Raw genomic sequence first — 230,686 nt, forward strand, 5'->3', positions numbered from 1 at the left:
GCGCTGCGGCGCGTTGTCACTTTCAGGCGCTTGCGATGCCAACGCGGCGCGGCTATGACCTTCAACACTACGCCGGAATTGTGACGTGTAGGCGACAGCGGCTGGTTCATTGCGCGCTGCGGCGCGTTGTATTCCGCGGCACTTGCCTTGCCAGCGCGGCGCGAATAGGCAGGCGTACGCGTTCACCTGCGCGCACGCGCCGCTGCGCTAGCCTGCGCGCATGGGCGACTCCCCGAAGCGCTGGCGCCTGATCCTCAACGGCAAGTCGGCAGGCGACGAGCCACTGCGCGCCGCGGTGGCCGCGATGCGTGCACGCGCCATCGCGCTGAGCGTGCGGGTGACCTGGGAAGCCGGCGACGCCGAACGCTACGTGGCCGAAGCGATCGCTGACGGCATCGACACCGTTATCGCAGCCGGAGGCGACGGGACGCTCAGCGCAGTGGCCACTGCGCTCGCGCACCGCGACGAGGGCGCCGATGCGCTGCCCACGCTCGGCCTGGTGCCGATGGGCACGGCCAACGACTTCGCCGATGCCGCGCAGATCCCCGAACCCGTCGCCGATGCGTTCGATCTGATCCAATCCCAACCTGCGCGACCGATCGACCTGCTCAAGCTGGTGGCCAATGGTTCCGTGCACTGGGCCGCCAACCTGGCCAGCGGAGGCTTCGGAACCCAGGTCACGGTGGACACGCCCGATGGCATGAAGAAGCTGCTTGGCGGCCTGGCCTACCTGGTGACCGGCATGTCGAAGCTCGGGCGGATCGAGCCGCTGCGGGCGCGGATCCATGGGCCCGGGTTCGAATGGGAAGGCGGGTTCATCGCGCTGGGCGTGGGCAACGGCCGGCAGGCGGGCGGCGGGCAGGCGCTGTGCCCGGATGCGCGGATCGACGACGGGCTGCTGGACGTGACGATCGTGCCCGAGCTCGAAGGCGAGGTGGCGGCGACGCTCGCCACCATGTTGACCGACGGCAGGCACGCCGCTTTGGATCGCATCGCCACCCGTCGTCAGCTGTCGTGGCTGGAAATCGACGCGGTGGAACCGATCGTGCTCAACCTGGATGGCGAACCGGTGGAATCGGGCCATTTCCGCATCGACTGCGTGCCCGGACGCGTGCGCATGCATCTGCCGCCGGACTGCCCACTGCTTCTAAATCGATAGTCAAACCCCGGCGGATGCGGCCCACGGCGCTTCGTGGCTACAACCACAGAGGTGGATTGGGTACATTAGCTTGCATGACGCACCAGGCGACCCCGCATTCCCTCAGGGCCGGCACCGGCTGGCGATGGTGGCCGCACGCCGCTGTTGCCAAACCGAAGGCGCATTCCGCCTGCCCGTCCCCGAAGGAAAACCAGCGTCATGTCGCACGTCCCGCTCACCCAAGCGCAGTTCCAGCAGCTCGCCGCTGACGGCCACACGCTGATCCCGGTGGTGCGCGAGGTCCTGTCGGATCTCGACACGCCGCTGTCGGTCTACCTCAAGCTGGCCGACGGCCCGTATACCTACCTGTTCGAGTCGGTCGAGGGCGGCGAGCGCTTCGGCCGCTATTCGATCATCGGCCTGCCCGCGCGGCGGGTGTTTTCATTCCGAGGTCATACCCTGGAAACCAGCGAACTCGGCGAGGTGGTCGAACGCAGGGAAGTGGCCGATCCATTCGCCGAAGTCGAGCGCCTGCGCGCGGCGCATGCGGTTCCGCGGATCGAGGGCCTGCCGGGATTCACCGGGGGGCTGGTCGGCTGGTTCGGCTTCGAGTGCATCGAATACATCGAGCGGCGGCTCGCCGATGGCGGCAAACCGGACGAGCTGGGCACGCCCGACATCCTGTTGATGCTCAGCGACGAGCTGGCGGTGTTCGACAACCTCAAGGGCAGGCTGTACCTGATCGTGCACGCCGATCCGCGCGAACCGCAGGCCTACGCGCGCGCCGCGCGCCGGCTCGACGCGCTGACCCACCGCCTGCGCCATGCCGGCGCGGGCTATCCGGAAACGCTGGTGCCCGAAGCGATCGACGAGGCCGACTTCCGCTCATCCTTCACCCGCGAGCAGTACCACGAGGTGGTGCGCAAGGCCCAGGACTACATCCGCGCCGGCGACATCTTCCAGGTGGTGCCGTCGCAGCGCCTGAGCGTGCCGTTCCAGGCGCGCCCGGTGGACGTGTACCGCGCGCTGCGTGCGCTCAATCCCTCGCCCTACATGTATTTCATCGACACCGGATCGACCCAGGTGGTCGGCTCGTCGCCGGAAATCCTGGCCCGGCTGCAGTACAACGCGAACGGCGAGGGCGTCGTGACCGTGCGTCCGATCGCCGGCACGCGTCCGCGCGGCGCCACGCCCGAACTGGACAGCGCGCTGGAGGCCGAACTGCTCGCGGACCCCAAGGAGCGCGCCGAGCACCTGATGCTGATCGATCTGGGTCGCAACGACGTGGGCCGGATAGCCGAGCAGGGCAGCGTGGAGGTGGGCGAGCAGTTCGTGATCGAGCGCTACAGCCACGTCATGCACATCGTGAGCGAGGTGACGGGGCGCCTGAAAGCCGGGCTGACCTACGCCGACGTGCTGCGCGCGACATTTCCCGCCGGGACCGTCAGCGGTGCGCCGAAGATCCGCGCGCTGGAGATCATCCGCGAGCTCGAACCGGTCAAGCGCAACGTGTATTCCGGCGCCGTCGGCTACATCGGCTGGCACGGCGACGCCGACACCGCCATCGCCATCCGCACCGCGGTCATCCAGGACGGGCGCCTCTACGTCCAGGCCGGCGGCGGCGTGGTCCACGACTCCGACCCGCAGGCGGAGTGGGAAGAGACCATGAACAAGGGCCGCGCCCTGTTCCGTGCGGTGGCCGAAGCGGCGAGGGGTCTGTGATGCTGCTGATGATCGACAACTACGACAGTTTCACCTGGAACCTCGTCCAGTACCTGCAGGCGCTCGGCGCCGAGGTCAAGGTGGTGCGCAATGACGAACTGTCGCTGGAGGCGATCGACGCGCTGGCGCCGGAACGCATCGTGATCTCGCCAGGGCCCTGTACGCCCAACGAGGCGGGCGTCTCGGTGGGGGTGATCGAATCGCTCGGCGCACGGGTTCCGATCCTCGGCGTCTGCCTGGGACATCAGAGCATCGGCCAGGCCTATGGCGGCGACGTGGTGCGCGCCGGCCGGATCATGCACGGCAAGACCTCGCGTATCCACCACCAGGGCAAGGGTGTGTTTGCGGGGCTGCCCGATCGCTACGAGGCCACGCGCTACCACTCGCTGGTGGTCGACAAGGCCACGTTGCCGGCATGCCTGGAAATGACGGCATGGACCGAGAACGACGACGGATCGGTCGAGGAAATCATGGGCCTGCGCCATCGCGTGTATCCGGTCCAGGGTGTGCAGTTCCATCCCGAATCGATCCTGACCGAGCATGGACATGCGTTGCTGAAGAATTTCCTCGACGGATGACGGCCCTACGGACCCACGCCATGCCCATGACCCCGCAAGAAGCCCTGCAGCGCACCATCGAGCATCGCGAGATCTTCCACGACGAGATGGTGGACCTGATGCGCCAGGTCATGCGCGGCGAGGTCTCGCCGGTGATGACCGCGGCGATCCTGACCGGTCTGCGGGTGAAGAAGGAGACCGTGGGCGAAATCGCCGGCGCGGCCCAGGTGATGCGCGAACTGGCCCTGCCGGTTGTCGTGGCCGACCGCCGACATCTGGTCGATATCGTCGGCACCGGCGGCGACGGCGCGCACAGCTTCAATATCTCCACCGCATCGATGTTCGTGGCCGCCGCCGCGGGCGCGCGCGTGGCCAAGCACGGCAACCGCAGCGTGTCGTCCAAGTCGGGCAGCGCGGACGTGCTCGAGGCGCTCGGTGCGGACATCGAGCTCGCGCCTGCACGGGTCGCGCGGTGCATCGACGCCTGCGGCATCGGTTTCATGTTCGCGCCCCTGCATCACCCTGCGATGAAGGTGGTCGCGCCGGTCCGCCGCGAGATGGGCGTACGCACGCTGTTCAACATCCTCGGTCCGCTGACCAATCCCGCCAGCGCGCCGAGCGTGCTCATGGGCGTGTTCCATCCGGACCTGGTCGGTATCCAGGTGCGCGTGCTGCAGAGACTCGGCGTCGAACGCGCGCTAGTGGTCTGGGGCCGCGACGGCATGGACGAGATCTCGCTCGGCGCCGCTACCCTGGTCGGCGAACTGCGCGACGGCGCGGTGCGCGAGTACGAGATCCACCCCGAGGACTTCGGCATCGCCATGGCCGCCAGCCGCAACTTCCGGGTGGAAGACGCAGCGCAGTCGAAGGCGATGCTGCTCGGAGTGCTGGACAACGAGCCGGGTCTGGCGCGCGACATCGTGACCCTGAACGCAGGCGCCGCCCTGTACGTGGCCGGCGTGGCGGAGTCGATCGATACCGGCATTGGCCTTGCGCGCGATGCCATCGGCTCCGGCGCCGCGCGCGCGCGCCTGGACGCCTTCGTCGCGGCCACGCGCCGCGCCGCGGACGAGCGTGCATGAATCCGTGAGGGCACGCGGCGAGGCACGAACGCGGAGCAGGTGCCGGCACGAGCATTTGCAGGTGCGGAGCCCGAGCCGGGTGCGGCTGCGGCCGACCCCAGGAACAGCCGGAGCCCGTGCTATGTTGCCCCGCCTGTCTCATCGAAAGCGGGGTTTGCGGCTGCATGTGTCCTAGCAGGGTCGCCGAAGGCGAGGAACGGGGCTGGATCATTCCCATCGGCGGTGCGGAGGACAAGGAGAGCAGGCGCCGCATCCTGAAGCGTTTCGTGCAGCTGTGCGGGGGCCGCGATGCGCGCATCGTCGTCATTCCGACCGCCAGTCGCCTGGCCGACACCGGCACGCGTTACGAGGAACTGTTCGCGCGGCTGGAAGCCGGCAGCGCGCGTTCGATCGATTTCCAGGTGCGCGAGGACGGCGAGCGCGAGGAATATCTGCGCGCGCTCGAGGACGCCACCGGTGTGTTCTTCACCGGCGGCAACCAGCTGCGCATTTCCACGATCGTCGGCGGCACCTCGGCGGCCAAGCTGATCCGCGCGCGCAATGCCAGTGGCGTGCACGTGGCCGGCACCAGCGCCGGTGCCAGCATCCTCAGCGAGCACATGATCGCGTTCGGCAAGGAAGGCAGCTCGCCGCGGGCGGGCAGCGTGCGCCTCGCGCCGGGGCTGGGGTTGACCAACCGTTTCATCATCGACCAGCACTTCCGCCAGCGCGACCGGCTGGGCCGGCTGACCGCGGCGCTGGCGTTCAATCCGTTCGCCATCGGCATCGGCCTGGACGAGGACACCGCGGCCTTCATCGGCCCGGACAACACGATGGAAGTGGAGGGCAGCGGCGGGATCACCGTGGTGGACGCCAGCGGCCTGCAGTTTTCCTCCATGGCCGAGGTACGCCAGACCGAGGCGGTCTGCCTGCTCGGCCTGACCGTGCACATCCTCACGGCCGGCGCTACGTATAACCTGCATACCCGCCAGGCATCGCCCGGCAGGCTCCTGACCGAAAAGAGCTGAGCGAGGGCTCGATGCGCATCCTCAACCGCAACGTCTACGTCGGGCCTTCGCAGTACGCGCACTTTCCGGTGATCCGGATCGAGCTCGACCTGGGCGTGCTGGAGGACTGGCCCACCGCGAAGCTCGGCAACGATTTCATCGACGGCCTGGTGGCGGCGCTGCCGGGCCTCGCCGAGCACGGCTGCTCGTATCGCGAACCGGGCGGCTTCATCCGCCGCATGCGCGAGGGCGAAGGCACCTGGCTCGGGCATGTGATGGAACACGTGGCGCTGGAGCTGCAGAACGTCGCCGGCGAGGACGTGACCTTCGGCAAGACCCGCAGTCTCTCCGACGACCGGCCGGGCGTCTATTCGGTGGTCTACGAATATGCGCAGAAGGAGGAGGGCATCGCCGCCGGTGAGCTGGCGATCAAGCTGATCGATTCGCTGCTGCCGGCGCAGCTGCGCGATTCCGGTGCGCCGGGCGAGGACTGGAACTGGGATGCGGCGCGCGACGACTTCATCCGCTATGCGCAGCGCCGCGCGCTGGGTCCGTCGACCGCTTCGCTGGTGCGCGCCGCCGAAGAGCGCGGCATCCCGTGGCTTCGGCTGAACGAGCAGTCGCTGGTGCAGTTCGGCCACGGCAAGTACCAGCAGCGCATCCAGGCCACGGTCACCGGCAAGACCCCGCACATCGCGGTGGAACTGGCCAGCGACAAGGAGGAGACCAACAAGATCCTGGCCTCGCTGGGGCTGCCGGTGCCGCGCCAGGAGCTGGTGGCCAGCCAGAGCGATGCGCTCAAGGCCGCACGCAAGCTCGGCGGCCCGGTCGTGCTCAAGCCCTACAACGGCAACCACGGACGCGGCATCACGATCAACATCAGCGGCGACGACGAGATCCGCGACGCGTTCAACGCCGCGCGCGAGCATTCGCGTTCGGTGATCGTGGAAACCTTCCAGCCAGGCGACGACCATCGCCTGCTGGTGGTCAACGGCGAACTGATCGCGGCGACCCGGCGCACGCCCGGGCACGTCGTCGGCGACGGCAGCCACACGATCGCCGAGCTGGTCGAAGCCGTGAACCAGGATCCCCGCCGCGGCGTCGGCCACGAGAAGGTGCTCACCCGCCTGGAACTCGACGCACAGGCGAAGCTGATGATGGAGCGGGCCGGCTATAACGCCGACTCGGTCCCGGCCGATGGCGAGGTCGTCTACCTGCGCTCCACCGCCAACCTGTCCACCGGCGGCACCGCCACCGACGTCACCGACGTCATCCATCCGGACAACCGCGACATGGCGGTGCGAGCGGTACGCGCGATCGGCCTGGACGTGGGCGGCGTGGACTTCATCACGCCCAACATCGCCGAGAGCTACAAGGACATCGGCGGCGCGATCTGCGAGGTCAACGCCGCGCCCGGATTTCGCATGCACGTGGCGCCCAGCGAAGGCACGCCGCGCGACGCGGCGGGCCCGGTGATCGACATGCTGTTCCCGCCCGGCACCCCGTCGCGGGTGCCGATCGCGGCGGTGACTGGCACCAACGGCAAGACCACCACGGCGCGCATGCTCGCGCACATCGCGAAGATGGCCGGCTACGCGCCGGGGCTGACGACCACGGACGGTGTCTACATCGACGGCCAGCGCACCGTGGCGGGCGACATGACCGGGCCGGTGTCGGCGCGCATGGTGCTGCGCGATCCGCACGTCGACCTGGCGGTGCTCGAGACCGCGCGCGGCGGACTGGTGCGGGCCGGCATGGGCGTGCCCGAGGTGGACGTGGGCGCGGTGCTCAACGTGCAGTCCGACCACCTGGGCCTCAAGGGCATCGACACCCTGGAACAACTGGCCGAGATCAAGCGCATCGTGGTCGAGATCGCGCGCGAATGCGCGGTGCTCAACGCCGACGACGACAACGTGCTGAAGATGTCCGGCTACACCGATGCCAAGGTCATCTGCTACGTGACGATGAATCCGTCGCATGCGCTGGTGCGCGAGCACATCCGCGCCGGCGGCCGTGCCTGTGCGCTCGAGGCCGGGGTCAACGGGCACATGATCACCCTATACGACAAGGGCAGCCACATCCCGCTGATGTGGACCCACCTGGTCCCGGCCACGCTCGAGGGACGCGCCACCCACAACGTGCAGAACGCGATGGTCGCCGCGGCGATGGCCTTTTCGCTCGGGATCAAGCTCGATGCGATCCGCCAAGGCCTGCGCACCTTCGATTCCAGCTTCTTCCAGGCGCCGGGGAGGATGAACGTGTTCGCCGAGCACCCGTTCAAGGTGGTCATGGACTACGGCCACAACGCGCACGCGGTGGAGATGATGGCCGGGCTGGTGCAGCGGCTCGACGTCACCGGGCGCAGGATCGTGGTCCTGGCCGGGCCCGGCGACCGCCGCGACGAGGATCTGCGCGCGATCGCGGCGGCGGCCGCGGGCAAGTTCGACCATTACATCGCGCGCCGCGACGACTCGCTGCGCGGGCGCGACGGCGACGAAGTCCCGCGGATCATCGCCCAGGCCCTGCGGGACGCGGACGTGTCCGGCGAGGCGATCAGCATCATTCCCGACGAACAGCAGGCGATCGATGCGGCGCTGCGCATGGGCCTGCCGGGCGATCTGATCCTGGTGTTCGCCGATGCGCTGGCGCGGTCGTGGAAGCAGATCATCAAGTTCAAGTCCGACGGCAGCAGCCCGCGCCCATCGCCGGGCGCCGCCGGGCCCCAGCCGATGCCGCAATCCAGCGCCGACGAGGCCGTGGTCGCCGCCATGCAGGGCGTGGTCCGCGACGAGCGCGGCCTGCGCTTCGAGCGCGAAACCGACGACTAGGGCTTGTCATCCCATGCGAAGCAGATCGCGTTGCTTTTCAATGGCCGCAAGATGGTGTTGCGCGGCGCAGTGTCTAGCTGGCCGCCAGGTCAAGCAGTGCGTCGCCGCATGACGGCCATCGAAAAGCAACCCAATGAGCCGGCCCTGACGCCGCGCAATGCAGCGTCATCGCTCGGTTGCGTATCGACATACGCGCCCTCGCTCTTCCTTGCCTTGCACGGCCTCAGGACCGGCGCGACCCACTCCGCATGGGACGACTAGCCCTGATGCCCGAACCATTCGTGGATTCGCGCCGGCTGACCGGCTGCAACCTGTATTTCGACGCGACCGGTGCGGCGCTGGAGACCGCGCCCGGCCTGGCCTTCGACGATGCGACGTTGGCCCGATGGGCGGACAACATCGCCGCCGCGCGGGATACGCTCGGGTGGCCGGCAGGCGAGGTGCATGTGCGGCGTCACCGGAGCGGAGCCTCGCTGGCCTTCGCCGCGCCGTTCGACCAGCTGTACGCGGCCACCGAAGTCGCCGAATGGGCCTGGTACGACGCGCTCGGACTGCAGGCCACCGAGCCGGTCGTCGATGACGAGGGTGCCTCACGCTCGCATGCGGCGACCTTCCCCCGCGACGAGGCCCTGCGGCGGCTGCAGGGGCTCGCGGCCGGCGAAGCCAGGCCGGCGCTGGTGGCGCTGCGGGCACAGGCCACCGCGCGCGGGCTGCCGTTCCTGGCCGACGACGATGTCGTGTCCATCGGTGCGGGCACGGGCGCTCGCAGCTGGCCGATCCAGGCGTTGCCCGTGGTCGACGATGTCCCATGGTCGCAGCTGCATGCGATCCCGGCGGCGCTGGTCACCGGCTCCAACGGCAAGACCACCACCGTGCGCCTGCTCGCCGCGATCCTGCGCGCGCACGGCCTGCACACCGCGCACAGCTGCACCGAGGGCGTGTACTTCGACAACGCGCTGATCGAGGGCGGCGACTTCTCCGGACCCGGCGGCGCGCGCACCGCACTGCGCCACGCTGAAGCCCAGGCGGCGGTGCTGGAAACCGCGCGCGGCGGCATCCTGCGGCGCGGGCTGGCGCTGTGCGACGCGGACGTGGCTGTGGTCACCAATATCAGCGCCGATCATTTCGGCGAATACGGCGTGCACGATCTCGGTGACCTGGCCGCGGCCAAGCTCGTGGTCGCGCGCGCGATCGGGTCGGACGGATTGCTGGTGCTCAATGCCGATGATCCGATCCTGCTTCGCCAGTCCGCGATGCTGGCTTGCGCGATCGGATGGTTCGCTGCGGATTACGACCTTCCGCTGCTTGCGGCGCATCGCGCGCGCGGCGGCGCGACCTGCGGGGTGCGGGCAGGGGAGCTCTGGCTCTCTGGCGCCCACGATGGGGCGACGCTCGGCGCCGTCGCCGCCATGCCGCTGACGCTGGAAGGTCGCGCCGCCTACAACATCGGCAACATCGCCGCGGCAGCGCTGGCCGCGTCGGCCATGGACGTGCCTGCGCAAACCATCGTCGGGGTCCTGGCCGGGTTCGGCGCCTCGCCGGACGACAATCCGGGTCGCTTGCAGGCCTGGCGGTTCGGACAGGCCCGGGTGGTGGTCGACTACGCGCACAACCCAGACGGACTGCGCGGCCTGCTGCACGCGATCGGCGCGGATGCCCGGCAGGGACGCATGGGCGTGATGCTCGGCCATGCCGGCAACCGCGAGGACGACGATCTGCGCGCGGTGGCCACCACGGTCGCCGGCTACCGGCCCGAGCGGGTGATCCTGAAGGACATCGCCGGCTACGAGCGCGGCCGCCAGCCGGGCGAGATCGCCGCGATCATGCGCCAGGCGCTGCGCGAAGCCGGCCTCGCCGACGAGCGCATCCAGACCCATCTCGATGAAGTCGCCGCTGCGCGCCTGCTGCTGCAGGACATGCGCGATGGCGACCTGGTGGTGTTGCCGATCCACGAGACCGCGGCCCGCGACGCGGTGGTCGCGGCGCTGGATGCCATGCGTGCGCGACAATGGCGTCCGGGAGATCCGCTGCCGGAGCGGAACGGAACCAGCGCATGAGCGACATCCTGCAGCGGATCCTGCAGCGCAAACGAGAGGAAGTGGAGCAGCGGCGGGGCGAGGTCCCGCAGGCGGAATTGCAGGCGCGTGCGCGCGCCGCAGCGCCGGCGCGCGGCTTCGCCGATGCCATGCGCGCGAAGCTCGCGCGTGGTCGCCCCGCGGTCATCGCCGAGATCAAGAAGGCCAGTCCGTCGCGTGGCGTGATCCGCCCGGACTTCGACCCGGCTGCGATCGCCCGCAGCTACCAGGCCGGCGGCGCGGCCTGCCTGTCGGTGCTGACCGACGTGGACTTTTTCCAGGGCAGCGACCAGCACCTGCAGGCGGCCCGCGCCGCCTGTTCGCTGCCGGTACTGCGCAAGGATTTCGTGATCGATCCCTACCAGGTGTTCGAGGCACGCGCGCTGGGGGCCGATTGCGTCCTGCTGATCGTCGCCGCGCTGGAGGACGCCCAGATGCAGGCGCTGGCAGGCCAGGCGATGCAGCTGGGCATGGACGTACTGATCGAGGCGCACGATGCCGACGAACTGGAGCGTGCGTTGGCGGTCGACACGGAGGCCGGACGGGCGCCGTTGCTGGGCGTCAACAACCGCGACCTGCGTTCGTTCGAGGTGTCGCTGGACACCACCCTGGCGCTGCGCGCGCGCGTGCCCGGCGATCGGCTGCTGGTCACCGAAAGCGGCATCGCCACCTCCGGGGACGTCGCGCGCATGCGCGGCGCCGGCGTGGACGCGTTCCTGGTCGGCGAAACGTTCATGCGGGCGCCCGATCCGGGCGCCGCGCTGGCCGAGCTGTTCGCCACCCCATGAGCGCGCGCTTTCCTTCCGCCGAGCCTGGCGCGCCGCTGGTGGTGTTCGACTTCGACCACACACTGTACGACGGCGATTCGGGCGGGCATCTGTTCCGCTGGTTGGTCGAACGCGCCTGGTGGCGGCGCCTGCTTGCGCTGCTGGTCGCTCCAGTCGCCGGACCGATGATCGCCTGGCTGCCGACCCGGCGGGCGGGCATCTCGACCTTCGTCTGGGTCGGGACCGTCGGCCTGCACCGCCGCCGCGACCTGGACGCGCTGATCGACCGTTACGTCGCCGGGCATGTCGACGAGATCCGCTCGCGGCTGCTGCCGGTCGCGTTGGAGGTGCTGCACCGCCACCGCAGCGCGGGCGACCTGGTGGTGATCGCCACCGGCGCGCCGCCGGAGCTCGCGCGCGCGATCCTGGCCTTCGTCGCGCACGAGGATGTGCCGGTGATCGGCACGCTCGTCGGGCCGAAATTCGGTGCGGTCGGCGCCAAGCGCCATTGCCACCATCGGGAGAAGGTGCGGATGCTGTGCGAGCGGGGCTACGTGGACATCGCGATCGCCTATTCGGACAGCCGCGCGGACCTGCCGTTGTTGCAGGCGGCGCGGCGTCCGGTGGTGGTCAATCCGAAGGAGGACGCGGTTGCGGCGTTCCGGCGCGACCTGCCGCCGGGCACGCCGATCCTCAACTGGGGCTGCGAAGGGCGTGCGGGCGAGGTGGTGTCGTCGGGCGTGGGAGTCCTGTCGGAGCCCACCTAGGGCGGGTCTTGACCCGCCGTCGCGGTCTCGCGATGTCCGAACCCGCCCTACGCGTCGCCGAGCCGCTTGATGAAACGCAAGGTCCCGTCGCTGTAGCCGCAGGCCTTGTAGAACGCGTGCGCATCGGCGCGCTGCGAACCGCTGGTGAGTTCGATCCGGGCCGCGCCGCCGGCCCGTGCGCGGCGTTCGGCCTCGCGCAGCAGCTGGCGGCCCAGGCCGCGGCCCTGCGCCTCGGGCGTGACCACCAGTGCAGTGACGCGGCAGGTATAGGTGCCCAGGGGAAGGTAATACATGAAGTCGAGCGCGATCAGGCCCGAGACCACGCCGCCCAGGCGCGCAACCACCAGCACCTGGCGGTCGTTGTCGATGATCGAGGAGATGCGCTCGAGCGCCTCGCTGCGCTCGCATGGGTAGCCGAGTTCGGTCAGCAACCCGGCCACGTCGTCCGCATCCATGAGCGAGGCGCTGCGCAGATCCGCGTCCACCTCCTCATGCGCGGCGCGGCGGACGGTCATCGTGTGCCGTACAGCACGACCGTCTTGCCGCGGGCATGCAGCTTGCCGTCGACCTGGAGCTTCTTCAGCACGCGGCCGGCCATCTCGCGCGAGCAGCCGACCAGCCGCGCCAGCTCCTGCCGCGAGACCCGCAGCTGCGTGCCCTGGGGATGGCTCATCGCCTCCGGCTCGCGCGCCAGGTCGTGCAGGGTGCGCACGATGCGGTCGGTGACGTCGAGGAAGGCCAGGCGCCCGGCCTTGCGGCTGGTGTCGAGCAGGCGGCGCGAGAGCTGGGTGCCGATCGCATAGAGCAGCTTGGGCGCGTCCGCGGCCAGCGGGCCGTCGAAGAGCTGGTACACGCGCTCGTAGCTGATCTCGGCCAGCTCGCAGGGCACGCGGGTGCGCAGGATCACCTCGCGCGCCTCGGATTCGATGAACAGGCCCATCTCACCCACGAACTGGCCGCCGCCGAAATAGCCCAGGATCAGTTCGCGATCGTTGTCCTCTTCGGTGAGGATCGCGACTGAGCCGCTGATCACGTAATAGAGCGTGCCGGCCGGATCGCCCGGACGGAACACATCGGTACGGCCCGGATAGCGCCGGCGATGGCACTGTGCGAGGAAACGCTCGATCGTGGCTGCATCGGGTGCCAGCGGGCTCGTGGGGCGCCTGCTGCCGATCAGGAGGTTCAGGGGGGATGGATTCATATCGGCGCGGAACGGAGCAAGTCGCAAGAGTAGGCGGTTGCGCCGGTCACGGCAATCGATACACGCCGGTCCGGTCCTGTCTGCGCGTTCGCCCTATAATCCCGCCCCTCGCCGTACCCCGGGATTTGCCGCTGTGGTCAAACCGCTGCCGCGCCTGAAGCTGCAGGGCTTCAACAACCTCACCAAGTCGCTGTCGTTCAACATCTACGACGTGTGCTACGCGGCCTCCGAGGACGAGCGCCGGCGCTACATCGAGTACATCGACGAGGAATACAACGCCGACCGCCTGACCCAGATCCTCACCGACGTTGCGGAGATCATCGGCGCCAACATCCTCAACATCGCCCGCCAGGACTACGACCCGCAGGGCGCCTCGGTGACGATCCTGATCTCCGAACAACCGGTCATCGACAAGGCCGATGCCAAGGGGGTGATTTCCGACGCCGTGGTGGCGCACCTGGACAAGTCGCACATCACCGTGCACACCTACCCGGAAACCCATCCGGACAACGGCATCGCCACCTTCCGCGCCGATATCGACGTGTCCACCTGCGGCGTGATCTCGCCGCTGAAGGCCCTGAACTACCTGATCGAGAGCCTCGAGTCGGACATCGTGGTGATGGACTACCGCGTGCGCGGCTTCACCCGGGACATCAAGGGCCGCAAGCACTACATCGACCACAAGATCAATTCGATCCAGGACTACCTGGCCAAGAACATCAAGTCGCGCTACGAAATGCTCGACGTCAACGTCTACCAGGAAAACCTGTTCCACACCAAGATGCACCTGAAGGACTTCGACCTGGACAACTACCTGTTCGAAGAGAAGGCCAAGAACCTGTCCTTCAAGGAGCGGATGAAGATCGAGGCGCGGCTGCGGCGCGAGATCGAAGAGCTGTACCAGGGGCGCAACCTGGTCGAATAGGCCTGCTCGAATAGGCATTTCCCGGGCTCGCGCCCGGAAAACCCCAAAGTTTGCTGCGCAAACTTCGGGCCCCGCCGCGCGCTGCCACACCCCCATTCGCGCCAGCGGCGCGAATCGCCCCCTGACTCAGGGGACTGGTGTCGGGACGACGGATGGGATGCGCGGGTACCACATCAGATCCGGTACGCGACCGTCTTCATTAGCTTCGAGGCCGCCGCCATCAGCGAGGGCACCGGTTGCGGCAGGACCCGGGCGCCGGCTTGCTCGGCGTTGTCGGCGTGGCGGGCCTCGTCGGCCTTCATCTGTTGCAGGATCGCGCGGCTGCGCAGGTCGGCTTCGGGCAGGGTCTGCAGGTGCTCGGCCAGGTGTGCCTCGACCTGGCGCTCGGTCTCGACCACGAAACCCAGGTTCCAGCCGTCGCCGCGCAGGCCGGCGAGCACGCCGATGGCGTAGCTGCCTGCATACCAGACCGGATTGAGCAGGCTGGGCCGGCTGCCGAGCTCGTCCAGACGCTCTGCGCACCAGGCCAGGTGGTCGGTTTCCTCGGCGGCGGCGGCGAGCAGATCGGCCTGGGTGGCCTCGTCGCGGGCCACGGCCGCCTGGCCGCTGTACAGGGCCTGGGCGCAGATCTCGCCGACATGGTTGATGCGCATCAGGCCGGCGGCGTGGCGACGTTCGTCCGCGTCCAGGATGATCTCGGCATCGTCCCCGGCCGGGTTGGGGCGTTGGGCGGCGGGGCGTCCGAGTACGCTGTCCAGGCCCCGTTGGGCCTCGATCAGGACACGGTCGGCCAGGGTCAGGTGGCGTGCGGTCATGGCGGTCATTGTGCGGCAAGCGCCGCCCGGCGCGCCCGCGGCGCCCGCTGGCTTGCGGCGAAACGCCCATGGAGCTATGATTCCGCTTCTTTGTCGCCCGGTCCCAGGCCGGACGCCAGACAACGCGAGGCGAAGTTCCCACGGGCAATCCGGCGGAACCAACCCGACCACGTAACCCGCCATCAGAGTCCAGTGATGAAGACCTTTTCTGCAAGGAACGAGACCGTCCAGCGCGACTGGTATCTCGTCGATGCTTCCGGCAAGACCCTCGGCCGCCTCGCCGTCGAACTCGCCCGCCGCCTGCGCGGCAAGCACAAGCCCGTCTACACCCCGCACGTCGATACCGGCGACTACCTGGTGGTGGTCAATGCCGAGAAGATCGTCGTCACCGGCAACAAGCTGGCCGACAAGCAGTACCACCGCTTCACCGGCTACGTCGGCAACCTCAAGACCGAGACCCTGGCCCAGGCGCTGGAGCGCCATCCCGAGCGCGTCATCGAGATCGCGGTCAAGGGCATGCTGCCGAAGAATCCGCTCGGCCGCGCCATGTACCGCAAGCTCAAGGTCTACAAGGGTGCCGAGCACCCGCACGCCGCCCAGCAGCCGCAAATCCTGGAACTCTAAGTCATGGCAATCAACCAGAATTACGGCACCGGCCGTCGCAAGTCCTCCACCGCCCGCGTGTTCCTGCGCAAGGGCGAGGGCAAGATCACCATCAACGATCGTCCGATCGAGGAGTTCTTCGGCCGCGAGACCGCACGCATGATCGTGCGCCAGCCGCTCGAACTGACCAAGAACACCGACAAGTTCGACGTGGTCGTCACCGCATCGGGCGGCGGCACCACCGGCCAGGCCGGCGCGATCCGCCTGGGCATCGCCCGCGCGCTGGTCGAGTACGACGAAACGCTGAAGTCGGAACTGCGCAAGGCCGGCTTCATGACCCGCGACGCGCGCGAAGTGGAGCGCAAGAAGGTCGGCCTGCACAAGGCACGCCGCGCCACCCAGTTCTCGAAGCGTTAAGTGGGATCGACGCCGCCGCGCCTGCGGCGGCGTTACAATCGCCTTCATAGCCCCGTCGCCAAGCGGTAAGGCACCTGACTCTGACTCAGGCATTCGGTGGTTCGAATCCATCCGGGGCTGCCAGATTCCTCGCAAGTCCACGCACCACGAAAGCCCGCCATCGGCGGGCTTTTCGTTTTCCATTGCCGAAACGTCCGGCCGCGATGCGAAAATGCCGCATTCCCCTGCCGCCGCCGCCATGGTCGCCAGTTTCCAAGCCCCCTATACCGCGTCTGGTGCGCTCGACGCCGACCTGGAAAGCCGCGGCTATGCCGTCGTGGCGCCGGCGGACGTCATGGCCCTATCCGGCGATGCGCAGTCTGCGCTCGATGCATTGAAGCCGAGCTGGGACGATCTGCGGCCGGACACCTATCTCAAGGATGGCGGCCGCTACCGCAAGCGGCGGCATTCCTGCTTCGTCCTCCAGGACGGGGCGCTGGCCCAGGCGCCGCACCGCGCGCACTGGCAGTCGCTGGACTACAACGCGCTGCACGGTGGCATGCGTCGCTGGTTCGAGCCGGTCGACCCGGCGGTCGTCGCGCAGTCTGCATGGACGCACCTGCTGGCGTCCATCGGTACGATCTGTTCGCGCCGCATGCCGGTCGCGCGCTGGTACATCGAGGCCCACCAGTTCCGCATCGACACCAGTGATGGCATCGGCCGGCCGACGCCGGAAGGCGCGCATCGCGACGGGGTCGACTTCGTCGCGGTCGTGCTGGTGGACCGTCAGGGGATCAAGGGTGGCGAAACCCGCGTGTTCGAGGCACAGGGCCCCGCCGGCCAGCGCTTCACCCTTTTCGAACCGTGGTCGATGTTGCTGCTCGACGATGTGCGCATGATCCATGAGACCACCCCGATCCAGCCGCTGTCCGGCTATGGCCATCGCGACACGCTGGTGCTGACCTATCGCGCCGCAGGCTTCCAGGGCGACGACTGACACGCCCCTTTACCGGCGCCAGCTACAATCCGGATCCATTTTTCGCGAGTGGCCGCATGAAACTTGGCTCACTGAAGGAAGGCGGCCGCGACGGCACGCTGATCGTGGTCTCCCGCGACCTGCAGCGTGCGGTGCGGGCAACCGGCATTGCGCAGACCCTGCAGCGGGCGCTCGAGGACTGGTCGAACGCGGCGCTGCGCCTCAACGCGCTGTCCGACGCACTGAACCAGGGCAGCGCCGACGGCGTATTCGATGTCGATTTCGCCCAGCTGGCCGCGCCGCTGCCGCGTGCATACGAATTCGTCGATGGCAGCGCCTACCTGCCGCACGTCGAGCGCGTGCGCCGGGCCCGTGGCGCCGAGGTGCCGGAAAGCTTCTACACCGATCCGCTGATGTACCAGGCGACCAGCGCCGGCTTCTACGGGCCGCGCGATCCGGTCAGGGTCGTGAGCGAAGAGTACGGGATCGACCTGGAAGCCGAGCTGGTGGTGGTCACCGACGACGTGCCGATGGCGGTGACGCCGCAACAGGCGGCCGCGCACATCCAGCTCATCGGCCTGGTCAACGATGTCTCGTTGCGCAACCTGATCCCCGGCGAACTGGCGAAGGGGTTCGGCTTTCTGCAGTCCAAGCCGCGCTCGGCGCTGAGCCCGGTGTTCGTCACGCCGGACGAACTCGGCGAAGCCTGGCGCGGCAACAAGGTGCACCTGCCGCTGCTCACTCACATCAACGGCGAATGGTTCGGTGCGCCCGAGGCGGGCGAGGACATGCAGTTCGATTTCGCCCAGCTGGTCGCGCATGCGGCGAAGACGCGGCCGCTGTCGGCCGGCACCATCGTCGGGTCGGGCACGATCGCCAATCAGGACACCACCCGGGGCGCTTCCTGCTTCGCAGAGAAGCGCACGGTCGAAACCCTGGAAACCGGCAAGCCGGTGACCCCCTTCATGCGTTTCGGCGACACCGTGCGTATCGAGATGCTCGACCGGGCGGGCGCCAGCCTGTTCGGCGCGATCGAACAGCGCATCGAGCGCCAGCCTGCGCCATGACCGGCGCGCGTCGCGGTGCGACCGGCGGCGCCCACGGGCCCGGGAAGGCAGGCTAACGTGTGGGACAACTCGGAACCGCAGGGGAACGGTGCCGTGGTCGACAAGCTGGTCCTGTATTCGTACTGGCGTTCGAGCGCCGCCTACCGCGTGCGCATCGGGCTAAACCTCAAGCGCCTGCGCTACGAGACGGTGCCGGTGCACCTGCTGCGCGATGGCGGCGAGCAGCATTCAGAGGCCTACCGTGAGGCCAACCCGCAGCAGCTGGTGCCGGTGCTGCAGCACGGGCATCGCATGCTGCGGCAGTCGCTCGCGATCCTGGACTACCTGGACGAGGTTTGGCCCGAGCCGGTGTTGCTCCCCGCAACCGCACGAGGCCGCCAGCGGGTGCGGGCGCTGGCGCAACTGGTGGCCTGCGACATCCATCCGCTCAACAACCTGCGGGTGTTGCAGTACTTCGAACGCGAATGGAATGTCCCCCAGACCGAGCGCGACGCCTGGGTGCGGCATTGGATGGAGCAAGGCTTCCACGCGTTCGAGCAGCTGCTCGCCGACAACCCGGCGACCAGCGCGTTCTGCGAGGGACACGCGCCTACCGTCGCCGATTGCTGCCTGATCCCGCAGCTGTACAACGCGCGCCGCTACGGCATGGACCTGGCGGCGTTTCCGACATTGCTTCGGATCGAAGCCGCCTGTCTCGCGCTGCCCGCCTTCGACGACGCCCGGCCGGAGCGGCAGCCGGATGCCCCCGAACATCAGGGCTGAGCGGCGAAATACCGGCGTGCGGGCGGTGCACGCACCGCGGCCTCAACCCTTGGAACTGGTGTCGAACACCTCGGCGTAGGGGTCGTGTTCGCCGCTGGCGCCCTCGGAAAAGCGGAACTTCAGCGCCAGGCCGTCGCGCGAGTCGGCTGCCTGCAGGGCTTCCTCGCGCCCGATCCGGCCCTCCTTGTATAAGCGGAACAGGCACTGGTCGAAGCTCTCCATGCCTTCCTCGAGCGACTGTTCCATCGCCTGTTTCATCTCGTGCACCTGGCCGCGGCGCAGCAGGTCGCGAATCACCGGCGTGTTGATCAGCACCTCGGTCGCCGGCATGCGGCGGCCGTCGACCCCGACCACCAGGCGCTGCGAGACGACCGCCTTCAGGTTCAGCGCCAGATTCATGAGCACGTTCTTGTGCGCGCTCTCGGGGAAGAAGTTGAGGATGCGCTCGATGGTCTGGTCGGCGTTGTTGGAGTGCAGCGTCGCCAGGCAGATGTGACCGGTCTCGGCGAAGGCGATCGCCGCTTCCATGGTGGTCGCGTCCAGGATTTCGCCGATCAGGATCACATCCGGCGCTTCGCGCATCGCGTTCTTGAGTGCGTTGTGGAAGGCGTGCGTGTCCAGGCCGACTTCGCGCTGGTTCACGATCGATTTCTTGTGCTTGTGCAGGTACTCGATCGGATCCTCGATGGTGAGGATATGGCCCGACGTGAGGTTGTTGCGGAAGTCGATCATCGAGGCCAGCGTGGTGGACTTGCCCGAACCGGTCGAGCCCACGATCAGCACCAGCCCGCGCGGGGACATGATGATTTCCTTGAGCACCTGCGGCAGCTGCAGCTCCTCGATGCTCGGGATCACGCTGCGGATCGCGCGGATCACGACGCCGATTTCACCGCGCTGCTTGAACACGTTGACGCGGAAGCGGCCGGATTCCTGGGTTGAGTGGGCAAGATTCATCTCCAGGTCGCGTTCGAACTGCGCAGCCTGGGTTTCGTTCATCAGCGAATAGGCGATCTTCTTCGTCATCCCTGCCGGCAGGGGGGTCTCACCCATCGGGTAGAGCTTGCCCTCGACCTTGATGTAGACCGGCGCGCCGGTGGTCAGGAACATGTCCGACGCGTTCTTCTCGTTCATCAGCTTGAGGAAGTAGCCGATTTCCATGCATCGATTCCCGTATGTCTGCCGTTATCGTTGCGTATAACGTGCCGGCTGATGAAAATGGCCGCGTCCCCTGGATACGCCGCCGCCCCTTATGAATCGAAGCTTCGCACAAATCCGCTGGCTGCTGAGCACGGGCGTCTTGGTTCTGGGGCTGGCCGGGTGTGCCAGCCTGCCGCCGCCGACGGGTGAACTGTCGGCCGCGCAGCAGGCGCTCAACCGCGCCGAGGGGGCGGATGCGAGCCAGCACGCGCCCGATACCCTGAACCAGGCGAGCTCGGCCCTGGCCCGCGCGCAGGCCGCCATGTCGGCCGGCAACGAAGAAGACGCGCGCACGCTGGCGCTCGCCGCGGCGGCCGACGGCGACCTTGCCTATGCCGAAAGTCGCGCGCTGGCGACCGAGCAGGAATACCGCCAGCGCCGCCAGGAAGTCGCCGGGCTGCGCCAGCGGCTCCAGGTCGACGATGGGCAACTGCCACCGGCGCTGCCCGACATCGGCCCGGGTAATACCGCGGTCGGCGGCGAGGCACTGCGCCTGCAGCAACTCGACGCCGACGCCAGCCTCAATGGTTACGCCGCCTACGAGCGCCTGCAGGCGCGACAGGCGATGGCTGCGCTGCTGGAGGCGAGCCGGCGCGAGCGCCCGGACGCGCAGTACCTGGCCAGTCGCCGGGTGGCGATCGCGGAATTGGCCGCGCGCACCGAGGCGATGCGGCGTGAGCTCGACCGCCTGGAGCGCGACCGCAGCGATCTGCTGGTCGAAGCCAGTCGCCAGGAGGCCGAGCGCGCCCGCCAGGAGGCCGAGCGCCTGCGGGTGGAGGCCCAGATCCAGGCCGAGGAGGCCCAGCGCCTGCGTGCCGAGGCCGCGGCTGCCGCGCTCGCCCGCCAGGAGGCCGAGGACCTGGTCATCGACGTGGGCGGTGCGGAGGCCGAGCGGCTCAAGGCGGCGCGCGCAAGGGAAGCCGAGCTGGCTCGCCAGGAGGCCGAATTGCTGTCCGAAGGGCAGGACGACGAGGCTGCCGACGACCCTCGCCGGTAAACTGAATGCGGCTCCGGTCGCGTGACGAGTTTTCACCGCTAAATCAATAACTTGCGAAACAGTCTGCGCAGTCCGTGCGCCGCGTCGTGGCCCGAATGCGACGCAAATCATGGACTTGCACGGCGTGCCTTGCGACGTCCACGGAGCAGGAGTAGGGTCGAATACCCAAGCGGCTGCGGTTTCCATCCGCCGCTTGGCCAGCGAGCCAGGCCCCAGATGACCCGATCCCCAGATCCACAGGAACTCGCCGCCGCAAGCACGTCTTGCGGAGGCGGCCTCCGGGGTCGCATCCGCACCGCTCGCAGCATCTCCCCCGCTCCAGTGCTCACCCGCAACGCCCCGTGCCCTCGCAGGCCGGGGCGTTTGCATTTGACCTAGAAGGAGGCACCCATGTTTGAAGGGCAACCGCAGGCGGAACTCGACGAGATCATGAAGGCCAACAGCGAGTTCCGGCAGCTGTATTACCGCCACAAGGAACTGGACAAGCAGGTGCTCGACGCCGAGCTCGGAGTGCTGCCGATCGACGACAGCACCCTGTCCCAGATGAAGCGCGAGAAGCTGGCCGCCAAGGACCGCCTGACGCGAATGTACGAATCCATCCAGCACTGATCCTTCGTTCCACGGCGCGGGCGGAGGCGGCCATCCTCGTCGGCCGTCGCCGCCCGTGCGCATTGTTTGAGTGCGGGGCACGCAAGCAACCCAAGGTTTGCGGAGCAAACCTCGGGCCCCATGCCCTTGCTTCCAAACCCCGCCCCTTCGGGGCGCCCCCTTGCTAAGGGGCTTTCCTCCAGAAAGTATCTCGCGCGCGGCGCCTGGCGCCCGGTATGCGCAGGCGCCCGGCGCGGTTGCTGCCACATGGCCGATAATCTGCGGCTCCATCCGCAGCCGGGCGGCCAGCATTCCATGCCTATCCATCAGTCCGTCCTCGAACTCGTCGGCAACACGCCCATCGTGCAGGCCCAGCGTCTCGACACCGGCCCGTGCACGCTGTACCTCAAGCTGGAAAGCCAGAACCCCGGCGGTTCGATCAAGGACCGGATCGGGCTGTCGATGATCGAAGCGGCCGAGCAGCGCGGCGACATCCGGCCGGGTGACACGCTGGTCGAGGGCACCGCCGGCAACACCGGCATCGGCCTGGCCCTGGTCGCGCAGCAGAAGGGCTACAAGCTGGTGCTAGTGGTTCCCGACAAGATGAGCCGCGAGAAGATCTTCAACCTCAAGGCGATGGGCGCCCAGGTCGTGCTGACCCGGTCGGACGTGGCCAAGGGTCATCCGGACTATTACCAGGACCTGGCCGAACGGATCGCGCGCGAGACTCCGGGCGCGTACTTCATCAACCAGTTCGGCAACCCCGACAACCCGGCCGCGCACGAATTCGTGACCGGGCCGGAGATCCTGCGGCAGATGGACGGGGACCTGGACGCGATCGTCTTCGGCTGCGGCAGCTCGGGCACGATGACCGGCCTGTCGCGCTGCTTCGCGCAGCATTCGCCCGAAACCGAACTGATCCTGGCCGATCCGGTGGGCTCGATCCTGGCCGAGTACATCAACGAGGGCACGCTCAGCGAAAAATCCGCCAGCTGGATGGTCGAGGGCATCGGCGAGGATTTCCTGCCCACCATCTCCGACTTCAGCCGGGTCAAGCGGGCCTATGCCATTACCGACAAGGAGAGCTTCCTCACCGCGCGCGAGCTGCTGGAGAAGGAGGGCATCCTCGGCGGCTCGTCCACAGGTACCCTGCTGGCCGCCGCGCTGAAGTACTGCCGCGCGCAGACCGAACCCAAACGGGTGCTGGTGTTCGTCTGCGACACCGGCAACAAGTACCTGTCGAAGATGTACAACGACTACTGGATGCTGGACAACGGCTTTCTCGAGCGCGAGCCGAGCGGTGACCTGCGCGACCTCATCCTGCGTCCGTACTCGCAGCGCGACACTGTGGTGGTGGGTCCCGGCGACCTGTTGGTCACTGCCTACCAGCGGATGAAACTGTACGAGATCTCGCAGCTGCCGGTGATGGACGGCGAGCACCTGGTCGGGATCGTCGACGAATCCGACGTGCTGCTGCATGTCTACGGCGACGAGGCCAGGTTCAAGGATCCGGTCTCGACCGCCATGGTCAGCAAGATCGACTCGCTGGACGTCAAATCCCCGATCGAGTCTCTGCTGCCCCTGTTCGACCGCGGCCACGTGGCCATCGTCAAGGACGGCGAGAAGTTCCTGGGCCTGATCACCCGGATCGACCTGCTCAACTACCTGCGCAGGCGGGTGCAGTAGGGCGGGCGAGGGCGAGGCGAATGCTAGAATTCGCCGATTGTTTCAGGGCAAAAACATGAACGAAACCGACGGCGACGCAGCCCCCGGCGCGTCCCGCTGGGGCTTGGGTACCCTGGCGATCCACGGCGGCCAGGCGCCGGACCCGAGCACCGGCGCGGTGATGCCGCCGATCTACGCGACCTCCACCTACGCCCAGTCCAGCCCGGGCGTACACCAGGGGTTCGAGTACTCGCGCACTCACAACCCCACGCGCTTCGCCTACGAGCGCTGCGTGGCAGCGCTGGAAGGCGGCAGCCGCGGGTTCGCCTTTGCCTCGGGCATGGCAGCGACCTCGACCCTGCTGGAGCTGCTCGACAGCGGTAGCCATGTCGTCGCTATGGACGACCTCTACGGCGGCAGCTACCGCCTGTTCGAGCGCGTGCGCCGCCGCTCGGCCGGGCTGGACTTCAGCTTTGTCGACCTCACCGATCCGGCCGCGTTCGAAGCCGCGATCCGGGCCGACACGCGCATGGTCTGGATCGAAACCCCGACCAACCCGATGCTCAAGATCGTCGACCTGCAGGCGATCTGCGCGATCGCGCGCAAGCGCGGGCTGGTCTCGGTGGTCGACAACACGTTCGCTTCTCCGATTCTGCAGCGCCCGCTGGAACACGGCGCAGACATCGTCATGCATTCGGCCACCAAGTACCTCAACGGGCATTCGGACATGGTCGGCGGCATGGTGGTGGTCGGCGACAACGCCGAACTCGCCGAGCAGCTGGCCTTCCTGCAGAACTCGATCGGCGCAGTACAGGGGCCGTTCGACAGTTTCCTGGCATTACGCGGGTTGAAGACGCTGCACCTGCGGATGAAGGCGCATTGCGAAAGCGCGCAGCAGGTCGCGGAATGGCTGCAAGGCCATCGTGCGATCGAGCATGTGATCTACCCGGGCCTGGAGTCGCATCCGCAGCACGCACTCGCCGCCCGCCAGATGGACGGGCCCGGCGGCATCGTCTCGATCCGCCTGAAGGGCGGTTTCGAGGCGGCCAGGCGCTTCTGCGAACGAACCGAACTGTTCACCCTGGCCGAATCGCTGGGTGGCGTGGAGAGTCTGGTAAACCATCCGGCGGTGATGACGCATGCGTCGGTGCCGGTGGAAAGGCGCAAGGTGCTCGGCATTGCGGATGATTTGGTGCGGTTGAGTGTCGGTGTGGAGGCCCTTACAGACCTGCTCGCCGACCTGGATCGGGCATTGTTGTGAAGTCGGGATCGCTTTTTGGCCGAGGCGCAGCATGAGGTCGCTGAGCCACGACCTTGCGGAGAGCATGAGAGCTCCAGAGTTCTGGGCGCTTTCGAGTTGGCTCGATATCGTGGTGCGATACCGTCAATCCCGCCTCGGGATTTTCTGGCTCGTTGCTCCGGCGATCGTCTATATCTGGGGTTTGGGAGCGTTTTTTGCCGCCATGATGGGCGTCAGCGTGACCAGATTCGCGGCCCATGTGGCAATCGGTTACGTGGTCTATCGATTGGTCAGCAGCGCTATCGTCGAATCGACCACGGCTTTCTCATCCGCAGGTGCGTTCATCCAGGATGGCCACATGCGGTTGACCGACTTCGTGCTCAGGGTATTGGCCAAGGCACTGTTTTACTTCGTGATGTCGCTGCCGGTGGTCGCGGTGGCTCTGGCGATCTATCCCGACATCCACTGGAGCGGATTCGCCTATGCGCTAGCTTCATTTCCGCTGGTAATCCTCAACGCGCTGTGGGTTGGGATCTTGTTTGCCTTGGTCGGTGCCCGCTTTCCGGACCTCAGCCAGTTCATTGGCAACGTCTTCATGTTCGCGTTTCTCCTCACGCCAATTATCTGGCAGGCGGACTCGATGCCTGCCGATAGCTTGCGTGGATTGCTGATGCGTTTTAATCCCCTGTTCCATATGGTCGAAGTGGTTCGAGCGCCGATCCTTGGTGAGCAGCTGGAGGGTCTTACTTTGTATTACCTTGGCGCAATGACCTTGCTGGGTTGGGCCGCGGCGATCTTCGCCTATCGGCGTTACGCGCGCTTCGTGCCAATCTGGATCTGACGGCGATGAGCGCCTCCATCACGGTTGAACGGCTCACTCTGTCGGTGCCGATCTACTTGCAGCGCGAGCGCCGTGCCAGCGGCTGGGCGAGGATGTTCCTGGGCGCTGCGTTTGATCCGCCACGACGCGAGCTCATCCGGCTGCTCGACGACATCAGCTTCGAGGCGCACGAAGGGGATCGCATAGCCATTCTGGGCCGCAACGGCGCTGGCAAGTCGACCCTGCTACGCGTGCTGAATGGCGTGTATGCTCCTACTTCGGGTCATGTGCGAGTGGATGGCAGCTGCCAGGCGCTGCTCAATATGTCGCTGGGATTCAATGGCGAGGCGACCGTGCGCGAGAACATTTTCCTGCGCGGTACCGCGATGGGGCTGAAGGCGGCCAGCCTGCGCGAGCAAATTGAGCCGATTCTGGATTTTTCCGGACTTCACGACAAGTCGAATCACCGCTTGCGCACATTGTCGGCCGGGCAGAGGATGCGGCTGGGCTTCGCGATCTCGACCACGTTCCAGCACGATGTGATCCTGATGGACGAATGGGTTGGGGCGGGCGATTCAGAATTCATGGCCCGGGCGACCGAACGGATGAAGGGGCGCGTCGGTGGTAGCAAGGTAGTGATGTTGGCCAGTCACAGCGTCGGCTTGCTACGCGATATTTGCAACAAAGGGCTCGTACTGGAACAGGGACGGGCCGTGCACTTCGGGGACATTCTGTCGTCGCTGCGGGCCTACCACGACTTGCTTGCGTCGCTGCGCGAACAGGACGTCGTCCCCGAGTTGCAGTCGACTTCCGCCGAGGTGATCTACGGCTGCGTAGAGAACCTGATCGTGGCGCATGGCGCGATCCATCTGCAAGGCTGGTGTGTCAGCAATACCGGAAAGGTTCCGCGGACGTTGGCTTTGGCGATCGGCGGCACGCGCCATGCGGCCACTGTATTCGAGTCCTGCCCACGTCCCGATGTGATGCGTCACTTTGGGTTGAGCAACGACCAGTGTGGTTTTCGTGCGACTTTCGCGGTCCCGGGTCTCGAATCCGCGAACGATATCGACTTTGACCTCAGGGTGCTGGGCGGGCACTCGATCGAGGATGCACACGCCCCGCTGCGCATCGCGGGCGCGGTGTCGGCGATGCTTCGCCCCTCAACCCGTTCAACGACAGTCCAGTAGATCGCAACGAGAATGGCTCAGTATCAGTCCTTTCCCGACGCCACCGGCGACTCCCGTACGCTCGAGAAGCTGAAAGCGCTACGGCTGCCTCCGCTCGCGGGTAAGCGGTTCCTGGACGTGGGATGTAATGAAGGTTTTTTTTGTGGTTACGCGCTGTTCGATGGCGCGCTTCGTGCAGTCGGCATCGACAGTTCTGCACTATTCATATCGCGAGCGCGCCGCCGGTTTCCTGCCGGTGAGTTCCTGCACCAGGGATGGGAAGAGCTCCCGGACGGGCCATTTGACGTCATCCTCCTCGCCTCGGCATTGCATTATGCAGAGGATCAACCCGGGCTCATCAGGTCGCTTGTTGCTCGGTTGGCGCACGATGGTGTGCTGGTGCTTGAACTCGGCATCGCGTCGTCGCCGAAGGAGGAATGGGTCAACGTCGAGCGCGGAATCGACGAGCGTCTGTTCCCAACCATGCCGTTGCTGCGTAGATTGCTGAACGACTACGCCTGGAAGTGGATGGGACCGAGCGTCGCCCAGTCCGGCGATCCCGTTGCAAGACATGTAATCCACGTGTACCGGCGTCGTCCAATTGCGTACCTGCTGATGGAGCCGCCGGCGTACGGGAAGACGAGCATTGCAACGGGCTTGTTCGCCGAAGCCCGGATTCCCGTGGTTTCCGGGGATTCCGTGATCGCAGATCTGGCCGCAGGCAAGCGCTCGGCAAGCGATGCGCTACGGAACCTGCTCGCTGACCGGTACTCCCCATTCCGGATCGACGAACTAGTGCGGGAAGCTTTCGACCATGGCGGGGGTGGCGAGCTTGTGGACGCATGGGTTTCCGCTGCTGAAGGGGAAACCTTCGCTCTCGACGGGTACGTTCCTGCGGAATGGCAGGATTATGTGAAGCGCGCCTTGATAGAGGCGGGATATATGCCCGTAGCAATGCACTGGGAGCGGGTTGGCGCTGCTCTGCCAGCGGCCGCCGACCGGGACGCGAGTGCCGAAAACTATTTCCTCCACCTGAGCGAGGAACTGACCGAGGCGCCCTCAAGCGAGGGGCCTGATTCCCGGCTGCCTATGCAAGGCTTCATCGACGAAGTAAGCGTCGAGGAAGGCTTCCTCGTGATACGGGGTTGGGTAGTAGGGCAGGATGGCAAAATGCCCCGATGCCTCCAGATCCGGTCGGTGGCGGGCAGCCATCTGCTGGAAGAGTTTGAGCGTCAGCTTCGACCGGATGTGCAGAAGTATCTGGGCTTGCCGCATGCAGTCTGCGGTTACCGCGTCCGGGTGCCGTTGGCGGGCAAGGCGGTCAACCTCGCCAAGCTTGTTCGGACACTGGAAGTGCGCGCAGGCAACGGCGCGAACAGCCTGGGACCAGCGCTGACGCTGGCCGGTCACCTCGCACTCCGCTCTCGAGGATAGGCAGGGCTTGGCTGATGGCTTCATGGAACCCTCGGGCACAATGGCACTCGGCGGCGGGCTTCGGTTCGGCGCGCGGATACGCGGGGAAATGACGACATGCAAATGATCGTGCTTGGCATGCATCGATCGGGCACGTCCGTGCTCGCACGGGTACTGAACCTGATGGGTGGATATTTTGGCCCGGAAGGGGTCAGCACGGGCTCGAACCAGGAAAATCCAAAGGGCTTCTGGGAGCGACGCGATGTGCGCGCCCTGAACGACTGGGTCCTGCATTCCGTTGGCGCAGACTGGAATCGGCTGGCCCGATTCGACGTGGATAACCTGCCGGAATCCATCGTCAGCGAGTTCTCCCAGCGGGCGGCGCGATTGGTGCTGGAGCTCGATGCCCATCGTCCTTGGTTCCTCAAGGAGCCGCGCTTGTGCATCCTGCTTCCGCTGTGGCTGCGCGTGCTTGAAGTGCCCATAGCCATCCACATCATCCGACACCCGGTGGAGGTCGCTGCTAGCCTGCGTACGCGCAACGGTATTCCAATTGCCGCGGGACTGGCGTTGTGGGAGAAACACGTCAGATCCGCAGTTGCGATGTCAAGGCATTTGCCGGGCGTCCTTGTCACGCACAGACAGCTGGTACTGGAGCCCGCACAGGAAATTGCACGCCTTCACAAGGAGCTTGCTGACCTCGGCGTTGCCGGTTTGAGGTTGCCAGGCAAGCAAGAAATAGATGCGTTCGTAAGCACGGATCTCTATCGGGAACGCGAATCGAGCATCGACGTGAACGAAAACGACGGCGCGGAACAGGTCCGGCTCTTCGGGCGATTTAAGGACGGCCTCCCGCATTTGGAGCTCAAGCTTCCGGCGGGTAGCGTCAAGCAACTGGTGCACTACGAGTCGACGTTGCCGCCTATGGACCCCACTCCGAAGAGCCAAGCCATGCCGCAATCGGTCGACGTCGCCCTGCGAGAAAAAGTAGCGGCACGCGAACAGGAGGCGAAATCGCTGCGCGAGTCCGTTGCGAAGCTCGAGGCGAGCCTGCTACGTAAGGAGGAGCGACTCACTGCAGAGCTGATGAGCATCGGCCAGTTGCAAGCCCAGGCAATGTTCGTCGAGCAGCAGTCCGCCGCTGCCAGAATGGAGATCGGCAAGCTCCAGGCAGAGCTAGAGCGCAGCCTCGTTAAAGCAGCCGGGCAAGAGCGGGAACTCCAGTCCCTGCAGTCCAGAGTCGCGACGCTATCGGCAGCCAACGCGTCCGCGGAGTCGCGTTTAGAGCAAGCCATTGCCAAAGCAAAAGCAGAACAAGCCGATCACTCGCGCCTGTTGGAGAAAAGCGAGGCCGCCCGCTCAGAGGCGGAGCAGAACTCCGAGACGAGATTCCAAGAATTGGCCATGCTCACACAAGTGCTGCTCGAGCGTGAAACGGCACTTGAATCTGCACGGAAGGATCTAGAGGCAGCGAACGCTGATTTGTCCGAATGCAGGACGGAGCGCGATACAGCGCACGAGTCACTGGCGCGCATGCGAAACAGTCGGTCCTGGCGGATCACGGCGCCCATTCGCGCCCTTTTTGGCGGACGACCAAATCGTCCGCATGGTGCACCGGCTAAAGAAATCGACATCGTCTCCCGTTCCGGATTGTTTGACCGCCAGTGGTACCTGGAGACCTATCCCGATGTCGCAGCCAGCGGGATGGACCCCATCGAGCACTTTCTGCGGTTCGGTGCCGTTGAGCGCCGCAATCCCGCGCCGGGCTTCGATGTGGAAAGCTATCTGGCAAAGAATCCCCATGTCGCACAGTCGGGCATGAATCCATTGGTCCATTTCATCGTCAACAGGTCGTCGGAGGGGCAGAGTCGCACATGACCGTGCTTTCGGTTCCATGTACAGCGCTGCTTCGTAAGCAGATCGTCGCCTCCGGTTTTGTGGACGACAGCTGGTATAGGGCACGTTACCGCGACGTAGCGATGGTGGGAATGGATCCGGTTGAGCACTATCTGCGAATTGGAGCTCTTATCGGCCGTTCTCCAGGCCCCTTGTTTGATGGCCCCCGGTACCTTCGCGAGTATCCGGACATTGCGGCCTCAGGAAAGAATCCGCTCCTCCACTACCTCCAACATGGGATCCGCGAGGGACGGATTCGCCATCCCCTGGAGCGAGTACCGGTCGGGGATCCCGCCGAGCACCTGGAATCGCTAGCCAATGCCACGCTCGACGGCGCGCCAAAACGGATGTTCGCAGGCTTCGACTTCGATGCTCAGGAGGAATTCCTCGGATGCATCGCCAAGCTTGTCGGAGACTCCGAGGCATGTAAGGTCAGCGTGATCATGCCAACCTATAACCGGGGTGGCATGATCGGAACGGCAATCGAGTCGGTACTGGCGCAGACGCATCCGTCCTGGGAGCTGTTGATCGTCGACGACGGCAGTAGCGACAACACTTTCGATGTGGTCGGCTCATTTGCCGCAGACTCACGGATTCGTATTTTCCGCCAGCATCACAGAGGTGTCAGCGCGGCGCGCAACACTGGGCTGGCGAATGCAGAGGGTGATTGGATTTTCTATCTGGATTCCGACAATCGTTGGGCACCAGATTTCTTGCGTTCGATGGTGGTCTACCTCAAGCATGTCGGGCGCCGGTGCGGGTACAGCGCCATCGCCGTTCAAGACGACGACGGTGCCGTCGCAGGCTACCGGGGCGAGCCGTTCGACTGGAACGAATGCATCAAGGGGAACTACGTCGACCTGAATGCGTTCTGCCACGACCGGACCCTGTACCAGCTCAATGGCCCATTCGACGAAAGCCTTCGGAGGATGGTGGACTGGGACCTCATCCTTCGTTACACCAAGGCCGAATCGCCTGCTTACGCGCCCTTCGTTGGATGCTATTACCGCAACAGCAACGCCGACACCTCGCGCATCTCGGTATCGCAGCCGCTGGCATACCGCAGCGTTGTCCAAGCCAAGAACAGGCTCGAAGACCCAACGCCGGAGGCGATCGCGACCGACTTGAGGCTGCGCTTTGCCATTAAGATCCCCGCCCCGTTCGAGAAGCGCCAGGAGTGGGGCGACTTTCATTTTGCGGAGTCGCTCAAAACCAGCCTTGAACGTCTGGGCCATACGGTAGTCATCGACTTCCTCGGGAACTGGTACGACCGACCGGTTAGCCACGACCAGGTGGTACTCGTACTTCGTGGCCTCACCGCCTACGAACCCAGGCCGGGGCAAATCAACATCCTGTGGAACATCAGCCACCCCGACCAGGTTGCCTATGACGAATACGATGCGTACGACATCGCGTACGTTGCTTCCTTGTCGTACCCGAGGCTTCTCAACCAGATAGTGTCAAGTCCAGTGCGGCCGCTCCTGCAATGCACCGACACTGATCGCTTCTGTCTTACTAGCGTCGCTGCCGCGAATGAAGACGCTATATTCGTGGGAAACTCACGCAACGAATATCGGCGCATCGTTCGTTGGGCGGTAGAATCTGGTGCCAGAGTCAAGGTCTACGGCAGTCGCTGGCAGCAGTTCATCGACGAGGACCGCATTGCCGGCGAGAACATCGATAACCGTCTGCTCGGCGAGCATTATGCTTCCGCCAAGGCTGTACTCAACGACCATTGGGACTCGATGCGCGATTTCGGGTTCGTGTCCAACCGCGTGTTCGATGTTCTGGCCGCGGGCGGACGCTTGATCTCGGATCCGGTGCCTGCAATCTCGAAAATATTCACCAATGGCGTGTACGAGGTGGATTCGGCGGAGTCGCTTTCTCGCGCGCTCTTGGAAATGGACGGTACGGAAGGTCGGCCCGATCGCGGGCTTGCGGCCGATGTAGCCCGGCAGCATTCGTTCGATTCGCGGGTCATGCAGATCTGCAACGATATTCTTGTCTTTCTTGGTCTGCCAAAAGTGCATGCCGGCAACGACGGTACCGCCGAGCTCAGGTTTTCGCCCGAGCCCACTCGCGTAGGCGTACTCATGCAGAAAGGCAGGTATGGACCCACCAGTTCGGGCTACATTCGGCTGCTCGCTCCGCTGACCACGGATGAGGCGTTGGGGAAAGTCGAAATCGTGGTGCTCGACGGGGTGGACGACCCCGCCGGGGAGGAGTGCGAAGCTTGGGTCGTCCAGCGCACCGCCATCGGTGATCCGCATGCGGCCGAAGCACTCGTGGACCGACTACAGCAGCGGGGTGCGGCCCTCTTCGTTGACATTGACGATGCGCTTGCATTGCTCGATCCGTCGCACCCAGAAGCCGACGATTATCGGGTCAAGGATACGTCGCTGCGTTATCTCATGGGCGAGGCAAGGCAGGTTTGGTTTTCGACCGAGCATCTGCAAAGCGTCTACCCTGAGGTGGGCGCGCGCGGACGAGTATTCCGCAACAATCTGGACCCGCGTCTCTGGCGAAACTACCGCAAGCGGCGGCGATCCGTGGGAAGCAGCGACATGATGGAGCTGCTGTACATGGGAACGGCGACCCATGATGCTGATTTTGCGCTACTCCTTCCGGCACTCGATCGCTTGCACGAAGCGCATCCCGGCCGGTTCCGCCTGACTGTCATCGGTGCGTTGCGTCGGCCGCCGGATCGGGAATGGTTGCAGGTTACGACACCGCGCGGAAACCAGGGCAACTATGCAAGGTTTGTGCGTTGGCTGGCGCTCCAAGGTCCTTTCGATGTCGGATTGGCTCCACTGGCCGACACTCCATTCAACACTTGCAAGTCGGACATCAAGTTCCTTGACTACAGCGCGCTGGGGATAGCTACAGTACTCTCGGACAGCCCAGCTTACGGTGGCCTAGCAGGACGGGGTCTGGCGTTTGCATGCGGGAACACTGCGGACGCCTGGTTCGAGGTGCTGCAGGGGATCTTGGTTGGCGAACTGGATGTGGACGCAATTGCGAGTCATGCGTGGGACTATCTGTGGAACGAACGCACGGTTCAGGCCGAGCCCCTGATGCAGGCGATCGCGTCCGCTACATCGTGCGAGACCCGATGAAGCGAATTGCCATCCTTCAGTCCAACTACATACCTTGGAAAGGGTATTTCGACATCATCGCGGCGGTCGATGAATTCGTCGTCTATGATTGCGTTCAATACACCAAGAACGACTGGCGAAACCGCAATCAGATCAAGACGCCACGGGGCAAGGCGTGGCTCACCATCCCGGTTCGCCAGCGGAGCTTGGAACAGACCATCGAGCGGACCGAGATCGCTGACTCAGCCTGCTTCTCAAAGCATTGGTCGACGTTTCGGCAGAACTATGCGAAAGCCCCTCACATTGGCTTTTGCGCAGAGGCCCTGCAACCATTGTTTCAGGAACTCGGCGCATATCGCCTTCTATCACAAGCTAATGTCCGCATGATCAGGGCAATCTGCGAGCTGATCGGAATCAGCACCCGCATCCGGCATTCCGGTGAATTCGAGCTGTTCGGCGACCGCAACGAACGGTTGGTGAACATATGCCGCCAAGCCGGAGCTTCGTATTATCTCTCGGGTACGGCGGCGAAGACTTACTTGGACGAGAGTCGGTTCGCGGAGGCGGGCGTGGTGGTCGAATGGATGAGTTACGACGGCTATGCGGAGTACCCGCAGCTTCATCCGCCGTTCGACCATTACGTCAGTGTGCTCGACCTCATTGCTTCCGTCGGCTCGAAGGCGTCCGAGTACATGCTGCATGCCCGAAGGAAGGCGACATGAACCGTTCGATCAGCGTCGTCGTGCCGGTATTTCGCAGCGGGCCCATGTTGTCAGTTCTATATCAGCGCCTGAGCGCCGTTCTGTCTGCGTTGACCGAGCGCTGGGAGATCGTGCTTGTGGACGACGCGAGTAACGACGGTACGTTTGACCATATGCTTGAGATAAGGCGCATCGACCAACGAGTCAAGCTCATCCGTTTCGCGCGCAATATGGGCCAGCATTACGCGACCCTGCATGGATTGCGTCGCTGTTGCGGAGACTATGTCCTGACACTGGATGACGACCTGCAGAATCCGCCCGAGGAGATCCCGCGGTTCATCGCCAAATTGGACGATGGTTACGACCTGGTAATCGGCCGGATCGAAGGCGCAAAGCGGCATTCTTTTCTTCGCAACCTCGCCAGTGGCGCCGTGCAGAAGCTGATCGGCCGGATTCTCGGCAAGCCCCCTTCGTTGTCGCTGTCGAGCTACAGATGCATGAGTGCGCGCGCGGCGAGGGGGATTTCGTCCTATTCAGGAGCGCAAGCATATCTGCCAGCACTGATATTCGGCGCGGTGCCGCTGGACCGGATATGCAATCTCGATGTCGCCCACCATTCGCGCCTCGACGGACGCAGCCAGTACACCTTGCGCAAGCTGTTGAAGCTGTCCTCGTATCTGGTCGTCAACCATTCCTCCATTCCCCTGCGCTTCGTGACTGCCTGGGGTACTTTCTTGAGCATCGCCAGCCTGATCTATGCGAGCTACGTGGTGCTGGACGTACTGTTGACAGGTTCGAAAGTTACCGGTTGGCCGACGCTGGCGGTACTCGTCTCGTTCATGTCGGGCAACATCCTGATGTGTATGGGTATCCTCGGCGAGTACATCGGCCGGATCGTCAGCGAAAGAGCACGTATGGGGCAATCTCCCGTGTTCGAGGAATTCCTGTGACCGGCCAGTTGTTCGTCACGGGCATGTTGCGGTCTGGCACCACGCTACTGCAGACCTTGCTGACAAACCATCCGCAGTTGTTCGTCGCATATCAACCGTTCCATCAACTCTATGTGGACGTGAAAAGGATGTTTCTCGAGGAGCAGGGCTGGAATCGCCTGCTGCCGCTCGGCGACGGCATGGATTCGTCCAGCGACGAGCCAGACCGATTCGCGGCCTGGCTGAGGTCACGCACCTTCGATGCCGACGAACTCAGGTTGCTTATCAGCCGAGCAGCTACCGGCAAAGGTGGCGGCGCGGCCGATTTCTCGGCACCGCCTTTGCCCGCGCCTCTCGGGTTCTTCGGGCTCAGTACCCACCTGCATGCCAGCCTGGCTACCCGGTTTTCCAGGGACGACGCGGGCCAGGTTGGTTCCAAGGAGGTGCTATGCGAAGAGTACCTGCCGGCCATGACCAGTGAGGGCATCCACTGTCTGCTGATCGTTCGCGACCCGCGTGCCGTTATTGCGTCCGCCAACCACGGCCGCTATCGGGCTCAGGTTGGAGACCGTTATCCGTTGCTGATGCTGGTCCGCCTGTGGCGGAAGAGCGCACGGGCCTGGTTGGCCATGGCGGGCACTGACAACGCGACCGTGGTTCGTTATGAAGATCTGGTTGCGAGACCGGACGCCGTACTCGAAGCGGTCGCCTCTGCCTTGTCGATAGCTTCGTTCCCCGATCAGCTCCTGCATTCGCCGTTGCGGGACCATCGAGGTGCGCCGTGGAAGGGGAATTCCTCGTTCGGCGACAAGATCAACGTCGACGCCGCCAGCGACGGCGCGTGGATGACCAAGCTTTCCACTGCCGAGGCGCGCTTCATCGAGGCATGCGCGAAGACGGAAATGGAGGCGCTTGGTTACGCGCCTGAGGTGCCGCCGCGTCGCATCGCGATTTCGGAATTCACCGAAAACGTCGTTGGGGTGCGCCCCGGGTATCTTGAACACTATGCACTTGGCCCAGCGAACCGCGAGATCGAGTTGGCGCGATGGGACGCGGGAGCCGGTGATGGACCGGCGTCGCCATGACCGATGACGTGATTGGTAGCGGGAGACCGGAGCCTGGATCAGTGGCGCTACTGGTGATGCTCACGCTATTCAACGTCGGCTTGCAACTGGGAAGCGCGTTGATGCTTAAGTTGGCTCCCGACCTGGGCTCAGGCAGGTATGCTTGGATCGGCATTCTGCTGGGCGGAGTCCTTGTGCTCAATGTCGTGCGGTTCGTGATTTGGGGTGCGGTGCACCGGCGCTACCCCCTGAGTGTCGCCTATCCGGCGTCGGCCGTGTTTTTCCCGGGGATTCTGGCGATGGCATGGTGGTTCGGCGAGACGGTAGGGCCGTCCCAGGTTGCAGGCGCTGGTCTGGTTATGGTTGGGGTCGTAGTTCTGCTGTCGGAACGGAGCATGGCATCGTGACGAGCGACATGCGATGGCATGGCAAGCTGCTGGCGAATCATGCGTACCTTTATGCGCTTAACGCCTATTATCTTTTGCTTGGCTGCCTTCCCGAGCCTCTGCGGGGGCTAGGGTACCGGTTTGTGCTTGGTCGCTTGGGAAGCGGCGTATATTTCGACGCGCGGGTTTATATCAAATTTCCATGGCTGGTCGAGATCGGCAGCAAGGTGAGTATCAACCGGGGAGTGGAGATTTACCCGAGCTATAGAACTGGTAACAAGGTCGTAATCCACGACGACGTGCGAATTGGACCTCATGCAAGGTTTCATGCCGCCGGCCACGACATCGAATCGCCTGATTTCACGGAAACCGGTGCCGACATCGTCATCGGTCCACGCAGCTGGATCGGGGCGGGCGCAGTGATCCTGCCTGGTGTCCATGTGGGAGAAGGGGCGGTCGTCGCGGCCGGAAGCATCGTCACCCGCAGCGTTCCCGACTACGCCGTCGTCGCCGGCGCACCGGCGCGCGTCATCCGCGACCGTGGCGAGTCGGCGAGGCAAGTACGATGATGCTGTCGTTGTTCTCGCTGCTCGGCGCCTTGGGCGCTACCGCGGCAGCCCAGATCTCCTACAAGAAATACAGCATGGAGCATGGCCGTCGTAGCCTATGCCTCACGATCGTGTTGTTCGGCATCGCGCCTCCATTGACCTATCTTGCTGTCAAGGGGTTCGGTGTCGGTACGGTCTACATGAGTACTGCCATTACCTACGTCCTAGTCGCACTCGCAGGCTGGCGCATGTTTGGCGAAAAGCCAACCCATCGCAGGATCGTCGGGATGGGGTTCGTCCTTGTCGGAATATTGGTCTACGGGATCGGTCTCTGATGTCTATTCCATTCAACAAACCCTATATGACCGGGCGCGAGCTATGGCTTATCAGTCAGGCGCACGCCAACGGTCATCTCTCCGGAGACGGCCGATTCACAAGACAATGCCATACGTGGCTTGAGCGTGCGATCGGTTGCCGCAAGGCATTGCTCACCCACTCATGCACCGCAGCTCTGGAAATGTCGGCTCTGCTGCTCGATCTCCAGCCGGGCGACGAAGTCATCATGCCTTCATTCACGTTCGTGTCCACGGCGAACGCTTTTGTTCTAAGGGGCGCGATTCCGGTGTTTGTCGATGTTCGACCGGATACGTTGAATCTCGATGAATCGCTGGTCGAGGCGGCGATCACGTCCCGGACCAAGGCGATCTGCGTCGTGCACTACGCCGGAGTCGCTTGTGAAATGGACGCGATCACCGCCGTTGCCGAACGGCATGGGCTGAAGGTAGTGGAGGATGCCGCTCAGGGCATATTCTCTACGTACAAGGGGCGCCCGCTAGGCAGCCTGGGCGCATTCGGGGCGCTCAGCTTCCACGAGACCAAGAACGTGATCTCGGGGGAGGGCGGGGCGCTTCTGATCAACGATCAGGCATACGTTGAACGTGCGGAGATCATCCGCGAGAAGGGCACGAACCGTAGCAAGTTCTTCCGTGGTCAGGTCGATAAGTACACGTGGGTGGATGTCGGATCTTCGTATCTGCCGGGCGAGATCATTGCGGCATTCCTCGCTGCGCAGCTGGAGCAAGGTGAAGAGATCACCCGTATGCGCCTGTCGGTGTGGGATCGCTACCACGCATGGGCGCAGGCCTTCGAAGACCAAGAATTAGTGCGCCGGCCAGTGGTTCCTGAGCACTGTGGACACAATGCCCACATGTATTACCTGCTGTTGCGTGGCCTGGAGCAGCGCACAGCGTTCATCGAGGCGATGAAGGCGAAGGGAGTAGGCGCGGTATTTCACTACATTCCGCTACATTCGTCGCCGGCGGGCCAGCGATTCGGTCGTGCCGCCGGGCAGCTGCCTGTGACCGACGACGCGGCCGACCGTCTGGTGCGCTTGCCTCTGTGGACGGGGCTCGCCGAATCCCTCGACGAAGTGTTGGATGCGGCCGGCGATGTGCTCGCGACGCTGCGCTAGCCGCAAACCCTGTGCCCCCGCATTCGTGCACCAACGCCCCTGACGAGCCATGGCCTTGATCAGTACCGCGAAAACTCCCCCAGCCAGGTTTTCCGCCGCCGCGTGGGTGTTCGGCCTGCTCGCGTCCACGATCTTTGTCTGCAGCAGTGTGTTCTTTTTCAATGGAAGTAAGGTCGATGAGTCCGAGGTCGTCCTGAATGCCCTTGCGATCGCGGCTGGCGGCTGGGCCCCTGAGTGGTCGCCTGGCTACGGACACCTGGCGATGTACATACCAGGCATTGCGCTGGCTCTATCCTCCATTTTCCTGCAAGCGATGGGGGCGGCCGCGAGCCACGCGGACGCGGTGTACCTCCTCTTCGAGAGTGGGGGAGCGTACCGGATCACACGGTTCGTCTATGCGTTAGCCGACGTGGCGACTGCGTTGGTGTTCGCCCGGATCATAACGAGAGTTACCGGGATGCGGCTGGTCGCAGCGATGTCGGTCCTGTACTACCTGTTGGCGCCAGACACATGGCAATACGCCAACTATGTGCGTACCGACACATTGGTCTCTCTGTTCACGGCAATCGCCTTTTACCTGCTGGTCGCGCCGCGCACGAAGTACACTCCTTATCTGCTTGGCATTGCATTGGGCGCCGCCATCGCGTGCAAGTATTCGGCGGCGGCCTACCTCGGGCTGGTCGCACTGTTGCTGTTGCCGGAAGGAGATGGGGCGGCTAATTTTCGTCAGCGAATGGGCGCCGCGCTTGTCGCTGGCGTCACGTCGATCGTGGCGATGATTGTATTCCAGCCACATTACGACTATTCCAGCATTTTTTCGGCTGTCAACGTCCACCTTTCCGGGTCCAAGTTCACGCAAGAAGCGGTTGGGCCGGCCGAACGCCTATCTCGACTTTGGGCTATCGCCAAAACCCTTGAGCCGCTAGCGCTGGTCTTTGCGGCGACGATGTGGCTGGGCTTGTTGCGGCCGCGGCGTTTCGCGCCCCTGCTTATGGGCGTTGCGATTGGCGTCGCGCCGTTCTTTTTCTCCAACTTTCCGCGCGATTACTGGCTCATTCCGTTCGCAGACGTCCTTCGTGGCGCGGGTTGGTTTGGCCTGGCCTGCGCAATCGCGGCGCTGGGGTCCCGATCTGCAGTGGCCTCGTCCGTCCTGAAGGCGCTGGTTGCCGTGGGGCTGCTCTCAGTGGTCGTGACCCGGCTGCCGGATTTGCAAAAGAATCGGATGGCCCCCACTAGAGCGACCAATGCCGAAGATGCCAGGCGTTGGCTCTACGTAAACGTTGCGAACCGGGAACGCTTGGTCTACGCCTACGAGAAGAACTTTCTATTGCCGCGGGCGTATTCCTTTCACGACTACAAGGCCGCCGCCGATTTCTCACGGGTATTCATCTTCTATCGCGAGGGCTTCGAATCGCTTCACAAAGCATTCCGCAGGCAGTTGTACACGGTCGAGTATGCCGATTTCGCCGGCATGGGGCAGGTGCCCCCTATGTGGCTGCGGGTCGATTCCGATGGCAGCGGACCCGCCCCACGCCTGTGTGCGGGTGAACGCTGCTATCCGGCCAAGGTTGTCGCCTGCGAAGCGCTTCCCAACGACGCTCGGCCTTGCCGCAAGTACATGTGGAACATGGGCCGCCCGGAATTTCGGATTGATCTGTCACGCATGTCGCTTGAATTGCCTTCATCAGTCAAGGCTTTTGGGGTGTGTTGGTACAACTGCAGGCCAGGATCACTATCCGTGTCCGTACCCACCCGACAGAGGGGACAGGTGCCGTTCTTGGACCTGGCGGCAAGTCTTTTCGCCCCCGCGGAGGTCAAATCCCTGACCGCTATACGCGCGATGCCGGCTGACAACAGGCGTCTGTTCATCGTTACAACGCCGCAGGCCTACCAGCCCTGGTTGGGCGGCGCAGGCTTGTCACCCGCCGAGACACGCAAGCCTGGCGCATTCGAGCGCATGTTCAAGGCCAGGTTGGTACAGCGTTTCCATGAAGGCCATGGCCCTGTGATCGAGATATACGAGAAGATGCCAGAATCCTCCAAAGCTTCTAGGACTCCGTCGCACGCCCATGCAGCGAAGTGAGCCAGGATTGAAACGCGTCGCCGCGGAGTGTTGGCTGTAGAGTCAAGAGGAGGCCGTTGTGCGCACACAAGCTCAGGATGCCCACGTATGAGTGCAGCAATGGAAGTCGACAGACTCGCCTTGGTTAGGGACCAAGGTGATTCCCGCTTGTCTTGGCGCCGTCGCCAAGTGCTCACCGGCGCAAGCATCGTCAAACCCGATATCGCGCTGGAAATCGGCGCCTTTGACAATCCAACTTTGCGCGTCACCGACGGTTTTCAGGTGCGTTACGCTGATTACTTCTCTTCCGACGAACTTCGCCAAAAGTACGCCGACAATCCACGGCGCGATCTCTCCCGCATTGTAGAGGTGGATTACGTCGTCAACGGCCCGCGCTTGTCACGTTTCATTCTGGAACGCATCGGTTTGGTGGTCGCAAACCACGTAATCGAGCATGTAGGCGACCCTATCGGCTGGCTCGTCGACATGGCATCGTTCTGTTCTGACGACGCTTCGATCTTTATGGCAGTTCCAGACCAGCGCTTTACGTTTGATTACTTCAAGCAGCCTACCGATGTCGGGTGCCTCGTCAGGGCGCACGAAGAAGGTAAGGTTCAACCAGATTCTTATGACGTTGCGCGTATGCGTTATCTGCATACACGAGTTGATCCTCTAGCGCTTTGGGACGGAGCCGTCCCGGCGCGGCCAGGCGATGAGCGGCCCACTTACCGGCAAATTCTGGAAAACGCGCGTGCAGAAGTTGAATCGGGTTACACCGATGTGCACTGCACCTACTACACAGCCGACTCGTTCATGCAAATATTCGGTGAGCTCCATCGCTCGCGATACGTTCCATGGAGGGTCGAACTCCTGCAGGGGGTAGAGCGGGGCGGCAACGAGTTCTACGTATTGATGGAGCGCGATTGAAAGAGCGCCCCAAGGGAGGGCGCTCAAGGTCACTGACCCGGAGTGGTGGGTACAGTTCGAGCGCCCGAAGTCGGAAGAGCGCGCAGCGGCCATCCCATCGTTACGGATCCCTTTGCAGAGGGGTTCTGCATTTTCTCGTCACCGCCAGATCGGATTTGCGCGCGTAGCTGTCCGAACCCTGGCTTGTCCGCAACGAAATGGATGCTCCCGTCCTTCTGCACGCCCCACATGCCTTTGGAGAAGCCCACGGCGATGGCGCTTTGCGTCAAGCTGCCCGCGATCGACGCGGCGTCGCCTTCCAGAAATTCGACCGTGATCCTCTGTCGCTGCTTGCGCCCACGCACCACCTCCTTCTTGGTGTAGTGGTAGGGAAAGGCGAGCTGGAACCCCTGAGGCAACGCTTCAGGTAAAGCAGTTCCGGAAGCGGTTGCGGGGGAAGACGGAGATGCGTCGGGCGCACTCGGGTTACTCGCAGGCTGACATGCAGCCAGTGCGAGCAAAGACGACAGTGCAACGGTGGCGTATTTCTTCATGGGTCCCTTCGAGGTGAGGTTGGATCTTCTGCGGACTGCATGGATGCGTGTCAGGTGAGACGGTCGACGATGCTCTGGGCTAATTCGTCGGGTGAGCTCGTTGTTGTCGCAAGTACGAATTCGGCATGCTCGGGACGTTCGTAAGGGGAGTCGATCCCGGTGAAGTTCTTGATGTGGCCAGCGCGGGCTTTCGCATACAGGCCCTTGATGTCGCGCTGCTCGGCCACTTCCAGGGGGGTATCGACGAACACCTCGAGAAACTCACCCTCTTCGAACATTTCCCGCGCCATCCTTCGTTCTGCCCGGAATGGCGAAATGAAGCTGACCAACACAATGAGGCCGGCGTCGACCATCAGTTTCGCGACTTCGGCGACACGACGAATATTCTCCACCCTGTCCTCATTGGTGAAGCCAAGATCCTTGTTCAGTCCGTGGCGGACGTTATCACCGTCGAGGATGTAGGTATGCTGCCCCATCGCCAGCAGTCGCTTCTCGACTAGGTTGGCTATGGTCGATTTTCCGGAACCCGAAAGCCCAGTGAACCAAAGGCAACGGGGCGTCTGGTGTTTGACCCGGGCGCGAGCTGACTTGTCGACTTCGAGATGCTGCCAGTGGATGTTGCCAGCACGACGCAGCGCAAAGTCCAGGGTGCCTGCCGCGACGGTGGCGTTAGTCTGGCGATCAATCAGGACGAACGCGCCGAGTTCGTGGTTGTCGGCATACGCTTCAAACGCAATCGGCTGGTCGAGGTAGAGGTTGCAGTACGCCACCTCGTTCAGATCCAGGTGCTTGGCAGCCAGTTGATCCTGGGTATTGACGTCGATCTTGTGCTTGATCTCCGTGACTTGGGCGCCGACGGTCCGGGCGCCAAGCTTCAGCCAGTATGGGCGCCCTGGGAGCAGAGGCTGTTCGTCCAGCCATAGCAGATGTACCGCGAACTGATCGGCTACCTCCGGAGGGCTGGAGGCGAGTGCAATCACGTCGCCACGGCTGGCGTCGACTTCATCGGCCAAGGTGAGGGTGACCGCGTGGCCCGCGCCGGCGCGCTCGAGGTCGCCGCTTGAGGTGACGATCCGCGCCACGGTTGAACGCCGCCCGGAAGGCAGGACCATAATTTCCGTGCCCGGCGAAATTTCGCCGGAAACAACCTGGCCCGCAAAACCGCGGAAATTCTGATCGGGGCGGCAAACCCACTGTACCGGCATCCGGAAGCCCAAGTCATTGCCGGCAGGTTCCACCTGAACGGTCTCCAGGTACTCGAGCAGGGCGTCGCCCGTATACCAGGGCATGGCTGGCGAAGGGGCCAGCATGTTGTCGCCGTTGAGCGCCGATATGGGGATGCAGGCGACGTTCGGTATACCGAGCTGGTCGGCCAATCTCCCGTAGCCGGCGACGATCGCGTCGAATACGCCTTGGTCGTAGTCGACCAGATCCATTTTATTTACCGCCAGCAGTACATGGCGAATGCCGAACAGCGAGACGATGTAGCTGTGGCGGCGGGTCTGGGTGAGCAGCCCTTTGCGTGCATCGACCAGGACAATGGCGACGTCAGCAGTGGAAGCGCCGGTCGCCATGTTGCGCGTGTACTGCTCGTGGCCGGGACAATCAGCGACAATGAACTTTCGCCTGTCGGTACCGAAAAAACGGTAGGCGACGTCGATGGTAATCCCTTGCTCGCGTTCGGCGGCGAGGCCGTCCACCAGCAGCGCGAAGTCAATCTCGCCGTTCTGGGTACCGTGCCGGCGGCTATCGGACTCAAGCGCCGCAACCTGGTCGTCCAGAAGCAACTTCGTATCGTGCAGCAGACGTCCTATCAAGGTGCTCTTGCCGTCGTCGACGCTGCCGCAGGTAATGAAGCGCAGGAGGCTCTTGGTCTCGTGCTGCTGCAGGTAACCCGCGACCTGTGCCTGGGGGTTCTGCGGGACATCCATCAGAAGTACCCCTCCTGCTTTTTTTTCTCCATCGACGCGGAGGGATCGTGGTCGATTACGCGTCCCTGCCGTTCTGATGTAGTGGCTACCAGCATCTCAGCAATGATTTTTTCCAACGTATCGGCATCCGACTCGATCGCTCCCGTGAGCGGATAGCAACCCAGAGTGCGAAAGCGCACTTTCTTCACCGCCGGCGTCTCGCCCGGGCGGAGCGGCAGGCGTTCGTCATCGACCATGATCAGTGAGCCGTCGCGCTCCACCACCGGGCGCTCAGCGGCGAAGTAAAGCGACGGCACCGGAATCTTTTCACGGTAGATGTAAAGCCAGACATCCAGTTCGGTCCAGTTGGAAATCGGGAACACGCGTACTGACTCGCCCTTGTGGATGCGGGTGTTGTACAGGTTCCACAGCTCAGGGCGCTGGTTCTTTGGGTCCCAACGGTGCTGGGTGCTCCGGAACGAAAAAATGCGTTCCTTGGCGCGCGATTTTTCCTCGTCGCGGCGTGCACCGCCGATCGCTGCGTCGTAGGCCTGCAGTTCGAGAGCCTGCTTGAGCGCCTGGGTCTTCATGACGTCGGTGTGCACCGTTGCGCCGTGACTGATCGGGCCAATCCCCTGCGCCACACCTTCCGGATTGGTGTGGGTGCGCAGTTCGATCCCCGTTTCCACGGCGCGACGGTCGCGGAAGCTGATCATTTCCCGGAATTTCCACCCGGTGTCCACGTGCAGGAGGGGGATCGGCGGGCGGGCTGGGAAAAAGGCCTTGACCAGCAGATGCAGCAGAACCGAGCTGTCCTTGCCGATCGAATACAGCATGACCGGGTTGCGGAACTCGGCTGCGACTTCTCGCAGGATATGGATGCTTTCGGCTTCGAGGCGGTCCAGGTGGGAGAGCGGTAGCGAACCGGACATTCAGGATAGCGATCAGGTCGGGACCGCTGATTCTAGCCGGAAGTGCCGCCCAATTTGGCTTTTCCTACGAGCGCCGCCGCCGCTTCGTTCAGTGCCATCCGGTATTCTTTGCATGGCTCGGCGGCTTCATCTTTGTGCCCCCGGATCCGCATGGCGGGGCCGCGGTTCGTACCCGGTTCGTCCCGGTCCTGGTTGCCTGCCATGCCGCTGGGTTTCCATTCCCCGCGCCCCGACATTTTCAATTCGCACAGGAGGAGGCGTTGTCCGAGAAGCCAAGCACGATCGACACTGTCATGCCTGATTGGTACATAACCGGTGGCGCGGCTGGACCGCGCTGGTTACGGCCCATCCCCGATGCCAGTCTACGGCCGGCTGCGGCCGACGGTGCGCCGGGATGGCATTCCTCCGGCGAACGCCCTTGTTTCCGGCTTCCTGTCGGCAGGCTTCCGGGAGGGTGGTACTGGCTGGATGGCCGACTGCAGGTCCTCGACGGGGCCATGGCGCGACCCTGCCTGTATCCGGCTTACGAAGCGGCACCCGAGGGCGGAATCACGCTGCCTGACCCAGACGACGAAGGTCGGTTGCGTTCGCTGGTGCTGCTCAAGTACGAAACTACCAGCTTGCAGTTCGGACCTGGCCCTGGACCGGCCCGGTTCCGCATGCAGGACTTCACGCTACGCCGGGTGTCTCGGCTGCGTGCGCTGATGTCGATGCTTGCAGCGCAGCCGGGTGAGAATCTAGCCGTGGCATTGGCGCGTGGCATCCACTTTGTCCGGGACGTGATTGGCCATGGTCTGTCGCGGGCAACTGACCGCTCGTTCGGGGACTACAAGCAACGAGTGTTGCCAGGAGTCTCGAGCGAATACGAGTCGTGGGTCGCGCGCCACGACACGCTCACCACCGAACGTTTGGAACACCTGAGGGAACAGGCTGCGGAGCTGGGTGCGTCGGCACCCCTCATTTCGATCCTGTTGCCGGTCTACCAGACGCCGGAACCATGGTTGCGACGCTGTATCGAGAGCGTCCTCAGCCAAGCCTATCCGCATTGGCAGCTATGTATCGCCGACGACGCCTCTCCCGACCCTAGGGTCATGGCAGTCGCGCGCGAATACTCGGACGCGGACCCGCGTATCCAGGTCGAGCGACGGTCGGTCAACGGACATATTTCAGAAGCGTCCAACACCGCTTTGGCGATGGCGCGCGGCAGCTATGTCGCGCTACTCGACCATGACGATGAGCTCCGGCCGCACGCGTTGCTGGAAGTGGCCCAAGTGCTCACGGCCGACCCCGACGTTGCGTTGGTCTATTCGGACGAAGACAAAATTGACGCCGAAGGACGGCGCTTTGATCCTTATTTCAAGCCGGACTGGGATCCGGATCTACTCCGTAGCCAGAACTATCTGTGTCACCTCACTGTGCTGCGCACCGACCTGGTGCGCGTGGTCGGCGGGTTCCGGCGCGGATATGAGGGCAGTCAGGACCATGACCTCGTCCTACGATGCAGCGAGCGGCTGCGACCACTGCAAATCCGGCACATTCCCCGAGTTCTTTACCACTGGCGGGCTATTCCCGGTTCGACCGCGCATAGCCGGGACGCCAAGGATTATGCGGCCGAGGCTGGCCTAAGAGCGGTTGCCGCGCAACTTGATCGACTGGGCACTGGGGCCCGTGTCGAGGCGCTGTCTCACGGCCACTATCGCGTCATCTGGCCACTTCCCGATCCGATACCGAAGGTCAGTTTGATCATCCCCACCCGCAATCGCGTGGAGTTGCTGCGAAACTGCGTTGAAAGCGTATTGGAAACGACACGATATCCGAAGTTCGAACTTGTCATCGTGGACAACCAGTCCGACGACCCCGAGGCCATAGCTTACCTGCAGACATTGTCGCACCATGAAAAGGTACGAGTTCTGCGGTATGACAAACCGTTCAACTACTCGGAGATCAACAACTGGGCAGTGCGCGAATGCGACGGCGAGATAATCGGCTTGCTCAACAACGACGTCGAGGTGATCTCGCCAGGATGGCTGGAGGAGATGGTGGCCCATGCCGTGCGCGATGAGGTGGGCGCTGTCGGGGCGATGTTGTACTACCCCAACGACACCATCCAGCATGCCGGGGTGATCCTCGGCATACACGGTGTGGCCGCTCACGTGTACGCGGGTTGTCCGCGCGATTATCCCGGCCATGGAGGACGGGTTCGCGTTGCGCAACGGCTGTCCGCAGTCACCGGCGCATGCCTTGTGGTAAGGCGGGCGGTGTTTGAGCAGGTAGGTGGACTCGACGAATCTCTGGCGGTGGCGTTCAACGATATTGACTTCTGCCTAAGGATTCGGAGGCGCGGTTACGCGAACATATGGACGCCGTTTGCGGAGCTTTATCATCACGAATCTGCGTCAAGGGGGGCGGAGGATACCGATGAAAAGAAGCGCAGGTTCAGCCGTGAGATCCAAACGATGCAGCAGCGTTGGGGAGATGATCTGCTCAGGGATCCCGCTTACAACCCAAATCTCTCGCTGGAGAGCCGTTACTGCGATTTCGCTCAATCACCTCGTCACTGCTGAGAACGCATTCGGATCATCGCCCTCGCGGAATTGCCGTCAGCAGGGCAAGGATGCCTGCGGCTAGTGTGCAGACCCAGCCCAGCAGAAAGGCGCCATGGCCAACTCGAAGTGCCGATGCGGTATCGACACGTGTGAGCGAGGCGACGCTCAGCGCAAGCCCTTTGGTCTTCAATGAAGCATCAGGAAGCTGCGCAGTCCCGAGCCGCGTATCGCCAACCAGCCACACCGTTGGCGAGTTCCCCGGTTTTCCGTCTATGCCAGCAATGGAAATCACGTACGGTTCGTATATCCGAAAATCAACATTCGGGCAAAAATGCCGATAAGTGTTATCAGCAAGGTCGGAAGCTTTGATCGTCCAAGTCAGTTGATGCCCGGCTTGCGTCCATCCGACTTGCAACTTCCCGGCATTTGAGCGCGCATATGTGGCGAACTGAATGGCAAAGCAGTAAGGTGCAGGCGCCGGCGGTTGCGCGATCCTGATAGCCGCGGGTTCGACTATCTGCAGCAAATGGAACCCCGCCGCGATCTCTCCAGCAGGAACGGCGCCGTGGCGCTTGGTGCCATATACGTCCGTATACGCATCAAACGGTAACCAGATGACGCATGCCATCAGGACAAAGACCAGAATGGCGGCATGACGTGTATTCATGACAGCAGTCCGTACATCGGTATCACTTGGTGCAGGAAGAAGATGTCGGAGACAATCAGCCCGCCCATCGCTGCATAAAGAAGCGCATGACTCGCCATCCTGCCACGGAATGGGTAGGCCAGCACGAGAAGTAGAAACGGAACGACCGGGTAGAAGTAGCGACCATGAGTGGCTCTCATGCCGCCGGTGAAGGCGGTCCACAGATGCTGGTAATAGATCAGGGCGAATACCAGAACGCATAGGCCAGCCGTTGCGATAAGCCATTCGTGGCGGTCGGCGCGCACGAACCCCCGGACGTGGACCAGGAATGTGCAAATCAGCGCGATCACCAGAATCAGGCAAGTCCACACAGGCAGATTCTTGAGCGCCACAAGGCTGTAGACAAGCGCGATTACGACCATTCCAGCGGCGGTCAGGCCGCGGCGCCACTCCGCATCATGTAAGCGCAAGAGGAATGGCCTTGCGATTACGGCTAGGCTGGAGGAACCAAATAGAGCGAGAAAGTAACGCGCCATCCAGCCGTTCGCTTGGATCCAAGCCAACTTTCCACTGCCGCTGCCGTTCCAGCCAACCAAAGCGATGAAGTTGAGGATGGTGTGCTCCCAAACAGGGAAGTTGAGCATGAATGAGAGATAGCCAATGCCAACCCTAGCGTCATCGGTCAGTATCGAGGCGTCCGGAAAAGGTTGTCCAAACAGGTATAAGCTGCGCGCGATCCACAGGCAGATCGGAACGAACATGAGCAACCAGGTCAATGTTGCGCGTGAAAACCAGGCTAGAAACCCACCTTGCGGCGCGTAAAAGCGCCATAGTCGCCAGGCAATGGCGAAGAACAACGGCACCGCCATCGCGAGTGCCGTAATCTTTGTGACGGTGCAAGCTCCCACCAGAAAGCTTGCGTACAACAAGTGGCTTAAACGGCTCGACTCCAACCAGCGTACACACCAGTAGGCTGCCCAGGCCGCGGTGCAGGCTACCAACGTGTCATGGCTGACTCCGGTGCTCAGATGCGTAAACATCGGGGTCGCGGCAAGCAAGACGCCTCCAGCCAGGCCCAGCGTCGCGTGACCGGTTGCGCGTGCCAGGAAGAGAATCAGCCCTAGTATGGTCAGCGCACCGAAGAGCGCGGATGGAATGCGGGCTGCACGTACTCGCCCCTCGAAATCGACACCGGCGGCTTTTGCGGCGAGGATCGCGGGGGCATCCAATACATAGAAGAGCGGCGGATGCTGCGCAATCCAGTTGCGCCCGGGTTGGGCCCCGGGGCTGATCCAGGAGTGGGCAACCTCCTCATCAACGCGCGTCTCACCGAGGATCGGAAGCTCTCCTCTGGAAACGTCATTCGCGTAGGAATAATGGCCGGATTCGTCCGGAATATCCCACAGCGGCGTTATAAACCACGCGTATGCGGTGAACTTGGCGAAGAAAAGGAATGCCACGAGCGCGGCAACCGCCGTGAATCGGGGTGACAGCATCACTATCGCTCCGGCGGGTTGAGTTTTCTGAGGTGCACGATGATCCGTTCCAGGAGCTTCCGGTTCGTCGCGATCAGATCGCCGATGAGACCCATCATGTAGAGCAACCCGCCGATCATGATGAACAGAGAGGAGAAGACCACGGATTGCACATGCCCCCCGCCGTCGCCGTGGAGGTAGAAATAGAGAAAGCGCAAACCCAGCACTATGCCCGTGAGGGTAATTATGGTTCCGGCATAGAAAAACAGAGCCAACGGGCGATAGGTGATGAACACGCGGACAATCGTCAGCAGGGAGCGCTTGACATAGCTGGGGATGCTTTTGACAAGCCGGGAAGGACGCAGGTCAGCGTTGGTGCGGACAGGGACCGACACCACGCGCAGATTGCTCTGTCCGGCCTGGATGATGGTTTCCAAAGTGTACGTGTAAACGTTGAACACATTGATGCGCAGAGCAGCATCCCGTGAGATCGCGCGAAAACCACTGGGAGCGTCGGCGACGTCGGTCTTGCTGGCAATGCGTACAGCCCAACTGCCGAGCCGCTGCAGCTTCTTCTTCAGCCATGAGAAATGCTCGGTATCGTCGATTGGACGCGCGCCGATCACCATGTCGGCCTTGCCCTCGATGATCGGCGCCACAAGACGGGGGATATCGGCTGACTCGTACTGGTTATCTGCGTCGGTATTGACAATGACATCGGCCCCCAGGCTCAGACAGGCGTCGAGGCCGGACATGAAGGCGGTGGCCAAACCACGGTTGACGGGATGCCGGATTACGTGGTCGACACCGAGTTCCTTAGCGAGTTGTGCGGTATTGTCAGTCGAACCGTCGTCGATCACCAGCCACTCGACTGCGTTGAAACCGTCGACTTCTCGCGGAAGGGTGTCTAGCGTGATCGCCAGGGTTTCCGACTCATTGAGGCAGGGAATCTGGATGATCAACTTCATGCTGCGATGATCCATCGTTTGGCAGGCGCAGCTGGCATTAGAGCATGCGCTAAGCGAGCGAGAAAAGGAGATGCTTGTCAGGCTTCCCTTGCCTGCGGTGGAGTGGCTGCGGTGCCGCGCAGCAGCCATGTTCCCAGCACGAAATGCAGAAGATCCCCCAGTGTCGTTACCACGCGCAGCAGTGCGATCACAGTGACGCCCGCGGCGCCGGTGACGATGCCGCTCAACAGCACGACAAGAATTCCTTCGCGCACGCCGAGCCCGGCGGGCGCACCCGGAACGAGCAAGCCGACCACCCAGGCGGCGGCGAATGCGCCGCATAACGGAAGGAACGAAAAACCATTAGCCGGTGCGACAGCGTGCACCAGTAGTGTGAACGCAAGGCCGAGCGAGAGGAAGCTGGCGATAAACACGCCATACGCTAGCAGCAGCCTCCCGAGTGAAAGATTGAATTCATTGCCATCGCCTGCGTCGGGCATGCGCTTGCGCTGTAAATATTCCGCCAGACGGGGCAGCAGCAAAAAGGCCAGCACCGCAGCGGCACTGGCAGCAATCACCACCAGCGAAATCGATCTCATCGGCAGCCATCGCTCCAGACCGGACGAGGACCGCGATGCAAGAAACACCATGGTGATATGGATTGCGGCCAACAGCGCGATCACGTTCTCGTAGATCAGCGACAGCGTCAGTGTCGGTACGCCGCCGCCGAAGCTGCGCGCGACCGCGACCCGGCCGATGTGCTGTGCGACGTTGCCGGGCAGATACTTCGCGAACTGCGTGGAGGCGATCACCGCGTACGCCGACCGCGGGGACATCCGGACATCCATGTCCGCCAGGATCCAGCGCCAGATCATGGCCGTGATCGGAATCTGCGCCAGATATAGCACCAGCGCCGCAAAGGTCAGCGCGATGGATTTGGCGGAGAGCAGGACCTCCAGATCCACGCCGTTCCATGTGGTGGCGGCCTGCCGAATGTAATAATAACCGGCGGCGATGGCGACGAGCAGGCCCAATAGCCGCGCTGTCTTTTTCATACGGCTTTGGCGACCACGAGGTATCCATTGCCGATATCGGCCGACAGGAAAGGCCGCTGCGCGAACTCTGCGCCACGAATGGCCAGCTTCCCGAGGGGGCTTTTGAACAGCGGAAACCATTTCATCATATGGCGGCGATCGATGCCGCTCCGGCTCGAGTTGGCGTGCTTTCCCTCAGGGGTCTCATCGATGCCTGGATCGACCTCGGGCGCGTACTGCGCCGCGCGCACCTTCTCGGCGATGTTGGCGAGTGGAAAGCCGTAGCACTCAACGGTCAGGGTCTCGAATCCGGCGCTGCTCAGAAGTTCGATCAACGGTGCTCGCTCGTATCTACGAAAGTGTCCCGCCCACACGTCGGATGGATTCCATTTCGCCATGTGCGCAGGCACGGAAAGCAACAAGATGCCGCCGTTTGGCATCCATTTGCGCCAGGTCTGCAACGCTTCCAGGTCGTGCTCGATATGCTCCAGTACTTCAAACGCCATCAGCAGGGGAAAATGTTCGTCCCAATCGGCACTGGGCGTTTCCAGGATCTGGATGTCACGGCCTGCGCCATGTGCCAATGCGTTGGCCAGTTCGCGCGCTTCCGGAGACATTTCCAGTGCGGTGCAACGGAACCCGAGCGCATCGAGTTCATGCAGTAGCGCGCCGGCACCACAACCTATCTCCAGGGCATCCGTGGGCGGAAGGCGACGAATGTGCTTGAGCACGCGTGCGCGGCGCAACAGATAGCGCGGTGCAGGCACCCAGCCGGCGTCGGGCGCTGCGGGGCCTATGCTTCCATAGTTCTTCATGCCTGCGGGCTCCAGGATCTTGGGACGGATGCTGCGATCCGGGCTAGGTAGCGACGGAAGCAGGGTACAGAATAGCGAGCAACTGGCGGCCGATCGCAGCTTGGTCGAAACGCGGAAGCGCGTCTTTGGCCAGTCGTACTTGCGGGTGCGCGCGATGATGCCGACAAAAGTGCATCACCGCTTCGGCCAGCGCAGCTGCGTCCCCGGCCGGCACCAACTGGATGAGGTCTGAAGGTGCCGCGATCAGCTCACGGATCGCTGCAGAATCCCGCGTTACCAGCGGTTTCGACATCGCCAAGGTCTGGAAGACCTTGTTGGGGATCACGCTGGCGGCTTTGTCAGAGGTGCCGAAAATACCCAGGCACAGGTCGGCTTTGGCGATATGCCGGAGCAGTTCCGGATAGTCGGCCCATTCGATCCAGCGCAAATGCGGTAGCGGTTCACGATCGATCAGCGCGCGGACCCGGGGGGCCTCCTGACCGGTGCCAATCAAAAGCCAGTCAATCGGCTCGTCGCGCAGGAGCCGGGCGGCCTCGATGATGACGGGAATGCCATGCAGCGGGATGAACTGACCGTAGAACAGCACGATGGGCGCGGTTCCTGCGGGCTGCGCTGCGGCAAGGTCGGGATCGGTGCGGAATACGTCATCCTCGACACCAACCCACACCCAGCCGCAGGTCCCCGGCCGTAGCGAGAACAACTGTTCCATCCTCGCAGCGTTTGCCCGGGTGTCCATGAAAGCCCGGTCGGCAGTGCGCACCGCCAGCCACTCGATCGTGCGCAACGAGCGGGCCAGCAGGTGGCCAGGACCGACCATGCGCCGGTCGAGTACGACGGTATCGTAGGCGGAAAGGAACCAGTCCATGGCCACCCGCGCTCCGCGAAGCCACGCGAACATGCGGATCGCGAAGACGTCGCTTACGGCCGGATAACCCAGCAACACCCAATCATGCGCCGGGAGCAGTAGATAGCGCCACAGCAGACGCGGATAGGCGAACAGAATTCGTGCCAGCAGTCGTAGCCAAGGCCGTGCGCCCGTGATTTGGCTCTTATCGCGCACTCCGCTCCAAAGATCGACGTGGCATTCGATGAGTTCGACCCCGTTTGCGCGCAATCCGTCACACAGAATGCGCACACGCGGTTTGCTCAGGTCACATGTCCCCCACAGGACGACGCGCATTGCTGGAGCACCAGGATTGAATCCGGTCAAAGCGCCGCTTCGAGGTCGGGCAAGAGCTTGAACAGGTCACCGACAAGGCCGATGTCGGCGATCTCAAAGATCGGAGCCTCGGCGTCCTTATTGATCGCGACGATGGTGCCGGCGTCCTTGATGCCGGTCAGATGCTGGATTGCGCCGCTGATGCCGATGGCGACGTAGAGTTCCGGAGCGATGATCTTGCCGGTCTGGCCCACCTGCAATTCGTTTGGCACGTAACCGGCATCGACCGCGGCGCGCGAGGCGCCAACCGCAGCGCCAAGCTTGTCGGCGAAGTCGTAGATGATCTTGAAATTCTCCGCCGAGCCGACGCCGCGGCCGCCGGACACCACGCGTCTGGCGCTTTGCAGGTCGGGGCGGTCGGACTTGCCTGCGGCGAGACCCACGAAGCGGGTGTGAGTCGGCAAGGCAGGTTCGACCGACGCGGCTTCGACAGTGGCGTTGCCGCCCTTGGAGGCTTCCGGCCACGAAGCCGTGCGCACGGTGGCGACGACCGTGTGATCGGCGGGCGCCTCGACCGTCACGATGGCATTGCCGGCGTAGATCGGTCGTTTGAAGGCATGGCTGCCCTCCACGGTCATGACGTCCGATACCTGGGCCACGCCGAGCAAGGCGGCGACGCAAGGCATGAGGTCTTTGCCAAAGGTGGTGGACGGGCCGAAGACGTGGCTGTAGCCGTTCGCCAGTGCCGCCACCTGGGGCGCCAGCACCTGGGCGATCGGATTTGCATTGGCGGCATTGGCCACGGTCAGCACCCTGGCGACGCCACCGATCTGAGCGGCTTCGCCGGCGACCGCGTCCGGATCTGCGGCCAGCACGAGGATGTCGATCGACTCGGGCTGCAACGCCTGGGCGGCGGAGACGCACTTGGCGGTGGAAGGATTGAGCTTGCCGGCCAGGTGTTCGGCGACGATGAGAACCTTGGCCATCACAGCAACCCCTTCGACTTCAGTGCGGCGACCAGCTCGGCCGCGTCCTTGACCATGACGCCCTTGCTGCGCCTGGGCGGCGGGGCGTAATGGGTGGTCTTGAGCGTGTCGCCGGTATCGACGCCGAGATCGGCGAAGGCAAGGGTTTCGAGCGGCTTGCTCTTGGCCTTCATGATGTCCGGCAGCTTGATGAAGCGCGGCTCGTTCAGCCGCAGGTCGGTGGTGATCACCGCCGGCAGGTCGACCTCCAGCGTCTCCAGCCCGGCGTCCACCTCGCGGGTCACGGTCGCCTTGCCGTCTGCTACCTCCAGCTTGCTGGCGAACGTCGCCTGGGGGCGGCCCCACAACGTGGCCAGCATTTGCCCGGTCTGGTTGGCGTCGTCGTCGATGGCCTGTTTGCCCAGGATGACCAGGTCCGGCTGCTCCTTCTCGACCAGCTTGAGCAGGGTACGGGCCGCGGTCAGCGGCTGGATCGGCTGGTCGGACACCACGTGGATGGCGCGGTTGGCACCCATGGCCAGGCCGTTGCGCAGGTGGGCCTGGGCGTCGGCCGGGGCGATGGTGACGACCACGACCTCGGTGGCGATGCCCCTGTCACGCAGGCGCAGGGCCTCCTCGAGGGCGATTTCGTCGAAGGGGTTGGCTGACAGCTTGACGCCGTCGGTGACCACGCCGGAGCCGTCCGGCTTGACCTGGATGCGGACGTTGTAGTCCACCACGCGCTTGTAGCCGACGAGGATCTTCATCGTGCGGGAGTTCCTATGGGACTGGGCAGCAGCGGGGGAGGGCAGGCGCCGCGGAAGACCGCCGATTCTACCGGCCTGGCCTGCAGGACGCGACCGCATGCCTTGGCGCCGTGGTACCAATGGACGAGGGTCGCGCACGCATGCCGCGATAAACTGCCGCAATCCACCAGGGAGACGAATCCATGGCCGACGGTGATGGCCACAAGAGCAAACAGGTCGATAGCGCCGCACAGGCGCTGCAGGGGTTGGTGGCCGATGGACAGACGCTGGCGGTTGGGGGATTCGGCCTGTGCGGTATACCCGAAGCTCTGATTGGGGCCCTTCGCGATTCCGGGGCCAGGGAACTGACCGTGATCTCCAATAATGCCGGAGTCGACGGATTTGGCCTGGGCCAGTTACTGGAAACACGTCAGATCAGGAAGATGATTTCCTCCTACGTTGGCGAGAACAAGGAGTTCGAGCGCCAATACCTGGGTGGCGAGCTGGAATTGGAGTTCAATCCGCAAGGGACGCTGGCCGAGCGCCTGCGCGCCGGCGGCGCCGGTATCCCGGCCTTTTTCACCGCCACCGGCTATGGCACGGTGGTGGCGGAGGGCAAGGAGACCCGCGAATTCGATGGCAAGCACTATGTCCTGGAGACTGCGCTCAAAGCCGACGTGTCGTTGATCAAGGCCTGGAAGGCCGACAAGGCCGGGAACCTCGTGTTCCGCAAAACCGCACGCAACTTCAATCCGGCCTGCGCCATGGCCGGCAAGGTCTGCATCGCGGAAGTGGAACAACTGGTGGAGGTGGGCGAGCTCGATCCCGACCAGATCCACCTGCCGGGCATCTATGTGGATCGCATCGTCGTGAATCCCACCCCCGAGAAACGGATCGAGCAGCGCACCCTACGACAGGGAGACAAGTGATGGCCTGGACCCGCGACCAGATGGCCCGGCGCGCCGCGCAGGAACTGACCGACGGCGCCTACGTCAACCTCGGTATCGGCCTGCCGACCCTGGTGGCGAATTTCATCCCGGAGGGGGTGGATGTGTGGCTGCAGTCCGAGAACGGCCTGCTGGGCATCGGCCCGTTCCCGACCGAGGGCGAGGTCGACGCCGACCTGATCAACGCCGGCAAGCAGACCGTGACTGCGCGTCCAGGCGCGAGCTACTTCGGCAGCCATGACTCCTTCGCCATGATCCGCGGGGGACACATCGACCTGGCCATTCTGGGTGCCATGCAGGTCACCGACAAGGGGGATCTGGCCAACTGGATGGTCCCGGGGAAGATGGTCAAGGGCATGGGCGGGGCGATGGATCTGGTCGCCGGGGTAAAGCGCGTGGTCGTGCTGATGGAGCACGTGGCCAAGGACGGGAGCCACAAGATCCTGCGCGAATGCACGTTGCCGCTCACGGGTCTGGGGGTCGTTGACCGGATCATCACCGACCTCGCGGTGCTGGACGTCGCGGAGGACGGACTCAGGCTGGTGGAACTGGCGCCCGGAGTCGATCGCAGCGATCTGGAGGCGCAAACCGGGTGTCCCATTCAGGATGGTCCTTCGGCTGTGATCTGACTGCGTTCAACCGGGCAATTGAATTGCGCGTGCGGGCAGCGCAGGATAGCCGCGACACTGATTGGACAGCGAAGACGATGAGACATCTCCTATTTCTGGCCTTGGTGGCACTGGCTGCTTGCTCGGGAGCAAGCCCCGAGGGCCCGGCGACCAAGAACACAGCCGTGGCAGCCGCAACGGGAACTGACCTGCATGTTGCCGGGTTCGACCCTCGCGGAACACGAGCTGGCCAATACGGAGAACTAGCGCGCCTGCCGGATCGCGGGCAATTGATTTCCTACCCAGCCGGCACAATCGCGCGGCAGGATGGCGCCTATACCTGGCATCGGGCGGGGGTGAGCGAGGAACATGCCTTGCGCGCGATTTCCAGTCGCAGCTTGCGGATGGTTACACCTTCGGGTGACGTGCTGGATATCAAGTACGACCACCACGTGGAGCATTCCTCCGGCGACTGGAGTTGGGTTGGTCACCTGGCAGGCGACAAGGCCGCACAAACGATCCTCACGTTTGGTTCCAAGGCGGTATTTGGAACTATCGGTCAAGCGGGGAAGCGGTCGCTCCGCCTGACCTCGCGCGACGGTGCGGCGTGGATAGTCGAAACCGACCCTGACAAGCTGGTTGGTCTCGCCAGCGAAGGCGCCAATCCAAGCAAACCCGATCACCTGTCTATTCCTAGACAGCTGCTTTCCAGCGCACGGGTCAAAGCCGCTAGTGCACAGCTATCTGTCGCTTCGGCCGCGGCCGCGGCTGCCCCAACTACCATCGATGTGCTGGTAGGTTATACGGGTGGTATTGCATCGAGGACCGGGGGTGCGTCAGCGGCGCAGACCCTAATCAATAGCCTGGTGGCAGTCACCAATGAGGCCTACGCCAACAGCCAGGTCAATGCTCGGGTCAGGTTGGTGCATGCGATGCAGGTCAATTACACCGACTCAAGCACGAACGACAGCACGCTTGAGCAGCTGACCGGGTACGACGTCAGCAGCCAGCAATACACGGCGCCGAATGCCGCATTCAACTCCTTGCGTGCGGCGCGCGAGCAGTATGGCGCCGACCTGGTCGTCTTGCTGCGTCAGTTCCGGGACCCGGACCAGGACGGTTGCGGAATCGCATGGTTGATCGGGGGTGGAAAATCAGGCATTGCACTTGGGGAAGGACTGGACTATTTCGGCTATTCGGTCGTGAGCGATGGGCAGGATCGCAACGAGCAGGATGGACAGACTTATTACTGCCGACCGGAATCGTTCGCGCACGAGCTAGCCCACAACATGGGTTCAGCTCACGATCGAGCGTCTGCGATGGGCGACGACGGCGTCCTCGACGACCCAGACGATTACGGCGCATTCCCCTATTCGTTCGGCTACAAGTCCGGAACAGGAAACTTTTTCACCGTGATGGCGTACGGGGACGAGGGCCAACAAGATTACCGCGTGTTTTCCAACCCGCGCATCACGGTGCCGTGCGGAAATCGTGCTTGTGGGACAGCGAACGACGACAATGCGCGCAGCTTGGCCCAGACGATGCCAGTTGTGTCCGGTTTCCGCGGTGCCGTGGTTCCCATCACGATGAGCCCGTTCAACTATCTCAGCGGCGACTTCAATGGTGACGGAAGCGCCGATCTGCTCTGGCGAAACCAGGCAACAGGCGCCGACAGTATCTGGAGGTCGGCGAACAGCGCCACCCTGCAGTGGATCGCTGCCGTCACCAATCTGCAATGGCGCGTCGCCGCCGCCGCCGACTTCGATGGCAACGGACGCGACGACATCCTGTGGCGCAACACCACGACCGGCACCAACACAATATGGAAGGCCGCAAACAATACCACCCAGCAATCCGTCACCAGCGTGACGAATACCCAATGGCAGGTCGCTATGGCCGCCGATTTCAACGCCGATGGCAGGGCTGACATCCTGTGGAACAATCCGGCGACCGGAGCGAGCGTCATATGGCGGTCCGCGCAGTCAACGAGTCCGCAGTCCGTTACCACCGTCACCAATCTCAGTTGGCGAATAGTTGGCGTTGGAGATTTCAATGGTGACGGACGTGCTGACATTCTGTGGCGCAACGGCACGACCGGAGCGAATACGATCTGGAAGTCGGGGAACAGCAGCAATCTGCAGAGCGTGGCCAGTGTCACGAATCTGAGTTGGCAGGTGGCTGGAGTAGGCGATTTCAACGGTGATGGCCGTGCCGACATCCTCTGGCGCAATGAGACGACAGGGGCGAACACAATCTGGAAATCCGGTAACAACGCCACTCTCCAGTCGGTACAGAGCGTGACAGCCGCTGGCTGGCTGGTTGCGGCCGTGGGGGATTTCAACGGCGACGCGAAAGCGGACATCGTCTGGCGAAATGAGCAGTCCGGTGCGAATGCGATCTGGTATTCCGCGAGCAACCCTTCGGTCCTACCCTCGGTTCCAGATTTGAACTGGACAATCGTGCCTTGATCGTGGCACGGCAACGCGTTCTGCGTGGCCGTCCCGATGAGGGCCGGTGCGCAATGAGCGCTATGTTGAGCTGCTTGCCGATGTCTTTAAACCACAGGCGATATCGCTTTCAAGGCGGTGCGCCGATGGATTCGAATGCGGGCTCGGCCTTCAAGAGGCGCTATTTCCAACTCTTGGATTACAGGTCCGCAGCGGATGCGTATATGTACACTTCGAAGCGCTTGCCATCGGCTGAGGGCACTTCGAGCATTTGTGTGACGGGTAGAGTCTTGGCGAATTTTGTGAGCAGCGGCATTACGAATTTGTCCGATTCGGCACCGTCGGCGAGATTGAGCTGGATGCGGCATGTCTTGCTTCTGCAATCCACTCGCGCACCTTCCGGCGTAGGAGCCCCTTCGGCCGCCACCTCGACGATGGCCTCCTCCACGGTGTGAATCGTCTTGCCCGCCCAGGCTGCGTTGATGGGCTCGGAAGCGAAGCTGGTGTCCAGCGTGGTCTTCGATGTAGCGATCTCCCGCGCCCGCGCGGCGGGGCTCTCGTTTCTGCGCTCCTCGCCCGGAATGTTCGCGGAGAACGACGCTCCTGGACCAGGCGCGCGAGAGGTGGCGGGTGACGCGCCGAAGCCCGCATCTGCCCTAGAACGCATTTCGGGGCGACGGTGTTGGGTCTCGAGTTTTTCCAGCCGGGCGGAAAGCAGGTTCAAAGCCGTCTGCTGCCGGTACTGGCCGTAGACAAGCACCGCTGCGGCAACGATCAGCGCGGCCGAGCCGATCGCGATGGGCGTGGGTTTCATCGTTTCAAGCAACCTCGATGGCAATGGCGGGAATCACATACGGGAACGGCGGATGACCGCCGTTCCCACACCTGCGTCAGGCGGCGTAAGCCGACGGCATCACAGAGGCGGCGTGTAGTAGTAGTGCCCCGTCTCGCCGTATTCGTAGATCTTGTAACCGATCAGGGCGACGTTGTACGGCTGCAGACAGCTTACCTGCAGGCTGTAGTTGCTGCCGATCGACAACCCGGTCCAGGTCGCTCCCTCGAAAACCAGCGTTTGCGGGGTGGAAGTGCGTCCTGAGGAAATTGCGAGGGTCTCGGTTTTCGTTGCGCTGCCGCCGTCGAGATCCCGGCCCGCGAGCGTGCATGAGGTTTCGTAGGTCGTCCCCACGATATCGGGCACTGCGGAGTAATCCAGATACACTCGGATTTCGATTGCGCCGGCCCTGGTTGTATTGTTGAAGTCCGCCTGGTTGACCGCGTCCTCGGTGTCGAACGTGATAGCGCAGGAGGTATAGCGCGGTGCTGCGTTATCGTTGCGCAGCCGGCCCTGCACGATGGTGAAGTCCTTCGAATGAATGCCGTAGGCAGGCTGGCACTGCGCGCCGGTGTAGGTCTTCCGATCGTAGGAGGCCCAGTTGTCTCCTGCGAACGCGGTTCCGATCGCTCCCAGGCCAATTACGACCAGAGCAGTATGGAGGCAGGTTCTTGAAATCGATTTCATGGATATATTTCCTCAGCATGATGAATAGGTTGGCAGCCGCATATCGCACGCCGTCGTCCACGAGCGTGCTGCCAACACCAACAAACGCGCCCGGGGCTTTGAAACGGACAAAATGCGTCATGCTGAACGACGCACGAGATCACAGTTTGTGAGCATGCGCGTACCGTAGCGAGGACACGCTAAACCAGCGAGGCGGTTGCGTACGGGCGGATAGTAGCTGTGATCGTGGATCCCCCCACGTCCCGGCTTCACTCGTCAAAGGTCTCGCAGTGCACGCATTTGGCGGTGTTGATCTACAGGCGCCCAGCTTCACCACCGCCAGGGGCTGGTCGGTTACGATCCCGAAAACGCCCGCGGATGACAGGAGGGGTCGGATGCGTGCTCGTATGGTGGTTATCGCCTTGCTTTGCGGTCTGATGGCCGGCTGCGCGGAAGATCGGGGCCAGACATCTTCAAGTCGCTTACACGCGGCCGTGCCGGACAAGGCCCGGCAGCCCTTGCCCATGCGCCAGGTGCTGGCGCAACGCGGGCTCTCGGATGTCGCCTCGCTTCCGGACCGCGGAGAGTTCATGGTGAGCGATCTGAGTCGCGCTTCAGTGCGGCGAGGCGCGCAGACCTTCCATCCGGTGCAATTGAGTGAAGAACACGCGTTGATGGCCATCTCCAAGGGGGAGATGGTCATTCCTGCTCCCAATGGTCAGCCGATACGGCTGCGCTATGAGCGGCACGTCGAACATGCAGACGGAAACTGGACGTGGATCGGCAGGTCCGAGCGCAGCAAAGGGGCGGACGCCATCGTCACATTCGGCGAGAAAGCCGTTTTTGGCAGCATTCCCTACGGCGACGAGGCGCCCCTGCAGCTGATGGTCACCGCCGCAGGCAGCTGGCTGATCGAAACCGACCGGCGGCTGCTCGGCAAAGCGGGCGCGATCGAGCCGTCGTCGGAAGCCGACTTCCTTGCCCCCTTGATGCGGGCCGGCCTGCGGGCTTCCTCCTCACGCAAGACTGCCTTGCGCGCGACGGCGAGCAAGACCGCCACGTCGGAAGCCGCCGCACAGGCGAGCGCAGGCAACACGGTGGATCTGGTGCTGGGATACACGAGACATTTCTGGAGTCGCTACGGGGGCCGGCGGGCGGGAACAACTCGCCTGAACTATCTCGTCGATCTGACCAACCTGGCCTATGCCAACAGCCAGCTGGACGCCAGGGTACGGCTGGTGCGGACGGTCATGGTGGACTACCCGGAGAACACCTCGAATACAACCGCGTTGTTCGAGCTGACCGGCGTCGCCTGCTCGACGTCCAATGCCAGTGACCTGAGACTTCCCGATCGCGGTGTCAACTGCACGCCGGCCGCCGTGCCGGCCGCCTTGCGGCCGCTGGTGGACGCTCGCGACCATGCTGGCGCCGATCTGGTTGGACTGGTTCGAAATTTCACCGCTCCCGAGAATGGCAGTTGCGGGGTAGCCTGGCTGCTCGGGGGTGGTCAGCGGCCCATCGAAAGCGTCAGCGCGGACTTCGCTTTCTCCGTAGTGAGCGACTCCGGCGGAGACGCGTTTCCGGATGGGGGGATGACCTGTCGTGAAGAATTCCTCGCCCATGAGTTGGGGCACAACATGGGCTTGCAGCACGACCGCGCCACTGCCCAAGGGTCGGACGATACCGACGGCAACGGTGTGCTGCTGGACCCCGAGGAATACGGCCGGTATCCCTACGCCTTTGGATATACCAGTGGCAGCTTCTATACGATCATGTCGCCGCGCTACGTGGGCCAGACGGGGTTCCGTTACTTCTCCAATCCGCGGATCAGCATCTGCGCCGGTTCCCCATGCGGTGTCGAGAATGAGGCTGACAGCGTACGCGCGCTCGAACAGACCATCCCGGTGGTGGCAGCGTTCCGTGCGATGGTCATCCCGCTGACGGGAATGCTGCGGCGCGATTATGACAATGACGGGCGGTCGGATTTCGTGTGGCGCAATTCTGACACCGGCGACACTCTCCTGTGGTGGCACCCCAGCGGTGCCCCGCTCTCTCCATTGGCGCCAGTGTCGATTGCATGGACCGTCGCGGGCATCGGCGATTTCGACGGAGACAACCATGCGGACCTCCTCTGGCGTAATGCCGGTACGGGCGCTAACGTCATTTGGCGGTCCGCCAACCATGCGCAGTACCAGACGATCAGATCGGTCGGTGCCGGCTGGATCGTCGCCGCGGTAGGCGACTTTGACGGCGATGGAAGCGCCGATCTTCTGTGGCGCAACGCGAGCACTGGCGTCAACGTCATCTGGCGGTCCGCCAGTGCTTCCACCGCCCAGACGATCAGATCGGTCGGCGCGGGATGGACCGTGGCTGGGGCCACGGACTTCAATGGCGATGGAAGCGCCGATCTTCTGTGGCGAAATCCAAGCACCGGCGTGAACGTGATCTGGCGATCCGCAAATGCGAACACTGCGCAGGTGCTCACGTCGATGACGGGGGCGGGCTGGGGCGTGGCCGGCGTCGGTGACTTCAACGGCGATGGCAGGTCCGACATCTTCTGGCGCAATTCGAGCACCGGCGCAAACGTGATCTGGAGATCGGCCAACTCGGCCACGATCCAGACGGTGAAATCGGTTGCCGTCGCATGGATCATCCCCGTGGTCGACGACTACGATGGAGATGGCTCGATGGATATCTTCTGGCGCAATACCAGTACCGGTCACAACGTCATCTGGAAATCCGCCAATCCTGATACTCCGCAAGCAGCGGGCAGCGTGGGCAGCATGAGCTGGGTAGTCATGAAGTAACCCAGGGTCGAGGCGGAATCCGGCGTCGGGCCACCGCGGTCGAGCTAGAGGTTCTGGTAGTTCGGCCCTGCTCCGCCTTCCGGTGTCACCCACGTAATGATCTCGTACGGGTCCTTGATGTCGCAGGTCTTGCAGTGCACGCAGTTGGCGGCGTTGATCTGCAGGCGCTTGCCGTGTTCGGCGGATGCGTCGTCGACGATCTCGTAGACGGCGGCGGGACAGAAGCGGGTGCAGGGGTTGCCGTATTCCTCGGCGCAACGGGTCACGCAGATGCTGGTGTCGGCGACCTTGAGGTGGACGGGCTGGTCTTCGTCGTGCTCGGTGGCGGCGAAATAGACGCCTGCCAGGCGGTCGCGCGGCGGCAGCGGGCGTTGCACATAGTCGCGCCTGGGTGATTCCTGTTCGCCGAGCTTGTGCAGGGACGACCAGTCGGCCTTGTTGCGCAGGGTCCAGGGCGACAACCCGCCGGTGGCCGTTTCCCAGGCGGCATTGAGCATGCCGAACCACAGCCCGCGCTTGAACCCGGGCTTGATGTTGCGCACCTTCTTCAGTTCGGCCATCGCGTCGGATGCGCGCAGCTTGGCGTCGTAGCCTTCCGGCGCGAGCCGGGAGGACACCAGATGCTCGGCGGCGAGCATGCCGCTGCGGATCGCCTGGTGGGTGCCTTTCACCTTGGGCACGTTGAGCAGGCCGGCGGTGTCGCCGATCAGCAGAGCGCCGGGCATCTCGGTCCTGGGCAGGGATTGGTATCCACCGGTGACGATGGCGCGCGCGCCGGCGCTGAGGATGGTGCCGCCTTCCAGCAGCGGCGCGATCGTCGGATGGTTCTTCCACTGCTGGAAGGCTTCCCACGGCCGGTATTCGGGATCGTTGTAGTCCAGACCGCTGACATAGCCGAGCGCGATGCGATCCCCGTCGAGGTGGTAGAGGAAGCTGCCGCCGTAGGTCTTGTTGTCGGCGGGCCAGCCGAAGCTGTGCACGATCCTGCCCGGCGATACGCGTCCGGCAGGCACCTGCCAGAGTTCCTTGATGCCGATCGAATAACCCTGCGGATCGCTGTCGGCATCCAGGCCGAAGCGCTTGACCAGACGCTTGGTCAGATGCCCGCGCGCGCCTTCGGCCAGCACCGTGACCTTGGCGTGGATGTCGATGCCCGCGGTGTAGCCAGGCTTGTGCGAGCCGTCCTTGGCCACGCCCATGTCGCCGATGCGTACCCCGATGACGCGTCCATCGGCATCGTGCAGGGTCTCCGCGGCGGCGAAGCCGGGATAGATCTCCACGCCCAGCGCCTCGGCCTGCGGCGCGAGCCAGGCGCACATCGCGCCCAGGCTGACGATGAAATTGCCGTGGTTGTTCATGCCCGGCGGCACCGGCAGCTTGCGGCCGCCGGTCTTGGTGAGCAGCCAGAATTCGTCGTCGGTGGCGGGGACGCAGATCGGCGGCGGGGTGTCGCGCCAGCCCGGGAGCAGGGCATCGAGCGGTCCGGGCTCGATCACCGCACCGGACAGGATATGGGCGCCGATGGTCGAGGCCTTCTCGATCACGCACACCGAGATGTCCGGATCGAGCTGCTTGAGCCGGATCGCAAACGACAGCCCGGCCGGACCGGCGCCGACGGTGACGACGTCGTATTCCATGACGTCGCGTTCGACCTGTTCGGCGGCGTTGGCGTCGTGTTCGCTCATGCTGGCGGCCCGGCTGGCAATGCGCGCGATTGTCGCGTTTTTGAGGTCGAGCCGGCAAACCGAGGGTGCCTTGAATGGCGCGGCGGGAATCGCATCCAGCGGATAGGCCCGTCGAGGCCTCGTCTGCTAGCGTCCGCGCATGGCGATGACGCAACTGCAGCTGCCGGGAGCCGAACTCGAATTCGATCCGCACTGGCTTTCCCGGCACGAAGCGGACGAGCTCATGGACGCGTTGTTCGACGCCGTGCCGTGGGAAATCCACCGGATCCGATTGTTCGGGCGCGACGTGGATTCGCCCCGGCTGAGTTGCTGGATCGGCGATCCGGAGGCGCGCTATCGCTACTCCGGCACACTGTTCGCGCCGCGACCATGGCATGCATGCCTGCTCCCGGTGCGCGCGCGCCTGTTGCGGCAGCTGGATGTCGCGTTCAACAGCGTGCTCGCCAACCGGTATCGCAGCGGCCGCGACGCCATGGGCTGGCACAGCGACAACGAACCCGAGCTCGGTGCGCGGCCGGTGATCGCGTCGTTGAGCCTGGGCGCTACCCGACGGTTCAAGCTCAAGAGCCGCACGCCGGACGGGCCAGGCATGGACCTGGACCTGACGCACGGGAGCCTGCTGGTCATGCGCGGCGATACCCAGGCGCATTACCGGCATGCCCTGCCCAGGACCGCGAAAGCGGTGGGCGAACGCATCAATCTGACGTTCCGGCGGATATTGGACGTGGCCGGTCCGCACAGGATCGAACCTTCGCAACGTTGAACTGAATCCCGGCGAGCGGCTTCGTCCGCGGAATGAAGGGGCAGGGCTTGGCTATTTCGCCGGGTGGCTGCCGCTTTGCTCGTGGGCGTCGCCGGCCGATAGCGCCCACCCGGCGATTTCGCCGCCGACACGACCGAGCGCCTGGGAGAAGGCATCGGCGACCGAGCCGACATCGGTGGCTCCCGCGGGCACGGCCTGCAGGAAGGTGCGCGATCCGACGATGTCGTTGCCCGGAGCGTGCAGGAGCTTGGCGTTGACCTCGATCGTCGCCGCAGGCACCGCATCACCGGCGTAATCGGCCTCGTAGCGACGCAGGTCCAGGATCAGTTTGTAGTTGGCGGCGACGCCACTGCCCTGGCGGCCGACCGCGGGTATTTTTCCCGAGTCCTCCAGCGCGCGCAGCAGGGTGTCCTGCAGCTGTTCGGACGGGGTCTTGGCCCAGTTCGCGCCTTTGTAGACCTGCAGTTCGCCCGGCGTGGGACGCACCGCGATGCGCAGGCTGTCCACCATGCGTGCGGCCGCGGGATGACCGATCGACAGCTGCCAGCCGACCTGCGGCCAGGATGGGTCCGCCTGGATGCGCGGATCGGGCGCGTAGATGGTCGCGGCCTCCTTGGGCCCACCTCCGAGCAGGCTGCAACCACCCAGGACAAGGGCCAGCGCCAGCGGCAGCGCGCCGCCCGCGAGCCGGGCGCCCACCGATCCACGATTGCCGTTACGCATGTTCATTCGGGTTCGAACTCCTTGGGTGCGTCGCGGCCCAGCAGATAGCGCGCGGGGCTGCCGTCGAGCCGGTCGGTGACGCGGCGCAGATCGCGGACCAGGGCCCGCAGTTCTCCGAGGGTCGGACCGAGCTGTGCCAGGCCATCGTTGGCGAAGCTCTGGATCGCGGCGCGGTTCTCGTTGAGGATCGCGTCGGCGCCGCCGGCGGCCGAATCCAGCCGGGTGAGGGTGGCATCGAGCTTGCGCAGCAGGGCCGGCAGTTCCCGGTCGATGTTGGCGACCGCGCCATTCGCGCTTTCAAGCGTGGCGTTGAGCTGTTCGCTGGCCAGGCGCGCATTGCGCACGAGCGCGCGCAGGTCTTCCTTCTGGGTCGCATCGCCCAGCGCGGCGGTAATGTTGTCCAGGTTGGTCAGCGTGTTGTCGATGTGCTCGATGTTCTCTTCGCTCATCAGCTTGTCCAGGCGCGCGACCAGCTTGCTCGCGGTATCGGCGATGTTCTGCAAGGCGGACGGCTCGGTCGTGATCACCGGGATCGTGTCGGCATCGTTCGATACCAGGCGCGGCGCGTTGGGGCTGCCACCGGTCAGCTGGATGAAGGGACTGCCGGTGATGCCGGCCTGGGACAGCTTGGCCTTGGTGTCCACCTTGACCGGCGCGCTGGCTTCCAGTTTCAGGCGTGCGCGCACCTGGCGCGGATCGCGTGGATTGAGCGAAAGTTCTTCGATGGTGCCTACCGAGATGCCGTTGTACTGGACCGAGCCGCCTTCGGTCAGGCCGGTGACCGGCTCGTTGAAGATGACGTAGTACTCCTGGAAGCTCTTGTCGGCCGAGTACTTGGCGGCCCAGAGCGCGAACAGCAGGCCGAACACCGCCACCAGGATGGTGAAGGCGCCGATCAGCACGTAGTTGGCCTTGGTTTCCATGCGGATCAGGTCGCCTGTGGTTCGGGTGTGCCAGCGGCGCGGGCGTTGGTATCGCGTGCCTGCTGCGCCGCGCGTGCGCGCGGACCGTGGAAGTATTCCTGCACCCACGGATGCTCGAAACGTTCCACTTCGGCGATCGGCGCGTTGATCACGACCTTGCGGTCGGCGAGTACGGCGATACGGTCGCAGATCGCGTACAGGGTGTCGAGGTCGTGGGTGATCAGGAACACGGTCAGGCCCAACGCCCGCTGCAGGGTGAGGATCAGCTGGTCGAACGCAGCCGCGCCGATTGGGTCCAGGCCGGCCGTGGGCTCGTCCAGGAACAGCAGCGGCGGGTCCAGGGCCAGCGCGCGCGCGATGCCGGCGCGCTTGCGCATGCCGCCCGACAGCTGCGAGGGCAGTTTCTCCACCGTGTCCGCCGGCAGGCCGGCCAGTTTCACCTTCAGCAGCGCCAGCTCGTAACGCAGCGAATCGACCATGTCCGGGTAGTATTCCTTCAGCGGCAATTGCACGTTCTCGCCCACGGTCAGCGACGAGAACAGCGCACCGTCCTGGAACAGCACCCCGGTATTGCGTTCGATGTGGTGGCGATCGGCCGGATCGTCCGAGCGCGCATCCACGCCCATGACCTCGATCTGTCCCGCATCGGGCCTGCGCAGCGCCAGGATCGAGCGCATCAGCACCGACTTGCCGCTGCCCGAGCCGCCGACCACGCCCAGGATTTCGCCCCGGCGCACGTCCAGGTCCAGGTCTTCGTGTACGACCTGGTGGCCGAATTGATTGCGCAGCCCACGGACCCGGATGATCGGCTGTGTGCCGGGATCATTGCTCTTCGATGGGCGGTCCGGATCGCTCATCTCACCAGCCCATGTACATGAACCAGATCGCCGCGATCGCGTCGATCACGATTACCAGCGAAATGCTCTGCACCACGCTCGAGGTGGTGCGCTCGCCCACCGACTGTGCGGTGCCCTTGACCTGTAGTCCCTCCAGGCAGCCGATCAGCGCGATCAGCAGGGCGAATACTGGCGCCTTCGACAGGCCCACCAGCATGTGCCGCATCTTGAAGGTGTCCTGCATCCTGGCCAGGTAGGCCGGTGGCGCGATGTCCAGGGTGAAGGCGCCGACGGTCAGGCCGCCTGCGAGGCCGGCCATCATCGCGATGAAGGTCAGCAGCGGCAACATGACCATCAGTGCGATCACCCGCGGCAGCACCAGCAGGTCGATCGGGTCCAGGCCCAGGGTGCGGATCGCATCGACTTCCTCGCGGCTGACCATGGCGCCGATCTGCGCGGTGAACGCGCTCGCGGTACGGCCGGCCAGGATGATCGCGGTCAGCAGCACGCCGAACTCGCGCAGGAAGGCGATGCTGACCAGCTCGACGACGAAGATCACCGCGCCGAAGTCTTCCAGGATGTTGGCGCCCAGGAACGCGATCACCGCACCGACCAGGAACGACAGCAGGATCACCAGCGGCACCGCGTCCAGCCCGACCTGCTCCATGTGGAAGACGGTGGCGGTGGGACGAAAGCGCCGCGGTTCCTTCACCAACCGCATCAGCTTGGACAGGTTCTCGCCCAGGAAGCTGACCAGGGCGATGGTCTCGCTCCAGTTGTCGGCGACCGCGAAGCCCAGGCGGCCGAGCGCAGCCCTGAAGCCCAGGTCGCGCTTGCGCTTCGGGCGGTCGTCCACCACGTCCTCGATCGCCGCCACCAGTTGGCGATGCTGCGGGTCGAAGGTGAAGCGATCGAAAGGCAGGTCATTGCGGCGCGCATAGCGCAGCAGCTGCAGCACGCCGAGGGTGTCCAGGCGCTCGACGCCGGTGGCGTCGATCGTGGCGATGCCCGGCGGCGCGGCCCGGAGCGCATCGCCGACGTCGCCGGCATGGCGCAGGGTCCAGCGCCCGGTCAGGCGCAGGCGCGAGCCGTCGCCTGGATCGGTTTCGGCCCTCGGCGGCTGGGTGGAGGCTTGGCTCAAGCGCGACTCGCGGTTCCGCCGTTGACGGCGGCTAAAGCTTACGCACCTGCGTCTGCGACGTGTGAACGCATTGGGCGGGGCCGTGCGCCCATGCGATCCTGTCGGCATGCGCGCCGCACCCTATTCCCCGACCGCCGCGAGCTACGCGGCGCGGATCGCCTTCGTGACCGAACTGGCTGAACGCCTGCACGGATACGGCACCACGGCCCAGCGCCTCGAGGGCGCGGTGGTCGCGGTCTCGCAGAAGCTCGGGCTGGACTGCGAGCCGTGGTCGAATCCAACCGGCATGATCCTGGCCTTCAACGATCCAAGCCGCGCGCTGGGCGAGAGCGACACCACCCGGGTCATCCGGCTCGGTCCCGGGGATACCGATCTGTACAAGCTGTGCGAGGCCGACCGCATCGCCGAGGAGGTGATGGCCGGCCGGCTCGACCTGGCCGAGGGGCACCAGGCCCTGCGCGCGCTCGACCGTCCGCGCAGCGCGCGCTGGCATGCGATGCAGGTGTTCGGCTTCGGCTTGGCCTCGGCAGGGGTCGCTGGATTGCTGCGACTGCCCTGGCTCGAGATCGGCACAGCCGCCACCACCGGGCTGCTACTGGGCTTGCTGGAACTGGCGACCCGCGACCGTCCCCGGCTCAGGGAGGCCGGTGATGCGATCGCGGGCATCCTCGCCGGCACGATCGCGATCCTGGTTGCCGCGTTCGTGGCGCCGATCAACCTCAATACGGTCATCATCGCCTCGCTGATCGTGCTGTTGCCCGGCATGGGCCTGACCAATGCGGTCAACGAACTGACCAGCCAGCATCTGGTCTCGGGCACCGCACGCTTCGCCGGGGCGGTCACCACGCTGCTCAAGCTCACCGTCGGCACGATGATCGCGGTGACGTTGCTGGCGCTGCTGGGAATCGATGCGCAGGTGCGCGCATGGCGGCCGCAGCCGGACTGGGTGGAAGGCGCCGCGCTGCTGCTGGCGGCCTATGCCTTCGCGGTCCTCTTTCGCACCGCGCGCCGTGATTACGGCATCGTGATGCTGGCGGCGATCACCGGCTACCTGATTTCGCGGCTGGCGGGCGATGCATGGGGCAGCCCGGTCGGCGTGTTCCTCTCGGCGCTGGTGATGACGGCCGCGGGCAACGGCTATGCACGCTGGTGGAACCGGCCGGGCGCGGTAGTGCGGATGCCCGGCATCATCATGCTGGTGCCCGGCAGCGCCAGCCTGCGCGGCGTGATCAGCCTGTTCCAGCAGCAGGAGCTCGCGGCGGGGCAGGATGCGATCGTCGGCGTGCTCAATATCCTGCTGGCGCTGATCGCCGGGTTGCTGTTCGGCAACCTGCTGCTGCCGACGCGCCGCAACCTGTAACCCGGCGGATCACCGCAAAACAAAACGCCGGCATCGGGCCGGCGTTTCGCGCAGGAGAAGTGTCCGGCTTTATTTCCTGATCAGGAAATCCTCGCGTTTCTTGCCTTTCTTGATCAGATCCGCCATCCAGCGCGGCGGCAGGCCACGGCCGGTCCAGGTGTCCTTGGCATCGGCCGGATTGCGGTACTTCGGCGCGACCTTGCCGGTCTTGCGCGCCTTGGCGCTCTTGCGGCCCGCGGTTTTCGATGCTTTCGCGGCTTTGGCTGCACCTGCACCGCCGAACAGTTCGGCGATGGAATAGCCCTCGGCCTTGGCCATGGCGGTGAGTTTCTTGCGTACCTGCGCGGCCGGTGTGCGCCGGGTCAGCGCGGTCTTGCGCTGGTTGGCCTGCTTGATCAGCGAATCCAGGTCCTTCGCCGAGAAATTGTCCAGATCGAAAGCCATGCGTACTCCAGATGGGGGAACGGAACTCGCCATGTGTCTGGCGTGCTACCGATAGTAACCTGCGAAAATACGTCCGCAAACCTGTTGCGCCGCTTTGCAGCGATGTCGATCGCGAATGCAATCGGCGATTCCATACCTCCATCCGCTTCGTTGCGAATGGAATCACGGAGCCATCACCTCAACGTGAAATGCCGAGCTTCGCGTGCAGCGCGGCCAGGTCGAGCTGTTCTGATTCCGCGGCGCTGCGGGCGCGGTATTCGAACGTACCTGCGGCGAGCCCGCGTTCGGACACCACCACCCGGTGCGGAATTCCGATCAGTTCGATGTCGGCGAACATCGCGCCCGGACGCAGGCCACGATCGTCGAGCACGGTTTCGATGCCGGCGTCATTCAGTTCCCGGTACAGCGCTGCTGCGGCGTCGGCCACCGCGGCATCGTTCTTGGGGTTGATCAGGCACACCGCCACCCGCCACGGCGCCATCGCTTCGGGCCAGAGGATGCCCGCGGCGTCGTGGTTCTGTTCGATCGCAGCCGCGACGATGCGCGACACGCCGATGCCGTAGCAGCCCATGGCCGGATGCACGTTTCTGCCGTTGGCATCGAGCACGGTGCAGGCCATGGCCTCGGAATACTTGCGTCCGAGCGCGAACACGTGCCCGACCTCGATGCCGCGGGCGATGCCCAGTGTGCCCTTGCCGTCGGGCGAAGGATCGCCGGCAACGGCGTTGCGGATATCGGCCACTTCCGGTTCGGGCAGGTCGCGTTCCCAGTTCACCCCGGCGAAGTGGAAACCGGCCTCGTTCGCACCGACCACGAAGTCGTGCATGGCGGCGACGCTGCGGTCGGCGACGACCCCGATCGATTTGCGCGGGTTCACCGGGCCCAGGAAGCCGGGCTCGCTGCCGAGGTGTTCGGCGATCTCTGCTTCGGTGGCCAGGCGGTAGTCGCCCAGTCCCGGGAGCTTCGCCAGCTTGACCTCGTTGACCACGTGGTCGCCGCGCACCAACGCGAGCACGAACTGGTCGGCGCCGTCCGCGTCCTTGCCGACCACCGCGATGGACTTGACCGTGCGCTGCAGCGGGATGCCCATCAGCGCAGCGACGTCCTCGCAGGTCTTCTGGGTCGGTGTATCGACCTTGCGCATCGCCTCGGTCGCGGGCGCACGTGCGCCCGGGGACACGGCCTCGGCCAGCTCCACGTTAGCGGCGTAGTCCGAGCCGTCCGAATACAGGATCGTGTCCTCGCCCGACTCGGCGATCACCTGGAACTCGTGCGAGGCGCTGCCGCCTATGGCGCCGGTATCGGCCGCCACCGCGCGGTGCTCGAGCCCGAGCCGGGTGAAGATGCGCGCATAGGTGTCGTACATATTGCGGTATTCGGCGGCGAGCGAGTCGTCGTCGACATGGAAGGAGTACGCGTCCTTCATCAGGAACTCGCGCGCGCGCATCACCCCGAAGCGCGGGCGGATCTCGTCGCGGAACTTCCACTGGATGTTGTAGAAGTTCACCGGCAGCTGCTTGTAGCTGGCCAGCTCGTTGCGCGCGAAGTCGGTGATCACTTCCTCGGCGGTGGGGCCGTAGCAGTAGTCGGCCTCCTTGCGGTCGCGGATCTTCAGCAGCTGGCCGCCGAACTTCTGCCAGCGCCCGGTTTCCTGCCACAGCTCCGCGGGCTGGACGGTGGGCATCAATAGCTCGATCGCACCGGCGCGATCCATTTCCTCACGTACGACGGCTTCCACCTTGCGCAGGACGCGCAGGCCCAGCGGCGACCAGGTGTACAGGCCGGCGGCCAAGCGCCGGATCATCCCGCTGCGCAGCATCAGCTGGTGGCTGACGATCTCGGCGTCGGCCGGGGTTTCCTTGATGGTGTGGAGATGGAATCGCGACAGGCGCATCGGCGGTGTAATGGCAAACGGATCGCCATTGTGCCATGCAGCAACCCCCGGGTCGGGCGGCCGGACAGGCCCTACTGGCGGTCGCCGTGGACCTCGATGCCGTCTTCGGGTTCGCGCTCGATGCGCTGGTACTTGCGGCCTCGCGGAGCCTGGTCGCTGTAGTGGACGGTGCCGCGCTCGTCTTCCCAGCGATACAGCACCGGACGTGCGTCCTCGGCTTCGGCCGCGGCGGCGCGTGTGGCGCGGACCTGCTTGGCCTGTTGCTGTTCGGGCGATTCGCGCAACGACCACCAGCCCGCGACACCGCCCAGCAGCAGGCCGCCGGCAATCGCCCAGGGCCAGGCCACGCGCACGCTCGTGGCTCCGGTCAACCCGCCGCAGCGGTTTCGGTGCAGTTGTAGGCCTTGAGGGTGGAACGGGCCAGCTCCATCTGGTTGCTGCGTTCGGTGTCGGTCAGGGGCTGGTCTGGCTTGCCATCACCATCGCTGTCCATCTGCACCGGCTGGCCGCTCTGCAGGTTGGCCAGGTTGCGGCGTGCCGTCGTGCAGCGTGAGTCCACGGCCGATGGTGCGTTGTCCGTGGCGCTGGCGGATGCTGGCGCAGCCGTCGCCGGATCGCGCACGGCGTCCTGCGTGGTGTACTGCCCGGAGGCCGGCGGCTTCTCCGAATAATGGGTGACGCCGCGCGCGTCCTTCCACTTGTACACCTGTTGGGCCGCAGCCGGAGACGCCGTGAAGACGAGGGCCACGGCGAAAGCCGCGAGGGCGGGAGCGGCGAGCTGGCGCATGGGCGTGTCCTGGACGGGTCGTGGAACGATTGCAGCACCCGCGGGCGCGGCGCGCAAGCGCGGTGAACGCCGTGGATCGGCGCGTTCAGGCCGTTGGCGCTGCGGCTACACTTAGGGCCCCCAACGGGCCCTAGCATGAGCCAAGACGACAGCGTCCAGCGCCCCCGCGGGCGCGGTATCTACCTGCTGCCGAACCTGTTCACCACGGGCGGATTGTTCGGCGGGTTCTTCGCCATCATCGCCGCCTCACAGGGTCGGTTCGAAGCCGCGTGCGTGGCGATTTTCGTGGCCGCGATCCTCGACGGCGTCGACGGCAGGGTCGCGCGCCTGACCAACACCCAGAGCGAGTTCGGCGTGCAGTACGACTCGCTGGCCGACCTGGTCAGCTTCGGCATGGCGCCGGCGCTGGTGATGTACCACTGGGCGCTGCTGTCGCTCAAACTCGACGGGCCGACGCCCGGCAAGATCGGCTGGCTGGTGGCATTTCTCTATGCGGCCTGCGCGGCGCTGCGACTGGCGCGTTTCAACAGCCAGGTCGGACAGGTGGACAAGCGCTGGTTCATCGGCCTGGCCAGCCCGGCGGCGGCGGGACTGATCGCCAGCTTCGTCTGGACCATGCACGACTTCGGTCTGGCCGGAGCCGACTATCGCTATCTCGCGCTCGGCGTGACCGTGTTCGCGGCGCTGCTGATGGTCAGCCGGATCCGCTACAACAGCTTCAAGGGCGGCATCGGGCCGAAGTCCGACCGGGTCCCGTTCGTGGCTCTGCTCGTGGTCGTGGCGATACTGGTGGCGCTGGTGATCGATCCGCCGCGGGTGCTGCTGGCCGCTGCTGCCCTGTACGCGCTGTCGGGACCGTTGTTGTGGTTCCGGCGGCGCCGCCATCCGGTGGAGCCGGCATGAGCTGGGACGGTTTCATTCTGGATGAGTTCCGGCGCGAAGTGATGGCGGAACTGGGCCTGCACCCCTATGCGCTGGCGCCCGCACGAGGGACAGCTGCTTCCGTCTCTCCGGCCCTGCTCGAAGCGCTCGCGCGCGCGGCCGGGAGCACTGTCGACGCCGTCGCCGCGTTGCCAGGGCTGGACGCGCTGCCCGCCAGCGCGGCCAAGCGTGCGCTTTGGCCGCGGCTGCGGCGGATGCGCACGGCAACGCGATGAGCGCGGTGGCGGCAAACGAACGCCAGCAGCCCGCGCGGCTGCGGGTGATGCGCGAGGACGACCTCGACGCGGTCATGGCGATCGAACTGCGTGCCTATCCCTTCCCATGGTCGCGCGGCATCTTCCGCGATTGCCTGCGCGCCGGGTATCCGTCCTGGGTGCTCGAGGACGACGAGGACATCATCGGCTATGGGGTGTTGAGCGTGGCCGCGGACGAGGCGCACATCCTCAACCTGTGCACCGCACCGCACCGGCAGGGCCATGGTCATGGCCGCCGGCTGCTGCGCGCCCTGTTGCAGCAGGCACGGAGCCGCGGCGCGCAGCGATTGTTCCTGGAAGTCCGGCCTTCGAATCCGCAGGCGGTGGCGCTGTATATGGGCGAGGGCTTCAGCGAGATCGGCCGCCGTCCGCGTTACTACCCCGCGCACCACGGGCGCGAAGACGCGATCGTGATGGCGATGGAATTGCCGCCGCACCCATAGGCGCGGCGTCCGCGCGACGGACAGGATGGGTCGTGCGGCGGAACCTCAGCCCAGCCGCGTACGCTGCGCGGCGAGCGCCTCGCTCTGCGCGGTCCAGTCGGCCAGGCGCTGGCGCTCCTGTTCCACCACCGGCCCCGGCGCGTTCTGCACGAAGGTCTCGCTGGCCAGCTTGTTGCGCGACTTGGCCAGTTCCGCCTCGACCCGCTTGAGCTCCTTGTCCAGGCGGGCGCGCTCCGCATCCAGGTCGACCAGGCCTTCGAGCGGCACGAACAGCTTCAGCTCGCCGACCAGGCCGGCCGCGGCCGGCGGCGGTTCGCCCTGCAGGGTGTCGATCGAGGCCAAGCGGTTGACCGACTGCAGCTGCGAAGCGAAGCGTTCGAGGCGTGCGGCGTCGTCACCGCTGCCACCTTGCACCAGTAGCGGCACCTGCTTCGAAGGCGACACGCCCAGTTCGCTGCGGATGCGGCGCACGGCGGTGACCATGGTCTTGAGCCACTCGACGTCGGCTTCCGCGCGCAGGTAGTCGCGCGTGCTGATGTCCAGCGCCTGCGGATAGGACTGCAGCGAGATCGTTTCGCCGGCGATGCCCAGCCTGGGTGCGACCTGCCGCCACAGTTCCTCGGTGACGAAGGGGATCAGCGGGTGCAACAGGCGCAGCAGCGCCTCGAGCACGTACAGCAGAGTGTGGCGGGTGCTGTCGGCGGCTGCGGTGTCGTCGCCGGCGAGCGCGGGCTTGGCGAGTTCGACGAACCAGTCGCAGAACTCGTTCCACGCGAACTCGTACAGCGACTGGGCCAGCAGGTCGAAGCGATACGCGGCGAAATGGGTTTCGGCCTCGGTCGCAGCCTTCGCCAGGCGCGCCAGGATCCATTTCTCCGCATCGGTCTTCGGCTCGGGCATGCCGGTGGCGTTGTAGCCCTCGGTGTTCATCAGCACGAACCGGGTTGCGTTCCACAGCTTGTTGCAGAAATTCTTGTAGCCCTCGGCGCGACCGAGGTCGAACTTGATGTCGCGCCCCGGGCCGGCAAGCGCAGCCATGGTGAAGCGCAGCGGATCGGCGCCATGTGCGGCGATGCCGTCGGGGAACTCCTTGCGCGTGGCTTTCTCGATCTTGCCGGCCATCTTCGGCTGCATCAGTCCGGTCGTGCGCTTGGCCACCAGCGCGTCGGCGCTGATGCCGTCGATGATGTCCAGCGGGTCGAGGATGTTGCCCTTGGACTTGGACATCTTCTGGCCGTCCTTGTCGCGCACCAGGCCGGTGATGTACACGTCCTTGAACGGCACCTTGCCGACCAGCGCATCGGTCATCACGATCATCCGCGCGACCCAGAAGAAGATGATGTCGAAACCGGTGACCAGCACGCTGGTCGGCAGGAAATGCTCGAAACCGCGTTCGGCCATCGCCTGCGGATCGGGCCAGCCCATGGTCGAGAACGGGAACAGCGCCGACGAGAACCAGGTTTCGAGCACATCCGCGTCCTGGCGCAGGGCGGAGCCGCCGTGGCCGCGGGCCACTGCCTGCTGCCGTGCTTCGTCCTCGCTGCGCGCGACGTAGGCATTGCCGGCGTCGTCGAACCATGCGGGAATCCGGTGTCCCCACCACAGCTGGCGGCTGATGCACCAGTCCTGGATGTTCTCCATCCAGTGGCGGTAGGTGCTGAGCCAGTTCGGCGGGACGAAGCGCACCTGGCCCGCCACGCCGTCGACGCCCTGGACCAGTTCCAGGCCGCGCCTGGCCAGTCCGTCCATCTTCACGAACCACTGATCGGTCAGATACGGTTCGATCACCTGGCCAGTGCGGTCGCCACGCGGCACCTGCAGTTTGTGCGGCCTGGCCTCGACCAGCAGGCCCTGCGCCTCGAGGTCGGCCAGCACCGTCTTGCGCGCCTCGAACCGGTCCAGGCCGCGGTAGCGTTCCGGCGCGTTGTCGTTGATCGTGGCGTCGTCGTTGAACAGGTTGATCAGCGGCAGCCGGTGGCGCTGACCCACCGCGTAGTCGTTGAAGTCGTGCGCGGGGGTGACCTTGACCACGCCGGTGCCGAATTCCCGATCGACGTAGTCGTCCGCGATCACCGGGATCGTGCGGCCGGTCAGCGGCAGGGTGATGGTCTTGCCGATCAGGTGCGCGTAGCGCTCGTCATGCGGATGCACCATCACCGCGGTGTCGCCGAGCATGGTTTCCGGACGCGTCGTCGCCACGGTGAGCGAGCCGCTGCCGTCGCTGAGCGGATACGCAATCGACCACAGGAAGCCGTCCTCTTCCTCGCTCACCACTTCCAGGTCGGAGATCGCGGTCTTGAGCACCGGATCCCAGTTGACCAGCCGTTGGCCGCGATAGATCAGGCCCTGCTCGTACAGTCGCACGAACGCTTCGGCGACGGCCTGCGAGGCCATCGGATCCATGGTGAACATGCTGCGCGACCAGTCGCCGCTGGCGCCGAGGCGGCGCATCTGGCGCTCGATGGTGTCGCCGGACTGCTGTTTCCATTCCCACACTTTCCCGATGAATTTCTCGCGGCCCAGCGAGTCGCGCGTTTGGCCCTTGCCCTCGATCGCCAGGTTGCGGCCGACCACCATCTCGGTGGCGATGCCCGCGTGGTCGATCCCCATCTGCCACAGGGTGCGATCGCCGCGCATGCGGTGATAGCGGATCAGCGCATCCTGCAGGGTGTGCTGGAACGCGTGGCCCATGTGCAGCGTGCCGGTCACGTTGGGCGGGGGCAGCAGGATGGTGTAGGTCGGCCCGTCGCCCCGCGGCGCGAACACGCCGGCGCCTTCCCACTCGGTGTAGAGGCGGGCTTCGAAGGAACTCGGGTCGTAGCTGGGGGCGAGGTTGGACATCGGGTTGCGTTGCGGAGTCTGATTGGGGAATTCGTAGGAGCGGGGGGGGGGGGGGCCCCCCCCCCCGCGGCGGGGCGCGCCGCCCGCGCCCGCAGCATGGGGGGTTTGGGGTGGCGTTTTCTTTTTGGGTATTTCGGCGGCGCGCCGCTGGGGCGCAACCGGTAGCGCGGCGGTCGCGCCGAAGCGGCGCTGCTACATGTCGTGTTTGTTCACTTCCATCCCGCGCGCCTTGTACTGCTTCCAGCGTTCGCGCAGGGGCCCGCGCGCGTCGTCGTCGGCCGGCACCACTTCGAGCACGCGCTCGAAGCCGCCTTCCACCGCGGCGTCGCGCAGGTTGATCACCAGCGGCCTGAGCGGAGCGTCGGCCTCGGGCGGCGCGATCAGCACGGGTGCCTCGTCGTCCTCTTCGCCGCCGGCGATCTGGTGCGGGAGATAGACATCGTCGCCCATGTCCCAGAGCAGGTCGTCCAGCGCCTCGGCCTGCGCCGTGTCTCGCGCAAGCACCAGCAGCGGCAGGTTCGCCTCGTAGGCCTTCTTCGCCAGCTCGCACACCAGCCGCAGCGGTTCGCTGCGGAAGCGGGGCTTGGCGATCAGGTAGAAGTCGGCGCGAGACATGGTCAACGGGGTTGTGCCTCGACTTCGCGCTGCGCGTCACGCAGCGCTGCGCTCGGCACGATCGGGAAGATTGGTGTTCCGTTCGCCCTGAGCGTAGCGCCGCAGGCGCGAAGTCGAAGGGTCATCAGGCGGCCCGATCCATCAGCCACTGCGCCAGCAGGCCGACCGGGCGGCCGGTCGCCATGCCCATCTTGCCGTCGCCGTTGGCGACTCCGGCAATGTCCAGATGCGCCCAGCGCTGGCCTTCGGTGAACCGCGACAGGAAGCAGCCGGCGGTGATCGCGCCGGCCCAGCGGCCGCCGATGTTGTAGACATCGGCGAAGTTCGAATTGAGCAGGCTCTGGTATTCGTCCCACAGCGGCAGCTGCCAGCCGCGGTCGAAGGTGGTTTCGCCGGCGGCGATGAGTTCGGCTGCCAGATCCTGGTGCTTGCTCATCACGCCGGTCGCGAACTTGCCCAGCGCGATCACGCAGGCGCCGGTCAGCGTCGCCACGTCCAGCAGCGCCTGCGGCTCGAAGCGCTGCGCGTAGGTCAGCGCGTCGCACAGGATCAGCCGGCCTTCGGCATCGGTGTTGCCGACCTCGATGGTCTTGCCCGACATGCTGGTGATCACGTCGCTGGGGCGGTAGCTGTTGCCGTCGGGCATGTTTTCGACCGCGGCTGCGATCACCACCAGGTTGATCGGCAACTGCATGCCCACGGCGGCGACGAACGCGCCCATCACGTTGGCGGCGCCGCACATGTCGTACTTCATCTCCTCGATCCCGCCCTGGGTCTTGAGGTTGATGCCGCCGGTATCGAAGGTGATGCCCTTGCCGACCAGCACGTAGGGCTTGGCGTCGCCACCGTTGTTCCACTTCAGGACGATCAGCTTGGGCGGGTTCGCCGACCCTTGCGCGACTGCCAGCAGCGATCCCATGCCCAGCTGGGCCATGTCGTCGCGCTCGAGCACCTCGCATTCGGCCTTGGCGAAGCGCGCGGCGAATTCCTGCGCCTGCTGCGCGAGGTAGGCGGGGTTGCAGACGTTCGGCGGCAGGTTGCCCAGTTCGCGCGCGAACTGCACGCCGGCAGCAATCGACTTGCCCTGGGCGAGCGCGCTGGCGTCGTCGCCCTGGATCGCGAACGCCTTCAGCCCGGTTTCGCTGCGCTTCTTGTTCTTCTCGCCCAGCGTGGCCAGGTAGCGGTAGCAGGCGTGATCGGCGGCGACGGCGGCGCTGCGGATGTTCCATGCGGCATCGCGGCCTTCGACCGCCAGTTCGCTCAGGGTGAACAGAGCGGTGGAGACCGGACCGTTCCTAAGCGCGCGCGCGGCGTCGCCCACCGCCTTGAGGTACTGCGGCACGCCGAACTTGCCCGCTTCGCCCAGGCCGACGACGAGCACCCGCGGCGCGGTCACGCCCGGCAGGTCGTGCAGCAGCGTGGTGACGCCGGTCTTGCCGCCGATGTCGCCGCGCTCGAGCAGCGCGGACAGCTTCCCGCCGCTGGCCGCGTCGATGGCCTTGGCGCCGGGCGTGAGCGTCTTGTCGGCATGGATGCCGACCACCACGCAGTCGAGCGGCGCCTGTGCCGGGTTGCCTTGGTTCAGGGTGAATTCGAGGGCCATCGACCAGATTCCGTACACTGTTGGGTCAGACGACGGCGCCTCGCAGCGCCGTCGACGCGATCTGCAAGTCTAAAGCACCCGCCAGTCCCCCCGATCCGCAGCCGCTCACCGGTCCCACCTTGCCGAGCCACGATGCAGCAGCTTGACCGATACCTGTTCCGCGAATTCGCCCAGGCGACGTTCGCGGCGCTGGTGGTGCTGCTCATGGTCAGCCTGGGCGGCGTGTTCGCCGACGTGCTCGGCGACATCGCCCGTGGCCGGGTGCCCGCGGCGATGATGCTGTCCCAGCTCGGATTGCAGGTGATCCGCTACCTGCCGCTGATCCTGCCGCTGGGCATGATGCTGGGGCTGCTGCTGGCGGTGGGGCGCCTGTACCGGGATTCGGAGATGCCGGTGCTGACCTCGATCGGGGTCGGACCCGGTCGGATGCTCAAGCCCCTGCTGCTGCTGGTCCTGCCGGTGGTGCTGGTGATCGGCGCCTGCTCGCTGTGGCTGGGGCCCTGGGCGCAGCGGACCTCCGACGCGATGATCGTCGCGGCCAACCGCACCCTGATGGTCGCAGGACTGGAGCCTGGGCGGTTTACCGAGCTGCCCGGGGGCGACGGCGTGGTCTACGTCGGCTCGATGTCCAACGATGGCACCCGCCTGAGCAGGATCTTCGTGTACCGCCAGGATGGCGACCGGCTCGATGTCACCACTGCCAACAGCGGGCACATGAGCTTCGAGAGCAGCAGCGAGCGCTACCTCACCCTCGACAATGGCTTCCGGGTCGAAGGGCCGATGGATCAGGGCCGCGACTTTCGCCTGATGCGCTACGCGAGCAACGACCTGCGCCTGCCGGAAGGCGAAGAGGAGCGAGAAGAGGACGACCCCGAGGCGCTGCCGACGCTCTCGCTGCTGGGCGATGTGCGCCCCGAGGCGACCGCGCAGATCCATCGCCGGATCGCGCCGCCGCTGCTGGCGCTGGCCTTCGCGCTGCTGGCGATTCCGCTGGCGCGCAGCTCGCCACGGCAGGCGCGCTACGGCCGCATCCTGGTCGGCTTCCTGGCCTACATCTTCGGCATGAACCTGATGCTGCTGGGCACCGACTGGCTCGCCGACGGCAAGGTCCCGCTGGCGCTGGGACTATGGTGGCTGGTGCTGCCGCTGCTGGGCACCGCGCTGTGGCTGTATTTCAAGGACGGACAGATGCGGCGCCCGCGCTTGGCGAAGGTGCGCCGATGAAACCCTCGCTCTCATGAAGCCCTTTCCCAAGATCCACGACCTGTACGTGGGCCGGGTGATGCTCGGCACGGTGCTGCTCACCTGGTCGGTGCTGATCGGCCTGGATGCGCTGATGGCGCTGGTGACCGAATTCAGCGACATCGGCAAGGGCAATTACGACTTCGCCACTGCACTGACCAACGTGGTCTACACCCTGCCACGGCGTGCATACATGCTGTTTCCGACTGCGGCGGTGATCGGATCGCTGATGGGGCTGGGCCAGCTGGCGGCCACTTCCGAACTCACCGCGCTGCGCGCGCTGGGGCTGTCCCGGCGCCGTCTGAGCATTGCGGTGGCGGCGACGCTGGCGGTGTTGACCGCACTGATGGTGGTTAACGGCGAAACCCTGGCGCCATGGGCGCAGAAGCGCGCCGACGGAATCAAGGCCTCGGCCAAGTCGAAGGACATGATCGTTGCCCAGTATTCGGGGCTGTGGGCGCGCGAGGGCGATACCTTCCTCAATGCCCAGACCGGACAGGAGAAGAGCGACGGCGACCAGCGATGGCTGGAACTGCGCGATGTGCGCCTGTACGAGTTCGACGATGCCGGGCGCCTGGAGTCGATCGCCCGCGCCGGCGTCGCCGAACACCGTCCCGGCGGATGGCTGCTGCGCGACGTCAGGCGCACTTATTTCGAGGCCAGGGCGGTCAACCAGACCGACGTGGCCGAAGAACGCTGGGAATCCAAGCTCGACCCGGCCGCGTTGGCGGCCAGCGTGGCGCGTCCGCGCTATCTGACCGCCGCAGCTCTGAAGAGCAGCATCGACTACCGCATGCGCAACGGCCTGGACGCGGGCGAATACGAGGAGCACTACTGGGGCCGCTGGTTCTATCCGGTCAACGTGCTCGCGCTGTGCCTGGCGGCGATCCCGTTCGCGTTCGGCACGCTGCGCAGCGGCGGCATGGGCAAGCGCCTGTTCGTCGGCATCGTGTTCTCGCTCGCATTCTGGCTGCTGCAGACCCAGTTCGTGAAGCTCGCGGCGGTGTACAAGTTCGACTTCCGCGTGGCCTACATGATCCCGCCGGCGCTGATGCTGGGAATTTCGGCCTATCTGTTCCGCAAGCGCAGCGGTTAGCCTGCATCGCGCGCACGGGACGCGCACGCAACTCGGATGACAACGTGCGCAGGGCGCTATGCCTGCTTCGGCATCCGGATCATGCGCGTGGCGCTGAGGCGATCGTGCAGCGTCAGCCGGTCACGGTCGAACCAGGCCCACCAGAAGCCCGCCCCGGCAGCCAGCAGCGAGACCGTGCCCAGCGCATAGCGCTGCACCAGCGCACGCGTGGAGGCGGGGTTGCCTTGCGCATCGGTCACCCGCAGCCGCCAGGGCCGCATGCCCAGGGTCTGGCCGCCGCGCCGCCAGCTCAGTACCGCGTATGCACCGGTCACGATCCAGCAGCACAACCAGGCCAGCCATTGCAGTGCGCTGAGCGGCGCGATGTTCTCGCGTGGCGGGTGCCCGGATAGGACGTACCCGAGCGTGAACGCCGCGCCCACCAGTAGCCACAGGGCGAGCACGGGCAGGGCGTCGTAGACCAGGGCGAGCAGGCGCCAGCCGACGAGTGCGCGGGCTCGGGGAATGTTGGCGGCGACGGTGTCCATCCGCATTAGGATAGAGCTGCGCGCGGCGATGTCGGTTACGGCGAAGCGACGTGCACTATTGTTCCGTCATGCCCAGCCCAGCCGAACGCCGCCAGCTTGCGATGCAGTTGCCGCCGCTGCGCGATGCGGACGCGCGCGCGATCGAGCAATTCCTCGATGCCTACTGGGCCGAGCACGGTGCGGCCAAGCAGACCCTGGCCAGCTACCGGCGCGACCTGGAAGGGTTGGCGCGATGGCGCGACGGCGCCGGCGGCGGCATCGGTGCAGCCGACCGCGCAGGCCTGTTCGACTACCTCGCCTGGCGCACCCGGCACGGCTATTCGCCGCGCAGCAATGCACGCCTGCTGTCGGCGCTGCGCGCGTTCTATGGGCTGCGCGTGCGCCGCGGCGAGCGGCCGGACGATCCCACCGCACTGCTGGAGCCGCCCAAGCTGCCGCGCTCGCTGCCCAAGGCGCTGTCGGAAAGCGAGATCGAGGGCGTGCTGGGCGCGCCCGACATCGCTTCGGCCGAAGGCCTGCGCGACCGGGCGATGCTTGAGCTGATGTATGCCGCCGGCCTGCGCGTGAGCGAACTGGTCGAAGTGCCGGCGACCGGGCTCAACCTTCGCCAGGGGGTTCTGCGCGTGCAGGGCAAGGGCGGCAAGGAGCGGCTGGTGCCGCTGGGGGAGGAAGCCCAGCACTGGCTGCAGCGCTATCTGGACCAGGCGCGCCCGCAGCTGGCCGCCAAGCGCAGCCCGGCGGCGCTGTTCCTCACACGGCAAGGTATGGCGCCGACGCGGCAACTGTTCTGGCATCTGGTCAAGCGCTACGCCGCCGTGGCCGGGATCGATCCCAGGCGGATCAGTCCGCATGGACTGCGGCACAGCTTCGCCACCCATCTGCTCAACCATGGCGCCGACCTGCGCGCGCTGCAGATGCTGCTCGGCCATGCCTCGCTGTCGACGACCCAGATCTATACCCTGGTCGCTCGCGAACAATTGAAACGACTCCACGCAAAGCACCATCCACGTGGTTGAGCGGTTCGCCGCCCGCGGCGAGCGACAGCTGCTCATCAGCCGTCGGGCCGCTGCCCTGAATCCGATCCGGCACTGCCGCTTGCCGGCCCGGTTCCGCCGTTCAGCCATTGCGAGCCGGTGCGTCACAACGCGCATGCGAGAATCGTGGAACCTTCGACAGGCGACCGGGTCGAACCGCCCCTGCCGCCGAGCCACGGAATCCGCATGACCTACAGACTGTTGTTGTCTCTGCTGCTGACCGGCGCCAGCCTGTCCGCCTGCGCCCAATCGACCCTGCCGGCCGGAAGTCAGGCGCAATCCGCCAAGACCGCCACCGATCAGCCGCGGGTGAACGCGCCGGCCGCCCCCGAGCTCAAGATCGCCGCCGGCACCCCTGCCGCCCGTGCCCTGCAGGCGCTCAAGCGCGTGAACCAGGACATCGCCCCGGAGCAGATCACGGATGCGCCGGTGCCGGGCTTCCAGCAGGCGATCGTCGCCGGCCAGGTCGTCTACGTCAGCAATGACGGCAAGTACCTGCTGCAGGGCACCCTGTACGACATCGAGGCGAAGAAGAACCTGGGCGAGGAGGCCATGGCGACGCTGCGCCGCGACCTGATCAGGACGATCCCGGCGGCCGACCGCATCGTGTTCGCGCCGCCGAACCCCAAGTACAGCGTGGTCGTGTTCACCGACGTGGAATGCGGCTACTGCCGCAAGCTGCACAGCGAGATCGCGCAGTACAACAAGCAGGGTATCGCCGTGGAATACGTCGCATTCCCGCGCATGGGGCTGGCCAGCGACGACTTCAGGAAGATGGAGGCGGTGTGGTGCGCCAAGGACCGCAACAAGGCACTGACCGACGCCAAGAACGACCGCAAGGTGGCCAAGGCCAGCTGCAAGAACCCCGTCGCCATGCAGTACAACCTGGGCCAGCGCGCCGGCCTGACCGGCACCCCGATGATCCTGGCCGAAGACGGCACCCAGCTGGGCGGCTACATTCCCGCCGCAGACCTGCGTGCGGCCCTGGACGCGCACGCGGCCGATTCCGCGCCGAAGACCGCCGCCACCGGCAGCTGATCCTGCCCGGGGACCCCGCCGGAACGAAGCCGCCCGCGGGCGGCTTCGCTACAATTGCATCCCCGTGTTTCGTGGTTCCCCTTCGGACATGATCGTCCTCGAGGGCCAGCCGGCCCTGTCGCCGTTCCGCCGTGAACGGCTTGAAGCCCGCCTCCGGCAGATCCATCCCGCCCTGCGCATCGCCGAAACGCGGTTCACCTACTGGGTCGAACCCGAGCCGGGTGCGCAGATGGACCTCGACGCCCTCGCGCGGATCCTCCAGGCCGGCACGGCCGTGGAGGCCGCCGCCGGGGGTGCCGTCTCGCGCTTCGTCGTTCCCCGCCTGGGCACCATCTCGCCCTGGGCGAGCAAGGCCACCGAGCTGTTGCACGGGGCCGGCCTGCCGGTGCGGCGGGTGGAACGCGGGACGCGCGTCGACCTGCTCGGCTGGCCTGACGCTCCGGATGCGGCACTTTCAGGGGCGCTGGCGCGCCTGCTGCACGATCCGATGACCCAGTCGCTGCTCGACAGCCGCGAGGCCGCGGCGGCGCTGTTCCAGACCCCGCGACGCGGTGCGCTGGAAGTCATCCCGCTGGCAACGCTCGAACAGGCCAATGTCCGACTGGGCCTGGCGCTGGCCGACGACGAGATCGAATACCTGCGCGCGCGCTATACCGAGCTCGGGCGCGACCCGCACGACGTCGAGCTGATGATGTTCGCGCAGGCCAATTCCGAGCACTGCCGGCACAAGATCTTCAACGCCAGTTGGACCATCGACGGCCGCGACATGCTCCACAGCGGCGGGTCGCAATCGCTGTTCCGGATGATCAAGCACACCCACGCGCGCACCCCGCAGCACACGCTCTCGGCGTACAGCGACAACGCGGCGGTGGTGGAAGGCCTGCCCGCACGCCGCTTTCGCTCGGATCCGGCGACATTGCGCTATCGCGCCGAAGGCGAGACGCCTTCGGCGTTCTGCATCAAGGTCGAGACCCACAACCACCCGACCGCGATCGCGCCGTTTCCGGGCGCATCCACCGGTGCGGGCGGCGAGATCCGCGACGAGGGCGCGACCGGCCGCGGCGGCAAGCCCAAGGCCGGCCTGTGCGGATTCTCCGTCTCGCATCTGCGTATCCCCACACTTCCCCAGCCATGGGAAGGCGAGCGTGTGTTGAATCCGCGCATGGCGCCTGCGCTGGAGATCATGCTCGACGGCCCGATCGGTGCGGCCGCGTTCAACAACGAGTTCGGGCGCCCCAACCTCAACGGTTACTTCCGGAGTTTCGAACTCGCCGAGGGCGACGGACTGGCCCGCGCCTACGACAAGCCGATTATGCTGGCCGGTGGCCTGGGCGCGGTGGATCGCATCCAGGTGGACAAGCGCAAGCTGGCGCCGGGCGACGCGGTGATCGTGCTCGGCGGCCCGGCGATGCTGATCGGGCTGGGCGGCGGCGCCGCCAGCTCGGTGGCATCCGGCGACAGCGCCGAAGACCTGGACTTCGCCAGCGTGCAGCGCGACAACCCGGAAATGGAGCGGCGTTGCCAGGAAGTGATCGACTGCTGCGTGGCCCTGGGGCTGGACAACCCGATCATGAGCGTGCACGACGTCGGCGCCGGTGGATTGTCGAACGCGATTCCCGAACTGCTGCACGATTCCGGCGTCGGCGGCGTAATCGACCTGGACCGCGTGCCCAGCGACGATCCTTCGCTGTCGCCGATGCAATTGTGGTGCAACGAGTCGCAGGAGCGCTACGTGCTGGGTGTCCCGCAGGGGCGGCTGGCGGAGTTCGAAGCGATCTGCATGCGCGAACGCTGTCCGTTCGCGGTCGTCGGCACGGCAACGGCGGAAGAGCGGCTGGTGGTCGGCTATGGCGCGGTTCCCCATTCCCAGGCGGGGGAGGGCGTGCGTTATGCGATCGACCTGCCAATGGACGTGCTGTTCGGCAAGCCGCCGAAGATGCACCGCGACACCCAGCGCCTGCCGGCGCATCGCTGGCCCGACATCGACACGGCCGCGCTGTCGCTGCACGAAGCCGGGCTCAGGGTGCTCGCGCATCCCACCGTTGCGGCGAAATCCTTCCTGGTCACCATCGGCGATCGCAGCGTGGGCGGACTGACCGCGCGCGACCAGATGGTGGGTCCGTGGCAGATGCCGGCGGCCGATTGCGCGATCACGCTCAGCGGATTCGACGGCTATGCGGGCGAGGCCATGGCCATCGGCGAGCGCACGCCGCTGGCGCTGATCGACTCCGCGGCCGCCGCGCGCATGGCTGTGGGCGAGGCCATCACCAACCTGTGCGCCGCGCCGCTCGGTGCGCTGGACACGATCAAGCTTTCGGCCAACTGGATGGCCGCCGCATCGCACCCGGGCGAGGATGCCCGGCTCTTCGACGCCGTGAAGGCCGTGGGCATGGAGCTGTGTCCCGAGCTCGAGCTCAGCATCCCGGTGGGCAAGGACTCGCTGTCGATGCAGGCGCAGTGGCAGGCCGACGGGGTCGCGCAGAAAAGCGTGTCTCCTGTTTCGCTGATCGTCTCCGCGTTCGCACCCGTCGCCGACACGCGCGCCCAGCTCACGCCATTGCTTGCGCGCGAGGAAGACAGCGAGCTGTGGCTGATCGGCCTGGGCGCAGGGCGCCGACGCATGGGCGGATCGATCCTGACCCAGTGCTACGGCGGCTTCGGGGTGCAGCGGCCGCCGCACGACGTGTCCGACGTGCCCGACCTGGACGATCCGCAGCGGCTGCGGGCCTTCTTCGAGCTGATCCGCGATGCCCGCGAAGCCGGCATCCTGCGCGCCTACCACGACCGTTCCGACGGCGGCGCCTTCGCCGCGCTGTGCGAGATGGCGTTCACCTCGCGCGTGGGCCTGGACATCGGCCTGGAAGGCTGGGGCGACGACGGCGGCGAGGATGCATTCCGCGCGCTGTTCAACGAAGAACTCGGTGCGATCGTGCAGATCGCGGCCGAGGATCGTGCCGAATTTGCCGACCTGGTCTCGCGCCATGGCCTGGTGGAATGCGCGCAGCGCATCGCGCGCCCGACCACCGCGCCGGCGATCCGCGTGCTCAACGAGGGCGAGCCGATCGTCGAATGGCGCTGGGAAGAGCTGTTCGACGCCTGGTGGTCGGTAACCCATGCGATGCAGCGGCTGCGCGACAATCCGGACAGCGCGGATGCCGAGCGCGCAGCCGCGCGGCGCTTCGATGCGCCGGGGCTGAAGCCGAAGCTGACGTTCGACCCGGCCGCGGACATCGCCGCGCCGTTCATCGCCCGCGGCGTGCGCCCCAAGGTCGCGATCCTGCGCGAGCAGGGCGTCAACGGGCAGATCGAGATGGCCTCGGCCTTCGACCGCTCAGGCTTCGATGCCTTCGACGTGCACATGAGCGATCTGATTGGCGGACGCGTGCAGCTCAAGGATTTCGTCGGCTTCGCCGCCTGCGGCGGCTTCAGCTATGGCGACGTGCTCGGCGCGGGTCGCGGCTGGGCGACCTCGATCCTGGAACGTAACGCCCTGCGCGACGCCTTCGCCGAATTCTTCGCCCGCGGCGAGAGTTTCGCGCTGGGCGTGTGCAACGGCTGCCAGATGCTGTCGCAGCTGAAGGACATCATTCCAGGCGCGGACCACTTTCCGGATTTCCTGCGCAATGCCAGCGAACAGTTCGAGGCGCGCTTCGGCATGCTGGAAGTCGTGGATTCCCCGTCGCTGTTCTTCCAGGGCATGGCCGGCTCGCGGATTCCGGTCGCGATCGCGCACGGTGAGGGCCGTGCGGTGTTCGCGTCGCCGGCCGATGCCGCCGCCGCCCGCGTCGCGCTGCGCTACGTACAGGGCGATGGCACGCCGGCGGTTTCGTATCCGGCCAACCCCAATGGTTCCACCGATGCCATTGCGGGGCTTGCCAGCGAAGACGGCCGCGTCAGCATCCTCATGCCGCATCCCGAGCGCACCCCGCGCAGCGCCAACCTGAGCTGGCATCCGGCGGACTGGCCCGAGGATTCGCCCTGGATGCGGATGTTCCGCAACGCGCGGGCGTTCGTGGGCTGAATCCGGGCCGTGCAATGCGGTGATCGGCCTTGATGGGGCCGGTCCGCCGGCCCCTTTTTCATGCTGACGTCAACGCACCGGCGACACCTCGATCGTCACTGCGAACGGCTCCGCCCCGGCGACGGCGATGCGGCTGCGGCCTGGCCGCACCGCGCGCAGTTCCCAGCCGCGACCGCTTCCGGCCTGGACGTTGTCGATCCCGATCACCTCGATTGCGTTGCCATCCACTGTTGGCTCGGGTGCAAGCGCATCGCGCGTGCGCAGTTCGCGGGTTTCGCCGACCCGCATCACGAGCACACGGCCGTCGTCGGCGCGCGTGACGAAACGGCCGGCAGGCAGCGGGCGCGAGGCGGCGGTGGCGCGTCCGGGCGCGGACGGCGTGGGCATCGTCGTTTCCTCACTGTCCGGATTGGTCCCGGCGGCCCGAGGGCCGCCGGGTGGAGAGGTTGGCGCGCAGGCGGCCAGCGACAGCATCCAGGCCGTCGCCGCCGCCATCGTGCCGCTACTCGTCACGCAGCACGATCCTTTCGACGATGTCCTTCTGCGCCTTGACCTGCGCATTGGTCGAGGCCGGATTGTTGGCCACCATCTCCGCCGTCAGGATCGCCGCTGCCCAGGTGGTGTCGGCCAAGCCGTCGCCATCGGTGTCGACCGGCGTGTCGAACGTCACCGCGCCGTTGGCGAAGTTCAGCCATGCCGCCAGCAGCTGTTCTCGCAACACGGTCAGGATCGGTGCCTTCGCTGGCGCATGCAGGATCTGCGCCGCATCGGCGCGCGTCAGCGGCGTGTCGAACACGGCGCTGAAGAACGTGACGATGTCCAGGTAGCACTGCAGTTGCGCGTCGCTGAAGTCGTTCGGCGGCTTCGGCCGGTACTGGTTCAACCACCAGCCGCTGCCCATCGACAGGTCGGCGTTGCCGGTCACCACCACGGCCGCTTCGTCGCTGGCCGATCCGCCATCGTCGTCGGCGACGCCCAGGCCGATCTGGTACAAGCAGGCGTCCGCATACAGGTGCGACTGCGCCAGGCTGACGTCCCTCGGCTGCACGCTCGGGCTCTTGGCCGGATCGTTCGCCGGCGGGTTGACCAGGGAGACCTGCACGTCGTCCGGCGTACCGTCGTCCCAGGACCAGGTGAACGTCAGGTCGTCGCTGCCCGGGTCGGTCGCCGTGCCCGGTACTTCCAGCGATTCGCCGAGCTCAAGCACGAAGGCCTGCTTGCCGTTGTAGTCCTGCATGGCGCCGGTCTGGATCGCCACGGTCGGATCGACATTGTTCACCTGCGCCTGCGCGGTGTAGCAGACGTCCTGCGCATTGGGTGCGCCGCCGACAAGGTCCTGTCCGCAGACCCGCACGTCGTAGGTGCCGTTGTCGCCGTACTGCTTCTGCACTTCGAAGCTGAACACCGCATCGGGCCGGTTGTTCTCCAGCGAACCGGTCAGCGCCGCGGCGCCGGCGCCATCGTCGAAATCGATGGTCGCGGTCAGCGGCTCCAGCCAGCCCGGGTCGGTGATCGTCCCGGAGATGGTGACGGTGCCGTGCTCGTCGATCGGTGAGATTGCGTCGATCGAGACCGTGGGCAGCACGTTGTCCACGGTGACCGTGGTGGTGGCGGTGTCGGTCAGGCCGAACTCGTCCGTGACCTGCACGCCGACGGTGAACATGCCGTCCTGCCCGACGGTGCTGAAGTCCGCGGTGACGCCGGTGGCGTCGTCGTACTGGCCATCGTTGTCCAGGTCCCAGGCGTAGCTGAAGCTGCCGCTGGCGCTGGCATGCGAACCGGCCGTGGTGCCGGCCGCCGACAGCTGCACGTCGCTGCCTTCGTCGGTGGTGTACGGTCCGCCGGCGCTGGCCACCGGACTGCACACCGCCGGCGCGGTGAAGTCCTCGGTCGGCACCGCATGCAGGCCATTGGACACCGCGTCCTCGCCCATGCCGCGCTGCGCGAAGCTGGCCCACAGCGCGCAGAAGCTGGCGCTGCCGTTGTTGACCATGTCCGCGGCGAGGATGCCGTTGCGCGCGTCCAGGAATGTCGGCGTCGGGCCGTTGACGGTGCTGCGCATGCCATCGAGCACCAGCTGCGTGGTGGCGTTCAGGCCCAGCCGGGTGCGGATCAGATACATCGCCGCCGCCCAGATCTCGCCGTTGCGGTGCGGCGAGTTCACTCCGGTGCTGTAGTCGCCGTAGGTGTCGGGGTGGGTGTCGTAGGCGGAACTACGGATGCCGCGATCGGCGTTGCCGGTGACGTACTCGCCCACCGTGGTGTCGCCCCAGCGCAGCAGCGACAGCGTGTCGCTCCAGCCCTCGCCGAGCGAGCCGGCCTGGTTGGTGCCGCCACTGAGCGTGCCCGCCACCAGACGGTTGGAAACACCGTGGCCGTACTCGTGGGCGATCACGTCGCCGTCGAAGCTGCCGTCGCGGTATGGACGATTCGGCCGGATCCACAGGTACATCTGCATGCGCGCGGTGCTGCCGTCGGCGTTGGTGCCGAAGTTGGCGTTGTTGGCGCAGCGGATCGCCACCGGTGGATTGACGTCGTCGTCGACGCAGCCGAAGTCGATGCCATCGTGCGCCTCGGCCAGCACCGGATCGCCGTCGGCGCCGCCCAGGCCGAAGTTGTCGACCTGGAAGTTGCCCGAGGCCTCGTCGAAGCCGAAGCCGTACAGCCAGTCGTGCATGTCGTTGGTGTAGTGGAACAACTGGGTGATGGTCGCGTCGCGGTCGGCGGCGATCGCGGCGTCCCAGGTCGCCTGCGGGATGTCCTCGAAGTCGGTGCCGTCGGGCAGGCCGCGCCAGGCGTCGGTGAAGCCGAAGTCGAAGGTCTCGTCGTCGGGCGAGATCGGCTGGTAGTTCACGCTGTCGTTGTCGGCACGGTCCTGATAGGCGTTGACGTTGTTGCCCGAGGTCGTGGTCGCGCCGGGCACGATGGTCAGCCAGCCCGCGAAGCTGGACAGCTCGCGCGTGGGATCGGCGTCCGGATGCTGGCCGGTGAAGACCCGGCCCTCCTGCGCATGATCGTAGTTGCTCTGGCGCGACAGCGTGGCGCCGCTCTCGGCGTCGATCAGGGTCTCGTGCCAGGACTGGCCGCTGAGCTCGACGTCGGTCCGCCAGGCCAGGCGCAGGCTGCGGTCGCGCTCGATGAACCACACCAGTTCGGCGCCCAGCGGCGTCGGCTTGCGCAGTCCCTTGGCGGCGGTATTTTCGAAGCGATGCGTACCCTTGGCGAGCGTACGCGCGGCCGACGGTAGCGACAGGCGCGCGCCGCCGAGTGCGGCCGCGCGCTGCAGCGCGTCGGCCGCGGTCAGCCGCGGTTGACCACTGGTGCGCAGGCTGCCGGTGCGACCGCCGATGATCGCCAAGCGGCCTTCGGCATCGATGGTCGCGTTGATCAACGCGTTGTGCACGCGCAAGCCTTCGATCCGTTGCCCGATGCGCAGGTAATGCGCGCCACTTGCAGGCGAGGTGTAGTGCCTCTCCACCACCAGGGTGCGCACGTCGTTGGGCGCCAAAGCAAAGGCTGCGGCGTTGCGCCGGATGTAGTCGAATGCGATTGCCTCGGGCGTGCGGCCCGACGGCTTGGTCAGGAACCGCCCCTCGCGGTTGAAGATCGAGTGCCACTGCTGCTGCACGAAGCCGGCCGTCGCCGCGGCAAGCGGCCGCTTGTTCAGGGCGCCCGGTCCGATGCCGGCGGTCAACGCCGTGCCGGTAAGCAGCAGGCCGGAGGCCATCAATACGGCGCCGGCGGCGCCGAGTCCGGCACGCTTGCGTGCATCCGGATTCGTGACCCCTTTGCGGGGCGCGTGGTTGCGGGTTATCACCAGAACATCTCCCTTGTCGATTCGTCGTGCTCCCCTGCACACCAGCGAAACGAACGCGTCAGCATGGTGCGGCCACGCGGTCTGATCGGTAATCGCGAAGCGCAACCGGAATCACGTTTCGAAAACCGCAACATGGCGGCGCCGTCCTGCCCCCGCTGCGGTTTGCGTTTGGCTGGCGAATGCGCCGGGGCGACCTGTTAAAGTCAGCGTTCCGCAGCGGAGGTGGCGCGTGAACGCAGTCGTCGTGCCCAGCACCGGCATGCCAGCCGAAATCGATTCCAGCGCCGACGCGCGCATCGTGGCCGCCCTGCTCGAAAAAGGCCGGCTCAAGGACGCGGACCTGCAGCGCGCGCGTCGCCTGCAGGAGGAAACCGGCGGCAGCCTGCTGAGCCTGCTCGGGCGCCTGGGACTGGTGTCCGAGCGCGACCATGCCGAAACCAGTGCCGCGGTGCTGGAACTGCCGCTGGTCAGCGCCAAGGACGCACCCGACCTGCCGCCCGAAGGTGTGGCGCTGTCGGTCAAGTTCCTGAAGCAGTTCCACCTGTGTCCGATCGAATGGACCGAGCACGAGGTCGGCGTGCTGATGGCCGATCCGCACGATGCCTATGCCCTGGACGCCGTGCAGCTGGCGGCGCAGCGCACACCCAAGGTCGCGGTGGCGCTGCGCAGCGAGATCGACGACCTGATCGAACGCTGGTACGGCCAGGGCCGCAGCGCCATGGGCGCGATCGTGGAAACCGCCGACGGCGAGGGCGGCGGCGACCTGGACGACGTCGAGCATCTGCGCGACCTGGCCTCGGAAGCTCCGGTCATCCGCCTGGTCAACCTGGTCATCCAGCGGGCGGTGGAACTGCGCGCCTCGGACATCCACATCGAGCCGTTCGAGAACCGGCTGAAGGTGCGCTTCCGCATCGACGGCGTGCTGGAGGAGGGCGAGAGCCCGCCGGTCAACCTCACCGCCGCAGTGATCAGCCGCATCAAGATCATGGCCAAGCTCAATATCGCCGAGCGCCGTCTGCCGCAGGACGGCCGGATCATGCTGCGGGTGCAGGGCAAGGAGCTCGACCTGCGCGTGAGCACGGTGCCGACCGCGCACGGCGAATCGGTGGTGATGCGCCTGCTCGATCGCGAGACCGTGGTGTTCGACTTCCACAGGCTCGGCTTCACCGACGAGTTTTTGCCGCAGTTCCAGCACGTGCTGGCGCAGCCGCACGGCATCCTGCTGGTGACCGGGCCGACCGGTTCGGGCAAGACCACCACGCTGTACACCGCTCTGAGCAAGCTCAACACGCCCAGCGTCAAGATCATCACGGTCGAGGATCCGGTCGAATACCAGATCGAGGGCATCAACCAGATCCAGGCCAAGCCGCAGATCGGCCTGGATTTCGCCAATGCGCTGCGCAGCATCGTGCGCCAGGACCCGGACATCATCATGATCGGCGAGATGCGCGACCTGGAAACCGCGCGCATCGCGATCCAGTCCGCGCTGACCGGACATCTCGTGCTAAGCACCCTGCACACCAACAACGCCGCCGGCGGCATCACCCGCATGCTCGACATGGGCGTGGAGGACTACCTGCTCACCTCCACGGTCAACGGCATCCTGGCGCAGCGCCTGGTGCGGCGGCTCGAGCAGACGCACGCGCAGCGTTACGCCGCTTCGCCCGAGGAAATCGAAAAGTTCGAATTGCGCCGGTTCCAGCCGCAGGGCGAGATATACCTCTACCGCCCCGGGTCGTCGCCGCTGTCGCCGACCGGCTACCTGGGGCGCACCACCATCGTCGAATTCCTGGTGATGGACGACGAACTGCGGCGTGCGGTGATGCGCCACGCGGGCATGGGCGAACTCGAACAGCTGGCGCGCAAGGCCGGCATGCGCACCATGTACGAGGATGGCATCGTCAAGGCGCTGCGCGGCGAAACCACGATCGAGGAAGTGCTGCGGGTCACTGAGGACGCCTGATCGATGCCCCTCTACCGCTACAAGGCGCTGAACTCACGCGGCGAGATGCTCGACGGCCAGATGGAGGCCGGCAGCGACGGCGAGGTGGTGCTACGCCTGCAGGAACAGGGCCATTTGCCGGTCGAAGCCAGGCTGGCGAGCGAGGGGGGCGGTGAGTCGGCATGGCGTGCGCTGTTCAAGCCCAAGCCGTTCGCGGGCCAGCGCCTGGTGCAATTCACCCAGCAGCTGGCGACCCTGCTCGGTGCAGGACAACCGCTGGATCGCGCGCTGACCATCCTGCTCGAGTTGCCGGAAGACGAGATCGCCCGTCGCACCATCACCGACATCCGCGACGCGGTGCGCGGCGGCGCAGCGTTGTCGACCGCGCTGGAGCGGCAGCACGGCACCTTCAGCAAGCTCTACATCAACATGGTGCGCGCCGGCGAGGCCGGGGGCAGCCTGCACGAGACCCTGGCGCGCCTGGCCGATTACCTCGAGCGCAGCCGCGCCATGCGCGGGCGGGTGATCAATGCGCTGATCTACCCGGTGATCCTGCTGGCGATGGTGGGCCTGTCGCTGCTGTTCCTGCTGGGTTTCGTGGTGCCGCAGTTCGCCGCCATGTACGACAGCTTGGACGCGGAACTGCCGCTGTTCTCGAAGATCGTGGTGAACCTGGGCCTGTTCGTGCGCGACTGGTGGATCCTGCTGGTGGTGCTGCCGGCGCTGGCGCTGTGGTGGTTCGACCGCAAGCGGCGCGATCCCGCCTTCCGCGCGCGCCTGGACGCATGGCTGCTGCGACAGAAGTTCGCCGGCCCGCTGGTGGCCAAGATCGAAACCGCGCGCCTGGCCCGCACCCTGGGCACCCTGCTGCGCAACGGGGTGCCGCTGCTGACCGCGCTGGGCATCGGCCGCAACGTGCTGGGCAACCGGGTGCTCGCCGACGCGGTCGAGGCGGCCGGGGACGAGGTCAAGAACGGTATCGGCCTGTCCACCGCCCTGGGCAGGAGCAAGGTGTTCCCGCGCCTGGCGCTGCAGATGATCCAGGTCGGCGAGGAATCCGGCGCGCTCGACAGCATGCTGCTCAAGACGGCGGACACCTTCGACACCGAAACCGGCTTGGCCCTGGACCGGATGCTGGCGGCGCTGGTGCCGGTGGTGACGCTGTTGCTGGCGATGATCGTCGGCGTCGTCATCCTGGCGGTGCTGACCCCGATCTACGATCTGACCAATGTCATCGGATGAGGAAGCCGGGTCGCCGATGCCTGAAGGAACTCATGTCGCCGCCATCGATCACAATAAGCAGCAGATGACCACAAAACCCAGAAGGATTTGTCCATGCGTCGCACCCGTTCCCTGAATCGAGAATCCAGGCCCGAGCCGCTGAAAAGCAACGACCGTCGCCGATTCACTCCTGTCGGCCGTGGCGCCGGCACAATTCGCGTCGCAGCGGGACGTTATTCGCAGGGCGGCTTCAGCCTGATCGAGATCATCCTGGTGGTGGTGCTGATCGGCGGCATCGTGGCCTTCGCCGCGACCCGCATCCTCGGCGGCGGCGATCGTGCCAAGGTCAACCTGGCCAGGGCCCAGGTGCAGACGCTGAGCGAGAAGGTGCAGCAGTTCGAAATGGATACCGGTGGGCTGCCCAACTCGCTCGAGGAACTGGTGTCCTCGTCCGGCGCCGGCTGGCTGGGACCGTATGCGAAGGAATCCGAACTCAAGGATCCCTGGGGCACCGCGCTGGAATACCGCATGCCCGGCGAAGGTCGCCCGTTCGATATCGTCAGCCTGGGCGCCGACCGCAGGGCCGGCGGCGAGAGCGTGGCGGCCGACATCCGTCTCGAATAAGGGCGGCCGCCACATGTACAGCGCAGCCTTCATCTGGGAACCGGGAACCTACGACGCCGAATTCCATCGGCTCAACGCGCTGATCGAGGAAGTCGCCCGTTCGCTGCCGGGATTCCTCGGCGTCGAGTCGTGGCAGGCGCCGGATGCGACCCGGCGTAATGCCACCTATTACTGGGATGATCTCGAGACCCTGAAAGCGTTCTCGACCCATCCCGTGCACCAGGAAGCCAAGCGCCAGTACGCGCGCTGGTACGCGGGCTACCACATCGTGGTGTCGCAGGTGATCCGCTCGTACGGCGATGCCGCATTCGCGCACATCACGCCGAACCAGCGTCGCGCGGCCTGAAGCCGCGTCCGGACGCCACGGGATGCGCCAGGTTTCCCGCTTCGCGCAGCGCGGCCCACGTGGGTTTTCGCTGCTGGAGATGCTGCTGGTGGTGGCGCTGATTGCCGCCGTCGGCGTGCTGACCGCGACCGCGCTGACCGGGGGCATGGACGGCATCCGCCTGCGCGCCGCCGCGAAGCAGGTGGCCGCGCAGCTGCGTTTCACCCGCGCGCAGGCGATCGCGACCGGTCGTCCGCAGCGTTTCATCATCGACCCGCGCGCACATGCCTGGACCGCGCCGAAACAGCGCAGCGGACGCATCCACGAAAGCCTGGGCATCGTCTTTACCGGTGCGCGCGAAACACAGCCGGCGCGGGGCGTCGGTGCGATCGTGTTCTTCGCCGACGGCGCCTCCACCGGCGGCCGTGTCCAGCTCAACGCGAAGCGCGCGGCCTGGAACGTGGACGTCAAATGGCTCACCGGCGAGGTGACCGTGCGCCGTGGCGAGGTGGGGCGGTGAGGGCGCAGCGCGGCTACACCCTGATCGAGGTGATCGTCGCCTTCGGCGTGCTTGCCCTCGGCCTGACCCTGCTGCTGGGGACCCTGTCCGGTGCGACCCGGCAGGTGCGCAATGCGGACGATGCCGGTCGTGCAGCCCTGCACGCCCAATCGCTGCTGGACCAGGTCGGCGTAGGCGAGGTGCTGCAGCCGGGCCGGCGCGACGGCGAGTTCGAGCAGGGCCGCTATCGCTGGGTGCTCGATGTGCAACCGTATCGCGATCCAACTGCACCAGCGGCCGCACCCGTCGAGCTCGCCGCGCCGCAGCTCATGCAGCTGGCACTGACGGTGCAATGGGGCGAGGGCGCCCGCGAGCGCCTGCAGGTGCAGTCGCTAAGGCTGGTGGCACCGGATGCCGCCGCGGGCGTGGCGCTGCCATGAGGGCTTGCCAGACCGCTTCCAGCAGGCAGGGCGGCTTCAGCCTGATCGAAGTGCTGCTGGCCACGGTGCTGTTGGCGGCAGGCCTCGCGCTGGCGTTTGCCAGCCTGCGTGCGGCGACCGGCACGACCCAGCGCGGCGAGAGCCTGGCCCAGCGCAGCGAACGCATGCGCGCGGTCGAGGGGTTCCTGCGCCGGCGCATCGCCGGCGCGCGCCCGATCCTGTTCGGCACCAACCTCGACAGCGGGCTGCAGGAGCGTTTCATCGGCGATGAGGCGCACATGCGCTTTGTCGCGGACACCCCCGACTATCTGGGCCGCGGCGGCCCGCACCTGCACGAACTGGCGGTCGAGGACCAGGGCGAAGGCGTGCGGTTGACCGTCGCGCTGACCATGGTCCAGGCCGGGACGCTGGTGCCCGAACGCCCGCCGCGACCCCCGGAGGCGTTGGTGGAAGACATGGACGAAATCCGCTTCCGCTATCGCGCCATGACTGCCGACAACCGGCTCGGTGAATGGCAGGACACCTGGGAAGACGTCGAACGCATGCCGCTGCAGGTGCAGGTGCTGCTGCGCGACCGCGACGGGCGCGATTGGCCGGCCCTAATCGTGAGCCTGCCGCTGGCGAGCAGTTACACCGCGATGGCGGGGATGGGGCAGTGAGCCGATCGTATCCGCAGGCAACGCGCGGTGCGAAGCGGGGCGGCATGCTCCCGGATCGCCGCGGCCGGCAGACGGGCGCCGCACTGTTGCTCGTGCTCTGGCTGATCGCGCTGCTGGCCGCGTTGATCGGGGGCTTCGCCATGTCGGCGCGCATCGAACATCTGCAGGGGCAGGTGCTCAGTCGCGGCGTGGTGGCCGAAGAGGCCGCCCGTGCGGGCGTCGAATACGCACTGGTGCGCGTCGTGGACGAAGATCCGCGACGCCGCTGGCAGCCGGATGGACGCAGTTACCGCTGGCGTTTCGGCGGGGCCCAAGTGCAGGTGCGGATCATCGACGAACAGGGCAAGATCGACCTCAACACCGCGCAACCGGCCTTGCTGGCCGGCCTGTTCCGGGTACTGGGTCTCGAACCACCGGAGGCCGAGCGCCTGGCCGGCGCGATCGTGGACTGGCGCGACCCGGATACGTTGTCGCAGCCCGCCGGAGGCGGCGAGGATGCCGATTACGAAGCCGCTGGCCTGCCTTACGGTGCCAAGGACGCGCCGTTCGACACGCAGGCCGAGCTGCTCCAGGTCCTGGGCGTGAGTCCGCAGGTCTACGCGCGCGCGGCACCGCATCTGACCGTGTTCAGCGGCCGCGATTCGCCCGAACCCGCGTTTGCTTCTGCGGTGGTGCTGGCGGCGATGGGGCTGGATGGCGAGACCATCGTGCAGCAGCGCGAACGCTGGGATCCTGCCTCGGGGCAGCCGCCCCCGCTGCTCGGCGGCGGCGTCTCGCTCGTGGGGACAAATAGCGGCACGTATAGTATCTGGAGCCGTGCAAGGCTCCGCGATGGTCGCGAGTCGTTGCTGCGCGTGGTGGTGCGCTCCGGCGGCACAGGCCTGCCGGGCATGGCGTATCTGCCGCTGCAATGGGAGGAAGGCACATCGCTGCGATGACCACGCCCCAGGCAGGCGCGACTGCGCGACGCACGCTGCGCGACCGACTGCGCATGCGCGGCGCCGTGGCCGCTTCCGGCGGCTTGCGCGGATTCGTGGCCTGGTGGGGACGCGCGCTCATGGCGTGGCTGCCGCGTCGCTGGCGCCTGGCGTTGGGCATGGATCGCGGGCGGCTGCTGTTGCAGCCCGGCGGCGGTGGCGTGCAGCTGCGTTTGGAGGATGGAGAAGGCCTTCGCGATCTTGCCCGTCTGCCGGATCTCGAGCCGGAGGTCTCGGCCACCGACACGCTGTTGCGGTTGCTCGCCCCGGCAAGCCAGGACCTGCCGCGCTGGCTGCTGCTGCCCGCGTCGGTCGCGCTGCGCCGGCGCATGCTGCTGCCCGCTGCGGCGAGCGAGCGCCTGCGCGACGTGGTCGGGTTCGAGATCGAGCGGCAGACGCCCTTTGCTGCGGATGCCGTCGCATTCGACGCACGCCTGGTCGCGCGCCGCGATGGCGATGCGCAGATCGACGCCGAGCTGATCGCCGTGCCGCGCACCGCTTTGCAGGCGGCCGAAGCCGCGCTGGGCGATCTGGCCGGCAACCTCGCCGGAATCGACGTGCTCGGCGCCGACGGCGCGACCCTGGGGATCAACCTGCTGGATCCCGCCCAGCGCCGGCAGCAGGCCGACCCGCTGCGGCCCTGGAACCTGGTCCTGGCGACGGTGGTCGTGGTCGCCACCGCGGCGATGCTGTGGCAGACCCTGTACAACCGGCGCGCTGCTGCGGACGCGTTCGAGCAGGTCGCCAGCGAACGTGCCGGCGCGGCGCGCGGCGTCGCCCTGGAACGTCAGCAGTTGCTGGACATCGTCGACGGCCAGGCCTTCCTCGATCGCACCCGGGCCGGGCGTCCGACCGCGGTCGAGGTGCTCGAAGACCTGAGCAAGCGCCTGCCCGACAGCACCTACCTCGAAAAACTCGCGATCGAAGGCGGGCGCATCACCCTGATCGGGCGCAGCAACGAAGCCTCGGCCCTGCTGGGCCGGCTCGAAGGCTCCAGGCTATGGCGCGCCCCTGCACTTGCGGGCGCACTGCAACCCGACCCCCGCACGGGGCGCGACATCTTCACCCTGACCGCCGACCTGGCGACCGCGCCGCAGGAGCCCCGACGTGCATCCGGTCAGTAATCGCGACCGTTGGCTGGCGCTCGGCCTGCTCGGCGGCGCGCTTGCCCTGGCCTACCTGGTGCTGGTGCATCCCTGGTGGACGGTGCCCATGCTGGCCGAAGGCCAGCGCATCGCCGCGCTCCAGCAGCGCGAGTTGCGCGCGCGCATGCAGCTGGGACAGGCCCTGCAGGTGCGCCAGGCGCTGGCGCGAGCCCGCGCGCAGCAAGCGCGTACCCCCGGCTTCCTGCCCGAGAGCAGCGCCGAACTGGCGACCGCCGGCCTGATCAAGCGCCTGGAAACCGTGGTCGGCCAGGCGAGCCCCGGCAACCGCGCCTGCGCGATCACCAACCGCTCGCCACTGAGCGAACCCAGTGCCGATCGCTATGCCCGCGTCGCCGTGCAGGTGCGCCTGCGTTGTGGCGTACCGGAAACCGGCGCGGTGCTGCACGCGCTGGAAAGCGGCACTCCGCGCCTGTTCGTGGACAACCTCAACATCCTCGCCCAGCGTTACTTCGCCATGGCCGACCAGGTATCGCAGAGCGGAGGGCTCGACGTCAGCTTCGACCTCTACGGCTACCTGCGTCCGCGCCCGGGCCAGCCGACGTCTCCGTCACGGTCAGGGGGCGACGGTGCGCGCTGAGGACATCGCACCGCGTACCTGGCTGCTTGGCGCATTGGCGGCCTGGGCGCTGTTGGCCTGGATCCTGTCTCTCGCCGGCCTGGGCGGACGGGTCGCACCGCTGGCCGAGGATCCTTCGCTGGTGCAGCGGCTGCCGCAGCTGCAACCGTCTGCGCCCGAGCGCCTGGGGCCGTACACGCAGTACGGAGAACTCGCGTCGCGGCCGCTGTTCTCCGAAGACCGGCGTCCCAAGCCATTCTCGCTGCGCGGCGAAGGCGAGGGCGAACAGACCAATGCGTTCGACTACGTATTGACCAGCGTGCTGCTGACTCCCGGCCTGAAGCTGGCCATCCTGCAGCCCGCGGGCGATGCCCAGGGCGGGGCGCCGATCCGGGTCAAGCTGGGCGAATCGGCGGAGCAGGCCGCCGCCTGGCGCCTAGTCTCGCTCGAGCCGCGACAGGCGGTGTTCGAGGGACCGGACGGCCAGCGCACCATCGAACTGCGCGCCTACGACGGCACCGGCGGCGAACCGGCCACGCCCGCCAGCCAGCCGGTCGCCCGCAGCGGCGCCCCTGCGATCCGTCCGGTCGTGCGCAGCAATGCCGATGCCGCGAGCGCCGATGCAGCCGCGAATGCCGCGGCGGCGGCGGCCGCCGTCGCGCCACCTGCGTCCGCCAAGCCGCCCGAGGCGGTGACCGACGCCACCTCGAGTGCGGCCGAACCTGCCGTCGCCACCCCCGATGCCCAGATCGAGGCGATCCGCAAACGCATCCAGGCCCGGCGCGAACAGCTCCGGCGCGAGGCGCAACAGCCGCCGCCGCCGCCCAACACCGACTAGAGTGGCAACGATGAGCCTTTCCCAGATCCGTCCGATGCTCGTGGCGCTGCTCGCCACCCTGCTGGCCGCATGCGCCAGCAATCCCGCGCCGACCATGCGTCGGGACGCCGCCCTCGGGGTCGCGCCGCCTCCGGGTACATCGTCCGCAGACGAGGACGCGGTGAGCCGGCAGCCGCTGGAGTCTCCGGACGTCGACCCGCGCCCGGTCATCCGCCGTGGCACCGGGCAGACCATCAATCGCGAGGCGGCCAGCGCGCCGCCGCCCAACCTGGGCGGGAGCACCGGGCAGGCCACGTTCAACTTCGAGGGCGAATCGCTGCATGCGGTGGTCAAGGCGATCCTGGGCGACATGCTCGGCCAGAACTACCTGATCGCGCCGGGCGTGCAGGGCACCGTCACCTATGGCACGCCCAAGCCGGTGAGCGCGGCCGAGGCGATGAGCGTGCTGGAGATGATCCTGGGCTGGAATAACGCGCGCATGGTCTATAGCGACGGGCGCTACAGCATCGTTCCGGCCGACGCACCGCTGGCCGGCAGCGTCGCGCCGCGGATCGGTCCGGCGTCGAACGCGCGCGGCTTCGAATCGCGCGTGGTGCCGCTGCGCTACATCTCGGCGGCCGAGATGAAGAAGGTGCTCGAGCCCTACGCGCGGCCGAACGCGATCGTCAACGCCGATCCGGGCCGCAACGTGATCACCCTGGCCGGCACCCGGGCCGAGCTGGAGAATTACCTGCGCACGATCGCGATCTTCGACGTCGACTGGATGAGCAGCATGTCCGTCGGCGTGTTTCCGCTGCAGTCGGGCAAGGCCAGCAAGGTCGTGGCGGACCTGGAGAAGGTGTTCGGCGAACAGGGCAAGTCGCCCGTCGCCGGCATGTTCCGCTTCATGCCGCTGGAAGGCGCCAACGCCGTGCTGGTGATCACGCCGCAGCCGGATTACCTCGACGACATCCAGCAATGGCTGGAGCGCATCGATGGTGCCGGCGACGCAGTGCGCCTGTATTCGTATGAACTCAAGTACATCACCGCCAAGGATCTGGCGGAACGCCTGGCCGAGGTCTACGGAGCGGCCCGCCGCGGAGGGGATTCCGGCGATGGCAACGTCTCGTTGATGCCGGGACTGGAATCCACGTCCATCGAAGACGGTGGCATCGACGGCAAGAACGGCAGCAGCGCGACCATCGGCGACACCGGCAACGACGGCTACAGCGGTGATACCGGCTCCGGGCCGGGCGGCACCGGTGGCCAATCGATGACACTGGGCCGTCGCGAAGGCGGGGACACTGCGGTCAGCTTCGAGGTGGACGGCAGCCAGGTCGGCGTGTCGGCCGTGGACGAAACCAATTCCATCCTGGTGCGCAGCAGCCCCCAGGCCTGGCGCTCGATCAAGGAAGTGATCGAGAAGCTCGACGTGATGCCGATGCAGGTCCATATCGAAGCCCAGGTGGCCGAGGTCACGCTGACCGGCGACCTGAGCTACGGCGTGAACTGGTTCTTCGAACGCGCCGTCACCGACGCCGGCCTGCCCAGCGCGGTGGGTCGCACGACCTGGAGCGGGCTTGCGGGCAACGTATCGGGGACGCCGCTCGGCGGCACCGCCGCCGGCATGGCATGGACGTTCCTGGGCCGCAACGCCGCAGCCATCATCAGTGCGCTCGATGAGGTCTCGGACGTGCGCATGTTGCAGTCGCCGTCGCTGATGGTGCGCAACAACGAGGAGGCCACGCTCAACGATGGCACGCGGATCCCGATCGCTTCGGTCACGGTCAACCCGATCGTCGGCGACAACACCTACAGCCAGGTGCAGTACCTGGACACGGGCACGATCCTCAAGATCAGGCCACGCCTGACCAAGGATGGCACGGTGTTTCTGGACATCGTGTCGGAAGTGAGCGCGCCGCAGGGCGAACCGGACCAGAACGGCAACGTCCGGATTTCCAGCCGCAAGGTCAAGACGAATGCGATCCTGCAGAGCGGGGATACCACGCTCATCGCCGGACTCATCCAGGATGGGACGGTACGCGGATCAACCGGATTCCCCGGCCTGAGCCGGATACCGGTCCTCGGCGGCCTGTTCGGCCGTCAGTCCAGCAACAAGTCGCGCACCGAGGTAATCGTCCTGATCACCCCGACCATCGTGCGCGATCCGCGCGAAGCCCGCGACCTGACCGACGAATACACCCGCCGCTTCCGCGCCATGGAGCCATTGCGCAGCACGCCTTCGGGGAACTGAGTGCAGGTGGTGGGCCACGCACTCCCGATCGTGCTGTTGCCGGTCGGTGTCGACGACGACGCGCTCGACGCGTGCCTGGCGGCACTCGACGCCGGCACGCCGGCCGCCGCGCGCGTGTGGCTTGCGGACGATGCGCAGGCCGGGCCGCGCGCACTGGCGATCATCGAACGCTGGCTGCAGTGCACCCCGCTGCGTGCGGACTACACGCGACGGCAACGCGCGCTCGGCGAGGTCGCGCATCTCGACCAGATGCTGCAGGCCTGCGGCGACAGTGATGTGATCGTGCTCGCGCCGGACGCCATGCCCACTCCTGGCTGGGCCGTGCAGCTGCAGGCCTGCCTCGCGCGCGATCCTTCGATCGCCACCGCGACGGCCTGGTGCAATGCCGGCGAGACCGCGGCCTGGCCCCGGGTCGGAGAGATCAATCCGATCCCAGACGACCCGGCGCGCCTGGCCCAAGCCTGCGTCATGATGCCGCCCCTGCATCCCGAACTGCCCGCCGCGGTGGATCACGCCTTCGCGCTGCGCGGCAGCGCCCGCCAGCGCGCCGGCGGCCTGGACGCGGCCAGTTACGGCTCGAGCTACGCGGCGCTGATCGATCTCTCGCTGCGGCTGTCCGGACTGGGCTGGCGCAATGTCCTGTGCGAAACCGCCTTCGTCGCCCGCGGCGGCGAGGGCGGTCCGGCCGAGGGCGATATGGAAGCGCTGGCTGCACGCTGGCCCGAGTGGCACGCGCGGCTGGCGCACTTCCTGATGGACGATCCGCTGCACGCCAGGCGCGGACAACTTGCGGCATGTTTGCTGCAGGTCGGCGCGCCGCAGCAGCAGGCGGAGCTGTTCAATTGAACGCGCCAGACGGCATCGCCGCGGTCGTGGTGACCTACCAGAGCAACGAAACCATCGACAGCTGCCTGCGCCGGCTGCGCGATGCCGACGGCGTGGTGCAGATCCGCGTGGTCGACAACGGATCGGCCGACGAAACGCTCGCGATCGTGCAGCGCCATGCGGCCGCCGACCCACGCCTGCACTTCATCGCCAATCCCGACAATCCGGGGTTCGGCGTGGCCTGCAACCAGGGTGCGGCGGATTGCGATGCGCCCTGGCTGGCGTTCGTGAATCCGGACTGCTTCGTCGCCGAGGACAGCCTGGAGCGACTGCAGGCGCACGCCGTCGCGATTGGCGGCGAGGCGTTACTGGGCGCGGACCTGGTGGACGAGACCGGCGAACGCGACGCCGCCGCGCGTCGCCACGATCCCGACTTCGGGCATATGCTGCGCGCGGTTTCGACCTCGCAGCTGGACGCGCCCTACGACCGCACCCGGACGCTGCAGCGCGTCGATGCCACTTCGGGCGCGCTGATGTTCATGTCGCGTGCGCTGTTCACCCGGATCGGCGGCTTCGACGAATGCTACCGCCTGCATGCCGAGGACCTGGACCTGTGCCGGCGCGCGCGCGACGCCGGTGCGGTGGTGGCGGTGGCCAACGATGTGCGCGTCGTGCATCTGCGCGGCGTATCCAGCCGCAGCAGGCCCTGGTTCGTGGAATGGCACAAGCACCGCGGCCTGATGCGCTACTTCGATCGTTACGAGGCGCCGCGCCGCGGCCCGCTCACACGCTGGGCCGTGCGGGCGCTGATCTGGTTGCGGTTTCCGTTCGCGGTGTTACGCGCGCACCTGCGCGCCTAGCGGGGGCCCGCGGCGACGGGAAAAGTGGGCCACTTCCCACCAGGCCGTCCGCATCAGAAACGGCGCAAGCGCGCGCCACAGCGCTGCTTCCCGCGCTCTATCACTTGCGGTAATGGTTGATCTCGTCGCGCAGCGCGCGCGCGGCTTCGGCCGCCGCTTCGGCGTAATCGGCACCTGAAGAGGCGTACAGGATCCCGCGCGATGAGTTGATCATGAGCCCCATGCCGTCCGCAGTCCGGCCGTTGCGCACCGTGGCCTCGACATCGCCGCCCTGCGCGCCGATCCCGGGGATCAGCAGCGGCATGTCGCCGACGATGCCGCGGATCGTCTTCAGCTCCTCAGGAAAAGTGGCACCGACCACCAGCGCGCAGTTGCCGTCGGCATTCCACTCGCCGGCGATGGTGCGGGCGATGCGCTGGTAAAGCGGTTCGCCGTCCACCAGCAGTTCCTGAAAATCGCGCGCACCGGGATTGGAGGTGTGGCACAGGAACACGCAGCCGCGGTCGTTGCGGGCCAGGAACGGCTGCGCAGAATCGCGACCCATGTAGGGGTTCAGGGTCACGGCGTCCGCGCCATAACGGTCGAAAGCTTCCACTGCGTACTGCTCGGCCGTACTGCCGATGTCGCCGCGCTTGGCGTCCAGGATCACTGGAATGTCCGCATGGACGGCGTTGATATGGGCGATGAGCCGTTGCAGCGCCAGCTCGCCATCGTTGTGCGCGGCGAAATAGGCGATCTGGGGTTTGAATGCGCAGGCGTACCCGGCGGTCGCATCAACGATGTCGCGGCAGAACCCGAACAGCGCCTCGCCGTTATCCATATGCTCGTCGCTGGCGAAGGCGTCCGGAAACCTGGCCGGATCTGGGTCCAGACCCACGCACAGCAGCGAGTCGGCGGTCTTCCAGCGTGCGCGCAATCGTTCGACGAAGCCCATGCCATCCTCCTATGCCTGTATACGAAGACGCCCACGTTGCCGTGGGCGTCCCGCTGTCACTTCAACGCCTTGAACCGCAACCGGTGCGGCTGTGCCCCGGCCTCGCCCAGGCGCCGCTTCTTGTCTTCCTCGTACTCGCGGTAGTTGCCCTGGAAGAACTCCACGTGCGAGTCGCCCTCGAAGGCGAGGATGTGCGTGGCGATGCGGTCCAGGAACCAGCGGTCGTGCGAGATGACGAAGGTGTTGCCGGGGAACTCCAGCAGCGCATCTTCCAGCGCGCGCAGGGTCTCGATGTCCAGGTCGTTGGACGGCTCGTCGAGGAGCAGCACGTTGCCGCCCTGCAGCAGGGTCTTGGCCATGTGCAGGCGGCCGCGTTCGCCGCCCGAGAGCGTTCCGACCAGTTTCTGCTGGTCCTGGCCCTTGAAGTTGAAACGGCCGATGTAGGCGCGCGACTGGATCTCGACGCCATTGATGTTGAGGATGTCCAGTCCGCCGGAGACTTCCTGGAACACGTTGTGGTTGCCGGTCAGCGCGTCGCGGCTCTGGTCGACGTAGGCCAGCTTGACCGTCGGCCCGATTTCGATGCTGCCGCTGTCGGGTTTTTCCTGGCCGGTGATCATGCGAAACAGCGTGGATTTGCCGGCGCCGTTGGGACCGATGATGCCGACGATCGCGCCAGGGGGCACGCTGAAGCTCAGGTCGTCGATCAGCAGCCGGTCGCCGAAGCGTTTGGACACATTCTTGAATTCGATGACCTTCTGGCCCAGGCGCTCGCCCGGCGGAATGAAGATCTCGTTGGTCTCGTTGCGGCGCTGGTAGTCGACCGACTGCAGCTCCTCGATCCGGGCCAGGCGCGCCTTGCCCTTGGAACGGCCGCCCTTGGCATTCTGCCGGGCCCACTCCAGCTCCTTCTGGATCGCCTTCTGGCGCGCCTTTTCCTGGCTGTCTTCCTGCTTGAGGCGCGCGTCCTTCTGCACCAGCCACTCGGTGTAGTTGCCCTTCCACGGAATGCCGCGACCGCGGTCCAGCTCCAGGATCCATTCGGCGGCGTTATCGAGGAAGTAGCGATCGTGGGTGACCGCGACCACGGTGCCGGTGTAGCGGGCCAGGAACTGCTCCAGCCATTCCACCGATTCGGCGTCCAGATGGTTGGTCGGTTCGTCCAGCAGCAGCATGTCCGGCTTCTGCAGCAGCAGCCGGCACAGCGCCACGCGGCGCTTCTCACCGCCCGAGAGCTTGCCGATCACGGCATCCCATGGCGGCAGGCGCAGCGCATCGGCCGCGACTTCCAGCTGGTTTTCCAGCGTATGCGCATCGCCCGCGGCCAGGATCGCCTCCAGCCGCTGCTGCTCGGCGGCGAGCTTGTCGAAATCGGCATCGGGTTCGCCGTAAGCGGCGTAGACCTTGTCCAGCTCGGCCTGGGCGCTGAGGATCTCGCCCACGCCTTCTTCCACCGCTTCGCGCACGGTCTTGTTCGGGTCGAGCTCGGGTTCCTGCGCCAGGTAGCCGACCTTGATGCCCGGCTGCGGGCGCGCCTCGCCGCTGAAGTCCTGGTCGACGCCGGCCATGATCTTCAGCACCGTGGACTTGCCCGCGCCGTTCAGGCCGAGCAGGCCGATCTTGGCCCCGGGGAAGAACGACAGCGAGATGTCCTTGATGATCTGGCGCTTGGGCGGGACCGTTTTGGACACGCCGTTCATGGTGTAGATGTACTGCATCGGGGCTCCGGGCACGCCGCGGCTCCGGAGCGGGCCGGGCGTCGTGATGTCACAGGGATGCGGGAATTATAGCGGTGCGGCCCGGCCTGCTGCGCGCTGAATGCCGCCGCCAACGATGTGGCGGATGCGGGATGCATTCAGCCCAGGCGCCGGATAGTTCGGGCCATGCAAGCGCGAGGCGCGGGCACTCACCGGAGGACGCCATGAAGCAGGTTCTGAAACTCGCCCCCCTGATGCTGGCGCTGGCCGCCGTTGCCATTCCGGCGGCCGCCAAGGACAAGTGGCGGGGCCACGACAAGCACGACCGTTACGGCTATTACGACGGCCGTTATGACCGGCGTGACGACCGCGACGACGACCGGCGCTGGGATCGGGACGATCGTCGCGCTTATTACGCAGGCTATCGGGATGGGCGGCGCGACGATCGGCGCTGGGATGACCGTCGCTGGGATGATCGCGACCGTCGCTACCATCCGGTCAGCGGTAATTGGGACAACGGCCGCCGCGGGCCGCCGCCGTGGGCGCGTGGTCGCGATTACCGAAGCTACGGCTATCGCCAGGTGTACTACGTGCCGGTGAACGACTACGGCCGCTATCGCCTGTACCGGCCGGACTATGGTTATCGCTGGGTCCGCGACGACCGCAACAACTTCCTGCTGGTCGCCGCGACCAGCGGCATCATCAGCCAGATCCTGTCGCCGGGCTATTAAATTCCAACCGGAAGTTCCTGGAAGGCGCGCCTGAGGTGCGCCTTCTTTCTTTCGGCCGCGCCGGGGCGGAATTGAGTCGGTGGAAGTCCGGCTACAGGCTTCTGGGGCAGGGGTTCCTGACCTTGCCTGTGTCCAGCGCCGTTGCTGCGGCGCGGTGGATCGTGGATCGCGGCGTGGCGAGCTAGAATCCACGTCTCCCCAAGCTTCCCGGAGCACCGATGTTCCCCCGCGACGCCCGCATCGAAGGTTACGACCCCGAACTGGCCGCGGCGATCGCGTCCGAAAACGACCGCCAGGAACATCACGTCGAACTGATCGCCTCGGAAAACTACTGCAGCCCGCGGGTCATGGAGGCGCAGGGTAGCCAGCTCACCAACAAGTACGCCGAGGGCTATCCGGGCAAGCGGTATTACGGCGGCTGCGAGTTCGTTGATGTGGCCGAGCGACTGGCCATCGACCGGGCCAAGCAGTTGTTCGGGGCCGACTACGCGAACGTGCAGCCGCATTCGGGGTCGCAGGCCAATCAGGCGGTGTACCTGGCCCTGCTCAGTCCAGGCGACCGGATCCTGGGCATGTCGCTCGCCCACGGCGGCCACCTCACCCACGGCGCCAAGGTCAACATCAGCGGCAAGCTGTTCGACGCTGTGCAGTATGGCGTGAACGACGAGGGCCTGATCGATTACGACGAGGTCGAACGCCTCGCGCTGGAACACCGCCCGAAGATGGTGGTGGCCGGCTTCAGTGCCTATTCGCAGGTGGTGGACTGGGCCCGCTTCCGTGCGATCGCCGACAAGGTCGGTGCGTACCTGTTCGTGGACATGGCCCACGTCGCCGGGTTGATCGCCGCCGGCGTATACCCCAATCCGGTGCCGCACGCGCACGTTGTGAGCTCCACCACGCACAAAACCCTGCGCGGGCCGCGCGGCGGCATCATCGTGGCCAGCCGCGCCGGCATGGGCGAGGGCGCCGAGGAGATCGAGAAGAAGCTGCAGTCGATCGTGTTCCCGGGGATCCAGGGCGGCCCACTGATGCATGTGATCGCGGCCAAGGCGGTCGCGTTCAAGGAAGCGCTGGAGCCCGAGTTCAAAGCCTACCAGCAGCAGGTAGTGAAGAACGCGCAGGCGATGGCGAAGACCATCAGCGCGCGCGGCTACAAGATCGTCTCCGGCGGCACCGAGAACCACCTGATGCTGGTCGACATGATCGGCAAGGACATCACCGGCAAGGCTGCCGAGGAAGCACTCGGCAGGGCGCACATCACGGTCAACAAGAACGCAGTGCCCAACGATCCGCAGAACCCCTTCGTCACCTCCGGGCTGCGCATCGGTACGCCCGCAGTCACCACGCGCGGTTACCAGGAAGCAGACTGCGTGGCGCTGGCCGAGTGGATCTGCGACGTGCTGGATAATCCGAAGGACGAAAAGGTGATCGCTGGCGTGCGCGAGAATGTCACCGGGCAGTGCAAGCAGTTTCCGGTTTACGGCTGAGGGCGTCCGACGGTGCCGCAGGTCATCGCACTGGTGGGAGACCGTAACGATGCAGTGACCGCGCATCGCGCGATTCCACGCGCCCTGGATCTCGCCGCGCAGGCCTGCGGCGTCGAGTTGGAAGCGCGGTGGCTGCCGACCGACGGCATTCGCGACGACCGCGACCTGGCCGGCTATGACGGCTTCTGGTGCGTGCCCGCGAGTCCGTATCGCAGCGCGGCGGGCGCACTGCGCGCCATCGGCCATGCGCGCGCACGGCATCGCCCGTTCCTCGGCACCTGCGGAGGCTTCCAGCACGCCGTCGTGGAGTACGCGCGCTCCGTGCTGGGCTGGGCCGACGCCGATCACGCCGAAACCTCGCCCGACGCATCACGCGCGGTGATCGTGCCGCTGGCCTGTTCGCTGGTCGAGGTGGCCGAGCCGGTCATTTTTTCTCCCGGCACGCGCATCGCCGCCGCCTATGGCGTCGAGCGAATCGAGGAGGGCTATCACTGCCGCTACGGACTGGGTCCCGTGTTTCGCGAAGTTGCATTCGCCGATGGCGCGCTGCGAATCGGCGCGGTCGATAGCCAGGACGACATCCGTGCGATCGAGATGCGCGACCATCCGTTTTTCGTGGCGACCCTGTTCCAGCCCGAGCGCGCCGCATTGCGCGGCGAAGTGCCGCCGCTGGTTTGCGCCTTCGTGCGCGCGGTGGCCGATGGCGCCACGGCCGGACGCGAAGCGGCGTAAGCGATGCATTGTCCCTTCTGCCAGCACCAGGACACCCGCGTGATCGACTCGCGCGTGAGCGACGATGGCGCCACGATCCGGCGCCGGCGCGAGTGCGAAGCCTGCGGCGAACGGTTTTCGACGCTGGAAACCGTGGAGCTCAAGCTGCCGGCGATCATCAAGTCCGACGGCCGGCGCGAGCACTTCGATGCGCGCAAGCTGCGCCATGGCTTCGACCGGGCGCTGCACAAGCGGCCGGTGTCGGAGGAGCAGATCGAATCGGCGGTGCGCTCGGTCGTGCATCAGCTGCGCATGACCACCGAGCGCGAGCTGCCTTCGCGCCGGGTCGGCGAATTCGTGATGGCCGAACTGCGCAAGCTCGATCATGTCGCGTTCGTGCGATTCGCTTCGGTGTACCGCGCGTTCGAGGACGTGGCCGACTTCCGCGAGGAGCTCGACCGACTCGAACGCGACCTGCCCGGCGAAGGCCAGCTGCCACTGCTTGGCGCCGATGTGGTGCCCTTCGACAAGCATGCCGAGAAGGGCAAGAAGCGTTGATCCTCGCGTCGAGCGCGGCGCATTGCGCCGGACCGCTTGCTCGCGCTAACGCCATCTTCGCCGCGGAAGGGCAGCATTCATAGCTCAGCCATAACCGGAGCGCGTGTGCCGAACGCCCAGCCCCCAATCCCTGAACCGGGTTTCACCGCCACTGATCACACACTGATGGCCCACGCCCTGCGTCTGGCCGAGCGCGGCGCGTTCACCACCAAGCCCAACCCGATGGTCGGCTGCGTGATCGCGCATGGCGACGAGGTCGTCGGCGAAGGCTGGCATCAGCGCAAGGGCGGGCCGCACGCGGAGGTGCTCGCGCTGCAGCTGGCCGGCTCGCGGGCGCGTGGTGCGACCGCGTACGTGACGCTCGAACCATGCGCCCACACCGGCAACACCGGGCCGTGCGCGGATGCGCTGGTCGCGGCCGGTGTGTCGCGCGTGGTCGCGGCGATGCGCGATCCGTTCCCGCAGGTGGACGGCGCGGGATTCGAGAAGCTGCAGACAGCCGGGATCGTGGTGCAGACCGGGCTGATGGAAGCGCAGGCCCGCGTGCTCAATCGCGGCTTCCTGTCGCGGATCGAGCAGGGACGTCCGTGGCTGCGGGTGAAGCTGGCGACCAGCATCGACGGACGCAGTGCACTGGCGTCGGGCGAATCGAAATGGATCAGCGGCGAGGCCGCGCGCGCGGACGTGCACCGCTGGCGCGCGCGCAGCGGCGCGATCCTGACCGGCTCGGGTACGGTGCTGGCGGACGATCCGCAGCTGACCGTGCGCTTCGACGACGACACCCCGTTCGTCGCGCCGGTCCGCGTGGTGCTGGACCCGGGGCTGGCCACGGTCGCCCGCGGCCGGGTACGCGAGGGCGACGCGCCGACCCTCTATCTGCATTCGGCCAACGCCAAGCCGCCGGCGGGCCTGCTCGCCGAGCATGCCGCCGTGCCCGAGCGCGGGGGACAGCTGGATCTGTCGGCCGTGCTCGGCCTGCTGGCAGGGCGCGGCATCAACGAGGTGCAGGTCGAGGCGGGGGCGACCCTGGCCGGCGCGCTGCTCGCGGCTGGTCTGGTCGACGAACTGCTGCTGTACGTGGCGCCGGTGCTGCTCGGCGACCGCGCGCGCCCGCTGTTCGACGGGCTCAGCATCGACCAGATGACCCAACGGCTGCACCTCGAGATCGTCGACACGCGCCGCATCGGCCACGACTTGCGCGTGCTGCTGCGGCCGCGGCCGGTGGCGACTTGAGTTTCAAGGACCATTTCTCCGCCGTCTCCGGCGACTACGCCCAGGCGCGGCCGGAGTATCCGCGGGCGCTGTTCGACTGGATCGCGTCGGTGGCGCCCGGGCGCACACTCGCCTGGGAAGCCGGTTGCGGCAGCGGCCAGGCCAGCCGCGACCTGGCTGCGCGTTTCGCCCAGGTCTTCGCCACCGACCCCAGCGATGCCCAGATCGCGCAGGCGCGCGCGCCGGCCAACGTACGTTTTGCGGTGGAGCCGGCCGAGCGCTGCAGCCTGGCCGATGCCAGCGCGGACGTGGCCTGCGTGGCGCAGGCCCTGCACTGGTTCGATCGCAGTGCGTTCTTCGCCGAATGCGGGCGCGTGCTGCGGCCGGGCGGCGCGCTGGTCGTCTGGGGCTACCAGGACATCGAAGTGCCGGCGCCGTTGCAGCCGGTGAACGACGCGTTTCAGGCGCTGATCCGTAGCGATTGGCCGTCAGAGCGCGCAGACGTCGACGCCGCCTATGCCGGCTATGCCTGGCCGTTCGAGCCGCTCGCCGCGCCGCCGTTCGAGCTGCAGGCGGAATGGACGCTGCCGCGGCTGCTGGCCTACTTCTCCAGCTATTCGGCCAGCAAGCGCCATCGCGAGCGCACCGGGATCGATCCGCTGACCGTGCATGCCTCCGAATGGCGTCGCGCCTGGGGTGACCCCGAGGCGACGCGGATCGTGCGCTGGCCGCTGTTCGTGCACGCGCGCCGCAAACCGTCGGCCTGAGGATCGGCCCCGCAAGCTTGGTAGAATCGCGCCACAGAACGTCTTCAGGGCGGGGTGCGATTCCCCACCGGCGGTAGGTGCGATGGCAATCCAGTTGCCCGCGCGAGCCCGCGAGCGCTGACGGGCAGCGGTCTTTCGCCCGTCAGGTCAGCAGACCCGGTCCAATGCCGGGGCCGACGGTCGGAAGCGGCAGCTTCCGGAAAGTCCGGATGAAAGAAGGCGTCGATGCGCGGCCGCATGGCTGCGTTGTCGTGCCGTGCCCTGTGGACGTTTCCCCTTTACGGAACGGGAAACGCGACATGTTCACCGGTTTGATCGAAGGCGTCGGCCGTCTGGCCGCACGCGAACCCATGGGGGGCGACGTGCGCCTGCGCGTTGAGGTCGGCAGCCTGCCGTTCGAGCAGGTGCAGCCGGGCGAAAGCATCGCCATCAATGGCGCCTGCATGACGGTGGTCGAGTTCGATGCGGCTTCCTTCGGCGTCGACGCGTCCAGCGAAACCCTGTCCCTGACGACCCTTGGCACCCTGCCGCTGGGCGCGGCCGTGAACCTGGAACGCGCGATGCGGCCCAGCGACCGGCTCGGCGGCCACCTGGTCAGCGGCCACGTCGACGGCCTGGGCCGGGTGCAGCGGATCGCCGACGACGGCCGCGCCCAGCGCTGGCGCTTCACCGCGCCCGCGTCGCTGCTCAGGTACATCGCGCGCAAGGGCTCGATCTGCGTTGACGGGGTCAGCCTGACCGTCAACGCCGTGGACGGCGAGGGTTTCGAGGTGGCGCTGATTCCGCACACCATTTCGCATACCGCGTTCGCCACCACCGCTTTGGGCGATGCAGTGAACCTGGAAGTGGACCTGGTGGCCCGTTACGTCGAGCGGCTGCTGTCCGCGGAGGTACGCGCATGAGCTTTTCCACCGTTCCGGAACTGCTGGAAGAGCTGCGCCAGGGTCGCATGGTCGTGATCGTGGACGACGAGGATCGCGAGAACGAAGGCGACCTGATCATGGCGGCCGAGCTGGTCAGGCCGTCGGACATCAATTTCATGGTCACCCACGCGCGCGGGCTGGTGTGCCTGTCGCTCACGCGCGAGCGCTGCCGCCAGCTCGGCCTGCCGCCCATGGTCCGCGACAACACCTCGTCGCACGGCACCAATTTCACGGTCAGCATCGAAGCTGCCGAGGGCGTCACCACCGGCATCAGCGCCTACGATCGCGCGCACACCATCCGTACGGCGGTCCGGCCCGATGCGAAACCGGCCGACCTGTCGCAGCCGGGCCACATCTTTCCGCTGCAGGCGCAGCCGGGCGGGGTGCTGAGCCGCGCCGGGCACACCGAAGCCGCCAGCGACCTGGCGCTGCTGGCCGGGCTGGAGCCGGCAGGCGTCCTGGTCGAGATCCTCAATCCGGACGGCAGCATGGCCCGCCGCCCGGAGCTGGAAGCCTTCGCCCACGAGCGCCATCTGCTGATGGGATCGATCGAGGACCTGATCCGGTATCGCCTGCATACCGAGCACACGATCGAGCGCATCGACGTGCGCGACATCGACACCGCGCACGGCCCGTTCCGCCTGCATACGTATCGCGACCGCATCGGCCACGGACTGCATTTCGCCCTGCTGCGCGGGCAGGCCGATGCCGCGACGCCCACCCTGGTGCGCGTGCAGCCGGTCAATCCGCTGGCCGATGCGCTGCGCTGGAGGCGCGCGGATTTCGGCCCCGATGCGGGCGATGTGCTGGCCCGGATCGCCGCCGAGGGCACGGGCGCCCTGGTCCTGCTGGCCGACGCATCCGGTCCTGAAGCCGTGCTTGCGCGTATCCGCGAGCAGTCCGAGCCGCGTTCGCGCCACGGCGCATTGCAGGAATGGCGGATGACCGGAACCGGCTCGCAGATCCTGGCCGACCTGGGCCTGGGCCGGCTGCGCGTGCTGGGAACCCCCAGGCGCCAGGTCGGCCTGGCCGGATTCGGTCTCGAGGTGGTGGAACACGTCGAACTGTAGCGCGGGTCTTGACCCGCCATCGGTGACTGGGTGAAGCCGCGGTTCGAGACCTGCGGTCCGCGCCCTCGAACGGCGGATCGAGCCCGCTCCCGGATCGAGCCCGGGGCAGGCTCTACAATGACAATCCTTTCAACGACCCCGATCTCATGCCCCATTACGAAGGCGATCTGCGCGTCACCGAAGGTGCGCGCTTCGCGATCATCGCCAGCCGCTGGAACCCGCGCATCAGCGATGCGCTGGTGGCCGGCGCACGTAAGGCCTTCGCCGACCACGGTGTCGCCGAGGGCGTGGTCGACGTGGTGCGCGTTCCCGGTGCATGGGAGATTCCGCTGGCCGCCGCGCGCGTGGCCAGGGCCGGCGGGCACGCGGCGATCGTGGCGCTGGGCTGCGTGGTCCGCGGCGACACCCGTCACTTCGAGCAGGTGGCCGACGGCTGCTCCGACGGGCTGATGCGCGTCTCGCTGGACTATCGTGTTCCGGTGGCGAACGGGGTGCTGGCGGTGGATGCCTTCGTCGACGCCGAAAAGCGCGCCGGCGGCAGCCATGGCAACAAGGGCGAAGAGGCCGCGCTGGTCGCGATCGAGATGGCGCACCTGCTGGAGCAACTGCCGTGAGCCGCCCCCGCCGCAGCGACGGCATCGATCCGGTCAAGCGTTCCCGTGCGCGCCGGCGCGCGCTGCAGGCGGTGTACGCCATGCAGCTGTCGGGGGCGGACGTGCGCGACATTGTCGGCCAGTTCGCGCACGAGCAGATCCACGAGGAAGCCGATCTGGAATATTTCGAGGATCTGGTTCGAGGCGTGGCCGCGCATCGCGCGGAACTCGACCGTTCGCTGCAGCCTTACCTGGATCGCGGCATCGAGGAAGTCGATGCGATCGAACGGGCGATGCTGCGGATCTCCGCCTACGAACTCCAACACCGCATCGACGTGCCTTACCGGGTGATCATCGACGAGGCACTGCGCACCACCAAGCGCTTCGGCTCCGAACACGGCCATACCTATGTCAACGGCGTGCTGGACAAGGCCGCGGCGGACTGGCGCGCGGTCGAAATGCAGGGCACGCGCAGCTGACGACGACTGCGCCTTGCTGTCCGGCGTCGAAGGCATCGACGCCTGGCGTTCCATTGCGCGCTGCGGCGCGTTGGAGGTCATCGTGACCGGATCCGGCCGCGGCGCGGAATTTGAGCTGATCGAACGCATCCGTGTGCGGGTATCCACACGCGCCGACGTGCTGCTCGGCATCGGCGACGATGCCGCATTGCTGCGCGTCCTCGAGGGTCACGACCTCGCGGTGGCCACCGACACGCTCAACGCCGGCGTGCATTTCCCGCACGACACCATCCCGTCCGCCATCGGCTGGAAGGCGCTGGCGGTGAACCTGTCCGACCTGGCCGCGATGGGCGCGCGCCCGGCCTGGTGCACGCTGTCGCTGTCGTTGCCGCATGCGGACGAGGCCTGGCTCGACGGCTTCGTCGATGGTTTCCTGCAGCTCGCGGCGCAGCACGGGGTGGCCCTGGTCGGCGGCGACACCACCCGCGGTCCGCTGTCGGTATGCGTGACCGCGCATGGCCTGGTGCAACACGGCGGCGGCCTGCGGCGCGACGCCGCGCGCGAAGGCGACGACATCTGGGTCACCGGCACGCTGGGCGATGCAGCAGCAGCACTGGCCCAGCTGCAGGCCGGCGGCGTTGCCGACCCGGCGCTGCGCGCGCGCCTGGACCTGCCCGAACCGCGCGTGGCCTTCGGCGTAGCGCTGGCGCCGCTCGCGCACGCCTGCATCGACGTCTCCGACGGCCTGCTCCAGGACCTGGGCCATGTGTGTCGCGCCAGCGGCGTCGGCGCCGAAGTCGATGTCGACCGCCTGCCCGCATCGCCCGCCCTGGCGGCGCGCAGCAGCGGCGATACCCTGCGCGGCGAACAGGCCTGCGGCGGCGACGACTACGAGCTGTGCTTCACCGCTCCGCCCGATGCGGCCGGGGCCATTGCCGCCGCGGCGAAAGCGACTGGGACTGCAGCGACCCGGATCGGACGGATCGTCGACACGCCGGGCGTCGCCGCCGTCCGCGCGGACGGCGGCACGTGGACGCCGCCACGCAGCGGCTACGCCCACTTCGCCTGATCGATCCACGCTGGCCGAATCGCGCGTAGGTTGCCGTTGCTGCTGGGAGCGGCATCCGCGCCGTGCGCGGGGGCCCGATGCTCGCCGAACCGAAATCCGCGTTGCTGTCGACGGCGCTCGTGGTCGGAGTCACCGGCCATCGCAGCCTGCGCCCTTCCGACATTCCGATCCTCGAACATCAGGTCCGCGATGTGTTGCGCGACTTGCAAAAGCGTTATCCGCGACTGCCGCTGGTGGTGGTCTCGCCGCTGGCGGCGGGCAGCGATCAGCTGGTGGCGCGGATCGCCCTGGAGATGCGGATCCGGGTGATCGCGCCGCTGCCGATGCCGGTGGCGCTGTATCGCGACGACTTTCCTTCCGAGGATGCTCGCGCCGAGTTCGAGCGCCAGTGCGACCAAGTGGAGGCGCACGTGCTGCCGCTCAGCCGCGGCAACAGCGTCGCCAGCATCTCGACCCCAGGATCGGCACGCGACAAGCAATACGCGGACGCCGGCACGTTCACCTCGAACCACTGCCACTTCCTGCTGGCGCTGTGGGACGGCGAACCCTCCGAGCAACTGGGGGGCACCGCGCAGATCGTGCGCTTCCACCTGCATGGGGACGTGCCTGGCCAGATCGAGCGCAGGCACGAGGGCTCCAGCCTGCTTGGGCTGGTGGACGATACCCTGGTGTGCCACATCCGCGCGCCGCGGGCGGGAAGCCACAACGCACCAGGCGCTGTTCCGACCTGGCTGACCAGCGTCGCCGATCCGGGCAGTCCCCACCTGCCGGAATCGTTCGACGACGCATGGCGCAAGCAGTCTGAATTCAACGCCGATATCGCTCGCCATCTTGCCGATGCCGCAACTTCGACGGGCGCGTCGCGGCCCGTCGGTCTTGGTGGTATATGGCCGCTGTTCGAGGCTGCGGACGGGCTTGCACGGCTGTACCAGCGGCGGGTCAACCGGGTCTTGCGGGCGACCTATCTGCTTGCGGGCCTGATGGGCGCCGCATTCTTCTCCTACACCCACGTCGCCAGCGAGGATCTGGTGATTTACGGATTCCTCGCCGTATTCCTCACCGGCATGGCGGTCACTTGGGTGGCCCGCCGCGGCGACTGGCAGCGCAAGTACCTCGATTACCGCGCGCTCGCGGAAGGCCTGCGGGTGCAAGCGTACTGGCAGTGGGCGGGGTTGACGGACGGGCCCGGCGCGACATTCGCGCATGACAACTTCCTGCAGAAGCAAGACGCCGGTTTGGAATGGATCCGCAATGTGATGCGCGGAGCCGGACTGGAGGCCGCACTGGGGTCCGCGCCGGAGCCCGAGTCGCGGATCGATGTCGTGATCGCGGATTGGATCGGGGCACCGGGGAAGGCGGGGCAGCTCCACTACTACGTCAGGGCGATAGAGCGTCGTGCGCGCCTGCACCATCGGGCCGAATTGTTCGGCCTGTGCTGCATTGTTTTAGGCGTCGGCGTCGGCGTTCTGCTTGCGCTGTTCGCACGATGGTTCGATGGCGAGCTCAAGCACAACCTGGTGGCGGTGATGGGCATCCTCTCGGTCGCCGCTGCGGTCCACGAAGCCTACATGCACAAGAAGGCCGACAAGGAGCTGATCAAGCAGTACGCGTTCATGCAGCGGATCTTCTCGGCAGCCCGGCGTCGCGTCGATGAAAGTCGCAACGTGCAGGAGAAGCGGCGGGTGCTGCGCGCGCTGGGCGAGGCGGCGCTGAGCGAGCATGCCGCGTGGACCCTGATGCACCGTGAGCGGCCGGTGCAACACTCCCGGATCTGAGTCGCCGACCGGCGTCGACCGTTCGTCGGAAGTACTGCCGTTGGCGCCGCGGCGCTGTCCCATTGCCCGGCATGCCCCCGTTACCCGTGCATACGCTCCCCCGGCGTGCCCATGCAATTCCGCGCCTTCATCAGCTACAGCCACGCCGACGCGGCCACGGCCGGTTGGCTGTTGCGCCGGCTTGAAACCTATCGGGTGCCTTCGCGACTGGTCGGAACGCCCTCGGCTCCTGCGCCCATCGAACGGCGCCTGGGAAAGTTCTTCCTCGACCGCGACGAGCTGCCGAGCTCGGGCGACCTGGGCGCGACCATCCACGCGGCGCTGGCCGATGCGCAAGCGCTGATCGTGGTCTGTTCACCGGCGGCCGCCGCGTCGCGCTGGGTGAATGCCGAAATCGAGGCGTTTCGCGCCTCAGGCCGCAGCGATCGGATCTACAGTTTCGTCGTGGCGGGTGACCCCGGCAGCCGTGATGCCGCGCTTTCATGTTTCCCACCGGCCCTGCTCACCGATGCCGCGGGCGCGGTGCGCGAACCACTGGCAGCCGATGCGCGCGCAGAAGGCGACGGACGCGAACGCGCGTTCCTGAAACTGGTTGCCGGGCTGCTCGGCATTGGCTATGACGCGCTGGCGCGGCGCGAGTCGCAGCGGCGCAATCGCAAGCTGGCGATCGTCGCGGCGGCATCGCTGGCGGGCATGGCGGTCACCTCGGGCCTGGCGGCATCGGCCTATCTCGCGCGCAACGATGCCCAGCGCCGGCAGGCGCAGGCCGAAGACATCCTGGGTTTCATGCTTGGCGACCTGCGCAAGAAGCTGACCACGGTCGGCCGCCTGGACCTGATGCGCGCCGTGGACGACAAGGCCACCGGCTATTTCGCCACGCTCGACCCGCGCGACATGAGCGACCGGGCACTGGAGGAGCAGGCGCGCTCGCTGACCGGGATCGGCCAGGTACGGCTGGACGAAGGCAACCACGACGCCGCCATGTCCGCGTTCCGCGAAGCGCATGCACGCAGCACCGCGTTGTACCAGCGCGCTCCGGAGAACGGACAGCGCCTGTTCGATCTGGCGCAGGCCGAGTACTGGATCGGCTTCGTGGCCCTGCAACAGGGCAGGCACGACGAAACCGGCGTGTGGTTCCGCAAGTATCGCGACAGCGCGATCAAGTTGGCGGCGATGGATCCGAACAATTTCGATTGGCAAAAAGAGATGGCCTATGGGCATCACAACCTGGCCGTACTCGATGAAAGCCGCGGGCGCTACGCCGAGGCCGAACGCGCGATGCGCAGGAAAATGGTGCTTCACCGAACCTGGTTACGGCAACGCCCACAGGATCTCCAGCTGCGGTTTGAGGCCGCTGATACCGCTTCTTGGCTTGGCAGCCTCGCATTGCGGCAAGGGCGATTGGCCGATGCCGAAAAGTTTTTCGTAGAAGCCGATCGGGACATTGCCCGTAACCAGGCCTCCGAGCCGGAGAACGCCACTTGGAAGGAATATCGGATCGACTCCTCGACCTTGCTCGCGGAGGCGCAGGCGCTTCGCGGGCGTCTGCTCGAAGCACGCACAAGCATAGAGGCTGCGCTTCCGCTCGCGATTGCGTTGGTGCGCCACGATCCGCGCAACGCCGAATGGCAGGTGGGCTTGGGGGTGTGCCGCTGGTGGCAAGCGGTGTTATCTGCCAGTCCCTCCACGAACGACGATCAGTTGCGGATGGCCGAAGCGATCTTCGCGACCGCGCTCGCCGCCGAGCCCAAGAGCGATCGTGCGCTGCGTTGGCTCGGCAAGGCCCGCAACCTGCAGGCGCAAGCGGCGCTGGCGCGCGGCGACGTTGAGGCGGGCCGCGATCGGCTGGCGCAAGCGCATGCGGTGCTCACTCCCGCATGGCAGGTTCGTCAGACCGAGCCACTGCGTATCGTCCTGGCCCATACCCTGATATTGGACGGGGAAGCGGCGCAGCTTGCGGGCAACAACGCGACTGCGCGAGCAGCCTGGACCGATGCCGAGCGACTGCTGCGGGCCAATGCCGATGGCCCAATACCGTTTGAGCGCCTGAACACGCTGATCCGCGCGATGTATTTCCTCGGCCGCACCACCGAGGCCGCGAGGCACCGGCAACGCCTCGACACCGCCGGCTATGTCCCGCTGCAGCCTTTTCCAACGGTCACCCGGGTCGCCACGCAATGAACGGCCTCACCGCACTTTGAATCGCCGGGCCGTTGGCCCGTGTCCCGGCCGCAAGGCCATTCCCCAGCAGGAGACGACCATGCCCAGCACGCCCAACATCAACCTCGACATCCGCATCGGCGGTTCCAGCGATCCCGGCTGGCACAACGTCCTGGCGTCCGACAACCAAACCACCTACGGCTATTGCTACACCGGTGGCGACGACAGCGCCGGTGGCCTGATCCAGACGGTCAACCAAGGCCGGGATACCGCACCGATCCAGCTGATCGCCGACCCGCGTTACCAGATCAGCGGCCACACGTTCAAAGACGACCCCCAGAACCAGCTCAGCTGGAGCGGCAATGGCAATCGCGCCGGCGCGATCATCGACGCCAACAACGCGGTCGAAAACGCGGAGTACAGCATCCAGGTGACCGATACCGGTAACGGCAACTGCACCATCCCATGCGACCCGCAAGTCACCAACAAGCCGCAATAAGCGTGTACAGACCGGCGCGCTGCTGATCATCGACCCGCCGGCTATCAACAAACAGCCGGCGGAGCGGATGAAGGTGATACTTGTGCGATAGGTGTCACTGTGGGAAGGGCCCGTCTCCCGGCGCTGCGCGTCACTACCGCTCACAGAAGGAGAGGGGATTGTACGCAAGGACCAGGAGAGGGCCTGACACCTGCTGGCAGGTGACGCATGCGACATGCGTCTAGCTCAGAGATCGTCAGCCCGGAACGCGTCGCGGATCCAGTGCAGCCGCGGCGCGTCGGGATCGCCATCGGCCTCGACCACGTCGAAACGGCAGGGGGTGTTGGCGTAGCGCGGATGGCCGAGCAGGAACTGCTGCGCGGCGCGCACCAGCTTGCGCCGCTTGTTCGCGTCCACCGACATGGCGCCGCCGCCGAATCCGGAATGGCGGCGGTAACGCACTTCCACGAACACCAGGGTGTCCCGATCGAACATCACCAGATCGAGTTCGCCCAGGCGGAAGTTCGCGTTCGCCGCGATCTCGCGCAAACCTGCGCGCAGCAGGTGCGCGCGGGCGGCGGCTTCGACCTGTGCGCCGCGCAGGCGGCGTTCGCTCAACCGCCGGCGCCCGTCAGTGGAATCACGGCCCCGTTGCTGAAGGTGGACCAGGCCGGGGCGCGCACGACGTTGCCGTCCGCGCCGATCCGCAGCACGCCGGTGGCGCCCTCCACGCGCGCCTCGTCGCTCAACGCGAGGTGTTCGAGATAGGCGGTCAGCAGCCACGCGTCGTAGCCGAATGCGAACAGCCTGGCGGCGGATCCGCGTGCGGTGGGCAGGGAGGCGCCGGTCACCGTGGCGCTGGGCAGGCCGCGCGTGCCGGTGACGCTCCAGGCATCGGTGGGGAAGGCGATACCGTCGAGCGCGCGGTCGTCTTCAGGCTTGCCGCTGCCGGACACCAGCTGCGAAGTCGCCACCCGCGGCTTGGCGGTCAACCCCGCCGCGGCAAGCTGCGGCGCGATCGCCCGGGCCTGCGCGCGACGCAGCGCCAGGAACACCGCATCCACGCCGCCCGCGGCCTGGGCAGCGGCCTGCAACGCCGGGGTCATGTCGGCCGGCTTGTCGCCATACACCGGCAAGGTCTGCAGCACCGTGCCTTCCTTTTCCTGCAGGCGCTTGCCGAAGGCGGCCACGCTGCGGCGGGCGTAGTCGCCGTCGCCGGCGAGGACCAGCACGCGTTTGGCGTTGCGTGCGACCAGATAGTCGGCGGCGCCGATGCCATCGTCTTCCGGCGCCAGCGAAAAGCTTGCGCTGTTGGGCGGGGGATTGGAGGGGCCACGATTGAGCGCGATCACCGGCGCGCTGGCCTGCACGCCGCGGTACACCGCATCGATCTCTTCGCGTCCCAGCGGCCCCAGCACCTGATCCGCGCCCTCGGCGACCGCACGGGCGTAGGCGGCACCCGCGCCCGCGGCCGTGCCGCTGGTGTCGTAGAACACGAGCTCCGGGCGGCGCCGATGTTCACCGTAGTAACCCGCCAGCAGCCCGTCGCGCACCGGTGCGGCGGCCGTGGCCAGGCCGCCCGACAGCGGCAGCAGCACCGCGAGTTTGATCGGCGGACGATAGCCGTCGCTTTCGGCAGGAGGGCGGGCACCCGCATCGAACTGCCAGCGTGCCGCACGCTGCTGACCCTCGGCCGGCGTGTCCTCGACCGGCCCCGTCGGCTGGCTCACGCGGACCGTGGCGCAACCGCTCACCAGCGCCAGCAACAGCGCGAGCGGAAGCAGCCGCGTCGGGAGCGTCGAACGATTCAATCTGCGCATGGCATCCGGCCGGTTTGCGGGAACGGCTAGGATTCTACCCGCGCACGACCGGAGACGAGGCATGCCCGCGGCCCCCGCAACATCGCGATACCCCGTGGGAAAGCAGGCTGCGGGAAGCCCGGCTCCGGGTGCGCCAGCTCCTGGAACACCGGCTCCTGGAACACTGTTCGTGGTGGCAACGCCGATCGGCAACCTGGCCGATCTGTCGCCGCGCGCGCTGGACACATTGAAGGGCGCCGCGGCGATCTGCGCCGAAGACACGCGCCACACGCGCCAGCTGCTTGCGCATTTCGGACTCGAGCGTCCGCTGCTGGCGCTGCACGAGCACAACGAAGCCGAAGTGTCCGAACGCCTGGTCGCGCGCCTGCTGGCCGGCGATTCGCTGGCGCTGGTGTCCGATGCCGGCACGCCATTGGTCAGCGACCCCGGATTCCGGCTGGTGCGTGCCGCGCGGGAGGCCGGCATCCGGGTCAGTCCGGTGCCCGGCGCCAGTGCCCTGGTGGCGGCGCTGTCTGTGGCCGGACTGCCCAGCGACCGCTTCGTGTTCGAGGGCTTCCTGCCGGTCAAGGCGTCCGCGCGGCGCGAGCGCCTGGCCCAGCTCGCGTCGGAAACCCGCACCCTGATCTTCTACGAGTCCGCGCACCGAATCGCGCAGACGCTTGCCGACGCGGTCGATGCGTTCGGTACGCAACGCCCGGCAGTGATCGCGCGTGAGTTGACCAAGCTGTTCGAAACCATACTGGACGGCCCGCTCGCCGGCCTCCGGGAGCAGGTCGAAGCCGACGCGAACCAGCGCAGGGGCGAATTCGTCCTGCTGGTGCAGGGAGTAGGGGACGAGGCCGAGGCGAAGTTGATCGAGGGCCGGCGTCTGTATTCGAAACTGTGCGAACACCTGCCGCCTTCCGCGGCCGCCAAGCTCGCGGCCGACCTCAGCGGTGCGCCGAGGAAGGCCCTGTACGGGCATGGCGGCTGACGCGATCGATCCGATGCGATATCTGGCGAGAAATGTGAATCCGTTCGCGCATCCGTCCGCGCCGGGCCGTGACGCAGCCGCCCAAGGCGCAGTTCGAAACGCCGGCGCTACACGCATTGCCTTCGCCGGCGCGGCTGCGCCCGGCCACGAATCTTTCACGCAATGGTAGCGACTGAATTGGTACGACTAGCCGTTGGGCGAAACGTAATTCGCACTCGGGCCGGCATGTCGTGCGCCAACAGGCAATGCGGTTGCTGTCGTTTCGTTTTGCGACGCCAACCAGACCGGTCATTGCAGGGTTTCTCGTCGAATGCGCCGGTCCTGGGCCGGGAAAGGATAGGGCGGACATGCAGGAACACGACGGTTTCAGGATGACCCGGCGCGAGGTGCTTCTTGCCGGCGCCACCACCGTCGCTGCGGGAGTCGCGCCAAGCGCGTCCGCCGCCGCGAGCAAAGCCTCTACCGTTCCGGACGCCAAGGCCCCCGTCAGGGCCAAGGTGGCCTTCACCGTCAACGGCAAGGCGCAGGCGCTCGAACTCGACACACGCACGACCCTGCTCGACGCGCTGCGCGAGCACCTGCAGCTGACCGGAACCAAGAAGGGTTGCGACCACGGCCAGTGCGGCGCCTGCACAGTCATCGCCGGTGGCCGCCGCATCAACGCCTGCCTGAGTCTGGCGGTGATGCACGAAGGCGACACGATCACCACCATCGAGGGACTGGGCACGCCGGACGATCTGCATCCGATGCAGCGCGCCTTCGTCAAGCACGACGGCTACCAGTGCGGCTACTGCACGCCCGGACAGATCTGTTCGGCGGTGGCGGTGCTGGACGAGATCAAGGCCGGCATTCCCAGCCACGCCAGCGCCAACCTGCGTGCGCGGCCGCGCGTCACGGACGAGGAGATCCGCGAGCGGATGAGCGGCAACATCTGCCGCTGCGGCGCGTACTCCAACATTGTCGATGCGATCGCCGAGGTCGCCGGGAGGCGCGGATGAAGGCCTTCAGCTACGAGCGCGTGCGCACGCCGGCCGAGGCGGTCGCGGCCGCGACGCGCACGCCCGGCGCGCGCTTCATCGCCGGCGGCACCAACCTGCTCGACCTGATGAAGCTGGAAATCGAGACGCCGGCGCACCTGGTCGACGTCAATGGCCTCGGGCTCGACCGGATCGAAGCCACCGATGCCGGTGGCCTGCGCATCGGTGCGCTGGTGCGCAACACCGACCTGGCCGCGGACCGGCGCGTGCGTCGCGACTATGCCGTGCTGTCGCGGGCGTTGCTGGCGGGCGCTTCGGGCCAGCTGCGCAACAAGGCCACCACCGCCGGCAATCTGCTGCAGCGCACCCGCTGCCCGTACTTCTATGACACCAACCAGCCCTGCAACAAACGCCTGCCCGGCAGTGGCTGCGCGGCGCTCGAAGGTTTCAGCCGCCAGCACGCCGTGATGGGTACCAGCGACGCCTGCATCGCGACCCATCCCAGCGACATGGCGGTGGCCATGCGCGTGCTTGATGCGACGGTGGAAACCGTTGCGTCGAACGGCGCCACGCGCAGGATTCCCATCGCCGATTTCCATCGCCTGCCGGGATCGACGCCGCAGGTCGAGACCGACCTGCAACCGGGCGAACTGATCACGGCCGTCACCCTGCCCAAGCCGCTCGGCGGCAAGCACGTTTACCGCAAGGTGCGCGACCGTGCCTCGTATGCCTTCGCGCTGGTTTCGGTCGCGGCCGTGGTCCAGCGCGACGGCAGCGGACGCGTGGCTGTTGGCGGCATTGCGCACAAGCCATGGCGCGTCGAGGCGGCCGAGGCGGAGCTTCCGCGCGGGTCCAAGGCTGTCGCCGCGCGCCTGCTCGAAGGCGCCAGAACGACGCCCCAGAACGCCTTCAAGCTGCCGCTGGTCGAGCGCACCATCGCCGCGGTGTTGATGGATGCGCAGACATGAAGTTCGATACCCCCGCCACCACCAATCCCATCGACCAGCTCAAGGTCGTCGGCAAGCCGACCGACCGGATCGACGGTCCATTGAAGACCACCGGCGCCGCGCCGTATGCCTACGAGCGGCATGACGTGGTTCCGAACCAGGCCTACGGTTATGTCGTGGGCGCGGCGATCGCCAAGGGCCGGATCTCTTCGCTCGACGACAGCGCCGCGCGCGCCGCGCCGGGCGTCCTGGCCGTGGTCACCGCCAGGAATGCGGGCAAACTCACCAAGGGCAATTTCAACACCGCCAGGCTGCTCGGCGGACCCGATATCGAGCATTACCACCAGGCGATTGCCCTGGTCGTGGCCGAGACCTTCGAGCAGGCACGCGCGGCCGCGCAGCTGTTGCGCGTCGACTACGCGCGAAGCAAGGGGAAGTACGACCTGGCAAAGGCCAAAGGTTCTGCGGTTGAGCCCAAGAGCGACCCGGACAGCAAGGCCGGCGATTTCGCCGCAGCATTTGCATCGGCTCCCGTGCAATTCGACCAGACCTACACCACGCCAGACCAGTCGCACGCGATGATGGAGCCGCACGCTTCGATCGCGGCCTGGGAAGGCGACAAGCTGACCGTCTGGACCGCCAACCAGATGATCAACTGGGGCGTGCAGGACATGGCACGGACGCTGGGAATCCCGAAGGAAAACGTGCGCCTGGTGTCGCCCTACATCGGCGGCGGGTTCGGCGGCAAGCTCTTCCTGCGCGCGGACGCGGTGCTGGCCGCGCTGGGCGCCAGGGCGGCGAAGAGGCCGGTCAAGGTGGCGCTGACGCGCCCGCTCATGTTCAACAACACGACGCATCGCCCGGCCACGATCCAGCGCATCCGCATTGGCACCCAGCCCGACGGCACGATCACCGCGATCGGCCACGAGAGCTGGTCGGGAGACCTGCCCGGCGGCGGCCCAGAAGCCGCCACGCAACAGACCAAGCTGCTGTATGCCGGCGCCAATCGCATGACCGCGCTGCGGCTGGCCGCGCTCGATCTGCCCGAGGGCAATGCGATGCGCGCACCGGGCGAGGCGCCTGGCCTGATGGCGCTGGAAGTGGCGATGGACGAAGTGGCGGAGAAGCTGGGCATCGATCCGGTGGAATTCCGGATCCGCAACGACACCCAGGTGGACCCGGAGAAGCCCGAGCGTCCGTTCTCGCAGCGCCAGCTGGTGGAATGCCTGCGCACCGGTGCCGATCGCTTTGGCTGGGCCAAGCGTCCGGCAACACCTGGACAGACTCGCGACGGACGCTGGCTTGTGGGCATGGGTGTCGCCTCGGCCTTCCGCAACAATCTCGTCATGAAGTCGGGCGCACGCGTGCGCCTGGATCCGCGCGGCACGGTCACGGTGGAAACCGACATGACCGACATCGGCACCGGCACCTACACCATCATCGGCCAGACCGCGGCGGAAATGCTCGGCGTGCCACTGGAGAACGTGGTCGTGCGCCTGGGCGATTCTTCGTTTCCCGTGTCGGCCGGTTCCGGCGGCCAGTGGGGTGCCAACAGTTCCACCGCCGGCGTGTATGCCGCGTGCGTCAAGCTGCGCGAAGCGGTCGCGCAGAAGCTGGGCCTGGATCCGGCCGCGGCGCAATTCGCCGATGGCACGGTCAGTGCCGGCGGCCGCAGCATGCCTCTGGGTCAGGCGGCCAAGGACGGCGAAATCGTGGCGGAGGACACGATCGAGTTCGGCGATCTTGCAAGGAAGTTCCAGCAATCCACGTTCGGCGCGCATTTCGTCGAAGTCGGCGTGGACCGCGCCACGGCCGAGATCCGCATCCGCCGCATGCTGGCCGTCTGCGCCGCGGGCCGCATCCTCAACCCGAAGTCCGCTCGCAGCCAGGTGATCGGCGCGATGACCATGGGCGCGGGTGCGGCGTTGATGGAGGAACTGGCGATCGACAAGCGCCTGGGCTTCTTCGTCAATCACGACCTCGCCGGTTACGAGGTTCCCGTGCATGCCGACATCCCGCATCAGGAGGTCGTGTTCCTTGACGAAACCGATCCGATGTCTTCGCCGATGAAAGCCAAGGGCGTAGGCGAACTGGGGATCTGTGGCGTGGCCGCGGCCATCGCCAATGCCGTCTACAACGCGACCGGAGTACGCGTGCGCGAGTATCCGGTGACGCTCGACAAGCTGATCGACAAATTGCCCGCGGTCGCGTGAGCGTCATCCGGATGGCTTGCATGGAACAGGATCTACCTGCGGCATGTGAACCGGCCGCGACACTGGCAGGGCACGCGGTGACAGATATCGGCGCTCGCGGGTTCCAGGGCGGCTCGGCCGCTGCCTTCCTCGCCGCCGGCAACCCACGTGCGGTGCTGCAGGCGGCGGCAATGCTCGCACGCCAGGACGCCCCCGCAGCGCTCGCTCTGGTCCTGGAGACCGAAGGCTCGACCTATGTCCGCGCCGGTGCGATGGCATTGTTCGCCCAGACCGTGCAGGTCGGATGGTTGAGCGGCGGCTGCCTCGAACCGGAACTGGCGCGTCGCGCAATGCAGGCCGATGCAGGCGAGTGCATCGAGTGGATCGACGTCGACACGCGCGAAGACGAGGCGTTGTTTTCCGGGTCGGCCATGGGATGCAGGGGACGGTTGCGCATCGCGCTGCTGCCCGTGCGCGCACTGCGCGGGGTCGAGGCGTTATTCGAGGCATGGATCGACGGCGGAACGACGCTCCAGCGCTCGCTGGCGTCGAACGGCTTGGTGCAGATGGAAGCGAACGGCATCAGCCGCGCATGGCAGGTCCCGGCGGGCAGCCCAGGCTGGGCACGTGGTACGCAGCACTGGCAGCTGCCACTGCCGAGGCCGCCGGAAGTGCTCATGCTGGGTGCCGGGCCAGAAACGCATGCGTTGCTGGGACTGCTGCACGACCTGGGCTGGCGGACCAGCCTGGTGGAGCATCGGCCTCGCTGGCTTGCCTGCGGCGATCGCGCGGACGCACGGTTCGACACGCTGTCGGACGACGTGCTGCGTGCGGGCCGCACATTCGATGCGGCGTTGGTGATGCACCACAGTTTCGAGCTGGATCGGGACGCGCTGGAGGCCCTGGCGGCCACCTCCATTTCTTTCGTGGGCCTGCTCGGCCCGCCGCGCCGGCGCGACGACCTGTTCAAGCTGCTGACGCCCGCGCAGCGCGACGCGTTGTCCGCACGCCTGCGCTCGCCGGTCGGACTCGACCTGGGAGGAGAAGGGGCCGAAGCGATCGCGCTGAGCATCGCCGCGCAGTTGCAGGACTGGCGCGCCAACGCCGGCAGAACGTGAAGCCCACGCACCTGGCCATCGTGCTGGCGGCGGGCGGCAGCACGCGCCTCGGCCGGCCCAAGCAATTGCTCACGCGCGCAGGCGAAACCCTGGTGCATCGCGCTGCCCGGCTCGCCTCGGAAACGTCACCGGAGCGGTTGCTGGTCGTGGTCGGCGCCGAACGCGATGGGATAGAGCGTTCGCTGCACAATATTCCCTGCGAGTTCATCGACAACCCGCAGTGGCGCGAAGGGCTTGGCACCAGTCTGCATGCCGCAGGGCAGGCAATCGTGGCCCGTCTTGAAGCGCCGGTGCTCATCCTGGGATGCGACCAACCGGCACTCGAGCTGCGGCATCTGCAGGCGCTGCTGGTCGGTGCGCAGACCGCGCCCTCGCGCTGCGCCGCCACCGTGCATGGCGAGCGTTTTGGGGTTCCGGCCGTTGTGCCGTTCGACTGGTTCGCACATCCGGACGAGCTGACCGGCGACCGCGGCTTCGGCGCTCGACTGAGCCTGCTCGGACCCGAGGCCATCTGCGCCCTGCAGGCCCCCGAGCTCGGGCTGGATATCGATACGGTGGACGACCTGCGCGAAGCGGCTTCCAGGCAGTGGCTAGATCCATTGCCCGGATAACTGCGCCATGTCCGGCGGCGCCGGCTTTCGGACCTTCATCAGGTTGAACGGGCGCTCCCGCCGAAATCCGCCCTGCGCATGCGTGCGAGGCCTGCATGCGACAATACGTGCGGCGGAGCCGGCCAGACAGTCGCGTCATCGGCCCACTACGGTGGGTGCGGATGCCGAGGAAAGTCCGGGCTCCACAGGGCACGGTGCCAGGTAACGCCTGGGCGGCGCGAGCCGACGGAAAGTGCAACAGAAAGATACCGCCAGCGGTCCTTCGGGATGCGGGCAAGGGTGAAATGGTGCGGTAAGAGCGCACCGCGAGCCTGGCAACAGGCCGGCACGGCAAACCCCACCGGGAGCAAGACCAAATAGGGACCTCATGACGTTGCCCGCGTCGGGTCCGGGTAGGTTGCTCGAGCGTAGCGGTGACGCTGCGCCTAGAGGAATGACTGTCCACGACAGAACCCGGCTTATCGGCCGGCTCCGCCACCCCGCTTCATTGCGCGATGCGCAATGAAGCCCCAAGGTTTGCTGCGCAAACCTTGGGCCCCGGGCGATCGCTTCCGATCCCCGCGGCTTCGCCGCGCCCCCTTACCAAGGGGGCTTGGTTCAGACGGGCGCTCTTGCAGCTCGCCGCAGCTTCGCCTCACGTCCCCGAGCTGTATCCAGGAACCCCAAAGTTCGCTGTGCGAACGTGGGGCGCCGCTGCGCCCCCAATCCCCGCGGCTTCGCCGCCCCCTACCCAAGGGGCTTGGCTTCGTGGGGCAGTTTTGCGGGTCACGCGCTCTGGCAGCTTGCCGCTTACGGCGGAAAGTTTTTGATGGGACGCCGGGCCTGTCGGCAGTGGACGCTCGATCGGAGCAGATTGCGCGCAATCATAGTCCAGACCTTGGATTTGTTGCTTCAACGCAACAATAGAGAGAGTGCTGCGCCGCAACACCGTTCCGCGGGGCTCGATCGCGACTGTCTCACTCATTGTGAGAATAAGCCGAATCTCAAAATTTGAGACGAATCAGAAGGTTGTGGATAAAGCTTGAACAGTTCTCTCAAGTTCTTCGCAAGTCATTGACCTGCCTAGTGAATTCCGTCACTGAAACTTGTTGACAACCCCTCTGGCCACTCCTAAGGTGGCAACTCGTGGGGAAACCGGGGAAACCGTGGTTTTCCGAGGCACAGAAGCCCGCCGGGAAGAGGGGCGCCGAGGGCAGGATGTTCCAGGGCGAGACCGCCATCACTATCGACGACAAGGGCCGGCTGGCCATCCCGACCAGCTACCGGGACCTTGTCGCGCGCGAGTGCGGCAACCGCCTCGTCATCACCTACAACCCGTTCGAGGCTGGATGCCTGTACCTGTACCCCGAGCACGAATGGCAGCGGGTCCGGGATGACGTCAACAAGCTGTCAACCACCGTGCGCGCCCACCGCCAGTTGCAGTTCAAGCTGGTCGGCGCCGCGCAGCCGGTGGAACTGGACAGCAGCGCGCGCATCGGCATACCCGCCAGCCATCGCAGTGCCATCGGCATCGACAAGAAAGCCGTGCTGCTGGGCATGGGCAGGCGGTTCGAGCTGTGGAGCGAGCAGGCGCATCACGCCCAGATCGGACAGGTGCTGTCCGACGAGGACCTGAGCGCGCCGATGCTCGAGTTGCGGTTGTGACGGGCGGTGGCGCGGATGCCGTATCCGCCCACCTGCCGGTCCTGCACTTGCCAGTGATGTTTGCGCAGGTCATGGAAGGGCTGCGGATCAAGGCGGATGGAACGTACCTGGATGGCACGTTCGGGCGCGGTGGGCATGCGCGCGGCGTGCTGTCGCGATTAGGCCCCGGAGGCCGGTTGCTGCTGATGGACAAGGATCCCGAAGCGATCGTCGAGGCCGAGCGCCAGTTCGGCGGCGATGGGCGGGTTGCGATCCGTCGCGGCAGCTTTGCCGACCTGTCGTACTGGGATGAAGCGCGCGCCGGGCTGGATGGCGTGCTGTTCGACCTTGGTGTCTCCTCGCCACAGCTGGATGTCGCCGAGCGTGGTTTCTCGTTCGGCAAGGATGGCCCGCTGGACATGCGCATGGATCCGGACAGCGGCGAAAGCGCGGCCGAATGGCTGGCGCGCGCATCCGAATCCGAGATCGCCGACGTGCTCTACACCTACGGCGAGGAGCGGCAGTCGCGCCGGATCGCGCGCGCGATCGTCGCGCGCCGGGCGCAGCAGCCGATCACGCGCACCGCGGAGCTGGCGGAACTGATCGCTTCGGTGATGCCGCGCGGAGCGGAGAAAATCCACCCCGCCACCCGCTCGTTCCAGGCGATCCGCATCCACGTCAACCGCGAACTGGCCGACCTGGAAAGCGGCCTCGACGCGGCGTTGTCCGCGCTGAAGCCGGCCGGGCGCCTGGCGGTGATCAGCTTCCATTCGCTGGAGGATCGCATCGTCAAGCGCTTCATCGCGCGCCATGCCAAGGCACCCGCGGCCAACCGCAGGCTGCCCGAAGCGCAGCCCTTCGTGCCCACGCTTGCGGCGATCGGCGATGCGCAGAAGGCCGGCGCGGACGAGACCGCCGCCAATCCGCGCGCGCGCAGCGCCGTGCTGCGGGTGGCGGAGAAACTGGGGGGCGTGGCATGACCCTGCGCGTGCTCGTCATCCTGCTGGCCATGGCCAACGTCATCAGCGCGATCGGCGTGGTCCATGCGCGCCACCGCCACCGCCAGCTGTTTGTCGATCTGACCAAGCTGGAGAAGGCGCGCGACGAACTGAACATCGAATTCGGCCGCCTGCAGCTGGAGCAGGCGACCTGGGCCGAGAGCAACCGCATCGACCAGATCGCGCGCAGCCGGCTGGGAATGAAATTCCCGGAAACCGGCGACATCGTGGTGGTGCGTCCATGAAGCGCCCGCCCCCGGACAAAGGCATGTTCGAAAAGCGCGCGCAGCGCCCGGGCAACAAGCCGCGCCATCGCGCGCAGTTCAACCTGCGCGGTCGCCTGTTCATGGTCACCGGCGCGCTGGGTCTGTGCTCGCTGGCGCTGGTCGGGCGGGCGGTAGACCTGCAGCTGATCGACAACGATTTCTACCGCAAGCAGGGCGACGAGCGCTTCCTGCGCGAGATCGAGATCCCGACCGTGCGCGGCATGATCACCGACCGCAACGGCGAGCCGCTGGCGGTGTCTTCGCCGGTGGAATCGGTCTGGGCCAACCCGCAGGAACTGTCCAGGCACCCGCAGCGCATCCCGGTGCTGGCCAAGGCGCTCGGCGTGCCGGCGGATTATCTGCAGCGCAAGGTCTCGCAGCGCGCGGGCAAGGAATTCATGTGGCTCAAGCGCCGCATCAATCCCTCGGTGGCGCGCGCGATCATGGCCCACGACATTCCCGGTGTGTATTCGCAGCGCGAATACCGGCGCTTTTATCCGCAGGGCGAGGCGGTCGCGCACATCCTGGGCTTCACCAACATCGACGATTACGGCCAGGAAGGCGTCGAGCTGGCCTTCGACGACTGGTTGCGCGGCAAGCCCGGCGTGAAGCGGGTGATCCGCGACCGCCGCGGGCGCATCGTCGAGAACGTGGACCTGGTGCGCGCGGCGCAGCCGGGCAAGGACCTCACCCTCAGCATCGATCGGCGCATCCAGTTCCTGACCTACCGCGAGCTCAAGCACCAGCTGCTCGAATCCGGCGCCACCAGCGGATCGGCAGTGGTGCTGGACATCGCCACCGGCGAGGTCCTGGCCATGGCCAACCTGCCGTCGTTCAACCCGAACAAGGTCGATGGCGGCAACCGCGACGCGCATCGCAACCGCGCGGTGACCGACCTGATCGAACCTGGTTCGACGATGAAACCGCTGACCGTCGCCGCCGCGCTCGAGGCCGGCGCGATCACGCCGCAGACCCTGTTCAACACCAACCCGGGCTGGATGCCGAACGGCCGCTACCGCACCACCGATACCCACAACTACGGCGTGCTCGACACCACCGGCGTGATTCGGAAAAGCTCCAACGTCGGTGCCGCGAAGATCGCGCACATGCTGTCCAACCAGCAGTTCTACGACTTCCTGCGCAAGTTCGGCTACGGGCGCAGCACGGGCAGCGGGTTCCCGGGAGAGGCTTCCGGGCTGTTTCCGGCTCCAGGGCAGTGGAGCGGTACCAGCAAGCAGACGATGTCCTACGGCTACGGCCTTGCGGCCACGCCGCTGCAGATCGCGCATGCCTACGCCACGCTGGCCAACCAGGGGCGCGCGATGCGGCCGACCTTCGTCAAGGGCGAGCGCAACGATCCCGAACAGATCCTCGACCCGCAGATCGCGGGCGAGGTGATGAAGATGATGCAGACCGTCACCGAACCCGGCGGCACCGCCACCCAGGCCGCGATCCTGGGTTACCACGTCGCCGGCAAGACCGGCACCGCGCGTATCGCCAGCAACGGCGGATATTCGCGCAAGTACGTGGCGTTCTTCGCCGGCGTGGTGCCGGTGGACAACCCCCGCTTCGCCATGGCGGTGGTGATCAACGAACCCAGCCAGGGTTCCTACTACGGCGGACTGGTGTCGGGGCCGGTGTTCCATAACGTCATGGAAGGCGCGCTGCGCCTGATGGACGTGCCGCCCGACGACATCGAAACCTGGCTCGCGGCACAGGCGAAGGCCGAAGCCAAGCTCGCCGCGAAGCAACCCGCACCGCCATCGGACCAGCGCGCCGGGGCAACCCCGCCAGTCGTCACCGTGCCTGCGCGCGCAACCGAATCGCCACGCCGACCGCATCCGATGGCCGAGGACGGCGCTCCGCGGCCCATCGATCTGAGTGCCGACCAGAGCGGAGCGGTGCGATGAACCGCGCGATGCTGCTGGCCGAACTGCTGCCGGATGTCGCGGCCGTGCCCCCCGACCTGCTGGTCACCGGACTGGTGCAGGACAGCCGCATGGTGCGTGCAGGCGATGCCTTCGTCGCGATCGGCCCGTACGTGAACAGCCCGCTGAGCGTGCATGGCCTGGGCTTCGTCGCGCAGGCGAAGGCGAGCGGCGCGAGCGCGATCCTGTTCGAGCCGCCGGCGCCCGCGGAACTTGCGCCGCCCGAGGATGCGATCGCGGTTCCCGGACTGCGCGCGCGCATGGGCGAAATGGCCGATCGCTTCCATGGCCGGCCGTCGCATGCGATGACCATGGTGGGCGTCACCGGCACCAGCGGCAAGACATCCACGGTGCAGCTCATCGCGCAGGCGTTGCAGCTGCTCGGTCGCCGTAGCGGCACCGTCGGCACGCTCGGCGCCGGGCTGTACGGCCAGGCGCGCGCCACGGGCTTCACCACACCGCTGGTGCTGCAGACGCACGCGCTGCTGGCCGAGCTGCGCGACGCCGGTGCCGAAGCGGTCGCGATGGAGGTCAGCTCGCATGCCCTCGACCAGGGGCGGGTGGATGCGGTGCATTACGACGTGGCGGTGTTCACCAATCTCACCCGCGATCACCTCGACTACCACGGCGACATGGCCAGCTATGGCGCGGCAAAAGCCCGGCTGTTCGCCCGGCCGGGCCTGCATGCGGCGGTGGTGAATCTGGACGACGAGTTCGGCGTGACGCTGCTGGCGGAACTGCCGCCGACGTTGCGCGGCATCGGCACCAGCGCGCAAGGCCATGCACAGGCCATGGTGCGCGCTGAGAACGTGGCGCTGGATGCGGCCGGCATCGCCTTCGACATGGTCCTGGGCGATTCGCGACATGCAATCCGTTCGCCGCTGCTGGGACGGTTCAACATCGGCAACCTGCTGGCGGTCGCCGGCGTGCTGCATGCGCTGGGCTTTGATGATGCGGCCATCGCCAGCGTGCTGCCGCAGCTCGAACCAATTCCCGGGCGCATGAACCGGATCGGGGGCAGCGACGGCCAGCCGCTGGTGGTGGTGGATTACTCGCACAAGCCCGACCCCTTGCAGCAGGCGCTCGAATCGCTGCGCGGCCACCTGCACGGACAGCTCGTCTGCGTGTTCGGCTGCGGCGGCGAACGCGACCGTGGCAAGCGGCCGCAGATGGCGCGCATCGCCGAAGACCTGGCCGACGTGGTGATCGTCACCGACGACAATCCCCGCGGCGAAAACGGCGATGCGATCGTGGCCGAGATCGTGGCCGGCTTCGCCCGCCCGCAGGATGCGATCGTCGAACGCGATCGCCGGCGCGCGATCGCCCGCGCCATCGGCGATGCCGGACCCGACGACATCGTGCTGATCGCGGGCAAGGGTCACGAAACCTACCAGGAAGTCGCCGGCGTGAAGCACGCCTTCGACGACACCGAAGTGGCGCGCGATGCGTTGGCGCGCCGGGCAGGTGGCTCATGAAGCCGCTGCGCCTGTCCGAGATCGCGCGCATGGCCGGCGGCCACCTGAACGGCGAAGACGTCATGGTCGATGCCATCGCCAGCGATACCCGCGCCATGCCCGAGGGTGGCCGCGCGCTGTTCGTGGCGCTGAAGGGTGAGCGCTTCGACGGCCATGATCATGTCGCCGACGCAGCGCTGCACGGCGCGCGCGCCGCGCTGGTTTCGCATGCCGTCGTGTCGGAGATTCCGCAGGTTAGCGTCGCCGACACCGAACGCGCGCTGGCCGCCATCGCCGCGGCGCTGCAGTCCGGACGCTCCGGCAAGGTCGTCGCGATCACCGGCAGCAATGGCAAGACCAGCGTCAAGACTATGCTGCTGTCGACCCTGCAGAGTGCTGGGCGGGCCTATGCCAATCCCGGCAACCGCAACAACGAGATCGGGTTGCCGCTGGCCGTGATCGATGCGCCGGACGACGCCGACTTCGCCATCTACGAGATGGGCGCCGGCAAGCCGGGCGACATCGCCTACCTGACCACGGTGGTGCGCCCGGACGTGTCGCTGGTGAACAACATCGCGCCCGCGCACCTGGAGCGCATGGGCAGCCTGCTCGGCGTGGCCGACACCAAGGCCGCGATCTACGACGCATTGCCCGCCGATGGCGTGGCGGTGATCAACGCCGACGACGCGTTCGCTCCGTATTTCGCCGAGCGCGCGCACGGGCGGCGGCTGATCCGCTTCGGCATCGAGGCTTCCGCGGACATCCGCGCACGCGACATCCGCGGCGATGCCGGCGGCATGCGTTTTGTCCTGATCGCACCCGAAGGCGAGGCGGAGGTGACATTGGCGCTGCCTGGCCGTCACAACGTGCGCAACGCGCTGGCAGCCGCTGCGTTGGCGCTGGGAGCCGGTGCGTCCTTCGATGCGGTGGTGACTGGCCTCGAGGCCGCGCGTCCGGTCGCCGGCCGCCTGGTCCGGCACGTGCTGGGCAACGGCGCGACCCTGATCGACGACAGCTACAACGCCAATCCTGGCTCGCTCAATGCCGCCATCGACCTGCTCTCGACAAGCGCGCAGGCCGAAGGGCAGGGCGATGCCTGGCTGGTGCTGGGCGATATGCGCGAACTCGGCGCCGATGCCCAGGCATTGCATGCCGAGGCCGGTCGCCGCGCAAAGGCCGCGGGCATCGCGCGGATGTACGCGCTGGGCGAGCTGAGCGCGCATGCCGCGCAGGCCTTCGGCGAAGGCGCACGCACCTTTGATTCGCATGCGGCACTGGCCGAAGCGTTGCAGCGCGACCTCGCCGCGGGGACTACGGCTCCCACGATCCTGGTGAAGGGATCGCGCGGCAGTGCGATGGATCGCGTTGTCCGGCAGTTGCTGGAACAGGAGGGCGCGCATGCTGCTTGAACTGACCCGCTGGCTGCAGCAGCTCGAAGGCCTGTTCGGCCTGTTCGGCTACCTGACCTTCCGCGGCATTCTTGCGGCGCTGACCGCGCTTGCGCTGTCGCTGTGGTGGGGCCCGGCGATGATCCGCAAGCTGGCCGAGTTCAAGGGCCAGCCGATCCGCAGCGACGGTCCCCAGACCCACTTCACCAAGGCCGGTACGCCGACCATGGGTGGCGCGCTGATCCTGCTGACGGTACTGGCTTCGGTGCTGCTATGGGGCGACCTCCGCAACAAGTACGTGTGGGTGGTCCTGGTGGTGATGATCGGCTTCGGCGCGATCGGCTGGTACGACGATTGGCTGAAGATCGTCAAGCGCGATCCCAACGGAATGAAGTCGCGCTGGAAGTATCTGTGCCAGTCGATCCTGGGCCTGGCGGCCGGCTACTACCTGTATGCCTACGCCGATGTGCCGGCCGCCACCACCTTCTACCTGCCATTGTTCAAGTCGGTGGCGCTGCCGCTGGCGGGGATCGGCTTCGTCGCCATCGCCTATTTCTGGATCGTCGGGTTCTCCAACGCAGTCAATTTGACCGATGGCCTGGATGGCCTGGCGATCATGCCTTCGGTGCTGGTCGCGTGCGCGCTGGGCATCTTCGCCTACGCCTCGGGCCATGCCGAGTTCTCCAAATACCTGCAGATCCCGGCGGTGCCAGGTGCGGGCGAGCTGGTGATCATCTGCGCTGCGATCGCCGGTGCGGGCCTGGGCTTCCTCTGGTTCAACACCTACCCGGCGATGGTGTTCATGGGCGACATCGGCGCGCTGGCACTGGGCGCGGTGCTCGGTACGGTCGCGGTGATCGTGCGCCAGGAACTGGTGCTGGTGATCATGGGCGGGATCTTCGTCATCGAGACGCTCTCGGTGATGATCCAGGTCGCCTCGTTCAAGCTCACCGGAAAGCGCGTGTTCCGGATGGCGCCGATCCACCATCACTTCGAACTCAAGGGCTGGCCAGAGCCCCGCGTGATCGTGCGCTTCTGGATCATCTCGGTGATCCTGGTGCTGGTCGGGCTGGCCACGTTGAAGGTGCGCTGATGACCCGGCCCTTCGACCAGATGCGTTACGAACCCGGCAGCGGCGAAACCGTCCGCCAGGCGACCCGGCTCGATGCGATCCAGGGCCGCTTCGACCCGTGGCTGCTGATCTCGTTCTTCGCGCTCGCGGGGCTGGGCGTGGTGATGGTCGCCTCGAGTTCGATCGCCATTGGCGAGAACCACGAGGTCGGCCCGTTCTATTTCCTGGTCCGCCACCTGCTGTTCCTGGCTTGCGGCATGGGCCTGGCGTTCGTGGCGATGCGGGTCGAACTCAAGACCCTGGACCAGAACAGCCAGCTGATGCTGCTGCTGTGTTTCGTGCTGCTGCTGCTGGTGTTCGTGCCGGGCATCGGCAGCAGCGTCAACGGTGCCAGGCGCTGGCTGCAGCTGGTGGTGGTGAAGTTCCAGGCGGTGGAGGCGGTCAAGCTGCTTTTCATCCTCTGGCTTGCCAGCTACCTGGTGCGTTTCCGCGACCAGGTCAATGCGACCTGGCCGGCCATGCTCAAGCCGCTCGGCGTATCGGTGGCGCTGGTCGCCTTGATCCTGATGCAGCCGGATTTCGGTTCGTCCTCGCTGCTGCTGGCGATCACCGCCGGCATGCTGGTGCTGGGCGGCGTGAACATGCCGCGCATGTTCGGCCCGGTCCTGGTCGGTCTGCCGGTGCTGGCCATGATCGCGATCGCCGAGCCGTATCGCATGCGCCGCTTCACCTCGTTCGTGGACCCATGGGCGGATCCGTTCGGCAGCGGCTACCAGCTGACCAATGCGCTGATGGCGGTCGGACGCGGCGAGTGGTTCGGCGTCGGCCTGGGCGGCTCGGTGCAGAAGCTGGCTTACCTGCCCGAGGCGCATACCGACTTCATCATGGCGGTGATCGCCGAGGAGCTCGGCTTCGCTGGGGTCTGCCTGGTGATCGGCCTGTATGCGCTGCTCGTCGGCCGGGCGTTCTGGGTGGGCCTGAAGTGCGTGGAGATGCGGCGTCATTTCGCCGGCTACTGCGCGTTCGGGATCGCGCTGTGGATCGCCCTGCAGAGCCTGGTATCGATCGGGGTGAATCTCGGTCTGCTCCCGACCAAGGGACTGACCCTGCCGCTGATTTCCTCGGGCGGTTCCAGTGTGCTGATGACCTGCGCCGCGATTGGCGTGCTGTTGCGGGTCTCGTACGAGCTCGATCGCGCCGAGCGTCAGGTCGCACGCCTGCGCGGCGAAGCGGCACAACCGTCCACGGGTTCGCCGGCGATGAGCCAGCCGATCCCGGCCGACGTGGCGGCCGAGCGCGGCACCAGCCGTCTGCGCCAGCGTGTCGAGCCCGGGCTCGGCAAGAGCGGGCTTGGTAAAAGCGGACCCGGCAGAAGCGTGCCCGGCAACAACGTGCTCGGCCTGAGGAAGACGACATGATGGCCCGCCTGCACGAACGCCGGCTGCAGACCACCGGTGACCTGGCACAGGCGCACCGACGCGTGCATTTCGTCGGCATCGGCGGCGCGGGCATGAGCGGCATCGCCGAAGTGCTGTGCACCCTTGGCTACGAAGTGTCCGGTTCCGACCAGGCCGACAGCGCCACCACCCAGCGCCTGGCCAAGCTCGGCGCGACGATCCACAAGGGCCATACGGCGGCCAACGTGCTCGGCGCGGATTGCATCGTGGTGTCGAGTGCGATCAAGCCGGACAACCCGGAGTTGCTCGAAGCGCGCGCGCAGCGGATCCCGATCGTGCCGCGCGCCGAGATGCTGGCCGAACTGATGCGCTTCCGTCGCGGCATCGCGGTGGCCGGCACACACGGCAAGACCACCACCACCTCGCTTACCGCCAGCGTGCTGGCCGAGGGCGGGCTGGATCCGACCTTCGTCATCGGCGGGCAGCTGCTGGCCGCCGGCGCCAACGCGCGCCTGGGCAGTGGGCAGTGGCTGGTGGCCGAAGCCGACGAGAGCGACGGCAGCTTCCTGCGCCTGGATCCGCTGATCGCGGTGGTCACCAACATCGACGCCGATCACCTCGAGAACTATGGCGGCGATTTCGCAAGGGTCCAGGCCGCGTTCTCCGAGTTCCTGCACAGGCTGCCGTTCTATGGCCTGGCGATCCTGTGCATCGACGATCCGGAAGTGGCGAAGCTCGCCGCCGACATGCCGCGCCACGTGATGACCTACGGCCTCGACGAACACGCCGACGTGCGCGCCGAGCGCCTGCTGCAGGCGGGCGGGCGGATGAACTTCGACCTGTGCCTGCCGGATGGGTCGTGCACGCAGGTGTCGCTGGCCATGCCCGGCCGCCACAACGTGCAGAACGCGCTGGCTGCCGCTGCGGTCGGCTGGCAGCTGGGCGTGGCGGCCGATGCCATCGCGCGCGCGCTGCAGACCTTCGCCGGCGTGGGACGCCGCTTCAACGAGCTGGCGACCCTGCCGCTGCGCGGCGGTGGCCAGGTCGTGCTGGTCGACGACTACGGCCACCATCCTCGCGAACTGGCCGCGGTGTTCGAGGCGGCGCGCGGCGGCTGGCCGGAGCGACGGCTGGTGGTGGCGTTCCAGCCGCACCGCTATACCCGCACCCGCGACCTGTTCGACGACTTCGCCAGCGTACTCTCCCAGGCCGACACCGTGGTCCTGACCGAGGTGTATCCGGCGGGCGAAGCGCCGATCGCCGGTGCCGACGCGAAATCGCTGGCGCGCGCGATCCGCGCGCGCGGGCGCATCGATCCGGTCGTGGTGGCATCGGCCGGCGAGCTCGCCGACGTGCTGCCCGACATCCTCGCCGATGGCGACCTGTTGCTGATGATGGGCGCGGGCGATATCGGCCATGCCGCGCAGCAGATCGCGGCGCAGGGCCTGGGAGGCGATCGATGATGTCCGCCCCGCAGCTGCCGCCGTTGCGCGTGGACGATGCCGCCGTGTTCGGGCGCGTTGCCGTATTGATGGGCGGCGACAGTTCCGAGCGCGAGGTGTCGCTCGATTCGGGCCGCAACGTGCTCGAAGCCCTGCGCGCGCGCGGGGTCAAGGCCGACAGCGTCGACGGCGTGCCCAACCTGATCCGCGAACTGCAGGACCACTCCGATAGAAGCCGGCATTTCGACCGGGTGTTCAACATCCTGCACGGCGGTGTGGGCGAGAACGGCGTGCTGCAGGGCCTGCTCGAAGCCTTGCGGGTGCCGTACACCGGGCCTGGTGTGCTCGGTTCGGCCCTGACCATGGACAAGATCCGCACCAAGCAGGTGTGGCTGGCAGAAGGGCTGCCGACCGCGCGCTTCGTGCGTCTGCCGCCGGGTGCGGATATTGCGGCAGCCGTGCGCGAACTGGGCCTGCCCGTGTTCATCAAGCCATCGGCGGAGGGTTCCAGCGTCGGCGTATTCCGCGTCACCAGCGACGCCGAACTGGCGCCTGCGATCGAATTCGCGCGCGGATACGACGGCGAACTGTTGGCCGAGCAGCTGGTCGCCGGCGGCGAATACACGGTCGGCATCCTCGGCGACGTGGCGCTGCCTTCGATCCGCATCGTGCCGGCCGGCGACTGGTACGACTACCACGCCAAGTACGTCTCCGACGACACGCAATACCTCTGTCCCGGCCTGGAAGGCGATGCAGAAGAAGAGATCCGGCGCCTGTCGCTGGCCGCATTCCGTGCCGCCGGATGCAGCGGATGGGGGCGCGTGGACGTGATGCGCCACGCCGACGGCCGCTTCGCGCTGATGGAAGTGAACACCGCGCCCGGCATGACCAGCCATTCGCTGGTGCCCAAGGGCGCGCGCCAGCTCGGCGTGGAATTCGACGAGCTGTGCTGGCGGATCCTGGAACAGACCCTGGAGCCGCGGCCGTGAGCGCGCTGCTGCGCATCCTGGCGTGGACGCTGGCGCTGGCGCTGGTGGCGCTGCCGGTCGTGGCCGTGGTCAACGGCTGGATCGGTGCCGACCGCTGGCCGCTGCGCACGCTGCGCCTGCAGGGCGAGCTCAAGCGGGTCGATGCGCAGCGCGTGCGCGCCGCTGTGCTTCCATTCGCGCGCCAGGGGTTCTTCGCCGTACGCCTGGACGATGCCCAGGCGGCGGTCGCGCAGCTGCCCTGGGTCGAGCGCGCCGAAGTGCACAAGCGCTGGCCGGACGTGCTGGAAGTGCGGATCGCCGAACACCGCCCATTCGCGCTCTGGGGCAAGGATCGTCTGCTCTCCGAGCATGGACGCATCTTCCCGCGCGGCAACCTGGTGCCGCCCAAGGGCTTGCCGCAGCTCCAGGGCCCCGACGCGCGCGTTGCCGACGTGGTCGCGCTCTACAACGAATCGCGCGCGCTGTTCGCGCCCAACAATTTGAAGGTCGAAACGCTCACGCTCGACGCGCGCGGCAGCTGGTCGCTGGCGCTGTCGGACGGCAGCCAGGTCGTGGTGGGCAGCAGCGAGGCGCGCCTGCGCCTGCAGCGCTTCGCGCGCCTGCTGCCGCAACTTCTGGCGCAGAAGCGGCAGCCGCTGCAGCGCGCCGACCTGCGCTACACGAATGGTTTCGCGTTGGTCTGGGCGGGCAGCCGCGAGCAAGCGGACGCCGTCGAGTCGTCTGCTGCGGCCGGCGAGCGCCCGGCCATCGATGACCAGACCGGCACGCCCGCCATGACCCACCGGAAAACGATGCAGGTTCTGCAGCAGGAAAGATCATGAATCGCAAAGGCGACAAGACGTTGATCGTGGGCCTCGACATCGGCACGTCGAAGGTGGTTGCGCTGGTGGGCGAATACTCGCCCGGCAACCCGATCGAGGTGATCGGGATCGGCACCCACGAATCGCGCGGGCTCAAGCGCGGCGTCGTCGTCGATATCGAATCCACGGTGCAATCCATCCAGCGCGCGGTCGAGGAAGCCGAGCTGATGGCCGGCTGCGAGATCCGCAGCGTGTACGCGTCGATCTCCGGCAACCACGTGCAGTGCAAGAACTCGCCGGGGATCGTGCCGATCCGCGATGGCGAGGTGACCTACGCTGATCTCGACCGGGTGCTCGACGCGGCCAAGGCGGTCGCGATCCCCGCCGACCAGAAGATCCTGCACGCGATCCCGCGCGAATACGTGCTCGACGATTCGCAGGAAGGCATCCGCAACCCGGTCGGCATGACCGGCGTGCGCCTGGAGGTGCATGCGCACCTGGTCGTATGCGCGCAGTCGGCCGCGGCCAACATCAGCAAGTGCGTGCAGCGCTGCGGGCTGCAGGTGGACGACCTGATCCTGGCGCCGCTGGCCTCGGCCACCGCAGTGCTGACCGGCGACGAGCGCGAGCTTGGCGTGGTGCTGGTCGACATCGGCGCGGGCACCACGGATCTCGCCGTGTTCGTGCAGGGCGCGATCTGCCACACCGCGTCGCTGCCGATCGCCGGCGACCACGTCACCAACGACATCGCGCACATGCTGCGCACGCCCACGCCCGAGGCCGAGCAGATCAAGGTGCGCTACGCCTGCGCCCTGGCGCAACTGGCCACGGCCGAGGAAAGCATCCAGGTGCCGAGCGTGGGCGACCGTCCGCCGCGTCGCCTGCCGCGCCACGCGCTGGCGCAGGCGGTGCAGGGACGGTACGAGGAAATCTTCGAGATGGTGCAGGCCGAACTGCGCCGCAGCGGATTCGAGGAACTAGTGCGCGCCGGCATGGTGCTCACCGGCGGCGCCTCGAAGATGGAAGGCGTGATCGAGCTGGCCGAGGAAATGCTGCAGATGCCGGTGCGCGTGGGCATCCCGCAGCACGTTACCGGCCTGGGCGAAGTGGTCGGCAATCCGGTGCATGCCACCGGCGTCGGCCTGCTGCTGATGGGCAGCCAGATCGAACATCCGCGCCGGCCGATGATCCCGACCGGTCGCGCAGGCAGTTTCTTCAACAAGTTGAAGGACTGGTACCGGGGTGAATTCTGATGTGCAGGAACGGTCGCGGCAGCACGCAGATGCGGCGGCCATGCAGGCGGGCAGGGCGACGACGATGAAGTACTTGGCTATCCGAACCACGAACACAGCTACACATAACTAAATCAAGAGGACACGGTCATGGCGCATTTCGAACTGGTAGAGAAGATGGCTCCCAACGCCACCATCAAAGTCATTGGCGTAGGCGGCGGCGGTGGCAACGCGGTCGCCCACATGGTCAACAACAGCGTCGACGGCGTTGAATTCATCACCGCCAACACCGACGCACAGGCGATCAAGAACTGCGGCGCGAAGCTGCAGCTGCAACTGGGCACCAACGTCACCAAGGGACTGGGCGCGGGTGCGAACCCCGAGGTCGGCCGCCAGGCCGCGCTCGAGGACCGCGAGCGCATCATGGAAGCCCTGGACGGCTCGGACATGGTCTTCATCACCGCCGGCATGGGTGGCGGCACCGGCACGGGTGCGGCGCCGGTGGTGGCGCAGCTGGCCAAGGAGATGGGCATCCTGACCGTGGCGGTGGTGACCAAGCCGTTCCCGTTCGAGGGCCGCCGCCGCATGCAGGTGGCGCTCAAGGGCATCGAGGACCTGTCGCAGCACTGCGATTCGCTGATCACGATTCCCAACGAGAAGCTGATTACGGTACTCGGCAGGAACGCGACCATGATCCAGGCCTTCCGCGCCGCCAACGATGTGCTGCTCGGCGCGGTCCAGGGCATCGCCGACCTGATCGTGCGCCCGGGCCTGATCAACGTCGACTTCGCCGACGTGCGCACCGTGATGAGCGAGATGGGCCTGGCGATGATGGGCACGGGCAACGCCCGCGGCGATGATCGGGCGCAGGCCGCGGCCGAAGCGGCGATCCAGAATCCGCTGCTCGACGACGTCAACCTGTCCGGTGCCAACGGCATCCTGGTCAACATCACCGCCGGTCCGGACTTCACCATGGCCGAATTCGACGAGGTCGGCCGCACGATCGAGAACTTCGCCTCGGAAGACGCGACCGTTGTCATCGGCACCGTGCTCGACCCGGACATGCAGGACGACGTGCGGGTCACCGTGGTCGCCACCGGCCTCAACCGGGCGGCCGCCCGCCAGTCGGGCCGGGTGCCCGAGCGCGAGGCGCTGCGTACCCCGATCAAGCTGGTGCGCAATGCCACCACCGGCCAGCCGGAGTTCGGCCACGACGACTTCGCGCCGGTGGCCGCGCCGGCGCCGGGCTTCGCCTCGGCCCTGCGCGGTGGCCGCAGTGAGCCGTCTGCATCGCCCGCGGTGGCCGATTTCGGCAACGACAGCAGCTATCTGGATATTCCGGCGTTCCTGCGTCGGCAGGCGGACTAAAGACCTGGTCCGTCGTCCTCTTGCCCCGGGGCCTGCGCCGGCCCCGCGGGCACAGCTTCGGTCGGCCTCCGCGCGAGGCCGGCCCGTTTCGTCGACCTCGTCCGAGATGTCATGGGCCCTTGTGGGAGCGGCCTCGGCCGCGATTGCGTTTGATCTCGACTGTTCCGGGTTTCAGGGAAGGGCGTTCGCGAGCAAGCTCGCTCCCACAGAAGTCGCTCAGGCTGGCCCCATCCCTTCCATTCAGGTTCAGCTGGCCGCGTGCTAATCTTCGCGGTCGTATAACGTCAGATTTGCGTTAAAGCGCAGTCCCCCGCCGCGCATCCCGATTCGATCCCCTCCTGATGCCCCAGCAGCGCACCCTGAAGAACACCATCCGCGCCACCGGCGTCGGGCTGCATAGCGGGCAGAAGGTCTACATGACATTGCGGCCGGCCGGGATCGACGCCGGCATCGTGTTCCGCCGCACGGATCTGGATCCGGTGGTCGAGTTGCCCGCGCGCGCCGATCTGGTCACTGAGACAATGTTGTGCACCGGCCTGTCGCAGGGCGCTGGCAAGGTGATGACGGTCGAGCACCTATTGTCCGCCCTGGCCGGACTGGGCATCGACAATTGCATCGTCGACCTGTCGGCGCCTGAAGTGCCGATCATGGACGGCTCGGCCGGCCCGTTCGTGTTCCTGCTGCAGTCGGCGGGCATCCAGGAACAGGCCGCACCCAAGCGTTTCATCCGAATCCGCCAGCCGGTCGAGGTGCGCGAAGGCGACAAGGTTGCGCGCTTCGAGCCCTACGACGGGTTCAAGCTCGGCTTCACCGTGCAGTTCGACCATCCGGCGATCCCGGCGGCGCAGTCCCGCGCCGAGGTCGACTTCTCCACCACCACCTATGTCAAGGAAGTCAGCCGCGCACGCACCTTCGGCTTCATGCGCGACCTGGAGTTCATGCGCGAGCGAAACCTCGGCCTGGGCGGCTCGATGGACAATGCGATCGTGCTCGACGAGTTCCGCGTGCTGAACGAGGACGGGCTGCGCTACGCGGACGAATTCGTGCGCCACAAGATCCTGGACGCGGTCGGCGATCTGTACCTGGCCGGCCACCCGATCATCGGCGCCTTCGAGGGCTTCAAGTCCGGCCATGCCCTCAACAACAAGCTGGTCCGCGCCTTGCTGGCCAGCGCCGAGGCCTGGGAAGAGGTGACCTTCCCGCAAGGCGCGCCCGTGCCTGTCGCCTACACCGCGGGCCTGCAGACGGCCTGAACGCAAACCGCCGGGCGATGGTGTAAATAACGAAATTCTAACATTTCGTTAGCGAAATATAAGCGATCTATTAACCCTTCACGCACCCTTGACCGGTAGCATGCCGCGTCCGCTGTCGGATGGCCGCGTCCAAACGGAACTTTGGGGAGGTTGCGGCCAGTCAGTCGGAATCGCGTCCGGTCGGTGATGTGCGCCCGTGCTGCGAGTCGTCCAGGCTCGCGAGCGCCGCATCAAGCGCCTGGCGCGCCGACGCCGACATCGGTTCGGCCCGTTGCCGTGCAGGTCCTGTGGCCTGCGCGGGTGGACGTCCCACCCGGACGACCAAGGTGGTCACCTGCAGCCCGAGGGAGCGGGCAGCGTCGAGCAGTTGCGGTCCGGCCATGCGCAGTTTCGCGTGCCAGACCGGGGCGTCGACGATGAAAACGAGCCGGTCGCGATCCACGTTCGCCAGCTGCGCATGCGCGGCCAGCGGCGGCGACAGGCAGGTACGCAATCGCTGGTCCAGAGCGTCGAGCCAAAGCGCACGCCGCACGGGATCACCGGCGGCACCCAGCAGCAGCGCGTCGAGCGCCTGCTGCGGCTGCCCCGGGCTTTTCGGCCCAGACCCGGCGCCAGATGAATCGGATGACGATATCGCGATGAGAAAACTCCACCAGGCCTTGCAGAACTTCGGTCACAGGTTCACCCGCCTGGGCCAGCATGTCTACGGTTCGGCCTTCTGCAACCCTGCGGTCGCCAGCGTGCTACTGGTCGCGGTGGGCATTGCCGCCGGCGCCGGGCTGCGCGATACGGTCGGCTTCGCCGAGCATGCGCGCCTCGCGGCCCGCGCCGCGCAGCAGGCCGGGCAGATCGATGCCGCCCAGCGCGAGGTCAACGCCCTGGCCGCGCGCCTGGGAGAGCTGCAGGCCCAGGCCAACCGCCTCAACGCACTCGGCGAGCGCCTGACCCAGGCAGGCCAGCTGGGCGACGGGGAATTCGATTTCGACAAGCCGGTGGCGATCGGCGGCGATGGCCCGGTGCGCGACATGGCGCCGGGCGAACTGCGCGCCGGCATGGCCGCACTGCAAACCCAGTTCAGCGCGTCGGGCCGGCAGCTGTCGGTGCTCGAGTCGCTGCTGTTCAACCGCAAGCTCGAAGCCGACGCGACGCCCTCGCGGGCGCCGGTGGCGCACAGCTACATCACCTCCGGCTTCGGCGGCCGTGCCGATCCGTTCGGCGGCGGCAGCCAGTACCACAAGGGCATCGACTTCGACGCCAACACCGGCGATGCGGTGGTGGCGGTCGCCGACGGCGTGGTCAGCTATTCGGGCCGGCGCAGCGGCTACGGCAACGTGGTCGAAGTCGACCACGGCAATGGCTACGTCACCCGCTACGCGCACAACTCACGGCTACTGGTCCAGGTCGGGCAGCTCGTGCGGGTCGGGCAGGAGCTGGCGAAGGCCGGCTCCACCGGGCGTTCCACCGGCGCGCACGTGCATTTCGAGGTCTGGGAGAACGGGCGCGTGGTCAATCCGCGCAAGTTCCTCGGTCAGCAGGGCTTCAAGCGCGCGTAGAGCCTGCCCCGGACCAGATCCGGGGTCGGGGCTACGTTCCCGACGCGCGGGATATCCGGCATTGCCCGGGCGGCCCGGTCGCAGCCGCCTTGATACCCTGCGCAGGCGTCTCCAAGTACAATCGCGCGTTGCCAAAGAAGGGCGCCCAGCGCCCTTTTTTATTTGTCGCGGAGACCGCGCCGTGCCGCGTCCCGCCCTCTCCAGGATCCGCCGCCTCCATGCTCAACCGCCTGCTCACTTCCGTCTTCGGTAGCCGCAACGAACGCCTGATCAAACGCCTGGAAGGCATCGTCGCCAAGGTCAACGCGTTCGAGCCACAGATGCAGGCGCTCAGCGACGCGGAACTGCAGGCCAAGACCCCGGAACTGAAGGCGCGGGTGGAGGCAGGCGAATCGCTGGACAAGCTGCTGCCGGAGGCCTTCGCCGTCTGCCGCGAGGCCAGCGTGCGGGTGCTGGGCATGCGTCATTACGACGTGCAGCTGATCGGCGGCATGATCCTGCACATGGGCAAGATCGCCGAGATGCGCACCGGCGAGGGCAAGACCCTGGTCGCGACGCTGCCGGTCTACCTCAATGCCCTGGCCAGCAAGGGCGTGCACGTGGTGACGGTCAACGATTACCTGGCCCGGCGCGACGCGGCCTGGATGGGCCGGCTCTACAACTGGCTGGGCCTGAGCGTGGGCGTGGTGTACCCGGGCATGCCGCACTCGGACAAGCACGCCGCCTACGCAAGCGATATCACCTACGGCACCAACAACGAATTCGGCTTCGATTACCTGCGCGACAACATGGCGCTGGCCAAGGAAGACCGGTTCCAGCGCGGGCTGCACTACGCGATCGTGGACGAAGTCGACTCGATCCTGATCGACGAGGCGCGCACCCCGCTGATCATTTCCGGGCCGGCCGACGAATCGCCGGAGCTGTACCTCAAGGTCAACCGGATCGTGCCCTCGCTCACCCGGCAGAAGGAAGAGGAAGGCGAGGGCGACTACTGGGTGGACGAGAAGGGCAAGCAGGTGCACATGTCCGAAGCCGGGCAGGAGCACGCCGAGGAACTGCTGCGCCGTGCCGGGATCCTGGAAGGCGACGACAGCCTGTACGCCGCGCACAACATCCATGTGGTCCATCATCTCAACGCGGCGATGCGCGCCCACGCCATTTATCAGCGCGATGTCGACTACATCGTGCGCGACGGCGAAGTGGTGATCGTCGACGAATTCACCGGCCGTACCCTGCCGGGCCGGCGCTGGTCCGACGGCCTGCACCAGGCGGTCGAAGCCAAGGAAGGCGTGCCGGTGCAGCGCGAGAACCAGACCCTCGCCAGCATCACCTTCCAGAACCTGTTCCGCATGTACGGCAAGCTCGCCGGCATGACCGGCACCGCCGATACCGAGGCCTACGAGTTCCAGAGCATTTACGGGCTCGAGGTGGTGGTGATCCCGACCCACCGGCCGATGGTGCGCAAGGACCATTCCGATCAGGTCTTCCTCAACCGCGCGGGCAAGTACCGCGCCGTGGTCAACGAGATCAAGGAGTGCGCAGCGCGCAACCAGCCGGTGCTGGTGGGCACGACCTCGATCGAGGTCTCGGAACTGCTCAGCGAACAGTTGCGCGAAGCCGGCATCGCCCACGAGGTGCTCAACGCCAAGCAGCACGAGCGCGAAGCGCATATCGTCGCCAACGCCGGCATGCCTGGCGCGGTCACCATCGCCACCAACATGGCCGGCCGCGGTACCGATATCGTGCTCGGCGGTTCGCTCGAAGCGGCGCTGGTGGAGCTGCCCGAGGACGCGGGCGAAGCCGAGCGCGAACGCGTCAAGGCCGAATGGCAGCAACGCCACGACGCGGTCAAGGCCGCCGGCGGCCTGCACATCGTGGGCACCGAACGCCACGAGTCGCGGCGCATCGACAACCAGCTGCGTGGCCGCTCCGGCCGCCAGGGCGATCCGGGTTCGTCCCGCTTCTACCTGTCGCTGGAAGACAACCTGATGCGCATCTTCGCCGCCGACTGGGTGCAGCGGGTCATGGCGCGCATGGGCCTGAAGGAAGACGACATCATCGAGTCGCCATTGGTGACCAAGCAGATCGCCAACGCGCAGCGCAAGGTCGAGGCCCACAACTTCGACATCCGCAAGAACCTGCTCGACTTCGACGACGTCAACAACGACCAGCGCAAGGTGATCTACGGCCAGCGCGACGAGCTGCTGGAAGCCGAGAGCGTGCAGGAGAACGTCGATGGCATCCGCGCCGACGTCGTCGCCGACCTGGTCGAGCGGCACGTCCCGGCCAACTCGATCGACGACCAGTGGGACCTGCCGGGCCTGGAAGCCGCGCTGCGCGAGGAGTACGGCGTGCAGATGCCGCTGGTCCAGGAGGCCGCGGCCCGTACCGAGCTGGACGCCGAAACGATCATGCGCGAAGTGCAGGACACCGTGGCCAAGGTGTTCACCGACAAGGAAGCGCAGATCGGCGCCGAGAACATGCGCATGCTCGAGAAGCACATCATGCTCAACGTGCTCGACGAGAACTGGAAGCAGCACCTGGCGCGCATGGACTACCTGCGCCAGGGCATCCACCTGCGCGGCTATGCGCAGAAGCAGCCCAAGCAGGAATACAAGAAGGAAGCCTTCGAGCTGTTCAGCGAGATGCTGGACAAGGTCAAGCGCGAGGTGATCACCCTGCTGGCGCGGGTGCGCATCCGCACCGAGGAAGAAATCGTGCAGGCCGAAGCCGCCGAGCGCGCACGCGCCGAGGCGATGGCGCGGCAGATGCAGTTCCAGCACGCCGAAGCCGGCGGCCTGGGCGCCGACGAGGAAGCGGCCGAATTCGCGGCCGGGCAGGGCGCGGCAGCCGCGGCGCCGGCGACCATCGTGCGCGAGGGCGCCAAGGTCGGTCGCAACGATCCGTGCCCCTGCGGCAGCGGGAAGAAGTACAAGCACTGCCATGGACAGCTCGCGTAAGAGCCGGGAATCGGGATCCGGGATTCGTGAAAGTCAAAAGCAGTCGATCCGAGCGTGGCGAGCATTCTGATTCGTCGAGCAGCCCGGCGACGAAGCAGCAGACGCGCCCTGACGAATCCTCAATCCCGAATCCCCAATCCCATCGCCTGATCCACGTCGTCGCCGGTGTCATCACCGATCCGCGCGGGCGGATCCTGCTGGCCCGGCGTACGCGCGGACGCGATCTGGCGGGGCTGTGGGAGTTCCCCGGTGGCAAGGTCGATCCCGGCGAGACGCCCGAACAGGCGCTGACGCGCGAACTGCGCGAGGAGCTCGGCATCGAGGTCCGGATCGGCACGCCGGTGATCGCGGTGCCGCACCGCTATCCGCACAAGCGCCTGCGGCTGGACGTGCGCCAGATCGCCGGCTATCGCGGTACGCCCAAGGGTCTGGACGGACAGGCGCTGGCCTGGGTGCCGCCGCCCAAGCTCAGCAGCTATCCGATGCCGGCGGCCGACCGCCCCGTGGTCGCGGCGCTGCAGCAGCCGGATCGCTATCTGGTGACGCCGTCCCCGGGCGATGACGATGCGGCCTGGCTCGACCGCCTGCAGCGCGCACTGCACAGCGGCGTCGGCCGCGTCCAGCTGCGCCATGCCGGCACCGATGCGCCGCGCTGGGCCGCGCTGTGCGCGCGCGCCGTCGGGCTGTGCCGCACCGCCGGGGTCGAGGTCCTGATCAACGCCGACATCGCCCTGGCCTCGGCGCTGGGCACGGGCGTGCATCTGCGCGCCGCGCAGCTGGCTGCACTGCCGCAGCGCCCGCTGCCTGCCGGCCAGCTGGTGGCGGCCTCCTGCCACGACCTGGACGAACTACGCCACGCCGAGCGCCTGGGCTGCGACTTCGCCGTGGTCGGCCCCTTGCGCGAAACGGCTTCGCATCCCGGCATCGCCGGCATCGGCTGGCCCGCCTTCGCCGCCCTGCGCGAACACGCCTCGCTCCCGCTCTATGCGATCGGCGGCCTCACCCCCGCAGACCTGGCCGAAGCCCGAGCGCACGGCGCCCAGGGCATCGCCGCCATTCGCGGCTTGTGGGGGTAATTCGGGCCACGCCCGACGTCGCGACCATCGTCTGATCGACGCAGGTCGGGCCTACGCGCCCGACGTTGCGGCCATCCAGCTTCTCGACGTAGGTCGGGCCTACGCGCCCGACGTTGCGGCCATCCAGCTTCTCGATGTAGGTCGGGCCGATGCGCCCGACGTTGTGGCCTTCCGGCTTCTCGACGTAGGTCGGGCCTATGTGCCCGACGTCGGACCGCCACGCCACGGCATGTGGTCCCAATCCTCTGGCGGGATCGCACCCCAATCACATCGGTAAACGCCACGTGCCACCCACTGCGACAGGCTCGACCACGGCCAGTCGCCGGCATGCGTCACCAGTCCGTGCTTGACTGGGTTGAAATGCAGGTAATCAAGATGACGCCGAAAATCGTCGGCATCGCGAATCACATGGTCGAAATATCGGCGTTGCCAGAGACGTTCGCCAGGATGCAGTGGCCGCCATCGCGAAAGCACCGCGCGCTTGAAGCTTCCCACTAGCATCGGTACTCGTGTTGCCCCGCAAGGGCACAGGAGCAGATGCAGATGGTCCTCCAGCACAACATGACCGTAGTGCCGAAACGGATGCCAGGACCTTACGGATTGCAGCGCGTCTAGGACTTGCCCACACACTTCGGGTGGCCGAAACCAAGGGGTGCGGTCATTGCACGCCAAAGTGAGGAATACGATCTGTCCGGCGGAGAAATAGCGACGATAGCGAGGCATGTCGCAAGCGTCCGCTACTGATCGGCCTCGCGCGATCGGGAAATGTCTAGAAATCTCTCGGAAGAATCCCGAATCGGGCGTCGGGGGCATAGCCCCGACCTACGCATGGAGGCGCGCCACGCGCGGTTACGGCATGGGGACGAGGGTAGGTCGGGCCTACGTGCCCGACGGGGTCGTGCGATTGACAATATCCGCTTCGGGCGACGGAGCCTGGGCCCAGCAGCGATTGCTACCGGCCGTGCATCTCGCGCGAGCATCGGGGGCATAGCCCCGACCCGCGCATCGCTACACACGGTTCTCAGGAGGCAGCCATCGCCGCGAAGGCCAGATACCGCCGGTGCAGGGCTTCGACGTGGGCATCGAGGTCGTCGAGCACGCCGTCGTTGACGATGATGTCGTCGGCGATGGCCAGGCGTTGGGCGCGCGTGGCTTGCGCGGCGATCATCTTGCGAGCCAGGTCGGCATCGACCCGGTCGCGGGCCATGACCCGTTCGGCCTGCACGGCTTCGGGCACGTCCACCAGCAGGATCCGGTCGAGCCACGGGTATGCGTTCCGCCCGCCGCCCTCGGTGAGCAGCGGAATCGCGGCAATCGCATAGGCGCCGGGCGCGGTCGCGCATTGCCCCTGCAGCTGGGCGCGCACCCGCGGATGCACGATCGCCTCCAGGCGTTTGCGCGCATCGACATCGTCGAACACCAGTCGCCGCATCGCGCCACGGTCCAGTGCCCCGTCGGCCAGCAGTACCTGTGGGCCGAACGTGGCGACCACTTCGGCAAGGCCCTCACTGCCGGGCTCGACGGCTGCGCGCGCCGCCACGTCCGCGTCGGCGACGGTGACGCCCAGCGCCGCGAATCGAAGCGCTACCTCGCTCTTGCCCGAGGCGACGCCGCCGGTGAGGCCGATGATGTAATCGCTCATCCCGAGATTATGTAGGAGCGCCGCTTCGGCGCGACCGGGGATTCCGGTTGGCAGGAACGTCCGGTTGATCCGGTCGCGCCTGAGAGGCGCTCCTACAAGGGCCCTGACGGCGCCGCAGTGTTCGAAGTGGCGACGTTCCTGTAGGAGCGCCGCTTCGGCGCGACCAAGGTTTCCGGTTGGCAGGAACGTCCGGTTGATCCGGTCGCGCCTGAGAGGCGCTCTTACAAGGGCCCTGACGGCGCCGCAGTGTTCGAAGTGGCGACGTTCCTGTAGGAGCGCCGCTTCGGCGCGGCCAAGGTTTCCGGTTGGCACGAACACCCGGTTGATCCGGTCGCGCCTGGGAGGCGCTCCTACAACGGGCGTCAGGCATGTGGGTGTCCGTTCGGCCCCGGATCGAGTCCGCGGCAGGCTCTACCGCAACCCGGCGAAGCGCAGATAGACGTCGATCATCTGCCCGCCCCACATGAAGACGATCCAGCCGGCCACGGCCAGATACGGCCCGAACGGAATCGGTGTGGCGCGGTCGCGGCCCTTCATCGCCAGCCAGATCGAGCCGATGATCGCGCCCACCAGCGAGGACATCAGGATCGTCGGCAGGATCCCCTGCAGCCCGGTCCAGGCGCCCAGCGCGGCCAGCAATTTGAAGTCGCCGTGCCCCATGCCTTCCTTGCCGGTGATCTGCTTGAACAGCCACCACACCGACCACAGGCTCACGTACCCGGCGATCACGCCCAGCAGGGCCGGCTTCACCGGCATGTACAGACTGTCGCTGGCCGCGATCAGGCCCAGCCACAGCAGCGGCAGGGTCAGCTGGTCGGGTAGCAGCTGGGTGCGCAGGTCGATCCCAGCCAGCGCAATGAGAAAGCAGGTCAGCACGATCGCACCGAACCCCTGCCAGCCGAAGCCGAAGCGCCACACGCAGGCCACCACCAGCAGCATTGTCAGCAGTTCCACCAGCGGGTACTGCACGGACACGGGCGCGCCGCAGTGCCGGCACTTGCCGCGCTGGATCAGCCAGCTGAGCAGCGGGATGTTCTCGTACCAGGACAGCTGCGCCTTGCAATGGGGGCAGTGCGAGCGCTCCACCACGATGCCCGGCGGCGGCGGATCGTACAGCTCCGGCTCGCCCAGCATCTCGCGGCTGTCGCGCTTCCATTGCCATTCCAGCCGGCGCGGCATGCGCAGAATCACCACGTTGAGGAAGCTGCCCAGCGCCGCGCCGAACACGGCCGCGGCGGGGTACCCCAGTGCGGGGTTCTGATCAAGAAACGCCATCTAGTTCTCCCTTCCTCGCGCGCGGGGAAGGGCCGGGGTGGGGGCGGGCACCCGCCTCAACCGACCGTCGCCGCCAGCTTGAAGATCGGCAGGTACATCGCGATCACGATCGCGCCCACCAGGGTGCCGATGATCACCATCACCATCGGCTCGATCAGGCTGCTCAGCGCGTCGACCGCGTTGTTGACTTCCTGCTCGTAGAACTCGGCCACCTTGAACAGCATGGCATCGAGCGCGCCGGCCTCCTCGCCGATCGACGTCATCTGCACCACCATGTGCGGGAACAGGTTGACCTGCTTCATCGCAACGTTAACCGGGTAGCCCACGGCGATGTCGTCGCGCATGCGCAGCACCGCCTGCTCGTAGACGCGGTTGCCGCAGGCGCCGGCGACGCTGTCCATGGCTTCCACCAGCGGCACGCCGGCCTTGAAGCTCACCGCCAGCGTGCGCGAGAAGCGCGCGATCGACGAGTGGTGCAGCACCTGTCCGATGATCGGCAACTTCAGCAGCAGGCGATCGATGGTGTAACGCATCTTCGGCGAGCGCTTGTAGAAGTAAATGAAGACGGCGAACGCGCCGATCGCAGCGAACAGCACCAGCCACCAGAACTTCACGAACAGCTCGGAAATGCCGAATACGAGGCTGGTAAATGCAGGCAGATCGGCGCCGTAATCGGAAAAAGCGTCCTTGAAGGTCGGCACCACGAAGATCATCAGGATCGCGCAGACGATGATCGCCACCGCAATGATCGTGGTCGGATAGAACAGCGCCTTCTTGATCTTGCCCTTGATGGTCTCGATGTTTTCCTTGTAGGTGGCAATGGTCTCCAGGATCGTTTCCAGCACGCCTGCGGACTCGCCCGCGCGCACCAGGTTGCGATACAGGTCGTCGAACTGGATGGGATGTTTGCTCAACGCCTCGTAGATCGAGGAGCCGCCCTCGATCTCCAGCCGCAGGCTGTCCACCATCGCCTTCATCTTGGGATTCTTCTGGCCATTGCCGATGATCTCCAGCGACTGGATCAGCGGCACGCCGGATTTCATCATCGTCGCCAGCTGGCGGCTGAAGACCGCGATGTCCTTAGCCGAGATCTTCTTGCCGGCACCGCCGAACAGCGGCTTGGGCTTGGTCTTGACCACCGTGGGGTTGATGCCCTGGCGGCGCAGCTCGGCCCGCACCAGATTGGCGCTCTTGGCCTGCTGCTCGCCCTTCATCTTGACACCGCGCTTGTCGGTGCCCTCCCAGACGTACATGTCCAGGGTCACCCCGGCGCGCGCCGTGCCGACGGCGGCCTTGGTGGTCTTCTTGGCGACGGTGCGGCTCACGGCCATGATCGATCTCCCGCGGCGGCTCCCCAGCCGGCGCTCATGTCCCGCATCCTAGTGCGTTTGCGGGCAAAAGTGAAAATTGCGTTCGTGACGCCCCGCTCATTCCCGTAGGAGCGCCTCTCGGGCGCGACCCACAATCCGGGGGTGGTCCTGTAGGAGTGCCTCTCAGGCGCGACCCATGATCCGATACGCCAAACACCATCCGGTCGCGCCGAAGCGGCGCTCCTACACCGGCAGCCCGTAGGCTGATCTGCGCCCCGACGCGCTCCCGCCGCTAATCCTTGGTGACGCGATTGATCTCGGCCAGGCTGGTCATGCCCTTCTTCACCTTGAGCAGGGCCGACTGGCGCAGATCGTTGATCCCGTTGCGCCGGGCGGCCTCGGCGATCTGCATCGCACTGCCTCCTTCCAACACGATGTTCTGGATCTCCTCGGTCATCGGCATCACCTGGTAAATGCCGGTGCGGCCCTTGTAGCCCTCGGTGCATTCGCTGCAGCCCACCGCCTCGTAGATCTCCAGGCCGGCATGGATCTCGTCGGCGGTGAAGCCCTCGGCCAGCAGCGCGTGCTCGGGCAGCTCCACCTTGCGCTTGCACTCATGCAGGCGCCGGGCCAGGCGCTGGGCGATCACCAGGGTCACCGAGCTGGTGATGTTGTACGGCGCCACGCCCATGTTCATCAGACGTGCAATGGTCTGCGGGGCGTCGTTGGTATGCAGGGTGGACAGCACCATGTGGCCGGTCTGGGCCGCCTTGATCGCGATCTCTGCGGTTTCCAGGTCGCGGATTTCGCCCACCATGATCACGTCCGGGTCCTGGCGCAAAAAGCTGCGCAGCGCGGCGGCAAAGGTCATGCCGCGCTTCACGTTCATCTGCACCTGGTTGACGCCCGACATGCGGATTTCCACCGGGTCCTCGACCGTGGAGATATTGCGGCCTTCCTCGTTGAGGATGTTCAGCGCGGTATACAACGAGACGGTCTTGCCCGAGCCGGTGGGGCCGGTCACCAGGACCATGCCGTAGGGCTTCTGCACCGCGTCAACGAACAGCTTCTTCTGGTTTTCCTCGTAGCCCAGCTTATCGATCCCCATGCGCGCGGCACTGCTGTCCAGGATGCGCAGCACCACCTTCTCGCCGAACAGGGTGGGCAGGGTGCTGGTGCGGAAGTCGATCTGCTTGCTCTTGCTCAGGTTGAGCTTGATCCGGCCGTCCTGCGGCACCCGCTTCTCGGCGATGTCCAGCTGCGCCATCACCTTCAGGCGGGCGGCGATGCGCTGGTGCAGCTTCACCGGCACCGTGGCGATCTGCTTGAGCAGGCCGTCGATGCGCAAGCGCACCCGGTACTGGGTTTCGTAGGGTTCGAAGTGGATATCCGAGGCGCCGCGGCGGATCGCGTCCACCAGCACCTTGTTCACGAACTTCACCACCGGAGTGTCGTCGCCCTTGGCGTCAACACCCGCGTCGGCGGCGTTAGCCAGGTCGTCGTCGCCGCCAGAGACCTCCAGGCCTTCCATGCCCTCGCCATCCCCGAGCGCGTCGTCCAGGCTGTCGCTGGCGTTCTGCCATTGCTCCATGACGCGGGCGATCTGGTCCGCGCCCAGCAGGATCGGCTCCACCACCAAGTTGGTGTGGAATTTGATCTCGTCCAGGGCGTGGGTATTGGTCGGGTCGCTGACGCCCACGAACAGGCGCCCGCCGCGCTTGAACAGCGGCAGCACGGCATGCTTCTGCAGCAACTCCTCCTTGACCAGGCGCACCGCGCTCTGGACCGGGTCCATGGCGAATGGATCGAACAGGGGCATGCCGAACTCGATCGAGTTCGCGGCCGACAGGGCGCCCGGCGACACCAGGCGCTTGTCCAGCAGCCAGGTCGCCAGGGGTTTCTTGGCCTTGGTCGCCGCGTCCATGGCCTCGCGTGCCGCGCCCTCGTCCAGGGCGCCGTCCAGGACCAGGCGGCGGGCGATGCCGGTGATCCCGACCAGGTTGGCTGTAGGTACTGCGCTCATGCGTCCTCCGAGAAAGTCCGAGTCTACGCCCGCAAACCGCGTGCCATGACAGGGCCACATCGGCAACCGCCGGCGTTACAGGCTAATCTTGCCGCGAAAAGGGGAAGTTATGCGCGTTACCGTGATCATGCCCGCAAAAAACGAGGCCGAGGGCCTGCGGCAAACCCTGCCGCGGCTGCACGCGCAGCTGCCCGAGGCGGAGCTGATCGTGGTCGACGACGGCTCCAGCGACGGCACCGCCCTGGTTGCCAGCGAAGCCGGCAGTCGCGCACTGACCTCGCCGTATTCCATGGGCAACGGCGCGGCGATCAAGCGCGGCGCGCGCGCCGCCAGCGGCGAGGTCCTGGTGTTCATGGACGCGGACGGCCAGCACGACCCGGCGCATATCCCCCTGCTGCTGGCCAAGCTGGACGAGGGCTACGACATGGTGGTGGGCGCGCGCGACGGCAGCGGCCAGGCCAGCGCCGGCCGCAGCGCCGCCAATGCGTTCTACAACAAGTTGGCCAGCTGGATGACCGGCAAGCCCATCGCCGACCTGACCTCCGGCTTTCGCGCGGTGCGCGCTGACAAGTTCCGCGAGTTCCTGCATTTGCTGCCCAACGGCTTTTCCTATCCCACCACCATCACAATGGCGTTCTTCCGCAGCGCCTACCCGGTGGCCTACGTGCCGATCCCGGTGGCCAAGCGCATCGGCAGGAGCCATATCCGACCGATCCGCGATGGGCTGCGCTTTCTGTTGATCATTTTCAAGATCGCCACGCTGTATTCGCCGCTCAAGCTTTTCGCCCCCACTGGCGCGGCCTTCTTCCTGCTGGGTCTGGGCTATTACGGCTATACCTATACGACCCAGGGCCGTTTCACCAATATGAGTGCGCTGCTTTTCAGCGCGGCCGTGATCATCTTCCTGATCGGGTTGATTTCAGAGCAGATCACGTCATTGACATACAAGCAGGAGCGCACCTGAGTGAAGCGCGCGCTTATCACCGGCGTTACGGGTCAGGACGGGGCGTATCTGGCCGAGCTGCTGCTGGACAAGGGTTACGAGGTGCACGGCATCAAGCGGCGTGCCTCGTCGTTCAATACCAAGCGCATCGACCATCTGTATCGCGATCCGCACGAAAAGGGTGTGCGGTTCTTCCTGCACCACGGTGACGTTACCGACTCGTCGAGCCTGATCCGCATCATGCAGCAGACCCAGCCGGACGAGGTCTATAACCTCGCGGCGCAGAGTCACGTCGCGGTGTCGTTCGAACAGCCAGAATACACGGCCGACACCAACGCGCTCGGCACACTGCGCCTTCTGGAGGCGATCCGTATCTTGGACATGCAGAAGCGCACGCGCTTTTACCAGGCTTCCACCTCAGAGATGTACGGCATGGTGCGGGAAACGCCGCAGCGCGAGACCACGCCGTTCTACCCGCGATCGCCGTACGCCGCCGCCAAGCTCTATGCCTACTGGATCACGGTGAACTACCGCGAGGCGCACGGTATCCACGCAAGCAACGGCATCCTGTTCAACCACGAGTCGCCGGTGCGCGGCGAGAACTTCGTCACGCGCAAGATCACGCGTGGACTTGCGCGGATCAAGCTCGGGCTGCAGACGTGCCTGTACCTGGGCAACCTGGATGCCAAGCGCGACTGGGGTCACGCACGCGACTATGTCGTCGCGCAGTGGCTGGTTCTGCAGCAGGATGATCCGGGTGACTACGTCATCGCGTCCGGTCACCAGCACAGCGTGCGGGACTTCGTCGCTGCGGCCGCGCGCGAGATGGAGATTGACCTCACATGGCGCGGCAGCGGCCTGGACGAGCAGGGGGTGGACGGGCATGGCCAGGTGATCGTGGCCATCGACCCGCGCTACTTTCGCCCGGCCGAAGTCGACACGCTGCTCGGCGATGCATCGAAGGCGAAGCGCGAACTCGGCTGGGAGCCGTCGATCGGCTTCGACGAACTCGTGCGAGAGATGGCGCAGGCCGACCTGCGCGCCGCGCAGCGCGATTCTCTGATCACGCAGCACGGCTACCGCGCCGACGACTTCAACGAGTAGCGCCCATGCGCCTGGCGCGGAACATGGCGGCAGCGATGGCCAACTCGGTCATCGTCGTCCTGATCAACCTGGTGGCGCTGCCATTCTACCTGCGCCTGCTCGGCATGGAGGCCTACGGCCTCATTGGCTTCTACGCGACGCTGCAGGCGGTGCTACAAGTTCTCGACCTCGGTCTTGCCCCCACCGTTAGTCGCGAGATCGCGCATGGCGCGGAAACGGGACACCAGCGGCGTTCGGCCTCGCTGCTGCGAACACTGGGCACCGTGTACATCGGCGTCGCGATCATCATCGCCATGCTCGTCGCGCTCGCCGCGCCGTGGATCGCCGCGCACTGGCTGCAGGCGAAGTCGCTGCCTGAGGCTACAGTCGCGCAGGCTGTCGCATTGATGGGCGTGACCCTCGCGTGCCGCTGGCCCATCAGTCTCTACCACGGCGCACTGGTCGGTGCGCACCGCCTGGCACGTTCAGCGGCGACGAGCGTGACGATGAACATCGCCGCGGCCATTACCACCATCGCGGTGCTGGTGTGGGGCGTTCGCAGCGTCGAAGCGTTCTTCGTCGTGCAGGCGGCCTTCGGCCTGGTGCACGCGATCGCACTGCGCGGGCTGGCGCAGCGCGCCGTGGGCGAGCGCGATGCGCCGTACGACTTCGCGGACCTGCGGCGGGTGTGGCGCTTTTCGGCGTGGATGTCGGGCGTGACGATCGTGGGGACCCTGGTGTCTCAGCTCGACAAGATCGTGCTGAGCCGTATGATTGGGTTAGGAGAATTCGGTCATTATGTCCTCGCTGCATTGATCGTAAGCGGACTGCAGGTGTTGACCACGCCGGCGTTCGCATCGCTGTATCCCAAGTTCTCTGCGCTGATCGCGCGTGGCGACGAGGCTTCGCTCGAACACCTCTACGGGGTCGCGGGACGCCTGTTCGCGATCGCGTTGTTCACCATCGCATTCGGGGTGGTCTTCCACACAGAGCCGTTGCTACTAGTCTGGGTGAGGAATGGCAGCGTGGCGGCAAGCGTAGCGCCAATCGCAGCACTGCTCGTAATCGGCTCGGCATGCAACGGCCTCATGTACTTCGCGCACGCACTGCAGTTGGCTGCAGGGCGGCCGAGGTTCGCGTTCCTGATCGCGTTTGGGTTACTGGTCGTGATGGTCCCGCTGGTGATCGTGCTCGCGAATCGTTTCGGGGCATTGGGAGGCGCTGCCGCCTGGCTGATCGTGAACGCGCTCTATCTTGCGGTGGGTGCTTGGCTCACTGGCCGCTATGTGATGCGGTTCGCAGGGTTGCATTGGCTCACGGCTAACGTCGCTGTTCCTTTGCTAGCGACTCTCATGCCTGCATTGCTTGGCGCGTGGATATGCCGCACTCTGGCGGTCGGGCCATGGGTCGCCTTGGGGATCGGCGGATTCGCCGCGCTGGCAGGCATCGGGCTTGGGATCGTCGGCAGCTTCAAGCCGCGCGAATTTCGCCAGGTCATTGGCATGGCGCTGGGCCGCGCGATATGACGGAGTGAGCGCATGCTAGATCGAGCCATGAATTACTTGATCGACTTCAAGGATCGGCAACGCATAGCCATCGCGCTGGCAAAGGGCGGCGCGGCTATGCTGGCGCGCGAGATCGACGCGCATGATCCACGCACGTGGGAATTCTCCGGCTTCAGTCAAAACGGCGAGGACGGAATCCTGGACGTGCTGCGCCGTCGTCTCGGTTGGTCGAATCGCTACTTGGTCGAGATTGGTGCTGCCGACGGCACGGAGAACAACAGCAGCTGGCTGCTCCTGACCGAGCGATACGAAGGTCTGATGGTTGAGGGCGACCCGCGCCAATCAGCGCGCGCGCGCCGCAACGTCGCGCGCTACAGCATTGGCAGTGAGTGTCTGTCAATGTTCGTCACACTAGACACCGTTGACCGTATCCTCGAGCGGGTCCTCCATCTCGACCCCGACGTGTTCTCGCTAGACATCGATGGAAATGACTACCACATCGCCAACGCGCTGTTCGATCGCGGCTTCCGTCCGAAGATCGTCTCCGTAGAATACAACTCTGCGTTCGGCCCGGAGCGCAGCGTGACGTCGGCTTACAAGGACGACTTCCGTCGTACGGCCGCGCACCCGTCGCACCTGTACTACGGCGTATCGGTCACCGCGTGGAAGACGTTCTTCGCCAAACATGGCTATCGCTTCGTGACGGTGGATTCGAACGGAGTCAATGCGTTCTTCGTCGATCCCTCGCTGTTCGACAAGTCGTTCCTCGACGCAGTCGAGGGGCTTGGTTTCGCGGAGAACCGCTACCAACTACGCGCGCACGGTCGTGACCATGCTGGTCAGTTCGCGCGGATCGCAGACCAGCCGCTCGTGACGGTGTGAGGGCGCGGTGGATCAAGACCGCCCCCGTCTGTCGATCTGCATCGCGACGCTGAACCGCAGCGCGTTCATCGGCGAGACGCTCGACACGATCGCGCCGCAGTTGCGCGACGACGTGGAGTTGGTGATCGCCGACGGCGCTTCGAAGGACGATACGGCGGATGTCGTCGGCCGCTACGCCGCGCGGGACCCGCGCGTGCGCTACGTTCGCCTGCCGGCCGCCTCCGGTGTGGATCAGGATTACGACATCGCGGTATCGCACGCTCGCGGCGACTACTGCTGGCTAATGACGGACGACGACCTGCTCAAGCCCGGCGCTGTCGAGCGCGTGCTGCGCGAACTTCACGGCGACGTAGAGTTAGTCATCGTCAATGCGGAAGTGCGCACTGCCGATTTCGGCGGCACGCTGCGTGGCGCCCTCGTGGCCAAGGACTCCGATGCGGAGTACGCGCTCGAGGACGCCGACGGCCTGCTCGCCGACACAGCGCATGCGCTGAGTTTCATTGGCTGCGTGGTCATCTCGCGCACGTTCTGGTTCGCGCGCGACCGCGCGGCGTACTACGGCTCACTGTTCATCCACGTGGGCGTGATCTTCCAAGGGCTCACGCCGCGCACGCACGTCATCGCCAAGCCCCTGATCACGATCCGCTATGGCAACGCGATGTGGACGCCGCGTGGGTTCGAGATCTGGATGTTCAAGTGGCCATCGCTCGTGTGGTCGTTCCCGGGCGTCTCCGCACAGGCCAAGTCGCGCATCAGCGCACGCGAGCCGTGGCGACAGATGCGAAAGCTCTGGCTCTATCGCAGCATTGGCGGTTACGCGCCGCGCGAGTACGACCGTTTCCTCTCCGGGCGTCCAATGAGCCCGATAGCGCGCCTGTTGGCGCGCACCATCGCGGTAGTGCCCTCGCGTCTCGCCAATGCAATGGCGAGCCTGTACTGCGGCCTGTTCGCACGCCACGCCCGCATGAACATCTACGACCTGTCGCGTAGCCCGCATGCGTCGTTCGTCTCGCGCGCGGTCGCGCGATCGGCGGGATATTGAGATGGCGACGATCCTGATCAGCGGCATCGGCGGGCAGGATGGCAGCTATCTGGCCGAACAGTCGCTCGCGGCGGGGCATCGTGTCGTCGGCCTGCTCCGCACCGGGCGCGCGTCGCGGGCGCCCGAGAACGTGGAGTGTGTCGAATGGGACTTCGTCAGTAAAGAAGGTCTGCGCGCGGTCTTGAGAGACGTTCGCCCCGCACACTTCTACAACCTGGCCGCCTTCTCGACCGGGGCCGGCATGTATGACGACGCCGTTGCCATCGGCGAGCTCAACGGCGTCGCTGTCGCACGCATGCTCCAGGCGATCGTGGATGTTGATCCGGAGATCCGCTTCTGCCAGGCATCGAGTAGCGAAATGTTTGGTGACCCGATCGTCGTGCCGCAAACCGAAGCCACGCCGTTCCGTCCGCTGAGTCCGTACGCAGCGGCGAAGCTGTTCGCTCATACGGTGGTAAATTCCTTTCGCATGCACCGCTGCGTGTTCGCGTGTTCGGCTATCCTCTATAACCACGAGAGTCCTCGTCGCGGGCCGGCCTTCGTCACGCGCAAGATCGTCGATGCCGTCGCGCGAGTTCGCGCGGGTGATACGGGCAAGCTGCTGCTGGGTGATCTGGATGCGCAACGAGATTGGGGCTATGCCCCGGATTACGTGCGCGCCATGCGGCTGATGCTGGCGCACGACCGACCTTGCGACTACGTGGTGGCTACCGGCGAGCTGCACTCGGTTCGCGAGTTCTGTGAGCTCGCGTTCTCCCATGCAGGGCTCGACTGGCGCGAGTGGGTTGAGGGCGGTGCGGCAGACGTCCGCCAGGATCGTCGCGGCCCCCGAGTCGGCGATGCGACCAAGCTGCGTAACACCTTGGGGTGGCGGCCGGAGACCGACTTCGGCACGCTCGTACGCATTATGGTCGATGCTGCGATCGCTTCGACCGATGCCCGGATGACGACATGATGCAAGCCATCACCCGATGCCGCATCTGTGCCGGCACCGACCTGGTCCAGATACTCGACCTGGGCGAGCAGATGCTCACGGGCGTGTTCCCGCGTTCGCGCGAGATGCCTGTGACCACCGGGCCGCTGCGGCTGGTGAAGTGCATGGCAGCCGAGGGATGTGGCTTGGTGCAGCTCGCGCACTCGTATGACCTCGGCGAGATGTACGGCGACAACTACGGCTACCGCTCTGGCCTCAACGCCAGCATGGTGCGTCACCTGCACGCGAAGGTCGATCGCGTGCTGTCGTTGGTGGACGTGCGCGTGGGCGACCTGATCGTGGACGTCGGCGCCAACGACGGCACCACGCTCGGCGCGTATCCCGAAGCGCTGGGCGCCGACCTGCTGGGCATCGATCCCACCGGAGACAAGTTTCGCCAGTACTACAAGGCTCACGTGGACCTGTGCGCGGACTTCTTCAGCGGCGACACCCTGCGCCGCGTGCGGCCGGGCAAGCACGTGCGTGTGCTCACCTCGTTCTCGATGTACTACGACCTGGAAGCGCCTATGGCGTTCATGCAGGACGTGCACGACGTTCTGGCCGATGACGGCGTGTGGGTGTTCGAGCAGAGCTACATGCCCGCGATGCTGGCCGCGCTGTCGTACGATACCGTGTGCCACGAGCATCTGGAGTACTACGCGCTGCGGCAGATCAAGTGGATGGCCGACCGCGTGGGCTTCACGCTGGTGGACATCGAGTTCAACGACGTCAACGGTGGCAGCTTCTCGGTGACCGCGGCCAAGTCGACCTCGGGCGTGGCGGAAAGCCCGGACGTGGCGCGTATCCTCGCGCAGGAGCGCGAAGCCGGCCTGGACACGCTCGCGCCGTTCGAGGACTTCGCGCGCCGCGCCGCGGAGTCGCGCGACGACCTGCGTGCGTTCATCGAACTCGCGAAGGCCGAAGGAAAAACCATCGCCGCGCTCGGCGCATCCACCAAGGGCAACGTGCTGCTGCAGTACTGCGGTATCACCACAGACGACATCATAGAAGTCGGCGAGGTGAACCCCGACAAGTTCGGCGCGATGACGCCCGGCTCGTACCTGCCGATCCGTCCGGAGAGCGAGGTGCTCGCGCACGGCCACGACTACTACCTCGTGCTGCCGTGGCATTTCCGTCGCCACTTCCTGGCTAACCCGGCGTATGCGGGGCGCACGCTGCTGTTCCCGTTGCCGGAGTTGCAGGCGATCGATGTCGGGAACGTGATCGCGTGACGACGCGCGCGCCACCACCTTCACCTGCGCAGGGAGCGCCGCGCGCCCGCGCGATCGCGTTCTACCTGCCGCAGTACCATCCGATCCCGGAGAACGACGCGTGGTGGGGCAAGGGCTTTACCGAGTGGACGAATGTCGTCACCGGGCGGCCGCGTTTCGCGGGGCACTACCAGCCACACCTCCCCGCGGACCTCGGTTTCTACGACCTGCGTGTGCCGGAAACGCGGCAGGCGCAAGCGGACCTGGCGCGTGCCGCGGGCATCGAAGGCTTCTGCTATTACCACTACTGGTTCCAGGGTAAGCGCCTGCTGGGTGGGCCGATCGATGCGGTGCTGGCCTTGGGCGAACCCGACTTTCCGTTCTGCCTTTGCTGGGCAAACGAAAGCTGGTCGCGCGCGTGGAGTGGCCGCGACTACGACGTGCTGATGAAGCAGGGGTACGACGATGCCGACGACGCGGCCCACATCGATTGGTTGTGCGAGGTGTTCGCCGATCCGCGCTACCTGCGTGTCGACGGCCGCCCACTCTTCCTGTTCTACAAGCCGGAGGGGTTGCCGGACGCGACACAGCTGCTGGCCAAGTGGCGGGCGCGGGTAATGGAGAAGGGCCTGCCGGCACCGTATTTTTGTGGCGTGCGTACAGGGTTCTCCACCCGTGATCCGGACGGCCTGCGTGCGCTCGGCTTCGATGGCGTGGTGGAGTTTGAGCCAAACCGCGAGCACTTCCCGGCGGCAAGGAATGCGGCGGGCCAAGTTGTCTCGCTCCTCCAGCGTCTGCTGCCTGAGCGGTGGTACGACGCGCTGCGCAACAGCGCGTTCCTGGCCAAGCGCAACATCAACACTATCGTTGACTATTCCGCCTACGTTAACAGGCGCGTTGCGCGGCGACCTCTGGCCGAGACGACCTATCCCGTTGTGTTCCCCAGTTGGGACAACGCGGTTCGCCGCACGTCGGCGACGATCATCGAGAACCACGACCCGGCACAGTACAGGCGTTGGCTGGACGATGCGATCTCACGCGTTTCATTGCGTCCGGCAGATCAGCGTTTGGTGTTCATCAACGCCTGGAATGAATGGGCCGAGGGCTGCCATCTCGAGCCCGATCAGCGGCACGGGCACGCCTTCCTCGATGCTACGGCGCAGGCGCTCCATGCGCGGGTCACCGCACCGTAGGCACGCCGTAACGCGCCAACATCCACACCTTGCGCAGCTGCCAGCGCACGGCCGAGAACCACCGCACGACCGAAATCGTTCGCGTTGCCTGCACATCGTCGCGGCGGACGCGCAGCACGTTCCATTCGCGGAAGGGCGTGGCGATCGCAGGCAGGTAGACCTCGCGCAGCAGGGTGGCGTCGCGTCGCAACGCGGACAGCGCGATCCCTTCGGACAGCAGTGCCGCCAGGTGCAGCGCGAGCAGCGGCCACACCAGCCACGTTGGCGTGAGGATGATCAATGCGCGCGTCTTGTTGCGCTCGCTCAGTCGGCGGCGCTTGATCGAGGTCCGTAGCCCCGCGCCGTCATCAGCGCGATTGCCTCCGAATGTCGCGCCCTGGCGGTGCCGGTAGCCGCTGCCACGCAGCGCGTGTATGGACAGCCCGCGCAGGCGCGCGAGGCCGCACAGGTACAGGTCTTCGGCCACCGATTCCATCCACTCGGGCAGGCCGCCGAGCGCGTGCCACGTCCCGCGCGGGCACCACAGGCAGGCGCCGATGACGTAGGCCACATCGTCGCGCGCGGGGTCCAGGTTGGGAATCGGATTGCAGAATGGGTCGAGCAGGCAACCGCGGTCGACCAGGGCGCCGCTCTCCCAGTCGTATTGCGGGAGCGTGAGGATCGCAGGCGTTCCCAGAGATTCGGCCGCGTCCAGCAAGGTACGCACGGCGTCGGGTGCGAGCGTCGCATCGTTGTTCAGCAGCAGCACGAATTCGCCACGCGCCTGTACAACCATATGGTTGTTGCCGATGCAGAAGCCGACGTTATCGGCGGATGCGATCACCTGGACCTGCGGGTAGCGTTCGCGCAACAACGCGATAGACCTGTCGCGCGACGCGTCGTCGTGGACGAGGATCTCGACCACTTCGTTGGTATCCTGCGCGAGCACCGAGTCGATGCACGCCGGTAGCAGCGCCTCGCCGTCGTAATTGGCGATGCACACCGACACGCGCGGACGCGTCGGTGCGTTCAAGGCTGGGTGGAAAACCACTGCCATGTGCGGCGCAGGCCTTCGTCGAGCGAGATGGTGGGTGTCCAGCTGAAGGTCGCGCGCGCGGCGGCGGTATCGGCGGTGATGCTATGCACGTCGACCCGGCGGAAGGGCTCGTAGACGCGTTTGAGTAGACGGTCGGTGACGGCGTCGACGCGGTCGAGCAAGGAGTTAAGCGAGATCGCGGTGCCGCTCGCCGCGTTGAAAGCGTGCGCCCCGACATCGAGTGGCGCGTCGAGTGTCGCGGCGCACAGCGCAAGCAGATCCTCGACGTAGAGATAATCGCGGATGGTCGAGCCGTCGCCCCACACGGTGAGCGGTGTGCCATGTAGCGCGCAGTCGAAAGCCGCAGGGATGATGCCGAATCCACTCCGCGCCGGTTGCCCGGGCCCGTACACGTTCGACGGACGCAGCAGCACGGCGGTGCCACCATATTGCGTCGCCCACGCGTGCAGGAAATGTTCGGCTGCAGCCTTGCCGGCGCCGTGGTACGAGCGCGGGCGCAGTGGATCGTCCTCGCGTGCGGGCATGTCGCGGTCGCCGTAAAGCGTGCCGCCAGACGACAGGAACAGCAGCCGCGTGCGGGGCGTGTCCTGCAGTGCTTCGATCATCGCCAGCGTCGTGCGCAGGTTGCCGTCCAGTTGCGGCTGCGCGGCACTGCTGCCAGGCGTGCTGGAAGAGGCGGCATGCACGACCGCCGTGCACTCCGGGATCCAGCGCGCGAAGTCCGCAACGTCGTCGTACGGTGCCACGACATTGCGGATGTTCGCATGGTCGTACCCGACCGGCTTTCGCGTGGCGGCAAGAACCAGCCAGCCATCACGCGCGAAATGTTCGGCCAGATGGCGGCCGATGAAGCCACCGGCGCCCAGGAGCAGGAGCGTGCCGCTCATCGCGCAGAGCTCTCCAGAAGTCCACGGTAATGGATCGCGTAACGCGCGGCGCAGTCGTTCCAGTCGCCGATCCTGTTTCTCGCCCAGTCATGTGCATGGCGGCCGATGTCCACGTTGCGTATCGGGTCCTCGATCACGGCGATTCCTTCGGCAAACCCGGCAGGATCGTGGCACAGCCAGCCGGTAACCGCATGCTCGATGATGTCGGCGTGCGCGGGGAGCTGCGAAGCCAGGATGGGCAGCCCGGCGGCCATGGCTTCGAGCATCACCTGTGGCCGGCCCTCGGCGTGCCTGCTGAGTGTGACCAGGCCGTAGGCTCGCGGAAACCAGTCGCGGCACAGCTGCTCCGGCGTGGCGCTGCCGTGATAGTGGATCCAGTCGGGGACCGCGATGGATTCCTGCATGGGTCCGAACAAATGCAGTTCCCGCCCGGCGTTCTTGAAATGCGGGGCGCTCCACTCGAACAGCGTCCCGAGCTTGCTGGAAGTGAGTCGGGTGACGGCGATCCAGCGTCTCGGTTGGTTGTCGGGTCTGCGTTCCACGGTATACCAGGACGTGTCGATGCCGAACGGCGCGACCCGTATCGAGGCCACGTCGCCGAATGCCTGGGCGAGGGGCGCTTCCATCCAGTCTGCATTGGGGCACAGGATCACGTGGCGATTGCGCATTGCCCGGCGAAGCAGGACGCGCATGCCCGGGAGCTTCAACAGTTGCAGGTCGCTGCCGAGTACGGAAATCAGGGCGGGTTTGCCGTCGTCCGGCAATACCAGCGCGTTCTGGAGCCAGTTGATGTGATAGAGGTGGCAATCGCTCCGGCGATAGGCGCGGCGCAGGCGATACAGCAGTTGGCACGCCGTCGCGAGTCCATGGAGCTTCCTGTTCCGCAGCAGGTGGGCGACACCGCCATCGTCCATCAACCGCTGCAACCAGATGGCGTCGTCCGCGGTAGCTGCATACGCAGAACCGTCAGGCCGTCGGCCGGGCGGCAGCCATAGCTGCAGATCCACGTTTGGTCGCTGCGCCAGCGCCTCGACCAGACGCTGGATGAACAGACCTTTCCAGTCCTGCTCAGAGGACGGATACGACGTGGCGGCAAACAGGAGACGCATACCGTTGCCTGAACATGGTGCCGGTGCGGTATTCACTGGTTACCCGTACCATCCTTCGACGCCTTTGCAGCTTCGATCTGTGCACGGACCCTGCGGATTCCAGCAGCGTCGGCGTGATTCGATGGATCGATACGCGCGTTGGCATCGGTGAAGGTACGCTCCGCGGCGACGATGTCGCCGGTCTTTAACTGGGCCCGCACGAGCAATTCGGCAGCCGCCGGATCGGTACCGGCTTGCCAGGCAAGCTGTGCTTGTTCACGCGTCCTTTGCCAGTCACCACTACGTGCGTAGAAGCGGGCAGCGATGTTGCGCAGCCGCCATTTCGTCCATTCTCCGTCGGCTTGGGCGGTGGCGCGATCCAGCACCGTGTCCAATGCATCGCCAAGCATCCGGTCTGTTATCGGACCGCAACCCTGCTTGGTGTTGTCCAGCAACAGGCCGAAGAACTCGGGATCGGCATAAGTCACCCGCGGCGGTATCGACGCCAATGCGCGTCGAAGGTCTTCGGGGTTGCCGCTACGATCGAGCGCGCATCCAAGGTAAAGACGGTTGAAATATCCCATCGCCCGAGTGCGGGGATTCTCGGCGGCGATCATGCGCAGTAATGCCTGGTCGACGACCTCACGGTTATCGTGTCGAAGTGCCACCTGCACCAGAGACATGTTGGCGCGAACGGACTCCGGATGGCTCGTGACGGCGCTCAGGGCAAGGGTTTCTTGTGTGCTCCAAATGCGTGCGCGCCCATGCACGCCGAACACCAACAGCGCGAAGAGAGCTACCGCCGCTACCGCACCAATGCGGCCCGGACGCAATCCCGACGCGCGCAACCTGCCTGCGACGGTGACCACCAACCCGGCCAGCGCGTACAGCACTCCCACCATCGGCAGGTAGTTGCGATGCTCGAAATACAGCTCCAGTGGCAGCACACTGGATTCCATCGCATGCCCGACCAAGAAGATGCCCCACCCGATGAACAGCGAAGGCAATACCTTGCGTAGCCGCCACGCTGCAAAGGTGATCGCCAGCAGCACCAGAATCGCGAGCAATGTCGTAGGCGGTGCGAGCAGTCCGGTCGATGCGGCGTAGTCGTCTGTATATACGCCCATGGCCGGAGGGTTTGGCGCCACGATCTTCCACAAGTAGTCGCACAACACGCGCGCCTGAGTCAGCAATCGTTGTTGCCAGTCGAAGTCGCGGACCAGGTAGCCATCGGCGATGCGCGCCGGGTTGCTTGCCAGCAGTACCAAACCCAGCAGGAAAGGCAGGAACAGGTAGGCGCCAAAGAAGGCTTTCACCGCGAGAGGCCGCGGCGTGTTTCTGTAGCAGCCGAGTTCAAGGACCGCGCACAACGCCGGTAGCAGCAACGCGTTCTCCTTCGACAGAAAACCGGCTATCAGAAGAAGCGGAATGCCGATGATCAGAGAGGCGATGGCGTTGCGGTCGTCGTTGCGCTCCATGATGCGGTCGCGCATGGCCATGTACAGCCACATGCCAGCGAGCACGCACAACACGGAGATCTGCGCCATGCGTTGCACTGCATACAACACGGTGCTCGCATTGAGGGGATGCAACAGCCAAATTGCGGCGACGGCAACTGCTACCCGCTCGGCGACCCCGATCAGGCGTGGGTCGCGCATGGCGATCCTCCGCGTCAGCCCGAACACGATCCCGCCGGTCAGCAAGTGCACAAGCAAGTTGCCAAACTTGAAAGAGAAGGGCTGATAACCCCCGAGCCAGGCGCTAAGGGCCAGACTGGTCATCGCTAGTGGACGCCCGAATAGGCCCGAACGACCCTCGAATGCCACTTCGCGCAACGTCGCGTCTCCCTGCAGCCAGCGTTGCAGCACCTCAAGGTTGTAATGGTCGTCTAGGAGTAGCGGGCCTGTTAGGCCGGTCCAGTACGCGGCGGCCGCGAAGACAATGGCAATCGCCAGCCAGGAGAAGGGGCTACGCATCAAAGTGTGCACGTGGAATCTCGGTGGTCAGGCTTCAGAGCAAGGTAAACCGGAAAGAGGCGGGATCACATGGCGACCGCCCGCCGAAAAGACAAAGCCCCGGATGTACCGGGGCTTTGCAAGACGCGAAGAACTCTTGGATCTGCAGATTACGGCGCCGGGCAGTCGGCCGGGGTGTTGGTGGAGGTGAAAGTGATGCCGTCAGAGTCGGTCGGTTCGCATTCCCAGACAATGCGGCCGGCAGGGCCGGACGGGAAGGACGGAGTCAGGGTGACTTCGACCCAGTTGTCCGCAGCTTCGACACCGTCGCTCATATTGCGGCCAGCGAGCACGCCTTCGCCGGTGCATTGGGCAACACCGGTGCAAACGTCCGCCAAGGCGACGCCTGACCCGTAGTTCTCGCCGACCTTGATCTTCTCGCCGGCCAGGCCACCAATGGCATTGGTGATCTTGGCCTTGACGGTGTAGTCACGGTACGCCGGCAGCGCGATGGCCGCCAGGATGGCGATGATCGCGACCACGATCATCAGTTCGATCAGGGTGAAGCCCTGCTGCATCTTCTTCATGGTGTTTCCCCTAGGAGTTGTTGAACTTCACGTGCCCGGTCACCGGTATTGCCGGTCCGTCGGGTAGCCGTGCGACGCCGCACGTGCAGAGAGATGAACGCAGAACGCGTGCCAAATACATAGAGCGGGCGCAGGTCCCGCGCAATCCGTGAGATAGATCACGCTTCGATCCTGAACGGGGCTGAACGCTCGCTCCAAAGCGTCGCTTTGTGACGTGGCGTGACACGGCTGGGTCAGGTGCGGACGTTGGGATCCGACGCCGGTTGATGTTTATAGGAGCGCCGCTTCGGCGCGACCGGGGGTTCCGTTCGCCAGTCGACACCCGGTTGATGCGGTCGCGCCTGAGAGGCGCTCTACAAGAGCATTCGCGGCCTAGGCCGCCCACGGGTCAGTCGATACCGAGCTTCTTCAGCTTGTAGCGCAGCGCGCGGAAGGTGATGCCCAGGGCGCTGGCGGTCTTGGTCTTGTTGTAGCGATTGTCCTGCAGGGCCTGTTCGATCGCCTTGCGTTCGAGCAGTTCCATGTATTCAGGCAGGCGGCTGCTGGCGGTGTCGTAGGGGCTGAGAGTGCGCGGGTCGGAGGCGGCGGCCGGCTGCGGTTGCGGCGCAGCGGGGCCGGCCGCCGGCTGGGTCTGGCTGCCGGGCACGGGCGCGGCCAGGGGCAGGCGCAGGTCGCTGGCGCCGATGCGGGCATCGTCGGCCATGGCCAGGGCGCGCTCGAGGATGTTCTCCAGCTCGCGCACGTTGCCGGGGAAGGGATACCTGCGCAGCGCTTCCAGCGCGTCTTCGCCCAGGGTCGGCGCGGGCTGGCCCGGCCGCGAGAGGCGCAGCAGGATCTCGTCGGCGAGCGGCTTGAGATCCTCGCCGCGCTCGCGCAGCGGCGGCACGCGCATCTCGATCACGTTGATGCGGTAGTACAGGTCGTGGCGGAAACGGCCGTCGGCGACCAGCGCGGAGAGGTCCTTGTGGGTGGCCGAGAGCAGGCGCACGTCCACCGGCACCTCGGCCTGCGCGCCGACCGGGCGCACCGATTTTTCCTGGATCGCGCGCAGCAGCTTGACCTGCATCGGCAGCGGCAGCTCGGCGATCTCGTCCAGGAACAGGGTGCCGCCATTGGCGGCCTGAAACAGGCCGGTCTTGTCGACGTGGGCGCCGGTGAAGCTGCCTTTCTTGTGGCCGAAGAACTCGCTCTCCATCAGTTCGGCCGGGATCGCGCCGCAGTTGACCGGCACGAACGGGCCGCTGGCGCGGCCGCCTTCGTTGTGGATGGTGCGCGCCACCAGCTCCTTGCCCACGCCCGACTCGCCGCTGATGTGCACCGGCGCCTGGCTGCGTGAGACCTTGGCCACGGTGTCGCGCAGCTGCTGCATGGCCGGGGAGTTGCCGGTGAGCCGGCCCACGCGCGCGATGCCGTTGCCGGTCGGCACCTTCAGGCCCAGGTCCAGCGCGCGCTGCACCAGGTCGCGCAGCACGTTCAGGTCCACGGGCTTGCTGAGGAAGTCGAAGGCGCCGGCCTTCAGCGCTTCCACCGCGGCTTCGACGTTGCCGAAGGCGGTGATCATGGCCACCGGCAGCTGCGGGTGCTGGCTGGAGATCTCGGCGATCAGGTCCAGCCCGCTGCCATCGGGCAGGCGCATGTCGGTCAGGCACAGGTCGTAGTTGCCGCTGGCCAGCTGGGCGCGGGCCTCGGCCAGGGTGGCGGCGGTGTCGGTGCGCAGCCCCATGCGTCCCAGGGTGAGCACCAGCAGTTCTCGGATATCGCGTTCGTCGTCGACGATCAGGACGCTGCGGGGTGCAGTCATGGACGCGACCTTCGCCTTGGGGGATGGGGCAAAGTGTGACGCTTTGCGTCATCAATGCGCAATCACCCCGTCAGCAGGCCCTGCGGTGCCGACAACGTGACCCGGAAACAGCCGCCCCCGCCGGCCGCGCCCACGTAGTCCAGGCTGGCCTGGTTGGCGTGGCACAGCTCGCGGGCGATGTACAGGCCCAGCCCGGTGCCCGTTTCGGAGGTGGTGAAGAAAGGGCGGAACAGCTGCGTCAGCACGCCGGCCGGGATGCCTGGGCCACGGTCGAGCACGTCGATGACCGGAGCGCCGTCCAGCACGTGCACGTTCACCGATACCCGCGGCGCCTGGCCGGGCAGGTAGCCGTGGGTCAGCGCGTTCTGCACCAGCACGGTCAGCACCTGCTGCAGGTGGCGCGGGTCGACCATGGCCGGCACGGGTTTGCTGGGCCCGGTGGCCTTGAGGCTGCCGTTATCCTCGGGCAGCACCTGGCGGTAGTCCTCCACGAAGCGGCGCACGAACTGCGCCAGGTCGACGTGCTCGGGGTTGGCGCGTTCGCGCCGGGCCAGGCTGAGCACGCTCTCGACGATGCCGTTGGTGCGCTGGCACTGCTGGTGCACGATCTGCAGCAGGCGGCGATCGGCGTCGCCGATCTCGCGCGATTCCTCGAGTAGCTGGGTGGCGTAACTGATCGCGGCCAGCGGGTTGCGGATCTCGTGCGCCAGGCTGGCCGAGAAGCGGCCCATGGCGGCCAGGGTGAGCGATTCGGCGCGACGCGAGAGCACCGAGGCATCGTCCAGGAATACCAGCGTGCTCTGGCTGGACGCCATGAGCTGCACGAACCGCGGCAGCACCTCGATCTGGTCGTCGCCCAGCGCCAGCGGCGGGTGGTCGGGATCGTGGTCGCGGCGCCAGGCAGCCAGGCGCTCGGCCAGCGGCGGCGACACCTGCGCCAGGTCGCTGCCGCTCATGTCCCGGCCCGACTGGCCGAGCAGCAGCAGCGCGGCTTCGTTGACCATGCGGATCTGGCGGTTGGCGTCCACCAGCAGTACGCCGGTGCGCATGCGGCGGATGATCAGCTCGTTGAGCGCGGCCATGTCGGCCACTTCGGCGCCGCGCCGCGCCGCCAGCGCCTGCTGCGTGCGCATCTGCCGTCCGAGCAGCCAGGTCAGCCCCGCGAACGCGCCGTAGCTCACCGCGAACATCAGCCGCTCGGCGAACGGCTGTGCGGCGCCTGGATCCATGACGCGGTTCCAGATGTACTCGCCCAGCAGCGCCGCCGCCGCCAGCATCGCCGCGGACATGCCGTAACGCAGCGGCAGCAGCAGCGAGGCCGAGCCGACGTTGAACAGCAGCATCATCGCGATGCCCGATGCCGCCGCCGGGTGCGCGTGCGCGGCCAGGGTGGCGACGCCGATGTCCACGGCGGTGCCGACCAGCACGTACCAGCGCAGCGCGCGGCCCTGGTGTGCCCATAACATCAATGCCAGCGATGCCGGCAGGTAGAACAGGGTCACGGCTGCGCCGAGCTGCGGCAGCCGTGGAGTACCGAACAGCGCGCTTTCCGGGCCGAAGAAGATCAGCGCCAGCAGCGCCGCTTCCAGCAGCCGGTACAGGCCGAAGAAGTACACCTCCCGGCGCACGGACTCATCCAGGGGCAGCGCTTCGGCGGTGCGTCGGGCCACGGGGCGATCCGTACGGGGTCGGCGGAGTATAGGCAGGGCGTGGGCGTGGGATTGGCTCGGTCGCCTGCGGGAGCTTTGTGGCAGCGACCTCTGTGGGAGCGACCTTGGTCGCGATTGCTCTTGCTTGGGCCAGGAAAGGCATTGGTCCCCTGGCAAGAAAGGCATTCGCGGCTGAAGCCGCTCCCACGAAGTCGCTCTCATACGGGGCCTGCTGCATGCCCGGCGACAGATTTTGCCGCGCTGCCGCAATCTGGGCGAAAATGCCGGTTCCAACGCGGTACCCCTCCCGCCCGCACCCCGCGCAGGCCTGCCCGGCGCCCGTAGCGCGCGGCGTGCCTTCCTTCCTCTCCCGGTGAGCAATGAATTTCCACGAATATCAGGCGAAACAGCTGTTCGGCGACTACGGCATCGCAGTCCCCGCAGGACGCGTGGCCCGTACCGCCGACGAGGCGGTCGACGCCGCCAAGGCGATCGGCGGCGACTTCTGGGTGGTCAAGGCGCAGATCCACGCCGGCGGCCGCGGCAAGGCCGGTGGGGTGAAACTGGCCAAGACCCTGGACGAGGTGCGCGAATACGCCAAGGGCATGCTCGGCACGAAGATGGCCACCTACCAGACCGCCGGCGTCGAGCTGCCGGTCGACAGCGTGCTGGTGACCCAGGCCACCGACATCGCCAAGGAGCTGTACCTGTCGGTGCTGGTCGACCGCGCGACGCAGTCGGTGACCTTCATTGCCTCCAGCGATGGCGGCGTGGAGATCGAGAAGACCGCGGTGGAGAATCCCGACGCGATCAAGACCCTCAACGTGAACTTCGTGCAGGGGCTGCAGCCCTACCAGACCCGCGAGCTCGGCTTCGCCTTAGGGCTCACCGCCAAGCAGGTGAACCAGCTGAGCAAGATCATGCTGGGCCTGTACAAGCTGTTCAACGAAAAGGACCTGGCGCTGGTGGAACTCAACCCGCTGGCGATCCTGAAGAACGGCGACCTGGCCGTGCTCGACGGCAAGATCAATTCCGACGACAACGCCAGCTTCCGCCATCCGGAACTGGTGGCGATGCGCGACATCCGCCAGGAGGACGAGACCGAGGTCAAGGCCAGCCAGCACGACCTCAACTACGTCACCATGGACGGCGACATCGGCTGCATGGTCAACGGCGCGGGCCTGGCCATGGCCACGATGGACGTGATCAAGCTCGAGGGCGGCACGCCTGCCAACTTCCTCGACGTCGGCGGCGGCGCCAACAAGGAGCGCGTGACCGAGGCGTTCAAGCTGATCCTGTCCGATTCGGGCGTGAAGGCGATCTTCGTCAACATCTTCGGCGGCATCGTCCGTTGCGACATGATCGCCGAGGGCATCATCGCCGCGGTCAAGGAAGTCGACGTCAAGGTGCCGGTGATCGTGCGCCTGGAAGGCACCAACGTGGAGGAAGGCAAGGCCCTGCTGAAGAACAGCGGCCTGGCCATCACCCCGGCCGACGACATCAACGACGGCGCGAAGAAGGCCGTTGCCGCAGCCAAGGCTGCCTGACGCGAACCGATTTTCCAGCCCCCTTGAGTCAAGGGGGCGACCCCGGCGCGCAGCGGCGGGGTGGGGATTGTGGAGGCATGCCCTGACGGACAAGGAGTTTCATTCCTTGTCCGATGCAGCCGAAGCGATCGACATCCGAACACGAAGGAATCCCAAGAAATGTCCGTCCTGATCAACAAGAACACCAAAGTGATCGTGCAGGGCTTCACCGGCCAGCAGGGCACTTTCCACGCCGAACAGATGCTCGAATACGGCACCAAGGTCGTCGGCGGCGTCACCCCGGGCAAGGGCGGCACCGAGCACCTGGGCCTGCCCGTGTTCAACACGGTCGCCGATGCGGTCGCCGAAACCGGCGCCGATGCCTCGGTGATCTACGTACCGCCGCCGTTCGCGGCCGACGCGATCCTGGAGGCGGCCGATGCCGGCATCCGGGTGATCGTGTGCATCACCGAGGGCATCCCTGTGCTGGACATGCTGCGGGTCAAGAACACGCTGAAGGGCTACGACGATGTGGTCCTGATCGGGCCCAACTGCCCCGGCGTGATCACCCCGGGCGAATGCAAGATCGGGATCATGCCCGGCCACATCCACAAGCCCGGCAAGATCGGCATCGTCTCGCGTTCGGGCACGCTCACGTATGAAGCGGTGAAGCAGACCACCGACGTCGGTCTTGGTCAGTCGACCTGCATCGGTATCGGCGGCGACCCGATCAACGGCACCAACTTCATCGATGCGCTCAAGCTGTTCCAGGACGATCCGCAGACCGAGGGCATCATCCTGGTCGGCGAGATCGGCGGCTCGGCCGAAGAGGAAGCCGCGGAGTTCATCGCCGAACACGTGACCAAGCCGGTGGTCGGCTTCATCGCCGGCGCGTCGGCGCCCAAGGGCAAGCGCATGGGCCATGCTGGCGCCATCGCCTCGGGCGGCGCGGGCACCGCGGAAGGTAAGTTCGCCGCGCTGGAGCAGGCCGGCGTCACCACGGTCAAGTCGCCCGGCGACCTGGGCGCGGCGATCGCCAAGCGATTGGCGGGGTAACCGGAAGCTTTGTAGGAGCGCCGCTTCGGCGCGACCCCAGTCGCGGCAAAGTGCCGCTCCTACAAACGGCCTGACGCCACGTCCGGACGGCTTCTTGCCAGGGACGTGTTCTGTTGACATGCGCCAGATTGATGCGCATATTCCATGCGCATACGGGAGGGCCGCCCATGCGCATCCGCGAAGACTACGCAGGCTATGGCAAGCGTGCGACCAACGTCAGCATCAATCAGGGCCTGCTGGAGGCCGCCAAGGCGCTGGACATCAACCTGTCCGCAACGCTGGAACGCGCGCTGGAAGCGGAAGTCCGTGCCCGCAAGCGCGAGCGTTGGCGGGAGGAAAACCGCGGCGCGATCGAGGGCTACAACGCCTGGGTGGCCGAACACGGCGTACTGAGCTCGATGTTCCGCAAGCGGTGATGCGCCAGTTTTGCGTTTACCGGAATCGGAATGCAGCCACGCGCTCTGCGTATCCACTGCTGCTGAATGTGCAGAGCGATCTGATCAGCGAGACCGGCACCCGCATCGTCGTACCGATGGTGCCGGCGTCGGGCGACCGGCACCCACCGCCGATCTCGTCGCTGGCTCCACTCATCGACGTCAACGGCAAGGCCCACGTACTGATGACACCGTTGCTGAGCGCAGTGGAACTGGCCGATCTTGGTGCGCTTGAAGCCGATCTTGGGTCCGAACGCGGCGTCATGTTCGCGGCGCTCGATCTGTTGATCTCGGGAATCTGAGCCGATGTCTACTTCCCTTCGCATCGCCCTGGCCCAGTTCGACTTCCCGGTCGGCGATATCGCCGGCAACGCGCGACGGATCGCGGATTTCATCGTCCAGGCGCGCGATGTGCACGGCGCCGATCTAGTGCTGTTCCCCGAACTGGCGCTGTCGGGCTATCCGCCCGAGGACTTGCTGATTCGCCCTTCGTTCTTGCGCGACTGCGAGGCCGCGCTGCAGGGCATCGCCGCTGGTGTCGCGGGCATCGTGGCGGTGGTCGGCTGGCCGCAGTCCGCCGGCGCGGTGACCTACAACGCCGCCAGCGTGCTGCGCGACGGGGGGATCGCGGCTACCTATCGCAAGCGCGAACTGCCCAATTACGCGGTGTTCGACGAGCGTCGCTACTTCGATGTCGATCCGGATGACGAATCGTGCGTGTTCGATGTCGCCAGCCGCGCTTCTAATGGGGGCGTGACGGTCGGCCTGGTGATCTGCGAAGACCTGTGGTTCGCCGAACCGCTGACGAAAACCGTGGCCGCCGGCGCGCAGCTGGTGCTGGTGCCCAATGCCTCGCCGTTCGAGCGCGACAAACATGCCCAGCGCGACGCGCTGCTGGCGCAGCGGGTGGCCGAGACGAAGGTGGCCATCGCCTACCTCAACGCGGTCGGCGGGCAGGATGCGCTGGTGTTCGACGGCGCCTCGGTGCTGGCCGATGGCGACGGCCTGGTGCATGCCGCCGCGCGCGCGTTCGAGGACCACTGGTTGGTGGCCGACTACGATGCGGCTACGCGCAAGTTCACGCCCGTGGCCTGGCCGGCCGAAAAGGACGAGGGTCGCGAGTCCCTGGCCTGGCGCGCGATCGTGCGCGGCACCCGCGACTATTGCGCCAAGAACGGCTTCGGCAAGGTCTGGCTGGGCCTGTCGGGCGGGATCGACTCGTCGCTGGTGCTGGCGGTCGCCGTCGATGCCCTGGGCGCGGACAACGTCACTGCCGTGCGCATGCCCTCGCGCTATACCGCGGGGATGTCCAACGACCTGGCCCAGGAGCAGTGCGACGCGCTGGGCGTGCGGCTCATGGCATTGCCCATCGAGCGGCCGTTCCAGGGCTTTCTGGACGCGCTCTCACAGACCTTCGAGGGCCATGCGCCGGACACCACCGAGGAAAACCTGCAGTCGCGCACCCGCGGCGCGCTGCTGATGGCGCTGTCCAACAAGTTCGGCGGCCTGCTGCTGACCACCGGCAACAAGAGCGAATACGCGGTCGGCTACGCCACCATCTACGGCGACATGTGCGGCGGTTACGCGCCGATCAAGGACCTGTACAAGACCGAGGTGTTCGCGCTGGCCAGGTGGCGCAATGCGATTGCCGGGTCACCGGTCATTCCCGAGGCGGTGATTTCGCGACCGCCGTCGGCAGAACTGCGCGAGAACCAGACCGACCAGGACTCGCTGCCGCCCTACGATGTGCTCGATGCGATCCTGCTGCGGCACGTGGACCAGGAGCAGTCGCGCGACGACATCGTCGCCGCCGGATTCGACCCAGGCACGGTGGATAAGGTGCTGCGCCTCGTGCGGATCAGCGAGTGGAAACGGCACCAGGCCGCACCGGGACCGAAGGTCTCACGCCGTGCCTTCGGGCGTGAGCGGCGTTACCCCATCACCAACAAGTACCCGGCCTGATCCCTGTAGGAGCGGGGGGGGGGGGGGGGGGGGGGGGGGGGGGGGGGGGGGGGGGGGGGGGGGGGCGGGGGCCGGGGCCCCCCCGCGCCCCCCGCCCGGGGGGGCGGCGCGGGGGGTCGTGGGGGCGCGGCGGCCCCCCCCCCCCCGGCGCTCTACAAACGCGAACGCCGCCCGGAGGCGGCGTTGCGATCGGACGCGTCGAGTTGTTCGGTCAGTTGTTGTCCAACGCCGACTTCTCGCCCGCGAATGGATTGAGCTTGCGGAACTTCGAGGGGTAGTCCGGCCAGTTGCCGCTCAGCCACGGGTGGCTGGGCTCGTTCAGCTGCAGCACGCGGCGCGCGTCGTCGGCCAGGGTCTTGTTGCCGAGCTGGGTATAGGCCTCGCCCATGACGGCGACCGCATCATTCTGGAACTGGGTCTGCGGATAGGTTTCGACCAGATACTTGGCCCGATTCGCGGCGGCGACATAGGCGCCGCGGCGCAGGTAGTAGAGCGAGGCTTCCATCTCGTGGCGCGCGAACATATTCCGCAGCGCCTGCATGCGCTCACGCGCATCGGTCGCATACCGGCTGTTGGGATAGCGCGAGGTGACGATGCTGAAGTCGTTGTGGGCCTGCATCGGCGTGGCCAGGTCGCGACGGCTCGCGTCGAGCTTCCAGACCTTCTGCAGGAACACCGTGTCGCGGCTGGAATTCACCAGTCCGCGCAGGTAGTACATGTAGGCGGTGTTGCGGTGCGTGGGATAGGTGCGGAGGAAACGGTCGATCGACGAGATGGCCTCGTCGTTGCTGCCCATCTTGAACTGGGCATAGGCGGTTTCCACCAGCGCCTGTTCGGTGTAGGAGCCGTAGGGGTACTGCGCCACCAGGCGTTTGTAGGTCTCGACCGCGCGGCTCCAGTTGCCGTCGATCATCGACTCGTGGCCCTTGTTGTAGAGGGTTTCGACGGGCAGGCCCTCGTTCGCGTCCTCGTCCTTGAACATTCCCTTGATCCGCGAGCAGCCGGATACCGCGAAAACGGAAACCAGCACTGCCATCAGCACAAAGCGGGGCAGCAGCTGACGGTCAAAGCGGAAGCGTGGGGTCATGGGCTCGAAGGCGAGGGCGCCGGGGGCACGAAGGCCGGATAATAGCAGTCCCCTTGCGCGGGCCACCTGCCGCGCCCTGAACCGGAAACGATGAGCACACCCGAACTCCCTGCGCAGCCGGCGCGCACCCAGCAGGTCCCGGACAGCGCCGCCGGTCGCCGTTTCGACGCGGTCCTGGCCGAGCTGTTCCCCGAGTATTCGCGCTCGCGGCTGTCGGAATGGATCAAATCCGGCGCGGCCCTGCTCGATGGCCATCAGGCGCGTCCCCGCGATCCGGTGCGCGGCGGCGAGCTGGTCAGCCTGCAGGTGGTGCTCGAAACCCAGAGCCACGACGCGCCCGAGGACATCCCGCTGTCGGTGCTCTACCAGGACGCCGATGTGATCGTGCTCGACAAGCCCGCCGGCCTGGTCGTGCATCCGGGTGCCGGCAACCCCGGCGGCACTCTGGTCAATGCGCTGCTGCACTTCGATCCGGCCCTGGCCGCGCTGCCGCGCGCGGGCATCGTGCACCGCCTGGACAAGGACACCTCCGGCGTGATGGTGGTGGCGCGTACGCTGCCTGCGCACACCTCGCTGGTGGCGCAGCTGTCCGAGCGTGACGTGCACCGCCAGTACCTTGCGATCGTCATGGGTGCGTTGGTTTCCGGCGGCAGCATCAGCGCGCCGATCGACCGCCACCCGCGCGATCGCGTGCGCATGGCGGTGCGCGAGGACGGACGCGATGCGACCACCCACTATCGCCTGCGCGAGCGCTATCGGGCCCACACTGCGCTCGAATGCCGGCTGGAAACCGGCCGCACCCACCAGATCCGGGTGCATATGCAGCACCTGAAGCATCCGATCCTCGGCGATCCGCTGTACGGCGGCGCGCTGAAGCTGCCCAAGGGCGCCTCGGACGAACTGGTCGGCGTACTGCGCGGTTTCCGCCGCCAGGCGTTGCATGCCGAGACCCTGGAGTTCGCGCATCCGGTCAGCGGCACGCCGGTGCGGTGCACTGCGCCGGTGCCCGAAGACATGCAGCAGCTGATGCGGGCCTTGCGCCAGGACGCGGCCGATCACGCGGAGCGGCGGTGAGCGAACGCGGCTCGGGCGTGCTCCAAGCGAACTGGCCGACTCCGCCGGGCGTGCATGCATTCACCACGTTGCGCTCCGGCCCGGGGGTCTCGGCGCCGCCATTCGACCGTTTCAACCTCGGCTCGCGCTGCGGCGACGATCCGCTCACCGTGGAAGCCAACCGCCGCGCCCTGGTCGAAGCCTACGGCCTGCCCGCCGCGCCGCGCTGGCTGCGCCAGGTGCATGGCACCGGTGTGGTGCGGCTGACGACCCTTGCAGGAGCGCCCCATGTAGGAGCGCCCCATGTAGGAGCGCCCCATGTAGGAGCGCCCCATGTAGGAACGACGTCGGTCGCGAGCTCTCCAACCCGAACCACACAAACCTCTGCCGGAGGAGACCTTCCGGAAGATGCCGGCGAAAGCTCGCGACTGACGTCGCTCCTGCCGGGCCTGGAACTGAGCGAGACGGACGCCGAACCCGAGGCCGACGCAGCCGTCACCTCCACGCCGGGCGTGGTGCTGGCGATCCTCACCGCCGACTGCCTGCCGGTGGTGTTCGCCGCCGCCGATGGCAGCGAGATCGCGGCTGCGCACGCGGGCTGGCGCGGGCTTGCGAAGGGCGTGCTGGAAGCCACCGTTGCCGCCATGCATACGCCCCCAGCTGCCGTGACCGCTTGGCTCGGGCCGGCTGCCGGCCCGCAGGCCTATGAAGTCGGGGAAGAGGTCTTCGAGGCGTTCGTCGCGCCTCATCCTGCTGCGGCCCACGCCTTCATCGCAACCCGTCGCGATCACTGGCACGTCGACCTGTATGCGCTGGCCAGACAGCGTCTGCTCGCCGCCGGCGTGCACGACATCCACGGCGGCGGGCTGTGCACGATTTCCGATCGGGCCGCCTTCTATTCGCACCGTCGCGACCAGCGCACTGGACGCATGGCGACCGTGGTCTGGCGCACGTAAGGACATTGCTGAGAGCGTACGCAAACGCCCGCAGGCGCAGCCGGTACAACGCGCCGTGTGCTAGGCAGCGGCGCCCGGTGTCGCAGGGGACGGTTCTGGCGTCGCCGTTTCCTGGCTGCAGCCGCGCACGACGGAGAACGTCAGCACCAGCAGCACCACCAGGCCGAGCGGCCACATCCACCACACTCCGGTGTTCGCGAGCGCGCCGTGATCGTTGGTGGCGGTGGTTTCCGCGGCCGGTGCGGCAAACCAGCGGTCGTAATCGGCAGGCCGCGCCTCGGGAATCGCTCCACCACGCGTGACCAGTCCGACGATCTTGGGCAGCAGCCACGCGCCTGCCAGGTTTACTGCGACGGGCGGCATCCCCAGCCGCGTAGCGATGTTGCGCGCCGGCGATTCTCCGAAGCCGGCGCTGAACTGGTCGGGCTGGAGCACGTTATCGCCGGGCGAAGTGCCGATCCAGGAGGAGAACAGGGCGCCGAGCCCGACGTCGGCAAAGCGGCTGCGCATGCCGGAGAAGCCGCCGCTGCCGCTGTTGAAAACGGCATCCACCAGCATGCGCACGAAACGCGCGCTGTCGTCGCCCAGGTGGAAGCGGCTATCCGCTTCGCGGATCAGCGACTCGAACATGCCCTGCCTCCCTTCGGTGTGCCCAGTGACGGCGATGCACGGGTCCGGACTGCGGAAGGGTGCGATGCATCATCTGCCCTGAGCCCGTGCAACCACCGTGAAACCGTGCGCGAGCGCGATCCGCGGCGCCGATGGCGCCGCAGGCGATGCGCGCGCGATCACGTCGTCGACGGCGATGTGCGGATCGGCAACTGGTATCGCTGGATATAAGGATCGAGCAGGCCCTGCGCCCACACGTACCAGCCCGCGCCGGCGATCAGCGCCAGCAACACGATCAGCCAGAACAGCCAGCCCGCACCGCGGCGATCCTTGCGCGGCGGATGCACGGCCGGCCGCCAGGTGTCCGGCCGGCCACGCGCGTCGAACACGGCGTCCGGATCCGGGGGGTTCGTATGCGCAGGACGACCGAACGCCGCGGCCATGTCGGCCAGGCGCTGTTCGGCAGGATCCAGCGGAGTGCGCGCGGTGCTTTCGTGCTCGCGCCGCACATCCACCGGCGAGCGCACCGCCGGCGATTCCGGCGCGAAGGACGGCTCGCGCCGCAGCGGCTGCGAGGTGACCGCGGACGGGCGGGGGTCGATCTGCGGCGGCTCGAAGCGGGCAGGGCCGTCGAAGGGACGGCGTTCCTCGCCGGGCACGATGTAGCCCGGGTCGTAGGCCGACTCGTTGCCCGAGAGGCCGCCCGCGCCTGCGATCAGGCCATCGGCGCGCGGGCGTGTGCCGACGCCCGACGCATCGTCCTCGCGGGCGACCGCGGCAAGCGGCGTGGCGGCGCCGAACCCGCCGGGGATGCGTCCGCCCGGGGTCAGTTCCGCCACCAGCCGCGGCAACACGCCTGCGATCGCGGCCGCGATCGTGGCCCGGCTCGCGCCCAGGCGCGTGCCCCAGTCGTTGAGCAGGCCCTGTCCGAACACGGTGCCCACGTCGCTGGCGTTCAGGCCGCCGGCTTCGGGGTTGCCCAGCCATGACGACAGCAGTTCGCCATGGCCCTGCTCGCGGAAGCCTTCGATGAAGCCGCCGAAGCCGCCGCGCCGGTCGTTGTGGATATAGGCCACCAGCAGGCCGAACAGGTCGCGTCCTCGGTCGCCCAGGCCGTAGCGTTCCGACAACTCGTTGACCAGCGAATCGAACATGACGGCTCCACGGTGGCTCGGGGGAAGCAGGGATGCTAGCGGCGCCGCGCCGCGAGGGTATGAACGCCGCCCTTGCGGGATCGGGGGCGGGTGTGTGGGAACTGCTGTGGGGGCGGCCTTGGCCGCAATGGCCTTCTGGCAAGGCTGGAGAACGCCAGCCGAAAGCCGCTGCAGACGCCGCTTCTGTATGGCGGCTGGTCATTCGACGGTGGCTGCAGAAAGAAGAGCAATCGCGGCCAAGGCCGCTCCCACGGCCGCTCGCACGGCAACCGCAGCGTTGATTTGACGCGGCATTGCCGCCACTTCCCCGACATTGCCGCGGCAGCGGCCCCCTCCCGGAGCGATTCGCCATGCGAATGGACAAACTCACCTCGCGTTTCCAGCAGGCGCTGGCCGACGCGCAATCGCTGGCCGTGGGCCGCGACCACAACCTGATCGAACCTGCGCACCTGCTGCTGGCCCTGATCGACCAGTCCGGCGGCGGCACCCGTCCGCTGCTCGCCCAGGCCGGGGTCAATGTGCCGGTGCTGCGCGAGCGCCTGACCGAGGCCCTGGACCGGTTGCCGAAAGTCTCCGGCCAGGCCGGCTCGATGTCGGTCGGCAACGATCTCTCCCGCCTGCTCAACGTCACCGACAAGCTGGCGCAGCAAAGGGGCGATGCCTACATCGCCAGTGAACTGTTCCTGCTGGCCGCCCTGGATGACGGCGGGGATGCCGGCAAGGCGCTCAAGGCCGCCGGCGGCGACAAGGCGAAACTCGAAGCGGCGATCGAAAAGCTGCGCGGAGGCGAAAAAGTGCAGGATGCAAACGCGGAAGAGGCGCGCCAGGCGCTGGAGAAATACACCATCGATCTGACCGCGCGCGCCGAGTCCGGCAAGCTCGACCCTGTCGTGGGTCGCGACGAGGAAATCCGCCGCACCATCCAGGTGCTGCAGCGGCGCACCAAGAACAACCCGGTGCTGATCGGCGAACCCGGCGTGGGCAAGACCGCGATCGTCGAGGGCCTGGCCCAGCGCATCGTCAACAACGAGGTGCCCGAAGGCCTGCGCGGCAAACGCGTACTGAGCCTGGACATGGGCGCGCTGATCGCCGGTGCCAAGTTCCGCGGCGAGTTCGAGGAGCGGCTGAAGGCCGTGCTCAACGATCTGTCCAAGAACGAGGGCCAGATCGTCCTGTTCATCGACGAGCTGCACACCATGGTCGGCGCCGGCAAGGCCGAAGGCTCGATGGACGCCGGCAATATGCTCAAGCCGGCGCTGGCGCGCGGCGAGCTGCACTGCATCGGCGCCACCACCCTGGACGAGTACCGCAAGTACGTCGAGAAGGACGCTGCGCTCGAGCGCCGTTTCCAGAAAGTGTTCGTTGGCGAACCCAGCGTCGAGGACACGATCGCGATCCTGCGCGGCCTGAAGGAACGCTACGCCGTACACCATGGCGTCGAGATCACCGATCCGGCGATCGTCGCCGCGGCCACGCTCTCGCACCGTTACATCGCCGACCGCCAGCTGCCGGACAAGGCCATCGACCTGATGGACGAGGCCGCCAGCCGCATCCGCATGGAGATCGATTCCAAGCCCGAGGAGATGGACCGCAAGGAACGCCGCCTGATCCAGCTCAAGATCCAGCGCGAGGCGCTGAAGAAGGAAAAGGACGCCGAATCCAAGCAGCGCCTTGCCAATCTGGAAACCGAGATCGACGCGCTGGGGCGTGAATACAACGATCTGGAAGAAGTCTGGAAGGCCGAGAAGGCGACGCTGCAGGGCGCAACCCGGATCAAGGAGCAGATCGAGGCCGCGCGCCTGGAGCTGGAGGCGGCGCAGCGCAAGCAGGACTACGCGCGCATGAGCGAGATCCAGTACGGCACCTTGCCCGAGCTGGAAAAGCAGCTCAGTGTCGCGCAGGAGGCCGAATCGCGCGGCTTCACCCTGCTGCAGGACAAGGTCACCGCCGAGGAAATCGCCGAGGTTGTGGCGCGCTGGACCGGCATCCCGGTGAGCAAGATGCTCGAAGGCGAGCGCGAGAAGCTGTTGAAGATGGAGGACGCCCTGCACACGCGCGTGGTCGGCCAGGAGGAGGCGATCAAGGTCGTCTCCGACTCCATCCGCCGCTCGCGCGCCGGCCTGTCCGACCCGGGCCGTCCGACCGGATCGTTCCTGTTCCTTGGCCCCACCGGCGTGGGCAAGACCGAGCTGTGCAAGGCGCTGGCGGAGTTCCTGTTCGATTCGCCCGATGCGATGGTGCGCATCGACATGAGCGAGTTCATGGAGAAGCATTCGGTGGCACGCCTGATCGGCGCGCCTCCGGGCTACGTCGGCTACGAGGAAGGCGGCTACCTGACCGAGGCGGTTCGCCGCCGTCCGTACAGCGTGATCCTGCTCGACGAGGTCGAGAAGGCGCATTCGGACGTATTCAACATCCTGCTGCAGGTGCTCGACGACGGCCGCCTCACCGACGGCCAGGGTCGCACGGTGGATTTCCGCAATGCGGTCATCGTGATGACCTCCAACCTGGGCTCGCACCAGATCCAGGAAATGTCCGAACGCGGCAGCCACGCCGACAGCGCCGAGGGCTATACCCAGATGAAGGCCGCGGTGATGGCGGTGGTGCAGGCGCATTTCCGCCCGGAATTCATCAACCGCCTCGACGACATCGTCGTGTTCCATCCGCTCGACAAGGCGCAGATCAAGCAGATCGCGCGGATCCAGCTGCGTGGCCTGGACAAGCGCCTGGCCGAACGTGGCATCCGCATCGAGCTCTCGGACCAGGCGCTCGAGCTGCTGGGCAATGTCGGCTTCGATCCGGTCTACGGCGCACGCCCGCTCAAGCGCGCGATCCAGCAGCAGCTGGAGAACCCGCTGGCGCAGCAGATCCTGTCGGGTGCGTTCGGCAGCGGCGACGTGGTGCGCGTGGAAGGTGAGGGCGGGAAATTGGTGTTCCGGCACGATTGATCGGTTTTGCCCTTACCCAACTCGTAACCCGCTTTTGATCTTGATTCCAGCCTCCCGGCAGCGGCGCCATGGGCAAATCCGGAGGGCGCCGGCCATGGATGGCCGGCGTTTTCGGACCGAGCCAGGATGGCGAGTCCGAAAATTTCCGTGACACTCCACGCGCCATGAGCGGGTTTGACTTCACGAGTAGGTGCTTTCTTTGGTTACTTTCTTTGCACCAGCAAAGAAAGTAACTCGCCTTCAGGCGAAAGCTCTTTTCGCTTTAGCGCGAAAGTTGTTCGCATTGGAGGTGTGAGCGAAAACAAAGTCAGAATCATTCGCCCTAAAGGGCGTAAAGCTTCTCAAAGGGCATAAGGCTTTCGCCTTGCGGCGACCTACTTTCTTTGCTGGTGCAAAGAAAGTAGGCAAAGAAAGCACCTTCTCGTGACGTCCAAAGCGCTCAAGATGCCTGAGGTGCCGTCGCTATTTTCGGACTCGCCATCCATGGCTCGATCCGAAAACGGCGGCCATCCATGGCCGCCGCCCTCCGGGTGTCCGGACCTTTCTTGCGTCTGGGAGTGCGGGTAGGCCAAGGGCACGCAGCTATTCCATCCCGGAAACCGGTCTATACAAGCTCACCAGCAGGCAGTGGGTCGAAACCCCGCTGCCCCAACCTGCTAGACTTCGCGCCGCCTGAGGTGACCCGCGGCCGGCCGGCCAAGGGTTGAAACGGGAATCCGGTGCGCCGGCGCCGTGCTGTCCGCAGCACACCCCCGACCAGCAATTCCGGAGCTGCCCCCGCAACGGTAGGCGAGACAAGGATCGGCAACGGCCACTGTGCATCTGCACGGGAAGGCGCCGATCCGGGAAGCATGGCTTCCGCTCGCGAGCCCGGAGACCGGCCCAAGGCATGTCTTGACATGCGGCGGGCGATGTCATGGGCTGTCTTGCCGCCGTGCGCGTGCAGATTCCCCCAAGCCTCCTTGCCGCCTGTCCTTCCTCACGCTCGACCGCGCGGGCAGGCGCGGTGCAAGGAGTTTCCCAATGAAGTTCCAACGTCGTTCCATCCTGTGCGCATCGGTCGCTGCAGGCATCGCCTCGTGCATCACGTTTGCCGCAGCAGCCGGCGAGGGCCCGCAGGAACTCGATAGCGTCGTGGTCACCGCCACGCGCACTGCGCGCACCCAGGACGAAACCCTGGCCGCGGTTTCGGTGATCGACCGCGCCGACATCGAACGGCTGCAGCCGGCATCGCTGCCGGAGCTGCTGCGCGGTCAGGCCGGGATCACCATGAGCAACAGCGGCGGCGCGGGCAAGCTGACCTCGCTGTTCCTGCGCGGCACCGAATCCGATCACGTGCTGGTGATGGTCGACGGCATCCGGATCGGCTCGGCGACGGCCGGCATCGCTTCGTTCCAGGACATCCCGGTGGAGCAGATCGAGCGCATCGAGATCGTGCGCGGCCCGTTCTCCAGCCTGTACGGATCCGAAGCCCTGGGCGGCGTGGTCCAGATCTTCACCCGGCGGCCCGCGGGCGGGTTCGCGCCGCACGCCAGCCTGGCGGCCGGAAGCTTCGGCACGCTGCGTGCGAGCGCCGGAGTCGGCGGCAAGTCCGGCGCAGGTTGGTATTCGATGACCGCGGCGCACGAGCACACCGATGGCATCGACGTGCTGCGCAACAATCCGGACTCGCCGTTCGACGACGCCGGGCTGGATCCGGACCGCGACGGCTACCGCAACGATTCGCTGACGCTGCAGGGCGGTTACCGCTTCAGCGATGCCTGGGATGCCGACGCGCGCGTGCTGCGCGCGGAAGGACGCAACGAATACGACGGCAGCTTCGCCAATCTGTCCAAGGTGGTGCAGCAGGCGGCCTCCGCCCGCGTGGGCTATGCGCCGACCGACGCGCTCTCGTTCACGGCGAAGATCGGGCAGGCCTACGACCGCAGCGACGACAGCCTGGACGGAGTGCATGCGAGCCGCTTCGAGACCCGCCGCAACCAGGGTTCGCTGCAGGCCGACGTGGTCGCGGGCAAGGCGCAGCTGCTGACCTTCGGCTTCGACTGGTTGCGCGATGCGGTCGACAGCGACACGCCCTACGAGGTGGAGCGTCGCGTCAATCGCGGGCTGTTCGGTCAGTGGCAGGGCAGCTTCGGCGCGCATTCCCTGCAGGCCGGGCTGCGCCGTGACGACGATGACCAGTTCGGCGGCAAGACCACCGGCAGTGCGCTGTGGGGCTGGAACTTCACCCGGGCGCTGCGGCTGACGGCGAGCTACGGCACCGCCTACAAGGCACCGAGCTTCAACGAGCTGTATTACCCCGGTTTCGGCAATGCCGGACTCGATCCTGAAAACTCGCGCAGCTTCGAGCTCGGCCTGCGCGGGAAGCACCGCCGTGGCGGCTGGGCGCTCAATGCGTTCCAGACCCGGGTGGACGACCTGATCGCCTACGATCCGACCCTGGTGGACGCGGCGCATCCGTTCGGCCAGCCCAACAACATCGAGGCTGCCCGGATCCGCGGCCTCGAGGCGACCGGCGATGTGCAGGTCGCCGGGTGGAGCCTGCAGGGCGCGCTGACCTGGCTCGATCCGCGCAACGACAGCCACGACTTCAACCACGGCAACGTGCTGGCGCGCCGCGCACGCCGCAGCGGGCGCATCGACGTGGATCGCGACTTCGGCGCCTTCAGCCTCGGCGCCGGCGTGTACGCCGCGAGCGCGCGCTACGACGATCCGGCCAACAGCGTGCGCATGGGTGGCTATTCCCTGGTCGACCTGCGCGCGGCGTATGCGATCGACCGCGACTGGAGCGTGCAGGCCAGCGTGGCCAACGCCGGCGACCGCGATTACGAAACGGCCGCGTTCTACAGGCAGCCTGGCCGCAGCTACACCCTGACGGTTCGCTATCGCCCCGCCGAGTAACCCAAGGGTCGGCGCTGTCGGGATCTGGCAGCGCCGGCTTCGGACATGGTTGCGATGCTGGCATGTCGCGGCTGCGGCCGCAGCGAAGTCAGCGGTCCAGCCGCGCGAACGAGAACAGATCCGCCAGCGGGTGCCTGCGGCGTTCGATCAGCGCGCGCAGCAGGCCCGCGCCGAGCATCGAATAGGTGATGCCATTGCCGCCGTAGGCCATCGCGAAGTGCACGCGCGGCCCATGTTTGCGGTGCGGGCCGAAGAACGGCAGGCCATCTTCGGTTTCGGCGAAGGTGCCGGCCCAGCTGAAGACCGGTTGCATCGCCACGCCGGGGAGCAGCGCCCGCACCTTCTTCATCAATGCGTCTGTCTTCCTGCCCAGCCGCGCGTCGCGTTTGTCGGGAACGTCGATGGCATCGTCCTCGCCGCCGGCGATGATCCGGCCGTCGCGGGTCGTGCGCAGGTACAGGTAGGGCCGTGCACTTTCCCACAGCATCGTCCGCCGCAGCCGATGCAGGGCGTCGCCCCGGATCGGATCGGTGACGAAGGCGTAGCTGCTGCGGTTGCGTGCCACCCGCTCGCCGAGCAGGCCCTGGCTTTCGTAACCGGCCGCGACCACCAGATGGCGCGCGCGGACCACGCAGCCGTCGGTGGTGTGCAGCGCGACTCCGCGCCTGTCGGCCAGGACACGCGCCACCGTGGTGCGATCGAATACGCGCGTGCCCGCGCGTTCCAGGCGTTGCAGCAGCCGGTAGCAGAAGCGATAGGGATCGACCGTTGCGGCGAGTCCGCTCAGGATCGCGCCCGGCGCGGCGAAGCCGAAACGTTCCGAGACGTCTGCGGCGTCCAGCCACCGCACCGGGAATCCATGACGCCGCCGCAGGGCGTATTCCTCCAGCATCGGCTTGAGGTGCCGCGGCTTGCTGGCGTAGTAGAGGCTGTCGGCCATGGCGAAATCGACCGCTCCCAGCGCCTTCGCCTTGTCGCGCAGCAAACCCACCGCATCCGCACAGGCGCGATAGGCCAGCAGCGCGTCGTCTTCGCCGTAGCGATGGGCAAGATCGAGCATGGGCGTGTCGATCTCGTACTGCAGCAGCGCGGTGCTGGCGGCGGTGCTGCCCCAACCGACATCGCGCTGGTCGATCACGATCACGTCATGGCCGTGACCGGCGAGTTCGTCTGCGATCAAGGCGCCGGTGATGCCGGCGCCGAGCACCGCCACATCGCAGTGCAGGTCTTGATGCAGCGGCGGAAAGGCGTGCAGCAGGCCGTTCCGGATCGCCCACCAGGGGTAGCCGCTTTTCAGGTCCATTGAGCCACGCTAGCCGGCCGTCGCGTGCGGCCCGGTGAACGTCGTCCCCGGTTCGATGCGCGTCGGGCCCGATCACTTCCGATCCATTCCCCGGGAGGCGCGGGCCCGACGGATCGACGATTGATAGAATCTGCGCATGATTTCCTTTCGCAATTTCGCCCTGCGCCGGGGCGAACGCCTGCTGCTGTCCGATGTCGACCTGGCCCTGCATGCCGGCTACCGGGTGGGCGTGGTCGGGCGCAACGGCACCGGCAAGTCCAGTCTGTTCGCGGCGATGATGGGCGAGGTGGAGGCCGACCGCGGCGACATCGACCTGCCCGGAAAGGCGCGCATCGCCTCGGTGGCGCAGGAAACTCCCTCGCTGCCCGACAGCGCGATCGATTTCGTCCTCTCCGGCGACCAGGCGGTGCATGCCGCGATCCAGATGGAAGCCAACGCCTTCGCCAACGAGGACTGGGAAGCGGTCGCCGAGGCGCACCACCGCCTGGAGGAACTCAACGGCTACGACGCGACCGCGCGCGCCGGAAAGCTGCTGCATGGCCTGGGTTTCCCGGCCGAAACCCATGCCAAGCCGGTTTCGGATTTCTCCGGTGGCTGGCGCGTGCGTCTGAACGTGGCGCGCGCACTGATGACGCCCAGTGACCTGCTGCTGCTGGACGAACCCACCAACCACCTCGATCTGGATGCGGTGGTCTGGCTGGAGGACTGGCTGCGCAAATACCCGGGCACCCTGCTGGTGATCTCGCACGATCGCGAGTTTCTGGACAACGTGGTCACCCATACCCTGCATCTGCACGAGGGCAAGGCCCGGCTGTACGTGGGCGGCTACACCGACTTCGAGCGCCAGCGCGCCGAGCAGCTGCGCCAGCAGCAGATCGCCTTCGAGAAAGAACAGACCGAGCGCGCGCACCTGCAGAGCTTCATCGACCGCTTCAAGGCCAAGGCGAGCAAGGCAAAACAGGCGCAGTCGCGGATGAAGCGCCTGGCCAAGCTGGCCGGCACCGAGGCGGTGCGCGCCGAGCGCTCGATCCGGATCGAGTTCCCCGCGCCGCTGAAACTGCCCAACTCGCTGATCCGGCTGAACCATGCCGACTGCGGATATCGCCAGCCCGATGGCAGCGTCGCGGCGATCCTGCACAACGTCGGCTTCGGCCTGGAAGCGGGCGACCGCATCGGCCTGCTCGGTCCCAACGGCGCGGGCAAGTCGACGCTGGTGAAGACATTGGTGGGCGAGTTGCCGCTGCTGGCCGGCGAGCGCAATGCGCATCCAGACCTGCGGATCGGCTACTTCGCCCAGCACACGGTCGAGTCGCTGATGGCGGGGCAGTCGCCGATCGACCACCTGCGCAAACTGTCGCCGAATTCGTCGACCCAGGCGTTCCGCGATTTCCTCGGCAAGTGGCAGTTTCCCGGCGACCGCGCATTCGAGAGCATCGATGGCTTCTCCGGCGGCGAAAAGGCGCGTCTGGCCCTGTCGCTGATCGCGTGGAAACAGCCCAACGTGCTGCTGCTCGACGAGCCCACCAACCACCTCGACCTGGAAATGCGCGAGGCGCTGGCCGAAGCCCTGAGCGATTTCGACGGTGCGATCGTCATGGTCTCGCACGACCGCCACCTGATCGGCTTGGTCAGCGATACCTTCTGGCGCGTGCACGACGGCGTGGTCGAACCGTTCGACGGCGACCTAGACGAATACGCCGCATGGCTGCGTTCGCGCCCGGCGGCGGGCGAGGCGAAAGCGGTGAAAGCCACGCCGCCTGCGTCGACAGCGGTGCAGCCCGCCCCGTCGGCGGCTAAGAAGGGCGGCAAGGCCAATCCGCAGAAGCTGCAGCAGGCGGAACAGCGCGTCGTCGAACTGGAGACGGCACTCGCCGGGATCGAAGCCGAGCTGTCGGATGCGTCGGCCTATGCAGACGGTGGCACGCGCGCCGGTGAACTGGGCAAGCGGCAGGTCGAACTGCGAGGCCAGCTCGAAATCGCCGAGGCGGCCCTGCTGGCGCTCTACGAGGCCGACGCAGCCTGACCTCCACCTGATTTGCAGGAGCGGCGTAAGCCGCGAGCGCAGCTCCTACGGCAACCCCCGACCGATCACTCGCGCGGCAGCGTCGTGCGGAAACATTCCACCGCGCGGCCTTCGATGCGCACGCCTGCCGGGTCGCCGCCTTCGACGCGCACGACCACGTCCATCCAGCCACCGCGCCCCTGCGCTGTGGTCTGGCGCGCGCGATAGCGGCGCTCGCCATCGTCGCCGTCGAGCAGGCCGTGCCTGACCAGATAGGCGCCGAGCGGGCCATTGGCGTTGCCGGTGACCGGATCTTCGGCGATGCCGATGGCCGGTGCGAACATGCGCCCCCAGGTGAACGCGTCGTCGTCCGCGGGCGTGTCCAGGGTAAAGGCGAAATAGCCCAGGCTGCCGACGCGCGGGCCCAGTGCGACCAGATGCGCGGGGTCCGGCGCCAGGGCCTGCAGCGTCGCGCGCTGGCGCAGGCAGACCAGCAGCTTGCCGTGGCCGGTCGACACGAACTGCGGCGGGCAGCGCGGATCCAGCGCGTCCTCGTCCACGCCCAGGGCCGCGGCCAGTTCCGCCACCAGGGCCGGTTCCAGCGTAGCGTGGAAACTCGGCGCGCCCTGTTCGATCGCGATCCGGACTTCGCCATCGTGGTCGAGCGTTTCGATGCGCTGCACGCCGGCGCCGGTGAGCTGGCGTCGCCAGCCCGTCGCTCCACCTTCCAGGGCGAGCACGTAATGCGCGGCGACGGTGGCATGGCCGCAGACCGGCACCTCGACGGTGGGCGTGAAGAAGCGCACATGCACGTCGTGGCTGTCGTCGCGCGGCGGCAGGAGGAAGGCGGTTTCGGAATTGTTGAGTTCGCGCGCAATCAACTGCATCTGCGCGTCGTCCAGCCTCGCGGCATTGGCGACCACGCCGGCGGGATTGCCCTGGTAACGCTGGGTGGTGAAGGCATCGATCTGGTAAACCCGCAGAACGTCCATGCGCTCTTCGCCTTGGGAAAGCTGCCGATTCTAGGCGTTGGCGATCACGGCCGATGCGCACATCGGTCGAATGCAGCGATTCATGCTTGTCGGCGCAATGGGCTGCGGTTAGGGTCGTGCGATGCGCCCGACCTTCGCCGCTTCCGTCCTGTCACTGGTACTCGTTGCGTGCGCATCGGCACCGCCGCCCGATGCTGCAGGCGGCACACCCGCCGATGCGTTCTTCGCGGCGCTGTCGTCCGCCTGCGGCCAGGCCTATGCCGGGCGCGTGGTGGCCAATGTTCCCGCGCCGACGGCGCCGGATCCGTTCGAGGGCAAGCCGCTGGTCATGCACGTGCGCGAGTGCGGCAGCGACGTCCTGCGCATTCCGTTCCACGTCGGCGACGACCGCTCCCGCACATGGGTCGTGAGCCGGACCGGCACGGGCTTGCGGCTGAAGCACGACCATCGCCATCAGGACGGTTCGCCCGACGTGCTGACCCTGTACGGCGGCGATTCGCGCGTACCGGGCAGCGCGTCGCGGCAGGAGTTTCCGGTCGACGCGGAATCGATCGCACTGTTCGAGCACGAAGGCTCGCAGGCCTCCGTCACCAATACCTGGGCGATGGAAATGATCCCGGGCCAGCGTTTCGCCTACGAGCTCAGCCGTCCGGGCGGGCGCCTGTTCCGGGTCGAATTCGACCTGCGCAAGCCCGTGCCCGCGCCGCCTGCGCCCTGGGGGACCCGCTGAGGCGATCGGGGACCGCTTGGGCTTGATCCCTTCGGCGCAGCCCCCAGAATGCGGAACCTGTTGTCCGTCGCCCCGGTTCGACCATGCCGATCTACGCTTTCGCCTGTAACGCCTGTGGCCATCATTTCGACAAACTGCAGAAGCTGTCGGATCCGGATCCGGAGGTTTGCCCGGCTTGCGGCGCGAGCGGCCAGATCAGGCGCCAGCTGACCGCGCCATCGTTCCGGCTCTCCGGCAGCGGCTGGTACGAGACCGATTTCAAGAAGGAAGGCGACAAGAAGCGCAATCTGGCCGGCGAGGGCGGGGAAGGCGCCAAGCCTTCGGCCGAGGCCAAGCCCGCGCCGGCAAAGCCGGACACCGCCGTGGCCACATCCGCTCCGGCCAAGCCCGCGCCGAAATCCACCACCTCCGGGGCCGACTGACCGCCGGCTTTCAGCCGGGGGCCACTTCCACCCGGTTGCGGCCGCGCTGCTTGGCCTCGAGCAGCGCCGTGTCGGCGCGGTGCAGGGTTTCGCCCAGGGCTTCGCCGGGGAGGTGTTCGGCGATGCCGGCGGACATCGACACGGTGAATCCGCCCATTTCGGTCTGGGCCAGGGCCTCGCGCAGGCCATCGGCAAAGCGCGCTGCAGCGGACGCGTCGGCGCGCGGCAGCAGCATCACGAACTCCTCGCCGCCCATGCGCGCCACCAGCGCGTCGGGGGGCCTGCGCGCGAGCATCAGCGCCGCCGTGCGCGACAGCGCGCGATCGCCCGCGGCATGGCCGTGCACGTCGTTGATGATCTTGAAGTGGTCCAGGTCCATGAAGCACAGCGAGAACGGTGCGTCGGATCCGGTCGCTTCGCGATGCGCGGCTTCGCCCAGCTGCAGGAACCGGCGGCGCGACAGCAGCCCGGTCAATGCGTCGTGCTTGGCTTCGTGGTCCAGGTTGACCTGGAACTCGTAGGCGCTGCGCCGCAGCCGGTCGATGGATCGGAAGATGGCCAGGCTGGTGCAGGAAAACAGGGCTGCGTAGCCGGCGAACACCCACAGGCTTCTGGCATCCGGGCCTGCACGCAGCAGCGCCGTCAAGGCGCATGCGTAGCACAACAGGCTGGACACGATCGCGCGGCTGGGCCAGACCCAGAACGGCGCCGCCGCCACCGGAACCACCATCAGGACCGGCAGGATCCAGTACAGGGTGTCCGGGTCGGGCGTGACGATGAACGCCAGCGCCAGCTCCGCGCTGCACAGCAGTGCGATGGTCCACCAGCCGTGGGCATGGATCGTGTCGGCGCGCGACTGGACCGCCATGAGCACCACGAGCACGGCGATGCCGATCGGCAAGGCCAGCGCCCGCACTCCCGACAGCACCGGAGTTCCGGTGAGCCCGGCGTCCACCCAGGCGGCCACGAGCAGGGCCAGCGGCGCCATCCCCTGGATCGGGAGCGTGCGCCGGCGCACGCGCTGGAAATAATCCTGCTGGTAAGCAGTCGCGGTTCCGTTCAAGGTCGTCTGGCCGTCCCTGGGGCGACCATTATCGACCGCCGCCGACCCCGACCGCGAATTCCACGGCGGGGCGACGCTCGCGATGCCGATGGCTGTCCCCTCAGCGATTGCCGAACCGCCCGCGGCAGCCATCGTCCACCCATAGCCCGCGCGCGGCGTCGTAGCCCCAGGTTCGACCCTCGATGCAGGCCGTGCCGGAGAGTTGCTGCAGCAGGCGCGGGCGGCCACGGCTGCGATCCCATGCGCAGGTGGCGTAGCGCCTGTCGTTGCTGGAACACGTCACCTGGTAGTTGTCTGCGATCGGGGGGCGCCCACGTCCGGGCGCGAATTCGCCGCGACAGCCGGCGGTGACATAGACCGATCCTGGTTGCGAGCGCCAGGTGCGACCTTCGATGCAACGGGTGCTGGAGAGCTGGCGAACCAGCCGCGACGGCCCGCTCCAGCGCGTCGGACAGGTGCGGGGGCGGTTATTGGTGCTCTCGCAGCGCACCTGCTGCGGCCCGACGGGCGGAACCGGCGGGCGCGGCCCGCTGCCGGCCAGCGACCGCGCGATGTCCTGCTTGATCCGGCTGAACCCCCAGTTGGAGCGGTTGACCTGATCGATGTAGAAGCGCAGCTGGTCGTCCGGGATCCGCCGGCCATTCGACTGTTCTGCATATTCCAGACTGATCACACGTCTCTGGTCGGCGTAGGAGAGCGTGCGCAGATTCTCCGGCGCGTACGCGCGCGTGCCGGTCTGGGCCGGTGCGGCGAGCGGCATGGTCAGGCACAGCGCAAGCAGAACGAGTGCGAGCAGGCGATTCATGGCGTGATTCCCCGGGTGGCGTGGGCCGCGCGGACTGACCCCTGCCGGCGGCAACCGCGAGTTGGAGCTGCGAGACGTTAAAATGGCGTGGTGATCGGCCGGTGGCCGACCTCCATGCGATCCCGGAGCCCCCATGCGTACCCATTACTGCGGCCTGGTCGATGAGACCCTGGTCGGCCAGACCGTCACCCTTTGCGGCTGGACCGATGTCGCCCGCGACCTCGGCGGCCTGTGCTTCATCGACTTGCGCGACCACGAGGGCATCGTCCAGGTCGTGGCCGAGCCGTCGGACATCGCGGGCAATGCCGAGGTGATCGCGACCGCGGCCAGACTCGGCTACGAGGACTGTCTGCGCGTCACCGGCACCGTGCGCCGCCGGCAATCGGTCAACAACAAGATCCGTACCGGCCAGGTCGAGGTCGTCGCCGCACGCATCGAGGTGCTCAACAAGGCCGAACCGCTGCCGTTCCACGCCCACGAGAATCCGGGCGAGGACATCCGCCTCAAATACCGCTATCTCGACCTGCGCACCCCGCAGATGCAGAAGATGATGCGCACCCGCATCCAGCTGGTGCAGGCGCTGCGGCGCTGGCTGGATGCGCGCGGCTTCCAGGACATCGAGACCCCGATCCTGACCAAGGCCACGCCCGAGGGCGCGCGCGATTTCCTGGTCCCCGCACGCATGCATCCGGGCGAGTTCTACGCGCTGCCGCAGAGCCCGCAGCTGTTCAAGCAGATCCTGATGATGGCCGGCTTCGACCGCTATTATCAAATCGCGCGCTGCTTCCGCGACGAGGCCCTGCGGGCCGATCGCCAGCTCGAGTTCACCCAACTGGACATGGAGTTCGCATGGGTCGACGAGCAGATCGTGCAGGACACGGTCGAAGCCATGATCCGCGACGTGTTCCGCGAGGTGATGCAGGTCGAACTGGCCGATCCGTTCCCGCGGTTGACCTATGCCGAAGCGTTGCGCCGCTACGGCTCGGACAAGCCGGACCTGCGCATCGCGCTGGAACTGGTCGACGTCGACGCGCAGGTGCAGGGCAGCGAATTCAAGGTGTTCACCGACTGGGCCGGCGTCGAAGGCGGCCGCGTCTGCGCGCTGCGTATCCCCGGCGGCGCTGCGCTGTCGCGCAAGCAGATCGACGACTACGCCTCGCACGCGGCCAAGTACGGCGCGAAGGGCCTGGCCTACGTCAAGCTGTCGGACACCGGCGAGGTCAGCTCGCCGATCGCAAAGTTCTTTGCCGAAGACGCGTTCAAGGCATTGCTCGCCCATGTCGGCGCCGGCAACGGCGATGTCGTGTTCTTCGGCGCCGGCAAGTACGCGACCGTCAGCGACTTCATGGGCGCGCTGCGGCTCAAGGCCGGGCGCGAATTCAAGCTGGTGGCCGAGGGCTGGGCGCCGCTGTGGGTCACCGACTTCCCGATGTTCGAGTGGGACGAGGAAGCGGGCCGCTACGTGGCCCTGCACCACCCCTTCACCGCGCCGGCGGTCGACGACGAGGCCGATCTGCGCGCCAACGCGAAGACGGCGGTGTCGCGCGGCTACGACATGGTGCTCAACGGCAACGAGATCGGCGGTGGTTCGATCCGCATCCACCGCTCCTCGATGCAGTCGGCGGTGTTCGAGCTGCTCGGCATCGGCCCGGAGGAGGCGGAGCTGAAGTTCGGCTTCCTGCTCGACGCGCTCAAGTACGGCGCGCCGCCGCACGGCGGCATCGCCTTCGGCATCGACCGCATCGCCGCGCTGATGGCCGGCACCGAGTCGATCCGCGACGTGATCGCCTTCCCCAAGACCACCGGCGCACAGTGCCTGATGACCGGCGCGCCATCGCCGATTCCGGACGCGCAGCTGGCGGAAGTGCACGTGCAGGTGCGGGCAAAGGAAACGAAATGAACCCGTTCGCCCCGAGCGTACGCGCATAGCGTCGAAGTCGAGGGTGCATGCATTGCCTTTCGACTCCGGGCCTTTCGGCCCTGCGCTCAGGCCCAATAAACTCTGGGAACGTGGAATGACGACTGCCATCCGCCGCGCCGTACCCGCCGATGCACCCGCGCTCGCCGAACTCGGTGCGCAGACGTTCTTCGAGACCTTCGGCCATCTGTATGCGCCAGAGGACCTGCGGGCCTTTCTAGACGAAAGCCATTCCGAGCATGCCTATGCGCGGACCCTCGCCGATCCCGCGTACGCGCTGTGGATCGCCGAACGCGACGGTGTCGCGATCGGCTACGCACAGGCCGGCCCCTGCGGCCTGCCGCATCCGGACGTGCAGCCGGGCGATGGCGAGCTCAAGCGCCTGTACCTGCGCGCATCCGAACAGAATGGCGGCGTCGGCGGGCAGCTGTTCGCCGAAGCGTTGCGCTGGCTGGAACGCGATGGCCCGCGCACGCTGTGGATCAGCGTCTGGTCGGAGAACTTCGGCGCACAGCGCTTCTACGCGCGGCATGGTTTCGAGTTCGTGGCCGAATACGAATTCCTGGTCGGCAATCAACGCGATCGCGAGTTCATGTATCGCCGGCCAGCGTAACGTGTGCGATCCACGCGTGGCCTTCTGATCGATTGCCGGCAAACCGCCCGTGGGAGCGGCCTTGGCCGCGAATGCCTTTTCGGCGTTCCTGCATGCAAGCAACAGCATTCGCGGCCAAGGCCGCTCCCACAATGGCAAACGGCCCGGCTTGCGCCGGGCCGCCAGACGGACGGGGTGGGTCGCCTGTCTAGTCTTCCGCGCTCCGGTAGGCCGAATCGAAGCGACCGGCCGCCACCGCGAAGGCCGCACGGGTCACGGTCTTGCCGGGATCGAACCAGGCGTGCAGGGTCGGCTGCAGGTCGAACGGCCCCTGGGTGACGGTGAAGCGCGCGTTGAGCACGCCCTGGTCCAGCGCCTGCTGCACGTAGCCGCGCAGCGCTGGGGCGATCGAACCGGCATCTTCCACCGGGATCCGCTTGCCGTCGTAGAACGCGGTCAGCTCGCCGTCGAAGGCCACGGCCTGGTCCTGCAGGCCCATCGCCTGGACCAGCGAATACGCCAGGCTGACCCGCGTCACGCTGTCCAGCGGCCGGAACTGCCCGTTGAGCAGGCCCATCACGCCGGCGTGGTTCTGGCCCAGGTTACGCAGCGGCGCACCGGCGGCGATGGCGGATTCGGCATACGCATAGGCCGGGCTGGTGGTCGCCAGGTCGGCGAAGCTGGCCTGTCCGCTGAAGGGCAGGGACTGGCGCACGCTGCCACCCATCACCAGATACTGCGCCAGCTCGCTGCGCTTGAGCACCTGGTCGGGACGGAACTTCTTGTCGCTGTAGCCATCGACCAGGCGGTTGGAGACGGCGAATTCGATCGCCTGGCGCGCCGGGTGATTGGCCACGTCGTCCATGCCGGTATAGCCGCCGCTGCGCAGCATGCTGATCTCGCCGCTGACCGTACCGGGCAGACCGTAGCCATTGGTGGCATTGAGCGGGTCGACGTCGGTGCCGGACACCGAGCCGATGCCGCGCGCGCTCACCTTCCACACGCCCGGCTTGCCCGGGGCGCCGGTGGTGACGGTGTCGCCGAGCACCGGCAGCGCGATCGCCGAACCGTAGGTGATCCCATCCGGATCGGTCAGGGTCAGGGCCAGCGTGTTCTCGCCGATTACCGCGCGCACCGCGACCCAGGCGATGTCGCTGCCCACAGTGAAGCTCTGCTCGCCGGTGGCACCGACCGGTGAGAAGTCGAACGAGAACGGCTGGGTGCTGCCGGGCAGCAGGAGCGCGTTGGCGTTGAACTCGCGCAGCGCGTTGACGGTGGCGCCCCAGCCCTTGCGCACGTTGGCCGCTTCGGCCACCGCCGCATAGGCATTGATGTGGCCGGCCCCGGCTTCCCAGCTCAGCCGCGAGGTCATGTTGGTGGCGGTGCGCTCGATGATGTCCTTGACCTGCGCCGGACTCAGGTGCGGGTTGGCTTCCAGCATCAGGGCCACGATGCCGGCCACGTGCGGGGTGGCCATCGAGGTGCCGCTCATGAAGCTGTAGAAGGGCACGTGCTCGAGTGCGATGCCATCCACGTCCTGCTGCAACGCCAGCGCGCCCAGCGAGCCGGTGCTGTCGCGGGCGGAGATGATGTCCACGCCTGCGGCGACGATGGTCGGCTCGTTGAAGTAGGTCCAGCTGCGGCCGTCGGGCATGGTGAAGCTGCCGCTCTCGCCGCGCTTGCCGCGCGAGGAGAAGCTGGTCAGCACGCCGTCCTTTTCGCCGGCGCCGACCGAGATCACCCAGGGCGCCTGCGCGTACGGGTTGTGGGTGTCCTCGCCCGGGCCGTCGTTGCCGGCGGCGAACACGCTCACGATGCCGCGCTTGTACAGCTCGTAGGTGGCGATGTTGACCGGGTTGAGCGGATCGAACTTGCCGCTGCTGCCCCAGGAATTGCTGGTGACGCGGATCGGGCTGTCGTAGGTGAACTGGTGGGTGGCCGCGTAATCCAGCCCGCCGACCGCGTCGAGCACCAGGATCACCGCGCCGGAGCCGTAGCCGACCAGGTCCGCGCCCGGCGCCACGCCGCGATACAGACCGTTGGAGCGCTCGCCGGTGCCGCCGATGGTGCCGGCGCAATGGGTGCCGTGACCGGAGCCCAGGTCGGTATTGGGAATGCCCTCGGCGTAGGTCACCGGCACGATCCCCGGTGCGAATTCCGCAGCCAGCTCGGCCAGGATGTTCTGCGCACCCAGCACGTTCTGCACCAGGTTCTCGCCGAACTTCAGGTCCTCGTGGGTACCGTCCACGCCGGAGTCGTTGACCAGCACGGTGATGCCGCGGCCGCTATAGGGAATCGCCTGGCCGAAATCGCCGGGGTTCTGCACGGTGCGGGCGGCGCCGGAGATCTCACGCGCCTCCTTGTTCATGTAGCGCAGCGGCGCGTTCCAGTAGATCGAGGCCACATCATCGCGCTGCGCCAGGGCGCGGATCTCGGCCGGGGTGGCCAGGGCGCCGGCGATCGGCAGGGTGCGCATGGTCACGCCCTTCTCGATGCCCAGCGACCTGAGCACGTTGACCTGCGATGCCGACACCGGCACCGACTGTTCGTAGCTGACCACGATCTGCAGTTCGTCGGTGGGCAGCGCGGCGGCCATCTTCGAGACCAGCTGGGGGTCGAGCTGGGCGTCGGCCAGGGCCACGCCGCTGGCCAGCAGGCCGGCGGCGAGGGCGGAAATTCGGATCGTGCGGCGCGAGGCCATGGAAGTACCGGCAACGGACATTGCGCATCTCTCCAGTGTGAAAACCCGCAGGCAGCGGGGACCCGGGCATGTTCGACACATGGCCTGGCGGGCACATCGGGGATGACCATCAGGCGGGTCGCGGGAAACCCCCCCGCGACATCCCCCGGGGCGGGCGGCGCCGCTCCGTGGCGCCGCCGCCCGGGCGCGCGTTCCCTGGCGCCCGCGGGAGGGGGTCCCGCGGCAAGGGCTTCCAGGCCCCTGCGCCCCGCCGCCGGCTGGGCCGGCCCCGGAGCGCAGGACCATCGTCGGTGCCCGTCCCCGAGGCCGGTATCCGGGGAAGCCTTCACGCCGGCTGGGCAATTTCCCCTACAGACTGCCCGCGTTAAATGAGATAGCGTTCACGTCATGCCGCCCCGCTGCACGGGTCGGCCCCGGTGCCGTTGCTTCGGCCCCGGCGTTATTCGACTTCCCTCGCACGGCGCAGGACGGCGTCCGCGGCGCGGGCAGGAAGGGGGTCCCATGCACAAGTTCCGCATGCTCACGGGCGCGTTGGCGTTGCTGTTCGCGCTATGCCCGCTGTTCGCAGCTGCGCAGACCCTGCCGGTGCAGGTCAGCGTGTCCGGCGATGTGGCGACGGCGGTGGTGGGCAATCCGGCCAATCCGTTGGCGGATGTCACCCTGAGCTTCGACGAAGTGGCCGGCCTGAGCGCGGCGAGCCTGGGGCTCGAGGCGAAGCTGGTGAGCCTGAACGACGCCGCCTTGCTTGCGCGCCTGCCGGACCTGCAGCTCAATCAGATCGACCCGGCGTTTCCACTCCTGCTGACCATCGAGCCGCCGGCGGCAGGTGGATTGCGCTTCCGCACCGTGCGCGTGGAGGTGCATACGCATGCGCTGGCCTACGGCGTGGGCAGTTCGTACCGCCTGTTCAAGGCGCCGCTGGCCGGCGCATTCCAGGACATCACCGACGAGATCGCGCCCGGCAGCGTCCGCGCCCGTGGCACGACCGGCGGATTCTCGCAGTTCCTGGTGCTGACCGACCTGCGCGAGACCGGGGCGATCGTCGCCGACAAGATCGCCGCGTTGCGCACCCGCGTCGCGACCCTGCCGACCACGGAACAACAGCCGTTCATTGCGCGGATCAACGACGCCGAATCAGCGATCGCGGTAGGCGACTTCGCCGCTGCGATCGCGGCGGTCGATCAGGTCTCCAGCCGGGCGCTCGCCCGCGCGGGCAACCAGCTGGCCGACGAATGGCGTGCCACCCGCGATGCCGACAACCAGGCCGGCGACCTGGTCGCCGGCGCTGCCACGCTGAAGTTCTCGATCGCCTACCTGCGCGATTTCGGCGACTGAGAGGCGCCGCTTTCCGCGCGGCTCATGTAGCCGAAGCCCGGTTCGTTCCGAACACCCGGGCGCATTGCGGTGGCGCAGCCCCGCACGACCGCCGGGGCGGCCCTAAGATGCGCCGATGCACGCCTGCCTGACGATCCACCTGCCCGACCGCGCCGCGATCGTGCGCATGCTCGCGCCTGGCGAGACCCTGCGCATCGGGCGGGGCGTGGACTGTGGCCTGCGGATCGATCACCCCTCGATCTCGCGCGCCCACGCGCAGCTGCAGTACCGCGACGGCGCCTGGGAGCTGAGCGAACTGGGCAGCAAGAATGGCAGCTTCGTCGGCGGTCACCGGATTGCGGCGGGTGCGGATCACCTGCTTTCGCATGCGGGCTGGATCCGCCTGGGCGATGTGTACTGCGAGTTCGCGCCGCTTGACGATGCCAGCGCGGCCCGCGCCGAAGCCGGTCGCGCCGCGCGTCGTGCGGCGGCCACGGCGCATACGGCGCGCCTGGACGGCGTGCATGGGCTCGACGAGCTGCTCGACGCCAGCTTGCGGGGCGTGCTTGAGCTGGCCCAGTGCGAGCGCGGCTTCGTGCTGCTGCAGGCGGGTGAGGGCTTTGCCGTGCGCGCCAGCCTGGCGCTGGATACGCAGCGGCTGGCCTCGCCGGAATTCTCCGGCAGCGTCGGCGCGGTCCGGCGTGCGCTCGCCACCGGTACCAGCGTGATCGCCAACGATATCGAGGGCGAGGCCTGGCTGTCCTCGCGCGCCTCCGTGGCGGCGGCCGGGCTCAGCGCACTGGTCTGCATTCCGCTGTTCGACGGCGCGCAGCCGCTTGGCGCCATCTACGCCGATCGCATCCGCCCGGGCCCGCCCGTCACCACGCTGGACCAGGAACTGCTCGAAGCCTTCGCGGAGCGCGCCGCCCTGTGGATCGCCGCACGCCGCACCAGCGATCTGCTCGCCGCGCACGTGCCGCCGCCCGGCGCGGCGGCCGACTGGAACAGCATCGTCGCTGCGCACGACGCCGGGGCGCGATGAGCGAGCACGACGCGACTGCGACCGGTGTGCACCTCGCGTCGGACTTCCCGCAAGGGACTGTGCTGGGTGGCCGTTACCGGATCGAATCGATCCTGGGCATCGGCGGCATGGGCGTGGTGTACCGCGCGTTCGATCTTTCGCTGAACGTGCCGGTGGCGCTGAAGCTGCTGCGTCCAGAACTCGCGCACCGCGGAGACGTGCTCGAGCGGTTCCGGCAGGAGCTGTTGCTGGCGCGCCAGGTGTCCAGTCCGCGCGTGGTGCGCATCCACGATCTCGCGCAGCACGACGGCCGCTGGCTGCTCAGCATGGACTTCGTGGAAGGCGAGTCGCTGGACCGGCGCCTCGACCGCGAGGCACCGCTGGAGGTCGAGGCCGCGTTGAAGCTCGCGCGCCAGATCGCAGAAGGCCTGGCGGCGGCGCATGCGAAGGGCGTCGTGCATCGCGACCTCAAGCCCGCCAACATCCTGCTCGACGCGCAGGGCGATGCCTACATCAGCGACTTCGGCGTGGCGCGCTCGCTCGCGACCAGCGGTGCATCGCGCGGCGGCATGACTCAGGGCGGCGCGGTGGTCGGTACCCCCGACTACCTGTCACCCGAGCAGGCGCGCGGCGACGCCGCCGATGCGCGCAGCGACCTGTACGCGCTCGGCCTGATCCTCTACGAGATGCTCACCGGCAAGCTGCCGTTCGAGGGCGGCACCGTGGCCGAAGTGCTGGCGCAGCGCATGCTGCGTGCACCTGCTTCCATCGATACCGCACGCCCGGGGCTGCCGCGCTGGCTGTCGCGCCTGGTCGATCGTCTGCTGCGTCCGCAGCCCGCGCATCGGCTGCAGAGCGCGACCGAGGTCGTGACGGCGATCGACCGGCGCGAACTCGCACGCGATTTCCATCCGGGCAGGCGCGGCTGGATCGCGCTGGCGGCGGTGCTGGTGCTTGCAGCGGGTGCGATCGGATGGTGGCAGTGGCGGGTGCATGTGCCGTCTGCAGCGAGCGTGGTCGCGGCGCGGCCGCTCGAGCGCCTGCTCGTCCTGCCGCTGGACGGCAGCGGCGATCCTGCGCGCGACGCCGCGCTGGGCGCGCACCTGCGCGACGCCCTGGCCGCGCTGCCGGGGATGGCTGTGGTCGATGGCGAACGCAGTCTGCAGGCGGTGCGCCAGCTCGATCCGTCGGGCAATGCCGCGCCGGACTTCGCTGCACTGCGCCGCGCCGCCGCCGCGCAGCGAGTGCTGCAGCCGCGCCTCGTACGTCAGGATGGGCGCTGGATGCTCCAGGCGCGTTTGGTCGGCGATCAGGGCGCAACCACGCAACTCGATGGGCCGCCTGCGAACGCGCCGGAGGCCGCGCTGCGTGCCTGGGCCGCGGCGCCTGCAACCGCGACGGCGCTGGGCCTGAAAGGCAGGCGGATCGCACTGGCTGTGCCGGCACGGTCCCCGGCGCTCGACGCCTATGGGGCGGGCCTGCTTGCGCTGGAGTCGGGACGCCTCGACAGCGCGCTGGATGCGTTCGAATCGGCCACGGCGGCAGATCCGTCGTACGCCCTGGCGTGGCTGGCGCAGTCGCAGACGGCATTGCAGGCCGGTGAACAGGACCGCGCCGCCGACGCGGCGATCCGCGGCCAGAACGCGGCCGCCAACGCGCCGCAGAGCCTGCAGCGCAGGCTGGCGGCGCAGCGCGCGCTGGTCGAAGGCGACGCGCCGGCAGCTGCCGCGCAGTGGCGCACGTTGCTGCAGGCCACGCCCAACGACACCGAGGCCGAGCTCCAGCTCGCGCGGGCACTCGGCAACGGCGGCGATTTCGACGGCGCGGTCCAGGCCTTGCACGCACTCACCCGCCGCGACCCCGAGGATCCGCGCGCCTGGTTCGAACTGGGCAAGCTTTCGATCCTGCAGGGCAACGCGCGCGTTGCTGTGGACGACCATCTCACCCGCGCCCTGGTCGGATTCAAGCGCAGCCGCAACCTGTTCGGCGAAGCGGAAACCGTCAACGCGCTCGGGGTCGGCTATGGCCGGCTCGGCCAGACCGCCGACGCCGCCGAGCAGTACCGCAAGGCGATCGAACTGCGGCGCAGGCTTGGCAACCGTCGCGGGGTGGCGACCAGCCTGCGCAACCTGGCCAACACGCTGTCGCTCACCGGCGATTTCGCGGGCGCAGACCAGGCGCTGCAGGAAGCCCGCACCCTCAACATCGCGCTCGGCGATCGCGAAGGCCATGCCGCGGTGGACAACGAACTGGGCCTGCTCGCCGAGGAGCGCGGCGATTACCCCAGCGCGCTGGCCGCCTTCCGTCGCGCGTTGCAGACCTGGCATCAGGTGGGCGATGCGCACGGCGCCGCCGAGGCGCTGAACAACATCGGCTTCGCCCACTACCAGCTGGGCGACTACGGCGATGCGCAGGTGTACTGGCAGCAGGCCGCCGATGCCTACGCCGCCCTGGGCGAGCAGACCGGGCGGGTACGTACCATGCAGAACCTGGGCCTGCTCGCCACCGCGCGCGGGCGCTGGACCGAGGCCCGGCAGTTGCTGCAGCAGTCGCTGTCCCTCTCGGAACGCCAGCAGATGCTCGAGGAAGCCGCGGTCAGCCGCCGCAACCTGGCCGAACTGGAGCTGTACCAGGGGCACCTGCAGGCGGCGGTCGAACAGGCCGGCAAGGCGGAAGCCAGCTTCCGCCAGCGCGGGGATGTGCGCGGCAGCAGCGATGCCGGCCTGCTGCACGCCGAAGCGCTGCTGGCCGCGCACGCCCACGCGCAGGCGCGTACGGTGCTGGCCGCGCTGGCGGACGACATCGAGGCCGCCTCGGGCGAGCAGAAAGCGATCGCGCAATGGCTGGCGGCGCGGATCGCGATCGATCGCGGCGAACGCGACCAGGCCGAACGCAGCCTGCGCGAAGCGCGGCGCCTGGCCAGCGCCTCGGGCGTGCGCCAATTGCAGCTGCGCATCGCGCTGGCGGACGCGCGCGAAGACCGGGCGAAGCTGGCGGCGCTCGACCGCCCCACGTCCGAGCTTGGACACGCCGGCCTGCGTCTGGAATGGCTGCGCCTGCGCATGCGTCAGACACTGGCGGACAAGGATGCGCGTGGCGCGACGACCGCGTACAACGAAGCCGCCGCCTTGCTGCGCGCCGGCGATGCACAGCCCGCGTATGCCCTGCACACGCTCGGCGCCAGCGCCCGCGCCACTAGCGGCGATGCCGCCGGCGCGGCGGCGGCGAACGCGCGGGCGCAGGAAGCGCTTGCGCGATTCCAGGCGCAGCTTCCGCAGTCGCTGCGTGCCGGCTTCGATCAGGCGATCGCCGCGAACCCCGCGCCGACGGAGCCTTCGCGATGAGCGGTTCGCCCCGATCCGAGGAATTGCCACTGGATGCACTGCGCGCGCAGTATCAGCGTCTGCTGCAACGGCTGGAAGCCAACGAACGCGAGTTCCGGCGCCTGGGGCGCGCCGTCTGGAACGTGCAGGAGGATGAGCGCCGGCGCCTGGCCCGCGAGTTGCACGACGGGCTCGGCCAGAATCTCACCGCGCTCAAGCATCGCCTCGCGCAGTTGCTTGCCGACCTGCCGGCCGAGGCCGCACCGCTGCGCGAACGCCTGGGCGCTGCGGTCGATCTGTGTGGCGATGCGCTCGAGGACACCCGCCAGCTCTCGCGCCTGCTGCGCCCGCCGATCCTCGACGACCTGGGCCTGGCGGCGGCGCTGCAATGGCTGGCGCGCAGCATCGATGCGAGCGGTCCGATGCGGGTGGTGACCGAGCTCGAGCCGCTGCCGCCGCTCGACGGCGAGTTGCAGACGCTGCTGTTCCGCGTCGCCCAGGAAGCGCTGAACAATGCAAGCAAGCATGCCCGGGCCCAGAGCGTGCTGCTGCGCCTGGTCGCGCGCGGCGGCGAGCTGCAGCTGCAGGTGATCGACGATGGAATCGGCTGCGATGTCGAACAGGCGCTGCGCGCGGGCGGCAGCGGACTGCCGGGCATGCGCGAACGCCTGCGCCTGTACGGCGGGCGGCTGGAACTGCGTTCGGCGGCCGGGCAGGGCACACGCCTGCGCGCCGTCGTGCCCTTGCCTGCAGGCGACGCCGTGGCTTGACGCCCTGTCGCACGGCGCGCAACGTGTCGCGCATGAAGGGGATCGTGCGCGTGTTGATTGCCGACGACCACACCATGGTGCGCGAGAGCCTGGTCAGCGTGCTGCAGGCCGATGGCGACGTCCAGGTGGTGGCGCAGGCTGCCGACGGCATCGAGGCGATCGAGAAAGCCGAACTCACCCGCCCCGACGTGGTGGTGGCCGATCTGTCCATGCCGCGGCTTGGCGGCGTCGAGGTCGTGCGGCGCCTGCGCGAGAAACTGCCCGGTACCCGCGTGCTGGTGCTGACCATGCACCAGGAAGACGAGTACGTCCTGCAGGCGGTCCGCGCTGGTGCGTCGGGATATCTGGTCAAGGACAGTGCGGCCGCCGAGCTGCTGGCGGCGGTGCGCAGCCTGCACGCTGGTCGCAGCCACTTCGGCCCACAGGCATCCCGGGCCCTGGCCGAACAGGTGCAGCATCCCGAGCGCGGCGGAGCCGATCCCTATGGCAGCCTGACCGCGCGCGAGCGCGAGGTGCTGCACCTGATCGCCGAAGGCCTGACCACCAAGGAAATCGCGCGCAAGCTCGACATCAGCGTCAAGACCGCCGAGAACCACCGCGGCCGCGTGCTCGACAAGCTCGACGTGCGCAACACGGCCGAACTGGTCCGCTACGCGCTGCGCAAGGGGCTGCTGGACTGATGCACCCGCGTTTGCGTAGGAGCGACGTCAGTCGCGAGCTTTTCTGTCGAGAGCCTGTGTCTTGCGTGCGTTCCGTGTCTTGCCGCACGGAGCACGTGACTGACGTCGCTCCTACAGGCGCTTGTGCAGTCGCTTCTACGCCCGATCCTGCAAAGGCAGTGACGTGACCCGTCGCGTCGTCCTGCTGCATGGCCTGTGGATGCCGGGCGTGGCGATGCTGTGGCTGGCCGCGCGGCTGAAGGCGCACGGTTTCGCCGCGCAGACCTGCGGTTATCACAGCATCGTCGGCGGACCGGACGCCGCCGCGCCGCGGCTGGCCGCGTTCCTGCGCCGCGCTCCGTGCGATGTGGTCGCGCATAGCCTGGGCGGGCTGGTCGCGCTGGAGACGCTGATCCGCCATCCCGATTTGCCGGTACGACGCCTGGTGTGCCTGGGCACGCCGCTGGCCGGCAGCGGCGCCGCCAGCGGGCTGGCCCGCTGGCCGCTGGCGTCCCTGTGGATGGGTCGTAGTGCCGAGCTGCTGCGCCGCGGCTGCGCGACCTGGCCCGGGACGCTGGAGGTGGGAATGGTCGCCGGGCGCATCCCGCGCGGCCTCGGCGCGCTGGTGGCAGGGTTCGACGAGATCCACGACGGCACCGTTTCGGTCAGCGAGACCCGCGTGCCGGGGCTGGCCGATCATGTCGTGGTGGGTGCCAGCCACAGCGGACTGATGTTTTCCGACGAGGCGGCCGAGCAGGTCGCCGAATTCCTCGAGCACGGCCGGTTCGTCCGGCGGTAGACCGCCTGGAATCCTGTGGGAGCGCGCTCGCGCGCGATCACTTTCGACTTTGGGCCTCGTCTAATGCGGTCGCCAAAGGCAATCGCGTGCAAGCGCGCTCCCACGACCCGGCTACCCCGCCCCCATGCGGAATGCACCCTATAATCCGCCGCTTCGCAGGCACCAGCAGCAGGATTCATGGGACGCGGTCCATCCATCGAGGCGCGCAAGAACGCCGTCGACGCCCAGCGCGGCAAGATCTTCACCAAGGTGATCCGGGAAATCTCGGTCGCGGCCCGCGCCGGCGGCGGCGATCCGGCCGGCAATCCGCGCCTGCGCAGCGCCATCGACAAGGGCCTGGCGGTGAACATGTCCAAGGACGTGATCGAACGCGCGATCAAGAAGGCCACCGGCGAGCTGGAAGGCGTCGAGTACGAGGAGATCCGCTACGAAGGCTATGCGCCCGGCGGCGTGGCCGTGATCGTCGACTGTCTCACCGACAACCGGGTACGCACCGTCGCCGACGTGCGCCACGCCTTCGGCAAGTTCGGCGGCAACCTGGGCACCGAAGGTTCGGTCGCCTTCATGTTCAGGAAGCTGGGCGTGCTGTCGTTCGCGCCCGGCGCGAATGAAGACAAGGTCACCGAAGCCGCGATCGAAGCCGGTGCCGACGACGTGGTGGTGTATCCCGAAGATGGCGCGATCGACGTCGTCACCGCGCCGGAGGCCTTCCAGGACGTGAAGGCGGTGATGGAAGCCGCCGGGCTCAAGCCCGATCTGGCCGAGGTCACCCTGCGCGCCGACAACGACATCGCCGTGGAAGGCGAGACCGCGCAGCAGGTCGTCAGGCTGCTGCGCTGGCTGGAAGACATGGACGACGTGCAGAACGTCTACAGCAATGCCGAGCTTCCCGAAGGCGCTTACGCGTAAGCTGGCCGGGTGCAGCACCTCCGCCGCCTCCTTCGATTACCCGCCACCTACGTCCCGCGCACGGCGGGCGACGAGGTCTTCCGCCGTTGACCCGCATCCTCGGAATCGACCCGGGTTCGCAATGCACGGGCGTGGGCATCATCGATGTGGATACCGCGGGCCGGTCGAGTCACGTCTTCCACGCGCCCTTGGTGCTGTTGGGCGAAGGCGACTTCGCTGCCCGGCTCAAGCGGCTGCTGCAGGGGCTGACCGAAATCATCGAGGCGCATCGGCCCGACGAGGTCGCGATCGAGCGCGTGTTCCTGGCGCGCAACGCCGATTCGGCGCTCAAACTCGGGCATGCTCGCGGCGCGGCGATCTGTGCGGTGGTGCTGCGCGACTTGCCGGTGCACGAGTACGCGGCCAAGGAGATCAAGCTGGCCGTGGTCGGAACCGGCGCCGCCGACAAGCAGCAGATCCAGCACATGGTCGGCCTGATGCTGGGCCTCAAGGGCAAGCTGCAGGCCGATGCCGCCGATGCGCTGGCCGTGGCCATCACCCACGCCCATGTGCGCGCCAGCGCGGCCCGGCTCGGCGTCGACGTGCGCCAGGCGTGGAGCAGGAAGCGATGAGAACGATGAATCCGCAGCCGCTCGCCGCTAGCCGCTTCCAAACCGGGGCAAGGCGTCCATGATCGGCACCCTCAAGGGCATCCTCACCCACAAACAGCCGCCGTGGCTGGTGGTGGACGTGCACGGCGTCGGCTACGAGCTGGAGGCGCCGATGAGCACGTTCTATGACCTGCCGGAGGTCGGGCGCGAAGTCCTGCTACACACCCATTATGCGCAGCGGGAGGACAGCGTGGCCCTGTACGGCTTCCTCACCCTGCCCGAGCGCCGCCTGTTCCGCGACGTGCAGAAGGTCAGCGGCATCGGCGCGAAGATCGCGCTCGCGGTGTTGTCCGGCGTCAGCGTCGACGCGTTCGCGCAGCTGGTGCAGGCCGGAGACGTGACCGCGCTCACCCGCATTCCCGGCATCGGCAAGAAGACCGCCGAGCGGATGGTGGTGGAGCTGCGCGATCGTGCGGTTGACCTGGTCGGGACCGCCCCCACATCGGGGCCAGGCGAGCGCAGCTACGATCCGCTGTCCGAAGCCACCATCGCCCTGCAGCAGCTCGGCTACAAGCCGGCCGAGGCGCAGCGCATGGCCAAGTTCGCCTTCATCGACGGCGACACCGCCGAAACCATCATCCGAAAGGCGCTACAGTCCGCGCTCCGCTGAGGCGGGCCCGAAGCACCAATGCCATCTCCCTCATCCAAATACGCGAAGGCCCAGCACGGGCACGGCAAGACCGGGTTGCGCGGCCTCGTAATGGGCGCGATCGGCGTCGTCTTTGGCGACATCGGCACCAGCCCTCTGTACACCCTGAAAGAGGCGTTCTCGCCGCATTTCGGGCTTACCGGGGACCACGACACGGTGTTGGGCATCCTGTCGCTGGTGTTCTGGGCATTGATGATCGTGGTCACGCTCAAGTACGTCACGATCATCATGCGTGCCGACAACGAGGGCGAGGGCGGCATCATGGCGCTCATGGCGCTGGCGCAGCGTACGCTCGCCAAGGGTGGGCGGTCGGCCTATGTGGTGGGTATCCTCGGTATCTTCGGCGCTTCGCTGTTCTTCGGCGATGGGGTCATCACCCCGGCAATTTCGGTACTGGGCGCGGTCGAAGGGCTGGAGGTCGCTGCGCCGCGACTGCATGCCTACATCGTACCCATCACGGTCGCGATTCTGGTCGCGGTGTTTGTCGCGCAGCGCTACGGAACCGAGAAGGTCGGCCGCGTGTTCGGTCCGATCACGCTGCTGTGGTTCCTCTCGATCGCCGCCGTGGGCGTCTACAACGTGGTGGATGCTCCCGAGGTGCTCGCGGCCTTCAATCCGTGGTGGGGCGCAAAATTCTTCATCACCCACGGCTGGCATTCGCTTTTCATCCTGGGGGCCGTGGTGCTGGCGGTGACCGGCGGCGAGGCGTTGTACGCGGACATGGGTCATTTCGGCCCGAAGCCGATCCGGATCGCGTGGGGCACGGTAGTCCTGCCCAGCCTGATGCTGAACTATCTCGGCCAGGGCGCGCTGGTGCTCGAGCACCCGGACGCCGTAAGCAACCCGTTCTACGAGTCGGTGCCGACCTGGGCGCTGTATCCGATGATCGTCCTGGCCACCATGGCGGCGATCATCGCTTCCCAGGCGGTGATCACCGGTGCGTTCTCCGTGGCGCGTCAGGCCATGCAGCTGGGCTACATCCCGCGCATGCAGATCAAGCACACCTCGCGCGACACGATTGGCCAGATATACATCCCCTACATCAACTGGCTGCTGATGCTGCTGGTCATCGGGGTGGTGCTGGCATTCCGCAGCTCCACGGCGCTCGCCACGGCGTACGGCATCTCGGTGTCGGCGACGATGCTGATCGATACCTTGCTGCTGGCGTTGGTGGCGTGGTCTCTGTGGCCGCGCTGGCGCAAGTGGGTGCTGCCGCTGTGCGTCGTGTTCTTCATCGTCGATCTGGGCTTTGTGGTGGCCAACGGTGCCAAGTTCTTCCACGGCGCCTGGTTCCCGATCGCGCTGGGCTTGGTGGTCTTCACCATCCTGCGCACCTGGCGCCGTGGGCGCGAGCTGTTGCACGACGAAGTGCGCAAGGAAGGCATCCAGCTCGACACCTTCCTGCCCGGGCTGATGCTCGCGCCGCCAGCGCGGGTACCCGGCACGGCGATCTTCCTCACCGCCGACAAGGGCGTGGTGCCGCACGCGTTGCTGCACAACCTCAAGCACAACAAGGTTCTGCACGAGCGCAATGTATTCCTGACCGTCGAGACGCTGAACGTCCCCTACGCGCCGGCGGACAAGCGGCTCAAGATGGAGGGGATCGGCGACGACTTCTACCGGGTGCTGGTGCGCTACGGCTTCATGGAAACCCCGGATATCCCGCTGGCGTTGATGCGCAGCTGCGACAAGGGCGGCATGTACTTCGACCCGATGGACACCACTTACTTCGCCAGCCGCGAAACCATCGTCGCCGGCGCGCACCGCGGGATGCCGGTATGGCGCGACAGGCTGTTCGCGATCATGCACCGCAATGCCGCACCGGCCACGGGCTTCTTCCGGATTCCCGGAAACAGGCTGGTGGAACTGGGCGCGCAGGTGGAGATCTGACGAAAGATCGTGGGGCGTCCTTCCGTCGTGAGAACATTGCGCGCATGACCGAAGACCGCATCATCGCCGCCGCACCCACCCGCGAGGACGAGGCGGTCGAGGCCAGCATCCGGCCCAGGACCCTGGACGAATATCTCGGCCAGCTGCCCGTGCGCGAGCAGCTGGGCATCTACATCGAAGCCGCCAGGCGGCGTGGCGAGGCGCTCGACCATGTGCTGATCTTCGGGCCGCCCGGTCTGGGCAAGACCACGCTCAGCCATGTGATCGCCAACGAGCTGGGCGTCAACCTGCGGGTCACCTCCGGCCCGGTGATCGAGAAGGCCGGCGACCTGGCAGCGCTGCTGACCAACCTGCAGCCGCACGACGTGCTGTTCGTGGACGAGATCCATCGCCTTTCGCCGGTGGTCGAGGAAGTGCTGTATCCGGCGATGGAGGACTACCAGATCGACATCATGATCGGCGAGGGCCCCGCCGCCCGGTCGATCAAGCTCGATCTGCCCCCGTTTACCCTGATCGGCGCCACCACCCGCGCCGGACTGCTGACCGCGCCGCTGCGCGACCGGTTCGGTATCGTGCAGCGCCTGGAGTTCTATTCGCCCGGCGAGCTCACCAGCATCGTGCGCCGCTCGGCGCGGATCCTGGGCATCGACTGCGATGCCGAAGGCGCCGACGAGATCGCCAAGCGCTCGCGCGGCACCCCGCGTATCGCCAACCGCCTGCTGCGGCGCGCGCGCGATTTCGCCCAGGTGCGCGCCGCCGGGCACATCGATCGCGAGGTCGCGTCGGCCGCCATGCAGATGCTGGCGGTCGACCCTGTCGGCTTCGACGATCTCGATCGGCGCCTGCTGCGGCTGATCATCGACAACTTCGACGGCGGGCCGGTCGGGGTGGAATCGCTGGCCGCCGCGCTCAGCGAGGAGCGCGGCACACTCGAGGACGTGATCGAACCGTATCTGATCCAGCAGGGCTACCTGGTGCGCTCGGCTCGTGGGCGCATGGCGTCGGCCAAGGCCTACCGCCATCTGGGTTTGCCGGTCAAGCCGCGTCCCAACGACATGTTCGCGGAGGATGCAAGTGGCGGTTGAGCCGCGGTTCAGTTGGCCGACACGGGTGTATTGGGAGGATACCGACGCTGGCGGCGTGGTCTACCACGCGCAGTATCTGGCGTTTATGGAACGCGCCCGCACCGAGTGGATGCGCGCATGCGGACATGGCCAGGAACTGCTGCGCGATGCGCATGGTCTGGTGTTCGCCGTGCGCGCGATGCGGATCGACTTCCGCCTGCCGGCGCGGCTGGACGACGAGCTGCAGGTCAGCGTGGCGCTGGTGGAATGCCGCAAGGCGAGTCTGGTGGTGGCGCAGCAAGTGCTGCGCGGCGAAACGTTGTTGCTGGAAGCAGAAGTGCGTGTGGCAGCGCTCGATCCGGCCGGCTTCAAACCCCGGGCGATCCCCGATGCGTTGTACCTGCAACTGAAATCCCTCGAATCGTGAATCCTTTTTGAAAGCGACGGAGTAAACCCGGATGATCCCAATGCCGATGCTGCTGCAGGCCGCGGTCGAACCCCTGCCGGAAGAGGCCGCGGCTGCCACCGATGCGGTCGCGCAGGGCGCCGACGCGGCCACCCATCCCGCGGTCGCCGAGGGCAGTCTCGACCTGCTGCAGCTGTTGCTGCACGCGTCGATCCCGGTGCAGCTGGTGATGCTGCTGCTGCTGTTCGCCTCGGTCGCTTCCTGGGTGATCATCTTCCGCAAGAAGAAGATCCTCGATCGCGCCGAGCGCGAAGCGATCGGCTTCGAGGAGCGTTTCTGGTCGGGGGCGGAGCTGTCCAAGCTGTATGCCGGCGCCACCGAGCGCAACCGGGACGTCGGCGGCATGGAGGCGATCTTCGAGGGCGGCTTCCGCGAGTTCAACCGGATCCGCCAGCGCCGTGGCGTGGATTCGCGGGTCCAGCTCGAAGGCGCGCAGCGCGCGATGCGGGCGACCGCCTCGCGCGAGCTCGACGATCTTGAACACAATCTCGAGTTTCTCGCCAACGTCGGTTCGATCAGTCCCTACGTGGGTCTGTTCGGCACGGTCTGGGGCATCATGATTTCCTTCCAGGGCCTGGCCAACGTCAAGGAGGCGACCATTGCCACCGTGGCGCCGGGCATCTCCGAGGCGCTGATCGCGACCGCGATGGGCCTGTTCGCGGCGATTCCCGCGGTGTGGGCCTACAACCGCTTCGCCACCAAGGTCGACCGCATCGCGACACGCTATGACGCGTTCAGCGAGGAGTTTTCCTCGATCCTGCAGCGGCAAGCGCACATCGACGATTAGGCGAGGAGCAACTCCATGGCACACACCGCCAGCGGTCGTCGCATCCGCAAGCGCAGGCTCAAGGCCGACATCAATGTCGTGCCGTACATCGACGTGATGCTGGTGCTGCTGATCATCTTCATGGTCACCGCGCCGTTGCTCAACCTGGGCGTGGACATCGAACTGCCGCAGTCCAACGCCAAGTCGATCACCGAGAAGAAGGATCCGGTGATCGTCAGCGTGGATGCCGACGGCAACTTCTTCCTGACCCTGCAGGGTGCGAAGAACGAGGCCCTGGCCGCCGACGCGCTGGCTGCCAAGGTCGGCGCCTTCGTACGCAACAACAAGGACGTGCCGGTATTCGTCGCCGGCGATGCCAAGGCCAACTACGAAACCGTATACGGCGCGATGGTGTTGCTGCAGAACGCCGGCGTGCAGAAGGTCGGCCTGATGAGCCAGCCGAACGAGGCGCCCGCGCAGTGAGGGAAACCCGCGCCGACACCACCCAGGCCTTCGTCTACGCGATCGCACTGCACGTGCTGCTGTTCGCGCTGATGTTCCTGGGCCTGTGGTGGACGCGCACCACGGCGCCGCAGTCCGCGGCCGGCTCGCCGATCGAAGCCGAGCTGATCGATCCGGACGCCCTTTCGGCGCGCATGAAGCGCGCGCTGGCTCAGCGGCCCGAGCCGGTCGCGCCGCAGCCCGAACCCGAACCCGAGCCGGTCGCGGAGGACAGCGTCCCGCCGCCGCAGCCGATCCCGGAGCCGCTGCCCGACGAATCGTTGGTGGAGCGGCAGGTCCAGGCCCAGGAACGCGTGCCCGAGCCGGATACCGAGCAGCAGGAGGAAGTGCGCCGTGACGCGATCTCCGCCGAAACCCGGGAGCGTGAGCAGGAAGAAAAGCGCCGCGAGGAGCAGATCGACCTGACCGAACGCGAGCGCCAGCGTGAGGCCGAGGAGCGGCAGCGCCTGGCCCGCCAGCAGGAGCGCGAAGAGAAGCTCAGGCAGATCCGCGCCGAGCGCGCGAAGTTGCAGCGGCAGACCCAGATGGCGGAACAGAAGCTCAAGCAGATCGCCGATCGCCAGGCGATGGCCGCCTCGGAGGCGGCCGCACAGTCCGACGCCGAAGCCAGCGCCACCCCGCCACCGGGCAACAACGGCGTGGACGAAGGCCTGCTGCGGCAGTACATGGCGGCCATCCAGTCCGCGGTCACCAGCAAGTGGACCCGCCCGGACAACATGCCCGGCCTGCCGTGCAAGATGCGCATCGTGCAGCTGCCCGGCGGCGAGGTCATGAGCGTGCAATTCGATGCCAGCTGTCCCTACGATGAGGCCGGCAAGCGTTCGGTCGAGGCGGCGGTCCTCAAGGCCCAGCCGCTGCCCTATGCCGGGTTCGAATCGGTGTTCAACCGGCGGCTCAATTTCACCTTCCGGCCCAATTGAACCCTCCCAGCCTCAGCCAAAGGGGTTCGTTCATCTTTCAGGCCGGCTTAACGGCCAAGCTTTAACACTTCACCGGGCTTAACAGGCCTGGTTCCGATAATCCCGCGTCCACCAATTCCGTTCCGTTTCGAGGATCGCCGATGACCCGACCCCTGCGCTGGCTGACCGCGTTCGTGTTCCTGCTGCTGCCTCTGGCGGCCGTGGCCCAGGAACAGGGGCTGGAGATCGACATCATCGGCGGCAACGCCTCGGCCACCCCGATCGCGGTCGTGCCCTTCGCCGGCAGCGCCGGGGAAACCGACGTCGCTGCGGTGATCCGTGCCGACCTGGACCGCTCCGGCCAGTTCCGCAGCCTGCCCGAGCGGGACATCGTCGAGCGCCCGACCCGCGGCAGCGAGGTCAATTACCCCACCTGGCGCACGCTCAATCAGGATTACCTGTTAGTGGGACGCATCGTCGACGGCGGCGGCGGAAGTTTCCGCACCGAGTACGAACTGTTCGACGTCGCCAAGCAGGAACGCCTGCTCGGTTTCGCCCTGACCGCGCGCAGCAGCGCCATGCGCGACGTGGCCCACCAGATCGCCGACGCGGTGTACGAAAAGATCACCGGCGTGCGCGGTGCGTTCTGGACCCGGGTCGCCTATGTGACTGCCAGCGGCGTGGGCAAGGGATCGCGCTATGCCCTGATGGTGGCCGACGCGGACGGCTGGAATCCGCAGACCGTGGTGCGCTCGAACGAGCCGCTGCTCTCGCCTTCATGGAGCCCGGATGGGCGCAAGCTGGCCTACGTCAGTTTCGAACGCGGCAATTCGTCGATCTTCATCCAGGACATTTCCACCGGTGCACGCGAACTGGTGGCCAGTTTCAGGGGCATCAACGGCGCGCCGAGCTTCTCGCCCGACGGTAGCCGGCTTGCGCTCACGCTCTCGCGCAGCGGCAACCCGGAGATCTACGTGATGAACCTGGGCAGCAAGGCCCTGACCCAGGTCACCAACCAGATGGGCATCGACACCGAGCCCACCTGGAGCGCCGACGGCGGCACGATTTATTTCACCTCCGACCGCGGCGGACGCCCGCAGATCTACCAGGTCTCGGCCGGTGGCGGGGGTGCGACCCGGGTCACCTTCCAGGGCAGTTACAACGCCACCCCGACAGTGTCCTTCGACGGCAAGAAAATCGCCGTCGCCCAGGGCAGCGGCAATACCTACCGGATCGCCATGCTCGACCGCAGCCTTGGATCGCCGCGCTGGAGCACGCTCTCGCCCGGCTCCCTGGACGAATCGCCCAGCTTCGCGCCGAACGCTGCGATGCTGCTGTATGCCGCGCGCGAGGGCGGGCGGGGCGTGCTGTACTCGGTCTCGGCCGACGCCCGCGTGCGCCAGCGCCTGGTCCTGGCCAATGGCGATGTGCGCGAACCGTCCTGGGGTCCGTTTCGCAGCCCCCGCTAGCGGTCGTCACGGCCTCCTGTTAAGTTTCACCCCCCGTAGCGCAGTTCCCTACGCTTACGTGCCATCGACGAGGACACAATGAACAAGACTACCCGCGTGCTGATCGCCGCCCTGCTGTGTACCGCAGCGGTCGCGTGTTCCAAGAAGGTCAAGGAAGTGCCTCCCGCCGACACCGGCGCCGGCACCGGTACCGTGACCGATACCGGCCCCACGACTCCGGGCGCCTATGGCCCCGAGGACCTGGACACCGATGCCTGCCTGCGCCAGCGCGTGGTGTACTTCGATCTTGACCAGGACGCGCTGCGTCCGGAATTCCAGGCCGCGATGGCCTGCCACGCCAAGTACCTGCGCGATCGTCCTTCCTCGCGCATGACCCTGGAAGGCAACGCCGACGAGCGCGGCAGCCGCGAGTACAACCTGGGCCTGGGCGAGCGCCGCGGCAACGCCGTGTCCTCCGCGCTGCAGGCCAATGGCGGTTCGGCCGGCCAGATCACCGTGGTCAGCTATGGCGAAGAGCGCCCGACCTGCACCACGTCCGGTGAAGATTGCTGGGCCAAGAACCGCCGCGTCGAGATCGTCTATACGGCCAAGTAAGGCCGGCGATCAGCGCCTGCGAACGACCGCGCCCTGCCGCGGTCTGAATATCGGCGGTGGCTGGCGGGTTTCCGCCGGCGCCGCCGATCTTCTTTGAGCCATCCGTATCACCCCAGGAGTGCCACCCATGAGTTCCGGCATGAACCCTATCCGGGCCTTCGCCCTGGCCGCCGCGATCGCGTCCGCGCTCGCGGTAAGCGCCCCGGCGGCTGCACAACGCGCGAGCCTGGCCGATCGCGTGGTCGCGCTGGAACAGCGCGCCGCGAACAATCAGGGCAACGTGGACCTGCTCAACCAGGTCACCCAGCTCAAGGCCGAGGTCTCGAGCCTGCGCTCGCAGATCGAGGAGCTGCAGCAGGCAAACGAGCAGGCGCAGTCCACCGCGCGTGCCCAGTACCTGGATCTGGATGGGCGGCTGAACCGGCTGGAAGGCGCCGGAGCGCCGGTTTCCCCCGGGGCCGGCTTGCCCGCTGTGCCTGACACCGCGCCGCCATCCGCGACGCCTGGAGCCGTCGCCGCCGCGCCTTCAACCTCCGGCGCAGCGACGCCCGTCGTGGCGGCGGTCGGCGCGGACGAGCGTGCGTCCTACGAAGCCGCCTTCGACGTGCTCAAGGCCGGCCGTTACGACGAATCCGCGCGCCTGTTCCAGCAGTTCCTGCAGCAGCATCCCGACGGCGCCTACGCGCCCAACGCGCGTTATTGGCTCGGCGAAAGCTATTACGTCACCCAGAACTACGAACTGGCACTGGAACAGTTCAAGGCCCTGTACGAGCGCTATCCCACCCACGACAAGGCGCCGGGCGCACTGCTGAAGGTCGGGCTGTCGCAGTACGGGCTGAAGCAGATGGATGCAGCGCGCGAGACGCTGACCCAGGTCACGCAGAAGTATCCGGGCAGCGATGCCGCACGCACCGCGGACGATCGCCTGCGTTCGATCGAGCTCGGCGCACGCTGATCGGGTAAGCAACACGGCCGGCAGGCGGGGCGAGCGCCACCGCGAACCTGACCGGTCTTCCCCGTAGAATTCACCCATGAACGCAGTCGCCTCGCGGGCCGGTGCGGTCGAGGCGACCTCGACCGATCGCCTGCGCATCACCGAGATCTTCCTTTCGCTGCAGGGCGAAGCGCGCGATGCCGGCTGGCCGACCGTGTTCGTGCGCCTGACCGGATGCCCGCTGCGCTGCCAGTATTGCGATACCGCGTATGCCTTCCATGGTGGTGAATGGCGCGGGATCGAGGCGATTCTCGCCGAGGTCGAAGGCCATGGTGTGCGTCATGTCTGCGTCACCGGCGGCGAACCGTTGTCTCAGAAGCGCTGCCTGGCGCTGCTGTCGCGGCTGTGCGATGCCGGTTACGCGGTGTCGCTGGAAACCTCGGGCGCGATCGACATCGGTGACGTCGATCCGCGCGTCTCCCGGGTGGTGGACATCAAGACGCCCGGCTCGGGAGAGGCCGCACGCAACCGCTGGGAAAACCTGGCGCTGCTGACGCCGCGCGATCAGGTCAAGTTCGTCATCTGCAGTCGCACCGATTTCGAATGGGCGCGCGACACCGTCGCCGAACATCAGCTGGACCGGTGCTGCGAAGTGCTTTTTTCCCCCAGCCATGCCCAGGTGTCCGCGCGCGAGCTGGCCGACTGGATCGTGGCTGAGAAGTTGCCGGTGCGCTTCCAGATGCAGCTGCACAAGCAGCTGTGGGGCGAGGAGCCGGGGCGATGACGGCGGCGGCGCGACCCGCGGTGGTGCTCGTGTCCGGCGGCATGGATTCGGCGGTGGTGCTGGCGATCGCGCGCGAACAGGGCTTCGCCGCGCACGCGCTGAGCGTACGTTACGGACAGCGCCACACGTCCGAGCTGGATGCCGCCGCGCGCGTGGCGCGGGCGCTCGGCGCGGCGGCGCACAAGACCGTGCATGTCGACCTCGGCAGCATCGGCGGTTCGGCCCTGACCGACGACGCCATCGATGTGCCGCTGGACCGTCCCGCCGATGCCGCCGGCATTCCCGCTACCTACGTGCCCGCGCGCAATACCATCATGCTGTCGATCGCCCTGGGCTGGGCCGAGGTGCTCGGCGCGACCGACATCTTCTGCGGCGTCAACGCGGTCGACTATTCCGGCTACCCCGATTGCCGACCTGAGTTCATCGACGCATTCCAGCGCCTGGCCAACCTCGCCACCAAGGCCGGCGTGGAAGGCGCGGTCATCCGCGTGCGCGCGCCGCTGTTGCACATGTCCAAGGCCGATATCGTCGCGCGCGGCCTCGAACTGGGGGTGGACTTCGCGCAGACCGTGTCCTGTTACCGCGCCGACGCCGACGGCCGCGCCTGCGGACACTGCGATGCCTGCCGGCTGCGCGCGGAGGGTTTCGACGCCGCCGGGGTACCTGATCCAACTCGCTACGCGGTTTGAACCACGTGCTGTTGGCGCTGCGCCGCCTGAACTGAACGGGCGGCCGACATCGATTCATTCAGCAGCGTCGCCATGCGCTGGTTCCAATTTGCGTGCATGCGCGCAAATTTCGCGTTGCCTGAATAACGCGCGTGAATTCATATAAATGAATGTGCATGAGGCCGCAAAACCGCGCACAGGCATTTGGAACCCTGGTTTATCCATGTAAAGGTAGCGTGAAGGCGTCGGTTCCATAACAAGAACGCCCTGGGGCTCTGCTCACAAAGCGAACTGCCGCATTCCGGCGGTTTTGTCTTGATTGCGGGCCCGCATTCCCACCAGGCACGAGACCAAAATAGAGATGAACAAAGACATTGTCGCGCGCGACGAGCATGACGCCCGGATGCCGCGCCGGGACTTCCTCCGCAAATCGCTGCTGCTGGCCCTGCCCGCGACGTTCGGAGGAATGGCGACCTCGGCGCTCGCGGCGACCATGAGTTCCCCGCTTCCGGCTTCGCTGTCGACGACCGCGCTGTTCAACCCGCCGAGCCGGACCCGCGGCAGCACCGAGATCAGCGTCCGCACCTTCGGCGCGTACGGCGACGCCGTCCATGACGATACCGCCGCATTCCAGAGAGCCATCGACGCGCTTCCGTCCGGCGGCGGCACGGTGGCAGTGCCTGCGGGCACCTACGTGATCGACCCGACGGTCATGGTGCGCCTGCGCAGCAGCATGCACCTGCGCCTTGCCGATGGCGCCGTGCTGAAAGCCAAGGCCAACGCCGCCGACCGCGCCTATGTACTGATGCTGCACAAGGTCAGCGACGTGGAAATCTCGGGCGGCGAAATCGAAGGCGACCGCGACCGGCATCTCGCCACCACCGGTCAGTGGGGCCACGGCATCATGGTGCGCGGGGCATCGCGGGTCACGATTCGCGACATGCTCATCCGCAAGTGCTGGGGCGACGGCATTTCCATCGCCGCCACGACGGACGTACCCAAGGTCATCAGCGTCGACATCGTCGTTTCCAACGTGGCCTGCGTCCAGAATCGGCGCCAGGGCATGTCCATCGGTCAGGCGCGCGGCGTCAAGGTGTACGACTCCGAGTTCAGCTATACATCGGGTATCACCCCCGGCTGCGGTATCGACATCGAATCGGATTACGAGAATCCCGGTGCAGCGAATACGCATATCGAGAATTGCCTCATCCGCTACAACCAGGGCAACGGGATCCAGGTCTATCGGCGAACCAACGGCACGACGATCAAGCGCAACGTGATCGAGTTCAACCAGGGCTATGGCGTACTGACGATCGGCGCCGTGACCGGTTACATCGGTTACAACGAGATCCGTAACAATGACCTGATCGGCGTCGGGATCCGCGCCAGCAGCTCCGATTATGCGGTCGGGCAGAACTACCTCTACAACAATGCCCGGCGCTACCGTACCTACGACATGCCCAAGCTTTCGCCAGCGGTGGCGCGCACCGGGAACGTCCTGCCCAGGCATACCGAAGTGGCCAATAGCACCAACATCAGGATCAATACCAACTACTATTACGACAAGTGAACAACGTCACCCCCGCGATCGGGGGTGGTTCACCCACGATGAATCGCTCGTATACAACCCCGCCGAAAGGCGGGGTTTTTGTTGCTGCCACCGGAGTGCGGGCGCACCATAGCAGCTGACGCGGGCCCGATATCAGGATTCATGGTGGTCCGCCGCTTTCGCGCCACGAACACTTCGTCGTGTCTAGTGTTTGCGGGTTCCGCCACATGGCGCGCGCCGAAACAGCGCCGGCACCGCAGGAAAAGTGCTCGATGAAGTTCGTGTTTTTCGCGAATACCGACTGGTATCTGTACAACTTCAGGCTGTCGACCGCGCTGCAGCTCAAATCGCGCGGCGACGATGTGGTGATGCTGTCGCCCCCGGGCGAATTTGGAGCGCGCTTCGCCGCACATGGCATCCGCTGGATCACGCTGCCGATGGATCGCGCCAGCCTGAATCCCGTCCGCGAGGCATTCACGCTCGGCGCACTTGTGCGCGTGCTCAGGGCCGAACGTCCGGACCTGCTGCACAACTTCACGGTCAAGTGCGCCATCTATGGCGCGCTCGCCGCCAGGGTCGCCGGCGTGCCGGCCGTGGTCAACGCGGTTGCGGGCATGGGTTACGTGTTCACCAGCGACCGGTTCAAGGCGCGGGCGCTGCGTCCGATCGTGAGAACGTTGATGCGCGGAACGCTCGGCAGTGGGCACACGCGGCTAATCCTGCAGAACCCCGACGATGCCGAAGCATTCATGTCGTCGCGGCTGGTTCCGTCGCAGATGATCCGCGTGATCCGCAGCTCCGGCGTGGATACCCGCCGGTTCCGCCCGGCTGCGAATGCAGCCGATCGCCGCCCACTGCGCGTACTGCTCGCCGCGCGGCTCGTATGGGAGAAAGGCATCCGCGAGTTTGTCGACGCGGCAGCCCTGCTCAAGGCGCAGGGGCGACAGATCGAATTCCTGCTCGCCGGCATGCCGGATCCGGGCAACCCGCACTCGGTCGGACGCGAGGACGTGGAACGATGGCAGGAGCGGGGCCTGATCCGCTGGCTGGGTCACGTCGAGGATATGCCGGCGCTGCTGCCGACCGTCGACGTGATGGCATTGCCCAGCTATTACCGCGAAGGCGTTCCACGGAGCCTGATCGAGGCCGCCGCCTGTGGCCTCGCGCTCGTCACCACCGATCTTCCGGGCTGCCGTGAAGTCGTTACCCGACACGGTGTCGACGGGCTGCACGCCGAGCCCCGCGACGCAGCGTCGTTGGCGGGATTGCTGACGCAACTGGACGATGATCGCGAGCTGCTACGCAGGCTCGGCGACAATGCGCGACAGAAGGCGCTGGCGCACTTCGATGAGCGCCTGGTCATCGGGAAGACCATCCAGGTCTATGCCGAGTTGCTGGGCGCGTCCTCCAGCGGGCGCGCGCTGGCGCAGTGACGCCCGCCGGGAGTGCGCTGTGCGTCGCGGGAAGGACGCCTGCGAGACCGTGAACCTGTGCAGGCGCGGAACGAACGCAGCCCGGCGCGAGAATCGTCATCCATGCAGCACCCGCCTTCCGCTCGTTCGGTGGCGGCAGAACGAACACTCCTGCGTGGACGCTCTGCCGCCATCCCGCCTGCGCAGCGCGCCGTGGAACAGCGATCGCGTTATCGACGTTGCGAGAGGGTTCTAGTTCCGCAAGCTCGGCGGCAGATAGCCAAATTTCTCGACGATGAGCCTGTCCCGGTCGCCCACCAGCTTTTCGGTTTCAGCATCGTAGTAGTAGCGGGGGCCGTGCTTCTTCGAAGAGGTATTGGTTTTGGGTCGGGACTTCATCCCGGCAGCGACCGCCGGCGGGACCTCGAACTTGGTGAACTCCAGGGCCCCGAGCAGGTCGGACTCCAGATTCTCATTCCTGATGAAGTAGTCGATGAAACAATTGTTTTTTTCGTACTCCATCAACTGCTCGGGGGTCGAAACGGCGCGCAGTCTGCCGAGTTCGCCTTTCTTGCTGGAAAAAATCTTCATGTAGCGGTACGTCAGCAATCCTGCGAAGCGGCTCAATCCACTGCGCCAGTAGCCCTCGCCGACGTCGGGCCAGTATGTTTCGTCGTGCAGCATGTGCAGCCAATGCCTGAACGCTCCGGCGTCGTTGACGTCGCGGAACGTGCGCTTCCATTCTTCGGAATGCCTGTTGGGACGGCATTCCAGGTATTCGATCAATGTCGAGTAAGGATGCAGTTTCCAGCCGCGGTCCCGGATGCGGACGCCCTTCGTGGTCACGTTGCTGTAGAAATCGCCCCTGCCATCGCAGCCGTAGGCCCAGAGCGAAACGTGCCAGTTCCACGGATCCCGGACTGATCCGAGGAAGGATCTTCCGTTCGTGAACAGGCTCGGATCGGCCTGGATATGTCTTTCGACGAATTTCCCGCCCACGATTTCCTTGAGCAGATTGCGGATGTGCGTGCATCCGGTTTTCTGCAGTTCCATGAAGACGATCTTGTCGGAAACGAACATAGCAACTCCGTCTTTTTTCAGCTTTGGTCTGTGGGTCGTAAGCGCATGGCGGTCGACTCAGGCGTCGCGAGCGCGCATGGGCATGAATCCTGCGA

At 66.6% G+C, this 230,686-nt stretch carries 201 protein-coding genes, 1 tRNA gene, 1 other RNA gene, 2 pseudogenes and 2 riboswitches (1 of these 207 cut by a window edge); of the genes and pseudogenes, 146 read left to right on the forward strand and 59 right to left on the reverse strand.

Features of this window, described 5'->3' with window-relative positions:
* Nucleotides 1–220: 220 nt before the first annotated feature.
* The 9 genes from yegS to MC375_RS07560 all read left to right on the forward strand — a co-directional run bounded on the left by yegS (nt 221) and on the right by MC375_RS07560 (nt 11,922).
* A complete protein-coding gene (yegS, locus tag MC375_RS07520; protein ID WP_242102665.1) occupies nt 221–1,159 on the forward strand; it encodes a lipid kinase YegS in 939 nt (312 codons plus the stop codon).
* A 198-nt stretch (nt 1,160–1,357) separates the two neighbouring features.
* Nucleotides 1,358–2,860 carry an anthranilate synthase component I gene (gene trpE, locus MC375_RS07525; RefSeq protein ID WP_242102666.1) on the forward strand — a complete coding sequence of 501 codons (1,503 nt, stop codon included), beginning with the start codon at nt 1,358–1,360 and terminating at the stop codon, nt 2,858–2,860.
* Entirely contained in the window at nt 2,860–3,438 is a 579-nt protein-coding gene (locus tag MC375_RS07530) for an aminodeoxychorismate/anthranilate synthase component II (RefSeq protein ID WP_242102667.1), read from the forward strand. The genes trpE and MC375_RS07530 overlap by 1 nt, the downstream gene beginning before the upstream one ends.
* Nucleotides 3,439–3,458: 20 nt before the next feature.
* The gene (gene trpD, locus MC375_RS07535) at nt 3,459–4,499 is read left to right on the forward strand and encodes an anthranilate phosphoribosyltransferase (protein WP_242102668.1); all 1,041 of its coding nucleotides are present in this window, start codon (nt 3,459–3,461) and stop codon (nt 4,497–4,499) included.
* Between the two features lie 164 nt (nt 4,500–4,663).
* Nucleotides 4,664–5,506, forward strand: coding sequence for a cyanophycinase (locus MC375_RS07540; protein ID WP_242102669.1), 843 nt, complete (start codon nt 4,664–4,666; stop codon nt 5,504–5,506).
* 11 nt (nt 5,507–5,517) lie between these two features.
* Entirely contained in the window at nt 5,518–8,313 is a 2,796-nt protein-coding gene (gene cphA / locus MC375_RS07545) for a cyanophycin synthetase (protein WP_242102670.1), read from the forward strand.
* A 266-nt stretch (nt 8,314–8,579) separates the two neighbouring features.
* Nucleotides 8,580–10,370, forward strand: a complete 1,791-nt coding sequence (locus MC375_RS07550; protein WP_242102671.1) for a Mur ligase family protein — start codon at nt 8,580–8,582, stop codon at nt 10,368–10,370.
* On the forward strand, nt 10,367–11,176 hold the full coding sequence (gene trpC / locus MC375_RS07555) for an indole-3-glycerol phosphate synthase TrpC (RefSeq protein ID WP_242102672.1): 810 nt from the start codon (nt 10,367–10,369) through the stop codon (nt 11,174–11,176). Before MC375_RS07550 ends, trpC begins: the two co-directional genes overlap by 4 nt.
* The gene (locus MC375_RS07560; protein WP_242102673.1) at nt 11,173–11,922 is read left to right on the forward strand and encodes a haloacid dehalogenase-like hydrolase; all 750 of its coding nucleotides are present in this window, start codon (nt 11,173–11,175) and stop codon (nt 11,920–11,922) included. The genes trpC and MC375_RS07560 overlap by 4 nt, the downstream gene beginning before the upstream one ends.
* Nucleotides 11,923–11,969: 47 nt before the next feature.
* On the opposite strand, the gene MC375_RS07565 is transcribed toward MC375_RS07560, so the two are convergent.
* The gene (locus MC375_RS07565; protein ID WP_242102674.1) at nt 11,970–12,437 is read right to left on the reverse strand and encodes a GNAT family N-acetyltransferase; all 468 of its coding nucleotides are present in this window, start codon (nt 12,435–12,437) and stop codon (nt 11,970–11,972) included.
* Complete coding sequence (crp, locus tag MC375_RS07570) at nt 12,434–13,123, reverse strand: cAMP-activated global transcriptional regulator CRP (protein ID WP_242102675.1); 690 nt, start codon at nt 13,121–13,123, stop codon at nt 12,434–12,436. The genes MC375_RS07565 and crp overlap by 4 nt, the downstream gene beginning before the upstream one ends.
* 133 nt (nt 13,124–13,256) lie before the next feature.
* Here crp and speD point away from each other — a divergent pair, with 133 nt between their 5' ends.
* Entirely contained in the window at nt 13,257–14,048 is a 792-nt protein-coding gene (gene speD / locus MC375_RS07575; protein ID WP_242102676.1) for an adenosylmethionine decarboxylase, read from the forward strand.
* A 173-nt stretch (nt 14,049–14,221) separates the two neighbouring features.
* On the opposite strand, the gene coq7 is transcribed toward speD, so the two are convergent.
* The gene (gene coq7, locus MC375_RS07580) at nt 14,222–14,863 is read right to left on the reverse strand and encodes a 2-polyprenyl-3-methyl-6-methoxy-1,4-benzoquinone monooxygenase (RefSeq protein ID WP_242102677.1); all 642 of its coding nucleotides are present in this window, start codon (nt 14,861–14,863) and stop codon (nt 14,222–14,224) included.
* A 195-nt stretch (nt 14,864–15,058) separates the two neighbouring features.
* Here coq7 and rplM point away from each other — a divergent pair, with 195 nt between their 5' ends.
* The 6 genes from rplM to maiA all read left to right on the forward strand — a co-directional run bounded on the left by rplM (nt 15,059) and on the right by maiA (nt 18,667).
* Complete coding sequence (rplM, locus tag MC375_RS07585; RefSeq protein ID WP_242102678.1) at nt 15,059–15,487, forward strand: 50S ribosomal protein L13; 429 nt, start codon at nt 15,059–15,061, stop codon at nt 15,485–15,487.
* Between the two features lie 3 nt (nt 15,488–15,490).
* Nucleotides 15,491–15,883, forward strand: a complete 393-nt coding sequence (rpsI, locus tag MC375_RS07590; RefSeq protein ID WP_242102679.1) for a 30S ribosomal protein S9 — start codon at nt 15,491–15,493, stop codon at nt 15,881–15,883.
* A 48-nt stretch (nt 15,884–15,931) separates the two neighbouring features.
* A tRNA-Gln gene (locus tag MC375_RS07595) sits at nt 15,932–16,006 on the forward strand.
* Between the two features lie 88 nt (nt 16,007–16,094).
* Nucleotides 16,095–16,859 carry a 2OG-Fe dioxygenase family protein gene (locus MC375_RS07600; RefSeq protein WP_242102680.1) on the forward strand — a complete coding sequence of 255 codons (765 nt, stop codon included), beginning with the start codon at nt 16,095–16,097 and terminating at the stop codon, nt 16,857–16,859.
* 56 nt (nt 16,860–16,915) lie between these two features.
* A complete protein-coding gene (locus MC375_RS07605; RefSeq protein WP_242102681.1) occupies nt 16,916–17,905 on the forward strand; it encodes a fumarylacetoacetate hydrolase family protein in 990 nt (329 codons plus the stop codon).
* Between the two features lie 93 nt (nt 17,906–17,998).
* A complete protein-coding gene (gene maiA, locus MC375_RS07610; RefSeq protein ID WP_242102682.1) occupies nt 17,999–18,667 on the forward strand; it encodes a maleylacetoacetate isomerase in 669 nt (222 codons plus the stop codon).
* Between the two features lie 42 nt (nt 18,668–18,709).
* Here the strand turns inward: maiA and MC375_RS07615 are convergent, their stop codons facing one another.
* Complete coding sequence (locus MC375_RS07615; RefSeq protein ID WP_242102683.1) at nt 18,710–19,825, reverse strand: PilT/PilU family type 4a pilus ATPase; 1,116 nt, start codon at nt 19,823–19,825, stop codon at nt 18,710–18,712.
* 91 nt (nt 19,826–19,916) lie between these two features.
* Here MC375_RS07615 and MC375_RS17695 point away from each other — a divergent pair, with 91 nt between their 5' ends.
* The 18 genes from MC375_RS17695 (at nt 19,917) to MC375_RS07705 (ending at nt 40,832) form a co-directional block, all read left to right on the forward strand.
* The gene (locus tag MC375_RS17695; RefSeq protein WP_277929295.1) at nt 19,917–20,861 is read left to right on the forward strand and encodes a DUF4398 domain-containing protein; all 945 of its coding nucleotides are present in this window, start codon (nt 19,917–19,919) and stop codon (nt 20,859–20,861) included.
* 390 nt (nt 20,862–21,251) lie between these two features.
* Nucleotides 21,252–21,470: a YdcH family protein gene (locus tag MC375_RS07625; protein WP_242102684.1), complete on the forward strand. Its 219-nt coding sequence runs from the start codon at nt 21,252–21,254 to the stop codon at nt 21,468–21,470.
* A gap of 294 nt (nt 21,471–21,764) precedes the next feature.
* On the forward strand, nt 21,765–23,135 hold the full coding sequence (locus MC375_RS07630) for a pyridoxal-phosphate dependent enzyme (protein ID WP_242102980.1): 1,371 nt from the start codon (nt 21,765–21,767) through the stop codon (nt 23,133–23,135).
* 55 nt (nt 23,136–23,190) lie between these two features.
* Entirely contained in the window at nt 23,191–24,375 is a 1,185-nt protein-coding gene (locus MC375_RS07635; RefSeq protein WP_242102685.1) for a cystathionine gamma-synthase, read from the forward strand.
* Between the two features lie 31 nt (nt 24,376–24,406).
* On the forward strand, nt 24,407–25,195 hold the full coding sequence (locus tag MC375_RS07640) for an ABC transporter permease (RefSeq protein ID WP_242102686.1): 789 nt from the start codon (nt 24,407–24,409) through the stop codon (nt 25,193–25,195).
* Nucleotides 25,196–25,200: 5 nt separating this feature from the next.
* On the forward strand, nt 25,201–26,361 hold the full coding sequence (locus MC375_RS07645) for an ABC transporter ATP-binding protein (RefSeq protein ID WP_242102687.1): 1,161 nt from the start codon (nt 25,201–25,203) through the stop codon (nt 26,359–26,361).
* A 12-nt stretch (nt 26,362–26,373) separates the two neighbouring features.
* Complete coding sequence (locus tag MC375_RS07650; protein ID WP_242102688.1) at nt 26,374–27,774, forward strand: class I SAM-dependent methyltransferase; 1,401 nt, start codon at nt 26,374–26,376, stop codon at nt 27,772–27,774.
* Nucleotides 27,775–27,870: 96 nt separating this feature from the next.
* Nucleotides 27,871–29,631: a sulfotransferase gene (locus MC375_RS07655; protein ID WP_242102689.1), complete on the forward strand. Its 1,761-nt coding sequence runs from the start codon at nt 27,871–27,873 to the stop codon at nt 29,629–29,631.
* On the forward strand, nt 29,628–32,765 hold the full coding sequence (locus MC375_RS07660) for a glycosyltransferase (RefSeq protein WP_242102690.1): 3,138 nt from the start codon (nt 29,628–29,630) through the stop codon (nt 32,763–32,765). Before MC375_RS07655 ends, MC375_RS07660 begins: the two co-directional genes overlap by 4 nt.
* The gene (locus MC375_RS07665) at nt 32,762–33,466 is read left to right on the forward strand and encodes a WbqC family protein (protein WP_242102691.1); all 705 of its coding nucleotides are present in this window, start codon (nt 32,762–32,764) and stop codon (nt 33,464–33,466) included. The genes MC375_RS07660 and MC375_RS07665 overlap by 4 nt, the downstream gene beginning before the upstream one ends.
* On the forward strand, nt 33,463–34,395 hold the full coding sequence (locus MC375_RS07670; RefSeq protein ID WP_242102692.1) for a glycosyltransferase family 2 protein: 933 nt from the start codon (nt 33,463–33,465) through the stop codon (nt 34,393–34,395). Before MC375_RS07665 ends, MC375_RS07670 begins: the two co-directional genes overlap by 4 nt.
* Nucleotides 34,392–35,459, forward strand: coding sequence for a sulfotransferase (locus tag MC375_RS07675; RefSeq protein WP_242102693.1), 1,068 nt, complete (start codon nt 34,392–34,394; stop codon nt 35,457–35,459). Before MC375_RS07670 ends, MC375_RS07675 begins: the two co-directional genes overlap by 4 nt.
* On the forward strand, nt 35,456–35,845 hold the full coding sequence (locus tag MC375_RS07680) for a hypothetical protein (protein ID WP_242102694.1): 390 nt from the start codon (nt 35,456–35,458) through the stop codon (nt 35,843–35,845). Before MC375_RS07675 ends, MC375_RS07680 begins: the two co-directional genes overlap by 4 nt.
* Complete coding sequence (locus MC375_RS17700) at nt 35,842–36,393, forward strand: acyltransferase (protein WP_343223593.1); 552 nt, start codon at nt 35,842–35,844, stop codon at nt 36,391–36,393. The genes MC375_RS07680 and MC375_RS17700 overlap by 4 nt, the downstream gene beginning before the upstream one ends.
* Complete coding sequence (locus MC375_RS07690) at nt 36,390–36,707, forward strand: EamA family transporter (RefSeq protein WP_242102695.1); 318 nt, start codon at nt 36,390–36,392, stop codon at nt 36,705–36,707. The genes MC375_RS17700 and MC375_RS07690 overlap by 4 nt, the downstream gene beginning before the upstream one ends.
* The gene (gene rffA / locus MC375_RS07695) at nt 36,707–37,843 is read left to right on the forward strand and encodes a dTDP-4-amino-4,6-dideoxygalactose transaminase (protein ID WP_242102696.1); all 1,137 of its coding nucleotides are present in this window, start codon (nt 36,707–36,709) and stop codon (nt 37,841–37,843) included. Before MC375_RS07690 ends, rffA begins: the two co-directional genes overlap by 1 nt.
* A 49-nt stretch (nt 37,844–37,892) precedes the next feature.
* Nucleotides 37,893–39,926 (forward strand): hypothetical protein, encoded by a 2,034-nt coding sequence (locus MC375_RS07700; RefSeq protein WP_242102697.1) that lies wholly within the window; start codon nt 37,893–37,895, stop codon nt 39,924–39,926.
* Nucleotides 39,927–40,013: 87 nt separating this feature from the next.
* A complete protein-coding gene (locus tag MC375_RS07705) occupies nt 40,014–40,832 on the forward strand; it encodes a class I SAM-dependent methyltransferase (protein WP_242102698.1) in 819 nt (272 codons plus the stop codon).
* Nucleotides 40,833–40,861: 29 nt separating this feature from the next.
* Here the strand turns inward: MC375_RS07705 and MC375_RS07710 are convergent, their stop codons facing one another.
* Genes MC375_RS07710 through MC375_RS07725 form a run of 4 tightly spaced genes read right to left on the reverse strand, consistent with a single transcriptional unit; the run spans nt 40,862 to nt 44,410 of the window.
* On the reverse strand, nt 40,862–41,365 hold the full coding sequence (locus MC375_RS07710) for a hypothetical protein (protein ID WP_242102699.1): 504 nt from the start codon (nt 41,363–41,365) through the stop codon (nt 40,862–40,864).
* Nucleotides 41,366–41,415: 50 nt separating this feature from the next.
* Nucleotides 41,416–43,296: a sulfate adenylyltransferase subunit CysN gene (cysN, locus tag MC375_RS07715; RefSeq protein WP_242102700.1), complete on the reverse strand. Its 1,881-nt coding sequence runs from the start codon at nt 43,294–43,296 to the stop codon at nt 41,416–41,418.
* Complete coding sequence (gene cysD, locus MC375_RS07720) at nt 43,296–44,207, reverse strand: sulfate adenylyltransferase subunit CysD (RefSeq protein ID WP_242102701.1); 912 nt, start codon at nt 44,205–44,207, stop codon at nt 43,296–43,298. Before cysD ends, cysN begins: the two co-directional genes overlap by 1 nt.
* A 32-nt stretch (nt 44,208–44,239) precedes the next feature.
* Nucleotides 44,240–44,410: a hypothetical protein gene (locus MC375_RS07725; RefSeq protein WP_242102702.1), complete on the reverse strand. Its 171-nt coding sequence runs from the start codon at nt 44,408–44,410 to the stop codon at nt 44,240–44,242.
* Between the two features lie 57 nt (nt 44,411–44,467).
* Between MC375_RS07725 and MC375_RS07730 the strand changes: the two genes are divergently transcribed.
* The gene (locus MC375_RS07730) at nt 44,468–46,771 is read left to right on the forward strand and encodes a glycosyltransferase family 2 protein (protein WP_242102703.1); all 2,304 of its coding nucleotides are present in this window, start codon (nt 44,468–44,470) and stop codon (nt 46,769–46,771) included.
* Between the two features lie 13 nt (nt 46,772–46,784).
* On the opposite strand, the gene MC375_RS07735 is transcribed toward MC375_RS07730, so the two are convergent.
* The 8 genes from MC375_RS07735 to MC375_RS07770 form a co-directional block, all read right to left on the reverse strand.
* Nucleotides 46,785–47,420: a hypothetical protein gene (locus MC375_RS07735; RefSeq protein WP_242102704.1), complete on the reverse strand. Its 636-nt coding sequence runs from the start codon at nt 47,418–47,420 to the stop codon at nt 46,785–46,787.
* Complete coding sequence (locus MC375_RS07740) at nt 47,417–48,895, reverse strand: glycosyltransferase family 39 protein (RefSeq protein ID WP_242102981.1); 1,479 nt, start codon at nt 48,893–48,895, stop codon at nt 47,417–47,419. The genes MC375_RS07735 and MC375_RS07740 overlap by 4 nt, the downstream gene beginning before the upstream one ends.
* Nucleotides 48,896–48,897: 2 nt before the next feature.
* Nucleotides 48,898–49,842, reverse strand: a complete 945-nt coding sequence (locus tag MC375_RS07745) for a glycosyltransferase family 2 protein (protein WP_242102705.1) — start codon at nt 49,840–49,842, stop codon at nt 48,898–48,900.
* Between the two features lie 77 nt (nt 49,843–49,919).
* Nucleotides 49,920–50,855 (reverse strand): lysylphosphatidylglycerol synthase domain-containing protein, encoded by a 936-nt coding sequence (locus tag MC375_RS07750; protein ID WP_242102706.1) that lies wholly within the window; start codon nt 50,853–50,855, stop codon nt 49,920–49,922.
* A 17-nt stretch (nt 50,856–50,872) separates the two neighbouring features.
* Entirely contained in the window at nt 50,873–51,670 is a 798-nt protein-coding gene (locus MC375_RS07755; protein ID WP_242102707.1) for a class I SAM-dependent methyltransferase, read from the reverse strand.
* Nucleotides 51,671–51,713: 43 nt separating this feature from the next.
* On the reverse strand, nt 51,714–52,850 hold the full coding sequence (locus MC375_RS07760) for a glycosyltransferase (RefSeq protein ID WP_242102708.1): 1,137 nt from the start codon (nt 52,848–52,850) through the stop codon (nt 51,714–51,716).
* Nucleotides 52,851–52,876: 26 nt separating this feature from the next.
* Complete coding sequence (locus MC375_RS07765; RefSeq protein WP_242102709.1) at nt 52,877–53,815, reverse strand: electron transfer flavoprotein subunit alpha/FixB family protein; 939 nt, start codon at nt 53,813–53,815, stop codon at nt 52,877–52,879.
* Nucleotides 53,815–54,561 (reverse strand): electron transfer flavoprotein subunit beta/FixA family protein, encoded by a 747-nt coding sequence (locus tag MC375_RS07770; RefSeq protein ID WP_242102710.1) that lies wholly within the window; start codon nt 54,559–54,561, stop codon nt 53,815–53,817. The genes MC375_RS07765 and MC375_RS07770 overlap by 1 nt, the downstream gene beginning before the upstream one ends.
* Nucleotides 54,562–54,743: 182 nt before the next feature.
* On the opposite strand from MC375_RS07770, the gene MC375_RS07775 reads away from it, so the two are divergent.
* From MC375_RS07775 to MC375_RS07785, 3 genes are all read left to right on the forward strand, one after another.
* Entirely contained in the window at nt 54,744–55,469 is a 726-nt protein-coding gene (locus tag MC375_RS07775; RefSeq protein ID WP_242102711.1) for a CoA transferase subunit A, read from the forward strand.
* Nucleotides 55,469–56,116 carry a CoA transferase subunit B gene (locus tag MC375_RS07780; protein ID WP_242102712.1) on the forward strand — a complete coding sequence of 216 codons (648 nt, stop codon included), beginning with the start codon at nt 55,469–55,471 and terminating at the stop codon, nt 56,114–56,116. The genes MC375_RS07775 and MC375_RS07780 overlap by 1 nt, the downstream gene beginning before the upstream one ends.
* A gap of 164 nt (nt 56,117–56,280) precedes the next feature.
* A complete protein-coding gene (locus tag MC375_RS07785; RefSeq protein WP_242102713.1) occupies nt 56,281–58,563 on the forward strand; it encodes an FG-GAP-like repeat-containing protein in 2,283 nt (760 codons plus the stop codon).
* A gap of 178 nt (nt 58,564–58,741) precedes the next feature.
* Here MC375_RS07785 and MC375_RS07790 read toward each other — a convergent pair whose 3' ends face one another.
* Together MC375_RS07790 and MC375_RS07795 are read right to left on the reverse strand one after the other, a co-directional pair.
* On the reverse strand, nt 58,742–59,356 hold the full coding sequence (locus MC375_RS07790) for a hypothetical protein (protein WP_242102714.1): 615 nt from the start codon (nt 59,354–59,356) through the stop codon (nt 58,742–58,744).
* 99 nt (nt 59,357–59,455) lie between these two features.
* Nucleotides 59,456–60,061, reverse strand: coding sequence for a hypothetical protein (locus MC375_RS07795; protein WP_242102715.1), 606 nt, complete (start codon nt 60,059–60,061; stop codon nt 59,456–59,458).
* Between the two features lie 374 nt (nt 60,062–60,435).
* On the opposite strand from MC375_RS07795, the gene MC375_RS07800 reads away from it, so the two are divergent.
* Nucleotides 60,436–62,847, forward strand: a complete 2,412-nt coding sequence (locus tag MC375_RS07800; RefSeq protein ID WP_242102716.1) for an FG-GAP-like repeat-containing protein — start codon at nt 60,436–60,438, stop codon at nt 62,845–62,847.
* Nucleotides 62,848–62,891: 44 nt separating this feature from the next.
* Here MC375_RS07800 and MC375_RS07805 read toward each other — a convergent pair whose 3' ends face one another.
* Nucleotides 62,892–64,532, reverse strand: coding sequence for an electron transfer flavoprotein-ubiquinone oxidoreductase (locus MC375_RS07805; protein ID WP_242102717.1), 1,641 nt, complete (start codon nt 64,530–64,532; stop codon nt 62,892–62,894).
* Between the two features lie 139 nt (nt 64,533–64,671).
* On the opposite strand from MC375_RS07805, the gene MC375_RS07810 reads away from it, so the two are divergent.
* Nucleotides 64,672–65,295, forward strand: a complete 624-nt coding sequence (locus MC375_RS07810) for an alpha-ketoglutarate-dependent dioxygenase AlkB (RefSeq protein ID WP_242102718.1) — start codon at nt 64,672–64,674, stop codon at nt 65,293–65,295.
* 51 nt (nt 65,296–65,346) lie between these two features.
* On the opposite strand, the gene MC375_RS07815 is transcribed toward MC375_RS07810, so the two are convergent.
* From MC375_RS07815 to MC375_RS07830, 4 genes are read right to left on the reverse strand one after another with little or no spacing between them, the layout of a single operon-like run.
* Nucleotides 65,347–66,018: an ABC-type transport auxiliary lipoprotein family protein gene (locus MC375_RS07815; protein ID WP_242102982.1), complete on the reverse strand. Its 672-nt coding sequence runs from the start codon at nt 66,016–66,018 to the stop codon at nt 65,347–65,349.
* Between the two features lie 2 nt (nt 66,019–66,020).
* Nucleotides 66,021–66,941, reverse strand: coding sequence for an MlaD family protein (locus MC375_RS07820; protein ID WP_242102719.1), 921 nt, complete (start codon nt 66,939–66,941; stop codon nt 66,021–66,023).
* Between the two features lie 5 nt (nt 66,942–66,946).
* A complete protein-coding gene (locus tag MC375_RS07825) occupies nt 66,947–67,798 on the reverse strand; it encodes an ATP-binding cassette domain-containing protein (RefSeq protein ID WP_242102720.1) in 852 nt (283 codons plus the stop codon).
* A gap of 1 nt (nt 67,799) precedes the next feature.
* On the reverse strand, nt 67,800–68,918 hold the full coding sequence (locus MC375_RS07830) for an MlaE family lipid ABC transporter permease subunit (RefSeq protein WP_242102721.1): 1,119 nt from the start codon (nt 68,916–68,918) through the stop codon (nt 67,800–67,802).
* 106 nt (nt 68,919–69,024) lie between these two features.
* On the opposite strand from MC375_RS07830, the gene MC375_RS07835 reads away from it, so the two are divergent.
* Nucleotides 69,025–70,278 (forward strand): threonine/serine exporter family protein, encoded by a 1,254-nt coding sequence (locus MC375_RS07835; RefSeq protein WP_242102722.1) that lies wholly within the window; start codon nt 69,025–69,027, stop codon nt 70,276–70,278.
* Between the two features lie 69 nt (nt 70,279–70,347).
* Here MC375_RS07835 and MC375_RS07840 read toward each other — a convergent pair whose 3' ends face one another.
* The 4 genes from MC375_RS07840 to MC375_RS07855 form a co-directional block, all read right to left on the reverse strand.
* Nucleotides 70,348–70,722 (reverse strand): H-NS histone family protein, encoded by a 375-nt coding sequence (locus MC375_RS07840; RefSeq protein ID WP_242102723.1) that lies wholly within the window; start codon nt 70,720–70,722, stop codon nt 70,348–70,350.
* Between the two features lie 178 nt (nt 70,723–70,900).
* Nucleotides 70,901–72,616 (reverse strand): proline--tRNA ligase, encoded by a 1,716-nt coding sequence (locus MC375_RS07845; protein WP_242102724.1) that lies wholly within the window; start codon nt 72,614–72,616, stop codon nt 70,901–70,903.
* A 71-nt stretch (nt 72,617–72,687) separates the two neighbouring features.
* Complete coding sequence (locus MC375_RS07850; protein WP_242102725.1) at nt 72,688–72,963, reverse strand: DUF4124 domain-containing protein; 276 nt, start codon at nt 72,961–72,963, stop codon at nt 72,688–72,690.
* Nucleotides 72,964–72,983: 20 nt separating this feature from the next.
* Complete coding sequence (locus MC375_RS07855) at nt 72,984–73,403, reverse strand: DUF4124 domain-containing protein (protein ID WP_242102726.1); 420 nt, start codon at nt 73,401–73,403, stop codon at nt 72,984–72,986.
* A 135-nt stretch (nt 73,404–73,538) separates the two neighbouring features.
* On the opposite strand from MC375_RS07855, the gene pssA reads away from it, so the two are divergent.
* Genes pssA through rimI form a run of 3 tightly spaced genes read left to right on the forward strand, consistent with a single transcriptional unit; the run spans nt 73,539 to nt 75,042 of the window.
* Complete coding sequence (pssA, locus tag MC375_RS07860; RefSeq protein WP_242102727.1) at nt 73,539–74,306, forward strand: CDP-diacylglycerol--serine O-phosphatidyltransferase; 768 nt, start codon at nt 73,539–73,541, stop codon at nt 74,304–74,306.
* Entirely contained in the window at nt 74,303–74,560 is a 258-nt protein-coding gene (locus MC375_RS07865; RefSeq protein ID WP_242102728.1) for a hypothetical protein, read from the forward strand. The genes pssA and MC375_RS07865 overlap by 4 nt, the downstream gene beginning before the upstream one ends.
* Complete coding sequence (gene rimI / locus MC375_RS07870; RefSeq protein WP_242102729.1) at nt 74,557–75,042, forward strand: ribosomal protein S18-alanine N-acetyltransferase; 486 nt, start codon at nt 74,557–74,559, stop codon at nt 75,040–75,042. The genes MC375_RS07865 and rimI overlap by 4 nt, the downstream gene beginning before the upstream one ends.
* Nucleotides 75,043–75,087: 45 nt before the next feature.
* On the opposite strand, the gene MC375_RS07875 is transcribed toward rimI, so the two are convergent.
* The 3 genes from MC375_RS07875 to MC375_RS07885 form a co-directional block, all read right to left on the reverse strand.
* Nucleotides 75,088–77,883: a valine--tRNA ligase gene (locus MC375_RS07875; RefSeq protein ID WP_242102730.1), complete on the reverse strand. Its 2,796-nt coding sequence runs from the start codon at nt 77,881–77,883 to the stop codon at nt 75,088–75,090.
* Nucleotides 77,884–78,075: 192 nt separating this feature from the next.
* Entirely contained in the window at nt 78,076–78,498 is a 423-nt protein-coding gene (locus MC375_RS07880) for a DNA polymerase III subunit chi (RefSeq protein WP_242102983.1), read from the reverse strand.
* A 124-nt stretch (nt 78,499–78,622) separates the two neighbouring features.
* On the reverse strand, nt 78,623–80,101 hold the full coding sequence (locus MC375_RS07885) for a leucyl aminopeptidase (protein ID WP_242102731.1): 1,479 nt from the start codon (nt 80,099–80,101) through the stop codon (nt 78,623–78,625).
* 132 nt (nt 80,102–80,233) lie between these two features.
* On the opposite strand from MC375_RS07885, the gene lptF reads away from it, so the two are divergent.
* Complete coding sequence (lptF, locus tag MC375_RS07890) at nt 80,234–81,325, forward strand: LPS export ABC transporter permease LptF (protein WP_242102732.1); 1,092 nt, start codon at nt 80,234–80,236, stop codon at nt 81,323–81,325.
* Between the two features lie 13 nt (nt 81,326–81,338).
* Complete coding sequence (lptG, locus tag MC375_RS07895; RefSeq protein WP_242102733.1) at nt 81,339–82,439, forward strand: LPS export ABC transporter permease LptG; 1,101 nt, start codon at nt 81,339–81,341, stop codon at nt 82,437–82,439.
* A 56-nt stretch (nt 82,440–82,495) separates the two neighbouring features.
* Here the strand turns inward: lptG and MC375_RS07900 are convergent, their stop codons facing one another.
* Entirely contained in the window at nt 82,496–82,966 is a 471-nt protein-coding gene (locus MC375_RS07900) for an RDD family protein (protein ID WP_242102734.1), read from the reverse strand.
* Nucleotides 82,967–83,034: 68 nt separating this feature from the next.
* Here MC375_RS07900 and xerD point away from each other — a divergent pair, with 68 nt between their 5' ends.
* The 3 genes from xerD (at nt 83,035) to purL (ending at nt 89,059) form a co-directional block, all read left to right on the forward strand.
* Entirely contained in the window at nt 83,035–83,982 is a 948-nt protein-coding gene (gene xerD / locus MC375_RS07905; protein WP_242102735.1) for a site-specific tyrosine recombinase XerD, read from the forward strand.
* Nucleotides 83,983–84,186: 204 nt separating this feature from the next.
* Nucleotides 84,187–85,038 (forward strand): DsbC family protein, encoded by an 852-nt coding sequence (locus MC375_RS07910; protein ID WP_242102736.1) that lies wholly within the window; start codon nt 84,187–84,189, stop codon nt 85,036–85,038.
* An 88-nt stretch (nt 85,039–85,126) separates the two neighbouring features.
* Nucleotides 85,127–89,059 carry a phosphoribosylformylglycinamidine synthase gene (gene purL, locus MC375_RS07915; protein WP_242102737.1) on the forward strand — a complete coding sequence of 1,311 codons (3,933 nt, stop codon included), beginning with the start codon at nt 85,127–85,129 and terminating at the stop codon, nt 89,057–89,059.
* 69 nt (nt 89,060–89,128) lie between these two features.
* Here purL and MC375_RS07920 read toward each other — a convergent pair whose 3' ends face one another.
* Together MC375_RS07920 and MC375_RS07925 are read right to left on the reverse strand one after the other, a co-directional pair.
* The gene (locus MC375_RS07920; RefSeq protein ID WP_242102738.1) at nt 89,129–89,446 is read right to left on the reverse strand and encodes a hypothetical protein; all 318 of its coding nucleotides are present in this window, start codon (nt 89,444–89,446) and stop codon (nt 89,129–89,131) included.
* Nucleotides 89,447–89,561: 115 nt separating this feature from the next.
* Complete coding sequence (locus tag MC375_RS07925; protein WP_242102739.1) at nt 89,562–92,876, reverse strand: M36 family metallopeptidase; 3,315 nt, start codon at nt 92,874–92,876, stop codon at nt 89,562–89,564.
* A gap of 259 nt (nt 92,877–93,135) precedes the next feature.
* On the opposite strand from MC375_RS07925, the gene gspE reads away from it, so the two are divergent.
* The 14 genes from gspE to MC375_RS07995 all read left to right on the forward strand — a co-directional run bounded on the left by gspE (nt 93,136) and on the right by MC375_RS07995 (nt 106,041).
* Nucleotides 93,136–94,839 carry a type II secretion system ATPase GspE gene (gspE, locus tag MC375_RS07930; RefSeq protein ID WP_242102984.1) on the forward strand — a complete coding sequence of 568 codons (1,704 nt, stop codon included), beginning with the start codon at nt 93,136–93,138 and terminating at the stop codon, nt 94,837–94,839.
* A gap of 3 nt (nt 94,840–94,842) precedes the next feature.
* Nucleotides 94,843–96,060, forward strand: coding sequence for a type II secretion system F family protein (locus tag MC375_RS07935; protein ID WP_242102740.1), 1,218 nt, complete (start codon nt 94,843–94,845; stop codon nt 96,058–96,060).
* Between the two features lie 93 nt (nt 96,061–96,153).
* Entirely contained in the window at nt 96,154–96,663 is a 510-nt protein-coding gene (locus MC375_RS07940) for a type II secretion system protein GspG (RefSeq protein WP_343223591.1), read from the forward strand.
* A 13-nt stretch (nt 96,664–96,676) separates the two neighbouring features.
* Nucleotides 96,677–97,009 (forward strand): antibiotic biosynthesis monooxygenase, encoded by a 333-nt coding sequence (locus tag MC375_RS07945; RefSeq protein ID WP_242102741.1) that lies wholly within the window; start codon nt 96,677–96,679, stop codon nt 97,007–97,009.
* A gap of 22 nt (nt 97,010–97,031) precedes the next feature.
* Complete coding sequence (locus MC375_RS07950; protein WP_242102742.1) at nt 97,032–97,508, forward strand: GspH/FimT family pseudopilin; 477 nt, start codon at nt 97,032–97,034, stop codon at nt 97,506–97,508.
* Nucleotides 97,505–97,927: a prepilin-type N-terminal cleavage/methylation domain-containing protein gene (locus tag MC375_RS07955; protein ID WP_242102743.1), complete on the forward strand. Its 423-nt coding sequence runs from the start codon at nt 97,505–97,507 to the stop codon at nt 97,925–97,927. The genes MC375_RS07950 and MC375_RS07955 overlap by 4 nt, the downstream gene beginning before the upstream one ends.
* Nucleotides 97,924–98,586 (forward strand): prepilin-type N-terminal cleavage/methylation domain-containing protein, encoded by a 663-nt coding sequence (locus MC375_RS07960; RefSeq protein ID WP_242102744.1) that lies wholly within the window; start codon nt 97,924–97,926, stop codon nt 98,584–98,586. Before MC375_RS07955 ends, MC375_RS07960 begins: the two co-directional genes overlap by 4 nt.
* Before the next feature lie 44 nt (nt 98,587–98,630).
* Nucleotides 98,631–99,524, forward strand: a complete 894-nt coding sequence (locus tag MC375_RS07965; protein ID WP_242102745.1) for a general secretion pathway protein GspK — start codon at nt 98,631–98,633, stop codon at nt 99,522–99,524.
* Nucleotides 99,521–100,687, forward strand: a complete 1,167-nt coding sequence (locus tag MC375_RS07970) for a PilN domain-containing protein (protein WP_242102746.1) — start codon at nt 99,521–99,523, stop codon at nt 100,685–100,687. The genes MC375_RS07965 and MC375_RS07970 overlap by 4 nt, the downstream gene beginning before the upstream one ends.
* Nucleotides 100,671–101,306 (forward strand): type II secretion system protein GspM, encoded by a 636-nt coding sequence (gene gspM, locus MC375_RS07975; protein ID WP_242102747.1) that lies wholly within the window; start codon nt 100,671–100,673, stop codon nt 101,304–101,306. Before MC375_RS07970 ends, gspM begins: the two co-directional genes overlap by 17 nt.
* Nucleotides 101,296–102,123, forward strand: coding sequence for a general secretion pathway protein GspN (locus MC375_RS07980; RefSeq protein WP_242102748.1), 828 nt, complete (start codon nt 101,296–101,298; stop codon nt 102,121–102,123). Before gspM ends, MC375_RS07980 begins: the two co-directional genes overlap by 11 nt.
* Before the next feature lie 10 nt (nt 102,124–102,133).
* A complete protein-coding gene (gene gspD / locus MC375_RS07985; RefSeq protein ID WP_242102749.1) occupies nt 102,134–104,356 on the forward strand; it encodes a type II secretion system secretin GspD in 2,223 nt (740 codons plus the stop codon).
* A gap of 9 nt (nt 104,357–104,365) precedes the next feature.
* The gene (locus MC375_RS07990; protein ID WP_242102750.1) at nt 104,366–105,202 is read left to right on the forward strand and encodes a glycosyltransferase; all 837 of its coding nucleotides are present in this window, start codon (nt 104,366–104,368) and stop codon (nt 105,200–105,202) included.
* A complete protein-coding gene (locus MC375_RS07995; protein WP_242102751.1) occupies nt 105,199–106,041 on the forward strand; it encodes a glycosyltransferase family 2 protein in 843 nt (280 codons plus the stop codon). Before MC375_RS07990 ends, MC375_RS07995 begins: the two co-directional genes overlap by 4 nt.
* Before the next feature lie 100 nt (nt 106,042–106,141).
* Here MC375_RS07995 and pyrF read toward each other — a convergent pair whose 3' ends face one another.
* On the reverse strand, nt 106,142–106,975 hold the full coding sequence (gene pyrF, locus MC375_RS08000; protein ID WP_242102752.1) for an orotidine-5'-phosphate decarboxylase: 834 nt from the start codon (nt 106,973–106,975) through the stop codon (nt 106,142–106,144).
* A gap of 56 nt (nt 106,976–107,031) precedes the next feature.
* Nucleotides 107,032–108,693 (reverse strand): energy-dependent translational throttle protein EttA, encoded by a 1,662-nt coding sequence (gene ettA / locus MC375_RS08005; RefSeq protein WP_242102986.1) that lies wholly within the window; start codon nt 108,691–108,693, stop codon nt 107,032–107,034.
* A 203-nt stretch (nt 108,694–108,896) separates the two neighbouring features.
* Here ettA and MC375_RS08010 point away from each other — a divergent pair, with 203 nt between their 5' ends.
* The 14 genes from MC375_RS08010 to MC375_RS08075 all read left to right on the forward strand — a co-directional run bounded on the left by MC375_RS08010 (nt 108,897) and on the right by MC375_RS08075 (nt 122,685).
* Nucleotides 108,897–109,403, forward strand: coding sequence for an RcnB family protein (locus MC375_RS08010; protein WP_242102753.1), 507 nt, complete (start codon nt 108,897–108,899; stop codon nt 109,401–109,403).
* 218 nt (nt 109,404–109,621) lie between these two features.
* Nucleotides 109,622–110,890 carry a serine hydroxymethyltransferase gene (gene glyA / locus MC375_RS08015; RefSeq protein WP_242102754.1) on the forward strand — a complete coding sequence of 423 codons (1,269 nt, stop codon included), beginning with the start codon at nt 109,622–109,624 and terminating at the stop codon, nt 110,888–110,890.
* A 12-nt stretch (nt 110,891–110,902) separates the two neighbouring features.
* The gene (locus MC375_RS08020) at nt 110,903–111,622 is read left to right on the forward strand and encodes a CTP synthase (RefSeq protein WP_242102755.1); all 720 of its coding nucleotides are present in this window, start codon (nt 110,903–110,905) and stop codon (nt 111,620–111,622) included.
* Between the two features lie 3 nt (nt 111,623–111,625).
* Nucleotides 111,626–112,159, forward strand: a complete 534-nt coding sequence (nrdR, locus tag MC375_RS08025) for a transcriptional regulator NrdR (RefSeq protein WP_242102756.1) — start codon at nt 111,626–111,628, stop codon at nt 112,157–112,159.
* Between the two features lie 126 nt (nt 112,160–112,285).
* Nucleotides 112,286–113,392, forward strand: coding sequence for a bifunctional diaminohydroxyphosphoribosylaminopyrimidine deaminase/5-amino-6-(5-phosphoribosylamino)uracil reductase RibD (ribD, locus tag MC375_RS08030; RefSeq protein ID WP_343223599.1), 1,107 nt, complete (start codon nt 112,286–112,288; stop codon nt 113,390–113,392).
* On the forward strand, nt 113,389–114,138 hold the full coding sequence (locus MC375_RS08035; protein WP_242102758.1) for a class I SAM-dependent methyltransferase: 750 nt from the start codon (nt 113,389–113,391) through the stop codon (nt 114,136–114,138). The genes ribD and MC375_RS08035 overlap by 4 nt, the downstream gene beginning before the upstream one ends.
* Nucleotides 114,139–114,174: 36 nt before the next feature.
* Nucleotides 114,175–114,363, forward strand: a riboswitch (FMN riboswitch).
* Between the two features lie 74 nt (nt 114,364–114,437).
* Nucleotides 114,438–115,040, forward strand: a complete 603-nt coding sequence (locus MC375_RS08040; protein ID WP_242102759.1) for a riboflavin synthase — start codon at nt 114,438–114,440, stop codon at nt 115,038–115,040.
* Nucleotides 115,037–116,131: a 3,4-dihydroxy-2-butanone-4-phosphate synthase gene (ribB, locus tag MC375_RS08045; protein WP_242102760.1), complete on the forward strand. Its 1,095-nt coding sequence runs from the start codon at nt 115,037–115,039 to the stop codon at nt 116,129–116,131. The genes MC375_RS08040 and ribB overlap by 4 nt, the downstream gene beginning before the upstream one ends.
* A gap of 146 nt (nt 116,132–116,277) precedes the next feature.
* The gene (ribH, locus tag MC375_RS08050) at nt 116,278–116,745 is read left to right on the forward strand and encodes a 6,7-dimethyl-8-ribityllumazine synthase (protein ID WP_242102761.1); all 468 of its coding nucleotides are present in this window, start codon (nt 116,278–116,280) and stop codon (nt 116,743–116,745) included.
* A complete protein-coding gene (nusB, locus tag MC375_RS08055; RefSeq protein ID WP_242102762.1) occupies nt 116,742–117,203 on the forward strand; it encodes a transcription antitermination factor NusB in 462 nt (153 codons plus the stop codon). The genes ribH and nusB overlap by 4 nt, the downstream gene beginning before the upstream one ends.
* A gap of 82 nt (nt 117,204–117,285) precedes the next feature.
* The gene (gene thiL, locus MC375_RS08060) at nt 117,286–118,251 is read left to right on the forward strand and encodes a thiamine-phosphate kinase (RefSeq protein ID WP_242102763.1); all 966 of its coding nucleotides are present in this window, start codon (nt 117,286–117,288) and stop codon (nt 118,249–118,251) included.
* 77 nt (nt 118,252–118,328) lie between these two features.
* Complete coding sequence (locus tag MC375_RS08065) at nt 118,329–120,026, forward strand: hypothetical protein (protein ID WP_242102764.1); 1,698 nt, start codon at nt 118,329–118,331, stop codon at nt 120,024–120,026.
* A 111-nt stretch (nt 120,027–120,137) separates the two neighbouring features.
* The gene (locus MC375_RS08070; RefSeq protein WP_242102765.1) at nt 120,138–122,207 is read left to right on the forward strand and encodes a toll/interleukin-1 receptor domain-containing protein; all 2,070 of its coding nucleotides are present in this window, start codon (nt 120,138–120,140) and stop codon (nt 122,205–122,207) included.
* Between the two features lie 79 nt (nt 122,208–122,286).
* Nucleotides 122,287–122,685 carry a hypothetical protein gene (locus MC375_RS08075; protein WP_242102766.1) on the forward strand — a complete coding sequence of 133 codons (399 nt, stop codon included), beginning with the start codon at nt 122,287–122,289 and terminating at the stop codon, nt 122,683–122,685.
* Between the two features lie 225 nt (nt 122,686–122,910).
* Here MC375_RS08075 and MC375_RS08080 read toward each other — a convergent pair whose 3' ends face one another.
* Complete coding sequence (locus tag MC375_RS08080) at nt 122,911–123,282, reverse strand: YraN family protein (protein ID WP_242102767.1); 372 nt, start codon at nt 123,280–123,282, stop codon at nt 122,911–122,913.
* Nucleotides 123,279–124,484, reverse strand: a complete 1,206-nt coding sequence (locus tag MC375_RS08085) for a penicillin-binding protein activator (protein WP_242102768.1) — start codon at nt 124,482–124,484, stop codon at nt 123,279–123,281. Before MC375_RS08085 ends, MC375_RS08080 begins: the two co-directional genes overlap by 4 nt.
* A 169-nt stretch (nt 124,485–124,653) precedes the next feature.
* Here MC375_RS08085 and rsmI point away from each other — a divergent pair, with 169 nt between their 5' ends.
* The 21 genes from rsmI (at nt 124,654) to lpxC (ending at nt 148,512) form a co-directional block, all read left to right on the forward strand.
* The gene (rsmI, locus tag MC375_RS08090) at nt 124,654–125,457 is read left to right on the forward strand and encodes a 16S rRNA (cytidine(1402)-2'-O)-methyltransferase (RefSeq protein ID WP_242102769.1); all 804 of its coding nucleotides are present in this window, start codon (nt 124,654–124,656) and stop codon (nt 125,455–125,457) included.
* Nucleotides 125,458–125,804: 347 nt separating this feature from the next.
* Nucleotides 125,805–126,455 (forward strand): aldehyde dehydrogenase iron-sulfur subunit PaoA, encoded by a 651-nt coding sequence (gene paoA / locus MC375_RS08095; protein ID WP_242102770.1) that lies wholly within the window; start codon nt 125,805–125,807, stop codon nt 126,453–126,455.
* The gene (locus MC375_RS08100; protein ID WP_242102771.1) at nt 126,452–127,402 is read left to right on the forward strand and encodes a xanthine dehydrogenase family protein subunit M; all 951 of its coding nucleotides are present in this window, start codon (nt 126,452–126,454) and stop codon (nt 127,400–127,402) included. Before paoA ends, MC375_RS08100 begins: the two co-directional genes overlap by 4 nt.
* Nucleotides 127,399–129,594 (forward strand): aldehyde oxidoreductase molybdenum-binding subunit PaoC, encoded by a 2,196-nt coding sequence (paoC, locus tag MC375_RS08105; RefSeq protein WP_242102772.1) that lies wholly within the window; start codon nt 127,399–127,401, stop codon nt 129,592–129,594. The genes MC375_RS08100 and paoC overlap by 4 nt, the downstream gene beginning before the upstream one ends.
* Nucleotides 129,595–129,614: 20 nt before the next feature.
* The gene (locus MC375_RS08110) at nt 129,615–130,691 is read left to right on the forward strand and encodes an XdhC/CoxI family protein (RefSeq protein WP_242102773.1); all 1,077 of its coding nucleotides are present in this window, start codon (nt 129,615–129,617) and stop codon (nt 130,689–130,691) included.
* Nucleotides 130,688–131,302: a nucleotidyltransferase family protein gene (locus tag MC375_RS08115; protein WP_242102774.1), complete on the forward strand. Its 615-nt coding sequence runs from the start codon at nt 130,688–130,690 to the stop codon at nt 131,300–131,302. Before MC375_RS08110 ends, MC375_RS08115 begins: the two co-directional genes overlap by 4 nt.
* A gap of 114 nt (nt 131,303–131,416) precedes the next feature.
* Nucleotides 131,417–131,779, forward strand: an RNA gene (gene rnpB, locus MC375_RS08120) — RNase P RNA component class A.
* 720 nt (nt 131,780–132,499) lie between these two features.
* On the forward strand, nt 132,500–132,946 hold the full coding sequence (mraZ, locus tag MC375_RS08125; RefSeq protein ID WP_242102775.1) for a division/cell wall cluster transcriptional repressor MraZ: 447 nt from the start codon (nt 132,500–132,502) through the stop codon (nt 132,944–132,946).
* A gap of 41 nt (nt 132,947–132,987) precedes the next feature.
* Nucleotides 132,988–133,905, forward strand: coding sequence for a 16S rRNA (cytosine(1402)-N(4))-methyltransferase RsmH (gene rsmH, locus MC375_RS08130; RefSeq protein WP_345779270.1), 918 nt, complete (start codon nt 132,988–132,990; stop codon nt 133,903–133,905).
* A complete protein-coding gene (ftsL, locus tag MC375_RS08135; RefSeq protein WP_242102776.1) occupies nt 133,902–134,168 on the forward strand; it encodes a cell division protein FtsL in 267 nt (88 codons plus the stop codon). The genes rsmH and ftsL overlap by 4 nt, the downstream gene beginning before the upstream one ends.
* Before the next feature lie 23 nt (nt 134,169–134,191).
* Complete coding sequence (locus MC375_RS08140; RefSeq protein ID WP_345779264.1) at nt 134,192–136,099, forward strand: penicillin-binding transpeptidase domain-containing protein; 1,908 nt, start codon at nt 134,192–134,194, stop codon at nt 136,097–136,099.
* Nucleotides 136,096–137,592, forward strand: coding sequence for a UDP-N-acetylmuramoyl-L-alanyl-D-glutamate--2,6-diaminopimelate ligase (locus MC375_RS08145; protein ID WP_242102777.1), 1,497 nt, complete (start codon nt 136,096–136,098; stop codon nt 137,590–137,592). The genes MC375_RS08140 and MC375_RS08145 overlap by 4 nt, the downstream gene beginning before the upstream one ends.
* Entirely contained in the window at nt 137,589–138,980 is a 1,392-nt protein-coding gene (gene murF, locus MC375_RS08150) for a UDP-N-acetylmuramoyl-tripeptide--D-alanyl-D-alanine ligase (protein ID WP_242102778.1), read from the forward strand. The genes MC375_RS08145 and murF overlap by 4 nt, the downstream gene beginning before the upstream one ends.
* Nucleotides 138,970–140,052: a phospho-N-acetylmuramoyl-pentapeptide-transferase gene (mraY, locus tag MC375_RS08155; protein WP_242102779.1), complete on the forward strand. Its 1,083-nt coding sequence runs from the start codon at nt 138,970–138,972 to the stop codon at nt 140,050–140,052. The genes murF and mraY overlap by 11 nt, the downstream gene beginning before the upstream one ends.
* Complete coding sequence (gene ftsW, locus MC375_RS08160) at nt 140,052–141,449, forward strand: putative lipid II flippase FtsW (RefSeq protein WP_242102780.1); 1,398 nt, start codon at nt 140,052–140,054, stop codon at nt 141,447–141,449. The genes mraY and ftsW overlap by 1 nt, the downstream gene beginning before the upstream one ends.
* Nucleotides 141,446–142,891 carry a UDP-N-acetylmuramate--L-alanine ligase gene (gene murC / locus MC375_RS08165; RefSeq protein ID WP_242102781.1) on the forward strand — a complete coding sequence of 482 codons (1,446 nt, stop codon included), beginning with the start codon at nt 141,446–141,448 and terminating at the stop codon, nt 142,889–142,891. Before ftsW ends, murC begins: the two co-directional genes overlap by 4 nt.
* Nucleotides 142,891–143,859 carry a D-alanine--D-alanine ligase gene (locus MC375_RS08170; RefSeq protein ID WP_242102782.1) on the forward strand — a complete coding sequence of 323 codons (969 nt, stop codon included), beginning with the start codon at nt 142,891–142,893 and terminating at the stop codon, nt 143,857–143,859. The genes murC and MC375_RS08170 overlap by 1 nt, the downstream gene beginning before the upstream one ends.
* Nucleotides 143,856–144,680 carry a cell division protein FtsQ/DivIB gene (locus MC375_RS08175; RefSeq protein WP_242102783.1) on the forward strand — a complete coding sequence of 275 codons (825 nt, stop codon included), beginning with the start codon at nt 143,856–143,858 and terminating at the stop codon, nt 144,678–144,680. The genes MC375_RS08170 and MC375_RS08175 overlap by 4 nt, the downstream gene beginning before the upstream one ends.
* Complete coding sequence (gene ftsA, locus MC375_RS08180) at nt 144,677–145,912, forward strand: cell division protein FtsA (protein ID WP_242102784.1); 1,236 nt, start codon at nt 144,677–144,679, stop codon at nt 145,910–145,912. The genes MC375_RS08175 and ftsA overlap by 4 nt, the downstream gene beginning before the upstream one ends.
* 129 nt (nt 145,913–146,041) lie before the next feature.
* Nucleotides 146,042–147,259 carry a cell division protein FtsZ gene (ftsZ, locus tag MC375_RS08185; RefSeq protein WP_242102785.1) on the forward strand — a complete coding sequence of 406 codons (1,218 nt, stop codon included), beginning with the start codon at nt 146,042–146,044 and terminating at the stop codon, nt 147,257–147,259.
* A gap of 341 nt (nt 147,260–147,600) precedes the next feature.
* On the forward strand, nt 147,601–148,512 hold the full coding sequence (lpxC, locus tag MC375_RS08190) for a UDP-3-O-acyl-N-acetylglucosamine deacetylase (protein ID WP_242102786.1): 912 nt from the start codon (nt 147,601–147,603) through the stop codon (nt 148,510–148,512).
* A 160-nt stretch (nt 148,513–148,672) separates the two neighbouring features.
* On the opposite strand, the gene MC375_RS08195 is transcribed toward lpxC, so the two are convergent.
* The gene (locus tag MC375_RS08195) at nt 148,673–149,146 is read right to left on the reverse strand and encodes a DUF721 domain-containing protein (protein WP_242102988.1); all 474 of its coding nucleotides are present in this window, start codon (nt 149,144–149,146) and stop codon (nt 148,673–148,675) included.
* A gap of 4 nt (nt 149,147–149,150) precedes the next feature.
* Between MC375_RS08195 and MC375_RS08200 the strand changes: the two genes are divergently transcribed.
* The 3 genes from MC375_RS08200 to MC375_RS08210 all read left to right on the forward strand — a co-directional run bounded on the left by MC375_RS08200 (nt 149,151) and on the right by MC375_RS08210 (nt 154,101).
* Nucleotides 149,151–150,065 carry a M23 family metallopeptidase gene (locus MC375_RS08200; RefSeq protein ID WP_345779265.1) on the forward strand — a complete coding sequence of 305 codons (915 nt, stop codon included), beginning with the start codon at nt 149,151–149,153 and terminating at the stop codon, nt 150,063–150,065.
* 218 nt (nt 150,066–150,283) lie between these two features.
* Nucleotides 150,284–153,025, forward strand: a complete 2,742-nt coding sequence (gene secA, locus MC375_RS08205; protein ID WP_242102787.1) for a preprotein translocase subunit SecA — start codon at nt 150,284–150,286, stop codon at nt 153,023–153,025.
* A gap of 122 nt (nt 153,026–153,147) precedes the next feature.
* Nucleotides 153,148–154,101 (forward strand): Nudix family hydrolase, encoded by a 954-nt coding sequence (locus MC375_RS08210; RefSeq protein ID WP_242102990.1) that lies wholly within the window; start codon nt 153,148–153,150, stop codon nt 154,099–154,101.
* Nucleotides 154,102–155,122: 1,021 nt separating this feature from the next.
* Here the strand turns inward: MC375_RS08210 and coaE are convergent.
* The 4 genes from coaE to pilB form a co-directional block, all read right to left on the reverse strand.
* Entirely contained in the window at nt 155,123–155,743 is a 621-nt protein-coding gene (coaE, locus tag MC375_RS08215) for a dephospho-CoA kinase (protein ID WP_242102788.1), read from the reverse strand.
* A gap of 411 nt (nt 155,744–156,154) precedes the next feature.
* Nucleotides 156,155–157,018: an A24 family peptidase gene (locus tag MC375_RS08220; protein WP_242102789.1), complete on the reverse strand. Its 864-nt coding sequence runs from the start codon at nt 157,016–157,018 to the stop codon at nt 156,155–156,157.
* Nucleotides 157,019–157,074: 56 nt separating this feature from the next.
* Complete coding sequence (locus MC375_RS08225) at nt 157,075–158,271, reverse strand: type II secretion system F family protein (protein ID WP_242102991.1); 1,197 nt, start codon at nt 158,269–158,271, stop codon at nt 157,075–157,077.
* Between the two features lie 349 nt (nt 158,272–158,620).
* Nucleotides 158,621–160,351 (reverse strand): type IV-A pilus assembly ATPase PilB, encoded by a 1,731-nt coding sequence (pilB, locus tag MC375_RS08230; protein ID WP_242102790.1) that lies wholly within the window; start codon nt 160,349–160,351, stop codon nt 158,621–158,623.
* Nucleotides 160,352–160,460: 109 nt separating this feature from the next.
* On the opposite strand from pilB, the gene MC375_RS08235 reads away from it, so the two are divergent.
* The 8 genes from MC375_RS08235 to MC375_RS08270 are packed head-to-tail and all read left to right on the forward strand — an operon-like array spanning nt 160,461 to nt 169,183.
* On the forward strand, nt 160,461–161,315 hold the full coding sequence (locus MC375_RS08235) for a glycosyltransferase family 2 protein (protein ID WP_277929296.1): 855 nt from the start codon (nt 160,461–160,463) through the stop codon (nt 161,313–161,315).
* The gene (gmd, locus tag MC375_RS08240) at nt 161,316–162,398 is read left to right on the forward strand and encodes a GDP-mannose 4,6-dehydratase (protein ID WP_242102792.1); all 1,083 of its coding nucleotides are present in this window, start codon (nt 161,316–161,318) and stop codon (nt 162,396–162,398) included.
* A 5-nt stretch (nt 162,399–162,403) separates the two neighbouring features.
* Nucleotides 162,404–163,903, forward strand: a complete 1,500-nt coding sequence (locus MC375_RS08245) for an oligosaccharide flippase family protein (protein WP_242102793.1) — start codon at nt 162,404–162,406, stop codon at nt 163,901–163,903.
* Nucleotides 163,904–163,930: 27 nt separating this feature from the next.
* Nucleotides 163,931–164,764: a hypothetical protein gene (locus MC375_RS08250; RefSeq protein ID WP_242102794.1), complete on the forward strand. Its 834-nt coding sequence runs from the start codon at nt 163,931–163,933 to the stop codon at nt 164,762–164,764.
* A gap of 7 nt (nt 164,765–164,771) precedes the next feature.
* Entirely contained in the window at nt 164,772–165,806 is a 1,035-nt protein-coding gene (locus tag MC375_RS08255) for a glycosyltransferase family 2 protein (protein WP_242102795.1), read from the forward strand.
* A gap of 1 nt (nt 165,807) precedes the next feature.
* On the forward strand, nt 165,808–166,761 hold the full coding sequence (locus tag MC375_RS08260) for a GDP-mannose 4,6-dehydratase (protein ID WP_242102796.1): 954 nt from the start codon (nt 165,808–165,810) through the stop codon (nt 166,759–166,761).
* Nucleotides 166,758–168,011, forward strand: a complete 1,254-nt coding sequence (locus MC375_RS08265) for a class I SAM-dependent methyltransferase (protein WP_242102797.1) — start codon at nt 166,758–166,760, stop codon at nt 168,009–168,011. Before MC375_RS08260 ends, MC375_RS08265 begins: the two co-directional genes overlap by 4 nt.
* Nucleotides 168,008–169,183 carry a glycoside hydrolase family 99-like domain-containing protein gene (locus MC375_RS08270; RefSeq protein ID WP_242102798.1) on the forward strand — a complete coding sequence of 392 codons (1,176 nt, stop codon included), beginning with the start codon at nt 168,008–168,010 and terminating at the stop codon, nt 169,181–169,183. Before MC375_RS08265 ends, MC375_RS08270 begins: the two co-directional genes overlap by 4 nt.
* Here the strand turns inward: MC375_RS08270 and MC375_RS08275 are convergent.
* The 7 genes from MC375_RS08275 to MC375_RS08305 form a co-directional block, all read right to left on the reverse strand.
* On the reverse strand, nt 169,170–170,195 hold the full coding sequence (locus tag MC375_RS08275) for a glycosyltransferase (protein ID WP_242102799.1): 1,026 nt from the start codon (nt 170,193–170,195) through the stop codon (nt 169,170–169,172). The genes MC375_RS08270 and MC375_RS08275 overlap by 14 nt on opposite strands.
* Nucleotides 170,192–171,106 (reverse strand): NAD-dependent epimerase/dehydratase family protein, encoded by a 915-nt coding sequence (locus MC375_RS08280; protein ID WP_242102800.1) that lies wholly within the window; start codon nt 171,104–171,106, stop codon nt 170,192–170,194. The genes MC375_RS08275 and MC375_RS08280 overlap by 4 nt, the downstream gene beginning before the upstream one ends.
* Nucleotides 171,103–172,215: a glycosyltransferase family 4 protein gene (locus tag MC375_RS08285; protein WP_242102801.1), complete on the reverse strand. Its 1,113-nt coding sequence runs from the start codon at nt 172,213–172,215 to the stop codon at nt 171,103–171,105. Before MC375_RS08285 ends, MC375_RS08280 begins: the two co-directional genes overlap by 4 nt.
* A 32-nt stretch (nt 172,216–172,247) precedes the next feature.
* Nucleotides 172,248–174,170 carry a hypothetical protein gene (locus MC375_RS08290; RefSeq protein WP_242102802.1) on the reverse strand — a complete coding sequence of 641 codons (1,923 nt, stop codon included), beginning with the start codon at nt 174,168–174,170 and terminating at the stop codon, nt 172,248–172,250.
* 149 nt (nt 174,171–174,319) lie between these two features.
* Complete coding sequence (locus MC375_RS17705) at nt 174,320–174,736, reverse strand: prepilin-type N-terminal cleavage/methylation domain-containing protein (protein ID WP_277929297.1); 417 nt, start codon at nt 174,734–174,736, stop codon at nt 174,320–174,322.
* Nucleotides 174,737–175,124: 388 nt separating this feature from the next.
* Nucleotides 175,125–176,537 carry a sigma-54 dependent transcriptional regulator gene (locus tag MC375_RS08300; protein WP_242102803.1) on the reverse strand — a complete coding sequence of 471 codons (1,413 nt, stop codon included), beginning with the start codon at nt 176,535–176,537 and terminating at the stop codon, nt 175,125–175,127.
* Between the two features lie 62 nt (nt 176,538–176,599).
* A complete protein-coding gene (locus MC375_RS08305) occupies nt 176,600–178,207 on the reverse strand; it encodes a HAMP domain-containing sensor histidine kinase (RefSeq protein ID WP_242102804.1) in 1,608 nt (535 codons plus the stop codon).
* A gap of 359 nt (nt 178,208–178,566) precedes the next feature.
* Here MC375_RS08305 and sucC point away from each other — a divergent pair, with 359 nt between their 5' ends.
* The 5 genes from sucC (at nt 178,567) to MC375_RS08330 (ending at nt 183,164) form a co-directional block, all read left to right on the forward strand.
* Nucleotides 178,567–179,733, forward strand: coding sequence for an ADP-forming succinate--CoA ligase subunit beta (sucC, locus tag MC375_RS08310; protein WP_242102805.1), 1,167 nt, complete (start codon nt 178,567–178,569; stop codon nt 179,731–179,733).
* Between the two features lie 159 nt (nt 179,734–179,892).
* Nucleotides 179,893–180,768, forward strand: coding sequence for a succinate--CoA ligase subunit alpha (sucD, locus tag MC375_RS08315; protein WP_242102806.1), 876 nt, complete (start codon nt 179,893–179,895; stop codon nt 180,766–180,768).
* Between the two features lie 167 nt (nt 180,769–180,935).
* Nucleotides 180,936–181,184 carry a type II toxin-antitoxin system CcdA family antitoxin gene (locus tag MC375_RS08320; RefSeq protein WP_242102807.1) on the forward strand — a complete coding sequence of 83 codons (249 nt, stop codon included), beginning with the start codon at nt 180,936–180,938 and terminating at the stop codon, nt 181,182–181,184.
* The gene (locus MC375_RS08325) at nt 181,184–181,504 is read left to right on the forward strand and encodes a CcdB family protein (RefSeq protein WP_242102808.1); all 321 of its coding nucleotides are present in this window, start codon (nt 181,184–181,186) and stop codon (nt 181,502–181,504) included. Before MC375_RS08320 ends, MC375_RS08325 begins: the two co-directional genes overlap by 1 nt.
* A 4-nt stretch (nt 181,505–181,508) precedes the next feature.
* A complete protein-coding gene (locus MC375_RS08330) occupies nt 181,509–183,164 on the forward strand; it encodes an NAD+ synthase (RefSeq protein ID WP_242102809.1) in 1,656 nt (551 codons plus the stop codon).
* 211 nt (nt 183,165–183,375) lie between these two features.
* Here MC375_RS08330 and MC375_RS08335 read toward each other — a convergent pair whose 3' ends face one another.
* Nucleotides 183,376–184,251 carry an outer membrane protein assembly factor BamD gene (locus MC375_RS08335; RefSeq protein WP_242102810.1) on the reverse strand — a complete coding sequence of 292 codons (876 nt, stop codon included), beginning with the start codon at nt 184,249–184,251 and terminating at the stop codon, nt 183,376–183,378.
* A gap of 90 nt (nt 184,252–184,341) precedes the next feature.
* Between MC375_RS08335 and rluD the strand changes: the two genes are divergently transcribed.
* From rluD to pgeF, 3 genes and pseudogenes are all read left to right on the forward strand, one after another.
* Nucleotides 184,342–185,325, forward strand: a complete 984-nt coding sequence (rluD, locus tag MC375_RS08340; protein WP_242102811.1) for a 23S rRNA pseudouridine(1911/1915/1917) synthase RluD — start codon at nt 184,342–184,344, stop codon at nt 185,323–185,325.
* A 50-nt stretch (nt 185,326–185,375) separates the two neighbouring features.
* Nucleotides 185,376–185,564, forward strand: a pseudogene (locus MC375_RS17800) (laccase domain-containing protein); the annotation flags it as partial.
* Nucleotides 185,565–185,777: 213 nt separating this feature from the next.
* Nucleotides 185,778–186,260: pseudogene (gene pgeF, locus MC375_RS17805) on the forward strand (peptidoglycan editing factor PgeF); the annotation flags it as partial.
* Nucleotides 186,261–186,320: 60 nt separating this feature from the next.
* Here the strand turns inward: pgeF and MC375_RS08350 are convergent.
* Together MC375_RS08350 and MC375_RS08355 are read right to left on the reverse strand one after the other, a co-directional pair.
* Nucleotides 186,321–186,890: a YidB family protein gene (locus MC375_RS08350; protein ID WP_242102813.1), complete on the reverse strand. Its 570-nt coding sequence runs from the start codon at nt 186,888–186,890 to the stop codon at nt 186,321–186,323.
* Nucleotides 186,891–187,048: 158 nt separating this feature from the next.
* The gene (locus MC375_RS08355) at nt 187,049–188,023 is read right to left on the reverse strand and encodes a YidB family protein (RefSeq protein WP_242102814.1); all 975 of its coding nucleotides are present in this window, start codon (nt 188,021–188,023) and stop codon (nt 187,049–187,051) included.
* Nucleotides 188,024–188,373: 350 nt separating this feature from the next.
* Here MC375_RS08355 and clpB point away from each other — a divergent pair, with 350 nt between their 5' ends.
* Both clpB and btuB read left to right on the forward strand, forming a co-directional pair.
* A complete protein-coding gene (gene clpB / locus MC375_RS08360) occupies nt 188,374–190,971 on the forward strand; it encodes an ATP-dependent chaperone ClpB (protein WP_242102815.1) in 2,598 nt (865 codons plus the stop codon).
* A 658-nt stretch (nt 190,972–191,629) separates the two neighbouring features.
* A riboswitch (cobalamin riboswitch) is annotated at nt 191,630–191,872 on the forward strand.
* 122 nt (nt 191,873–191,994) lie between these two features.
* Complete coding sequence (btuB, locus tag MC375_RS08365) at nt 191,995–193,872, forward strand: TonB-dependent vitamin B12 receptor (protein ID WP_242102816.1); 1,878 nt, start codon at nt 191,995–191,997, stop codon at nt 193,870–193,872.
* Between the two features lie 88 nt (nt 193,873–193,960).
* Here btuB and MC375_RS08370 read toward each other — a convergent pair whose 3' ends face one another.
* Nucleotides 193,961–195,175, reverse strand: a complete 1,215-nt coding sequence (locus MC375_RS08370; protein WP_242102817.1) for an FAD-dependent oxidoreductase — start codon at nt 195,173–195,175, stop codon at nt 193,961–193,963.
* A 136-nt stretch (nt 195,176–195,311) separates the two neighbouring features.
* Between MC375_RS08370 and MC375_RS08375 the strand changes: the two genes are divergently transcribed.
* Entirely contained in the window at nt 195,312–197,198 is a 1,887-nt protein-coding gene (locus MC375_RS08375) for an ABC-F family ATP-binding cassette domain-containing protein (RefSeq protein ID WP_242102818.1), read from the forward strand.
* 65 nt (nt 197,199–197,263) lie between these two features.
* Here the strand turns inward: MC375_RS08375 and MC375_RS08380 are convergent, their stop codons facing one another.
* Entirely contained in the window at nt 197,264–198,169 is a 906-nt protein-coding gene (locus tag MC375_RS08380; protein WP_242102819.1) for a PhzF family phenazine biosynthesis isomerase, read from the reverse strand.
* A gap of 121 nt (nt 198,170–198,290) precedes the next feature.
* On the opposite strand from MC375_RS08380, the gene MC375_RS08385 reads away from it, so the two are divergent.
* Both MC375_RS08385 and MC375_RS08390 read left to right on the forward strand, forming a co-directional pair.
* Entirely contained in the window at nt 198,291–198,899 is a 609-nt protein-coding gene (locus MC375_RS08385) for a hypothetical protein (protein WP_242102820.1), read from the forward strand.
* Nucleotides 198,900–198,982: 83 nt separating this feature from the next.
* A complete protein-coding gene (locus tag MC375_RS08390) occupies nt 198,983–199,321 on the forward strand; it encodes a zinc ribbon domain-containing protein (RefSeq protein WP_242102821.1) in 339 nt (112 codons plus the stop codon).
* Nucleotides 199,322–199,331: 10 nt separating this feature from the next.
* Here MC375_RS08390 and MC375_RS08395 read toward each other — a convergent pair whose 3' ends face one another.
* Entirely contained in the window at nt 199,332–200,384 is a 1,053-nt protein-coding gene (locus MC375_RS08395) for a GGDEF domain-containing protein (protein WP_242102822.1), read from the reverse strand.
* Nucleotides 200,385–200,484: 100 nt separating this feature from the next.
* Nucleotides 200,485–201,189: a DUF3011 domain-containing protein gene (locus MC375_RS08400; RefSeq protein WP_242102823.1), complete on the reverse strand. Its 705-nt coding sequence runs from the start codon at nt 201,187–201,189 to the stop codon at nt 200,485–200,487.
* Between the two features lie 133 nt (nt 201,190–201,322).
* On the opposite strand from MC375_RS08400, the gene aspS reads away from it, so the two are divergent.
* Both aspS and MC375_RS08410 read left to right on the forward strand, forming a co-directional pair.
* Entirely contained in the window at nt 201,323–203,089 is a 1,767-nt protein-coding gene (gene aspS / locus MC375_RS08405; protein ID WP_242102824.1) for an aspartate--tRNA ligase, read from the forward strand.
* Between the two features lie 115 nt (nt 203,090–203,204).
* Entirely contained in the window at nt 203,205–203,720 is a 516-nt protein-coding gene (locus tag MC375_RS08410) for a GNAT family N-acetyltransferase (RefSeq protein WP_242102825.1), read from the forward strand.
* Nucleotides 203,721–203,907: 187 nt separating this feature from the next.
* Here the strand turns inward: MC375_RS08410 and MC375_RS08415 are convergent, their stop codons facing one another.
* The gene (locus tag MC375_RS08415) at nt 203,908–206,421 is read right to left on the reverse strand and encodes a S8 family serine peptidase (protein ID WP_242102826.1); all 2,514 of its coding nucleotides are present in this window, start codon (nt 206,419–206,421) and stop codon (nt 203,908–203,910) included.
* A gap of 480 nt (nt 206,422–206,901) precedes the next feature.
* On the opposite strand from MC375_RS08415, the gene MC375_RS08420 reads away from it, so the two are divergent.
* From MC375_RS08420 to MC375_RS08525, 22 genes are all read left to right on the forward strand, one after another.
* Nucleotides 206,902–207,735, forward strand: a complete 834-nt coding sequence (locus MC375_RS08420; RefSeq protein ID WP_242102827.1) for a DUF6689 family protein — start codon at nt 206,902–206,904, stop codon at nt 207,733–207,735.
* Between the two features lie 115 nt (nt 207,736–207,850).
* Complete coding sequence (locus MC375_RS08425; protein WP_242102828.1) at nt 207,851–208,756, forward strand: FHA domain-containing protein; 906 nt, start codon at nt 207,851–207,853, stop codon at nt 208,754–208,756.
* Nucleotides 208,753–212,079, forward strand: a complete 3,327-nt coding sequence (locus MC375_RS08430; protein ID WP_242102829.1) for a serine/threonine-protein kinase — start codon at nt 208,753–208,755, stop codon at nt 212,077–212,079. Before MC375_RS08425 ends, MC375_RS08430 begins: the two co-directional genes overlap by 4 nt.
* On the forward strand, nt 212,076–212,828 hold the full coding sequence (locus tag MC375_RS08435) for a sensor histidine kinase (RefSeq protein ID WP_242102830.1): 753 nt from the start codon (nt 212,076–212,078) through the stop codon (nt 212,826–212,828). The genes MC375_RS08430 and MC375_RS08435 overlap by 4 nt, the downstream gene beginning before the upstream one ends.
* A gap of 32 nt (nt 212,829–212,860) precedes the next feature.
* A complete protein-coding gene (locus tag MC375_RS08440; protein WP_242102831.1) occupies nt 212,861–213,508 on the forward strand; it encodes a response regulator transcription factor in 648 nt (215 codons plus the stop codon).
* A 163-nt stretch (nt 213,509–213,671) separates the two neighbouring features.
* A complete protein-coding gene (locus MC375_RS08445) occupies nt 213,672–214,286 on the forward strand; it encodes an alpha/beta hydrolase (protein WP_242102832.1) in 615 nt (204 codons plus the stop codon).
* A gap of 177 nt (nt 214,287–214,463) precedes the next feature.
* Nucleotides 214,464–215,195, forward strand: a complete 732-nt coding sequence (locus MC375_RS08450) for a YebC/PmpR family DNA-binding transcriptional regulator (RefSeq protein WP_242102833.1) — start codon at nt 214,464–214,466, stop codon at nt 215,193–215,195.
* A gap of 86 nt (nt 215,196–215,281) precedes the next feature.
* Nucleotides 215,282–215,806, forward strand: coding sequence for a crossover junction endodeoxyribonuclease RuvC (gene ruvC, locus MC375_RS08455; protein WP_242102834.1), 525 nt, complete (start codon nt 215,282–215,284; stop codon nt 215,804–215,806).
* Between the two features lie 58 nt (nt 215,807–215,864).
* Nucleotides 215,865–216,455, forward strand: coding sequence for a Holliday junction branch migration protein RuvA (gene ruvA, locus MC375_RS08460; RefSeq protein WP_242102835.1), 591 nt, complete (start codon nt 215,865–215,867; stop codon nt 216,453–216,455).
* Between the two features lie 90 nt (nt 216,456–216,545).
* A complete protein-coding gene (locus tag MC375_RS08465; protein WP_242102992.1) occupies nt 216,546–218,384 on the forward strand; it encodes a potassium transporter Kup in 1,839 nt (612 codons plus the stop codon).
* Nucleotides 218,385–218,428: 44 nt separating this feature from the next.
* The gene (gene ruvB / locus MC375_RS08470) at nt 218,429–219,469 is read left to right on the forward strand and encodes a Holliday junction branch migration DNA helicase RuvB (RefSeq protein ID WP_242102836.1); all 1,041 of its coding nucleotides are present in this window, start codon (nt 218,429–218,431) and stop codon (nt 219,467–219,469) included.
* Complete coding sequence (gene ybgC / locus MC375_RS08475) at nt 219,459–219,875, forward strand: tol-pal system-associated acyl-CoA thioesterase (RefSeq protein ID WP_242102837.1); 417 nt, start codon at nt 219,459–219,461, stop codon at nt 219,873–219,875. Before ruvB ends, ybgC begins: the two co-directional genes overlap by 11 nt.
* 31 nt (nt 219,876–219,906) lie before the next feature.
* The gene (tolQ, locus tag MC375_RS08480) at nt 219,907–220,701 is read left to right on the forward strand and encodes a protein TolQ (RefSeq protein ID WP_242102838.1); all 795 of its coding nucleotides are present in this window, start codon (nt 219,907–219,909) and stop codon (nt 220,699–220,701) included.
* Between the two features lie 15 nt (nt 220,702–220,716).
* Complete coding sequence (tolR, locus tag MC375_RS08485; protein WP_242102839.1) at nt 220,717–221,163, forward strand: protein TolR; 447 nt, start codon at nt 220,717–220,719, stop codon at nt 221,161–221,163.
* Between the two features lie 71 nt (nt 221,164–221,234).
* On the forward strand, nt 221,235–222,122 hold the full coding sequence (locus tag MC375_RS08490; protein WP_242102993.1) for a TonB C-terminal domain-containing protein: 888 nt from the start codon (nt 221,235–221,237) through the stop codon (nt 222,120–222,122).
* Between the two features lie 140 nt (nt 222,123–222,262).
* Complete coding sequence (gene tolB, locus MC375_RS08495; RefSeq protein ID WP_242102840.1) at nt 222,263–223,570, forward strand: Tol-Pal system beta propeller repeat protein TolB; 1,308 nt, start codon at nt 222,263–222,265, stop codon at nt 223,568–223,570.
* Nucleotides 223,571–223,648: 78 nt separating this feature from the next.
* Nucleotides 223,649–224,164, forward strand: coding sequence for a peptidoglycan-associated lipoprotein Pal (pal, locus tag MC375_RS08500; protein ID WP_242102841.1), 516 nt, complete (start codon nt 223,649–223,651; stop codon nt 224,162–224,164).
* Between the two features lie 139 nt (nt 224,165–224,303).
* Complete coding sequence (gene ybgF / locus MC375_RS08505; RefSeq protein WP_242102842.1) at nt 224,304–225,119, forward strand: tol-pal system protein YbgF; 816 nt, start codon at nt 224,304–224,306, stop codon at nt 225,117–225,119.
* Between the two features lie 76 nt (nt 225,120–225,195).
* Nucleotides 225,196–225,882, forward strand: coding sequence for a 7-carboxy-7-deazaguanine synthase QueE (gene queE / locus MC375_RS08510; protein WP_242102843.1), 687 nt, complete (start codon nt 225,196–225,198; stop codon nt 225,880–225,882).
* On the forward strand, nt 225,879–226,571 hold the full coding sequence (gene queC / locus MC375_RS08515; protein WP_242102844.1) for a 7-cyano-7-deazaguanine synthase QueC: 693 nt from the start codon (nt 225,879–225,881) through the stop codon (nt 226,569–226,571). The genes queE and queC overlap by 4 nt, the downstream gene beginning before the upstream one ends.
* Nucleotides 226,572–226,911: 340 nt before the next feature.
* Entirely contained in the window at nt 226,912–228,120 is a 1,209-nt protein-coding gene (locus MC375_RS08520) for a right-handed parallel beta-helix repeat-containing protein (protein ID WP_242102845.1), read from the forward strand.
* A 251-nt stretch (nt 228,121–228,371) separates the two neighbouring features.
* Nucleotides 228,372–229,532 (forward strand): glycosyltransferase family 4 protein, encoded by a 1,161-nt coding sequence (locus MC375_RS08525; protein ID WP_242102846.1) that lies wholly within the window; start codon nt 228,372–228,374, stop codon nt 229,530–229,532.
* 231 nt (nt 229,533–229,763) lie between these two features.
* On the opposite strand, the gene MC375_RS08530 is transcribed toward MC375_RS08525, so the two are convergent.
* Both MC375_RS08530 and MC375_RS08535 read right to left on the reverse strand, forming a co-directional pair.
* Nucleotides 229,764–230,591, reverse strand: a complete 828-nt coding sequence (locus tag MC375_RS08530) for a hypothetical protein (RefSeq protein ID WP_242102847.1) — start codon at nt 230,589–230,591, stop codon at nt 229,764–229,766.
* Between the two features lie 57 nt (nt 230,592–230,648).
* A protein-coding gene (locus tag MC375_RS08535) for an oligosaccharide flippase family protein (protein ID WP_242102848.1) crosses the window boundary here: on the reverse strand, nt 230,649–230,686 show its final stretch. It continues 1,369 nt past the right edge of the window; the window shows 38 of its 1,407 coding nt (coding positions 1,370–1,407); its start codon lies beyond the right edge, outside the window — the gene reads right to left on this strand; it ends in the stop codon at nt 230,649–230,651.

The organism is Lysobacter sp. M2-1, from assembly GCF_022662495.1.
GTDB lineage: Bacteria > Pseudomonadota > Gammaproteobacteria > Xanthomonadales > Xanthomonadaceae > JAKPBU01.

Bases quoted from the DNA above. Each gene is read 5' to 3' on its own strand.
- MC375_RS08385 (WP_242102820.1), top strand. From the start codon at position 198,291: ATGCGCCCGACCTTCGCCGCTTCCGTCCTGTCACTGGTACTCGTTGCG.
- MC375_RS07960 (WP_242102744.1), top strand. From the start codon at position 97,924: ATGAGGGCTTGCCAGACCGCTTCCAGCAGGCAGGGCGGCTTCAGCCTG.
- clpB (WP_242102815.1), top strand. From the start codon at position 188,374: ATGCGAATGGACAAACTCACCTCGCGTTTCCAGCAGGCGCTGGCCGAC.
- MC375_RS07825 (WP_242102720.1), bottom strand. From the start codon at position 67,798: ATGAGCGATCCGGACCGCCCATCGAAGAGCAATGATCCCGGCACACAG.
- gspD (WP_242102749.1), top strand. From the start codon at position 102,134: ATGAGCCTTTCCCAGATCCGTCCGATGCTCGTGGCGCTGCTCGCCACC.
- MC375_RS08450 (WP_242102833.1), top strand. From the start codon at position 214,464: ATGGGACGCGGTCCATCCATCGAGGCGCGCAAGAACGCCGTCGACGCC.
- MC375_RS08320 (WP_242102807.1), top strand. From the start codon at position 180,936: ATGCGCATCCGCGAAGACTACGCAGGCTATGGCAAGCGTGCGACCAAC.
- ybgF (WP_242102842.1), top strand. From the start codon at position 224,304: ATGAACCCTATCCGGGCCTTCGCCCTGGCCGCCGCGATCGCGTCCGCG.
- MC375_RS07810 (WP_242102718.1), top strand. From the start codon at position 64,672: ATGGCGATGACGCAACTGCAGCTGCCGGGAGCCGAACTCGAATTCGAT.
- MC375_RS08440 (WP_242102831.1), top strand. From the start codon at position 212,861: ATGAAGGGGATCGTGCGCGTGTTGATTGCCGACGACCACACCATGGTG.
- MC375_RS07630 (WP_242102980.1), top strand. From the start codon at position 21,765: ATGCCTATCCATCAGTCCGTCCTCGAACTCGTCGGCAACACGCCCATC.
- MC375_RS08290 (WP_242102802.1), bottom strand. From the start codon at position 174,170: ATGCGTAGCCCCTTCTCCTGGCTGGCGATTGCCATTGTCTTCGCGGCC.
- MC375_RS08200 (WP_345779265.1), top strand. From the start codon at position 149,151: ATGAGAAAACTCCACCAGGCCTTGCAGAACTTCGGTCACAGGTTCACC.
- MC375_RS08380 (WP_242102819.1), bottom strand. From the start codon at position 198,169: ATGGACGTTCTGCGGGTTTACCAGATCGATGCCTTCACCACCCAGCGT.
- MC375_RS07645 (WP_242102687.1), top strand. From the start codon at position 25,201: ATGAGCGCCTCCATCACGGTTGAACGGCTCACTCTGTCGGTGCCGATC.
- MC375_RS07865 (WP_242102728.1), top strand. From the start codon at position 74,303: ATGAGCTGGGACGGTTTCATTCTGGATGAGTTCCGGCGCGAAGTGATG.
- rplM (WP_242102678.1), top strand. From the start codon at position 15,059: ATGAAGACCTTTTCTGCAAGGAACGAGACCGTCCAGCGCGACTGGTAT.
- MC375_RS07940 (WP_343223591.1), top strand. From the start codon at position 96,154: ATGCGTCGCACCCGTTCCCTGAATCGAGAATCCAGGCCCGAGCCGCTG.
- pyrF (WP_242102752.1), bottom strand. From the start codon at position 106,975: ATGGGCTTCGTCGAACGATTGCGCGCACGCTGGAAGACCGCCGACTCG.
- pilB (WP_242102790.1), bottom strand. From the start codon at position 160,351: ATGAGCGCAGTACCTACAGCCAACCTGGTCGGGATCACCGGCATCGCC.
- ribB (WP_242102760.1), top strand. From the start codon at position 115,037: ATGAGCTTTTCCACCGTTCCGGAACTGCTGGAAGAGCTGCGCCAGGGT.
- ettA (WP_242102986.1), bottom strand. From the start codon at position 108,693: ATGCAGTACATCTACACCATGAACGGCGTGTCCAAAACGGTCCCGCCC.
- cysN (WP_242102700.1), bottom strand. From the start codon at position 43,296: ATGGATGTCCCGCAGAACCCCCAGGCACAGGTCGCGGGTTACCTGCAG.
- MC375_RS07635 (WP_242102685.1), top strand. From the start codon at position 23,191: ATGAACGAAACCGACGGCGACGCAGCCCCCGGCGCGTCCCGCTGGGGC.
- MC375_RS08250 (WP_242102794.1), top strand. From the start codon at position 163,931: ATGAATTACTTGATCGACTTCAAGGATCGGCAACGCATAGCCATCGCG.
- MC375_RS08145 (WP_242102777.1), top strand. From the start codon at position 136,096: ATGAACCGCGCGATGCTGCTGGCCGAACTGCTGCCGGATGTCGCGGCC.
- xerD (WP_242102735.1), top strand. From the start codon at position 83,035: ATGCCCAGCCCAGCCGAACGCCGCCAGCTTGCGATGCAGTTGCCGCCG.
- MC375_RS07530 (WP_242102667.1), top strand. From the start codon at position 2,860: ATGCTGCTGATGATCGACAACTACGACAGTTTCACCTGGAACCTCGTC.
- MC375_RS08490 (WP_242102993.1), top strand. From the start codon at position 221,235: ATGTTCCTGGGCCTGTGGTGGACGCGCACCACGGCGCCGCAGTCCGCG.
- MC375_RS07790 (WP_242102714.1), bottom strand. From the start codon at position 59,356: ATGAAACCCACGCCCATCGCGATCGGCTCGGCCGCGCTGATCGTTGCC.
- MC375_RS08300 (WP_242102803.1), bottom strand. From the start codon at position 176,537: ATGACTGCACCCCGCAGCGTCCTGATCGTCGACGACGAACGCGATATC.
- rpsI (WP_242102679.1), top strand. From the start codon at position 15,491: ATGGCAATCAACCAGAATTACGGCACCGGCCGTCGCAAGTCCTCCACC.
- coq7 (WP_242102677.1), bottom strand. From the start codon at position 14,863: ATGACCGCACGCCACCTGACCCTGGCCGACCGTGTCCTGATCGAGGCC.
- MC375_RS07600 (WP_242102680.1), top strand. From the start codon at position 16,095: ATGCCGCATTCCCCTGCCGCCGCCGCCATGGTCGCCAGTTTCCAAGCC.
- MC375_RS07710 (WP_242102699.1), bottom strand. From the start codon at position 41,365: ATGAAGAAATACGCCACCGTTGCACTGTCGTCTTTGCTCGCACTGGCT.
- MC375_RS07795 (WP_242102715.1), bottom strand. From the start codon at position 60,061: ATGAAATCGATTTCAAGAACCTGCCTCCATACTGCTCTGGTCGTAATT.
- MC375_RS08350 (WP_242102813.1), bottom strand. From the start codon at position 186,890: ATGTTCGAGTCGCTGATCCGCGAAGCGGATAGCCGCTTCCACCTGGGC.
- nrdR (WP_242102756.1), top strand. From the start codon at position 111,626: ATGCATTGTCCCTTCTGCCAGCACCAGGACACCCGCGTGATCGACTCG.
- trpC (WP_242102672.1), top strand. From the start codon at position 10,367: ATGAGCGACATCCTGCAGCGGATCCTGCAGCGCAAACGAGAGGAAGTG.
- MC375_RS07945 (WP_242102741.1), top strand. From the start codon at position 96,677: ATGTACAGCGCAGCCTTCATCTGGGAACCGGGAACCTACGACGCCGAA.
- glyA (WP_242102754.1), top strand. From the start codon at position 109,622: ATGTTCCCCCGCGACGCCCGCATCGAAGGTTACGACCCCGAACTGGCC.
- MC375_RS08330 (WP_242102809.1), top strand. From the start codon at position 181,509: ATGTCTACTTCCCTTCGCATCGCCCTGGCCCAGTTCGACTTCCCGGTC.
- MC375_RS08530 (WP_242102847.1), bottom strand. From the start codon at position 230,591: ATGTTCGTTTCCGACAAGATCGTCTTCATGGAACTGCAGAAAACCGGA.
- MC375_RS07740 (WP_242102981.1), bottom strand. From the start codon at position 48,895: ATGCTGTCACCCCGATTCACGGCGGTTGCCGCGCTCGTGGCATTCCTT.
- MC375_RS07705 (WP_242102698.1), top strand. From the start codon at position 40,014: ATGAGTGCAGCAATGGAAGTCGACAGACTCGCCTTGGTTAGGGACCAA.
- ruvB (WP_242102836.1), top strand. From the start codon at position 218,429: ATGACCGAAGACCGCATCATCGCCGCCGCACCCACCCGCGAGGACGAG.
- MC375_RS07885 (WP_242102731.1), bottom strand. From the start codon at position 80,101: ATGGCCCTCGAATTCACCCTGAACCAAGGCAACCCGGCACAGGCGCCG.
- rimI (WP_242102729.1), top strand. From the start codon at position 74,557: ATGAGCGCGGTGGCGGCAAACGAACGCCAGCAGCCCGCGCGGCTGCGG.
- MC375_RS07845 (WP_242102724.1), bottom strand. From the start codon at position 72,616: ATGCGCCTGTCGCGATTCCATCTCCACACCATCAAGGAAACCCCGGCC.
- MC375_RS08220 (WP_242102789.1), bottom strand. From the start codon at position 157,018: ATGGCGTTTCTTGATCAGAACCCCGCACTGGGGTACCCCGCCGCGGCC.
- MC375_RS07615 (WP_242102683.1), bottom strand. From the start codon at position 19,825: ATGGAAATCGGCTACTTCCTCAAGCTGATGAACGAGAAGAACGCGTCG.
- MC375_RS08400 (WP_242102823.1), bottom strand. From the start codon at position 201,189: ATGAATCGCCTGCTCGCACTCGTTCTGCTTGCGCTGTGCCTGACCATG.
- MC375_RS07970 (WP_242102746.1), top strand. From the start codon at position 99,521: ATGACCACGCCCCAGGCAGGCGCGACTGCGCGACGCACGCTGCGCGAC.
- queC (WP_242102844.1), top strand. From the start codon at position 225,879: ATGACGGCGGCGGCGCGACCCGCGGTGGTGCTCGTGTCCGGCGGCATG.
- MC375_RS08435 (WP_242102830.1), top strand. From the start codon at position 212,076: ATGAGCGGTTCGCCCCGATCCGAGGAATTGCCACTGGATGCACTGCGC.
- MC375_RS07550 (WP_242102671.1), top strand. From the start codon at position 8,580: ATGCCCGAACCATTCGTGGATTCGCGCCGGCTGACCGGCTGCAACCTG.
- MC375_RS07765 (WP_242102709.1), bottom strand. From the start codon at position 53,815: ATGGCCAAGGTTCTCATCGTCGCCGAACACCTGGCCGGCAAGCTCAAT.
- trpD (WP_242102668.1), top strand. From the start codon at position 3,459: ATGCCCATGACCCCGCAAGAAGCCCTGCAGCGCACCATCGAGCATCGC.
- MC375_RS07760 (WP_242102708.1), bottom strand. From the start codon at position 52,850: ATGCGCGTCGTCCTGTGGGGGACATGTGACCTGAGCAAACCGCGTGTG.
- paoA (WP_242102770.1), top strand. From the start codon at position 125,805: ATGCAGGAACACGACGGTTTCAGGATGACCCGGCGCGAGGTGCTTCTT.
- MC375_RS07745 (WP_242102705.1), bottom strand. From the start codon at position 49,842: ATGAAGTTGATCATCCAGATTCCCTGCCTCAATGAGTCGGAAACCCTG.
- MC375_RS07805 (WP_242102717.1), bottom strand. From the start codon at position 64,532: ATGAGCGAACACGACGCCAACGCCGCCGAACAGGTCGAACGCGACGTC.
- aspS (WP_242102824.1), top strand. From the start codon at position 201,323: ATGCGTACCCATTACTGCGGCCTGGTCGATGAGACCCTGGTCGGCCAG.
- MC375_RS08390 (WP_242102821.1), top strand. From the start codon at position 198,983: ATGCCGATCTACGCTTTCGCCTGTAACGCCTGTGGCCATCATTTCGAC.
- MC375_RS07690 (WP_242102695.1), top strand. From the start codon at position 36,390: ATGATGCTGTCGTTGTTCTCGCTGCTCGGCGCCTTGGGCGCTACCGCG.
- MC375_RS07965 (WP_242102745.1), top strand. From the start codon at position 98,631: ATGCTCCCGGATCGCCGCGGCCGGCAGACGGGCGCCGCACTGTTGCTC.
- MC375_RS07650 (WP_242102688.1), top strand. From the start codon at position 26,374: ATGGCTCAGTATCAGTCCTTTCCCGACGCCACCGGCGACTCCCGTACG.
- MC375_RS08170 (WP_242102782.1), top strand. From the start codon at position 142,891: ATGTCCGCCCCGCAGCTGCCGCCGTTGCGCGTGGACGATGCCGCCGTG.
- lptG (WP_242102733.1), top strand. From the start codon at position 81,339: ATGAAGCCCTTTCCCAAGATCCACGACCTGTACGTGGGCCGGGTGATG.
- MC375_RS08085 (WP_242102768.1), bottom strand. From the start codon at position 124,484: ATGCGCAGATTGAATCGTTCGACGCTCCCGACGCGGCTGCTTCCGCTC.
- MC375_RS07910 (WP_242102736.1), top strand. From the start codon at position 84,187: ATGACCTACAGACTGTTGTTGTCTCTGCTGCTGACCGGCGCCAGCCTG.
- MC375_RS08375 (WP_242102818.1), top strand. From the start codon at position 195,312: ATGATTTCCTTTCGCAATTTCGCCCTGCGCCGGGGCGAACGCCTGCTG.
- MC375_RS07770 (WP_242102710.1), bottom strand. From the start codon at position 54,561: ATGAAGATCCTCGTCGGCTACAAGCGCGTGGTGGACTACAACGTCCGC.
- MC375_RS07855 (WP_242102726.1), bottom strand. From the start codon at position 73,403: ATGCGCCAGCTCGCCGCTCCCGCCCTCGCGGCTTTCGCCGTGGCCCTC.
- ruvA (WP_242102835.1), top strand. From the start codon at position 215,865: ATGATCGGCACCCTCAAGGGCATCCTCACCCACAAACAGCCGCCGTGG.
- MC375_RS07640 (WP_242102686.1), top strand. From the start codon at position 24,407: ATGAGGTCGCTGAGCCACGACCTTGCGGAGAGCATGAGAGCTCCAGAG.
- MC375_RS08280 (WP_242102800.1), bottom strand. From the start codon at position 171,106: ATGAGCGGCACGCTCCTGCTCCTGGGCGCCGGTGGCTTCATCGGCCGC.
- MC375_RS07655 (WP_242102689.1), top strand. From the start codon at position 27,871: ATGCAAATGATCGTGCTTGGCATGCATCGATCGGGCACGTCCGTGCTC.
- MC375_RS08430 (WP_242102829.1), top strand. From the start codon at position 208,753: ATGAGCGAGCACGACGCGACTGCGACCGGTGTGCACCTCGCGTCGGAC.
- mraZ (WP_242102775.1), top strand. From the start codon at position 132,500: ATGTTCCAGGGCGAGACCGCCATCACTATCGACGACAAGGGCCGGCTG.
- MC375_RS07565 (WP_242102674.1), bottom strand. From the start codon at position 12,437: ATGACCGTCCGCCGCGCCGCGCATGAGGAGGTGGACGCGGATCTGCGC.
- MC375_RS08110 (WP_242102773.1), top strand. From the start codon at position 129,615: ATGGAACAGGATCTACCTGCGGCATGTGAACCGGCCGCGACACTGGCA.
- MC375_RS07680 (WP_242102694.1), top strand. From the start codon at position 35,456: ATGACCGATGACGTGATTGGTAGCGGGAGACCGGAGCCTGGATCAGTG.
- MC375_RS07775 (WP_242102711.1), top strand. From the start codon at position 54,744: ATGGCCGACGGTGATGGCCACAAGAGCAAACAGGTCGATAGCGCCGCA.
- MC375_RS07605 (WP_242102681.1), top strand. From the start codon at position 16,916: ATGAAACTTGGCTCACTGAAGGAAGGCGGCCGCGACGGCACGCTGATC.
- MC375_RS08260 (WP_242102796.1), top strand. From the start codon at position 165,808: ATGGCGACGATCCTGATCAGCGGCATCGGCGGGCAGGATGGCAGCTAT.
- MC375_RS08335 (WP_242102810.1), bottom strand. From the start codon at position 184,251: ATGACCCCACGCTTCCGCTTTGACCGTCAGCTGCTGCCCCGCTTTGTG.
- paoC (WP_242102772.1), top strand. From the start codon at position 127,399: ATGAAGTTCGATACCCCCGCCACCACCAATCCCATCGACCAGCTCAAG.
- queE (WP_242102843.1), top strand. From the start codon at position 225,196: ATGAACGCAGTCGCCTCGCGGGCCGGTGCGGTCGAGGCGACCTCGACC.
- cphA (WP_242102670.1), top strand. From the start codon at position 5,518: ATGCGCATCCTCAACCGCAACGTCTACGTCGGGCCTTCGCAGTACGCG.
- MC375_RS08140 (WP_345779264.1), top strand. From the start codon at position 134,192: ATGTTCGAAAAGCGCGCGCAGCGCCCGGGCAACAAGCCGCGCCATCGC.
- MC375_RS08325 (WP_242102808.1), top strand. From the start codon at position 181,184: ATGCGCCAGTTTTGCGTTTACCGGAATCGGAATGCAGCCACGCGCTCT.
- MC375_RS08415 (WP_242102826.1), bottom strand. From the start codon at position 206,421: ATGTCCGTTGCCGGTACTTCCATGGCCTCGCGCCGCACGATCCGAATT.
- murF (WP_242102778.1), top strand. From the start codon at position 137,589: ATGAAGCCGCTGCGCCTGTCCGAGATCGCGCGCATGGCCGGCGGCCAC.
- MC375_RS07840 (WP_242102723.1), bottom strand. From the start codon at position 70,722: ATGGCTTTCGATCTGGACAATTTCTCGGCGAAGGACCTGGATTCGCTG.
- MC375_RS07800 (WP_242102716.1), top strand. From the start codon at position 60,436: ATGCGTGCTCGTATGGTGGTTATCGCCTTGCTTTGCGGTCTGATGGCC.
- MC375_RS08245 (WP_242102793.1), top strand. From the start codon at position 162,404: ATGCGCCTGGCGCGGAACATGGCGGCAGCGATGGCCAACTCGGTCATC.
- MC375_RS07755 (WP_242102707.1), bottom strand. From the start codon at position 51,670: ATGAAGAACTATGGAAGCATAGGCCCCGCAGCGCCCGACGCCGGCTGG.
- MC375_RS08065 (WP_242102764.1), top strand. From the start codon at position 118,329: ATGCTCGCCGAACCGAAATCCGCGTTGCTGTCGACGGCGCTCGTGGTC.
- crp (WP_242102675.1), bottom strand. From the start codon at position 13,123: ATGAATCCATCCCCCCTGAACCTCCTGATCGGCAGCAGGCGCCCCACG.
- ftsL (WP_242102776.1), top strand. From the start codon at position 133,902: ATGACCCTGCGCGTGCTCGTCATCCTGCTGGCCATGGCCAACGTCATC.
- MC375_RS08425 (WP_242102828.1), top strand. From the start codon at position 207,851: ATGCACGCCTGCCTGACGATCCACCTGCCCGACCGCGCCGCGATCGTG.
- coaE (WP_242102788.1), bottom strand. From the start codon at position 155,743: ATGAGCGATTACATCATCGGCCTCACCGGCGGCGTCGCCTCGGGCAAG.
- MC375_RS08235 (WP_277929296.1), top strand. From the start codon at position 160,461: ATGCGCGTTACCGTGATCATGCCCGCAAAAAACGAGGCCGAGGGCCTG.
- yegS (WP_242102665.1), top strand. From the start codon at position 221: ATGGGCGACTCCCCGAAGCGCTGGCGCCTGATCCTCAACGGCAAGTCG.
- MC375_RS08075 (WP_242102766.1), top strand. From the start codon at position 122,287: ATGCCCAGCACGCCCAACATCAACCTCGACATCCGCATCGGCGGTTCC.
- MC375_RS07660 (WP_242102690.1), top strand. From the start codon at position 29,628: ATGACCGTGCTTTCGGTTCCATGTACAGCGCTGCTTCGTAAGCAGATC.
- tolB (WP_242102840.1), top strand. From the start codon at position 222,263: ATGACCCGACCCCTGCGCTGGCTGACCGCGTTCGTGTTCCTGCTGCTG.
- sucD (WP_242102806.1), top strand. From the start codon at position 179,893: ATGTCCGTCCTGATCAACAAGAACACCAAAGTGATCGTGCAGGGCTTC.
- MC375_RS07780 (WP_242102712.1), top strand. From the start codon at position 55,469: ATGGCCTGGACCCGCGACCAGATGGCCCGGCGCGCCGCGCAGGAACTG.
- MC375_RS07665 (WP_242102691.1), top strand. From the start codon at position 32,762: ATGAAGCGAATTGCCATCCTTCAGTCCAACTACATACCTTGGAAAGGG.
- MC375_RS07625 (WP_242102684.1), top strand. From the start codon at position 21,252: ATGTTTGAAGGGCAACCGCAGGCGGAACTCGACGAGATCATGAAGGCC.
- MC375_RS07540 (WP_242102669.1), top strand. From the start codon at position 4,664: ATGTGTCCTAGCAGGGTCGCCGAAGGCGAGGAACGGGGCTGGATCATT.
- pssA (WP_242102727.1), top strand. From the start codon at position 73,539: ATGAGCCAAGACGACAGCGTCCAGCGCCCCCGCGGGCGCGGTATCTAC.
- MC375_RS07560 (WP_242102673.1), top strand. From the start codon at position 11,173: ATGAGCGCGCGCTTTCCTTCCGCCGAGCCTGGCGCGCCGCTGGTGGTG.
- trpE (WP_242102666.1), top strand. From the start codon at position 1,358: ATGTCGCACGTCCCGCTCACCCAAGCGCAGTTCCAGCAGCTCGCCGCT.
- cysD (WP_242102701.1), bottom strand. From the start codon at position 44,207: ATGTCCGGTTCGCTACCGCTCTCCCACCTGGACCGCCTCGAAGCCGAA.
- lpxC (WP_242102786.1), top strand. From the start codon at position 147,601: ATGCCCCAGCAGCGCACCCTGAAGAACACCATCCGCGCCACCGGCGTC.
- MC375_RS07815 (WP_242102982.1), bottom strand. From the start codon at position 66,018: ATGCGTAACGGCAATCGTGGATCGGTGGGCGCCCGGCTCGCGGGCGGC.
- MC375_RS07935 (WP_242102740.1), top strand. From the start codon at position 94,843: ATGCCCCTCTACCGCTACAAGGCGCTGAACTCACGCGGCGAGATGCTC.
- MC375_RS08100 (WP_242102771.1), top strand. From the start codon at position 126,452: ATGAAGGCCTTCAGCTACGAGCGCGTGCGCACGCCGGCCGAGGCGGTC.
- MC375_RS17705 (WP_277929297.1), bottom strand. From the start codon at position 174,736: ATGAAGAAGATGCAGCAGGGCTTCACCCTGATCGAACTGATGATCGTG.
- MC375_RS08010 (WP_242102753.1), top strand. From the start codon at position 108,897: ATGAAGCAGGTTCTGAAACTCGCCCCCCTGATGCTGGCGCTGGCCGCC.
- mraY (WP_242102779.1), top strand. From the start codon at position 138,970: ATGCTGCTTGAACTGACCCGCTGGCTGCAGCAGCTCGAAGGCCTGTTC.
- purL (WP_242102737.1), top strand. From the start codon at position 85,127: ATGATCGTCCTCGAGGGCCAGCCGGCCCTGTCGCCGTTCCGCCGTGAA.
- MC375_RS07835 (WP_242102722.1), top strand. From the start codon at position 69,025: ATGCGCGCCGCACCCTATTCCCCGACCGCCGCGAGCTACGCGGCGCGG.
- MC375_RS07920 (WP_242102738.1), bottom strand. From the start codon at position 89,446: ATGCCCACGCCGTCCGCGCCCGGACGCGCCACCGCCGCCTCGCGCCCG.
- MC375_RS08285 (WP_242102801.1), bottom strand. From the start codon at position 172,215: ATGCGTCTCCTGTTTGCCGCCACGTCGTATCCGTCCTCTGAGCAGGAC.
- MC375_RS08040 (WP_242102759.1), top strand. From the start codon at position 114,438: ATGTTCACCGGTTTGATCGAAGGCGTCGGCCGTCTGGCCGCACGCGAA.
- MC375_RS08370 (WP_242102817.1), bottom strand. From the start codon at position 195,175: ATGGACCTGAAAAGCGGCTACCCCTGGTGGGCGATCCGGAACGGCCTG.
- MC375_RS08410 (WP_242102825.1), top strand. From the start codon at position 203,205: ATGACGACTGCCATCCGCCGCGCCGTACCCGCCGATGCACCCGCGCTC.
- MC375_RS07875 (WP_242102730.1), bottom strand. From the start codon at position 77,883: ATGTCCAACCTCGCCCCCAGCTACGACCCGAGTTCCTTCGAAGCCCGC.
- ribH (WP_242102761.1), top strand. From the start codon at position 116,278: ATGCCCCATTACGAAGGCGATCTGCGCGTCACCGAAGGTGCGCGCTTC.
- MC375_RS08525 (WP_242102846.1), top strand. From the start codon at position 228,372: ATGAAGTTCGTGTTTTTCGCGAATACCGACTGGTATCTGTACAACTTC.
- murC (WP_242102781.1), top strand. From the start codon at position 141,446: ATGATGGCCCGCCTGCACGAACGCCGGCTGCAGACCACCGGTGACCTG.
- MC375_RS08465 (WP_242102992.1), top strand. From the start codon at position 216,546: ATGGGCGCGATCGGCGTCGTCTTTGGCGACATCGGCACCAGCCCTCTG.
- MC375_RS07670 (WP_242102692.1), top strand. From the start codon at position 33,463: ATGAACCGTTCGATCAGCGTCGTCGTGCCGGTATTTCGCAGCGGGCCC.
- MC375_RS08420 (WP_242102827.1), top strand. From the start codon at position 206,902: ATGCACAAGTTCCGCATGCTCACGGGCGCGTTGGCGTTGCTGTTCGCG.
- MC375_RS07725 (WP_242102702.1), bottom strand. From the start codon at position 44,410: ATGGCAGGCAACCAGGACCGGGACGAACCGGGTACGAACCGCGGCCCC.
- btuB (WP_242102816.1), top strand. From the start codon at position 191,995: ATGAAGTTCCAACGTCGTTCCATCCTGTGCGCATCGGTCGCTGCAGGC.
- MC375_RS07950 (WP_242102742.1), top strand. From the start codon at position 97,032: ATGCGCCAGGTTTCCCGCTTCGCGCAGCGCGGCCCACGTGGGTTTTCG.
- ftsW (WP_242102780.1), top strand. From the start codon at position 140,052: ATGACCCGGCCCTTCGACCAGATGCGTTACGAACCCGGCAGCGGCGAA.
- MC375_RS08070 (WP_242102765.1), top strand. From the start codon at position 120,138: ATGCAATTCCGCGCCTTCATCAGCTACAGCCACGCCGACGCGGCCACG.
- gspE (WP_242102984.1), top strand. From the start codon at position 93,136: ATGCCAGCCGAAATCGATTCCAGCGCCGACGCGCGCATCGTGGCCGCC.
- MC375_RS08355 (WP_242102814.1), bottom strand. From the start codon at position 188,023: ATGTTCGATTCGCTGGTCAACGAGTTGTCGGAACGCTACGGCCTGGGC.
- MC375_RS08225 (WP_242102991.1), bottom strand. From the start codon at position 158,271: ATGTACGTCTGGGAGGGCACCGACAAGCGCGGTGTCAAGATGAAGGGC.
- secA (WP_242102787.1), top strand. From the start codon at position 150,284: ATGCTCAACCGCCTGCTCACTTCCGTCTTCGGTAGCCGCAACGAACGC.
- rffA (WP_242102696.1), top strand. From the start codon at position 36,707: ATGTCTATTCCATTCAACAAACCCTATATGACCGGGCGCGAGCTATGG.
- MC375_RS08520 (WP_242102845.1), top strand. From the start codon at position 226,912: ATGAACAAAGACATTGTCGCGCGCGACGAGCATGACGCCCGGATGCCG.
- ftsZ (WP_242102785.1), top strand. From the start codon at position 146,042: ATGGCGCATTTCGAACTGGTAGAGAAGATGGCTCCCAACGCCACCATC.
- tolQ (WP_242102838.1), top strand. From the start codon at position 219,907: ATGATCCCAATGCCGATGCTGCTGCAGGCCGCGGTCGAACCCCTGCCG.
- MC375_RS07820 (WP_242102719.1), bottom strand. From the start codon at position 66,941: ATGGAAACCAAGGCCAACTACGTGCTGATCGGCGCCTTCACCATCCTG.
- MC375_RS07900 (WP_242102734.1), bottom strand. From the start codon at position 82,966: ATGGACACCGTCGCCGCCAACATTCCCCGAGCCCGCGCACTCGTCGGC.
- MC375_RS07735 (WP_242102704.1), bottom strand. From the start codon at position 47,420: ATGAATACACGTCATGCCGCCATTCTGGTCTTTGTCCTGATGGCATGC.
- MC375_RS08265 (WP_242102797.1), top strand. From the start codon at position 166,758: ATGATGCAAGCCATCACCCGATGCCGCATCTGTGCCGGCACCGACCTG.
- MC375_RS07700 (WP_242102697.1), top strand. From the start codon at position 37,893: ATGGCCTTGATCAGTACCGCGAAAACTCCCCCAGCCAGGTTTTCCGCC.
- sucC (WP_242102805.1), top strand. From the start codon at position 178,567: ATGAATTTCCACGAATATCAGGCGAAACAGCTGTTCGGCGACTACGGC.
- MC375_RS07880 (WP_242102983.1), bottom strand. From the start codon at position 78,498: ATGTCTCGCGCCGACTTCTACCTGATCGCCAAGCCCCGCTTCCGCAGC.
- tolR (WP_242102839.1), top strand. From the start codon at position 220,717: ATGGCACACACCGCCAGCGGTCGTCGCATCCGCAAGCGCAGGCTCAAG.
- MC375_RS17695 (WP_277929295.1), top strand. From the start codon at position 19,917: ATGAATCGAAGCTTCGCACAAATCCGCTGGCTGCTGAGCACGGGCGTC.
- lptF (WP_242102732.1), top strand. From the start codon at position 80,234: ATGCAGCAGCTTGACCGATACCTGTTCCGCGAATTCGCCCAGGCGACG.
- ftsA (WP_242102784.1), top strand. From the start codon at position 144,677: ATGAATCGCAAAGGCGACAAGACGTTGATCGTGGGCCTCGACATCGGC.
- pal (WP_242102841.1), top strand. From the start codon at position 223,649: ATGAACAAGACTACCCGCGTGCTGATCGCCGCCCTGCTGTGTACCGCA.
- rluD (WP_242102811.1), top strand. From the start codon at position 184,342: ATGAGCACACCCGAACTCCCTGCGCAGCCGGCGCGCACCCAGCAGGTC.